This window comes from Kitasatospora sp. NPDC041917 (genome assembly GCF_055589745.1).
In genome coordinates, this window is sequence record NZ_JBVJBI010000001.1 from 81,031 (window position 1) to 311,716 (window position 230,686).

193 protein-coding genes, 8 pseudogenes and 1 riboswitch (1 of these 202 cut by a window edge) are annotated in these 230,686 nt (G+C 72.7%); of the genes and pseudogenes, 83 read left to right on the forward strand and 118 right to left on the reverse strand.

Features of this window, described 5'->3' with window-relative positions:
- The first annotated feature begins 567 nt into the window (after positions 1-567).
- Positions 568-906 carry a hypothetical protein gene (locus ACZ6EM_RS00385; protein ID WP_465771259.1) on the forward strand — a complete coding sequence of 113 codons (339 nt, stop codon included), beginning with the start codon at positions 568-570 and terminating at the stop codon, positions 904-906.
- A gap of 76 nt (positions 907-982) precedes the next feature.
- Here the strand turns inward: ACZ6EM_RS00385 and ACZ6EM_RS00390 are convergent, their stop codons facing one another.
- Positions 983-2,032 carry a hypothetical protein gene (locus ACZ6EM_RS00390; protein ID WP_465771261.1) on the reverse strand — a complete coding sequence of 350 codons (1,050 nt, stop codon included), beginning with the start codon at positions 2,030-2,032 and terminating at the stop codon, positions 983-985.
- 708 nt (positions 2,033-2,740) lie between these two features.
- Entirely contained in the window at positions 2,741-3,253 is a 513-nt protein-coding gene (locus tag ACZ6EM_RS00395; RefSeq protein ID WP_465771262.1) for a hypothetical protein, read from the reverse strand.
- Positions 3,254-3,332: 79 nt separating this feature from the next.
- On the opposite strand from ACZ6EM_RS00395, the gene ACZ6EM_RS00400 reads away from it, so the two are divergent.
- Positions 3,333-3,521 carry a hypothetical protein gene (locus ACZ6EM_RS00400; protein WP_465771263.1) on the forward strand — a complete coding sequence of 63 codons (189 nt, stop codon included), beginning with the start codon at positions 3,333-3,335 and terminating at the stop codon, positions 3,519-3,521.
- Positions 3,522-3,655: 134 nt separating this feature from the next.
- Here ACZ6EM_RS00400 and ACZ6EM_RS00405 read toward each other — a convergent pair whose 3' ends face one another.
- Both ACZ6EM_RS00405 and ACZ6EM_RS00410 read right to left on the reverse strand, forming a co-directional pair.
- Positions 3,656-3,820, reverse strand: a complete 165-nt coding sequence (locus tag ACZ6EM_RS00405) for a hypothetical protein (protein ID WP_401045757.1) — start codon at positions 3,818-3,820, stop codon at positions 3,656-3,658.
- Between the two features lie 128 nt (positions 3,821-3,948).
- Positions 3,949-5,346 carry an FAD-dependent oxidoreductase gene (locus tag ACZ6EM_RS00410; RefSeq protein ID WP_465771264.1) on the reverse strand — a complete coding sequence of 466 codons (1,398 nt, stop codon included), beginning with the start codon at positions 5,344-5,346 and terminating at the stop codon, positions 3,949-3,951.
- A gap of 341 nt (positions 5,347-5,687) precedes the next feature.
- Between ACZ6EM_RS00410 and ACZ6EM_RS00415 the strand changes: the two genes are divergently transcribed.
- From ACZ6EM_RS00415 to ACZ6EM_RS00430, 4 genes are all read left to right on the forward strand, one after another.
- Positions 5,688-6,632, forward strand: a complete 945-nt coding sequence (locus tag ACZ6EM_RS00415) for a terpene synthase family protein (protein WP_401045763.1) — start codon at positions 5,688-5,690, stop codon at positions 6,630-6,632.
- A gap of 69 nt (positions 6,633-6,701) precedes the next feature.
- A complete protein-coding gene (locus ACZ6EM_RS00420; protein WP_465771265.1) occupies positions 6,702-8,276 on the forward strand; it encodes a prenyltransferase/squalene oxidase repeat-containing protein in 1,575 nt (524 codons plus the stop codon).
- 81 nt (positions 8,277-8,357) lie between these two features.
- On the forward strand, positions 8,358-9,212 hold the full coding sequence (locus ACZ6EM_RS00425) for an SAM-dependent methyltransferase (protein WP_401045768.1): 855 nt from the start codon (positions 8,358-8,360) through the stop codon (positions 9,210-9,212).
- A gap of 481 nt (positions 9,213-9,693) precedes the next feature.
- A complete protein-coding gene (locus ACZ6EM_RS00430) occupies positions 9,694-10,287 on the forward strand; it encodes a DUF5655 domain-containing protein (RefSeq protein ID WP_401045770.1) in 594 nt (197 codons plus the stop codon).
- Between the two features lie 180 nt (positions 10,288-10,467).
- On the opposite strand, the gene ACZ6EM_RS00435 is transcribed toward ACZ6EM_RS00430, so the two are convergent.
- The 7 genes from ACZ6EM_RS00435 to ACZ6EM_RS00465 all read right to left on the reverse strand — a co-directional run bounded on the left by ACZ6EM_RS00435 (position 10,468) and on the right by ACZ6EM_RS00465 (position 17,834).
- Positions 10,468-10,902, reverse strand: coding sequence for an SPDY domain-containing protein (locus ACZ6EM_RS00435; RefSeq protein ID WP_465771266.1), 435 nt, complete (start codon positions 10,900-10,902; stop codon positions 10,468-10,470).
- Positions 10,903-11,163: 261 nt separating this feature from the next.
- Entirely contained in the window at positions 11,164-13,029 is a 1,866-nt protein-coding gene (locus ACZ6EM_RS00440) for a hypothetical protein (RefSeq protein WP_465771267.1), read from the reverse strand.
- A complete protein-coding gene (locus ACZ6EM_RS00445) occupies positions 13,026-13,829 on the reverse strand; it encodes a sensor domain-containing protein (protein ID WP_465771268.1) in 804 nt (267 codons plus the stop codon). Before ACZ6EM_RS00445 ends, ACZ6EM_RS00440 begins: the two co-directional genes overlap by 4 nt.
- A gap of 109 nt (positions 13,830-13,938) precedes the next feature.
- A complete protein-coding gene (locus tag ACZ6EM_RS00450; RefSeq protein ID WP_331768517.1) occupies positions 13,939-14,166 on the reverse strand; it encodes a hypothetical protein in 228 nt (75 codons plus the stop codon).
- Positions 14,167-14,221: 55 nt separating this feature from the next.
- The gene (locus tag ACZ6EM_RS00455) at positions 14,222-16,186 is read right to left on the reverse strand and encodes an LppU/SCO3897 family protein (protein ID WP_465771269.1); all 1,965 of its coding nucleotides are present in this window, start codon (positions 16,184-16,186) and stop codon (positions 14,222-14,224) included.
- Positions 16,183-17,040, reverse strand: a complete 858-nt coding sequence (locus ACZ6EM_RS00460; protein ID WP_452179695.1) for a protein phosphatase 2C domain-containing protein — start codon at positions 17,038-17,040, stop codon at positions 16,183-16,185. The genes ACZ6EM_RS00455 and ACZ6EM_RS00460 overlap by 4 nt, the downstream gene beginning before the upstream one ends.
- Positions 17,041-17,150: 110 nt before the next feature.
- The gene (locus ACZ6EM_RS00465) at positions 17,151-17,834 is read right to left on the reverse strand and encodes a vWA domain-containing protein (protein ID WP_045306214.1); all 684 of its coding nucleotides are present in this window, start codon (positions 17,832-17,834) and stop codon (positions 17,151-17,153) included.
- A gap of 221 nt (positions 17,835-18,055) precedes the next feature.
- On the opposite strand from ACZ6EM_RS00465, the gene ACZ6EM_RS00470 reads away from it, so the two are divergent.
- From ACZ6EM_RS00470 to ACZ6EM_RS00485, 4 genes are all read left to right on the forward strand, one after another.
- Positions 18,056-20,392, forward strand: a complete 2,337-nt coding sequence (locus tag ACZ6EM_RS00470; RefSeq protein ID WP_465771270.1) for a helix-turn-helix transcriptional regulator — start codon at positions 18,056-18,058, stop codon at positions 20,390-20,392.
- Positions 20,389-21,330: a DUF6801 domain-containing protein gene (locus ACZ6EM_RS00475; protein WP_465771271.1), complete on the forward strand. Its 942-nt coding sequence runs from the start codon at positions 20,389-20,391 to the stop codon at positions 21,328-21,330. The genes ACZ6EM_RS00470 and ACZ6EM_RS00475 overlap by 4 nt, the downstream gene beginning before the upstream one ends.
- A gap of 178 nt (positions 21,331-21,508) precedes the next feature.
- The gene (locus tag ACZ6EM_RS00480; RefSeq protein ID WP_465771272.1) at positions 21,509-21,631 is read left to right on the forward strand and encodes a hypothetical protein; all 123 of its coding nucleotides are present in this window, start codon (positions 21,509-21,511) and stop codon (positions 21,629-21,631) included.
- The gene (locus tag ACZ6EM_RS00485; protein WP_465771273.1) at positions 21,628-22,275 is read left to right on the forward strand and encodes a phosphotransferase; all 648 of its coding nucleotides are present in this window, start codon (positions 21,628-21,630) and stop codon (positions 22,273-22,275) included. Before ACZ6EM_RS00480 ends, ACZ6EM_RS00485 begins: the two co-directional genes overlap by 4 nt.
- Before the next feature lie 34 nt (positions 22,276-22,309).
- Here the strand turns inward: ACZ6EM_RS00485 and ACZ6EM_RS00490 are convergent.
- From ACZ6EM_RS00490 to ACZ6EM_RS00500, 3 genes and pseudogenes are all read right to left on the reverse strand, one after another.
- A pseudogene (locus ACZ6EM_RS00490) lies at positions 22,310-23,041 on the reverse strand (helix-turn-helix domain-containing protein); the annotation flags it as partial.
- A 172-nt stretch (positions 23,042-23,213) separates the two neighbouring features.
- The gene (locus ACZ6EM_RS00495; protein ID WP_465771274.1) at positions 23,214-23,618 is read right to left on the reverse strand and encodes a MarR family winged helix-turn-helix transcriptional regulator; all 405 of its coding nucleotides are present in this window, start codon (positions 23,616-23,618) and stop codon (positions 23,214-23,216) included.
- A gap of 57 nt (positions 23,619-23,675) precedes the next feature.
- Positions 23,676-24,527, reverse strand: a complete 852-nt coding sequence (locus ACZ6EM_RS00500; protein WP_465771275.1) for an SDR family oxidoreductase — start codon at positions 24,525-24,527, stop codon at positions 23,676-23,678.
- Between the two features lie 109 nt (positions 24,528-24,636).
- Between ACZ6EM_RS00500 and ACZ6EM_RS00505 the strand changes: the two genes are divergently transcribed.
- Both ACZ6EM_RS00505 and ACZ6EM_RS00510 read left to right on the forward strand, forming a co-directional pair.
- Positions 24,637-25,134: a MarR family winged helix-turn-helix transcriptional regulator gene (locus ACZ6EM_RS00505; RefSeq protein ID WP_401050061.1), complete on the forward strand. Its 498-nt coding sequence runs from the start codon at positions 24,637-24,639 to the stop codon at positions 25,132-25,134.
- A 219-nt stretch (positions 25,135-25,353) separates the two neighbouring features.
- A pseudogene (locus ACZ6EM_RS00510) lies at positions 25,354-25,446 on the forward strand (IS5/IS1182 family transposase); the annotation flags it as partial.
- Between the two features lie 55 nt (positions 25,447-25,501).
- Here ACZ6EM_RS00510 and ACZ6EM_RS00515 read toward each other — a convergent pair.
- Positions 25,502-25,990 (reverse strand): DUF5959 family protein, encoded by a 489-nt coding sequence (locus ACZ6EM_RS00515; protein ID WP_465771276.1) that lies wholly within the window; start codon positions 25,988-25,990, stop codon positions 25,502-25,504.
- Positions 25,991-26,162: 172 nt separating this feature from the next.
- On the opposite strand from ACZ6EM_RS00515, the pseudogene ACZ6EM_RS00520 reads away from it, so the two are divergent.
- From ACZ6EM_RS00520 to ACZ6EM_RS00535, 4 genes and pseudogenes are all read left to right on the forward strand, one after another.
- Positions 26,163-26,376: pseudogene (locus ACZ6EM_RS00520) on the forward strand (IS1380 family transposase); the annotation flags it as partial.
- 373 nt (positions 26,377-26,749) lie between these two features.
- A complete protein-coding gene (locus ACZ6EM_RS00525) occupies positions 26,750-27,151 on the forward strand; it encodes a YccF domain-containing protein (protein WP_380547632.1) in 402 nt (133 codons plus the stop codon).
- A gap of 330 nt (positions 27,152-27,481) precedes the next feature.
- Complete coding sequence (locus tag ACZ6EM_RS00530; protein WP_452180083.1) at positions 27,482-28,123, forward strand: TetR/AcrR family transcriptional regulator; 642 nt, start codon at positions 27,482-27,484, stop codon at positions 28,121-28,123.
- Positions 28,124-28,172: 49 nt separating this feature from the next.
- Positions 28,173-30,608 (forward strand): LuxR C-terminal-related transcriptional regulator, encoded by a 2,436-nt coding sequence (locus ACZ6EM_RS00535; RefSeq protein WP_465771278.1) that lies wholly within the window; start codon positions 28,173-28,175, stop codon positions 30,606-30,608.
- A gap of 65 nt (positions 30,609-30,673) precedes the next feature.
- On the opposite strand, the gene ACZ6EM_RS00540 is transcribed toward ACZ6EM_RS00535, so the two are convergent.
- Both ACZ6EM_RS00540 and ACZ6EM_RS00545 read right to left on the reverse strand, forming a co-directional pair.
- The gene (locus ACZ6EM_RS00540; RefSeq protein WP_465771279.1) at positions 30,674-30,835 is read right to left on the reverse strand and encodes an LxmA leader domain family RiPP; all 162 of its coding nucleotides are present in this window, start codon (positions 30,833-30,835) and stop codon (positions 30,674-30,676) included.
- Between the two features lie 174 nt (positions 30,836-31,009).
- Positions 31,010-31,177, reverse strand: coding sequence for an LxmA leader domain family RiPP (locus tag ACZ6EM_RS00545; RefSeq protein WP_452180081.1), 168 nt, complete (start codon positions 31,175-31,177; stop codon positions 31,010-31,012).
- Positions 31,178-31,477: 300 nt separating this feature from the next.
- On the opposite strand from ACZ6EM_RS00545, the gene lxmK reads away from it, so the two are divergent.
- Genes lxmK through ACZ6EM_RS00560 form a run of 3 tightly spaced genes read left to right on the forward strand, consistent with a single transcriptional unit; the run spans position 31,478 to position 34,794 of the window.
- The gene (gene lxmK / locus ACZ6EM_RS00550) at positions 31,478-32,650 is read left to right on the forward strand and encodes a class V lanthionine synthetase subunit LxmK (RefSeq protein WP_465771280.1); all 1,173 of its coding nucleotides are present in this window, start codon (positions 31,478-31,480) and stop codon (positions 32,648-32,650) included.
- Between the two features lie 52 nt (positions 32,651-32,702).
- Positions 32,703-33,770, forward strand: coding sequence for a T3SS effector HopA1 family protein (locus tag ACZ6EM_RS00555; protein WP_465771281.1), 1,068 nt, complete (start codon positions 32,703-32,705; stop codon positions 33,768-33,770).
- 10 nt (positions 33,771-33,780) lie between these two features.
- The gene (locus ACZ6EM_RS00560; protein WP_465771282.1) at positions 33,781-34,794 is read left to right on the forward strand and encodes an LLM class flavin-dependent oxidoreductase; all 1,014 of its coding nucleotides are present in this window, start codon (positions 33,781-33,783) and stop codon (positions 34,792-34,794) included.
- Between the two features lie 45 nt (positions 34,795-34,839).
- Here ACZ6EM_RS00560 and ACZ6EM_RS00565 read toward each other — a convergent pair whose 3' ends face one another.
- The 8 genes from ACZ6EM_RS00565 to ACZ6EM_RS00600 form a co-directional block, all read right to left on the reverse strand.
- Complete coding sequence (locus ACZ6EM_RS00565) at positions 34,840-35,271, reverse strand: SRPBCC family protein (RefSeq protein ID WP_465771283.1); 432 nt, start codon at positions 35,269-35,271, stop codon at positions 34,840-34,842.
- 81 nt (positions 35,272-35,352) lie between these two features.
- Complete coding sequence (locus tag ACZ6EM_RS00570; protein ID WP_465771284.1) at positions 35,353-36,984, reverse strand: AMP-binding protein; 1,632 nt, start codon at positions 36,982-36,984, stop codon at positions 35,353-35,355.
- A 138-nt stretch (positions 36,985-37,122) separates the two neighbouring features.
- The gene (locus tag ACZ6EM_RS00575; RefSeq protein ID WP_359905472.1) at positions 37,123-37,362 is read right to left on the reverse strand and encodes a chaplin; all 240 of its coding nucleotides are present in this window, start codon (positions 37,360-37,362) and stop codon (positions 37,123-37,125) included.
- A 99-nt stretch (positions 37,363-37,461) separates the two neighbouring features.
- Positions 37,462-37,830 (reverse strand): hypothetical protein, encoded by a 369-nt coding sequence (locus tag ACZ6EM_RS00580; RefSeq protein ID WP_465771285.1) that lies wholly within the window; start codon positions 37,828-37,830, stop codon positions 37,462-37,464.
- On the reverse strand, positions 37,827-40,403 hold the full coding sequence (locus ACZ6EM_RS00585) for an Hsp70 family protein (protein ID WP_465771286.1): 2,577 nt from the start codon (positions 40,401-40,403) through the stop codon (positions 37,827-37,829). The genes ACZ6EM_RS00580 and ACZ6EM_RS00585 overlap by 4 nt, the downstream gene beginning before the upstream one ends.
- Before the next feature lie 31 nt (positions 40,404-40,434).
- Positions 40,435-41,178 carry a nucleotide exchange factor GrpE gene (locus tag ACZ6EM_RS00590; protein WP_465771287.1) on the reverse strand — a complete coding sequence of 248 codons (744 nt, stop codon included), beginning with the start codon at positions 41,176-41,178 and terminating at the stop codon, positions 40,435-40,437.
- The gene (locus tag ACZ6EM_RS00595) at positions 41,175-41,597 is read right to left on the reverse strand and encodes a hypothetical protein (RefSeq protein ID WP_359905463.1); all 423 of its coding nucleotides are present in this window, start codon (positions 41,595-41,597) and stop codon (positions 41,175-41,177) included. Before ACZ6EM_RS00595 ends, ACZ6EM_RS00590 begins: the two co-directional genes overlap by 4 nt.
- A gap of 143 nt (positions 41,598-41,740) precedes the next feature.
- Positions 41,741-45,898 (reverse strand): hypothetical protein, encoded by a 4,158-nt coding sequence (locus ACZ6EM_RS00600; protein ID WP_465771288.1) that lies wholly within the window; start codon positions 45,896-45,898, stop codon positions 41,741-41,743.
- Between the two features lie 241 nt (positions 45,899-46,139).
- Between ACZ6EM_RS00600 and ACZ6EM_RS00605 the strand changes: the two genes are divergently transcribed.
- Positions 46,140-47,927 (forward strand): serine/threonine protein kinase, encoded by a 1,788-nt coding sequence (locus ACZ6EM_RS00605; protein WP_452180072.1) that lies wholly within the window; start codon positions 46,140-46,142, stop codon positions 47,925-47,927.
- A gap of 155 nt (positions 47,928-48,082) precedes the next feature.
- Here ACZ6EM_RS00605 and ACZ6EM_RS00610 read toward each other — a convergent pair whose 3' ends face one another.
- Positions 48,083-50,326 (reverse strand): heavy metal translocating P-type ATPase, encoded by a 2,244-nt coding sequence (locus tag ACZ6EM_RS00610; RefSeq protein ID WP_465771289.1) that lies wholly within the window; start codon positions 50,324-50,326, stop codon positions 48,083-48,085.
- A 229-nt stretch (positions 50,327-50,555) separates the two neighbouring features.
- Between ACZ6EM_RS00610 and ACZ6EM_RS00615 the strand changes: the two genes are divergently transcribed.
- The gene (locus ACZ6EM_RS00615) at positions 50,556-50,837 is read left to right on the forward strand and encodes a metal-sensitive transcriptional regulator (protein ID WP_452178173.1); all 282 of its coding nucleotides are present in this window, start codon (positions 50,556-50,558) and stop codon (positions 50,835-50,837) included.
- 50 nt (positions 50,838-50,887) lie between these two features.
- Positions 50,888-51,787, forward strand: a complete 900-nt coding sequence (locus ACZ6EM_RS00620; protein ID WP_465771290.1) for a hypothetical protein — start codon at positions 50,888-50,890, stop codon at positions 51,785-51,787.
- A gap of 93 nt (positions 51,788-51,880) precedes the next feature.
- Here ACZ6EM_RS00620 and ACZ6EM_RS00625 read toward each other — a convergent pair whose 3' ends face one another.
- The 4 genes from ACZ6EM_RS00625 to ACZ6EM_RS00640 form a co-directional block, all read right to left on the reverse strand.
- The gene (locus ACZ6EM_RS00625; protein WP_465771291.1) at positions 51,881-52,666 is read right to left on the reverse strand and encodes a helix-turn-helix transcriptional regulator; all 786 of its coding nucleotides are present in this window, start codon (positions 52,664-52,666) and stop codon (positions 51,881-51,883) included.
- 32 nt (positions 52,667-52,698) lie between these two features.
- Entirely contained in the window at positions 52,699-54,381 is a 1,683-nt protein-coding gene (locus ACZ6EM_RS00630; protein ID WP_465771292.1) for an amidohydrolase, read from the reverse strand.
- 173 nt (positions 54,382-54,554) lie between these two features.
- Positions 54,555-55,676, reverse strand: coding sequence for a CU044_5270 family protein (locus ACZ6EM_RS00635; RefSeq protein WP_465771293.1), 1,122 nt, complete (start codon positions 55,674-55,676; stop codon positions 54,555-54,557).
- Between the two features lie 113 nt (positions 55,677-55,789).
- The gene (locus ACZ6EM_RS00640; protein ID WP_465771295.1) at positions 55,790-56,437 is read right to left on the reverse strand and encodes an RNA polymerase sigma factor; all 648 of its coding nucleotides are present in this window, start codon (positions 56,435-56,437) and stop codon (positions 55,790-55,792) included.
- Between the two features lie 94 nt (positions 56,438-56,531).
- On the opposite strand from ACZ6EM_RS00640, the gene ACZ6EM_RS00645 reads away from it, so the two are divergent.
- The gene (locus ACZ6EM_RS00645; protein ID WP_465771296.1) at positions 56,532-58,193 is read left to right on the forward strand and encodes a serine protease; all 1,662 of its coding nucleotides are present in this window, start codon (positions 56,532-56,534) and stop codon (positions 58,191-58,193) included.
- A 74-nt stretch (positions 58,194-58,267) separates the two neighbouring features.
- On the opposite strand, the gene metF is transcribed toward ACZ6EM_RS00645, so the two are convergent.
- Entirely contained in the window at positions 58,268-59,194 is a 927-nt protein-coding gene (gene metF, locus ACZ6EM_RS00650) for a methylenetetrahydrofolate reductase [NAD(P)H] (protein WP_452178168.1), read from the reverse strand.
- 254 nt (positions 59,195-59,448) lie between these two features.
- Here metF and ACZ6EM_RS00655 point away from each other — a divergent pair, with 254 nt between their 5' ends.
- Complete coding sequence (locus ACZ6EM_RS00655) at positions 59,449-59,769, forward strand: heavy-metal-associated domain-containing protein (protein ID WP_465771297.1); 321 nt, start codon at positions 59,449-59,451, stop codon at positions 59,767-59,769.
- A 73-nt stretch (positions 59,770-59,842) separates the two neighbouring features.
- Positions 59,843-60,163, forward strand: a complete 321-nt coding sequence (locus ACZ6EM_RS00660; RefSeq protein WP_452178166.1) for a metal-sensitive transcriptional regulator — start codon at positions 59,843-59,845, stop codon at positions 60,161-60,163.
- A gap of 175 nt (positions 60,164-60,338) precedes the next feature.
- Here the strand turns inward: ACZ6EM_RS00660 and ACZ6EM_RS00665 are convergent, their stop codons facing one another.
- Entirely contained in the window at positions 60,339-60,881 is a 543-nt protein-coding gene (locus ACZ6EM_RS00665; RefSeq protein ID WP_465771298.1) for an MOSC domain-containing protein, read from the reverse strand.
- A gap of 60 nt (positions 60,882-60,941) precedes the next feature.
- The gene (locus tag ACZ6EM_RS00670; protein WP_452178164.1) at positions 60,942-61,550 is read right to left on the reverse strand and encodes a TetR/AcrR family transcriptional regulator; all 609 of its coding nucleotides are present in this window, start codon (positions 61,548-61,550) and stop codon (positions 60,942-60,944) included.
- Between the two features lie 102 nt (positions 61,551-61,652).
- Here ACZ6EM_RS00670 and ACZ6EM_RS00675 point away from each other — a divergent pair, with 102 nt between their 5' ends.
- Positions 61,653-63,263, forward strand: a complete 1,611-nt coding sequence (locus ACZ6EM_RS00675; RefSeq protein WP_465771299.1) for an FAD-dependent monooxygenase — start codon at positions 61,653-61,655, stop codon at positions 63,261-63,263.
- Here ACZ6EM_RS00675 and ACZ6EM_RS00680 read toward each other — a convergent pair.
- Positions 63,245-63,679, reverse strand: coding sequence for a DUF4345 domain-containing protein (locus ACZ6EM_RS00680; protein ID WP_465771300.1), 435 nt, complete (start codon positions 63,677-63,679; stop codon positions 63,245-63,247). The genes ACZ6EM_RS00675 and ACZ6EM_RS00680 overlap by 19 nt on opposite strands.
- A gap of 105 nt (positions 63,680-63,784) precedes the next feature.
- Between ACZ6EM_RS00680 and ACZ6EM_RS00685 the strand changes: the two genes are divergently transcribed.
- Complete coding sequence (locus ACZ6EM_RS00685) at positions 63,785-64,423, forward strand: TetR/AcrR family transcriptional regulator (RefSeq protein WP_452178162.1); 639 nt, start codon at positions 63,785-63,787, stop codon at positions 64,421-64,423.
- 102 nt (positions 64,424-64,525) lie between these two features.
- Entirely contained in the window at positions 64,526-65,794 is a 1,269-nt protein-coding gene (locus tag ACZ6EM_RS00690) for a cytochrome P450 (protein WP_452178161.1), read from the forward strand.
- 173 nt (positions 65,795-65,967) lie between these two features.
- On the opposite strand, the gene ACZ6EM_RS00695 is transcribed toward ACZ6EM_RS00690, so the two are convergent.
- Positions 65,968-67,185, reverse strand: a complete 1,218-nt coding sequence (locus ACZ6EM_RS00695) for a Dyp-type peroxidase (protein WP_465771301.1) — start codon at positions 67,183-67,185, stop codon at positions 65,968-65,970.
- Positions 67,186-67,216: 31 nt separating this feature from the next.
- Between ACZ6EM_RS00695 and ACZ6EM_RS00700 the strand changes: the two genes are divergently transcribed.
- From ACZ6EM_RS00700 to ACZ6EM_RS00755, 12 genes and pseudogenes are all read left to right on the forward strand, one after another.
- A complete protein-coding gene (locus ACZ6EM_RS00700) occupies positions 67,217-68,578 on the forward strand; it encodes a right-handed parallel beta-helix repeat-containing protein (protein WP_452178160.1) in 1,362 nt (453 codons plus the stop codon).
- Positions 68,579-68,848: 270 nt separating this feature from the next.
- A complete protein-coding gene (locus ACZ6EM_RS00705) occupies positions 68,849-70,159 on the forward strand; it encodes an MFS transporter (protein WP_465771303.1) in 1,311 nt (436 codons plus the stop codon).
- Between the two features lie 127 nt (positions 70,160-70,286).
- Positions 70,287-70,886 (forward strand): hypothetical protein, encoded by a 600-nt coding sequence (locus tag ACZ6EM_RS00710; RefSeq protein ID WP_401055163.1) that lies wholly within the window; start codon positions 70,287-70,289, stop codon positions 70,884-70,886.
- A gap of 497 nt (positions 70,887-71,383) precedes the next feature.
- The gene (locus ACZ6EM_RS00715; RefSeq protein ID WP_401048033.1) at positions 71,384-72,112 is read left to right on the forward strand and encodes a DUF4097 family beta strand repeat-containing protein; all 729 of its coding nucleotides are present in this window, start codon (positions 71,384-71,386) and stop codon (positions 72,110-72,112) included.
- Positions 72,113-72,211: 99 nt separating this feature from the next.
- Positions 72,212-72,478: pseudogene (locus ACZ6EM_RS00720) on the forward strand (helix-turn-helix domain-containing protein); the annotation flags it as partial.
- Positions 72,479-72,790: 312 nt separating this feature from the next.
- The gene (gene abc-f, locus ACZ6EM_RS00725; RefSeq protein ID WP_465771304.1) at positions 72,791-74,425 is read left to right on the forward strand and encodes a ribosomal protection-like ABC-F family protein; all 1,635 of its coding nucleotides are present in this window, start codon (positions 72,791-72,793) and stop codon (positions 74,423-74,425) included.
- Between the two features lie 377 nt (positions 74,426-74,802).
- Entirely contained in the window at positions 74,803-75,366 is a 564-nt protein-coding gene (locus tag ACZ6EM_RS00730) for a CGNR zinc finger domain-containing protein (protein WP_401048035.1), read from the forward strand.
- Positions 75,367-75,499: 133 nt separating this feature from the next.
- Positions 75,500-75,820, forward strand: a pseudogene (locus tag ACZ6EM_RS00735) (hypothetical protein); the annotation flags it as partial.
- A 281-nt stretch (positions 75,821-76,101) separates the two neighbouring features.
- A complete protein-coding gene (locus tag ACZ6EM_RS00740) occupies positions 76,102-79,239 on the forward strand; it encodes an AfsR/SARP family transcriptional regulator (protein WP_465771305.1) in 3,138 nt (1,045 codons plus the stop codon).
- A 504-nt stretch (positions 79,240-79,743) separates the two neighbouring features.
- On the forward strand, positions 79,744-80,163 hold the full coding sequence (locus ACZ6EM_RS00745; RefSeq protein ID WP_465771306.1) for a BlaI/MecI/CopY family transcriptional regulator: 420 nt from the start codon (positions 79,744-79,746) through the stop codon (positions 80,161-80,163).
- The gene (locus ACZ6EM_RS00750) at positions 80,160-81,101 is read left to right on the forward strand and encodes a M48 family metalloprotease (protein ID WP_452178156.1); all 942 of its coding nucleotides are present in this window, start codon (positions 80,160-80,162) and stop codon (positions 81,099-81,101) included. The genes ACZ6EM_RS00745 and ACZ6EM_RS00750 overlap by 4 nt, the downstream gene beginning before the upstream one ends.
- Positions 81,102-81,214: 113 nt before the next feature.
- Positions 81,215-81,790 (forward strand): MarR family winged helix-turn-helix transcriptional regulator, encoded by a 576-nt coding sequence (locus ACZ6EM_RS00755; RefSeq protein ID WP_465771307.1) that lies wholly within the window; start codon positions 81,215-81,217, stop codon positions 81,788-81,790.
- A gap of 18 nt (positions 81,791-81,808) precedes the next feature.
- On the opposite strand, the gene ACZ6EM_RS00760 is transcribed toward ACZ6EM_RS00755, so the two are convergent.
- From ACZ6EM_RS00760 to ACZ6EM_RS00775, 4 genes are read right to left on the reverse strand one after another with little or no spacing between them, the layout of a single operon-like run.
- Positions 81,809-83,272, reverse strand: coding sequence for an ABC transporter ATP-binding protein (locus ACZ6EM_RS00760; protein WP_465771308.1), 1,464 nt, complete (start codon positions 83,270-83,272; stop codon positions 81,809-81,811).
- The gene (locus tag ACZ6EM_RS00765; protein WP_465771309.1) at positions 83,269-84,117 is read right to left on the reverse strand and encodes an ABC transporter permease; all 849 of its coding nucleotides are present in this window, start codon (positions 84,115-84,117) and stop codon (positions 83,269-83,271) included. The genes ACZ6EM_RS00760 and ACZ6EM_RS00765 overlap by 4 nt, the downstream gene beginning before the upstream one ends.
- On the reverse strand, positions 84,114-85,112 hold the full coding sequence (locus ACZ6EM_RS00770; protein WP_465771310.1) for an ABC transporter permease: 999 nt from the start codon (positions 85,110-85,112) through the stop codon (positions 84,114-84,116). The genes ACZ6EM_RS00765 and ACZ6EM_RS00770 overlap by 4 nt, the downstream gene beginning before the upstream one ends.
- Positions 85,109-86,668 carry an ABC transporter substrate-binding protein gene (locus ACZ6EM_RS00775; protein ID WP_452178151.1) on the reverse strand — a complete coding sequence of 520 codons (1,560 nt, stop codon included), beginning with the start codon at positions 86,666-86,668 and terminating at the stop codon, positions 85,109-85,111. The genes ACZ6EM_RS00770 and ACZ6EM_RS00775 overlap by 4 nt, the downstream gene beginning before the upstream one ends.
- Before the next feature lie 383 nt (positions 86,669-87,051).
- Here ACZ6EM_RS00775 and ACZ6EM_RS00780 point away from each other — a divergent pair, with 383 nt between their 5' ends.
- The 5 genes from ACZ6EM_RS00780 to ACZ6EM_RS00800 are packed head-to-tail and all read left to right on the forward strand — an operon-like array spanning position 87,052 to position 92,902.
- Positions 87,052-88,041, forward strand: a complete 990-nt coding sequence (locus ACZ6EM_RS00780; protein ID WP_465771311.1) for a TauD/TfdA family dioxygenase — start codon at positions 87,052-87,054, stop codon at positions 88,039-88,041.
- 42 nt (positions 88,042-88,083) lie between these two features.
- Positions 88,084-89,070 (forward strand): ornithine cyclodeaminase family protein, encoded by a 987-nt coding sequence (locus tag ACZ6EM_RS00785; protein WP_401049759.1) that lies wholly within the window; start codon positions 88,084-88,086, stop codon positions 89,068-89,070.
- Complete coding sequence (locus tag ACZ6EM_RS00790; RefSeq protein WP_465771312.1) at positions 89,061-90,392, forward strand: type III PLP-dependent enzyme domain-containing protein; 1,332 nt, start codon at positions 89,061-89,063, stop codon at positions 90,390-90,392. The genes ACZ6EM_RS00785 and ACZ6EM_RS00790 overlap by 10 nt, the downstream gene beginning before the upstream one ends.
- Before the next feature lie 47 nt (positions 90,393-90,439).
- The gene (locus ACZ6EM_RS00795; RefSeq protein WP_401049754.1) at positions 90,440-91,471 is read left to right on the forward strand and encodes a cysteine synthase family protein; all 1,032 of its coding nucleotides are present in this window, start codon (positions 90,440-90,442) and stop codon (positions 91,469-91,471) included.
- Between the two features lie 24 nt (positions 91,472-91,495).
- A complete protein-coding gene (locus ACZ6EM_RS00800) occupies positions 91,496-92,902 on the forward strand; it encodes an MATE family efflux transporter (protein WP_465771313.1) in 1,407 nt (468 codons plus the stop codon).
- 68 nt (positions 92,903-92,970) lie between these two features.
- Here ACZ6EM_RS00800 and ACZ6EM_RS00805 read toward each other — a convergent pair.
- A pseudogene (locus ACZ6EM_RS00805) lies at positions 92,971-93,132 on the reverse strand (pirin family protein); the annotation flags it as partial.
- A 214-nt stretch (positions 93,133-93,346) separates the two neighbouring features.
- Between ACZ6EM_RS00805 and ACZ6EM_RS00810 the strand changes: the two are divergent.
- From ACZ6EM_RS00810 to ACZ6EM_RS00865, 12 genes are all read left to right on the forward strand, one after another.
- Entirely contained in the window at positions 93,347-93,778 is a 432-nt protein-coding gene (locus ACZ6EM_RS00810) for a hypothetical protein (RefSeq protein ID WP_465771314.1), read from the forward strand.
- Positions 93,775-94,713 carry a hypothetical protein gene (locus tag ACZ6EM_RS00815; protein WP_465771316.1) on the forward strand — a complete coding sequence of 313 codons (939 nt, stop codon included), beginning with the start codon at positions 93,775-93,777 and terminating at the stop codon, positions 94,711-94,713. Before ACZ6EM_RS00810 ends, ACZ6EM_RS00815 begins: the two co-directional genes overlap by 4 nt.
- Positions 94,714-94,857: 144 nt before the next feature.
- The gene (locus tag ACZ6EM_RS00820) at positions 94,858-95,364 is read left to right on the forward strand and encodes a hypothetical protein (RefSeq protein ID WP_465771317.1); all 507 of its coding nucleotides are present in this window, start codon (positions 94,858-94,860) and stop codon (positions 95,362-95,364) included.
- A 29-nt stretch (positions 95,365-95,393) separates the two neighbouring features.
- Entirely contained in the window at positions 95,394-98,567 is a 3,174-nt protein-coding gene (locus ACZ6EM_RS00825) for a CHAT domain-containing protein (protein ID WP_465771318.1), read from the forward strand.
- Positions 98,568-98,747: 180 nt separating this feature from the next.
- Positions 98,748-99,884 carry a serine/threonine-protein kinase gene (locus ACZ6EM_RS00830; RefSeq protein ID WP_465771319.1) on the forward strand — a complete coding sequence of 379 codons (1,137 nt, stop codon included), beginning with the start codon at positions 98,748-98,750 and terminating at the stop codon, positions 99,882-99,884.
- Positions 99,885-99,992: 108 nt separating this feature from the next.
- Positions 99,993-103,088 (forward strand): SNF2-related protein, encoded by a 3,096-nt coding sequence (locus ACZ6EM_RS00835; RefSeq protein WP_465771320.1) that lies wholly within the window; start codon positions 99,993-99,995, stop codon positions 103,086-103,088.
- Complete coding sequence (locus ACZ6EM_RS00840) at positions 103,088-108,517, forward strand: hypothetical protein (protein WP_465771321.1); 5,430 nt, start codon at positions 103,088-103,090, stop codon at positions 108,515-108,517. The genes ACZ6EM_RS00835 and ACZ6EM_RS00840 overlap by 1 nt, the downstream gene beginning before the upstream one ends.
- The gene (locus tag ACZ6EM_RS00845; protein WP_465771322.1) at positions 108,514-109,812 is read left to right on the forward strand and encodes an AAA family ATPase; all 1,299 of its coding nucleotides are present in this window, start codon (positions 108,514-108,516) and stop codon (positions 109,810-109,812) included. The genes ACZ6EM_RS00840 and ACZ6EM_RS00845 overlap by 4 nt, the downstream gene beginning before the upstream one ends.
- Before the next feature lie 86 nt (positions 109,813-109,898).
- Complete coding sequence (locus ACZ6EM_RS00850) at positions 109,899-110,459, forward strand: hypothetical protein (RefSeq protein ID WP_465771323.1); 561 nt, start codon at positions 109,899-109,901, stop codon at positions 110,457-110,459.
- Positions 110,460-110,544: 85 nt separating this feature from the next.
- On the forward strand, positions 110,545-117,309 hold the full coding sequence (locus tag ACZ6EM_RS00855) for a DEAD/DEAH box helicase (protein WP_465771324.1): 6,765 nt from the start codon (positions 110,545-110,547) through the stop codon (positions 117,307-117,309).
- Positions 117,306-119,639 (forward strand): UvrD-helicase domain-containing protein, encoded by a 2,334-nt coding sequence (locus ACZ6EM_RS00860; protein ID WP_465771325.1) that lies wholly within the window; start codon positions 117,306-117,308, stop codon positions 119,637-119,639. The genes ACZ6EM_RS00855 and ACZ6EM_RS00860 overlap by 4 nt, the downstream gene beginning before the upstream one ends.
- Before the next feature lie 61 nt (positions 119,640-119,700).
- Positions 119,701-120,783, forward strand: coding sequence for a hypothetical protein (locus ACZ6EM_RS00865; RefSeq protein WP_465771326.1), 1,083 nt, complete (start codon positions 119,701-119,703; stop codon positions 120,781-120,783).
- Between the two features lie 43 nt (positions 120,784-120,826).
- On the opposite strand, the gene ACZ6EM_RS00870 is transcribed toward ACZ6EM_RS00865, so the two are convergent.
- Both ACZ6EM_RS00870 and rpe read right to left on the reverse strand, forming a co-directional pair.
- Positions 120,827-121,786, reverse strand: a complete 960-nt coding sequence (locus tag ACZ6EM_RS00870) for a pirin family protein (protein ID WP_465771327.1) — start codon at positions 121,784-121,786, stop codon at positions 120,827-120,829.
- A gap of 168 nt (positions 121,787-121,954) precedes the next feature.
- On the reverse strand, positions 121,955-122,638 hold the full coding sequence (gene rpe / locus ACZ6EM_RS00875; protein ID WP_359897365.1) for a ribulose-phosphate 3-epimerase: 684 nt from the start codon (positions 122,636-122,638) through the stop codon (positions 121,955-121,957).
- Between the two features lie 264 nt (positions 122,639-122,902).
- On the opposite strand from rpe, the gene ACZ6EM_RS00880 reads away from it, so the two are divergent.
- Positions 122,903-123,754, forward strand: a complete 852-nt coding sequence (locus tag ACZ6EM_RS00880; RefSeq protein WP_465771328.1) for an SCO6745 family protein — start codon at positions 122,903-122,905, stop codon at positions 123,752-123,754.
- Between the two features lie 13 nt (positions 123,755-123,767).
- Here the strand turns inward: ACZ6EM_RS00880 and ACZ6EM_RS00885 are convergent, their stop codons facing one another.
- From ACZ6EM_RS00885 to ACZ6EM_RS00905, 5 genes and pseudogenes are all read right to left on the reverse strand, one after another.
- A complete protein-coding gene (locus ACZ6EM_RS00885) occupies positions 123,768-124,442 on the reverse strand; it encodes a C39 family peptidase (protein ID WP_359897367.1) in 675 nt (224 codons plus the stop codon).
- A 238-nt stretch (positions 124,443-124,680) separates the two neighbouring features.
- Positions 124,681-125,169 (reverse strand): annotated as a pseudogene (locus tag ACZ6EM_RS00890) (DUF4188 domain-containing protein); the annotation flags it as partial.
- A gap of 213 nt (positions 125,170-125,382) precedes the next feature.
- Entirely contained in the window at positions 125,383-126,369 is a 987-nt protein-coding gene (locus tag ACZ6EM_RS00895) for an aldo/keto reductase (RefSeq protein ID WP_452178145.1), read from the reverse strand.
- Between the two features lie 70 nt (positions 126,370-126,439).
- Positions 126,440-127,261, reverse strand: a complete 822-nt coding sequence (locus ACZ6EM_RS00900; RefSeq protein WP_380542771.1) for an ABC transporter permease — start codon at positions 127,259-127,261, stop codon at positions 126,440-126,442.
- On the reverse strand, positions 127,258-128,229 hold the full coding sequence (locus ACZ6EM_RS00905) for an ATP-binding cassette domain-containing protein (RefSeq protein WP_401046083.1): 972 nt from the start codon (positions 128,227-128,229) through the stop codon (positions 127,258-127,260). The genes ACZ6EM_RS00900 and ACZ6EM_RS00905 overlap by 4 nt, the downstream gene beginning before the upstream one ends.
- A gap of 104 nt (positions 128,230-128,333) precedes the next feature.
- On the opposite strand from ACZ6EM_RS00905, the gene ACZ6EM_RS00910 reads away from it, so the two are divergent.
- Positions 128,334-129,119, forward strand: a complete 786-nt coding sequence (locus ACZ6EM_RS00910) for a TetR/AcrR family transcriptional regulator (protein WP_465771329.1) — start codon at positions 128,334-128,336, stop codon at positions 129,117-129,119.
- A gap of 7 nt (positions 129,120-129,126) precedes the next feature.
- Here the strand turns inward: ACZ6EM_RS00910 and ACZ6EM_RS00915 are convergent, their stop codons facing one another.
- The 3 genes from ACZ6EM_RS00915 to ACZ6EM_RS00925 all read right to left on the reverse strand — a co-directional run bounded on the left by ACZ6EM_RS00915 (position 129,127) and on the right by ACZ6EM_RS00925 (position 132,174).
- On the reverse strand, positions 129,127-130,506 hold the full coding sequence (locus ACZ6EM_RS00915; protein ID WP_452178143.1) for a pyridoxal-phosphate dependent enzyme: 1,380 nt from the start codon (positions 130,504-130,506) through the stop codon (positions 129,127-129,129).
- A 140-nt stretch (positions 130,507-130,646) separates the two neighbouring features.
- Positions 130,647-131,495, reverse strand: a complete 849-nt coding sequence (locus ACZ6EM_RS00920; RefSeq protein WP_465771330.1) for a VWA domain-containing protein — start codon at positions 131,493-131,495, stop codon at positions 130,647-130,649.
- A 118-nt stretch (positions 131,496-131,613) separates the two neighbouring features.
- Positions 131,614-132,174, reverse strand: a complete 561-nt coding sequence (locus tag ACZ6EM_RS00925; protein ID WP_401046077.1) for a DUF3885 domain-containing protein — start codon at positions 132,172-132,174, stop codon at positions 131,614-131,616.
- A gap of 141 nt (positions 132,175-132,315) precedes the next feature.
- Between ACZ6EM_RS00925 and ACZ6EM_RS00930 the strand changes: the two genes are divergently transcribed.
- Positions 132,316-133,458, forward strand: coding sequence for a serine hydrolase domain-containing protein (locus ACZ6EM_RS00930; RefSeq protein ID WP_452178142.1), 1,143 nt, complete (start codon positions 132,316-132,318; stop codon positions 133,456-133,458).
- Positions 133,446-134,012 (forward strand): hypothetical protein, encoded by a 567-nt coding sequence (locus ACZ6EM_RS00935; RefSeq protein WP_452178141.1) that lies wholly within the window; start codon positions 133,446-133,448, stop codon positions 134,010-134,012. Before ACZ6EM_RS00930 ends, ACZ6EM_RS00935 begins: the two co-directional genes overlap by 13 nt.
- Positions 134,013-134,107: 95 nt before the next feature.
- Here ACZ6EM_RS00935 and ACZ6EM_RS00940 read toward each other — a convergent pair whose 3' ends face one another.
- Positions 134,108-134,917, reverse strand: a complete 810-nt coding sequence (locus ACZ6EM_RS00940; protein ID WP_380542756.1) for an alpha/beta fold hydrolase — start codon at positions 134,915-134,917, stop codon at positions 134,108-134,110.
- A 275-nt stretch (positions 134,918-135,192) separates the two neighbouring features.
- Entirely contained in the window at positions 135,193-136,704 is a 1,512-nt protein-coding gene (locus ACZ6EM_RS00945; protein ID WP_465771331.1) for a PQQ-binding-like beta-propeller repeat protein, read from the reverse strand.
- Positions 136,705-137,024: 320 nt separating this feature from the next.
- Between ACZ6EM_RS00945 and ACZ6EM_RS00950 the strand changes: the two genes are divergently transcribed.
- Positions 137,025-137,801, forward strand: coding sequence for a class I SAM-dependent methyltransferase (locus ACZ6EM_RS00950; RefSeq protein ID WP_401050166.1), 777 nt, complete (start codon positions 137,025-137,027; stop codon positions 137,799-137,801).
- Between the two features lie 119 nt (positions 137,802-137,920).
- Here ACZ6EM_RS00950 and ACZ6EM_RS00955 read toward each other — a convergent pair whose 3' ends face one another.
- Together ACZ6EM_RS00955 and ACZ6EM_RS00960 are read right to left on the reverse strand one after the other, a co-directional pair.
- Complete coding sequence (locus ACZ6EM_RS00955; RefSeq protein WP_452178139.1) at positions 137,921-139,324, reverse strand: carotenoid oxygenase family protein; 1,404 nt, start codon at positions 139,322-139,324, stop codon at positions 137,921-137,923.
- Entirely contained in the window at positions 139,321-139,956 is a 636-nt protein-coding gene (locus ACZ6EM_RS00960) for a TetR/AcrR family transcriptional regulator (protein ID WP_465771332.1), read from the reverse strand. Before ACZ6EM_RS00960 ends, ACZ6EM_RS00955 begins: the two co-directional genes overlap by 4 nt.
- Positions 139,957-140,086: 130 nt before the next feature.
- On the opposite strand from ACZ6EM_RS00960, the gene ACZ6EM_RS00965 reads away from it, so the two are divergent.
- From ACZ6EM_RS00965 to ACZ6EM_RS01015, 11 genes are all read left to right on the forward strand, one after another.
- Positions 140,087-140,884, forward strand: coding sequence for a hypothetical protein (locus ACZ6EM_RS00965; RefSeq protein WP_465771333.1), 798 nt, complete (start codon positions 140,087-140,089; stop codon positions 140,882-140,884).
- A 298-nt stretch (positions 140,885-141,182) separates the two neighbouring features.
- Positions 141,183-141,512 carry a hypothetical protein gene (locus tag ACZ6EM_RS00970; protein WP_359897392.1) on the forward strand — a complete coding sequence of 110 codons (330 nt, stop codon included), beginning with the start codon at positions 141,183-141,185 and terminating at the stop codon, positions 141,510-141,512.
- A 32-nt stretch (positions 141,513-141,544) separates the two neighbouring features.
- Positions 141,545-142,234 carry an alpha/beta hydrolase gene (locus ACZ6EM_RS00975; RefSeq protein WP_452178136.1) on the forward strand — a complete coding sequence of 230 codons (690 nt, stop codon included), beginning with the start codon at positions 141,545-141,547 and terminating at the stop codon, positions 142,232-142,234.
- Between the two features lie 320 nt (positions 142,235-142,554).
- Complete coding sequence (locus ACZ6EM_RS00980) at positions 142,555-143,742, forward strand: serine hydrolase domain-containing protein (RefSeq protein ID WP_465771334.1); 1,188 nt, start codon at positions 142,555-142,557, stop codon at positions 143,740-143,742.
- A 60-nt stretch (positions 143,743-143,802) separates the two neighbouring features.
- Entirely contained in the window at positions 143,803-144,750 is a 948-nt protein-coding gene (locus tag ACZ6EM_RS00985) for an aminoglycoside phosphotransferase family protein (RefSeq protein ID WP_465771335.1), read from the forward strand.
- A 167-nt stretch (positions 144,751-144,917) separates the two neighbouring features.
- Positions 144,918-145,274, forward strand: a complete 357-nt coding sequence (locus tag ACZ6EM_RS00990) for a DUF6204 family protein (RefSeq protein WP_401054266.1) — start codon at positions 144,918-144,920, stop codon at positions 145,272-145,274.
- 74 nt (positions 145,275-145,348) lie between these two features.
- Complete coding sequence (locus ACZ6EM_RS00995) at positions 145,349-145,894, forward strand: MarR family winged helix-turn-helix transcriptional regulator (protein WP_401054267.1); 546 nt, start codon at positions 145,349-145,351, stop codon at positions 145,892-145,894.
- Positions 145,895-146,078: 184 nt separating this feature from the next.
- Positions 146,079-146,765: a class I SAM-dependent methyltransferase gene (locus ACZ6EM_RS01000; protein WP_465771336.1), complete on the forward strand. Its 687-nt coding sequence runs from the start codon at positions 146,079-146,081 to the stop codon at positions 146,763-146,765.
- Entirely contained in the window at positions 146,762-147,109 is a 348-nt protein-coding gene (locus ACZ6EM_RS01005; protein ID WP_465771337.1) for a sulfurtransferase TusA family protein, read from the forward strand. The genes ACZ6EM_RS01000 and ACZ6EM_RS01005 overlap by 4 nt, the downstream gene beginning before the upstream one ends.
- A gap of 124 nt (positions 147,110-147,233) precedes the next feature.
- Positions 147,234-148,214 (forward strand): polysaccharide deacetylase family protein, encoded by a 981-nt coding sequence (locus tag ACZ6EM_RS01010; RefSeq protein ID WP_465771338.1) that lies wholly within the window; start codon positions 147,234-147,236, stop codon positions 148,212-148,214.
- A gap of 41 nt (positions 148,215-148,255) precedes the next feature.
- Positions 148,256-148,705: a hypothetical protein gene (locus ACZ6EM_RS01015; protein ID WP_359897480.1), complete on the forward strand. Its 450-nt coding sequence runs from the start codon at positions 148,256-148,258 to the stop codon at positions 148,703-148,705.
- A gap of 72 nt (positions 148,706-148,777) precedes the next feature.
- On the opposite strand, the gene ACZ6EM_RS01020 is transcribed toward ACZ6EM_RS01015, so the two are convergent.
- The 4 genes from ACZ6EM_RS01020 to def all read right to left on the reverse strand — a co-directional run bounded on the left by ACZ6EM_RS01020 (position 148,778) and on the right by def (position 153,158).
- Entirely contained in the window at positions 148,778-149,782 is a 1,005-nt protein-coding gene (locus tag ACZ6EM_RS01020; protein ID WP_465771339.1) for a MerR family transcriptional regulator, read from the reverse strand.
- A gap of 220 nt (positions 149,783-150,002) precedes the next feature.
- Positions 150,003-151,436, reverse strand: a complete 1,434-nt coding sequence (locus ACZ6EM_RS01025; RefSeq protein ID WP_401053236.1) for an RsmB/NOP family class I SAM-dependent RNA methyltransferase — start codon at positions 151,434-151,436, stop codon at positions 150,003-150,005.
- Positions 151,437-151,549: 113 nt separating this feature from the next.
- Positions 151,550-152,488 carry a methionyl-tRNA formyltransferase gene (gene fmt, locus ACZ6EM_RS01030; protein WP_401053234.1) on the reverse strand — a complete coding sequence of 313 codons (939 nt, stop codon included), beginning with the start codon at positions 152,486-152,488 and terminating at the stop codon, positions 151,550-151,552.
- A 124-nt stretch (positions 152,489-152,612) separates the two neighbouring features.
- Positions 152,613-153,158 (reverse strand): peptide deformylase, encoded by a 546-nt coding sequence (gene def / locus ACZ6EM_RS01035; RefSeq protein ID WP_359897412.1) that lies wholly within the window; start codon positions 153,156-153,158, stop codon positions 152,613-152,615.
- 254 nt (positions 153,159-153,412) lie between these two features.
- Here def and ACZ6EM_RS01040 point away from each other — a divergent pair.
- Positions 153,413-153,757 (forward strand): annotated as a pseudogene (locus ACZ6EM_RS01040) (hypothetical protein); the annotation flags it as partial.
- Positions 153,758-154,261: 504 nt separating this feature from the next.
- Here ACZ6EM_RS01040 and ACZ6EM_RS01045 read toward each other — a convergent pair.
- The 14 genes from ACZ6EM_RS01045 to pyrR form a co-directional block, all read right to left on the reverse strand.
- Positions 154,262-156,346, reverse strand: coding sequence for a primosomal protein N' (locus ACZ6EM_RS01045; protein ID WP_465771340.1), 2,085 nt, complete (start codon positions 156,344-156,346; stop codon positions 154,262-154,264).
- Positions 156,347-156,488: 142 nt separating this feature from the next.
- Positions 156,489-157,697 carry a methionine adenosyltransferase gene (metK, locus tag ACZ6EM_RS01050; RefSeq protein ID WP_359897416.1) on the reverse strand — a complete coding sequence of 403 codons (1,209 nt, stop codon included), beginning with the start codon at positions 157,695-157,697 and terminating at the stop codon, positions 156,489-156,491.
- Between the two features lie 152 nt (positions 157,698-157,849).
- On the reverse strand, positions 157,850-159,079 hold the full coding sequence (coaBC, locus tag ACZ6EM_RS01055; RefSeq protein ID WP_401048530.1) for a bifunctional phosphopantothenoylcysteine decarboxylase/phosphopantothenate--cysteine ligase CoaBC: 1,230 nt from the start codon (positions 159,077-159,079) through the stop codon (positions 157,850-157,852).
- Between the two features lie 237 nt (positions 159,080-159,316).
- Positions 159,317-159,583: a DNA-directed RNA polymerase subunit omega gene (gene rpoZ, locus ACZ6EM_RS01060; RefSeq protein WP_030240625.1), complete on the reverse strand. Its 267-nt coding sequence runs from the start codon at positions 159,581-159,583 to the stop codon at positions 159,317-159,319.
- A gap of 37 nt (positions 159,584-159,620) precedes the next feature.
- Positions 159,621-160,178, reverse strand: coding sequence for a guanylate kinase (gene gmk, locus ACZ6EM_RS01065; protein WP_359897418.1), 558 nt, complete (start codon positions 160,176-160,178; stop codon positions 159,621-159,623).
- A gap of 49 nt (positions 160,179-160,227) precedes the next feature.
- Positions 160,228-160,554, reverse strand: a complete 327-nt coding sequence (gene mihF, locus ACZ6EM_RS01070) for an integration host factor, actinobacterial type (protein ID WP_030056187.1) — start codon at positions 160,552-160,554, stop codon at positions 160,228-160,230.
- A gap of 349 nt (positions 160,555-160,903) precedes the next feature.
- Positions 160,904-161,737: an orotidine-5'-phosphate decarboxylase gene (gene pyrF / locus ACZ6EM_RS01075; protein ID WP_380453397.1), complete on the reverse strand. Its 834-nt coding sequence runs from the start codon at positions 161,735-161,737 to the stop codon at positions 160,904-160,906.
- Between the two features lie 32 nt (positions 161,738-161,769).
- Positions 161,770-162,873, reverse strand: a complete 1,104-nt coding sequence (locus ACZ6EM_RS01080; RefSeq protein ID WP_359897420.1) for a quinone-dependent dihydroorotate dehydrogenase — start codon at positions 162,871-162,873, stop codon at positions 161,770-161,772.
- A 141-nt stretch (positions 162,874-163,014) separates the two neighbouring features.
- The gene (gene carB, locus ACZ6EM_RS01085) at positions 163,015-166,323 is read right to left on the reverse strand and encodes a carbamoyl-phosphate synthase large subunit (protein WP_452178345.1); all 3,309 of its coding nucleotides are present in this window, start codon (positions 166,321-166,323) and stop codon (positions 163,015-163,017) included.
- On the reverse strand, positions 166,316-167,473 hold the full coding sequence (gene carA, locus ACZ6EM_RS01090) for a glutamine-hydrolyzing carbamoyl-phosphate synthase small subunit (protein ID WP_452178344.1): 1,158 nt from the start codon (positions 167,471-167,473) through the stop codon (positions 166,316-166,318). The genes carB and carA overlap by 8 nt, the downstream gene beginning before the upstream one ends.
- On the reverse strand, positions 167,470-168,033 hold the full coding sequence (locus tag ACZ6EM_RS01095; RefSeq protein WP_401052508.1) for a PH-like domain-containing protein: 564 nt from the start codon (positions 168,031-168,033) through the stop codon (positions 167,470-167,472). Before ACZ6EM_RS01095 ends, carA begins: the two co-directional genes overlap by 4 nt.
- Entirely contained in the window at positions 168,033-169,337 is a 1,305-nt protein-coding gene (locus ACZ6EM_RS01100) for a dihydroorotase (protein ID WP_452178343.1), read from the reverse strand. The genes ACZ6EM_RS01095 and ACZ6EM_RS01100 overlap by 1 nt, the downstream gene beginning before the upstream one ends.
- Complete coding sequence (locus tag ACZ6EM_RS01105; RefSeq protein ID WP_401054179.1) at positions 169,334-170,311, reverse strand: aspartate carbamoyltransferase catalytic subunit; 978 nt, start codon at positions 170,309-170,311, stop codon at positions 169,334-169,336. The genes ACZ6EM_RS01100 and ACZ6EM_RS01105 overlap by 4 nt, the downstream gene beginning before the upstream one ends.
- Before the next feature lie 5 nt (positions 170,312-170,316).
- Positions 170,317-170,940, reverse strand: a complete 624-nt coding sequence (gene pyrR, locus ACZ6EM_RS01110; RefSeq protein WP_359897432.1) for a bifunctional pyr operon transcriptional regulator/uracil phosphoribosyltransferase PyrR — start codon at positions 170,938-170,940, stop codon at positions 170,317-170,319.
- Between the two features lie 330 nt (positions 170,941-171,270).
- On the opposite strand from pyrR, the gene bldD reads away from it, so the two are divergent.
- Positions 171,271-171,774, forward strand: a complete 504-nt coding sequence (bldD, locus tag ACZ6EM_RS01115) for a transcriptional regulator BldD (protein WP_030056198.1) — start codon at positions 171,271-171,273, stop codon at positions 171,772-171,774.
- Between the two features lie 154 nt (positions 171,775-171,928).
- Here the strand turns inward: bldD and ACZ6EM_RS01120 are convergent, their stop codons facing one another.
- The 6 genes from ACZ6EM_RS01120 to nicT all read right to left on the reverse strand — a co-directional run bounded on the left by ACZ6EM_RS01120 (position 171,929) and on the right by nicT (position 177,633).
- Complete coding sequence (locus tag ACZ6EM_RS01120) at positions 171,929-172,846, reverse strand: hypothetical protein (protein WP_401054707.1); 918 nt, start codon at positions 172,844-172,846, stop codon at positions 171,929-171,931.
- Positions 172,847-172,979: 133 nt separating this feature from the next.
- On the reverse strand, positions 172,980-173,804 hold the full coding sequence (locus tag ACZ6EM_RS01125; RefSeq protein WP_401054706.1) for a thioesterase family protein: 825 nt from the start codon (positions 173,802-173,804) through the stop codon (positions 172,980-172,982).
- Positions 173,805-173,946: 142 nt separating this feature from the next.
- Positions 173,947-174,384 carry a transcription antitermination factor NusB gene (nusB, locus tag ACZ6EM_RS01130; RefSeq protein ID WP_359897437.1) on the reverse strand — a complete coding sequence of 146 codons (438 nt, stop codon included), beginning with the start codon at positions 174,382-174,384 and terminating at the stop codon, positions 173,947-173,949.
- 4 nt (positions 174,385-174,388) lie between these two features.
- A complete protein-coding gene (gene efp, locus ACZ6EM_RS01135; RefSeq protein WP_359897438.1) occupies positions 174,389-174,952 on the reverse strand; it encodes an elongation factor P in 564 nt (187 codons plus the stop codon).
- 78 nt (positions 174,953-175,030) lie between these two features.
- The gene (locus tag ACZ6EM_RS01140; RefSeq protein ID WP_380542680.1) at positions 175,031-176,137 is read right to left on the reverse strand and encodes a M24 family metallopeptidase; all 1,107 of its coding nucleotides are present in this window, start codon (positions 176,135-176,137) and stop codon (positions 175,031-175,033) included.
- Between the two features lie 380 nt (positions 176,138-176,517).
- Positions 176,518-177,633: a Nickel transporter NicT gene (gene nicT / locus ACZ6EM_RS01145; protein WP_401054638.1), complete on the reverse strand. Its 1,116-nt coding sequence runs from the start codon at positions 177,631-177,633 to the stop codon at positions 176,518-176,520.
- A gap of 31 nt (positions 177,634-177,664) precedes the next feature.
- A riboswitch (cobalamin riboswitch) is annotated at positions 177,665-177,877 on the reverse strand.
- An 82-nt stretch (positions 177,878-177,959) separates the two neighbouring features.
- Between nicT and ACZ6EM_RS01150 the strand changes: the two genes are divergently transcribed.
- Entirely contained in the window at positions 177,960-178,343 is a 384-nt protein-coding gene (locus ACZ6EM_RS01150) for an ArsR/SmtB family transcription factor (protein WP_359897441.1), read from the forward strand.
- Positions 178,344-178,401: 58 nt separating this feature from the next.
- The gene (locus tag ACZ6EM_RS01155; protein WP_465771341.1) at positions 178,402-180,075 is read left to right on the forward strand and encodes a hypothetical protein; all 1,674 of its coding nucleotides are present in this window, start codon (positions 178,402-178,404) and stop codon (positions 180,073-180,075) included.
- 8 nt (positions 180,076-180,083) lie between these two features.
- Here ACZ6EM_RS01155 and ACZ6EM_RS01160 read toward each other — a convergent pair whose 3' ends face one another.
- From ACZ6EM_RS01160 to ACZ6EM_RS01230, 15 genes are all read right to left on the reverse strand, one after another.
- Positions 180,084-182,090 (reverse strand): AAA family ATPase, encoded by a 2,007-nt coding sequence (locus tag ACZ6EM_RS01160; RefSeq protein WP_401055122.1) that lies wholly within the window; start codon positions 182,088-182,090, stop codon positions 180,084-180,086.
- 70 nt (positions 182,091-182,160) lie between these two features.
- Positions 182,161-182,487: a putative quinol monooxygenase gene (locus ACZ6EM_RS01165; RefSeq protein WP_465771342.1), complete on the reverse strand. Its 327-nt coding sequence runs from the start codon at positions 182,485-182,487 to the stop codon at positions 182,161-182,163.
- A 137-nt stretch (positions 182,488-182,624) separates the two neighbouring features.
- The gene (locus ACZ6EM_RS01170) at positions 182,625-183,434 is read right to left on the reverse strand and encodes an Fpg/Nei family DNA glycosylase (protein ID WP_401055471.1); all 810 of its coding nucleotides are present in this window, start codon (positions 183,432-183,434) and stop codon (positions 182,625-182,627) included.
- A 124-nt stretch (positions 183,435-183,558) separates the two neighbouring features.
- Positions 183,559-184,218: an AAA family ATPase gene (locus ACZ6EM_RS01175; RefSeq protein WP_380542668.1), complete on the reverse strand. Its 660-nt coding sequence runs from the start codon at positions 184,216-184,218 to the stop codon at positions 183,559-183,561.
- Between the two features lie 280 nt (positions 184,219-184,498).
- Positions 184,499-184,927, reverse strand: coding sequence for a type II 3-dehydroquinate dehydratase (gene aroQ, locus ACZ6EM_RS01180; protein ID WP_049653999.1), 429 nt, complete (start codon positions 184,925-184,927; stop codon positions 184,499-184,501).
- Positions 184,928-184,935: 8 nt separating this feature from the next.
- The gene (gene aroB, locus ACZ6EM_RS01185; protein WP_359897446.1) at positions 184,936-186,027 is read right to left on the reverse strand and encodes a 3-dehydroquinate synthase; all 1,092 of its coding nucleotides are present in this window, start codon (positions 186,025-186,027) and stop codon (positions 184,936-184,938) included.
- Entirely contained in the window at positions 186,020-186,541 is a 522-nt protein-coding gene (locus tag ACZ6EM_RS01190; RefSeq protein WP_380351178.1) for a shikimate kinase, read from the reverse strand. Before ACZ6EM_RS01190 ends, aroB begins: the two co-directional genes overlap by 8 nt.
- Positions 186,538-187,722, reverse strand: coding sequence for a chorismate synthase (gene aroC, locus ACZ6EM_RS01195; RefSeq protein WP_380351179.1), 1,185 nt, complete (start codon positions 187,720-187,722; stop codon positions 186,538-186,540). Before aroC ends, ACZ6EM_RS01190 begins: the two co-directional genes overlap by 4 nt.
- Before the next feature lie 234 nt (positions 187,723-187,956).
- A complete protein-coding gene (locus ACZ6EM_RS01200) occupies positions 187,957-188,787 on the reverse strand; it encodes a shikimate dehydrogenase (RefSeq protein ID WP_401055278.1) in 831 nt (276 codons plus the stop codon).
- A 42-nt stretch (positions 188,788-188,829) separates the two neighbouring features.
- Positions 188,830-190,770, reverse strand: a complete 1,941-nt coding sequence (gene mltG, locus ACZ6EM_RS01205; RefSeq protein WP_465771343.1) for an endolytic transglycosylase MltG — start codon at positions 190,768-190,770, stop codon at positions 188,830-188,832.
- A 208-nt stretch (positions 190,771-190,978) separates the two neighbouring features.
- Positions 190,979-192,229: an endolytic transglycosylase MltG gene (gene mltG, locus ACZ6EM_RS01210; protein ID WP_465771344.1), complete on the reverse strand. Its 1,251-nt coding sequence runs from the start codon at positions 192,227-192,229 to the stop codon at positions 190,979-190,981.
- A gap of 148 nt (positions 192,230-192,377) precedes the next feature.
- A complete protein-coding gene (ruvX, locus tag ACZ6EM_RS01215) occupies positions 192,378-192,857 on the reverse strand; it encodes a Holliday junction resolvase RuvX (protein WP_387691946.1) in 480 nt (159 codons plus the stop codon).
- Positions 192,857-195,526 carry an alanine--tRNA ligase gene (gene alaS, locus ACZ6EM_RS01220; RefSeq protein ID WP_401048286.1) on the reverse strand — a complete coding sequence of 890 codons (2,670 nt, stop codon included), beginning with the start codon at positions 195,524-195,526 and terminating at the stop codon, positions 192,857-192,859. The genes ruvX and alaS overlap by 1 nt, the downstream gene beginning before the upstream one ends.
- Positions 195,526-195,978, reverse strand: a complete 453-nt coding sequence (locus ACZ6EM_RS01225; RefSeq protein WP_401048289.1) for a DUF6167 family protein — start codon at positions 195,976-195,978, stop codon at positions 195,526-195,528. Before ACZ6EM_RS01225 ends, alaS begins: the two co-directional genes overlap by 1 nt.
- A 4-nt stretch (positions 195,979-195,982) precedes the next feature.
- Entirely contained in the window at positions 195,983-196,462 is a 480-nt protein-coding gene (locus ACZ6EM_RS01230; RefSeq protein ID WP_359897457.1) for a DUF948 domain-containing protein, read from the reverse strand.
- 243 nt (positions 196,463-196,705) lie between these two features.
- Here ACZ6EM_RS01230 and ACZ6EM_RS01235 point away from each other — a divergent pair, with 243 nt between their 5' ends.
- A complete protein-coding gene (locus ACZ6EM_RS01235; RefSeq protein ID WP_465771345.1) occupies positions 196,706-198,946 on the forward strand; it encodes an ATP-binding protein in 2,241 nt (746 codons plus the stop codon).
- A 52-nt stretch (positions 198,947-198,998) separates the two neighbouring features.
- Entirely contained in the window at positions 198,999-199,325 is a 327-nt protein-coding gene (locus ACZ6EM_RS01240; RefSeq protein ID WP_359897459.1) for a tetratricopeptide repeat protein, read from the forward strand.
- Between the two features lie 96 nt (positions 199,326-199,421).
- On the opposite strand, the gene rpsD is transcribed toward ACZ6EM_RS01240, so the two are convergent.
- The 7 genes from rpsD to ACZ6EM_RS01275 all read right to left on the reverse strand — a co-directional run bounded on the left by rpsD (position 199,422) and on the right by ACZ6EM_RS01275 (position 207,206).
- Entirely contained in the window at positions 199,422-200,036 is a 615-nt protein-coding gene (gene rpsD / locus ACZ6EM_RS01245; RefSeq protein WP_030240707.1) for a 30S ribosomal protein S4, read from the reverse strand.
- Positions 200,037-200,345: 309 nt separating this feature from the next.
- The gene (locus ACZ6EM_RS01250) at positions 200,346-201,788 is read right to left on the reverse strand and encodes a replication-associated recombination protein A (RefSeq protein ID WP_401050590.1); all 1,443 of its coding nucleotides are present in this window, start codon (positions 201,786-201,788) and stop codon (positions 200,346-200,348) included.
- Between the two features lie 57 nt (positions 201,789-201,845).
- Positions 201,846-202,664 carry a polyphosphate kinase 2 gene (gene ppk2, locus ACZ6EM_RS01255; protein ID WP_401050591.1) on the reverse strand — a complete coding sequence of 273 codons (819 nt, stop codon included), beginning with the start codon at positions 202,662-202,664 and terminating at the stop codon, positions 201,846-201,848.
- A 170-nt stretch (positions 202,665-202,834) separates the two neighbouring features.
- Entirely contained in the window at positions 202,835-203,341 is a 507-nt protein-coding gene (locus tag ACZ6EM_RS01260; protein ID WP_380546469.1) for a GNAT family N-acetyltransferase, read from the reverse strand.
- Positions 203,342-203,437: 96 nt separating this feature from the next.
- On the reverse strand, positions 203,438-205,228 hold the full coding sequence (aspS, locus tag ACZ6EM_RS01265) for an aspartate--tRNA ligase (RefSeq protein WP_380546471.1): 1,791 nt from the start codon (positions 205,226-205,228) through the stop codon (positions 203,438-203,440).
- The gene (gene hisS, locus ACZ6EM_RS01270; RefSeq protein ID WP_359897464.1) at positions 205,225-206,487 is read right to left on the reverse strand and encodes a histidine--tRNA ligase; all 1,263 of its coding nucleotides are present in this window, start codon (positions 206,485-206,487) and stop codon (positions 205,225-205,227) included. Before hisS ends, aspS begins: the two co-directional genes overlap by 4 nt.
- Before the next feature lie 11 nt (positions 206,488-206,498).
- Complete coding sequence (locus tag ACZ6EM_RS01275) at positions 206,499-207,206, reverse strand: MBL fold metallo-hydrolase (protein WP_380351198.1); 708 nt, start codon at positions 207,204-207,206, stop codon at positions 206,499-206,501.
- Between the two features lie 250 nt (positions 207,207-207,456).
- Here ACZ6EM_RS01275 and ACZ6EM_RS01280 point away from each other — a divergent pair, with 250 nt between their 5' ends.
- Both ACZ6EM_RS01280 and ACZ6EM_RS01285 read left to right on the forward strand, forming a co-directional pair.
- Positions 207,457-208,302: a peptidylprolyl isomerase gene (locus ACZ6EM_RS01280; protein WP_465771346.1), complete on the forward strand. Its 846-nt coding sequence runs from the start codon at positions 207,457-207,459 to the stop codon at positions 208,300-208,302.
- Between the two features lie 265 nt (positions 208,303-208,567).
- Entirely contained in the window at positions 208,568-209,797 is a 1,230-nt protein-coding gene (locus ACZ6EM_RS01285; protein ID WP_401053914.1) for a DUF349 domain-containing protein, read from the forward strand.
- Positions 209,798-209,864: 67 nt separating this feature from the next.
- Here the strand turns inward: ACZ6EM_RS01285 and ACZ6EM_RS01290 are convergent, their stop codons facing one another.
- The 16 genes from ACZ6EM_RS01290 to pgsA form a co-directional block, all read right to left on the reverse strand.
- Positions 209,865-212,375: a RelA/SpoT family protein gene (locus ACZ6EM_RS01290; protein WP_452178331.1), complete on the reverse strand. Its 2,511-nt coding sequence runs from the start codon at positions 212,373-212,375 to the stop codon at positions 209,865-209,867.
- A gap of 96 nt (positions 212,376-212,471) precedes the next feature.
- Entirely contained in the window at positions 212,472-213,023 is a 552-nt protein-coding gene (locus ACZ6EM_RS01295; RefSeq protein ID WP_401050599.1) for an adenine phosphoribosyltransferase, read from the reverse strand.
- A 47-nt stretch (positions 213,024-213,070) separates the two neighbouring features.
- The gene (gene secF / locus ACZ6EM_RS01300) at positions 213,071-214,159 is read right to left on the reverse strand and encodes a protein translocase subunit SecF (protein WP_380546477.1); all 1,089 of its coding nucleotides are present in this window, start codon (positions 214,157-214,159) and stop codon (positions 213,071-213,073) included.
- A gap of 4 nt (positions 214,160-214,163) precedes the next feature.
- Positions 214,164-215,945 (reverse strand): protein translocase subunit SecD, encoded by a 1,782-nt coding sequence (secD, locus tag ACZ6EM_RS01305; RefSeq protein ID WP_401050596.1) that lies wholly within the window; start codon positions 215,943-215,945, stop codon positions 214,164-214,166.
- Between the two features lie 147 nt (positions 215,946-216,092).
- Entirely contained in the window at positions 216,093-216,500 is a 408-nt protein-coding gene (yajC, locus tag ACZ6EM_RS01310; protein WP_401043079.1) for a preprotein translocase subunit YajC, read from the reverse strand.
- 260 nt (positions 216,501-216,760) lie between these two features.
- The gene (gene ruvB / locus ACZ6EM_RS01315) at positions 216,761-217,831 is read right to left on the reverse strand and encodes a Holliday junction branch migration DNA helicase RuvB (protein WP_380351210.1); all 1,071 of its coding nucleotides are present in this window, start codon (positions 217,829-217,831) and stop codon (positions 216,761-216,763) included.
- A 53-nt stretch (positions 217,832-217,884) separates the two neighbouring features.
- Positions 217,885-218,496 carry a Holliday junction branch migration protein RuvA gene (gene ruvA / locus ACZ6EM_RS01320; RefSeq protein ID WP_359897474.1) on the reverse strand — a complete coding sequence of 204 codons (612 nt, stop codon included), beginning with the start codon at positions 218,494-218,496 and terminating at the stop codon, positions 217,885-217,887.
- Positions 218,493-219,044: a crossover junction endodeoxyribonuclease RuvC gene (gene ruvC, locus ACZ6EM_RS01325; protein WP_359897479.1), complete on the reverse strand. Its 552-nt coding sequence runs from the start codon at positions 219,042-219,044 to the stop codon at positions 218,493-218,495. Before ruvC ends, ruvA begins: the two co-directional genes overlap by 4 nt.
- Positions 219,045-219,196: 152 nt before the next feature.
- Positions 219,197-219,955 carry a YebC/PmpR family DNA-binding transcriptional regulator gene (locus ACZ6EM_RS01330; RefSeq protein WP_049651428.1) on the reverse strand — a complete coding sequence of 253 codons (759 nt, stop codon included), beginning with the start codon at positions 219,953-219,955 and terminating at the stop codon, positions 219,197-219,199.
- Positions 219,956-220,053: 98 nt separating this feature from the next.
- The gene (pdxT, locus tag ACZ6EM_RS01335) at positions 220,054-220,677 is read right to left on the reverse strand and encodes a pyridoxal 5'-phosphate synthase glutaminase subunit PdxT (RefSeq protein ID WP_359897475.1); all 624 of its coding nucleotides are present in this window, start codon (positions 220,675-220,677) and stop codon (positions 220,054-220,056) included.
- Positions 220,678-220,773: 96 nt separating this feature from the next.
- Positions 220,774-221,685, reverse strand: a complete 912-nt coding sequence (gene pdxS / locus ACZ6EM_RS01340) for a pyridoxal 5'-phosphate synthase lyase subunit PdxS (RefSeq protein WP_359914516.1) — start codon at positions 221,683-221,685, stop codon at positions 220,774-220,776.
- A gap of 129 nt (positions 221,686-221,814) precedes the next feature.
- Positions 221,815-222,360 carry a hypothetical protein gene (locus tag ACZ6EM_RS01345; RefSeq protein ID WP_380546483.1) on the reverse strand — a complete coding sequence of 182 codons (546 nt, stop codon included), beginning with the start codon at positions 222,358-222,360 and terminating at the stop codon, positions 221,815-221,817.
- Between the two features lie 29 nt (positions 222,361-222,389).
- Entirely contained in the window at positions 222,390-222,758 is a 369-nt protein-coding gene (locus ACZ6EM_RS01350; RefSeq protein WP_359914511.1) for a 5-carboxymethyl-2-hydroxymuconate Delta-isomerase, read from the reverse strand.
- 102 nt (positions 222,759-222,860) lie between these two features.
- Positions 222,861-224,042, reverse strand: a complete 1,182-nt coding sequence (locus ACZ6EM_RS01355) for a glycosyltransferase family 4 protein (protein WP_387691918.1) — start codon at positions 224,040-224,042, stop codon at positions 222,861-222,863.
- Positions 224,043-224,094: 52 nt separating this feature from the next.
- On the reverse strand, positions 224,095-225,057 hold the full coding sequence (locus ACZ6EM_RS01360; RefSeq protein ID WP_452179911.1) for a phosphatidylinositol mannoside acyltransferase: 963 nt from the start codon (positions 225,055-225,057) through the stop codon (positions 224,095-224,097).
- Positions 225,058-225,073: 16 nt separating this feature from the next.
- Positions 225,074-225,721: a phosphatidylinositol phosphate synthase gene (gene pgsA, locus ACZ6EM_RS01365; RefSeq protein WP_401043086.1), complete on the reverse strand. Its 648-nt coding sequence runs from the start codon at positions 225,719-225,721 to the stop codon at positions 225,074-225,076.
- Between the two features lie 255 nt (positions 225,722-225,976).
- Between pgsA and ACZ6EM_RS01370 the strand changes: the two genes are divergently transcribed.
- Positions 225,977-228,025 (forward strand): elongation factor G-like protein EF-G2, encoded by a 2,049-nt coding sequence (locus tag ACZ6EM_RS01370; RefSeq protein WP_465771348.1) that lies wholly within the window; start codon positions 225,977-225,979, stop codon positions 228,023-228,025.
- A 22-nt stretch (positions 228,026-228,047) separates the two neighbouring features.
- On the opposite strand, the gene ACZ6EM_RS01375 is transcribed toward ACZ6EM_RS01370, so the two are convergent.
- Complete coding sequence (locus tag ACZ6EM_RS01375; RefSeq protein WP_452179913.1) at positions 228,048-228,473, reverse strand: thiol-disulfide oxidoreductase DCC family protein; 426 nt, start codon at positions 228,471-228,473, stop codon at positions 228,048-228,050.
- Between the two features lie 195 nt (positions 228,474-228,668).
- Between ACZ6EM_RS01375 and ACZ6EM_RS01380 the strand changes: the two genes are divergently transcribed.
- Positions 228,669-230,315: a hypothetical protein gene (locus tag ACZ6EM_RS01380; protein ID WP_401049339.1), complete on the forward strand. Its 1,647-nt coding sequence runs from the start codon at positions 228,669-228,671 to the stop codon at positions 230,313-230,315.
- A gap of 69 nt (positions 230,316-230,384) precedes the next feature.
- On the opposite strand, the gene ACZ6EM_RS01385 is transcribed toward ACZ6EM_RS01380, so the two are convergent.
- Positions 230,385-230,686, reverse strand: the 3' portion of a protein-coding gene (locus ACZ6EM_RS01385; RefSeq protein ID WP_380546494.1) for an HIT family protein. Its footprint extends 259 nt past the window's final position; 302 of the gene's 561 nt are visible here — the last part of the coding sequence; its start codon lies beyond the right edge, outside the window; its stop codon occupies positions 230,385-230,387.

Sequence of the window (230,686 nt, forward strand, 5' to 3'; positions counted from 1 at the left end):
GCCCCCCCCCCCCCCTGTCAGGAGGGAGGTGGCCGCGGCCGTCAGGGCGAGCAGATGGCGCATCGCGTGTGGAATGCAAAGATCAACGACCTGCCGTGTCGATCGGACACGCCCGACGCGGATGGCGGTCATCAACCTGACCGAGACCGGCGGCGGCGTGGTCACTGAACTGCCCTGCACCGCCGTCGCCTTCTCCGGCCCCGGCGAGAACACGTAAACGTTCCACTGCCCCGGCAGGAAGGTTTACGACCCGATGTACCTGCGTTGCATCGAGCCGTAGCCGACTGTGTATGGGTGGAGGGATCCTGGGGTGCCTTTCTAGCGGGCCAGGCGGAAGGGCGTGGCCGTCCGTGGCGTGATCACCGACAGGTGGTCGACGGTGTGCTCTGGCGGTTGCGGACGGGGGCACCCCGCGGCGTGGCCTCCCGGAGCGGTAACTGCCGGGGAGTCCTGTCGTCCAGTGCCGTCAACCCGGCAGCGTCGGGTTCAATCTTCCGGTCGGGTTGCCCAGTTGGTTCGTGTGGAATCAGGACGATGGCAGGAGCCGGAACCCACTGAGGAGACCTGATGACCAGTAAGAGCCTGCGTACCGCAGTCACGATGGCGGGCGTGTTGCTCGCCGCCGGCGTGTTCGGGGTGGCCACAGCGACCACGGCTGCGGCAACGACCACCCAGGTGGTCGCCGGGCTCCAGAGCGACCCCGGTAAGACATCGCGGGCCACCTGCCCGAACGGCACCCACCTGATCGGCGGCGGCTACGACTGGTACCCGGCGCTCAACAGGGGCGGAGGCATCCTCGACGGGGAGGCCCTGATCGGCAACGGGCCCAGCCAGGACGGCAGGGCGTGGGTCACCCAGGCCCGCCTTGGACAGACCAAGGCCTGGGCCCTCTGCGAGACCGACTGACTGATGGCCTGAGGCCAGCTACGCTGCGACGTGACGGTCGGGAGGGTCGGGGAGCAGCGGGCTCGCGAACAGCCGTCTACTGCACGGCGGGCGTCGAATCCGCAGTGGAGCGTGGGCTGTGGTCGCAGCTGGCCGCGACCTGGGCGGCGTACGGTGCGAGCCGCTCGCGCAGCACCCTCTGGCTTCTGACGGTGAGGTAGAGGAGCTGGTTGATCTCGCGACCGATCTCGGCGTAGTCGGGTACCCGCAGGCCGGTGCCTCCGTCTCGCATCCGCGGGCTCAGTTGGGCCTCGCCTTCGGTGACTTGTGCCCACACGAGAACGGAGGCCGCTGTTCGGACCTGGTCGCGGGCGAGGCTGCCGGCCAGTCCGTGGATGAGCTCCGACCAGTGCTCCTGGGGGATGCTCCATACGGAGAACGTGCGGCGGCGGCGTGCGTAGTCGACTCGGTCGGGGTCGGCTTCGAGTTCGGCGGCGATGGCTTCCACTCCCGACTGGAACCGCTGCCAGGTCGCGTCGCCTGGGCAGCGTTCCCTCAGCAGGTCCAGGGAGGTGCTGGCGTATCCGCGGGGCATGTCGAGGTTCGCCGCGCAGTCGGCCCAGGTGCCGCCCGCTGTCATCTCGACGAGCTTCAGCGCTGCGGCTCGCCGTACGTGCTTGCCGTTGGCGCGGCTGGGAGCTCGCAGCTGGGCGGGGAAGGCTTCGAGATGGTGCTCGTACCAGGCTGTCGGGATGATCTGGGGGACCTCGGTCCGCGTGTAGTGGGTGGCTTCGCGGGAGGGCACCAGGAGGCGGACCCGGGCGTGCTTGCGGCGCCCGGCTGCCAAGAAGGCCCTGTCCTGGCTGGAGAGTGCTCGGGTGAGGGACTCGGACATCGGCTGGCGGCGGAGCACACCGGCGAATCTCAGCGGCTCGCGCTCGCCGGCTGCGGCGGCCAGGGGATGGACGGCCGCGCGGAGCTGTTGAGGGTTGCGGTCGGCGAGCAGTTGCTCGGCCCGCAGCAGGAGCGCGCCGCAGGCAGCGGCCGTGGGCGGCGGTCCGATCACCGTGAGCCCGTGCTGGCCGGCGGGCCGTCTGGCAGCATGGTCCTGAAGCGTGGTGATGTGCTCGGCCAGTGCGTCGTCCATCGGTGATGTCCTCGGTCGGCTGAGTACTGCTGCGGGCCAGGAGATCGTGATCAGTTTGGCGACGGCGACCAGGTCGTTGAAGTACGACGGCCCGTCAGGGTGGGCGGAGTCCGTGGACAGGTGCTCCTGGATTCGTACTGCTTGGAGACCTTGGCACGCTCGCGCGGCTCATCCACGCGCCTGTCGGATCGACCTCAACGGGAACTCCCCGTCGTCGGGGGGATGTTGATCTGCCTGGAAGTCGATCACCTGTCGGTGCCGTGATCCCGAGCGGTGGCGACTTCACGGACCCGCCCATCAACCGAGTCCCATTGAAGTCGTTCTTCCGGCATCCGTTCCCACACGCGTCGCGTGCTCCCGCACAGCGAACCCGGACCTTGATCATGCCCAGAACAATCTATGACATGTGTGACCGGGTATTCACGGAGCGTAGTCCCGTGGCTGGTTTTCACGCCTCGCCCGGAGCCCCGGTGCCCGCCTCGACCTGGCCCCTTCCGCTCACGCGCTCCCCGCCACCCTCGCGGACGCACCTGCCGGCGAAGCACAAGCCCGATGGACCGCCGAGCAGGTCCCGGCCGGCCTCGCCACCGACACCCAGGGCCTGAGACACTCCGCGATCCCGGACTCACAGCCCGACCGTGGCGGCGGTTCCGTCCGTGATTGACCAAGCCACGTCCATCCCGGTCCCGCCACCATCCCCACTGAGCGTCAGCTCTCCGCCCAGTACAGGGTGGGGACGAGCGTTGGATTGCTCTGGTAGAGCAGCTCCATCACCGCGTCGTAGTCAAATTCTCCCTGCTTGAAGTTGTTGACGATGAGCCGGGCATCCTTGCAGAACTTGGCGTCCTTGGAGTTGAAATCACCGAGCCACCAGCTCTCATCCAGGATGAGCGGACGATAGCCCTTCTTGCTGGCCGGGTCCGTGATCGCCTCGAGGAAGGCCGAGCCTTTGCTGAAGTCCTTCCCGGGCAGCAGCCAGAAGACTTGCCTCTGCGCTTCTTTGTGCAGGACGAGTGACTTGAATTCCTCATCGAATTCGAGGTACCTGGTCGGCAGGTTCCTGGCTTCGAGCATTTCTTCTCTGCTTGCCGGGAAGAGCCAGCTCCTCTTTGATCCGAAGAAGAAGATGCAGCTTTCGAGCACATCGGCAGGAATGGACTTGTACTGCTTCGAAAGAAAGGTTGCGCTCAGAAATACATAGCGCCGGTTGTCGTCGTTCACGACTGATCCCCTCATCCTCGGTTGGACTGCTGTCGCTCAGCTCTGCCCTGGGCGATAGCAGGGAAACATCCGAGTGCTGATGTCACCCGTTCGAGTGATCCGCAAGAGCCTGGTCGGCGCCCCCGCGGCAACGCTGGCTGCCGCCTGGGCCAAGGAGGGCGACCGGGAGCTACTCGGGAGCGAACAGGCGGGCCCCGCAGCCGTTGGTTCCCGCCCCGGGGGCTGGCTGGGTGTGCCCACCTGCGAGGCCGTCGTCCACTTCGACTGACAGTTGGGGCACATTGCCGTTCGGGCGACCCCTCACCGCAGCAGCGCCAAACCAAGACCATTCCTCAACGCCAGTGACTGGGTGGGCCGTGCCGAATGCGAGGGCGCGCCCGGCGCTCGGGTGTGGGGAGCGGGCTAATCGGCTGCTGCCTGGATGACGTCGTCGATCTTGTAATCCGGAACCTGGATATCCAGCGACTGGTCCACCGGTGCGCCGGTCGGCGAGGTGGCCGCCTCCTCGGCTCCGGTGGAGGCTGCCGGGTCGATGTCGGAGGTCTGGTCGGGGTTGGTGTCGGACATGGTCTCTCCTCTGGGTCGTAGTCGGCATGTACTGGCTGGGCTCACGGCGGAGCGGGCGGCACGGGCGGAGCGGGCGTGGGCCCCGGCCGCTGGACACACCCGGAGCATTCGGTATCGCTGATTCGCGGTCAAGGGGTGGCATTGGGGCAGGTGCAGGTTGCCTGGTGGCGGGGAATGGAGGGCAGGGAGGCGAGTTGGGCCAGGGCGCGGGGGGAGGCGAGGGTGGCGGGGCTGTCGAGCATCTGCAGGGTGCGTACGAAGCGGCGGTACAGGCCGGGGTGGTGGGGCAGGCGCGCGGTGAGGGCGGCGAGGTAGCCGGTGGCGAGGCGGCTGGTCAGGGGCATGGTGGTGTCCTGCCAGGCGCGGTCGGTGGCGGTGTTGAGCAGCCAGGGGCTGCGGACCTGGGCGGCGGCGCCGCGTTGGAACGCGGGGCCCAGGCCGTCCAGTCGCCCGGTGCGGGCGTGTCGGGTGAGGTGGTTGTCCAGGAGTCTGCTCTGCAGGGCGGCGACGGTCATGCCCTGGCCGTAGACGGGGTTGAAGGCGCAGACGGAGTCGCCCAGGGCGATCAGACGGTCGGGCCAGTTGCGGACCCGGTGGTAGGGGTGCCAGCGGTTGATGGTGGTGTGGGTGCGGTGGATGGGGCCGGCGGGTTCGCCTTCGTCGATGATCCGCAGGAAGTCGGGGTTGCGCAGGTCGGCGGCGTAGGCGCGGAATCCGTCCTCGTCGTCGGGCAGGGTGATGCCGGCGGCCCCGATGAGGCCGATGAGCCACTGGGTGGGTGCGATGCGGACGGCGACGGCGCCGCGTGGCGAGGTGGGGGCCATGGTGGGCTGGTAGGAGGCGTTCCAGTCGCGGTCGGGGTCGGCCTTGAGGGTGTACAGGCGGGAGGCGTAGCTGGCCCGTGCGTCGACTTCCAGGCTGTCGGGCAGTTGGTGGCCGGCATCGGTGAGCCAGTGGGGAAGTCTGCTGCCGCGGCCGGTGGCGTCGACGACCAGGTCCGCGCTCAGGAGCACCTCGTCGCCCTCCCCGCCAGGTGCTCGGCCGAGGGGGCGGGGACGGGCCGCGACGCCGATTTCGTTGCCGCCGCCGTTGAACAGCAGGCGTTCGACGCGCAGTGCGTCCCGGACCGTTACGGCCTCCAGGGCTGTGACGCGCTCGCGCACGGCCTGTTCCAGGACGGTGCGGGCCATCAGTTGGACGTCGACCCCGACCGGGGTGCGCGGTGCCCAGCCGGTGGGGAACAGGATCCGTGTGGCCTGGGCGAAGTCGGCCACCGGGCAGCCGCGGGCCAGCAGTTCGGCCCTGATGCCGGGGAAGAACTCCTCCAGCTGGGCGGCGCCGCGCGCGAGCAGGGCGTGCGGGTGGTGGGACTGGGGGACGCCGGGCCGGGCCTGCGTCCCGGGCGCGGCGTCCTGCTCGAGGATCGTCACGTGGCGGAAGTGGCCGGTCAGGACGCGGGCGGCGAGCAGGCCCGCGTAGCCGCCTCCCAGGACCAGGGCGCTGTCCCACGTCACCGTTCGCGTCATCGTGATCCTCTGTGTGCCGGGCTGTGGTGTCCGATGGGCCGGCAGCGGGTCGAGCGGCTTCCCGCAGCCGTGAAGCCGGATGGTGCCGGTGCATCGGGTTCGCGCCCGTCGGGGACGGATGCTGCCGTCCGTGCACCCGCGAGTTGCCGGTCGCCTCACCGTAGACAGCAGAGTTGACGGTGGATCATCAGATGCCGCAATGCGGCCGGAAGCCGACGGGCAGTCGGGTGGCGATGTCCCGTTTTCACGCAGTGCGCCCCTGTCGTCGGCGTCCGGCGCGCGGCCTTCTCGGGCCGATTGGGCATCTATCCCGGTTGACGGCGGTCTGACAAGATCGGCGCATGAGTGACACGCCCTTGGCGTCTTCGGATCCGGTGCCCGAGGCGTTGCTGCGCTGGGCCCGGCGCGAGGGTCTGGTGGCCGATGCCCGCCAGGAGCGGCGCCTGGCGGCCATGCGTCTGGAGGTGCTGGCCGGCCGTGCCCTGCCGGACGGCGGCGCGGCGGAGGTGCTGCTCACGGCCCAGTGGGCGGTGTTCATCTGCTGGGTGGACGACCGCATCGACCGTCACGGCCTGGGATCGGTGGCCGGTGAGCTGGAGGCGTTCACCGCGCCGCTGCGCCGGGTCCTGGGCTCCGAAGCCGGGCCGTTCCCGCAGGCCGGGGGTGTGCACACGGCGGCTCTGGCCGGGTTGTGGGGGCGAACCGCCACGGGCATGCCCGCCGGCTGGCGGGCGCGCTTCACCGCCGACTACACCGACTTCCTGGACGCCAGCGAGCAGGAGGCGACGCTGCGGCGCCTGGGGGTCCGGCTGCCGCTCGCGGACTACATCGACCTGCGCCGCCGCACGATCACCCTGCTGCCCCTGCTGGACGTCCTGGAGGCGACCGGGCACGCCCTGCTGCCGCAGGACCCGCGCATCGACGCCCGGGTCGCGGACCTGCGGGAGGCGTTGGCCGACATCGCCGGGTGGGTCAACGACCTGGCGTCCGGCGGCGAGGACGAGGCCGCCCGCCAGGACAACCTGGTCACCGCCATCGCCCGGCAGCACCGCTGTCCCGTGCCGAAGGCCCGGGCGCAGGCCGCCGCCATGGTCGAGGACCGCCAAAGCGGATTCCGCTCCACCGCCCGACTCCTGCGCACGACCCGCGGTCTGACACCGGAACAGGCACACCGGCTGCACCGCTACGTGGACCTCGTGGAGAGGTTCCTGTCCGCCACCGTGCACTGGCTCGCCGGCACCGGCCGCTTCACCTCCGACCTTCACCGCGCGACGCCCCAGCGCTGACACCCCGCCCTCCGCGAGCCGGTCCCGTACCCGCGGGCCCGCACCCGACGATGACCGGAACGGACCCAGATGCGACTCGCTCCCCTGCCCGCGAGCCTCCCCCGCTGGCCCGCCGCCGCTTTCCCGACCGGCCTGTCGAGCGCGACCGCCGCCTTGCGCACCCGCCTGCAGGAGCGGCTCGGCGCGGACGGTGCGCTGCGCGATCCGTGCCGCAGCCGGGTCCTGGAGTCCGCGCTGCTGCTGGTCCTGCTGGACCGCACCCGTCTGGAGCCCGCGGCCCGCGCCCGTCTGGCCGGCTACCTGGACGCGCACCGCGACTCCCGCGAACCGCTGGACCGGCTGCTGGCACGCGCCGCCCTGGCCGGCCGCCCGGTTCAGGCCGACCTGCTGGACGTGGACCGGTTCATCGCCCTGGCACCGGACTTCACCGGCCAACGCAAACGCGCCCTGCTCCAGGCCGTCCTGGTGCTGCTCGGCGACGCTCCCCAGCCCGTGCCTCCCGCACCGCAGGCGTTCTCACTCCACGGTCTGCACAGCTGGGCACGCGTCCAGGTCACCGCCGTCAAAGCGATCCTCGCGCACGCCCACCAGGCAACCGACCAGATCACGGCACCCGAGGTGGAACTGCTCCGGTCCACCCAGCGCGCCGGCCGCGTCTGGGAGGGAAACCTGCTCATCCACCTGTCGGTGCTCCACGCCCTGGCCCCCTTGCCCGGCGGCCACCGGCTGGTCGCCGAGGGGATACGCACCGCGCTGGCCCACCAGCGCGCCGACGGCGGGATCCCGTTCATCTGCGACGAGGACACCTGGGTCACCGCCACCGCCGGACTGGCCCTGCACGCCGCAGGCGCCGAACGCCCCGTCCTGGACCTGGTCGCCCGCCGCCTGCGCCACCTGCAACACGACGGCGGCGGCTGGTCCTACACCGAACACGCCCAGCTCACCGACGTGGACTGCACCTCGGCCGCCATCGAACTGCTCCACCTCGCCGGCCCCCAGGCCCACCGCAGACCGATCCACCGCGCCGTCAGCGCCCTGCTGGACCTGCGCGCCCCGGACGGCGGCTTCCCGACCTACCTGGCCGCAGCGCCCTCGGAAGCCTGCATGACCGCAGCCGCCGCCAACGCCCTGAGCACCCAGGGCCCTGGCCGGCGCCCGGCCGTCGACCAGGCCCTGGAATTCCTCGCCACCCAGCAGCACCCCGACGGGTCCTTCCCGCCGGACTGGAGCAGCAGCCGCCACCAGACCGTGTTCCGTGCCGTACTCGCCGCCTCCCGCGCACCCGGTCCACGCGAGGGGCCTGCCCGCAGCATCACCCGCCGGGCCATCGCCCTGACGCTCGACTCCCAGAACCCCGACGGCGGTTGGGGCCGCCAGGACGGCGACCCCAGCGATGCCCTGAGCACCGCCTACGCCCTGATCACCCTCACCGCCCACCACGACTCCGCGCCCGCAGGCCGCGGGGCCGCCCACCTGCTCGCCCAGCAGCGCCCCGACGGGTCCATCGCCGGTATCCCCGACTGCGTGGGCCCGCGCCCGTTCGGCTTCAACGTCCCCGTCCTCACCGACATCTTCTCCCTGCTGGCCCTGGGCCACCTCAGCGCGCGCCTGACCCCCGCACCCCTGGAAGCACAACGAACATGACCTGCCCCGCAACCACCGCCCGCGCCGGGCCCAGCAGACCACCTGACCCGCACCGCAACCACCACCCGCAGAGGAGTCACCATGGATGACCAGCAAAACACCCGGCCGCTCGCATCGAGCGAAGCAGTGGGCAGCTTCTACGACCAGATGGAAGCGTTCTTCGACTCGATCTTCGGAGAGAACATCCACTTCGGACTCTGGGACGAGGACGAGAAGTCGTCCATGCCCCACGCCCAGAACCACCTGACGGACCGCCTGATCGACCTGCTGCAACCCAAGGACGACCAGTACATCCTCGACGTCGGCTGCGGCACCGGCCACCCCGCACTTCGGCTCGCCGCACACACCCGGGCCAGAATCCTCGGAGTGAGCATCAGCACCACCCACGTCACCCGGGCCAACGCGAAAGCCCGCAGCGCCGACCGGTCCCCACAACTGGACTTCGTCCGGGCCGACGCCATGCACCTGCCCGCCGAATCCGGAACCTTCGACGCCGCCTGGGCGATCGAGATGCTCTTCCACGTCCCCGACCGCCTCCAGGTCCTGCGCGAAATCCACCGCACCCTCAAGCCCGGGGGACGGATCGTCCTCACCGACTTCATCCGAACCGGCCACCTGACCGACGACGACTGGAACCTCCTCACCCAGGGATTCGCCTTCTCCACCCTGCTGACCGCCGACACCTACGCCGACGCCATCACCCAGTCCGGCCTCGAACTCGTCAACGTCCACGACGTCACCGCCCAGACCCGGCAGAACATGCACTGGATCCGATCCCGCTACGCCGACGAACGCGAACACCTCGCCACCCACTACGGCCAGGACTTCATCCAACAGATGGACCAACTGCTCCCCGTCGGCATGTCCATCTACACCGACAAACTCGGCTACGTCATCGCCGAAGCCCGCCGCCCACTCGACCCCGAGCACCCATAACCGCCGCGCACGGACCGGGATGGGACAGCCGAGGCAATCCGCGCACCATACCGGCGGAGACCACTTTTTCCGCTGCGTCGGATTCCTCCAGCCCTGGACGCAACCAGGACCTTGCTCCCTTCGAACCCCGCGACCGCCCCGACGGCCAGAGAGAGCGCCCTCGAAGTGAGGACGCGCTCCCCTCGTTGGACCGATCAGGGTCCCGCGAAGCCCCGCTGCCGGATGGCCTGAAGTCAGGCGAGGGTGTCCTCGGCCTTGATGTTGCCGCGCTGGACCACCCACTGCTGGTTTCAGCGTCCTGCGCTTCGATCGCATGCTGCAACGGAACGCACCAGCCAGGAGGAAGGCACCTCCTTCCTCCCCAAGATCATGTACCCAAGTGACAAGTATCTCCCGTAACTAGGCACGTCCAGAGCAGACCAAGTTGACACCTGCGCAGGTCGGGGCAGCGCCCCGGTGACAACTACGTGCGGCAGTCGCAGTGACGCAAAAGCTGGGCCCGGAGGTCGCCCAGTCGGTCGACTGGACGAGCCCGCGGATCATCTGCGTGGCCGCGGAGTTCAGCCGGTACGACCAGCACGCCGTCCGCGAGATCGATCGCCGCATCGACCTTGTCCGGTACCGGCTCTTCGGTGACGGCCTGCTGTCGCTCGACCTGGTGGCCTCGACCGCCGGTTCCGGCGCTCGGGCGGCACGTACGGGCACTGCCGTCGTACCGACAGCGCGCTCGACGGTCTCCCAGCGGCCGGCCGGCGCGGCGACAGCTGTGCGGGAGCTGTACGCGGACTTGGACGGACGGCTGCTGGATCTCGGGGACGTGCACAGCGTCGAGCTGCAGCACTACGTCGCCTACCGCCGGGGTCGGAACTTCGTGACGGTGAAGGTGCTCTCCACCGGACTGCGGCTGTACCTCCGTCTGGCTCCGACGTCCGTGGAGCTGGAGCCCGGATTCACGCGCGACGTCTCGGGCATCGGCCACCACGGGACCGGTGACCTGGAGGTGCGGGTCGGTTCCGTCGACGACCTCGACCGCGCGATGCCGCTGCTTCGTGCCTCCTACGAGGCGGTTGCGTAAGCGCACCCGAACAGCCCGGGTTTTCCTGCCTCGGCGGGAGAACCCGGGCTGTTGCGTCCCCTGCCGACCGAGCGGCACGGGCCCACGGGGCGGTGGGCGGACCCGGCCCTCGGCCGGTTCGATGAGCAGAAGGCTCTTCGCCTGGCAGGGAGGCGGGTGGGCAGCGTCGACCGGGGCAAATCAGCCGGTCGCTGGCATCTTCAGGTACCAGCCTTCCTTCTGTCCAGGGCCCACGCTGCCGCCGCTGATCACCCAGTCAGTGTCCTGGTGGCCCGGCTTGATCCAACGGGAAATGCTGGCCATCTCGCCGTCCGGCGCTGTCCGGCAGAGCAGGCGGCGGCGGCTGACGCTGTTGTCCCACCCGGAGGCGATCACGTGGTTGAGGGCCTCGACGTTGGGGAAGGTCGGGCGGAGCAGGCTGTCCGGGCTGGAGGCGAGGGTGGCGGCAAGGGCTTCGTGAAGGGCGGCAACCACCTCCGGTGGCGTGCGGCTGTCCGCCGAGGACCACCACCGTTCTCCGCCAGGTCCGGCCTGGTAGTGGGCTGTTGTCCAGGCAGTCCCGGTGCTGTCGGTCCTGGCTCTCGCGCTTACTCGCGCGCACGGGCTGGTGTACACCGTTGCGCCCCCCGGGTCCCTGGATCACCGTCCAGCCTCGGTCGCGAAGCGGCGCTGCGCACCATTTTCGCGGGTTCACTGCCACAGCTGCTTCGCCCAGTCGCCCCGGGGGCGGTAGGAGCGGCCGTTGCCGACCTCCTGCACCCCGCCGGGCCGGCACCACCCCGCCCTCCGGCGGCGGCCCGATCAGCGCGCCCAACCGGTCCAGCATCTCCTCGACATCCATGTCCACTCCTGTCGGCCGCCAGCTCTCGCCGGAGGCTATTTTCCGAGGTTCACGAGTCCGGCCGGGCCGTACCTGGCGTTCTCCACCGCCGTCGACGCGAAGTCCCGGTACGCCCCGGTGGTGGCGTCCCACGCGTAGAGCGCCATGTACCACTTGTACGGAATGGTTTTGGTGCTGCCGGTGCTGCTGTACTGCGGACGCACGCTGTACAGCACACAGCCCCCGTCCATGCTTTTCCCGGCCCTGGTCTCGAAGCTCCGCATGCTGTTGGTGATGGTGCCGCCGGTCGCCTGGTTGATATTGGCCCCCAGCTGGAAACACGGCGTCAGGTTCCGCTCGTCCGCCGTTCCGCCAGCCATCTTCGGCACGGAGTGGCAACGGGCGATGGTCTGGTCCGGGGCGAACCCGAGGGCGCTGGCCCGCGCTTCGGCGTCCTTCCAGCCCCGGATGGTGCCGGCCGCTTTCTGGCCCCTGTTCTTCGAGTCGGGTTTCCCCTGGAGACAGGCCCGGACTCCCCGGTTGCGGCCCTGGTCGTCCGACGGCAGGTAGTCGACCCATCCTCCGCCGTCCAGGTCCGTGGCACCCGAGGGCTTCAGGTCCTTGCAGGCGCTGACCCTCCGGTCGCCGTTCCCCACGGGGGCCGGGTCACCGTGTCCCGCGGCGGTCCCGGGGAAGGCCCCGGAGGCCGGGTTGCTGCTGCCCGGGGCCGACTCCGGGGCGGCGGGGGCTTCGTCCACCGTCGTGACCTCGTCGACGGTGAGCTGTTCGCCGTTGTGGTACGTGACCAGACCGCCGGAGCCGAGGGCCCCGGGGGCCGGTGCGGTGGCCGGAGCGTCGGCGGTGGCCGGAGCGCGCACCTGTACCGCCGTGTAGTGGCCGTTCGGCTTGCGGACCAGGCCGTCGTAGCCGATGGCAGGGCTGCTCAGGGCGGCCGCCTGTGCCGGGGAGAGCCGTCGGACGGCGTCGGGCGTCAGGTACGCCGTGCCCGGGCGCGCGTCGACGGTGGTGCCGTGCTGCTTCGCGTACTGCGTCAGCGCGGCGGCCCGGGGCTGGCGGTAGGGGCTGTCGCCGGTGTCCTCGTCCTGGCCGGCCGACCGGTTGCCGGCTTGCGGGGCCGGAGCGGGCGCGTCCCCGCCCTGGTTCATGGCGGCCGCCGGGTTCGACGGGACGGAGACGAAGCTCTGGATCGCCTGCGCCATCTGCGCGAGCAGTTGCCGGCCCCGGGACTGGAGCTGCTGTTCCTTCGTCTTGAGATTGGCGGCCTTCGTGTCGTTGGCCTTGGAGGCGGCGTCGAGCTGGGAGGACCTGGCGTCGACCTGGGAGGCCTCCTGCCGGATCTGGCTCTCTTCGCCCTGGATCTTGTCCTCCACGGCGTTCTCCTGGTTTTTCTTGGCCTCCAGTTGGCGCGCGTCCGCGTCGTAGGCGGCGGCCGCGTCCGCCTCCGCGGGCATCTGGAACGTGTGCTGCTTGGCGTTGTGGGCGGCGATCTCGTCGTCCACCGCCTTCGCGCGCCCGTTGTGGCCGCTGATCTCCTGGTTCACCGCGGCGACCCTGGCGTTGAGCGCCGCCTTGCTGTCGCGAATGGCGGCGGACTCCTTCGTGATCCGCTCTGCCTCGGCGACCACGTCCTTCCCCTGCTGCGCCAGCTCCGCGGCCTGCCGGTTCGCGTCCTCGATCTCCACCAGCAGGGTCGCCAGGGCGGCTTCGAAACCCCGGGGCGCCACCAGCGGAACGGGGGCGAGCGTGCCCGCCTGTGCCGTCACCGCCACGGCATCGGATGCCGCGATCGTCTGCACTCCCGCGGCGACGATCGGTGCCAGGAGCGCCATCAGCAGGAGGTGCAGGATCCGGGGCAGCGTCCGACGGCGGCGCGCGGCTGTCGTGCGCGAGGGCGCGGTCATCCGGTCACCTTGCCGGTGAGCTCGTCGGCGACCGTGAAGACGGTTGGCCCGCCGTCACCGGCCTGGCAGACGGAGGCCTGTATCAGGCTCGTGTCCTTCACCCGGGCCTGGTGGTAGCAGGCCCAGTTCGCGGTGTCGCCCTGCGTCGCGGTCCACGCCACCGCGTCCTCGGTGGCGGGGTGCGCCGTGTAGGTCCACTTCGACGTGCGTCCGGCCTGGTCGGTGAGTGTCGAGGACGGGCACTTGGTGAGGCCGTCGCTGAGCGTGCGAAAGGCCGCGGTCGCCTTCTCGCTGTCCGGGAACACGCCGATCACCTGGCTGACGGTGTAGCTGCCCGAGCCTGTGACGTCCTGGTAGGTCGCCGACAGGAACGCCTTCCACGTTTGCCCGTAGACCGACTGTGTCGTCGGTCCGGCGGCGACAGCGCATTCCGACGGAGCCACGGCGAGCGGGGCGTGCGGCCGGTTCGACTGGGGCCCGGCCACCACCGTCGTTCCGGCCAGTTTGCTGACGCTGTCGGCGCTGAGCAGGTTCGCCTGGACGGTCCCCTCGGCGATGTGCGGGGGGAGGCCCGTCGGCGGTTGCGGCCAGAACCACCACCCGGTGCCGGCCAGCAGGAGACAGGGCACGACTGCGGCCACCAGCAGCCGCCAGTGGCGCAGCACCCCGACTCCGCGGCGCGATGACCGCGCCACAGGTGGCGGCACCGATGCGGCCGGCGGCTGCGCGCCCGGCCCGGCAGCCGGTTGCGCGGGCACGGACGGCGCCGCGCCGCCGCTGCGGCCGAGCTGGGGCGGCACCGCGCGTGGCGTCTGCTGCCAGGTGGGCGGTGCCGGTGTGGCCGGGTCCTGGTTCCAGTAGTGCTTCGTCATGACGTCCTCTTGGTCGCGGTGTTCGGGTCGGCGCCGTTCATCGGTGGCACGAGACGGCGAGGACGAACAGCAGGAACAGCACGGCGAGGACGCCGAGGCAGCCGATGCCGCCCTCCGGGTTCTTGGTGTTGGCCTCGACCGTTCCGCCGGGGTACAGGCCGGGGTGGCGGTCGGTGTAGTGCGCGATCTGCGCCCGCTCGCCCTGGGACTCGGTGCCCCAGGAGGTCTTGAAGCCGCACTCGCCGCACCGGTAGCGGTATGCCATGTCGGATCCTTGAACTCTGTCGGTGGGATGGTGGATCGGTCGCCGCGCGGCGGGGTCAGCGCCAGCGCCAGCAGACGGTGTAGCCGAGGTCGGGGAACTCGTTGGAGCGCCAGTAGGTGGAGGCGTCCTGGCCGCAGAACGAGGGCTGGTTCGGTGTGCTGGTGCGTCCGGTGACGTAGACGTTGGAGCGGTCGCAGCTGCCGACGTTGGTGAAGGTGGAGCCCGACTTGGACAGGCATTCGCGGACGGTGGCGTAGCCCGCGTCGTCGGGGAACACCATGGACAGGCACTGCAGGACGTCTTGGTCGGCGCCCTTGGGGCCGGAGACGGTCCGCCACTGGTTGTAGTGGGGCCAGTTGTCGCACTTGGAGTGGTCGCTGGTGCCGCGGTAGACGGCGAGGACCTTGAAGGCGCCGGTCCGGCAGGACAGCAGCGACCACGGGCCCGTGCCGTGCGGCCCGAAGACGCAGTCGCCCTGGCGGGCGTGGTAGGAGTCCCCGCCCGGGCTCTGGTAGCTGAGGCACAGGACCCGCGAGTAGCGCTTGGAGCTGACGCTCTCGTCGTTGCCGGGCACGTTGGCGCAGCCGTCCAGGTCGGTGCTGCCCTCGTTGGTCCGGACGACCTTGAACGTCCCGGTGGTGCAGGTGGTCGGGGTGAGGTCGGCGTGACCGTTGGTCCCGGTGTCGAAGAAGCAGTCGCCGACGCCCGCGGTGGCGACCGGATCGGTCGGACTCGGGCTCGGGGTGGGTGTGGGTGTGGGTGTCGGTGTCGGGGTGCTTGGGCGGGTGCTGCTGAGGGTCGGATCGGGCTGCGGGGTCTGGTACGAACTGCTGGCGGGGCGCGGCGGGTGGCTGACAGTAAGCGGGTGGCTGTCGGCGGCCGAGCGGGCGTCGGCCGGGTGGGAGTCGTCGCGGTGGGCCACGAACAGCAGCAGTGCCACGACGGCGGCCACGGCGGCGAGTACCTTGCCGACCCCGGCCGCCGTGCTGCCGGCTCCCGCGCCACCCGCTGCCGAACCCGTCGAACCCGCTCCGCTGTTGACGTGCGGTCGCGGGGCAGCCGGCCCGGTCGGCGGCTTCGGCTTCGCTCCCCCGGCCGGCTTCGCTTTTCCGGCGGCTTTCGGCCCGGGGCCGGGCTTCAACTTGCCGGACGCCGAGGCCAGTTGCTCGGCCCAGGCGGCGGGCGTCGGCCGGGCGGCCGGGTCCGTCCCGAGCGAGGCACGGGCCAGGGCGCCGAGGGCCGGGTCGATCGCCGCCAGCGTGGCCGGGTCGGTCGAGGCCTGGTCGCGGGCGAAGAGGCGGACGGCGAGAAGGGCGAGCTTGTAGGTGTCGCTGTGCCGGGTCGCCCGTTCCTCGCCGGCGGGGACGTGCCAGTCCGGGGTTTCGGCCTGCGGCAGCACCGTTGCACCGTCGGTGCGGGCCGCGTCGCAGTCGATGAGGAAGCACTCGGGCTGCGGTGTGAGGGTGAAGAGCAGGTTCTTCGGCGAGAGGTCGCCGACGGCGACGCCGAAGCGGTGCAGCCGGTCGAGGGTGGTCGCGAGGTCGGCGAGCAGCAGCAGTCGGTCCCGGTCGGTGACGGTCAGTCCGATCCCGGTGATGTAGGCGTCCTCGTTGAGGAGGTACTCCAGGGTGGCGAGCCGGGGCGGGCCCTGGTTGCCGGTCGCCAGGGTCCGGAGCGTGAAGTGGAAGCGGTCGGGGACGGCCCGCATCAGGAACCCGCACGTCTGTCCGCCGCGCCGGACCACGGCGGCCGGCCAGGCGGTCTTCTCGCACAGCCAGCGCCCCTGTTCGCCGGTCAGCCGCCCGGGCAGCGCGACCGCGGCGGCCAGCGCGGCGGCGTCCACCTGCGGCAGCACCGCGGGGGCGTACTCCTTGTAGACGACCTCCCAACCGCCGTCGGTCGCCGACTCGTTGATGCGCTTGTTGCGCACCCGGTGGACCGATCCCTGGCCTCCTCGGCCGAGTTCCCCGTCCAGGGTCAGCGTGGCGAACTCGACCGGGGCGGCCGGCCGCGCGCTCACCTCGCTCCCTCGGCTCGGGGCCAGATCGCCAGCAGGGTGCGGTCGTCGTCGAAGGTCTCCCGGGTGAAGTCCAGCACGTGGCCGAGCCACAATGGCGGCGGCGGCGACGCGAGCTGGCGGGCGAACAGCTCCCCGACCCGGCCGTCGCCCTCGCCGAGCGGGTCGCCGAACCCGTCCGTGGCGACCAGCAGCGTCCATGGCTCGGCCAGCCGTCCGACAGCGGTCTCCGGCCGGTCGGGGACCAGGGGAAGCGGGGAGACCTCGTTGCTGACCAGCGGCGTGCCCGGTACGGCCTTGCCGCCGAACAGCGGGTGATAGCCGCCGCCGGCCCGGTCGAGGAGCCACGCCCCGGAGTCGCCGACCCGGAACACTTCGGCCTCCAGGGCGTCGCCCGCGGCACGGACCGCCCCGGCCACCAGGGTGGTCGCGTACAGCCTGGCCACCTCGGCACGTTCGGGTGCGGGGACGCCGAGCCGCCACCGCGCCAGTTCCCGCAGTCGTTCCGCGGCGTGGGCCGCGACGTCGGCTCCGTCCAGCCGCTCAGCGCCCCGGTCGAGCAGGTGCAGGATGCGTTCGACGGCGGCCCGGCACGCCTCGACGGCGCCCTGGTGGGACTCGGCGGCGCTGGATACGCCGTCGGCGACCGCGAAGACGATGCTGCCGGTGGCCTCGTGCACGGCGGCGCGCGCCGCGTCCTGGCGCGGCTGCCGGTAGTAGCGGTGCTTGGCGCCGCGGACGGAGGCGAACCGCAGGGTGAGCCGGTCGGTGGACCAGCCCTCGCACTCGCTGTCGGGGAAGTCGAAGGCGTACTGGCTGGGCGGCCGGGCCTCGAACTCCAGGCCCGGCACGTCCACGGTGATCCGCTGCCACGGCACAGGGTCCGGCCCGGTCGCCGGGGGCGGCCCGGCGGGCCTCGGGGGCGCTGCCGGCGGCACGGGGTCCGGGTCGCCCCGGCGGGCGGGCGTCACCGGCCGACCTCGTCGATGGCCATGGTGAACTGGTCGGGCCGGTTCACCACCAGCTGCGGGTTGGCCGAGTTCAGGGCGTGTCCGGAGGCCACCAGGCTCATGGTGAGCGAGTGGAAGAACTCCGAGATCGCCCGGCCGACGTCGGTTCCGGACTTGGCGAGGAAGGCGAACTCGGGGCGGGTCGCGACGTCGACCATGGTCTGCGCCCGGGCGTCGCCGAGACCGCAGGCGATGATGTTCGGCGCGGTCGGCGTGCGGTCCCGGTCGGTCAGCTCCGCGTGCGGCGCGTGCCAGGACGATCCGTCGGTGGGCTGGCCGTCGCTGAGCAGGAAGACCACCGGGCGGTGCACCCGGTAGCCCTCTCCGCGCAGCCACTTCACGTCGCCGGGGATCCGCTGCAGCAGGTCCTCGAAGACGGCCCGGTAGTTGGTCACCCCGCGGATCACCAGCCGGGGCACCGTGGTCTCGGTGCGCATGTCGGCCACCGCGAGCCGAACCTGGACGTCGTCGGAGAAGCCCAGCACGGCCAGCCGGAGCTTGGCCGCGACCATCGGCTCCGCCCTCAGCCCCTCGCACAGCGACGCCACCCCGTCCCCCAGCTCACGCTGGTACGGGGCCATCGAGCCCGACTCGTCGGCCACCACGTAGGCCGGCAACAGGACGCCCTTCGCCTCCGCCATCGCAAACACCGCCTCCCTCAAGTTCACGCAACTGGTGTCGCGGACGGGGCGGCCCGGGCCGCGCAACGAGGTGCGCCGGGGACCGCGGAACCACTGTCCGCACCACCGATGCTGGCGTCGCGTCAGACAAATGCACAGGTCACAGCGCCGGTCATATGTGACCGGTCACCAGCGGTAGGCTTCGCCTCTGTTCTTTCGAATCTTCGGGGGAAGGGCGGGTCGTGGCGGAGACGCTCGGGGCACTGCTGCGGCAGTTACGGAAGCAGGCCGGTCTGACGCAGTTCCAGCTCGCCGAGCGGGCTGGACTCGGCGAGAGCACCGTCCGCCGGATCGAGACCGACCGGCCCTTCGACCACCGGCTCGGCACCATCAACTGCATCGCGGACGCGCTCGACGCCGGCCCCGAGGACCGGCGCCGGCTGAGCGCCCTCAGCGGCGGCACCGTCCCGGAAGCCCCGGTGCCCCCACCGGAACCACCGCCGCCGCCCCGGGACCACGGCCCGCTCGCCGACGCCGCCGAGGAACTGGCCCGCGAGAGCCGACAGCGCTGGCGCCGCGAGGAGGCCCAGCACCGGGTGCACCACCCGTTCGCACTGCCGGTGCGCTGGCAGCAGGTGTCGGCCGGGGTGGCCGACCAGTCGGCGAACGCCCACCTGCTGGCCCCCGGCGAGGCCCGCACCGAACCGGACCTCAGCGGCGACCTGCGGCGGGTCGCCGAGATCTACCGGCGCGTGCCGTCGGGCCGGCTGGTGGTCCTCGGCCGGGCCGGATCGGGCAAGTCGATCCTGGCGGTCCGGTTCGCCCTCGACCTGCTGGACGCCCGCACCCGCAACGAACGGGTGCCGGTGATCTTCAGCCTCGGCGCCTGGGACCCGACCACCGTGGCCCTGCGCGACTGGCTGATCGCCCGGCTGCTGCGCGACTACCCGCACCTGGCCCGGCGGGTCCCCAGCGGCAAGACACTGGCCGCGGACCTTCTCGACGACGACCTCGTCCTCCCCGTCCTCGACGGGTTCGACGAACTCGCCGAAGACCTGCGCGCCCCGGCCCTCGAAGCACTCAACCTCTCCCAGCTGCCGCTCGTCCTGACCAGCCGCCACGCCGAGTTCACCGCCGCCGTCCGAAAGGCGCACGCCCCGCTGGCCGCCGCCGTCGTCCTGGAACTGCGCGACCTCGACCTCGACGACCTGCGCGGCTACCTGCCCCGGACCGACCCGGCCTTCCCCGGGCCCGCCGACACCGACGGGCAGGGCGCGACCTGGGAGGCCGTCCTCGACCCCGCCCGGACAGCGGAGAGCGCCGGCCGCGCCAACCTCGCCGCCGCGCTGCGCACCCCGCTGATGATCGCCCTCGCCCGCACCATGTACAGCGACCACCCCGAACGGCGGCCGGGCGAACTCCTGGACACCGCCCGCTTCCCCGACCCCGAGGCAATCGAGGAACACCTGCTGGCCGGGTTCGTCCCCGCCGTCTACCGCCCCCGTCCCACCGAACGCCTCGACACCGCCCACCGCCGACCCGGATCGTGGGACGCGGAACGCGCCGAACGCTGGCTCGGCCACCTCGCCGACCACCTGACCCGGCTCGGCCGCGAACGGCAGGACCTCACCTGGTGGGAGGTCGGCACCGGCATGAGCCGCCTCTCCCGCACCGTGATCATCGCCGTCCTGGCCGGCATCGCCTTCGGCGTCACCACCGCGATCGGCAACCTCCCCGTCGACCTGGTCGCCACCACGCACAGCCTCCGGTTCGCCGTCGTCCGCGGCCTGCTGGTCGGCGTCCTGCACGGCCTCGCCGCCGGCACACTCTTCGGACTCGTCTACTGGCACGCCTCCGCCCGCGCCGCCCTCAGACCCTCGCCGGTCCGCATGCGGCTCGGCATCGGCACCCCGCTGACCCGCCGCAACGCCCGCATCCGTTTCCTGATCGGCCTGGGCGGTGGAGCGGCCGGCATGGCACTGCTCATCCTGGTCGACGAAGGCCTTGTGGCCCCGCTCGGCCTCGCCGACGGACAGGGTGCCGGCCTCGCCGCCGGGCTTGTGTTCGTTGTGCCGATCGCCCTCTCGATCGGGCTGGTCTTCAGCCTGATCGCCCTGTTCGAGGCCCCGGTCCGCACCGAATCCGTGGTCAGTCCCGCCGACCTGCTGCACATCGACCGCCGCAACGTCGCCTACCACCTGCTCACCTGGGCGCTCGTCCTCGGCATCGGCGTCGGTCTGGTCAACGGCATCGTGTACGGGCCGCTGCGCGGCTTCGAGGTCGGCCTGGTGTTCGGGCTGGAAGGCGCGTTCGGCGCCGGGCTCGGCTACGGACTCAGCCTGACCGCCTGGGGCCAGTGGGTGGCACTGGCCCGCATCTGGCTGCCGCTCACCGGGCAACTGCCCTGGGCGCTGATCGCCTTCCTGGACGACGCCCACCAACGCGGCGTGCTCCGCCAGGTCGGCGCGGTCTACCAGTTCCGCCACGCCTGGATCCAGAACCACCTGAGCCGCAGCCACCAGCAGCGCCACGACCGCGAACAGAGCAGGCGCGACCACTCGACGGAAGGGGCACGATGAACGCCGAACCCCGTACGCACCGCCCGAGCGGGCGCGCCCGGCGCGCGGCCGTTGCCGCAACCGTCCTCGTCGGCGCCGTCGCCACCGCCCCCGCAGCCGCCCGGCCCGCCGCCCCCACCCTGCACTACACCTGCGTCTTCCCGACCATCGGCGGACAGGCCATCACCGCCAGGATCTCCGCGGACATCCCGGCCACCCTGCCGGCCGGCGAGTCCAGCCCGGCGTTCGCCATCCAGGCGGCCGCCACCGTCGAGGCCTCCTTCACCCTCGGCCTGCGCTACGTCCTCGGGGTGCGCACCATCGAAGGCTCGGTCGACGCCGAGACCCGCGTCCGCGCCCCGCAGGACGAGACCGCCGTCCCCGTCCACCTCACCATCACCCGCACCGCGGTCCCCGCCTCCGGTTCCTTCGAGATCCCCGCCACCGGCAACGCGCCCCGACTCTCCTTCACCCGCCCCGGCACCGGACGCGTGACCACCGGCAACTTCACCCTCCACCTCGTGCCCAAGGACGCCGACGGCAACCTGGCCGGGCCCGGCCGGGTCGACGTCCCCTGCACCCTGAACGCCGGCCAGGACAACACCGTCGCCCCCTTCGAGGTCACCCCCGCGAAAACCTCCCCCACCCCGGCCCCCACCGCCCCGGCCTCATCCTCCGCAAACCCGGCCACCACCCCGCCGGGAACGGACGCCTCCGCCGTCGCAACCACCGCCTCCGCCGCCACCACCCCGTCGGGAACGGACGCCTCCGCCGTCGCAACCACCCCGCAGGCCCCTCCACCGCCGGCATCCGCCGCCCCGCTGACACAAACCACCCACCCCGCGGGCGTCGGCCTGATCACCGCCGCAATCGCCGCAGCCCTCGCCGCCGCCATTGCCGCAGCCGCCGTCCTCCACCGGCGATCCAAGCGCCGTGGAGCATCCGAGGCCTCATCCTGACCGTCCGCGATACGCGGCCAAACCCGGCCCGACGAATGCGGGTGTTGTCGGAGCGCGCCGATTGCCCACGCAGCATCGACAGAATCAATGCCCATCGGGCGTGGAATCGCGCGTTCCCACAGGACCCAGTGCCCATCGAAGCGCGGGCCCTACAGGTCCGCAACGCCGAACCGCACAAGTGCGAGAACTGGCCTTCTGGCCGCTCGACCAGCTCCCGACCGACACCGTGCCCTACACGGTCCACGCGCTCGGCGAGATCACCCGTGGCAGCGCCCTGTCCACCGTCGGCTGGCCGACGTGAGCGCCCCCACCGTCCCCCACGACGTGGACCGGCTGCTGCGCGAGACGGCAGGGTTCTACGAGCTGCTGGGCGTGCGCTCCCACGACCGCGCCGGGCATCCGAGCGTCTGGGAGGTCGTCGACGGTAGCGGGCACCGCCTGTTCGCCAAGCGCCACAAGAACGTGCTCATGCACGAGCGGGAAACGGCCGCCTGCCGGCTGCTCGCACCGGCGCTCGGCGACGGCCGGACGCCGTCGTTGCTGGCCGCCGACGCCGCCGCGCTGCTCAGCGTGACCACCGCCCTGCCCGGTACCCCGGTCATCAGCACCGCTCTCACCGCCGCCGAGGAGCGGGAGGTGTACCGGCAGGCCGGGCAGCTCCTGGCCGCGGTCCACGCGCAGCCGACGAGCGGGGTCCCCGTCGGCGAGTACCTGCCCTGGGCCCAGGAACGCGCTCGGGCAATCGCTCGCGCCCGCGACGCCCGTCTGTCGGACGAGGACATCGAGGTCCTGGCCGAGGGCACCCGCGCCGAGCCCCCGCCCACCGCGCTCGCCTACTGCCACGGCGACTTCGGCCCGCGGAACTGGCTCGTGCGCCGCGACGGCGACCGGCTGGCGCTCGCCGGTCGAGGCCGGCCAGCAGATCATCCAGGTCGGAGGTGGTGAACCTCCACTGGAACGGCTGTGCCGTGGATTCGCAGCGGCCAAAGACACGGGCGCGATGGACGTCGTAGGCGGCCAGGTAGGCCAGGGCGCCGCCGCGGTTGTAGTCGTGGTTGACGCGCATCGCCCGGGCCTGCCCGGGTGCCAGGGTCGGGCGGCAGCGGCAGCGCGCCTGGATGGAAGTCTCCTCGTCCGCGGAGAGCACGTACTCGTCCTGGCCCAGCGGGGCGCCGTCGAAGGTTCGGGCGTACAGATCCAGCACGCGTGCGGCCTTGGGCCGGAAGGCGGGGTCGCGTACGGAGATCCAGGACCGGTACTGCCAGGGCTTGAGCGTGTCCCGCTTGAGCCAGCGCCGCACGGTGGAAGTGGAGATCGACCCGGCGATGGACCGGGCAACCACCTCCCGGGCCAGCTCCGGGCACAACCAGCGTGCCAGCGGCGCGCCGGTCCTGGCGGGTAACTGGCAAGCCAGCGCCTTGACCTCGGCAACTTGCAGCGCGGTGAATGAGACCGGCCGGCCGGACCGCTTACGGTCGGCCAGGGCCGGCAGGCCGCCAGCCGCGAACCGGCCCCGCCAGGTACGCACCGTGTCCACGTGTAGCCGCGTCTGCGCGGCGATCCGGGCGTTGGAGCGCCCCCGGGCGGCCAGCAGAACGACGGTTGCTCGCTGCCGGGTCTGATGCGGGGTCTTGTGGCCGTAGGCCATCTTCTTCAGCCGGTGGCGCTCGGAGGCGGTCAGCATGACGGGCACGGCGGAGGCGAGGGGCATGGGAGGAAAGCGGCCGATCCTTCGGGGCAGCGGGGAACGGGCCGACACCGGGCCGCACCTGTTCCTCCAATTTTGGTGGCATTTCCGCACGCTGGCCGTTGATGCCTGACCAACTGTGGGTGAAAACTGCTCGACCGCACGCGGTGGTCACAGTCGCCGGTCGACGACGTGATCAGCGGGTTTCGAGGTTGTGGGCCATGCATTCGAGGACGCTGACGGCGGTGCGGTACTCCTCCGTGGTGATGCCGGTCATGGACAGTTCGCGGAAGGCGCTGATCTGGTCCTCGACGGCGACGAGGCGCTGGCGGCCGTTCGTGGTGAGCACCAGCCGGCCAGGTGCGGGGCGGGTGGCCCAGTCGTCGGCGAGAGCGGTGTCGATGGCGGCGGTCAGGGTGGAGAGGTCGGCGTTGGGTGCGAGGGCCGTGTGGACGTCGGTGTCGGCGGCGTCGGGGGTGTCGCGGATGACGCTGAGGACCTGCCAGGAGATTCGGGTGAGGCCGAACTCGTCGAGCATGCCGTTCATGTAGCGGGTGAGGGCCTTGTCGGTGCGGTTGAGCCAGTAGCCGATGGGCTTCATGGTGATGGTCCTTCAGTGAAGTCGGGTGGGCCGAGCAGGGCGCGGGAGCGGCGGAAGTCAGCGCGCGGCGAACGCGGTGAACGCGGCGGCGTTCTCGGTCGCCCATTGCCGGAAGGTGCGCGCGGGCGTGCTGAGCAGGGTTTGGCTGGTGTCGGCGATGGGGGCGGGGCCGGCGGAGGCGGCAGCCCACAGGGCGAGCAGGGAGCCGGCCATCGGGGCCGGCATGAAACGGCCCATCTGCTGCTCGGCCTGCTCGTGAGTGATCGTCTCGACGCGGATGTCGCGGTCGAGGACGTCGGCCAGGACGGCGATCTGCTCGCGGAAGGTGAGGGACTGGCCGCCGGTGAGGGTGAGCGCGCGCCCGCGGAGGGCGGTGTCGGTCAGGGCTTCGACGGCGATGTCGGCGATGTCCTCGGGGTGGATGGGCGCGATGTGCGCGTCGGGGTAGGCGAGCTGGATCGGCAGGCCGTGCCCGATGAAGTAGGACCAGCCGAGGGCGTTGCTGGCGAAGGCGTCCGGGCGCAGGAAGGTGCAGGGCAGGTTGGCGATGGTGAGGGCGCGCTCGACGTGGAGACTGTGCGAGGCAAGTGGGTCGGTCTCGGCGTCGGGGGCCAGGACCGAGGAGGAGGACAGCAGGACGATGTGCTCGACGCCAGCGGCCTGTGCGGTCTCGACGAAGGCGTCGATGCCATCGGGCTGGGGATAGAGGAAGACCTGGCGCACGCCGTCGAGCGCGTCCGGGAGGGTCTCGGACCGGCTGAGGTCGACTTCGGCGACGTCGACGCCGCTCGGGACGGCCAGCTCGGCGGGCTTGGCGCTGGCGGCGCGGACGGGCAGGCCGGCGGCGTGCAGGCGGTTGATGACGGCCTGGCCGACCTTGCCGCGGGCGCCGGTGATGAGGATGGTCATGGAGACTCTCAGAGAGTTCGAAGCATGCTCGTGACATATGCATGATTGCATGCACATAATTTCCCGTCAACACATGCCTTCGGCTGCTCACGGACATTACGATGGGTGCATGACGACGAACGAACCGCAGATGGCCGAGGAGCTGCTGAACGCCGTGGGCCCCGCGTTCTCCAAACTGCGCCGCACCTCGCTGCTGGAGGTCGAGAACCCCATCTCGGCCAAGGACCTGAGCCGCACCCTGGTCCTGAACATCGTCCTGGAGCACACCCGGGACTCCGACAAGGAGATCACCGTCGGAGCCGTGGCCGAACTCCTCGGCGTCGACCCCTCGGTCGCCAGCCGGATGGTCACCGACAACATCAAGGCCGGCTACCTGATCCGTGCCGCCTCCCAGCAGGACGGCCGCCGCACCGTCCTCCTGCTCAGCCCCGAAGGCGCCGACCTCATGGCGCGCTTCCGGCGCCACCAGCGCGCGGCGTTCGAGTACATCACCGCCGACTGGGCCGAGCGCGACCGCCTGGAGTTCGCCCGCCTGATGCTCAAGTACGTCGGCTCCCTCGCTCAATTGAACGATCGCGGCCTGGCTGAGGACGCCAAAGGATCCTGACCGCAGGCCCGTCTCCCCTTGAGGCTTGGCCGATTGCGGGATGCGTTATGAGGCCGGCGTATCGCAGGTCAGGCATCGTGCGGCGGACGCTCCAGCAGTTGCAGTCCCAGTTGCATCCGCCTGCGTTCAAGAGCGTCCGACCCGGCGCCTAAGAACTCCTAACGAAATGATCTTCAAGGTGGTTGGATCGCTCCGGGACCGTTGATCCGGGGGTGTGGGGTGGCTCGGCCGAAGCCGTGGCATGTTGATGACGAGCTGTGGGCGGTGGTCGAGCCGCTGTTGCCGAAGGTGGAGCGCCGAGTTCGACATCCACGAAGCCTTCCTGGCCCTCGGCCGTGCGCTCATCTGCTGGCGGCGGCTCGTCTCCCTACCCTGGCAGCATTGGCACCCAGTAGTTCATCACCTGGTGCAGGCGTTGCCGGTGGTCGGCAATCCAGTCGTCCGGCGGGACGAGCGGGACGCGCACGGTGACCATGGATCCCGACTCGTCCTCTACGACCACCTCCGGGCAGTCACGCTCGCCGGTGAGTTGGATGAAGATGGACGGCCCTCTGCTCATCTCCATCCAAGCGACGTCTTCGCCGGCGTCGAGCCTCTCCAGCGCGTTCGCCCAGCTTTCCAGCTTCGAGACGTACAACGCCAGGTCGATGCGGCCGGACACGAAGGGCGTCTTGACGACGATCTCGGCGTCAAGGCCAGCAGGCCACCTGGAGTTACGTCCCAGAACGTTGACGGTGACGCTGTTCCCCTCGTCATCGGCGAGGGAGATGAGCTTCCTCGGAGGACTGTCGCCCATAGCTACCCTCTCATCGGCGAGTACGGAGAGATCCTCACCCGACCGGAGGGCATCCTTCACCTCATTTTGTCAGCAGTTCTAAGCACTGTTGCAGTAACCATGACAGGGCTTCAGCTCTTGGGTTGTGTCCCGGGCTTGCCAGACCGGGCCCAACTCGGCCGTCAGGTCAGCAATCATGGCCTGCGACAAGCCGGTGATCCGACGCTCCGAGACGATCAATACGCGTGTCACGATCCTCGCCGACGACGGCGAGGCGATCGCCAACCTCGCGCCGCTGCGCGACCAGCCCGAGGTCTTCGACCCGGTCGCCTCCACACAAGACCGCGTGGCGACTGCTGGCCGGCATCGATCCTGCCGCGCTCGCAGCGTTGCGCTCGGCCCGCGCCGCCGCCCGCGAGATCGCCTGGCTGCAGGTCGGCGAGACTCGCCACGGCATCTGTCCGCGTACTGATCTGGGCTCTGGCAAGATTTTCGTAGCCGGAAATCATCTCGTCCCGGCGGTGGGTAGCTGCTGACGGTGCTCGACTGAACTGGCTTCGCCGTTCCCGCACTTGGCGGACGTGATTGTGACCTCGGTCGATGGGTCCGGTCCCGTCGCTCGGCACTGCCACGAAGGAGAAGGCAGTACTCGGCAGTCTCTCGATGTCGGCCGCCGCGCACCTGGTCCTCCTCGGCGGGCGCTGAATCCGAAGGAGTCCCTATCTGAGGCTGCAGCCCGGACCGATCCCTGAGGAACGACCCCTAAGGGCGTAGACACGCTCGCCGACGGGCATGGCACGGTCGTAGTGCAACGCCATCAGCCGTGAGAAGGTACTAAGCATGAGTGCAGTGAAGTTTATCCTCAATGTCATCTGGTTGGTTTTCTGCGGCATTTGGATGGCTCTTGCCTACGTGCTCGCCGGAATTATCTGTTGCCTTCTCGTAATTACCATTCCATTTGGCATTGCTTCGTTTCGGATTGCCGGCTTCATCCTGTGGCCGTTCGGGCGCACGGCGGTGGAACGGCCGGACGCCGGGCCGGCGTCCTGCGTGGGGAACGTCATCTGGCTGGTCTTCGCCGGGTGGTGGCTGGCGATCGGTCACCTGATCACCAGCATCCCGCTGTTCCTGTCGATCATCGGCATCCCCTTCGGCTGGGCCAACCTCAAGATGATCCCGATCTCGCTGATGCCGCTCGGCCGCGAGATCGTGCCGACCGACCAGGAGTGGGGCGCGCGGTAACCGCCACGAGCACCGATGGCCGACGAGGACGGAGATCCTCGTCGGCCATCACTGTTTGCGCCGGTCGGGCCCGTGGCAGTGCCAGGCGGAGGCGGAGGGGTGAACCTGCTCCACGCCGGGCGCCGGGACGCGATCCCGTTCGCAGTGGTGCCGCCGTCGGATCCGGCTCGGCCCGGGCATCTTGCACGCCACAGACTCGTTGACGTACTTCCGGGCGCGAACGAGCAGACGGTCTGGTCCTGTTGACTGGATGTCTGTACAGTCAACCGTCATGGCGGCCGAAGCCCTGGAGCCCGCGTGTCACCTCGCTCACCTCATGTCAACGCCCGGTTGCGGGAAGCGTCCCGCGAACGGATCGTCACCGCCGCCATCGACGTCCTGGCCAGGAAGGGCTTCCACCAGGCCACCGTCTCCGACATCACCGAGCAGGCAGGTGTCTCGCGCGGGCTGATCAGCTACTACTTCCCGACCAAGCACGCTCTCGCGGACGAGTTGCTGGACCGCTACCTGGAGGGCATCGACCAGCTCCTGGACGTCGAGGGCACTCCGGACGAACGGTTGTCCGCCATCATCGACCGCGCACTGCTGGCGGCCCACCGCACGCGTCACATCCAGCAGATGGCCCTGGGCCTCATGATCGATCCGGGGACGCACCCGCTGTACGCGGCGGCGGAGGCCAGGAAGGACCGGCTGCTCGGCGAACTGGAGGAGCGGCTCCGCGAGTTGTTCCACTCTCGCGGGGCCGAGGACCCTCACCTGGAGGGGATCATGCTCCGCAGCCTGCTGGAAGGGGTGACGGTCAAACTCGTCATCTACGCCGACCAGTACCCACTGGAGCCGATCCGCCGCCGGATCCACGCGATGTACCAACTCCCTTGCCCAGCAAGCGCTCTGATCGAGGATCAGCCCTGGCCGGCCGGGCCGATGCGCGCCACCGGCGCGACGCCCGAGCCGACCGGCCCGTCACAATGAACCCACACGGCCGGGTCACCCACCGCGCCGGCACGTTCTGGAGACGCGTATGACGTCCGCTGATTTCGCCGTCGCGGCAGCGACGGCCGCCGACCGGCTGTCCGGGACCGGACCGCCGACCGTCGCCCGACCGCCCGCCGCCACCGGCCCGTTCCCGATGGAGACGGTCGGGCGGGCCGGCGAGCTCGCCGAGGTACTGGCCGTGCTCGAACGGCCGGACATCGACGGCGTGCTGCTGTCCGGGGCGCCGGGGATCGGCAAGAGCCGGCTCGCCGAGGAGGTCGCGCTCGCCCACCGGACCCGCACCGGCGGAACGATCGGCCGGATCGCGCCGGCACCCGGGGACGGCTGGGCGGACGGCCTGCGCCGCTGGATCACCCGAACCCGCGAATCCGACGACGCCCCGTCCGTACTGCTGTTGGACGGCGCGCGACGCGACCCCGACCGGCAGGTCCTGGCCCGGCTGGCCCGGGCGCTGGCCGGGACGGGCGTCAAGGCCCTGGTCACCGCGCGCCGGCCGGTGGCGCAGGACGGCTTCGCACACCGGAGCGTTCCCCCGCTCCCGGTGCCGCTGGACTGCTGCGCCATCGACGTCGAGGCGTTGGCCTCGGTGCCCTCCGTCGAGCTCTTCGTGGCCTGCCTGCGCGCCTTCAACCCCGCTTTCCAGGTCGAGCGCCACAACCAACTGGCCGTCGCCCGCGCCTGCGTGGAACTCCACGGCAACCCCGGGGCGATCGGCCTGGCCGCACGGATCGCGGCCCTGGAGGGGCCGGAGGTCCTCTGGGCCGCCCTCGACGGCCAGTCCCGGGCCGGAGCGCTTCCGGACCGGCCCCGGCCCGCCATCGACGGCCTCGCCCGGTTACTGGACGCGTACGGCCCGGACGACACCGAACCCGAGGCGCTGCGCGGCCTGAGCCACGCCGGACGCCGACTGCTCGCCTGCGCCCGCGTGTTCAGCGGCGGCGCAGGACCCGAATCGCTCCGGCAGATCTCCGGGGTCGGCCTCGACGAGTACCCGGCCGCCCTGGAGTCACTGCTCGGCCGGCACCTGCTCAGCCTCTCCGCGCTTCCCTCGGGCCGTCTCGACGGCTACACCCGAACCCGGCTGCACCTCTCCTTCGGCCGCTGGTCGTACCGACCGGACAAGCAGACGGGTGAGCCGGCGAACGGACTGGAGGACGTCCGGCTCGCCCACGCCCGGCACCACGCCCGGCTGGCCGGATCCACCGTCCGCCTCATGACGGGCGGCCCGCAGGCGGGAGGGATCATCGCGTTCCGCAGCGAGGAGGGGAACATCCGCCGGGCGCTCGACACACTGGTCGCCGCCGGGCTCGCGGAAGAGGCGCTCGACCTCGCCGAGCTGTCCCGGGTGTACCACTACGCGATCGGCACCCCGTTCGACTGGCCCGCCGGACTGGCCTCGCTGGGCGGCCCCGACGCCGACCGGGACAGCCGGCGACGGACGGCCCTGCTGCTGGCCGAGGCCGCCGTCCGCAACGACGAGCCGGAAGCGGCGCTGGCCATCCTCGACGGGGTTCGGCCCGGCGACGCGGGACACGAGGACCCGGCGGACGGCGGGTTCACCGTCAGGATCACGCACCTGCGCGGGATCGCCATCACCCCGAGCCGCCCGGACGAGGGGCTCGCACTGCTCCACCAGGCCATCGAACCGGGCGCCGACGGCGGCCACCTGGCCCATCGCCGGCTGCTCGACACCGCGCTGGCCGAGTTCCTCCACCGCTCCGCGGGCACCGCGGCCGCGCTCGCCACCCGCGCGCTCGCCGAGGCCATCCAGGCCCGGGACAACCTGGTCGCCGGCCTCGCGCTGCTGCACCTGAGCGCGTTCGCGGCGGCGGCGGGACGAGCGGCCGACTCGACCAACTACCTCGACCGCGCACTGGCCACGCTGCGCCCCCTCGGAGCCCCGGCCGCGCTCGGCGCGCTCCTCGCCCTGATGGGCAGCCCGCTGCTGCCGGGCCCCGCCGCGCGCGCCGCCGCGGTCGCCCGGGCGCTGGGCTGCTTCCACACCGTCCGGCGCCACCTGCTCGACGACCCGACGGAACCCGACTTCACCGTCGGCCGGGTCGAGCGGCGGCTACTGCTCGGCGACCGCGAGTCGCTCGCCGCCATGGCGGCCGGTGCGGTGGTCGAACTCCCGGACCTGATCCGTGACTTCGCGCTCGGATGCGTCGCCGCGCGGACGCCCGGCGACCCGTCGGAACCCGTTCCGGACCGGCCCGCCGTGTCCTCCCGGGCCACGGCGGCCGAGCCGTCCGCCGACACTGTGCTGACACCCCGTCAGAACGAGGTCGCCCGGCTGATCGCCGAGGGCCTGAGCAACAAGCAGATCGCCCGGCAACTGACCATCTCCGAATGGACCGTGGTGAACCACATCCGCGAGACCATGCGCAAGCTCGGCTGCTCCTCCCGCGTGGCGATCGCCGGCTGGGTCCACCGCACCGCGTCGACCCCCCGGGAACGCTGAGTGCCGAACGCCGCCGCCGGCACGGCCCGAGGACCGTGCCGGCGCCACGACACTTAGCCGAACGCTCAGTTGCAGCCCCTCACGATGACGGTGACCAACACCGAGATCGAGACCGTGATCGCGGGCGTGAACCCTTCCGTGCCGTCGGGGATCGACACCAGGTCGTTCCGCGCGGCCGCCGGCGTGGTGTAGGCGGAGTAACCGCCCATCAGGTCGCTGCTGTCCATGCTGACTCCATTCGTTCACACATCCGCTGCCGGTTGCAGCACCACGGGGACCCCGCCCTTCGGGCTCGGTCAGGTAGACGGGCTGTACGGGGCACGGAGCCCGGCCGCCCCGGGATCGCGGCGGCACGGGGTCCGTGCCGTGGGAGCCCGAGCCGGACGCTCGGTGCGCCCCTCCTACAGGAGGGACATGGTGGCCGGGCTCACGATGATCGAGATCACCGAGATGATGGTGACGACGGGCGTGAACCCCTCCGTCCCGTCGGGAATCGACACCAGGTCGTTCCGGGCCGCACCCGGCGTGGTGTAGGCGGAGTAACCACCCATCAGGTCGCTGCTGTCCATGCTGACTCCATTCGTTCACACATCCGCTGCCGGTTGCAGCACCATCAGCACACCAGCCGCCGCCCCCACCCGCCCAGAGGCAGACAACTGCGCCCCCGGGGAGGCGGATCCGGATCTCCCGCCAGTTCCCTGCCGACACGTCCGACGTCCGGTCGGAACCTCACCGTTCCGCCCGCCGTCCGGCAGGGACGTGCGGCGCGCGACCCCGTCCGGCAGGGCTCTGCCACCCCCGCCGCGGGCCGTGCCTGGCAGGACCGTGCGGCTGCCCGTCAGGGGACGCCGCCGCCTACCGTGGCTCCCATGGCAGCGACGATCACCGCGATCCGGGACACGGCCGGAACGCCGACGGGGCCGGTCCCCGACACGGACCCCGCCGGCGTCTTCGCACCGGTTCCACTCGACCACGTCCCCGATGTCGTCCAGGCTCTCGAACGCCTGGGCGTGGCACCCTTCGCGGACCGGACGCCCATCAGCCGGCCCGGACGGAACGACAACTGGGCGGGCCCGACCACCGACGGCCGGGAGGTGTTCGTGAAGCGGCTCGCGCAGCCGCTCGCCGCCGAACGCTTCGACCGGGCCCGTGCGTTCGAACAGGTGCTGGCCGCCGGTCGCCCTCCGGAGCACTGGCACTCGCCGGCCTTCCTCGGCGCCGACCCCGGGGCCCTGCTGCTGGTGCACGAGCGCCTGGTCGACGCGGTGCCGGGCAACCTGCTCGCCGATCAGGGCCGCTTCGACGCCGCGCTGTCGCACCGGGCCGGCCTGGCGCTCGCGGAACTGCACCGCATGCCGGTCCACCCCGCCGACCTGCCCGAACCCGCCACCGGAGGGCGGGAAGGGTCCACCGCCCGGCTGGTCGAGCTGACCACCGAGGACTACGCCGCCGCCAGCGGGGGCGAGTTGGAGGTGTGGTCGATGCTGCAGCACGACAAGCGGGTCCGGGCCGCCCTGCGGGAACTCGCCGGGTCGAGCGCGGCCGCGCCCGCGGTGCCGATCCACGGCGACCTGCGGCTCGACCAGTTCCTGCTGTCCGGCGACGACCTGTACCTGACGGACTGGGAGGAGTTCCGGATCGCCGACCCGGCCCGGGACGTCGGCGCGTACGTCGGGCAATGGCTCCACCGGGCGGCCGTCGGAATGTTCGCGGGCCTCGGGCCGGACACCCCGGTCCCGCCCGCCGAGGTCCACGAGGCGCTGATGCGCAGCGGCACCGAACAGCTCGACGCGGTGCGTCCGCAGATCGCCGCGTTCTGGTCCGGCTACCGCCGGGTTCGCTCCGAACCCGGAGCCGACGAAAGGCAGTTCACCGCTCGGGTGACCCGGTACGCGGGCTGGCACCTGTTCGAGCGCACGATCGCCACGGCGACCCTCGCCCACCGCCTCACCGCCGTCCTCCGTGGGGCCGCCGGGGTGGGCCGCAACGCGCTGCTCGACCCGCTCCGGTCCGCCGAGGTACTCGGCCTCGTCCAGGACTGACCGCGGGCCCACGCCCACTCGTACGGATCGACAACGGGATCAGGAGACGATCGTGTCCCATCAGCATTCCCCGGCCCCGCTCTCCCCGGCCCTGCGCGCGGCGCTCGGCGGCCTGCGGATCACCGACGGCACGCCGCGGGTCGAGGTCGACGACGACCTGGTGGTCGCCGCGGACACCTGGGGCGAACTGCGCTCGGCGCTGGCCGGCCTGCTGTACGAGCGCTGGCACGCCGGCATCGTGCGCCAGGAGGGCCCGGCCCGGATGCCGCGGCGCAGCGAGACCTTCGAGCGCGAGCTGATCGCGGCCACCGGCCACACCCGGACCGTCGCGGCGGGTGTGCTCCGCTCGCCGGTCGAGGCAGCCGACGGCGGGGCGGACGGTCCGGTGCGGGTCGAGTTGGGCCGGGTGCTGGTCGGCGTGCGGCCCGGCGCGGTGCGCTCGGACGGGCCGCCGGCCGTCGGCAGGCCCTGCGTGGTCGAGCTTCCGGCGGTGCGTCCGGCGCTGTCGCCCGGCTTCCTGCTGGTCGACGGGCCCGACGGTTCGCCGGTCCGGGCCGGCGAGTTGCTGCGGCTGTACGTGCACCTGGCGGAACCCGGTGCCGCCCCGCCGGTGTGGCGGGCGCTGCTGGAGCGGCTGGCGGGCCTGGGTGTGCGGTACCGGGCGAAGGTGCTGTCCCGTCCGTGGACGTATCCGCGACGGGACGCCGCGGTGGTGTACCTCGACGCCGCGGACGCGGCCGTCGCGCCGGTGCTCGCGGACGCCGTGGCGAGCCTTCCGGGAGTCGCCGGGGGCACGTCGGTCTTCGCCTCCCCGCTGCGCCCCGGTGTCGCGCTCGCCTGGGAGCCCCGCGACGAGCGGGACGGCTGGGGCGGGCGCAGCTTCGGCCAGCACCGGGCGGCGGCGGTCGCCGACGGTGTCGTGCGCCGTGCGACCGATCCGGCGGGCCCGTCGCTGGAGGAGCAGGTCGCCCAGGCCCTGCGCGAGGCGTCGGCGTCCCCCGCCGAGCCGGCCCGCAACCTCGGTTCGCCGGCCCTGCCGGCACCGGCCGTGCCGGTTGCGGATGTGCCGCTTGCGGATGTGCCGGATGCGGAAGTGCCGGATGCGGAAGTGCTGGTCTGAGGTGGCGGGGATGACGAGTTCGCGCAAGGTCTCGGTGCTGTATCCCGTCCAAGTCCAGGACCCACGGGATGTCCTGCCGCTGGCCGAGCTGGTCCGGGAGGGGGTCGCCGCGCGGCTCTGGCTGGGCCAGTCGGTGGCGTTGGAGTCGCATCATGTGCTGGCGTATCTGGCGGGTGCGGGCTACCGGATCCCGGTCGGCCTGTCCGTGGCGCTGACGGCGCTCCGGCATCCGTACGATGCGGCCGTGCAGGCCCGCACGCTCGGCGTGCTGACGGGCCATCCGCCGGTGGTGGGTTACGGGGCGGGCGAGCCCGGCTTCGTGGCCGCGCTGCACGGCGCGCCCTACGCCCGTCCGGCGGCGGCGGTGGCGGAGTACCTGGACGTCCTGCGCCGGCTGCTGCACGAGGGGCGGTTGGATCACCACTCGGGGCCGCTGTTCCCGATGCGCGGGGTGGTGCTGCCCAGGATGTCGGCGCCGGCCGGAACCACGCCGCCGGAGGTCGGCGCGGGTGTGCTGCGCCCCGGCATGGCCCGGGCGGCGGGTTCGGTGGCCGACACGGCGATCACCTGGCTGACGCCGCCCGACTATGTGCGGGACGTCCTGGCTCCGGCACTGGAGAAGGGCGCCCGCGACGCCGGGCGGGAGCGGCCGCGGATCGTCACCGTCGTCCATGCCGTGCTGGACCGGCCGGGGCGCAGTGCGATGGTGCTCGCCCAGCGCGGGACCAGAGTTCATCTGTGTGCGCCCCACTACGTGGACATGCTGCGCCGGGCGGGTCTGGACCTCGATGTGTCCGACCCGGTGTCGTCCGCCCGGGAGTTGGTCGAGGAGGGCGTCTTCCTGTTCGGCGGCCTCCGAGAGATCCGAGCGGGCATCGAGCGCCATTTCGAGGCCGGTATCGACGAAGTGGTGATCAACCCGGTCGCTGTCGCGGAGTCCTACGGCGTCCCGGCGGCGGTCGCCGACCTGCGGGAGATCCTGGAGGGCGGCGGCCCGGACCGGTCCCTGAGGAACACTCCCTGAGGGCCCTCGGCGGGAGGGGAAGCGCAGGTCCGTACGGGAGGGCGGTCACCCCGCGAGCCGTCCCTCCAGGGCGCGCAGGTCCGCGGTGAGCGCGGTGCGCACCTGGCGGGACAGCAGCGGCCCGGTCAGGCGGAAGCCGCCGCGGACGCGGATGCGGGCGAAGGTGCCGGCCTGGGTGGGCTCGAAGGTGTAGGTGACGCGCATGGGCATCGGTCCGGCGACGGAGACCATGTCGAGGAGCGTCGGCGGGTCGTGGCGTGCCACGCGCAGCACGTACGAGAAGGTCCGGCCCAGGAAGCGCGCGGTCCGGGTGATCTCGGCGCCCGCGCCGAAGCCGCCGGTGTCGGCCTCCCGGGTGAGGGTGGCGTCGCGGATGCCCTGGGTCCACTCGGGGTCGTGGCGCCAGTCCATCGCGTAGGCGGCGACCGTGGCGGGCGGGAGGGGGATCAGGCGTTCCACTGTGACGTCGAGGGGCATGATCACACTCTCCCGCCGGGCGGGCCACCGCGCTCCCCGGACGCGCCCGGGCGGAGGGGCGCCCGGGCCGGGGCCCGGGGCCTACAGCCCCAGGATCCGCTGGGCCTCCGCCCGCATCTCGACCTTGCGGATCTTCCCGGTGACCGTCATCGGGAACTCCTCGACCACGTGCACGTAGCGCGGGATCTTGACGTGGGCGAGCCGGCCGGCGCAGTACGCGCGGACGGTCTCGGCGGTGAGCGGCTCGGCGCCCTCCCGCATCCGGATCCAGGCCATCAGCTCCTCGCCGTACCTGGTGTCGGGCACGCCGATGACCTGGACGTCGAGGATGTCCGGGTGGGCGTGGAGGAACTCCTCGATCTCGCGCGGGTAGAGGTTCTCGCCGCCGCGGATCACCATGTCCTTGATCCGGCCGGTGATGGCGAGGTAGCCGTCCTCGTCCATCACCGCGAGGTCCCCGGTGTGCATCCAGCGGGCGGCGTCGACGGCCTCGGCGGTGCGCTCGGGCTCGCCCCAGTAGCCGAGCATGACGGAGTAGCCGCGGGTGCACAGCTCGCCGGGTTCGCCGCGCGGGACGGTGCGGCCGGTGGCCGGGTCGACCACCTTGGCCTCCAGGTGCGGGCCGACCCGGCCCACCGTGGCGACCCTGCGCTCGACCGGGTCGTCGACCCGGGTCTGGGTGGAGACCGGCGAGGTCTCGGTCATGCCGTAGCAGATGGACACCTGCGTCATGCCCATCCGGCCGATGACCTCCTTCATCACCTCGCTCGGGCAGGGCGAGCCGGCCATGATGCCGGTACGCAGGCTGCCGAGGTCGTAGCGGTCGAAGTCCGGGTCGGCCAGTTCGGCGATGAACATGGTCGGTACCCCGTACAGCGAGGTGCAGCGTTCGGCGGCGACGGCGGCCAGGGTGGCGCCGGGCTCGAAGGAGGGGGCGGGGATGACCGTGCAGGCGCCGTGCGAGGTGGCGGCCAGGTTTCCCATCACCATGCCGAAGCAGTGGTAGAAGGGCACCGGGATGCAGATCCGGTCCTGCTCGGTGTAGTTGAGCAGCTCGCCGACGAAGTAGCCGTTGTTGAGGATGTTGTGGTGCGAGAGCGTCGCACCCTTGGGGAAGCCCGTCGTCCCGGAGGTGTACTGGATGTTGATCGGGTCGTCGGGGGCCAACTCGCCCTGACGCTCGGCGAGTCGGGAGGGGTCTGCCCGCCTGCCGGCGGCGGTCACGGCTTCCCAGACGGGGCTGCCGAGCAGCAGCACGCGTTCCAGCTCCGGGCAGCGGTGGCGGACTTCCTCGATCATCCCGGCGTAGTCGGAGGTCTTGAAGCGCTCGGCGGCGACCAGCAGCCGGATGCCGGCCTGGTTGAGCACGTACTCCAACTCGTGCGAGCGGTAGGCCGGGTTGACCGTGACGAGGATCGCGCCGAGCTTGGCGGTGGCGTACTGGGTGAGCGTCCACTCGGCACAGTTGGGGGCCCAGATGCCGACCCGGTCCCCCTTGGCGATCCCGAGCTCCAGCAGTCCGAGCGCCAGGGCGTCGACGTCGGCGGCGAGTTCGGCGTACGTCCAGCGGCGGGCGGTGGCCCGGTCGACCAGGGCGTCGCGCTCGGGGAAGGCGCGCACCGCGCGGTCGAGGTTCTCCCCGATGGTGTCGCCGAGCAGCGGGACGTCCGAGGTGCCGGAGGCGTAGCTGCGCGGGGTCGGCGTGGTCGGCACGGGCTGGCTCCTGGGGACGGCGGTGCGGGACGGGGACCATGGTCGCGGGCCCCGGCCCCGCGCCGCCACCCCCGAACGGGGGTGCGCACGCGGCGCTGGGGCCGGCCGTCGGTCGACGGGCGGCCCCAGCGCGCGGGGTCACTTGTTGATGCAGGTGTTGCCGGTGACCGGGTTGAGGAGCGAGATGATGCCGATCGAGTTCCCGCAGACGTTGGCCTCCAGGTTGATCGGCACCTGGATCACGTTGCCGGAGAGGATGCCGGGCGAGCCGATGGCGGCACCGTTGGCGGTGGCCTCGCCGGCGGAGGCGGTGCCGGCCCCGGCGAGGACCGCCGTGGCGGCGAGGGCGGCGGCGGCGAAGGTGGTACGCATACGCATTGCGTCACTCCTTGTGAGCAGAGCGGGTCGAAGTGTGACGATCACACCTCGCCCACGATCACAAGCGATCAGCTCCTCCGCACGCCGGATTGCCCCGTCCTAGGGCGTGTCGGCCTCCCGCCCCCTCCGCGCCGCCACCGCGGGAGCGGCGACGTTCAGTGATTCCAGCAGCTCCCGGGCCGGATACAGCCCGGGCTCGGCCGCCACCGCGCGGTGCAGCAGGCCGAGGGCGAGCGACTCGTTCCCGGCCGCCAGGGCGTCCAGCGCCCGGTTGTAGTCGATCCGTCCGGCGTAACGCAGCCGGAACAGCACCGACAGGTCCTCCCGGCAGGAGGGGCAGCGCAGGGTCTGCGGATCCGCCGGGACCCTGCACAGCGGACACGGCACCTCGGGCGCGTCCGGGATCCCCTGGACCCCCGGGGCCACCGGGACCGCCGGGACCTGCGGGAAGGCGTCCACAGCGCTCATCGCGGCCCCGCCTCCTCGGGGCGGACCGGGCCGAGCGACTCCTGGGCCGGCTCGCTGCCCAGCTCCCGCTGCGCCTGCGCGTACAGGGCCAGCAGATTCGACATGTGGGTGTTGACCTCCGCCATGTTGGGCGCCTCCACCGCCTCGTCCAGCCCGCGCAGCTCGGCCATGATCAGCTGGCCCAGGGCGGGCGAGACCATGTTCTGGGTCACGTAGACGTTGCACATGGTCAGCATCCGCATGGTGTGCCCGAGCGCGTCGCACAGCTCGTCCGCCCGCTGGGCCGCGCGCACCGCGCCCTCCCAGTCGGCGGCCTCGCGGCGCAGCCGCAGCTCCGCGGCCACCGACCGCAGCCGGTCCAGGTCGCTCGGATCGAGGTGCTTCTCGCAGTAGTGGATGAACAGGCTCAGGTACGCCTCCGAACCGCGCACCCAGCGCTGGGCCTTGAGCTGCTGCTGGGCCCGCTCCAGCGCCGCGTCCACCGACCGGCCGCGGGTCTGCCCGGCCGCCAGGTCGTCCAGGCTGTCCATCAGCCGCTGTGCCTCGCGCATCTCGGCCTCGGTCAGCTCGCCGCCCCAGCGGTCGGTGAAGGACTCGATCTGCCGCTGCTGCTCCTCGACCTGCACCTTCAACTCGGGGTCGAGGGTGACCCGTTCCAGCTTGACGGTCTTCTCGGCGCCGCCCTGGATCCGCACCGACAGGGTGATGGTGCGGTCCCGGTCGAGGCCGAAGGAGACCTCCACCGGGGTGCGGCCGCCCAGGCCCTCGGGCAGCCGCAGGGTCAGGTGGCCGATCAACTCGTTCTGCTGGGCGATCTCGTGCTCGCCCTCGTAGACCGCGATCTCCAGCCGCTGCCGGCCGCTGCCGGAGACCACGAACTCCCGGCTGACCGGCGAACTCGTCGGGTAGCTGGTGTTCTTGGGGATGATGACGGCGAGGCGGCCGTCGTTCAGCTCGATGCCGAGGTTCTTCGGGGTGATGTCGAACGGGTTGGTGACCTGCGCCAGCTCGCCGCAGCCCGGGCAGACCTCGCAGCCGGGCGGATTCACCAGGCCGCAGGAGGCGCAGCGCAGGCCCACGTCCTCGGCGGCGGTGCCGGCCACCTTGGTGTGGCCGGGGGCGGCCGAGTTGAGCGGTTCGCCGCACAGTTCGCAGGCGGTGACGCCGGGGGCGGCCGGAGTGCCGCAGCGCGGGCAGTTGCCGCCGTGCACCACGGCGGTGGCCCGGGTCTGCTGCGGGACCGTCGCGCCGGCCCCGGTGGCGCCCGAACCGTCCAGCGCCCGATCGCACTTGGGGCAGGCGGCGGAGTCGGCGTCGACCGGGATGTGGCAGGTCGGGCAGGAGACCCGGGCGCCGCCGAGCAGGGTGGTGGCGCAGTTGGCGCAGTTGGAGGCGGACAGGTCGCCGGGGGCCCGGCACTCGGGGCACTCCACCTCGCCGACCAGCGCGGACTGGACGGCCGCGCCGAGCGCCACGCACTGCATCGGGTTGACGCCGCGCCGGATCCGGCGCGGGCCGAAGACCTCGCCGAGCCGGCGGGCGACCAGCGGGATCGCGGTCGAGCCGCCGACCAGCACCACCTCGTCGATGTCCCCGACCGTCAGGTTGGCCTGCATGATGGCCTTGTGAGTCAGTTCGATGGTGCGCTCGATCCGGGCCTCGATCAGCTCCTCGAAGCGGGCCCGCTCGAACTCCGTCTCCAGCACCAGCTGCCCGGCGCCCAGGCCCGGCAGGATGACCTCGGAGGACTCCTGGTTGGAGAGCTCGATCTTGATGGTCTCGGCGGTGGCGGCGATCTTCGGACGGTCGCGCAGGTCGGGCTGGTACTCCGCGCCGTACTCCTCGCGGATGTCCTCCAGCAGCGCGGTGGTGATCCCGCGGTCGAAGTCGTCGCCGCCGAGCAGGTTGTCGCCCTCGATGCCGAGTACCGAGACCGAGCCGGGCACCAGCAGCAGGATGGAGATGTCGAAGGTGCCGCCGCCGAGGTCGTAGACCAGGACGGTCCGCCCCTCGTCGCCCGCCTCGGAGGTGATGCCGTAGGCGAGGGCGGCGGCGGTCGGCTCGTTGATGATCCGCAGCACGTGCAGGCCGGCCATCCGGCCCGCCTCCTGGGTGGCGGCGACCTGCCGCTCGCCGAAGTAGGCGGGGACGGTGATGACGGCGCGGTGGAAGGGCTCGCCGAAGCGCTGCTCGGCGTCCTCCTTGAGGCGGTGCAGGATGATCGCGGAGATCTCGATCGGGGTGTACGAGCGGCCGTTGAACCAGACGTTGACGTCGCCGTCGGTGCCCGCGGTGACCTTGTAGTCCACCTCCTTCAGGGCCGCCTGCACCTGCGGGTCCTTGAACTTGCGGCCCATGAAGCGCTTGACCGAGCGGATCACATTGACGCCGTCGACGGCGATCCGGCTGCGCGCGGTGGAGCCCACCAGCAGCTCGCCCTTGCGGCCACTGCCGACCACGGACGGCGTGGCCTCCTGGTTCTGCCGGTTGAAGATGATCTCCGGCTCGCCCCGGCGCAGGTGGGCGACCACGGAGTTGGTGGTGCCCAGGTCGATGCCGAGTGTGCGGTACATGTCGTTCCCCTCTTGCCCCTCGTGGTCCTGGCTACTTCTTGCGCTTGGCCTGCTTGGCCACGGCCCTGCCCCGGCGGCGGGCCCGGGGCGGGGCCGCCTTGGGCTGGGCCCGGGTGACCGGCGCGGTGGCGTCGGCGGTATCGGCGGCGGTGGCGGGCGGGGCGGCTTCGGCGGCCTCGGGCGTCTCCGGTTCCGGCAGCGGGACCGGGAAGTGCGCCTCCGCCGCCCCGTCCTCCAGCCGCGGCTGCGGGTCCGGCTCCGGCTCCGGCTCCGGCGCGGCGACCACCACCTGGGCCCGGCGCAGCACTTCGTCCCCCCAGAAGAACCCGGTCACCACCGTCCGCACCACCGTTTCCGGCGCCACCCCGGCGCGGGGCTCGGTGCCCACGATCTCGGTCAGGTCCGGGTCCGCCGTCATGCCCTCCAGCCGCATCGGCCGCACCTTGGCCTTGGCGAGCTGCCCGAGCAACCGCCGCCGGGTGGCCTCCAGTCCGGCGCCGCGCCCGAGCGCCACCAGCTCGCGGTCCAGGCCGAGGGCGGCGAGCGCGTCGTCCACCTCGACCAGGATGCCCAGCAGTTCGCGCTGCTCGGCCCGGGCGGCCTGCTTCTGCTCCGTCAGCTTGCTCCCCAGCAGCGAGGCCCGGAAGAGCAGCCGGCCGAACGCCTGCTCCAGGTCGACGTCCTCGACGCCGGGCGGGATCTCCAGCCGCCGGCGGCCGTCGAGCGGGTCTGCGGCGGGCGTGCCGGTGGGTGCGTCGGCGGGTGCGTCGGTCATTCGGGAACCTCGATCTGCGGCAGCACGGACAGGTCCGCCGCGTAGCGGGCGGGGACGGGTGGTTCGGGGTCGGCGCCGCCGGGGGCGGGCTCGGCGAAGTCGGCGGCCAGCTCGGCGCGGTGGAGGGCGGGCAGGGCGGCCGGCGGCAGCGGTGGGCGCTCGATCACCAGCAGCGGCTCGGCGAGCGCGGGGGCGAGCAACTCGGCGGCCTGGTCGACCGGCTCGGGAGGGAGGGGCTGCTGGAGGTCCGCCTCCAGGCGCCGGTCCGGGTTGCGCAGCAGCGCGGCGGCCTCCTGGATCTGCTGGCGGGTGTACCGGCCGGCCCGCATCGCCGGTCCGACGGCGAGGTTGATCTCGCGCACGCCGGCCGTGAGCGGGATGCCCAGGACCTCGTACGGCGACGGTTCGTTCAGTGGCATGGCGGGCGGTCTCTCTCCTCACGGTGTCGGGGACGGCTCGGGGTGGCGGCCCGGGTGACGGTCTGCGGTCTGCGGTCTGCGGTCTGCGGTCTGCGGTCTGCGGCGTACGGTCTAGGACGACGCCAACTGCCGTGCGGTTGCCGTCAGTAGAGCGAGTTGATCCGCCGCTGCATGACGTGCAGCTCGACGTCGTCCGGGCTGTACTCGACGGCCTTGCGGGCCAGGTCACGGGCCTCGCGCAGCTTCCGGGCATTGGCCTGCTGGACGGCGAAGGAGCCGTAGACGATGCCGAGTTCGCGGCGCAGCTTGTCGGTGTCCTCCGCGGTGCCGGACAGTTCGAGCGCCTCTTCCAGCAGCCGGATCGCCGCGCGGTAGCGGCGGCCCTCGTAGTGGCTGATGGCCTTGCCGCGCCAGACGCCGACCATCAGCCGGCGGATGTCGGTGGAGTCGTCGTAGGACCTGGCCTTCTGGAGCATCGCGGCCTGGTCGGTGAACGGCTGGTCCTCCATACCGTCCACCACGTGGTTGGCCAGCATCACCGAGACCCGGCGCGGGGCCTCCTGTTCGACCCCGCCTTCCCATTCCGGGTCGGCGCGCAGCGCCTCGGCCATCCACTCGACGGCGCGCCGGCGGTCGTCGGCGAAGGCGGCCGAGCGGGCGAGCTGGCGCAGCACGAAGGCGAGGCCGAGCCGGTGGTCCGGATCGGGGTTGAGTTCGATCAGCGCCCGCCAGGCTTCGGCGGCCTCCACGAGTTCCGCGTCGGTGGCGTCGGCGTGGCTGAGCTGGCCGGCCCGGTTGCCGAGGGCGGCCTCCAGGAAGTGGCGGGCGGTCGGGTCGTCGGGTGCCAGCTCCAGGCTCTTCTCCAGCAGCGCGAGGGCGCGGGGGTAGTCCTTGTCCTCGTTGTTGATCTTGCGCGCCCACTGGGCGTAGGTGGCACCGAGGTCGCCCTGCACCTCGGGGTCGTCGGGGGCCAACACCAGGGCCTTCTCCAGGAGTTCGGCGGCCCCGGCCTGGTCGTCCAGGTTGTTCTTGAGCAGCGCGCGGGCCGCTCGCAGGCCGGACTCGGCGGCGATGGCGGCGGCGTCGGCGGGCAGCCTGGCACCGGGGACGGACCGGGCGCGGGTGAGGCTCTCCAGGGCCTCGCGCCAGTCCTGGTTGCGGTGGTGCTCGCGGGCCTGGCTGACCAGGGACTCGCCGAGCAGCGACTGCCAGTCCTCGCCGCGCCGCTGTTCGGGCACCGCGTCCAGGGCGGCGACGGCGGCGGCCTGCCGGCCCTGGAGCTGCAGGTAGCGCTGCGCGCCGAGGTCGCCGAACAGGCCGAGGGCCCGGGTGGGCGCGGGCGCGTCGGGGCCGGCGGGCCGGCGCCAGGCCCGTACGGCCTGCTCGAAGGCCTCGGCCCAGCCGGGGAGTTCGGGATCGTCGCGGAGCAAACCTTCGAGGGCGGGGCCGAGCGCGAGACGGCGGGCCGGGCGGCCGGGCAGGGTGATCCGGATGTCCTCCTGGGCGAAGGCGTCCGCGCAGTGCGCCTCCATGCCGAGGCGCAGCGTCCAGGCGGTGACCTCGTCGCCGCTGCGCCCGGCGGCCCGGTCCAGGGCGCGCAGGTCGTCGCGGAGGCGGTCGAGCAGGGCGGCGCGGGCGGCGGCCAGCCGCTGGGGTTCGGCGGTGCGGCCGGTGATCCGGGCGGACTCGGTCCACAGCTCGGGCTGGTGCAGGGCGGCGACCAGGCAGCCGAGCGTCCAGGCCCAGACCTCTTCGCCGGGGGCGTCAGGGGCGCCGGGGGCGTCAGGGGCGTCAGGCGCATCAGGGGTGCCGGAGGCAGCGGCGGCGGCGAGCCGGTAGCCGGCCAGGCCGAGGGCGTGCAGCAGCCGGGGGTGGGCCGGGTCCTTGACCAGCAGCTCCCGGTAGACCTCCCAGGCCTCGCGGTGGCGGCCGTCGAGGGCGGCCTGGTGCGCCTCGTGCTCGGCCAGCAGGACGAGCGCGCCGGCCGCCCGCTCGCGGCCCGGCAGCTCGTGTCCGGGGGCGAGTCGGAGCGCCTGGCGCAGGTCGACGGCGGCCGGGCCGAGCCGCCCGGCCGCGAGGGCGGCGCCCGCCCGGCGGACCAGGACGGCGGCGCGGGCCGTCCCGGCGTCCGCGGGCAGGCCGGCCAGGGCCTCGTCCAGCCGGCCGAGTTCGGCGCGCAGCAGGGCGAGGTCGAGCCGGACGGGCGCGGCGGCGGCGCCCTCGCCGAGCGCCTCGGCCCAGCGGGCGAGCACGGGTTCGGCTTCTTCTGGGGTGCCGGCCCGGCGGGCGCAGTCGAGGACGGCGCGCAGGGCGGGGGCGGCGCAGCGCACGCAGCGGGCCGAGCCGGCGGCCTCGGGGGTGTGCTGGTGGTCGGTGCAGGCCTCGCGGCCGCAGCCGCCGCAGGTGCCTGCGGCGGGGCGGTCGCAGAGCGCGCAGTCGCCGGTGGGCGCCGCGCCCGCCGCCGTGCCCGAGGCCAGGAAGTACCGGTACCAGTCCAGTGCGGCGGCCCAGTTGCCGGCCCGTTCGGCGAGCAGGGCGCGCAGCCGGGCGGTCGCCGGGTCGCCGGCCGGGTCGGGCGGGCCGAGCAGGGCGATCGTCCGGGCCGGGCGGCCCGCCAGCAGGGCGACGGCGGCCAGGTGGTAGCGGTCGCGCAGGCCGCTGCCGGCGTCGAGCAGGGTGGTGACCGGCTCGGGGGTGCCCTCGGCCAGGGCGAGGGCGGCCCGCAGCCGGGCCTGGCGGTGGGTGAGGGCGCCGGGCAGGGTGTCGGCGAGGGCGAGCGCGGCGGCGGCGCGGCCGCGCGGTTCGGCGTGGTCCCGGCCGGTGACCAGCAGGTGGGCGGCCTCGCGCAGGGCTGCTTCGCGCAGGGCGGCCCGGTAGCCGGGGGCGGCCGGGTGGTCGGCGGTGGCCTGCTGCCAGAGTTCGCGGGCGGCCGTCGGGTCGGTGGCCAGGCGGGTGCGGGCGAGCCGGTCGCGGGCCAGGGCCCGGCGGGGGCCCAGGTCCTCGTCGTCGAGCGACTCCCAGCGGGCGAGGGCGCCGGCCGGGTCGTCGGCGCGGGCGCGGGCGAGGCCGTGGTGGAAGGCGGCGACGGCGGTCCAGCGGCTTCCGGGTTCGGTGTCGGCCTCGGCGCGCAGGATCGGCTCGGCCTGTTCGGCCTGGCCGGCGGCGAGCAGGGCGGCGCCGAGCCGGACCCTGGCGGGGCGCCAGTCGGGGGCCCCGCCGAGGCCGGCCCGGTAGTCGGCGGCGGCCTCGGCGGGGCGTTCGGCCCGCTCGTGCACCAGGGCGAGGCCGAGCCGGGCCGGGGCGAAGTCGGGCCGGACGGTCAGGGCGGCGGTGAACTGCTCCCGGGCCGGTTCGTCGGCGCCGAGCAGCAGGGCGAGCCGGCCGAGGGCGTAGCGGGGGCGGGGGTCGGTCGGGCTCTCGCCGGCGGCGGCGGCGAGGTCGGCCCAGGCCTCCTCGGTGGCGCCGAGGCGCTGGCGGGCCAGGCCGCAGAAGAGCAGGCTGTCGGTGCGCAGGGCCGGGCCGCGCCCCCACGGGGAGGGGTCGCCGGGGCCGCGGCGCAGGGCCTCGTCGAAGGCGGTGACGGCGGGTCGGTCGCGGTGCAGGGTGTAGAGCTGGGCGCCCCAGCGGAACCAGAGTTCGCCGCTGCCGGTGGGGGCGGCGGCGGCGAGCAGGGCCTCGGCGTCGGCGGCCCGGTCGGTGGCGCGCAGCAGGGCGGCCCGGGCGAGCACGGGCCAGTCCCGGCCGGGCAGGGCGGCGAGGGCGGCGGCGGTGACGTGTTCGCGCTGGTCGGGGGTGCCTTCGCGGCAGCGGTGCTGCAGCCAGTCGACGGTGCGGACGGCGGCTTCGGCCTCCTCGCCGGGCTCGGCGCCCGCGGTGGTGGCCTGGAGGAAGGCGAGCAGCGGGCCGAGGTCGCCGTCGGGGGCCTGCATCCGTTCCTCGGCGAGGCGGCGCAGGCTCCACCGGGGCAGCTGCCGGGCCGGGTCGGCGAGCAGCGGGTAGGCCTCGCGGTACAGGGCGAGGGTGGCCTGCTGGTCGCCGGTGGAGGCGGTGGCGTCGGCCTGGCCGAGCAGGGCGAGGCCGCGCTGCGGGCGCAGTTCCTCGGGGGCGTCGGCGAGTCGGCGGGCCAGCCGGGCGTAGCGGCGGCGGGCCTGGGCGGCCCGGCCGGCGGCGAGCCGTTCGGCGGCCGCGGCCAGGGCCTTCGTCACCGTCGCGGCGTCCAGGGTCCGTCGGCGGCGGGCCAGGACGACGGCGGCCGCACCGGCCAGCGCCAGCACGACCAGCAGCACCGCTATCAGTGCCATGCACCGTCCCCCTGTGTTCGGACACCGACCATCGCATGATCAACTGCCTTTGGGCGATCATGAGTTGACTTCGTGTCGTGATGTTGCCCGGGCGCCATCAGAATAGGCCCTCGATCGGACGGACGAACAGGAAAGAGCACTATCCTGGGCATCGCGCCGCCGGCGGAACGGCAGCACGGCAGCGGCTCAACAGCAGCGCGCCAACAGCGCGTCCACAGCGGTCAGTAGCGTCGGGGGTCGTGTGTCGGAGTCGCGTTGGGTGCCCGGGCTCCGGTTCGGGCCGGAGTTCGACCCGGAGCAGTACGAACTCCTGGAGTTCCACCACCGGGGCGGTGAGGCCGAGGTGTGGCGGGCGGTTCGCACCGGACACAACGGGCGCAAGGAACTGGTCGCCGCCAAGATCATGCTGGAGCGCGACCCGACCGAGGTGCGGCGCTGGCTCGGCCGCTGGGACGACGTCTCGCACAACGCGCACCGGCTGGGCGTCACCGACCTGGTGGTGCCCAGCTTCCTGCTCGGCCCCTCCCCGCACCGGCCCGGAACCCCGCCCGGCGGCGCGCTGCTGGGCTACCAGATCTCGCCCTGGGTCGAGGGCGCGCCGCTGCACACCTGGGCGCGCGGCCAGCGCGGCGGTCCGTCGGCGGTGGCGGAGGTGCTGACCCGGCTCTGCCGGATCGTCGACGAGCTGCACCGCAAGCGCTGGGTGCACCGCGACATCTCCCCCGCCAACGTCCTGGTGGACGGCCAGGGGCAGGTCAAGCTGATCGACCTGACCTTCCTCGCTCCGCTGGACCACACCCTGACCGTCGCGGTGTTCACCCCCGGGCACGTCCCGCCGGAGGCCGAGCAGGTGGGCGGCTTCCCGACCACCGCCAAGGACCTGTTCGCGGTCGGCACCCTCGCTCGCACCCTGCTGCTGCCCGACCACGGCCGGCTGGACCACCGGCTGGCCGCCGAGCAGGCCCGCGCCGAGCTGCTGGCCGCGGGCTACGGCGAGGAGTTGGCGCGCTGGGCCTGCGAGCCGCTGGCCCGCGAGCCGGACCGCCGCCCCTCCCCGCTCGGCCCGTGGGCCGCCCGGGGCCGCGAACTGCTGCGCGGCCACCGGCCGGTGGCCCGCACCGCGGGTCTGGCCGTGCTGCCCGACCCGGCCGGGGGGCCGCTGGTGGTCACCGGCGGCGCCGACGGCACCGCGCTGGCCGGGCCGGGCAGCCGCGACCGGCGCCTTCCGGCCGGCCAGGGCCTGTCCGCCGTACGGGAGTTGAGCGCCGGCTGGGCCGGACCCCAGGGCGAGCTGGTGGTCTGCGCCGAGGACCGCGGCGGCACCCTGTGGGTCGGTACGGCGACCGGCTGGTGGGAGGCGGCCCGCGGGGTCAACGGCCTGGCGGGCGCGGTCGGTTCGACCGGGGAGATGACGGTCTGGACGGCGGCCGGCGGCGCGCTGCGCTCCTACCGCTGGGCCCCCGGCCGCACCCTGACCGGGCAGGAACACCCCGGCTGCCCGGCCGACCGGGTGCTCGCCGCCGAGGAGGAGCGGCCCGGCGCCTGGCTGCTGCTGGTCGAGCACCGCGAGCGGGTGCTGAGCTGGCGGCCCGGCGCCGCGCGGCCGCCCGTCCCGGTGGGCCCGGCCGGGCCGCTGCGCGCCGGGGCGCTGGCCCGCACCTCCGCCGGACCGCAGGCCGCCACCCTGCGGGCGGACGGCTCGGTCCAGTTGCACACCCTCGGCGCGGCCGGGGCGGGCACCGAGATCGGCGACGGCGAGCCCTCGCTCGGCATCGCCATGGTGGGCCACCGCGGCGGCCCGACCGTCGCACTGGCCGGCGCGGGCGGCGTACGGCTGCGGCTGCCGGCCGGCGGCGCCTCCCGTCGGCCGCGCTGGTGGCGGCCCACGCTGCGTCCGGCCACCCGGGTCGCGCTGGCCATGGGCGACGACTGGAGGCTGTGCCTGGCGGCGGTGGTGGAGGGCGAGTTGCAGGTGTGGCAGGAGGACGCGGCATACCGCTGGCAGGCGGTGGGGCTGCCGGAGGACTGACCGGCCGGACCGACGCCGAGGCCCCGGAACCCTTTGCGGGGTTCCGGGGCCTCGGCCCGGCGGTGGGAAGTGGCTCGGGTCCCCGGCGCCTCGGCGCCCGGACGGACGCGGGGTCCCCGCGGAAGCGCGGACGAGGCGGAGGCGGAGTCGGCCGGTCAGCGGAAGCGGCGCAGCCGGAGGCTGTTGCCGACCACGAAGACCGAGGAGAAGGCCATCGCGGCCCCCGCGATCATCGGGTTGAGCATCCCGGCCGCGGCCAGCGGCAGGGCGGCGACGTTGTAGCCGAAGGCCCAGAACAGGTTGCTCTTGATGGTGCCCAGGGTCCGGCGGGAGAGCCGGATGGCGTCCGCCGCGGCCAGCAGGTCGCCGCGGACCAGGGTGAGGTCGCCGGCCTCGATGGCGGCGTCGGTGCCGGTGCCCATCGCCAGGCCCAGGTCGGCCTGGGCGAGCGCGGCCGCGTCGTTGACGCCGTCGCCGACCATCGCCACGACCCTGCCCTCGGCCTGCAGCCGCTTGACGGTGTCGACCTTGTCCTGCGGCATGACCTCGGCGATCACGTGCTCCGGCGCGATGCCGACCTCGGCCGCCACGGCCTCGGCGACCAGCCGGTTGTCGCCGGTCAGCAGCACCGGGGTCAGGCCCAGTGCGCGCAGCTTGCCGATCGCCTCGGCGCTGGTCGGCTTGACCGCGTCGGCGACCTCCAGCACGGCCCGCGCCTCGCCGTCCCAGCCGACCGCGATCGCGGTGCGGCCGGCCGCCTCGGCGGCGGACTTGGCTTCGGCCAGCGTCTCGGGCAGGTGCTGCGACCACGCGTTCAGCAGGGCCTCCCGGCCGGCCACCACGGCGTGGCCGTCCACCACGCCCTGGACGCCCAGGCCCGGGACGTTCTCGAAGCCCTCGACCGCGGGCAGTTCGCCGGCCTTGGCGGCGGCGGTGGCGATCGCCCGGGCGATCGGGTGTTCGGAGGCGTGCTCCAGGGCGCCGGCCAGGCGCAGCACCTCGGCCCGGTCCACGCCCTCGGCGGTGTGCACCGCGAGCAGGGTCATCTGGCCGGTGGTGACGGTGCCGGTCTTGTCCAGGACGATGGTGTCGACCTTGCGGGTGGACTCCAGCACCTCCGGGCCCTTGATCAGGACGCCCAGCTGGGCGCCGCGACCGGTGCCGACCAGCAGGGCGGTCGGGGTGGCCAGGCCGAGGGCGCACGGGCAGGCGATGATCAGCACGGCCACCGCTGCCGTGAAGGCGGCGGTCCAGCCCTCGCCGGTGCCCAGCCAGTAGCCGAGGGTGGCCACCGCGAGGGTGATCACGATCGGCACGAAGACCGCGGAGATCCGGTCGGCGAGGCGCTGGGCGGCGGCCTTGCCGTTCTGCGCGTCCTCGACCAGCCTGGCCATCCGGGACAGCTGGGTGTCGGCGCCGACCCGGGTGGCCTCGACCACCAGGCGCCCGCCCGCGTTGACGGTGGCACCGGTGACGGCGTCCCCGACCCCGACCTCGACCGGAACGGACTCGCCGGTCAGCATCGAGGCGTCCACGGCCGAGGCGCCCTCGACCACCGTGCCGTCGGTGGCGATCTTCTCGCCCGGCCGGACCACGAAGCGGTCGCCCACCGCGAGATCCGCGATCGGGATGCGCAGTTCGGTTCCGCCGCGCAGCACCGTCACGTCCTTGGCGCCCAGTTCCAGCAGCGCCTTGAGCGCGGCCCCGGCGGTGCGCTTGGAGCGCGCCTCGAAGTAGCGGCCGGCCAGGATGAAGGCGGTGACGCCGGCCGCCGCCTCCAGGTAGATGTTGGACGAGCCGTCGCTGCGGCCGATGGTGAACTCGAAGCCGTGCCGCATGCCCGGCATCCCGGCGTCGCCGAGGAACAGCGCCCACAGCGACCAGAGGAACGCGGCGAGGGTGCCGAGCGAGACCAGGGTGTCCATGGTCGCGGCGCCGTGCCGGGCGTTGGTGAACGCGGCCCGGTGGAACGGCCAGGCGGCGTAGGTGACGACCGGCGCGGCGAGGGTCAGCGACAGCCACTGCCAGTTGTCGAACTGGAGGGCCGGCACCATCGCCATCGCGATCACCGGGACCGCGAGCGCCACCGCGGTGAACAGCCGCTGGCGCAGCGGGGCCAGTTCGTCGGCCGGCTCGGTCTGCTCGCCGCTCCCGCCCTCGGCGACCGGGGGCTTGGGCAGCGCGGCGGTGTAGCCGGTGGCCTCGACGGTGGCGATCAGGTCGGCGACCTCGACCCCGCCCTCGAAGGAGACCTTCGCCTTCTCGGTGGCGTAGTTGACGCTGGCGGTGACCCCGTCCATCCGGTTGAGCTTCTTCTCGATGCGGGCCGCGCAGGAGGCGCACGTCATTCCGCCGATCGAGAGTTCCACCTCCGCGGAGGCGGGTGCCTGGGTAGTCATCGTCGCTCCTCGTGACGTCGTCGTGCGGTACGTTCGGCGGCCGGGCCTTCATACCTAGGAGGGGTATCGGGCGGTGCCGGGTTCACTTATACCCCCGAGGGGTATCGACCGCAAGGGTTGAGCGATACCCCCGGCAGGTATTTTCCGGGGCGGCGACCGCTTGACTCAATACCCCCATGGGGTATTCACTCAAGGCATCGAACCCCGCCGGAACCCCGAGGAGGACCCCATGGCCGGCTACCACGACGACAAGGACCGGCTGCTGCGCCGGCTGCGCCGCGTCGAGGGCCAGATCCGCGGCCTCCAGCGCATGGTCGACACCGACACCTACTGCATCGACACGCTCACCCAGGTCTCGGCCGCCACCAAGGCCCTCCAGTCGGTCGCCCTGCAGCTGCTCGACTCCCACCTCGCCCACTGCGTCCACGACGCCATCGCGGCCGGCGGCGCCGAGGCGGACGCCAAGGTCGCCGAGGCCACGCAGGCCATCGCCCGGCTCATGCGGGCCTGAGCGCCCGCCCCGCCCCCCTTTCGCTCCGCGCCACGAGGAGAAACCGCGTCATGAACACCCCGCTGCGCATCACCGCCTTCGCCGCCGGACTCGCCGCCGCCTTCGGCCTCGCCCTCGGCGTCGGCCACGCCACCGGCAGCGGCGGCCCCTCCCCCAAGCCCGCCATGGCCGGGCACGCGGGGCACACCGAGGCGTCGGGCGGCGGCGCCGAGCACCTGCCCGGCGGGCTCCAGATCTCCGAGCGCGGCTACACGCTCAGCGTCGAGAACCCCTTCGTGACCGCCGGTTCCCCCACCGACCTGCGCTTCCGCATCCTCGGCAGTGACGGCAAGCCCGTCACCGCCTACCAGCAGGAGCACGAGAAGGACCTGCACCTGATCGTCGCCCCGCGCGACCTGTCGACCTTCCAGCACCTGCACCCGACCCTGGCCGCCGACGGTACCTGGAGCGCCCGCACCGCCGTCCCCGCCGCCGGGGAGTACCGGGTCCTCGCGGACTTCACCCCGTCCGGCGCCGCCGGGGGACTCACCCTCGGCGCCGACCTGCACGCCGCGGGCGACCTGCGGCCGGCCCCGCTGCCGGAGACCGGACGGACCGTCACGGTCGACGGCTACACCGTCACCCTGGGCGGCGACCTCACGCCCGGGCGCAGCGGCAGGCTGACCCTGAGCGTCAGCAAGGACGGCAGGCCCGTCACCGACCTCCAGCCCTACCTCGGCGCGTACGGCCACCTCGTCGCGCTGCGCGCCGGCGACCTCGCCTACCTGCACGTCCACCCGGACACCGGCGCCCCGGGCCCGGAGATCGGCTTCACCACCACCGCCCCGAGCACCGGCGGCTACCGCCTCTTCCTGGACTTCAAGCACCAGGACACCGTCCGCACGGCGGCCTTCACCGTGACGACGGACGGCGCCGCCGAGGCCCCGGCCCCCGCCGACCACCAGCACTGAGCGGGCCCGTCCGCAGGGTGCCGGACGATCCCGCGCCGACCGCCCCGCCCGGACGGCTCGGACGGCTCGGACGGCCCGGGCCGCCGGTCAGCGTCAGCGGGAGCAGCCGATCCCCCAGGCCGCGGCCCGGGCCGCGGCGGCCGCGCGGTTGGGGAGGTCGAGCTTGGCGAGGATGTGCTCGATGTGGGTCCCCACCGTGCGCGGCGTGATGTACAGCCGCTCGGCGATCTCCCGGTTGGTGCGGCCGGCCGTCAGTTCGGCCAGGACCTGGAGCTCCCGGGGCGAGAGTCCGCCGGGCCGGGACGACGCGGGCGGGACGGCCGCGGTCGCGCCCTCGGGCCGCGAGCCCTCACGGGGGGCGACGGCCGCGGCGAGCGCCTCGCTGAGCAGGGTGACCACGGCCCGGGCGGGATCGGGCGCGCGCCGCGGCCGACGGGTGCTCACGTTCAGCATCCCGACGTACCGGCCGTCGACGGCGAACAGGCACTGGGCCACACCGCCCTCGATGCCGAGGGGGCGCAGCACCTCCCGGAAGCCCGGGGAGGCCGCGAGGAGCCGCCCGGGGACGTCCCCGAGCCACAGGCCGCCCCGGGCCGGACTGCGGAGCACGGGGAACACCGGATCGTGGTGCAGGCGGGTCTCGATGTACGCCGTGGCGTCGTCCGGGTAGCTCCCGGCCAGGGTGGTGTGGTGCCCGCGCAGCGGATCCCACCGGGCCAGGGAGGCGTGCTCGTACTCCATCACCTCCGACAGTGCCGCCAGGACCGCGTCGAGGCCGGTCGTACCGGCCGCGGCACCCCTGGCGGCCTCGCGGACCCGGACGGCCGCGTCCAGGATGTCCGTCCCGTTCCGTTCCGCCCCGCTTCGCTCCGCTGCCACCGTCCAAGGATGATCATGTGCCCGGAGTTACGTCAATCGCGCGGGGCCTCGTGCACGATCCGCCCGTCCATGACGGTGAGGACGACGGGCATCGTCGGGATGTCGCGGGGGTCGGCGGCGAGCAGGTCCCCGTCGAGCACGCACAGGTCCGCGGCCTTGCCCGGCTCCAGGGAACCCTTCCAGTCGTCGGCGAAGTCCTGCCAGGCCGCGTCGATCGTGTAGGTGCGCAGCGCCTCGGCCAGGCCGATGCGCTGCTCGGGGCCGCTGACCCGGCCGGCGGCCTTGGACTCGCGCAGCATCATGGTGGCGACGCCCTGGCGCCAGTCCGGGTGGGTGACGGGCGCGTCGGATCCGCTCGTGACCCGCACACCGGCGTCGACGGCGTCGCGGTAGGGCCAGGCGTACGCGGCCCGCTCGGCGCCGACGAGCTCCTCCTCCATGTCGGCGACGGTCCACTTGATGGTGGGGTTCATGTTGACGCCGAAGCCGTGCGCGGCCAGCACCTCCATGCTGTGCGCGGTGAGGAAGTCGCCGTGGATGACGTAGTGGCGGGCGTCGGGCCGCGGGTGCTCGGCCATGGCCGCGACGAAGGCGTCCGCGACGGTGTCGATGGCCCGGTCGCCGGTGACGTGGACGCCCAGCTGGTGCCCGGCGGTGTGGGCGAGCCGGATCATGGCCCCGATCCCGGCGGTCCGCTCGCTGTCGGTGTCGCCGCCGACGCACAGGGAGCCGCAGCCGCCGCCGACGTACGGCTCGTGCATCCAGGCCGTCCTGTTGGGGACGATGCCGTCGGCGAAGACCTTGACCCCGTGGACCGCGAGGCGGCGCGGATCCGTGTCGCCGAGCCCGCCGAGGGCGGCGAGGCCGCGGGCGAACTCCCCGGTGGTGCTCGCCATGCCGGTGGGCAGCAGCAGGACGCCGACGCGGGCGGTCAGTTCGCCGTCGGCCAGCAGCCGGCGGTAGACGTCGAGGGTCTCCTCGCCGAGCGCGCCCCGCATGATGCCCTCCCCGCCGGGGCCGAGCCCGGGCTCCGTGTAGCTGGTCACGCCGAGCCGGGCGAGGGTGGCGAGGGTCGTCCTGATCGCGTCGGTCCGCTCCTGCCGGCCGAGCGGCGGCAGCGCGTTCTGGACGAGGGCCTGGGCCCCCTCGTGGAGCAGCCCGGTGGGCTCCCCCGCCTCGTCCACGACGATGGCTCCGCCGGGCGGGGCGACGGTGTTCCGGTCGATCCCGATGAGCTCCAGGGCCTTGGAGTTGACCCAGGTGGCGTGTCCGGAGAAGGAGTACAGCACGACGGGGTGGTCCGGGCTCACGGCGTCGAGGTCGTGCCGCGAGGGCTGCCGCGACGGGTCCAGGAGGCACTCGTCGAGGTACCCGGTGTCCCAGCCGTGCCCCGTGGTCCACTGCCCGGCCGGGGTCCGTCCGACGGCCTCCCGTACCGCCTCGGCCACGTCCCCGAGCGAGGACACCGCGGGGTGGCCGAGGTCGAGGGAGAGCGGCGGCGTCGCCATGCCGAAGGCGCATCCGTGCAGGTGGGAGTCGTTGATGCCGGGAAGCAGCGTCGCCCCCCGCAGGTCGACGACCCGGGTGCGGGGCCCGATGAGCGGGGCGACGTCGTCCCTCCCGCCGACGGCGCTGATGACCCCGCCGGTCACCGCCAGGGCCGAGGCGACGGAGAAGTCCGCGTCGACCGTGACCACCCGCCCGTCGAGAAACACCAGATCCGCATACGCCGCACACGAGTCCACAGGACGTCCTTTCGGTAACCGGGCGCACCGCGGCCACCCGCGGACGCTCCTGCCAGGACTATGGCCGCGCCCCCGCCGCCCGCACATCGGTCATCCCACCGATGCGCGCGGGCCCGGGGAGGAGCGCGGGGCCGGTGCGGCCGTCAGTGCGCCGGCGGCCCGGATCGGTCTGCCGCCCGCGGGAGTTCGCCGACCCGGTCGACCGCCCCCTTGACGAGGACCGCGGACGTGCCGACCACCGTCCCGGCCGGCCCCGCCTCGCCGGCCTCGCTGAGGACCGTGCGCTCGCCGAGGAACGCGTACGTGGTCCGGTCGAAGACCCACTGCGTCTGCCGCCCGTGCGCCGTACGGGCCACGGCGACGCCCTCCCGGCCGGCGGCGTCCCCGGCGGACGGGACCACGGTGACCCCGGGGATCCGCTCGGCGGCGCGGTAGAGCGCGGCACTGACCTGCGGCGGCGCCCAGGTCTCGGCCAGCAGGTCGCCGATCGCCGCGAAGGCCCGCTGGTCCGGGTCCTGGCCGTCGCCGCCCCGGCCCGCACCGTCCTGGCCCGCACCGCGGGTCTGTTCCCGGATCAGCCTCAGCAGGGCTTCCGGGTCGGTGGGCAGGGAGGCGACGTACGTGTGGGTCGGTTCGCCGATCGACGGGCCGCTCCCGCGCGAGGCGTCGGGCCGCGGCGTCGCCCCCGGCCGATCGAGAAGGAGGACCGGCCCGTCCTCGCCGAGCCGGGTGTCGGGCCCGCCCTCCTCGCGCAGCAGGCCGGGACGGCTGCCGTCGGCGGACAGCCAGACCTGCCGGGTGTGCGCGGGAGCCATCGTCACCGGGCCACCCGCCGCACTCTGCGCGGCGTAGGCCACCCTGCTCTCGATGAAGACGAACCGGTCGGCGCCGACCGTCGGCTGCTCCGGCCCCGCCGCGGCGGCGAGCGCGATCCGGTCGAGGAGCCGAACCGCTTCGGAGGCGACGGCGGCACCGCCCTGCGCCGCCGTACGGTCGCGCCCGGCCGTCCCCGCGCCCCCGAGGTCCACCACCAGGACACCGGCGACCGCGAGCGCGCAGGCCAGCGCCGGCACCGCGATCCGGAACCTTGCCGGACGCCGGAACGGGGCCCGCGGGGCGGAGCGGCGGCCCGGCGGCTCCGCGGATGCGGCGGCCCGGCGCAACACCTGCTCCCTCAGCCGCAGTTGACGATCCGCACGCAGGCCGGGCACCGCCGGCGGCGGCAGCAGCTCGGCGAGCTCGCGGCGCTCGGACTCCCCGGACACGTCCGATCTCCCGGGTTCCCCCGACTCCTCGGGCTCCCTGGGCTCCTCAGGTTCCCCGGACTCCCCGGGCTCCCCGGACGACGGGCGCGGCCTACCGCGCCATGGGGTGGCGTTCATCCGTGGCTCTCCTGGGTCGACGGCCGGAGCGCGGGGAGGCGGCCCGGTACGGGCAGGGCGGGGACGGCGGCGCGGGCCCTGGCGTGCGCCCTGGCCGCGGCTCTGGCCTCGGCATGGGCCTCGGTCTCGGTGAGTTCGCGCAGTCGGGCGCGGGCCCGGGACAGCCGCGAACGGACCGTGCCGACCGGCGTGCCGAGCGCCTCGGCCGCGCTCGCGTAGTCCAGTCCGGCCCACACCACGAGGGTGAAGACCTCCCGGTCGCGGCGCCGGAGCCGGGCGAGCGCCCGGCGCGCGGCACGCAACTGCTCCACGTCCGCGAGATGCGCGACCAGGTCGTCTGCGAAGTCCGGGACCGAACCGCGCTCCGGGATCCGGGCGAGCGCGAGGTCACGACGCCGACGGGCACGGGCGTTGCGGCGCATGACGTTGGTCGCGATCCCCAGCAGCCACGGGCGCAGCCCGTCGCCGTCGGGGTGCAGCCGCTCCCGGCCGCGCCACGCCTCCAGGAAGGTCGTCGAGACGACGTCCTCGGCCTCCGCCCAGTCGCCCGTCACGCGCAGGGCGTAGCGGTACAGCACCTGGGCGTGCTCGTCGTACAGCTCGCCCAGGACGTCGGGGTCGCCGCGGCGAAGACGCGTTCTCATGAGTGCTTCCACACTCCGCCCTGCCCGGTCCGGCGCCCGGGTTCCGGTGACGTGCGTCACAGGAACTCCCCCGCCCGTCCGAGCAGTACAGGACATGACCGCAACCTCCGCTCCCCGTTCCGCACGCCGCTCCGTCGCTCGTTCCGTCCCTCGTTCCGCCACCCGCTCCGCCACCCGCTCCGTTCCCCGCCGGAACGCCCTCCGGGCCCTGGCCGTCGCCGTCGCCCTGGTCGGCACCTCGACCCCCGCCTTCGGCGGCACGGCCTTCACCGGCACGGCCTTCGCCGCGGAGCCGGAGACGTACACCCTCACCGTCAAGCACCTGGACCGCGCCGGCCGCGCGACCGCGCCGTACCGGACCAGCGTCACCGGGATCTCCGGCCCCGGCGCCGACACCTCGGTCCAACTGGACGCCCCCTCCGGCACCACCACCGTGCGGCTGCCCAAGGGCCGGTACCTGCTGGACAGCAACCTGACCTCGGGTCTGGAGCCGGGCGGCACGATCTGGACGGACTGGATCGTCCAGCCGCGCCTCGACCTCGACCACGACACCACCGTCACCGTCGACGCGCGGACCACCGCCCTCGTCGACGTCCGGCCGCCGGACGACACCGCGCGCTTCCGGCACAGTGGGATGTTCGTCGAGGTCACCCACAAGGGTTCCACCCGGACCGTCAACGTCGCCAACGGGTCGCCGAACCTGCGCGTCGCCCACCTCGGGCCGGAGACCGAGACCGGGGAGGTGAAGCAGTGGTTCGACGTCAACTGGGAGACCGGCACCCGCGGCTACCTGCTCGGCAGGACCTTCTCCGGCACCCGCGCGCTGACCGGGCTCAGCAAGCACTACTCCGCGCGGGAACTGGCCACCGTGAACATCCGCGGTGCCGCCGGCCCGGGCGGCGCCGGCACCGCGCTCGTCAGCCTCCAGCCGACCGACGGAGCGAGCATCGGCGAGTCCCGGAGCATCGCCACCCCCGGCACCGCCACCTTCCTCGTCGCACCCGAGCGCGGCACCTGGGACATCGGCGTCACCGTCCCCCGCGCCGACGGCACCCGGCCGAACCACTACACCGCCGACCGCCTCGCCGTCCGGGCCGGCACCACGACCACCCACACCTTCGACGGCCCCGTCTTCGGCCCCGCACTCACCGACCGGCCCGCCGTCTCCCGCGACGGCGACCGGATCACCGCCGACGTCCCGTTGCTCGCCGACGGCGACGGCCACGCGCCGTGGACCCCGTCGTTCGACACCGCCTACACCTCGCTGTACCGCGACGGCGTGCTGGTCGGCGCCGCGTCCGGCGCGGCGGGACGCGGCGAGTTCACCGTGACCCCGGACAAGGCCCCGTACCGCCTGGCCGCCACCGCGACCCGCAAGGCCGCGGCCGGCGCGACCACCCGCGTCAACGCGTCCTGGACCTTCACCTCGGCTGCCACCACCGAGCCGACCGCCCTCCCGGTGAGCGTCGTACGGTTCTCCCCCGAGCTCACCCCGGCCGGCACCGCGACGGCCGGCAGCCCGCTGCGCATCCCGATCACCGTGCAGGGCGCCGCTGCCGACGGCCGCACCCGCTCCCTGACCGTCTCGGCCTCCACCGACGGCGGCGCCTCGTGGACCCGCCTCCCGGTCGAGGCCGGCGCCGTCACCGTCCAGAACCCGCCGACCGGCACCGCCGTCTCCCTGCGCGCCGAACTCACCGACGCCGACGGCAACACCCTCGACCAGACCATCACCGACGCCTACCGCACCCGGTGACCCCCGCCCACACCTGACGGCCGCCCACCGGAAGTCCCGGCCTCGCGGAACGGATCCGTGGGGGGAGTTCGGGGTCAGGCGGGGGTGGCGGTCAGGAGGCGGGCCGTCGGGTCGAGGTTGCGGTGGATCTCCAGTGCGGCGGTGGAGCGGTTCAGGGTGATGTAGTGCAGGCCGGGGGCTCCCTCGTGGAGGAGGCGCTCGGCCATCCGGGTGGCGTGGTCGACGCCGATGCGGTGGGCCGCCGCTCGGTCGCCACGGGCCGCTTCCAGTCGCCGCGCCAGGCCGGCCGGGAAGGACGCGCCGCTGAGCTCGGCGAAGCGGCTGATCTGGCGCACGTCGGTGGCGGGCATGATCTCGGGGATGACCGGGGTGTCGCAGCCCGCCGCGGCCAGCCGGTCGCGCAGCCGCAGGTAGTGCTCGACCTCGAAGAACATCTGGGTGACGGCGTAGTCGGCACCGGCGCGGCACTTGGCGACGAAGTGCCGGATGTCGCCGTCCCAGTCCGCCGAGCGCGGGTGGCGTTCCGGGAAGGCGGCCACGCCGACGGTGAACGCGCCGCAGTCCTTGACCAGTTGGACGAGCTCGGCCGCGTACCGCAGGCCCTGCGGGTGCGGCTGCCAGGCGCCGTTGGGGTTGCCCGGCGGGTCGCCGCGCAGGGCGAGGACGTCGCGGATGCCGGCGTCCGCGTAGCGCCGCAGGACTGCCTGGAGTTCGGCGGTGGAGTGGCCGACGGCGGTCAGGTGGGCCACCGGGCGCAGGGTGGTCTGCGCGGCGATCAGCTCGGTGGTGCCGATGGTGCGGTCGCGCGAGGAGCCGCCGGCGCCGTAGGTGACCGAGACGAAGGTCGGCGCGACCGCCTCCACCCGCCGGATCGCCGCCCACAGGGCGCGTTCACCGGCCTCGTCCTTGGCGGGGAAGAACTCGAAGGAGTAGGTCCGCTCGCCGGCCGCGAGGATTTCGCGCAGGCCGCGCGGGGCGGCGGGCCGGGTGCTCTGGTCCATGGGGTTCACCTCTGGTGGTGGTGTCGGTCGTCCGGGGATGCGGGGCAGCTCCCCCACCTTGCCCGGCACCCGCAACAGGACTGCCACAGAGCCGTGTTGACGCCCGCGTCGCGCCGGACGGCACTGCGCCGGCCGGACGGGAGGCGCCGCGGGGAACCCTCTTCATTACCCTAGGGGGGTATGGTATGTTCACCAGCGAAGCAGCCGCCCGGACAGCCCGGCCGGCGCCGGGCATCCACGACAGGAGCACACCCATGAGCGAGACCACCGTCACCGTCGAGTCCGCCGCCACCGAGACCTCCTCCTGCTGCGGCTCGTGCGGCACCGGCGCCGGCGCGACCCCGGCCGCCGACTCCGCCCGGACCTCGGTCTTCCAGGTGAAGGGCATGACCTGCGGCCACTGCGTCACCTCGGTGACCGCCGAGCTGAAGAAGCTCGACGGCGTCGACGACGTCGCCGTGGACCTCGCCACCGGCAAGGTCACCGTCGGCAGCACCCGGTCGCTCGCCGACTCCGAGGTGGCCGCCGCCGTCGACGAGGCCGGCTACGACCTGGTCGGCCGCGTCGAGGGCTGACCCGCAGACGTCGGCCCGGGCGGGCACCACCCCGCCCGTCCGGGCCGACTCCCCCTGCCGCGCCGCCGGTAGAGTGTGGGCACGCCTCACCGCACAGGAACCGGAGACGGCCATGGCCAGCTACAGCTCCCACAAGGACGACTTCCTCAAGCGGCTCCGCCGCATCGAGGGCCAGATCCGTGGTCTTCAGCGCATGGTCGAGCAGGACACCTACTGCATCGATGTCCTGACCCAGGTCTCCGCCGCCAGCCGCGCCCTCCAGTCCTTCGCCCTCCAACTCCTCGACGAGCACATCGAATGCTGCGTCCGGGACGCCATCGCCGAGGGCGGCCAGGAGGCGAGCACCAAGATCCGCGAGGCCAATCAGGCCATCGCCCGTCTGGTCAGGTCCTGACCCTCGTCAGCGACGCAGGCTCCACCCCGGCTCCCGGCTGCTTACGCGCCGGGAGCCGTCGCCATGACGGGGTGGGGGTATGCTCGACAGCCATCCGGCCTGTGGAGCAGCCGACTTGGGGGATCAACCGGGTCGTCGATCGACGACGCCCCGACGCCCTGACGCCCTGACGCCCTCAGACCCGGTCGAGCGGGCGGTGCGGGCCGTCGGGCAGCTCGACCGCGACGGTGTCGCCGGGCCGGACCGGGCCGCCGGTGCGGACGATGCCCATGATTCCGGCGCGGCGCACGATCGCGCCGTCCTCGGCGCGGCCGACGACCTGCTTGAGCAGGCCGGGCCGGTAGGCGTCGATCTGGGCGCACGGGTTGCGCAGGCCGGTGATCTCCACCGCCGCCTCCGGGCCGATCCGCAGCACGGCGCCGACCGGCAGGCCGAGCAGGTCCACGCCCTCGGTGGTGATGTTCTCGCCGAGCGCGCCCGGTGCCACGTCGAAGCCCGACTCGCCGAGTTCGGCGAGCAGTTCGCGGTGGATCAGGTGGACCTGGCGCAGGTTGGGCAGGGTCGGGTCCTGGGCTACGCGGGAGCGGTGCCTGACCGTCACCCCGGCGTGCACGTCGCCCTCGACGCCGAGTCCGGCGAGCAGCGTGATGCCGTCCCGGTTCGGCTTGGTGAACGAGTACTCGGCGTTGCTGCTGACTGCCACCACGATGCCGCTCATGTTCCGGGCTCCCTTCACGGACGTTCGTTCGATCGACACTGAAGCACAGCCACCGTGCGGTCAGCCCTCCGAGGGTGCCCGCAGCAGCGGCAGCACGACCTCGTCCAGGATCTCCTCCACCACCTGGTCCGGCGCCACCGTCCCGCCCGTCAGGAAGGCGTCGCGCAGCAGGTCGAGCGGGAGCGAGACGACCCTCGGGGTGATCCGGTCGGGGTTGATCTCGCCCCGGTCGGCGGCTCTGCGCAGCATCGTCTCCAGGGTGTTCACCGGGCCGCCGGAGGTCAGCGAGCCGGTGAAGCGGGCCCGGAGTTCCGGGTCGCGGAGCAGGTCGACCAGGAAGGCGTGCACGGCCTCGCCCGGCAGGTCGTCGAAGCGGTGCAGCAGGCTGCGCATGAAGAGCAGCATGTCGGTGCGCAACTCGCCGGTGTCCGGCGGTTCCTGGAAGTCCGGGGCGTTGTGGCCGAGGGCGGCGATGACCAGGGCGGGGCGGTTCGGCCAGCGTCGGTAGAGCACCGGTTTGCTGGTCCGGGCGCGGGCGGCGACGCCGTCCATGGTGAGCCGGTCGTAGCCGTGCTCGACGAGTTCGCCCCAGACGGCGTCCAGGATCGCCCGTTCCAGTTCGTCGCCGCGCCGCCGCACCGGCTTGCCCTGCTCCACGGGTTTCCGCACCCACCCCTCGTAGATACGTTGCGTTTCTTGTGGGCCCGAGTCTACAGTCGGAAGCAGGAAACGCGCCGTATCTTATGGCCGGACGGCCGAGGGGGATCCGTCATGCTCACCGTTCACAGCACTCGCCCCGCCCACCCCGACCGTGCGACCGAGGTCCTGGTGGTCGGCGCCGGCCCGGTGGGCCTCGCGCTCGCCCTCGGCCTGGCTCGCGCCGGGGTCGCCTGCCGCGTCGTCGAGCGGGAGCCGGGCTTCCGCGACCGGGGCGTGCGCGGCAAGGGGATCACCCCGCGCACGCTGGAGGTCTTCCACGACCTCGGCGTCGCGGACGCGATCCTCGACCGGGGCACGCTCAACCTCAAGGTCCGCACCTACGAGGGCGACCGGATCGTCGGGGAGGTCGACCCGGCGCCCACCAACCGCCCGACCCCCGACCGCCCGTACAACGGCATGCTGCTGCTCGCCCAGCACCACACCGAGGCCGTGCTGCGCGAGCGGCTCGCCGGGTACGGCGTCACCGTCGAGACCGGCACCGAGCTGGTCGGCCACACCCAGGACGCGGACGGCGTGCTCGCCACCCTCCGCCGCGACGGCCGCACCGAGCAGCTGGGCGCCCGCTACCTGGTCGGCTGCGACGGCGGCCGCAGCACCGTCCGCAAACTGGCCGGCATCCCCTTCCTCGGCGAGACCTGGGACGAGGAACGCTTCCTGATGGCCACCCTGGACGTGGACGGCCTGGACGCCGACCGCATGCACCTGTGGAACCACCCCCGACTGGGGGTCGGCGCCCTGGTGCTGGTCCCGATGCGCGAGGACGACACCTGGGCCGCGCACGTCCTCGTCGAACCGGACGGGCACGGCGAGCTGCCGGCCCCGACCCCGGAGACCTTCCGCCGGTTGTTCGCCGAACGGGCCGGTCTGCCCGGGGTCCGGCTGCACGAGCCGACCTGGTCCACCGTCTGGCGGCCGACGGTCCGGATGGTCGAGCGCTACCGCGACGGCCGGGTGTTCCTCGCCGGGGACGCCGCGCACTGCCACTCGGCGGCGGGCGGCCAGGGCATGAACACCGGCATCCAGGACGCGCACAACCTGAGCTGGAAGCTGACCGCCGTGCTGCGCGGCGCACCCGAGGCACTGCTGGACAGCTACCAGGCCGAGCGGCTGCCGGTCGCCGCCGCCGTCCTGACCGCCACCTCCACCCAGCACCGCAGACTGTTCAGCGCCGACGGCGCCCGCGCCCTGACCGACCAGTTCCGCACCATGTCCAACGCGGCGGGGGCCGACTTCACCGGGCTGTCGGTCGGCTACCGGGGCGGGCCGCTCGGCCGCGACCTCGACGACACCACCGGCATCCGGGCCGGCGACCGCGCCCCCGACGCGCCCTGCACCACCGCCGACGGCACGCCGACCCGGCTCTTCGACCTGTTCCGCGGCCCGCACCTCACCCTGCTGACGGTCGGCGAGCACCCGGCCCTGCCCGCCGACTCCACCCTGTCCGACCCGTCCGACCCCTCCGACCCGTTCGATCCGCCCGCCCTCCCGGGCCTGCGCCGGGCCGCCGTGCTCGATCCCGGTGGCCACGTCGCCCGGGCGTACGGGCTCCGCGGCGACGCCGTCGTGCTGGTCCGCCCGGACGGCTACGTCTCGCTGACCGGCGCCACCGTCGACCGGGCCACCCTCGCCGCCCACCTGGCGGACTACGCCCCGGTGGGCTGAGCCCCGGTCCGGGCCCGCTCGTCGGCGTCGGCGTCGGCGTCGGCGTCGGCGTCGGCGTCGGCGAGCCACAAGTACACCGGCGCGAGCCCGAGTTCGATCGCCATCAGCACCAGCTGGAACCAGTGCGGCCGGCCGTCCACCACGATCGACAGCACCCGCGCGAGGCCGCCCAGCAGGAGCACCGCCGCCAGCCACCGGACCGTCCGGGCGGGCACCGGCGCCTGCCGGGCGGCCCGGATCCAGGCGACGCCGTACCCGGCGAAGACCGCGCCCATGAAGCGGCCGAAGCTGCCGACCGTCGGACCGGCATCCGCGATCCCGGGCATCGCGGCGTTTCCCAGCAGGATGTGGAGGAACCCGATCGCCACGCAGGCGATCCCCATCGTCCACGTGAGCACCCGTAACGCCTTGGCCATGACCCACCCACCCACCCGTCAGAGGTCTGGTTGACACGTGTCTACCAATCGTGCCCCATCAAGCCGGCGCCGACAAGTAGACATGTGTCAAGTAGCCTGGCCCGCATGCCAGTCCACGAACGACGCCGTCGGCTCTCCCTCGCCGAGCGACGCGCCCAGCTGCTCTCCGTCGGCGCCCGACTGTTCGCCGAACGGCCGTACGAAGAGGTGCTGATGGAGGAGGTCGCCGAGCGGGCCGGAGTCTCCCGCGCGCTGCTGTACCGGCACTTCGCGAGCAAGCACGACCTCTTCGCCGCGGTCTACCGGGAGGCCGCCGACGGCCTGCTCGCCAAGACCCGCTTCGACCCGGCCGACACCCTGATCGAGCAGCTGATCGAGGGCATGGACGCCCACCTGGACTACTTCATCGCCAACCGGCACGCCGTGCTCACGGCCAACCGGGTGCTGGCCGGGGACCAGGTGATCCAGACGATCATCGCCGAGGAGCTCGACGCCCTGCGCGGCCGGCTGCTCGGCGTCCTCCCGCTCGCGGACGAGCGGGCGCGGCAGGCCGTGTCACAGGTCCTGCGCGGCTGGCTGGTGTTCGTCCGGGTGCTGGTCATCGACTGGCTGACCGAGGAGACCTGCACCCGCACCGAGCTGCGGGACGCCTGCATCGGTGCCGTACTGGGCGCCCTCCGGCCGCTGCTGCCCGCCGATCCGGCACCCGACCGGGGGCGCCGAGGGCATATCATCGGGGCGTAACGGGAGAAGCACCGCAAGCGTCCAATTGCCTATGAATATATGACAATTAAGCGCTTCGACTCCTCTCGACCAGCCGGACCTCCGAACCCCGCGAAGGGACCCATGGACTCCGTCGCAGCCGACCCCCGGACCACCCTCCCCCCACTCCACCGGCTCCCCCTCACCCCTGCCCAGCCGCCCCACCCCACCACCCTCCCGGACGGCACCCCCGCGTGGCTGATCACCCGCTACCACGACGTCCGGCAGGTCCTCGGCGACCCCCGGGTCACCCGGGCCGACCTGCATGACGTCGGCACCGCGGGTGCCACCGCCGACGTGGCCGCCAACCCGGCGTCCCTGTTCAACCAGGACGGGCCCGCCCACCGCCGGCTGCGCGGCACCGCCCAACGGGCCTTCACCCCGCGCGCCATCGCCGGCTGGCAGCCCTGGGTCGCCGCCGCCGTCCAGCAGTCCGTGGACCGGCTCGTCGCCGCCGGCCCGCCGGCCGACCTCGTCCCCGCGTTCGCCCGGCCGGTGCCGTTCGCCGTCACCACCCGGCTGATGGGGCTCGACGGGGACGGGCCCGACCACCTGGACGAGGAGCGGCTGCACCGCTGGACGCTCGCCCTGCTCGCCCAGGGCGAGGACGAGGGCGAGAACCAGAGCTCGAACCAGAACGAGGGCCACAACGAGGGCCAGGCCGAGGACCGACGCGGCGCCGAGACCGGTCACGACGACACCCTCGCCGAATTCGGCGCCTTCATGGGCGAGTTGGTGGCCCGTCGGCGCCGCGCGCCCGGTGACGACCTGGTCAGCCGGCTGGTCCGGGCCGCGGACCAGGACGGCGGCGTCCCCGAGGAGTCCCTCGTCTTCCTGGTCGCCGGGCTCACCGCCAGCGGCAACGAGAGCGTCGCCGGTGCGCTCGCCAACGCCCTGGTCTATGTGCTCGGCGAACGCCCCGAGCACTGGCCGCGCCTCGCCGACCCGGGCATCGCCGAGCGCACCGCCGAACGCCTGCTGCACTACATCCCGCTCGGCGACGACGAGGCCACCATCCGCCGCACCACCGCGCCGATCGAGGTCGGTGGCGTCGCCATCCCGGCCGGCTCGGTCGTCGCCGTCAGCCTCGGCAGCGCCAACCGCGACCCGGCCGTCCATCCCGAGGGCCTCGACGCCGACCTCGGCCTCCCGCTCGCCGCCCCCACCCTCGCCTTCAGCGCCGGACCGCACTACTGCATCGGCGCCTGGCGGGTCCGCCTGGAGATGCGCGAGTCCCTGCACCGCCTCGCCACCGCGCTGCCCGGCCTGCGCCTCACCGTCCCGGTCGCGGACCTCGCCTGGCAGCTCGGCGGCACCACCCGGAGCCCGGCCCGCCTCCCGGTGGACTGGTAGCCGCGTCCGGGAGCGCGGTCGGCGCCCGCTCGGCGTCAACAGTCGGGCAGGGCGCCCGGCCACCGCTCCCGGCGCCGCTCGACGCACTCGGCGTCGCTGCGCCGGTGCTCATGTTCCCGCCGGACAGCTGCTGTTCCTCCGCACCGTTCGCCCGGACAGCTCGTCCGAACGGCTCATCCGAACAGCCCGTCCCCCAGCGTCCCGCCCTCGGGCGCGCCCGGCAGCACGTAGGCCACCGCCGAGGCCGTGTGCTCGACGAAGGCGTTGAGGGCGTCGCGGGCGGCCAGCCGGTTCTGGACCCGGGTGAACTGGGCCGGGTCGCGCATGAAGGCGCAGAACAGCAGGCCGCGGTCGCCCGGGCCGTCGTCATAGCTGTAGCCGCGCCGCAGCATCCGGGCGCCGCCGTCCAGCCGGGGGCTGGAGAGGCGGACGTGCGCGGTGGCCGGGATGACGTACGAGCCGTCCGGGTTCTTGGTGTAGATGTCCGGCTCGTCGTGCTCCGCCGTGCCGGTGAGCGGGGCGCCGTCGCCGGCCCGGCGGCCCATCACCTGCTCCTGGCGGTCCCCGGGGAGGGCGGCGAAGGCGGCGGTGTCCATCCGGATCCGGCGGTAGACCAGCGTCGTCCCGTGCTCGTACGGTCCCGGCGGCCCCCAGACCCACTGCCCGCTGTCCGCACCGTCCGGGTTCGCCGTGCCGTCCTTGAAGCCGAACAGGTTGCGCGGGGTGGCGCCCCCGGTCGTCCGGGCCAGGAAGCCGGACTGCGTCCAGCGCACCGTCGCGCCGGCCGCCCGGGCCGCATCGCCCACCTGCTCGGCGACCACGGACAGCGGCCAGCGGTCCACCGCGCACAGCTGGACCACCAGGTCGCCGCCGCCGCGCGCCGGGTCGAGCCGGTCCCCGGGGAAGGCGGGCAGCTCGGTCAGCAGGGCCGGCGGAACGTTCAGCCCCAGCCGGGCGGCGAGGCCCGGCCCGACCCCCACCAGGCTGCTGAGCCCGGCCGGCCGGCCGTCCCGCAGCCGCGCGTCCGCCGGGCGGTCGCCCGCCGCCTCGGCCAGCACCCGGGTCAGCCCGCCGAGCAGGCCGCGCAGGGCGGCCCGCCCGTCCGAGGTCGCGGCCGGCGCCAGGTCGAGGGCCAGCAGCTGGGTGGCCGGCTGCTGCGGGGCCGTCACCCCGGCCTGCCGTTGGCCGTGGAAGGGCACGGCGGACGGCTCCGGCGCCGCCGCCGGCCGGCCGGGGTCCGCCCGGCCGTCGTCGCCGCCCAGGGCCAACGCCGCGGCCCCGGCACCGAGTCCGGCGGCCGCCACCGCCCCGCCCGTGATCAGAGCCCTCCGACCCACACCGGTCCTGACGGTCGGTGTCCGGTCCTGCGCCTTTCCGGCTTCGGCATGCATGGGCGACATTGGAGACGATAGAACACGCCGTATGCAACTTTTGACCGCCCGTCACCCCGGACCGACCGCAACACCCTCACACGGGACCCGAACCGTCAGGCGCCTGCCCGCGCTGCTCGCCGCCGCCGTCCTCGCCCTCGCCGGCTGTTCCTCGGGCGGCTCGGCCTCCTCCGACGCCAAGCACCCGGACGGCACGGTCATCCGGGTCCCGCAGCACTTCCCGACCGTCCAGCAGGCCGTCGACGTGGCCCGCGAGGGGGACACCGTGCTGGTCGACCCGGGCACCTACCGGGAGAGCGTGCGCCTCACCAAGCCCAAGATCGTGCTGCGCGGCACCGACCGCAACACCGTGGTCCTGGACGGCGGCCTGCGGCTGGTCAACGGCATCACCGTCTCCGGCCCCGGCTCGGTGGTGGAGAACCTCACCGTCCACGGCTACCTCGCCAACGGCGTGCTGTTCACCGGCGTCACCGACGAGAAGCTGCAGCAGCACGGCGCCGGCGGCTCCGCCTACGACCCGCTGGACACCGTCCGCTTCCCGCCCGTCCAGGGCTTCCGCGCCAGCAATGTCACCGCGTACAACAACGGCCTGTACGGCATCTACGCCTTCGACGCCCGCGGCGGAGTCATCGAGGACTCCTACGCCTCCGGGGGCGCCGACTCCGGCATCTACGTCGGCCAGTGCAAGCCCTGCGACACCCTGGTGCGGGGCAACACCGTCGAGCGCAACGCCGTCGGCATCGAGATCACCAACGCCTCCGACAACCTCACCGTCGTCGGCAACCTGGTCCGCGGCAACCGGGTCGGCGTCACCCTCAACTCCAACGACCTCGAAGCCCTCGCCCCCCAGCACGGCGCGGTGCTCGCGGGTAACGTCGTCACCGACAACAACGCCACCGACACCCCCCAACAGGCCGACGGCGCCTACGGCATCGGCATCGGGATCGGCGGCGGCACCGTCAACCAGGTGCAGCGCAACCTGGTCCGGGGCAACCGCGCGGCCGGGATCCTCGTCACCGACCCGCCCGGGCACCCGGCGAGCGGCAACCGCGTCGAGGACAACCGGGCCACCGGCAACGGCACCGACCTGGTGCTCGCCTCCGTCGACCCGGGCAACTGCTTCACCGGCAACCAGCCGGCCGTCCAGAGCCCGGACGGCCTGGAGGGCCTGGCGGGCTGCGCCGTCCAGGGCCGCGGCGCCCCGCCCCTCGGCCGGACCAGCCCGGTCCAGTCGCCGCCCGGCATCCCGTTCAGCCAGGTCCCGGCCCCGCCGGCCCAGCCGTCGCTGCCGGACCCGACCGCGCCCGGCCGCCCGGCGACCGACCTCCCGGGCCCGGTCGACCCCGGCGCCTACCCGCTGCCGGAGTCCGCGGACGCCGTGCCGAAGCACTGACCCCGGGCGCGACCGGGGGCGCGCGGGCGCTCGCGTCGCGGGCGCGTCCGGCTTCGCGTTCGCCCGCCCCGCCCCGCCCCGCCCCGGCCGGGCGGGCGGGCGGGCGGGCCAGGGCGGGCCGGGAACCCGGCCGGATCCACCGAAGCCCACCGGACACTCCGGACACCGGTGGATGAGCCCGACACCCCTCCCGACACGGACAGTTCGGGACACCTCAGGCAGTTCGGAAACCGCCCGAACGACCCTCCGCGGACATGACATACTGCGTCGGTGACCTCAGCCGACCTGGCCGCGAAGCCCTCGAAAAGCCGTCCTCAACTGGGCCGGAAGTTCCACCTGCTGTGGTCCGCGTCGGCGATCTCCTCGGTCGGCGACGGCATGCGGGACTCCGCCCTGCCACTGCTGGCGGTGGCCGTCTCCGACTCCCCCGGCGCGGTCTCCGTGGTCTCCGTCGCCGCCTCCCTGCCCTTCCTCCTGATGTCCCTGTACGGCGGAGTGCTCGCCGACCGGGCCGACCGGCGACGGCTGATGTGGACGATCGACGCGGCGCGCGCCGCCGTCGTCCTGGGCTTCGCCTGCTGGATCTTCGTCGCCGACCCGCCGCTGGTCGCGCTCGCCGCACTGGCCTTCCTGCTCGGCTGCGGCGAGACGGTCTTCTCCAACGCCGCCACCTCGGCCGTCCCCGAGCTGGTCCGCCCCGAGCAGCTCGACGCCGCCAACGGCCGGATGCAGGCCAACATGCTCGTCGGCGGCAACCTGATCGGCCCGCTGCTCGGCTCGGCGCTGTTCGCCGTGGCCGCCGCGGCCCCCTTCACGGTGGACGGCGTGTCCTTCGCGCTCGCCGCCGTCCTGGTCGCCGCCACCGGCCGCTCCACCGCGCCGCGCACCCGGGCCGACCGCCGCCCGGTGCTCACCGAGATCCGCGAGGGCGTCGACTGGCTGCTCCACCACCGCGACGTGCGGATGCTCGCCGTGCTCTCCACCCTCGGCGCGCTCGCCTGCTTCATGGGCACCACCATGATGGTCCTGATGGTCACCAGGGTCATCCACGCACCCGCCGCCGCCTACGGCATCGTCCTCGCGGCCGGCGCCATCGGCGGCACCGCCGCGAGCACGCTGGCCGGCCGGCTCAGCCGGCTGCTCGGCCGGGGCACCCGGATCGCCCTCGCCTTCCTGCTGATGGGCGTCTCGCTGATCCTGATGGGCCTGAGCACCTCGGTGGCCGAAGTGGCCGTGCTGTACGGCGTGGTCGGCTTCGGGATCGTCACCTGGAACATCCAGGCGATCTCGCTGCGCCAGCAGGCCGTGCCGAAGGAGCTGCTCGGCCGGGTCAACAGCTGCTACATGCTGCTGAGCCGCCTCGGCATCATGGCCGGCGCCGCCCTCAGCGGCTGGATCGCCTCCGCCGTCGGCATCCGCACCCCGCTGCTGATCGGCGGCGGCCTGCTGCTCGCCCTGCTGGTCGCGGTGCTGCTCCTGCTCCCGCGGATGACCGCGCTGGAGGCCGTCCCGGCGGGCGCCGCGTCGGACTCCGGCGCCGGCGTCGAGGCCGGGTCCAGGTCCGGGTCCGAGGCCGAGTAACCCCGGTGCCGGAAGGGCGGCTTTCGCGTCCTCCCACTCAACGGCCCCTGCCGGCCGGTATGGTGACCCGAGGGGTGGCGCCGGGAAGACTGGTCGGTGCACAGCACCGCATGCCCTGAGGAGAGCCGTGAACGCCCACCACTCCACCGCCGCGGACCGGTCGACCGCCTCCGACTCCCCCGATTCCCCCGGTGCCTCCCGCGCCGAAGCGCCGCCCGTCGGCCTCGGCCCCCTGGTGCGGATCGACGGCGGCTGGTTCATCGGCGACCACGAGAGCACGGCGCACCTCGCCGTCCTCCCCGGGGGATTCGAGCACCGCGTCGCCGGGCGGGATCCGTTCCTGGTGCCGTGGGACCGCCTGATGAGCCTGCAACTCGGTTTCACCCGCGGCCGGTTCCCCAGCACGCCGGTCGGCGGCCTCCTGAACTCGTACGACGGCGCGATCGGCGCCCACGGCTCCTGCCTCAGCGCCATGGTCCGGCACCCCTACGACCTGTGGCGGCCCCGGTTCGTCCACCACGGGTGGTGGTACCCGGCGCCCGAGCTCACGGTGCTGCGCCAACTGCTGGGGGACATCGTCGACCTCGGCCACGTCGAACGGCTCGGTGACGACGCCTGGCTGACCTCGGCCGTCGAGGAACTGGCGGCGGACCGCCACCTCCGGAAGTGGCGGACCGGCAAGGCCGTCATGGAAGGCGTGAAGGAGATCATCACCCGCGGGGCGTGACCTTCGCCCGGAGCCCGGACTCCCCATGGACAGGTCAATCCGTTGTCCGTAGAATTCTTCTGACAGGTCGACAGATCGGGGCGGCCGTGACGGCGCAGCCCCGGTCGGCCCGTACCGGGTGATGCGGCAAGGCCGCAGCCCCCGACGCCGAGCCGGGCGCCGGATCGCTCCCCCGTCGATCCGGCGCCCCTCCGCCCGAATGTCGCCCACAGGGCACGTCGCACCACCCACCGGGACCGTGATCTCGCCGCCGCTTCCGAGGGCCTCTTCTCTTCCTGCGAGCGTCGCGCTTGCTTCGGGCGCCGCTTCCGCCAGGCCTCGCCCTGCGCCGGTTCGCCGGTGATCCGCGGGCGCCCGGCGCCCCCGAGGTGGGGGAACTCCCCATCCGGGAACGGGGGTTAGCCCCATGGCCGATGACTTTCGCACCGGGATAGCGTCGTCGGGTCCGCCCCGCGACGGGGCCCGTTCAGGAACGCCCTCCAGATCTGGGGAATGACATGCGCCAGCAGTCCGGCCGTCTCGCGTCCTTCGTCGTCCTCGCGGCCGCCGTGGGCGGTCTCAGTGCCTGCGGGTTGGCTCCCGACAACACCTTCGACGACGACGCCGCGGTGAGCGGGACGATCACCGCGGTGAAGCTCGACACCACCTCCGGCGGCGTGACCCTGCGCGGCAAGGACGGCCTCGACAAGGTCTCCGTGCACCGGTCGGTCAGCTACAAGAACGACAAGCCGGGCGCGACCAGTCGGGTCGAGAACGGCGTGCTGGTGCTCGGCGGCTGCGGCCAGTACTGCTCGGTCACCTATACCGTCGACGTCCCCGCGGGGCTGCCGGTCAGCGGCCGGACCTCCACCGGCGCGGTCAGCCTCTCCCGGGTGGGCGCCGTGCAGGTCTCCACCCACTCCGGGGCGGTCGACCTGGACGGGGTGAACGGCAGCACCGAGGTGACGACCACCAACGGCGCCATCACCGGGCGCGGACTGAACGGCGACCGCATCCAGGCCGAGACCCACAACGGCGCGATCGACATCACCTCGACCAGGCCGCAGGACGTCTCCGCGTCGACCTCCAACGGCGCCATCACCCTGCTCGTGCCGGCCGCCACGTACAAGGTGTCCGCGAAGAGCGACAACGGCCACCAGGACATCGGGGTCTCCGACGACCCGTCCGGCCGGTACCGGCTCACCCTGAGCACCGGCAACGGGCGCATCACGGTCAAGCAGGCCTGACGATCCCCGCGGCGTGCTGCCGCCCGCGCCACCGCCCACTGACGACCCGCACCGCACCCGTGCCCGGCACCGTCACCCGGCGGTGCCGGGCACGGGCCTGCGCAGGGGCCGGCCGCGGGCCGTGTCGCGGCCCTGACCTGGCAGGAGCGCCGGATCGCGGACCTCGCCGCGGGCGGTCTGACCAACAAGGAGATCGGCCTGCGGACGCGGCTGTCCCCGCGCACCGTCGGCTCCCACCTCTACCGGGCGTTCCCCAAGCTCGGGATCACCTCCCGCGCCGCCCTGCGCGACGCCCTCGACCGGATGCCCGCCGCCCCGGACGCCCGACCCCGCCGTACGGCGGCGGCGCCGGGCCCGCCCGCTTGAATCGCCACGGGGCGAAAGCGGCCACGGCGAAGGGCAGTTGCCGGTCGACACCCGTCGGGGCGCACACCCGTCCGGCCATCCGGCCGGCCGGCGGCTCCTGCTACAGTGGCCGTGACCTGTAGTCGTGTGATCGAGGAGTGGCAGACGTGGCGGGTGACGACGACATCTCCGGGTGAGACCCGGATCTGACGGCCACCGGCCGGTGCTTCAGGAGCGCCGCCGAGGTGGTCGGCTTCGTCGTACCCCTCTTCCGTACGTCTGCCCAGGGCAGAGGTCCGTCTTCCTGCCCTCATTCCCTTCGAGGTCATCCCCATGTCCGACGCTGCCGTCGTCTGCTCCAACGTCTCCTTCGCCTGGCCCGACGACACCCCGGTCTTCCACGACCTGTCCTTCACCGTGCCCGCCGGCCGGACCGGCCTGGTCGCCCCCAACGGCTCCGGCAAGAGCACCCTGCTCAAACTGATCGCCGGCGAACTCAAGCCCGCCACCGGCTCGGTGACGGTCACCGGACGGCTCGGGCACCTCCGCCAGAGCCTGCCCCTGACCTCCGGCCTCACCGTCGCCGAGGTGCTCGACATCGCCCGGATCATCCGGGCCATCGACGCCGTGGAATCCGGGGACGTCGACGAGCGGCACTTCACCACCATCGGCGACGACTGGGACATCGAGGAGCGCACCCGCGCCCAGCTCGACCGTCTCGGCCTGGCCGGCCTCACCCTGGACCGCAGCCTGAGCACGCTCAGCGGCGGCCAGATCGTCTCCCTCGGCCTCGCCGCCCAACTGCTCAAGCGCCCCGACGTGCTGCTGCTCGACGAACCGACCAACAACCTCGACGCGCACGCCCGGCACAAGCTCTACGACGTGCTGGAGGACTTCAACGGCTGCCTGCTGCTGGTCAGCCACGACCGCGCGCTGCTCGACCGGATGCAGCACATCGCCGAACTCGGCAACGGCGAACTGCGCTTCTACGGCGGGAACTTCACCGCGTACGAGGAGGCCGTCCGGGCCGAGCAGGAGGTCGCCGAGAAGAACGTCCGCAACGCCGAACAGGATCTGAAGCGGGAGAAGCGGGAGATGCAGCAGGCCCGCGAACGCGCCGAGCGCCGCCAGAGCAACGCCGCCCGCAACCTCAAGAACGCCGGCCTGCCCCGCATCTTCGCCGGGAACATGAAGCGCGGCGCCCAGGAGTCCGCGGGCCGGGCCGGCCAGATGCACGCGGCCCGGGTCGGCGAGGCCAAGGCCCGGCTCGACGAGGCCGGGCGCGCCCTGCGCGAGGAGCAGCGCCTCTCCCTGGAACTGCCCGACACCCAGGTGCCCGCCGGACGCAACCTCTTCCTCGGCGAGGGCCTTCAGGTCCGCCACGCCGGCCGGCCGGTGTTCACCGAGGGCGGCGTCGACCTGAGCGTCCGCGGCCCCGAGCGCATCGCGCTGACCGGGCCCAACGGCGCCGGGAAGAGCACCCTGCTGCGCCTGGTCACCGGCGAACTCGCCCCGGACAGCGGGGAGATCAAGCGCAACGACGGGCGGATCGCCTACCTCTCGCAGCGCCTGGACCTGCTGGACCTCGACCGCTCCGTGGCGGAGAACTTCGCCGCGTTCGCCCCCGAGCGGCCCGAGACGGAGCGGATGAACCTGCTCGCCCGCTTCCTCTTCCGCGGGGCCCGGGCCCACCTGCCGGTCGGGGTGCTCTCCGGCGGCGAGCGGCTGCGCGCCACCCTGGCCTGCGTGCTGTGCGCGGAGCCGGCCCCGCACCTGCTGCTGCTCGACGAGCCGACCAACAACCTCGACCTGGTCAGCGCCGGCCAGCTGGAGAGCGCCCTGAACTGCTACCAGGGCGCCTTCCTGGTGGTCAGTCACGACGAGCGCTTCCTCGCCGAGATCGGGGTGAACCGCTGGCTCCGGCTGGCCGACGGCACGCTGAAGGAGACCGGGGCGCCCGCGGTGTGATCCGCCGACGTGCGACGCGGCCCGCCGAGGCACCGTGCCCGGCGGGCCCGCCACCCCTCACCTCGGAAGGTTCCCCGTGCTCCAGCACGCCCTGATCGCCCACGACCTCGTCCGCGACCTCGGCGGCCGGCGCGTCTCGGCGGCACCGGGGAGGGCCCGCGACCGCTGGCGTCGCTCCGGGCGTCCGGCTGCCCGGCCGGCTCGTGCTGGACGCCCCGGAGGTGGCGGCGACCGACCGGCTGCTGGTCACGGGCGGCAACGGGACGGGCAAGTCGACGCTGCTCGCCGTGCTCGCCGGGCCCCTCTCCCCGCGGCTGTGCGACGACCGGAGCCACGCGTCATTGCACCTCGACACAGTCACCTGTCAGCATGGTGACGTGAACCTTGACCATGTCTTCGTCTGCGGGCACCCGGCCCTGGACTTCGCGGCCACGCTCCGTGCACGACGCACGGTCCGGTTCGAGATGTTCGTGACGCCGGAGCGCCTGAACGCCTGGTATCTGGACTGCGGGCTGGTGGACACGATCACGCCCGGTGACGAGCACGACGTCCGCGAGGCGACGACCGTCCGCGAGGCGATCTACCGGCTCGTCACCAACCGGCGACTCGACGAGCCCTTCGACCGCGAGGCGCTCGCCGTGCTCAACGCCGCCGCGCGCAAGCCGCCCGTGACACCGCAGCTCACCATGACCGGGCGGCACAACGAGGCGACCCCCGAGCAGGCGCTGGCGACCGTCGCGCGCCAGGCGGTCGAACTCCTCAGCGGCCCGGACGTCCCCCTGATGAAGGAGTGCGGCAACCCGGAGTGCACCCGGGTCTACATCGACCGCTCCCGGGGCATGCGCCGCCAGTGGTGCGGCATGGAGTCCTGCGGCAACAAGATCAAGGCCGCCGCCTACCGCGCGCGGAAGAAGACGCCGTCCACCGCGGGTGCCCGGTAGTCCCTCCACGACCGCGCGCCTCGGCGGCCGGACCCCGGCACGGGTACCAGGCATCACCGTCCATGCCGAGGGAGTGAACGGTTGCGACCCGCCGGATGCCCGCACCACGGATGCCCGCACCACGGACGCCGGCACGACGAAGGCCGGTGCGAAGGGGGCCTCGCACCGGCCTCTGCTCGGTGACCTGCTCGCGGAACTCCTGGGCCGGCACGACGAACCGTGCCCGGCGAAGGACCTGCGGGACGAACTCATGGAGAAGCACCCGAAGCGCGCCCCGACGCCCCAGGTCGTGCGGAACACCCTGGAGTCGCTCGTCGCCAAGGGCCGCGTACGGCGCCACCAGCAGCAGCGTTCCATCCTGTGCACCCTGGTGCGGCCGGGCCCGGCCGCCCATGGACACGTGCGCACCCGGGAAGCCATCTGCCGGCCCTATCATCACCAGTCAAGCCGGTGACGCACTCCGATGGTCTTCGTACCGCCGCCGAACCGCCTGCGGGAGAACGGCCCCGACCGACGCCGGGCCCGAGCGACGGCGACCCCGGGGCAGATACCACACAGCAGGCGGAAAGCCGGAGAACATGCCGAAGCCGAACCGCCCCGAGGCCGGTACGTGCTATGGCCGACCGGCCGCACACATGCCATGCTCTCCGAGGCGACGGATGGGGACCGACCGGCGGGGGTACCGTGGAGTTCCATGTGCTCGGAGCAGTCGAACTGTCCGTCCACGGAAGGCCCGTGGCGCTCGGGACCAACAAGCTGCGCTGTCTCGCCGCGGCACTCGCACTCGACGTCGGCCGACCGGTACCGCTGGACACCCTGATCACCCGGCTCTGGGGCGACGAGCCCCCGGCCAAGGCCCGGGAGGCCGTGCACTCCTACGTCTCCCGGCTGCGCTCCGCGCTCCGGAAGGCACAGCACGCCGACGACGGCGCGCCGCCCGCGGTGATCAACCGCAAGTCGCACGCCTACGCCCTGGACACCGATCCGAACCAGGTCGACTGGCCCCGGTACGTCCGGCTCGGGCGACGCGCCCGATCGCTCGCCGACGCGGGCAACGACCGCCAGGCGCTCGAACTCCTCCGGCGCGCCGACGACACCTGGCGGGGCGAGCCCCTCGCCGGCCTGCCCGGCCAATGGGCCCGGGCCACCAGAAGCACCATGCGCGACCAGTGGCTCGCCACCATGCTGACCCGCTGCGAAGTCGAGCTCAGACTCGGACACTTCGCCGAACTCGTCCCCGAACTGGCCGCGTTGGCGGAACAGCGACCGACCGACGAGCGGGTGGCGGGCCACCTGATCACCGCGCTCTACGGCTGCGACAGGTTCGCCGAGGCGCTGGACGTGTTCCGGCGGACCCGGCGGGAACTGCTGGAGTACCTCGGCGCCGAACCCGGCGAACAGCTCAGGGCACTTCAGCAACGCATCCTTCGCCGCGCCCCGATCGGCGAGATCCTGACCCGCCCGGGACGGCCCGTCGCTCCGCCCATCGCCGCCGAGCACGGCCCCGCGCGCAGCAACTACCTCCCCGTGCGGCACCGGATGGTGGGCCGCGACGCGGAACTCCGGCACCTGTTGTCGGCGCCCACGAGCGGCTCGCCGGACGGCGCGGGCGGCTGCATCCGCGCGGTCTCCGGCATGGCCGGCACCGGGAAGACCAGCCTCGTCGTCACCGCCGCGCACCTCCTCCGGGACCGCTTCCCGGACGGCCGGTACTACGTCGACCTCCGCGCCAACGGGGGCGCTCAACAGCCGCTGGACACCGAGGCGGTGGCGACGTTGCTGCTCAGACAGTTCGGGGTCCCGGCCGCCTCGATCCCCACCGACCGGGACGAGCTGGCGTCCCGGTGCCGCGGCCTGCTCGCCGAGCGCCGGGCCGTGGTCGTACTCGACGACGCCCGGGGGCCCGGACAGGTCCGCCCCCTGCTCCCGGGCAATCCCGCCTCCTGCATCCTCGTCACGAGCCGTCACCGGCTCGCCGAACTCCCCTGCAGTCCGCTCTACCTCGACCCCATGTCGCCCGAGGACGCGGCCGGACTCTTCACCGCGCTGGTCGGAAAGGAACGGGCCGGCGACCCCGCGGGGGTCGACGCGCTCGTCGAGCGGTGCGGCCGGCTCCCGCTCGCCCTCGACCTGGCGGCGAGCCGGTTCAAGGCCCACCCCACGTGGTCCCTGGACCACTTCGTCCGGCGGCTGTCCCGCAGCGGCGGCCGGCTGAACGAGCTCCGCCACGGGCTCGAAAGCGTGGCCCTGGCGTTCGACGTGTCGTACCGCTCGCTCTCCCGCACCCAGCAGGAGGCGTTCCGCCGCCTCGGCCTGCACCCCGGTCCCGACTTCGGCCCCGACACCGCCGCCGCCCTGGTCGGACGGCCGCTGCGGGAGACCGACCGGATCCTGGAGAGCCTGCACGACCTGCACATGCTCCAGGAGAATTCGCCGGAGCGGTACGTACTGCACGATCTCCTGCGCGAGTTCGCCGTCGATCTCGTCACGGCCGAGGAACGGCAGCAGGCGGTTCGACGGCTCATCGGATTCGCGCTGCGGGCGGCCGATCGAGCCGACCGCACGCTCAATCCCCGGCGCTTCCGGCTGCCCCTCCCCCGAGCGCCGCACCCCGCCCCCGTGGACGCGCTGGTGGACGGGCTCGACTGGCCCGACGACAAGGCCGTCAGGGCCTGGCTGGGGGTGGAACTCCCCGGCCTGGTCTCCGTGGAGGCCCACGCCCGGGCCACCGGCATGACCGAGGAGGCGGCCTGGCTCGCCCACGCCCTCGCCGACCACCTCGAAACCGAGGGGCTGTGGCGCGAGGCCGACGAGATGCACCGGGCCTCGGCACACCACTGGCACGGCCGCGGCGAGGACCTGGCCGAGGGCCACGCCCTCCTGGCCCTGGCCTCGATCCGGATCCGCACCGCCCGGTACGCCCTCGCCCAGCGGGCCTCGGAGCGCGCCCTCGCCATAGCGCGAGCGGCAGGCAGCGCCGAGTGCACCGCGGCGGCGCTGGAGAGACTCGCCCAGATCCGGTGGAGCCAGAGCGATCTTTCGGCTTCGCTGGCGACGCAGCGCGAGGTCGTCGAGATTCACCGGCAATCGGGGGACGAGTGGAACACGGCCCGCTGCCTGAACAATCTCGGCACCATCCTCCTGCACCTCGGCGACAGCCAGGCAGCGCTCGACGCCTTCTCCGAGGCCCTCCCCCTCGCCAAGACCCTCGGTGCCGCACGACTCGGTCTGCAGCTTCTCGGCAATCTCGGCGGAATACACCTCAGCAGTCAAAACCCGAATGCCGCGCGCGACGCATTCGAGCAAATCCTGGCAACCGGGGAAAACATCCTGCCGCCGAACGATCTCGCCGCCATCCGCGTGAACCTCGCGGCGTCCCTGCGACTCCCCGCCGAAGCCGACCGAGCCGCAGAACTCTACCGGGCCGCGCTCCGAACCTTCCGCCAGACGGGAAACCGACGGGCCGAGGCCGACGCCATGAACGGACTGGGCGCCGTGCATCTGGAGACAGGGCAGTACGACGCCGCCCTCGACCAGAACTCGCGCGCACTCGAACTCGCCCGATCGATCGGCGCCCAGCGCGAGGAGGCCGGGGCGCTGCGCGGGTCGGGCCGAGCCGAGCACGCACTCGACCGGACGTCCGAGGCGCTCGACCATCTCCGCCAGGCCGTCGCTCTCGCCCGGCAGATCGAGGCACCGGAGGAGGAGGCCCACGCTTGCGAGGCATTGGCCGAATTGCAGCTGCGAACCGGTCGGACGGACGCGGCCCGCACGACAATCCGACGCGCCATTGAACTTTCCGAGTCGACGCGCACTCCAGAATCGAAAACAATGCGCAATCTCCGCAGGCAATTGGATCAAACAAGCGAATAGAACTCGCCCGGCCGGCCATGGCAGACCTAGGACTCGATTTGATGGGCCGGGCAGCTCTGGTGTATCAATTCCGGTGTTATGTTCAGACGAACACCTGGAAGAATGCTCATGCGTAAAATTTTCTCGTGTGCGGCAGCCATTCTGACCATAGGTCTGGCCGTCCTGTCCGTTCCCGTACTCGCCACTTCGCACCAGCCGGCGGCGACCGCCAAGGCCTGGCTTCCGATCTGGGCATTCCGCGCGGCGGTCGATACCCCCGCCGCCGGGACCGAACCCACGGCCGACACGGCCGCCTGAAGCACCCCGGCGCAGGAATCGGGCCGGCATCCCCCTCACCGGCTGGCACCGGCTCGGCGGCGATCCGCACGCCCCGTAAAGTTAGCTGAGGCACACCTAAGTCACCCAGGCCGTACCCCTTCTCGCCGCACCGGCGCGGGCGGCCTCGTCTCCGACCGGTGTCGGCGTCGGGGTGTGCCGGGCGAACGCTTCGGGACAGGGAGAGAGATGCCGAGGGACGGTCAGGAGGCCAGGCGTCCGCACGGGGAACTGGTCGCGGACGTGATGGCGGTGCTGTGGGCGGCCGGTGAGCCGATGACCGCGCAGCAGGTCAAGGCGGCGCTGCACCAGGACCTCGCCCGGACGACCGTGGCGACGATCCTCACCCGCCTGCACGAGAAGGGGACCCTGGAGCGCACGCGGCCAGGGCGTTCCTTCGCCTACGCGCCGGTCGCGGACGCCGCCGGGCTGGCGGCCGGGCGGATGCGCCAGGAGCTGGAGAAGGAGCCGCAGCGGGACCTCGTCCTGAAGCGGTTCGTGTCCTCGCTGTCCACGGACGACGGGGACGTCCTGCGGCGCCTGCTGATCGAGGCGGAGGCCGCACCGGCTCCGGCCGGGGGCGAGGCCGTGCTGGAGGGCGGGGCGTGACGCTGTTCCTGGTGGTCGTCGCCCTCACCGTCGTCCTTCCGTGGGGAGCGGCGCCCGCGGCCCGTCGGCTGGCCGGGCTGCTCCCGCCGCGCGAGGCCTCGCTGACCCTCGCGGGGGCGGCCGTGCTGCTCGCGGGCGGCACGGTCGCGGCGCTGACGGGGCTCTTCCACGTGCCGTTCCTGGCGGGGCTGGAGCACCTGCGGTTCGCCCGGGTGACGGCGGACTGGCCGGCGGTGGTGCCGGTGTCCGGTGCCGCCGGGGTCCTGCTCGCCGTGCAGGCGGTGCGGCTGGTGCCGGCCGCTCGCCGGCAGCGTGCGCTGCTGGCCCGCGCGTGGGCGCTGACCGGCGAGGGGACGGCCGAGGGCGACGTGCTCGTCGTCCCGGGTGAGGAGGCGGAGGCCTTCGCCCTGCCGCGTTTCCGTGGCCGCGCCGCCCGCGTCGTCGTGTCGGAGGGCATGCTCAGGGCGCTCGGGCCGTCGGAGCGCACGGTGCTGTTCGCCCATGAACGGGCTCATCTCCGCGGGCGGCACCATGTGCTCTCGGCCGTCGTCGACCTGGCCTCGGCCGTGCATCCGGCGCTCGCGCGCCTGGGGCCCGCGCTGGAGTTCCACCTGGAGCGGTGGGCGGACGAGGCCGCCGCGACGGCGGTGGGGGACCGGAGGGTCGCCGCGACCGCCATCGCCCGCGCCGCGCTGGCCGGCTCGGCCGGGACGGGGGTGCGCGGCAGCCGGCTCCTGTCCGTGAGCACGGGCCCGGTCCCCCGGCGGGTTCAGGCCCTGCTGGAGCCGGAGCCCGCCGGGCCCAGGGGGCGCGGGCCACGTGCGGCCGTGTCCGGTCTCGTCGCCGCGGTGGTGGTGTCGGCCCTGCTGGCGCTCGGCCTCGCCTACGGCCTGCACGAGTACGTGGAGCATGCGGCCAGGAGGATCGTCGGCCCCTGACCGATCTGACGACATCGATGTAGACCAACGATCGGAAGCGTGGGTATGGTGAGCCTCGGCTTGCTGCTTTCGGCGCCGAGGGCGTCGCGCTTTTCCGATGATGGGGACACGGTTTGTACGACGGACGGCAGGGATCGTCGAGTCCGTTCGAGCAGTCCGTCTACCTCCTGTCGGAGGCCGGGCGGGCCGTCGACCGTCTGCTGGCGGAGCGGCTGGAACACCGGGGGCTGACCCCGGTCCACCACGCGCTGCTGTCGGCGCTGGCGCGGCTGGGACCGCACGGTCGGCACGATCTCACCTCCCGTGTCACGGCGCCCGCGGCCGAGGTGGACCAGGCCCTCGACGATCTCCTGTCGGCACGCCTGCTGCAGTCGATGGTCGTCCACGTCGGTGGTCGGCAGGAGGTGCTGACCATCACCCCCACGGGCGAGTCCGCCCTGGACGTGCTCCACACCGATGCGTCGGCGACGCAGGACGACCTGCTGGCGTCCTTGACGAAGGGGCAGCGCGTCGAGCTCAACTCCCTTCTCCGGCGCGTGTGCGCGGCCGCCGCCCGCGGAGCCGGGCAGCGGCCGCGGCTCCGCGGGACGAGCGGCTGGACCCTGACCCCCGGCTCCCGGCGGACCTGGGCCAGGGTTCGGGAGGGCGTCGGCCCGGCCGAAGGACCGGACGTCGGAACGCCGGACTGACCCCCCTGCGCGGAGAGCTCAGTTCGGCACCGGGCTCGGGGCCGCGCGGTGCTTGGTGAGCGGCACCCCGTCGGCGCCGTCGAGGGTGAGGAGGAGGTCCGCGTGGGCCGAGAGCAGCGCCAGGTCGTGGCTGACGAGGACGACGGCGAGGCCCTGGTCGGTCCGTAGGCCGCGCAGAAGTTCCATGATGTCCTCGGCGGTGTCGGCGTCGAGGGCGGAGGTGACCTCGTCGCAGAGCAGGACATCGGGTTCGGCGGCCAGGGCGCGGGCGATGGAGACGCGCTGGCGCTGTCCGCCGGAGAGTTCGTGGGGGTGACGGTCGGCGTGGCCGGGGGTGAGGCCGACCGCGGTGAGCAGTTCGGCGACGCGGGCGTCGCACCGGTCGGCGGGCCGTACGGAGTGGAGCTTCAGCGGGCGGGTGAGGGTGGCGCCGACGGTGTGGGCGGGGTTGAGGGCGCCGAGCGGGTTCTGCGGGACGAGTTGGACGCGGCGTCGTTGGTCGCGGGTGCGCCGACGGTAGGAGGAGGCCAGGAGTTCGCCGCCGAGGGTGATCCGGCCGGTCTCGGGGCGGTGGAGTCCCGCGAGGGCGCGCAGCAGCGTGGTCTTGCCGCACCCCGACGGGCCGGTGATCCCGGTCAGCGTGCCGGGCCGCAGGACGAGGTCGAGGCCGGTGAAGACCCGGTGGCGGCTGCGGCCGGTGCCGACCCGGGCGTCGAGTGCCTTCACCTCGACGACGGGCACCGCGTCGGCGCGGACGCGAGCCGGTGCGGGCGCCGGGGGCGTTGCGGGCGTGCCCGGGGCCGTGACCGGACGGTCGGGCCGCAGGGCGAGGACGTCGTCGGCGCAGCGGGCGACGACGTCGGGGTCGTGGCTGGTGAGGGCGATGGCGATGCCGTCGCGGTCGGCGATGTCGTGCAGCAGGTCGGCGATGTCGTCGCGCAGGGCGGCGTCCAGGCCGGCGGTGGGTTCGTCGAGGAGGAGGATCGCGGGGCGGCGGGCGAGGGCACGGGCGAGGGCGACGCGCCGCTGCTGTCCGCCGGAGAGGTGCTCGGTCCGGCGGCGTTCGAGGCCTTCGTCGACCGGCAGGCGGACGGCGCGCAGCAGGTCCGTGACGGAGGTGCCGCGGCGGTCGGCGGCGGTCTCGGTGATGAGGCGGTCGACGCGCATGCGGGGGTTGAGTCCGGAGCCCGGGTCCTGGCCGACGAAGGCGAGCCTGTGGCGGCGCAGCCGGCGCAGCTCCTCGGGCGGGAGGGCGAGGATGTCGTGGCCGAGGACGGTGAGGCTGCCGGCGGTGACGCGCGCGCCCGGCGGGAGGGCGCCGACGAGGGCGCGCAGCAGGGTGGTCTTGCCGGCGCCGGAGGGCCCGGTGACGGCGGTGACGCGGCCCGGGGCGAGGGTGAGCGTGGCGTCGGTGAGCAGCGGGGTGTCCCCGAGGGTGACGGACAGGGCGGCGGCACGGGCAGCGGGGTCGGTGGTGCTCACAGCGGGGTCTCCGGGGTGGGCCGGGCGGGGGCGAGGGCTTCGGCGGCGAGGTTGACGCTGATGGCGAGCAGGCCGATGGCGAGGCAGGGCGCTCCGACGGCCCACGGGTTGAGGGTGATGCCGGCGGCGTTCTCGCGGATCATCAACGCCCAGTCGGCTTCCGGGGGTTGGGGGCCGAGTTGGAGGAAGGCGGCGACGGAGACGATGTAGACGCCCTCGACGAAACGCAGGCCGAACAGGGCGAGGAGGGTGGAGCGCAGGTTGGGGAGGACCTCGTGGACGGTGAGGTGCCAGAGGTTCTCGCCGCCCGCGGCCGCGGCCTCGACGAAGCCGGCGGTGGCGAGGGGGGCGGCCGCGGCGGCGACGATCCGGACCGCGTAGGGGATGCCGAGGAGGGTGGCTGCGGCGGCGACGGCGAGGCGTCCGCCGCCGGGCCAGGCCAGGGCGATCAGCATGATGGCGAGGACGGACGGTAGCAGGATCGTCAGGTCCGCGGCGCGTTCGATCCACCGGCCGAGGGCCGGGCGCAGCACGGCGAGGATGCCGATGGCGGTGGCCGCCGCGGTGACGACGAGGGCGATGGCCAGGGCGGTGGCGATCAGGGGCGCGCCCCCGGTCAGCAGGCGGCTGAGGACGTCGCGGCCGAGCTGGTCGCCGCCGAGCGGCGCGTCGCCGCCCGCTTCGGCGTAGGGGAAGGTGACCGGGGTGTCGATCGGGTGCGGGGCGAGGAGCGGCCCGGCGAGTGCGAGGGCGACGAGGGCGAGGGCGGGAACCGCGCGCATGAGCACCCGTCGCTTCCCTCGGGTGGCGGGCGCGGGGGCCGCTGTCGGGGCGTCGGCGGTCATCGTCGCTCTTCTCCGAGGGTGGTGGTGCGGACGAGGTCGGCGAGCAGCAGGAGCAGGCTGATGGCGGCGCCGGCCGCGGCCACGACTCCGGCGACGAGCGGGGTGTCGCGGTCGGTGATGGCGCCGGCCAGGACGGCACCGACGCCGGGGTGGTTGAAGAGGGTTTCGACGACGACGGTGCCGCCGAGGAGCATGCCGGCGGAGGTGGCGATGCCGACGGCGACGGCGGGCAGGGCGCCGGGGAGCATGTGGTGGCTGAGGATGCGCCGGCGGGGCAGGCCGTCGAGGACGGCGGCCTGGACGTGCGGCAGGGCGGCCTGGTCGGCGAGTGCGCCGCGCACGATGCGGGTGTTCCAGCCGATCTGGGGGACCGCCAGGGAGAGCAGGGGCAGGACGATCATGGTCCACGACTCGGGTCTGCCGTCCGCGCCGGTGAGGGTGACGGCGGGCAGCCAGCCGGTCCACTGGGAGAGCAGCAGGAGCAGGGCGACCGAGACGACGAACTCCGGGAGGGCGAACGCGGCGGTGGACAGGGTGTCGACGGCGCGGTCGACGCGCCCGCCGGGGCGCAGCGCGGCCCAGCCGCCGAGGGCGAGGGCTCCGGCGGTGCTGAGGGCGAGGGCGAGGGTGCCGAGCAGGAGGGTGTTGGGGAAGGGGCCGGCCAGGACGTCGGTGACGTGCTGTCCGCGCGCGGTGGTGCCGAGGTCGCCGGTGGGCAGGCCGGTCATCCAGTCCAGGAAGCGCTCGGCGACCGGGCGGTCGAGGCCCATGGCGGTGCGGCGGGCGGCGAGGTCGGCGGCGGTGACACCCCGGTCGGAGCTCGCGCCGGCGGCGTCGCCCGGGAGGAGCTCGACGGCCGCGAAGACGGCGGCGAGCAGGACGACGAGCAGGACCAGGCGCCGTACGGCCTGCCGGGCGACCCGGCCCGCACCGGGGAGGATGCGGGCCGGGAGGCTTCGGGGCGCTTTCGCGTCCACCGGGTGAGGGGTGGTCAACGCGCCAACCAGGTCTTCTCGAACTGGACGCGGCCGTAGCCGGGGAGCTTGGGCAGGTCGCGCACGGCCGCGCCGGCGAGGTCGATGCCGTCGGCCATGCCCCACAGCAGGTAGCCGGACTTCGCGAACTCGATCTCCTGGAGCTGGTGGAGCAGCTTGCCGCGCTCGGCGGTGTCGGCGGTGCCCATGGCCTTGCGGTAGCTCTCGTCGAAGCCCGGCTCGTTCCAGCCGGACTCGTTCTGGCCCGCGTCCGAGAGCATCGTCTTGGAGGCGAAGAAGACGACGGAGTCGTTGGTGCCCCAGTAGCTGGTGTAGAGCGTGCCCTTGAGCCAGGTGTCGTCCCAGAACACCTTGGAGTCCTGCTTCACCACGTTGATCTTCACGCCGGCCTCGCGGACCTGGGTGGCGAAGAGGGTCGCGGACTCGGCGAGTCCGGCGATGTCCTCGGTGGTGGTCAGGTCGTAGGTCCTGGAGGTGTCGAAGCCCGCGTCGGCGAGCAGTTGCCTGGCCTTGGCGAGGTCGCGGGTGCGCTGCGGGATGTCCTTGGCGAAGGCGGGGTCGCCGGTGCCGAGGACGTCGTTGGCGACGCTGCCGTAGCCGGAGAGGACCTGCTTGACCATGGCGTCGCGGTCGACGGCGAGCTTGAGGGCCTCGCGCACCCGTACGTCGGCGAACGGGCCGTCCGCGGTGCGCATGACGACGGGCATCGCCATGTCGTTGGGCCGGCGGACGATCTGGACGTCCTTGCGGGCCTCGGCGGTGCGGGCGGCGACGGCACCGACGTTGGAGGCGACGTCGATCTGTCCGGCGAGCAGGGCGTTGGCCATGGCCTGGGGGCTCTCGAACAGGCGGACCTCGACGGCGTCCAGCAGGACCTTGCCGCCGTACCAGTTGTCGTTGCGCACCAGGCGGGCGTTGCCGTCGCGGTACCAGTCGAGCTTGAAGGGGCCGGTGCCCGGGGCGCCGGCGACCGCGTCGTCCTTGGTGTCCTTCTTGAGGACGAAGGTGGTCAGGCGGGTCAGCAGCGGCAGGTCGGCGTTGGCGTAGTCGGAGACCAGGACGACGGTCCTGGCGTCCTCGGCGGTGATGCCCTCGGGCTGGATGCCGGGCAGGCGGCTCTTGCCCGCCGGGGTGTTGCGCAGCCGCTTCAGCGACCAGACGACGTCGTCGGCGGTGACCGGGGTGCCGTCGTGGAAGGTGGCGCCGTCGGCCAGGGTGAAGCGCCAGGTCTTCAGGTCGTCCGACGGCTTCCAGGAGGCGGCCAGGCGGGGAGCGGTGTTGGCCGTGGCCCCGGGTATCGCGAGCGTGTCGTAGATCAGGCTGATGATGAGGTAGTCGCTCTCGTTGGCCTGGGTGCCGTGCGGGTCCCGGGTGACCGCCGAGGCCTTGCCGAGCGCACCGACCTTCAGCGTCCCTCCGGGGCGGGGCTGCTGGCCGGTCCCACCGGAGACCGCGGCTTCCCCGGCGCCACCCTTGCCGCCACCGCAGGCGGCGAGCACGCCGATCGCCCCGGCTCCGGCTCCGGCCCACAGCAGCTGTCGTCTGGTGACGCCCACGTTCGATCCTCGTCTCGGTTCCGCGCTCGATTTGCTTAGGGTTACCTACCCTAAATTCAAGACAAGTCGCAAGCCGTCCGACGGGGCGCACTCGACTTCCGGCCATGCGCCCCAGCGCCCCAATCCGGCCCGCGAGCAGGGAAGTTGCCCCTGCGCCGCACGTGCGCCGCCGCCCGGAACCGAGACTACGCAAATGTAGACATCCAGCCGGGTAAGGCTTGCCTTACCTAAAAGTCGTTGTTACGTTTCCTGTCGTCCGGCCGTTCGAGCCGCCCCGGACCGATGCCCCACGCGCAGCTCCCGTCGCCGTCCCACACCGGCGAGGTGACGCCACGTGCCCGCACCCCGCCCCTCTTCTCCCCCTGTCCCCGGAAGGTCCCGCCGTGCCCACCTGCCCTGCCCCGGTACGCCGTCTCGACGCCGACGCCGTCGCGGAACTCACCTCCACCGCGGCCGAACTGCTGGCCCTCCACGGCTCCGCGACCAGCCCCGCCCTGCTGGCCGACCTGCCCGAGAAGTGCGCCCGGCTCGGCGAACCGCTGCGCCACCGACTGCGTCCGGTCGACACCGCCGACGGCCTGTTCGTGCTGCGCGGACTGGAGATCGACGACACCCGCCTCGGGCCCACCCCCGACCACTGGTCGACCGTCGGCGACTCCGGCGCGCTCTGGGACGTGGTGCTGCTGCTCGTCTCCACGGCGATGGGCACCCCGATCGCCTGGGACGGCCAGCAGGACGGCCGGTTCGTGCACAACATCGTCCCGACACCGGGCCACGAGAGCGAGCAGACCGGGGCCTCCAGCTCCGTCCTCCTCACCCCGCACACCGAGGACGCGTTCCACCCCGGCCGCGCGCACCTGCTGCTGCTGTGCTGCATGCGCAACCACGACGCCATCGCCACCACCGCGGCCAGCGTGCGCCTGACCGACCTCCCCGACGCCGACGTCGAGCAGCTGAAGCGGCCCGTCGCACCGATCCTGCCCGACGACGCCTACGAGCAGGCCCGGAAGTTCGGCGGCCGGCCCGCGCCGGTCCCCACCCTCTTCGAGGCCCCCGAAGGCCTGACCATGCGCTACGACCCCGCCTACACCCCGCTGGACGAGGCGGACGAGGCATGGCGCGCGGCCTACCGGCGCCTCGGTGACGAACTGGCCCGCGTCTCGGTCGCGGTGAGCCTGGAACCGGGTGACGTCCTGGTCGTCGACAACGACGTCGTCGTCCACGGCCGGGTGCCGTTCCGGGCCCGCTACGACGGCACCGACCGCTGGCTCAAGCGCGCCTCGGTACGCGTGGAAGGCCGCCCCACCCGCCCGCTCGCCGAGCACGACGAACACGGCTACGGCCAGGCCGCCCTCACCGCCCAGGCCGCCTGAACCACCACTGCCGCCGCCTCACCACCTCGAAAGGGCACCCTCATGGACCGGGACGACACCACCCTGCGCGTACTGTCCACCAGCGACCTCGCCGGCCTGGACATCACCCTCGCCGACGTCGTCGACACCGTCGAACAGGCCTACCGCACCCTGGCCGCCGGCCAGTCCGACAACCCGCGCAAACTCACCGTCAAGCCCGCCGACGGCCACTCCGTCTCCTACGCCATGCTCGGCCGCGACGGTGTGCGCAACGTCGTCGCCGTCAAGACCTCCTACAAGCACGGCCTCGACCGGAGCCGCGAGAACCAGCACTACTACACGACGCTGACCATCTACGACGACGTCACCGGCCTGCCCGTCGCCATGATGGACTGCTCCCGCATCGGATCCCTGCGCACCCCGGCCGTCTCCGCCCTGCTGGCCCGCGAGTGCGCCGCCCCCGACGCCTCGACCGCGCTGGTGATCGGCACCGGCACCCAGGGCCGCCTGGCGCTGCCGTTCCTGCTCACCGCCCTGCCCGGGCTGGAGCGTCTCCTCCTGTCCGGGACCCACCCCGACGGCATCGCCGCCGTCCGCGCCGAACTCGCCCGGCACTTCCCCGACCGCGAGCTCGAACTGGTCACCGACCTCAGGGCCGCCGCCCGCGACGCCGACGTCATCGTCGCGACCGCCGGCGGCCACACCCCCGCCGCCGTCGAGGCCGACTGGCTGAAGCCCGGCGCGGTCTCGATCCTGGTCGGCCACGGCCTCGCCCCCTCCACCCTCCACCGGGCGGACCGGGTGATCGCCACCAGCGAGGCCCAGATGCGCGTCACCGGCACCGACATGGCCGACGCCGACGGCAAGCTCCCGGCCGTCGACCTGGAGCTGCCCGTCGTCATCTCCGGCGCCGCCGCCCGCACCGCCCCCGGGCAGCGGATCTTCGCCTACAACAGCGGACTCGTCGTCACCGACATCGCGCTGGGCCACCGCTTCGCCCAACTCGCCGCCGCCCAGGGCCTCGGAACCGAGGTGGCCCTGTGGCGCTGAGCCTGCCCGCCCACCCCGACCCGCTCACCGACCGGATCCACGACAGCGGGCTGCTCCACGAACTCGCCCACGGGCTGGACGGCCCCTTCCACTACCTGCTGCCCGAACGCTTCGACGACAACCTCGCCGCGTTCCGCGCCGCCCTGGCCGACGCCGGGGTCGAGGGCCGCGTCCACTACGCGAAGAAGGCCAACAAGGCCTCCGTGTTCGTGGAGCGCTGCGCCGCGGCCGGCGCCGGAGTCGACGTCGCCTCCCTCGGAGAACTGCGCGACGCCCTCGGCCACGGCGTGCGCGGCGAGGACCTCGTCGTCACCGGCCCCGCCAAGAACGAGCAACTGCTGCGCGTCGCCACCCGGCAGGGCGCGCTGATCGCCGTCGACGCCCTCGACGAACTGGAGCGCCTGCTCGGCCTCGACGCCGACCGTCCCGTCCGCGTCCTGCTGCGCCGGCACCCGCCGGCCCAGCCGCGCAGCCGGTTCGGCCTGGACGACGTGCAACTGCACCAGGCCCTGCGGCGCTGCGCCGAGGCCGGGGACACCGTACGGATGGAGGGCTTCAGCTTCCACCTCTCCGGCTACGCGGTCCAGCCACGCGCCGACCTCGCCGGAGAGCTCGTCGAACTCTGCCTCAAGGCCCGGTCGTCGGGCCTGCCGGCGGACCGGATCAGCATCGGCGGCGGCTTCCCCGTCGACTACGTCGCCGCCGATGCCTGGGACACCTTCCTCACCGAACAGGGCCCCGGGCACTACCACGGCGAGAAGGCCTTCGCCGCGGGCGACTTCTACCCGTACCACTCCCCCGTCGCCGGCGCGGACGCACTGCGCGCGATCCTCGCCGCCCGCCCCGGCGGTACCGGACCGAGCCTCGCCGAGCGGCTGCGGCAGGCCGGCGTGACGCTCCTGCTGGAGCCCGGCCGCGCCCTGCTGGACCGCGCCGGGTCGTCGGTGTTCCCCGTCCAGGGCGTCAAGGACCGCGCCGGGTACGGCATCGTCACCGTCGACGGCACCAGCCTCAGCCTGTCCGAGCAGTGGTTCAACAGCGAGTACCTGCCCGACCCGGTCCTGCTCGGCGACCGCGCCGGGCCCCCGGGGCAGCCGTACCGGGCCTGCGTGGGCGGGGCCAGCTGCCTGGACTCCGACCTGCTCACCTGGCGCAAGATCGCCTTCCCCGCCCGGCCCCGGGTGGGCGACCTGCTCGTCTACCCCAACACCGCGGGCTACCAGATGGACTCCAACGAGTCCCCCTTCCACGAGCTGCCACTGCCGCCGAAGGTCGTCATCGACCACCACGGCGACCGCCCGCGCTGGCGCCTCGACCGCTGACCCCCCGCACGAACCTCACCGCCCCGCCGTCCCCACGGAGCTCCACCATGACCGACGCCCTGAACCGCCCCCCGGTGGTCGGCCGGATGTCCGACCTCATCGGCCGCACCCCGCTGTTCGAACTCGCCCGCGCCGACAACGGCGCCCGGCTGCTGCTGAAACTGGAGATGTTCAACCCCACCGGCAGCGCCAAGATCCGCATGGCCCGCCAGATGGTCCTCGACGCCGAGGAACGCGGCGACCTGCGCGAAGGCGGCCACATCATCGAGTCCACCTCCGGCAACACCGGCCTGGGCCTGGCCGTCGTCGCCGCCGAACGCGGCTACCGCTTCACCGCCGTCGTCGACAACCACGCCGCCGCCGACAAGCTGCGCGCCATGAAGGCGATGGGCACCGAACTCGTCTTCGTCGACGCCGACACCGACGGCGAGGAACTCCACACCGCGGCCCGCGAGGAACTCGCCGAGGAGATGGCCCGCGGCAAGGACAACACCTTCTTCACCGAGCAGCACAACAACCCCAGCAACGCGGTCGGTTACCACGCCGTCGGCCGCGAGATCGCCCAGGCCCTCGACAACCGGGTCGACGTGCTGATCGGCGCGGTCGGCACCGGCGGCGGCCTGTGCGGCACCGCCCGCGAGCTCAAGCGCTCCGTGCCCGGCGTCGCCGTCGTGGGCGTCGAGCCGAAGGGCTCGATCGCCTTCGGGCCGCCCGCCCACGACTACTACCAGTCCGGCACCGGCACCCCCGAGGGCGCCACCATCGGCCTGCTGGTGGACTACGACCTCATCGACGAGGGCGTGAAGGTCGGCGACATCGAGGCCTTCGCGACCGCCCGCGTCGTCGCCCGCCGCACCGGCCTGCTCATCGGCGGCTCCGCCGGAGGCGTCGTCCACGAGGCCCTGAACCGCCTGCCGGCCCTGGCCCCGGATGCCGTTATGGTCGCCTTCGTCAACGACGGTGGCGAGAAGTACATGGACACCGTCTTCAACGACGACTGGATGAACGCCCGCGCACTGCTCGACGAGGCCGTGGAGGCCGACATCGACGAAACGCTCACCAAACTCCGCAGGCCCTGACTTCCGAGAAACGTGACACCCACGATGCAGCAGCTAGCCACCCTCGCCCGCGACAGCCGCGCACTCGCCGCCCTCGCCGTCCCGCTCGCCCTCACCCAGCTCGCCCAGGTCGCCCTCACCACCACCGACACCATCATGATGGGCGTGCTCGGCACCGAGGCCCTGGCCGCCGGCGGCCTCGCCCTGGTCGTCTTCAACCAGCTGCGCACCATGGGCGTCGGCCTCGTCACCTCCGTCGGCAACCAGGTCGCGGCCGCCGCCGCGCGCGCCGAACGGGACGAGGACACGGCCGACGACGGCGACGAGGTCCGGGGCCTGGTCCGGGCGGCGATGGCCGTCGCCACCCTGGCCGGCCTCGCTGGCGCCGTCCTGATGGTGCTCATCGGCCAGGCCGCCACCTGGCTCGGCCAGGACGCGGACGTCGCCCACCGCGCCCAGGGCATGCTCGCCGCCCTCGCCCCCGGCCTGGTCCCCTGCCTCTGGTTCCAGGCGATCCGCCAGTTCACCGTCGGCATGCGCCGCCCCCAGGCCCTGCTGCAGATCACCATCGCCTCCGTCGCCATCAACGCCGGACTCAACTGGCTCTTCATCCACGGCACTTGGGGCCTGCCCAAACTCGGCCTCACCGGCATCGGCGTCGCCACCAGCAGCGTCTACCTGCTCTCCTTCCTCGCCCTCTACGCCTCGGCCCGCCGCGACCCGCAGCTCGCACCCCTGCTGAGCCCGGACTTCTGGCGCGCCGACGCCCCCACCGTGCGCCGCCTGCTCGGCCTCGGCACCCCGATCGCCGCCACCTACGGCTCCGAGGCCGGCTTCTTCTCCGTCACCGCCCTGCTCGCCGGCAGCTTCGGCGCCGCCGCGCTCGCCGCCCACACCGCCGTCAACCAGCTGATCTACATCGTCTTCCAGGTCGCCGTGGGCCTCTCCCACGCGGCCTCCATCAACGTCAGCCGCGAACTCGCCCTCGGCGAGTACGCCGCGGCCCGCCGGATCAAGAACACCGCACTCGCCTGCGGCGCCGCCGTCACCACCCTCGTCGGCATCGCCTACCTCACCGTGCCCGACCTCGTCCTGCGGCCCTACTTCGACCCCGGCACGGCCGCCGACCAGCAGGGCCTGCGGATCGCCACCGGACTCCTGGCCGTCGTCGCCGTGCTGCAGTTCTTCGACTGCGCCCAGAACATCGGCGTCGGCCTGCTGCGCGGCCTCGACGACACCCGGAGCGGCTTCCGCATCACCCTGATCGGCTACTGGCTCGTGGGCCTGCCCGCCTCCTGGCTCCTCGCCTACCCCCTCGGCGGCGAGACCCGCGGCCTCTGGCTCGGCCTGCTCGTCGGCCTCGCCACCACCGCCGTCCTCCTGCTGCGCCGCTACGGCCGCGCCCTCTCGGCCAAGGCGGTCACCTCACCCGAAGCGGCCGTCGCCGGCTGAGTCGGCCGGTGGCACCCGTCCCGCGGGTACGGCCCGATGGGTCCAAAGGACCGACACCCGCCCGCGGGTCAGCGCTCGCGCCCCCGCGCCTTCAACGGAATCACCGGCAGCTCCGGGGCCGGCAGCCGCTCGCCGTCGTAGCCGTGGACCTCGCCGAAGCGGTCGCCGGTCATCCAGTCGGCGCGCGCCCGCGCGATGTCCTCGGTGGAACGCCCGATGAAGTTCCACCACCTACCACGCGATTCATGGCTTCTCCTAGGTCAGGGGCCTGGCGGGCCATCGGCGGTCAGCAGATCGTCAGCGTCTGAGCAACTGCGGACCGCACTCGATCGCAACGAGGACCTGACCCGGCATGGGCATCGCCAGTCCGAAGAGGATGGCCGAGGGAAGTTGGCGTGATCCGGCCCCGGCGATCTGTCCAGGAGGCGAGAATGGCCGCCGACAGTGCATGACGTCGAGGTGTGCAAGGGAGTTCAGGGAATGAGGGGTTCGGCAGCGGCTGCCGTCCTGAGGAGCGCCTGTGCGTTGTCTTACGTGTGTCGCAACCGCGAGGATCTCGCCGCGCTGCTCGACACCGACGATGCGTCCCTGGGCGCGGTTACGGAGGCCGTCGGTGACGGCTCCCCTGATCCCACTGTTCTGACCACGCTCCTGGACACGCTGCATGCGGCGGTCCAGCGAGCCGGTGACCCCTTGGGCGTATACGGAGCTGCCGACCGGGGTCTGGTTCCGGCGGGCGTGGGGGATCTGGAGATTGTGTACCGCTGTCCGCTGCGGCTGTGCGTCGGGCGTTCCAATCACGAGGTGGGTGAGGAGGTAGCAAGCTGCCGACTCGACCCCACCGGACGGACGTTGCTCCGGGAGCGACTCCCGTGATGGGCGGGCTCCTCGGCGAACTCGGGAAGAAGTTGGCCGAGCGGTGGCTAACCTTGCTCGTGCTGCCCGGTGCGTTCTACTTGGCCGTTGCGGTGGCCGGCCACACCCTCGGCCAGGGTGCCGCGTTGGACATCGGGCGACTGGTCCGCGTCGTCTCGGATGCGTCCCGGGCTCCGCAAGTGGCCACCGTGGGTGGCCAGGTCGTCCTACTGGCGGCGGTGCTTTCGGGTGCCGCCGCGGCGGGCCTGGCCGCACAGTTCCTCGGCAACACCGTCGAGCGCATCGCGATGGCCACCGGATGGCGCACCTGGCCCTGGCCGATCGGTGCGCTGGCCGAGCGCTGGGTGGCGTACCGGCAGCGCCGGTGGGAGTCGGCACGGGATGCATACGAGCTGTTGCTCCTCCGTGAACGTGCTCCCGACTCGTCCGACCGGCCAGGGCACCGGCAACGCCACCTGGCAGCGCGGAGGCGCATTAGCATCTCGGTGGAGCGACCCGAGCGGCCAACCTGGAGCGGTGATCGGGTGCACGCGGTCTCGGTCCGGCTGGACCAGGGCGCGCACATCAGCCTGCTCACCGTCTGGCCTCACCTGTGGCTCGTCCTGCCAGGAGAGGTGCGCACCGAGATCAGCACGGCTCGTGCCGCGCTCACCCGCGCGGCCGTCCTGGGCGGATGGGCCGTGCTCTATCTTCCGGTGGCATGGTGGTGGTGGCCTGCGGCGCCGCTGGGTGTCGCCTTGGCAGCGACCTCGGTACACCGGCTCCGCTCGGCCTCGGACACCTACGCCACGCTGCTCGAAGCGGCTGTGCGCCTGCATCTCACGGACCTGGCCGAGAAATTGCAGCTTGACGTACAGCCCGTGGGACCATCGCTGGGAAGAGCGGTCATGCGGCAACTCATCAACCAGCAAGCCGAACCGAGACCAGTGCCGTGAACGACGGAAGGCAGTGGTCGGCAGGTGAGATTGGGGTGGGAAGTCGTGAATGGGCTTACGTCTGGTCGAGGGCGGAAGTCGGAACAGGAGACCGAGGAGTTCGACCGGCGGGTCGCCGCGGTCCAGTCACGGCTGGACCGTGTGGTGGCCGAGCAGGATCCGGGCGTGCTGCTGGAGCCGGAGGTGCTTGCCGAGGCACATCTGCTCTCGGACCTCCTGGGTGAGGACGAGGACAGCCTGACGGCGTACCACCTGCTCGGCTGGCTGCACACCCTCCGGTACCACGTCCTACCGGAAGGCACCGGGGAGACGGATTACGAGGAAGCGATCAAAAAGTTCACACCGTGCTTCGTCTTCGGTGCGGATGAGGAGGACTTGCCGGAGGGGCTGCTTCCCGACATCGCCAGGCGTGCGATCGGCTTCGCATATGCCGTCCATCGGCGGTCGCTCGCCGCACCGAGTGTGGTGGCGCTCTCACGCCTGATCGACCTCCAGCGACGCATCGCGGTCACAATCCCGCGGGGAGAATCCGGCCACGCAGAAACGCTGTCCGACCTCGCCGTCACCCTTGCGTCCCGTTTCTCCTTGGCTTGCGACCCAGCAGATCTGGAAGGCGCAGTCGATGCGTCACAGGTGCGCTGGACAGCGTGAGGCCAGGCCACCCGGTCCGGGCGACGTTGTTGTCCAACCTGGCGACCTTCCTGTTCACACGCTACACGCGGACGGGTGCGGCCTCAGACCTCGACGAGGCCGTCGAAACCAGCCGGTCGGCCGTCCGTACGGCCAGTTCTTCTGCACTCGACCGGGGCGGCGCGATCCACAGCCTGGCCACGACATTGCAGGCGCGATTCACGGAGCGGGGGGATCCGGCGGACCTGGATGCGGCGATCGAGGCGTTCGAGGAAGCCGAAGCTGCCCATACGGATAGCTTCGAGAAGGCCGGAATCCTCCACAACCTCGGGAGTTCGCTGAGGGACCGCTACGAGCGCTCCGGCGCCCTGGCGGATCTGGAAGGAGCGCTCAGCAACTGTCGCGCCGCGGTCGAAACCGCTTCCACGGACCATCCGGGCCGTCCCATGTTCCTCTCGGGATTCGGATACACGCTGCGCAGCCGATTCGAGCGCACCGGGGAACCAGCGTACCTGGACCGCTCCATCAACGCGTTCCGGGAGGCGTTGGAGCTGGTACCCCGAGGGCATCTGGACCATCCAATCCGTCTGACTGGCCTGGGAAACGCCCTGCTCACACGATATGACATCATCGGCGCCGTCTCCGACCTGGAGGAGGCAATCGAGTTGCACCGCGCCGCGGTGCAGGACGCCGTGCCGCAGCAGGCCAACTACAACGCCATCGTCAACAATCTTGCCATCTCGCTGTGGCGAAGGTTCGAACGCTTCGGCGACCCTGCGGACTTGGATAGCGCGATCGGCGCTGGCCGCGCCTCAGCCGAGGCAACGGCGACTGGCCACGCCGACCGTGCCTCGCGGTTGTCCAATGTCGGGCTGATGTTGTGGAGCCGGTTCAAGCACGCCGGATCAAGGCCTGACCTGAATGCCTCGATCGAATTCGCCCAGGCAGCCGTCAACGCGACACCCGTCGGCCACCACACCCTGCCAGGAATGCTGTCCAATCTCAGCGCAGCACTGTTGGAAGGCTACCTGCGGACGGCTGAACCCCCTTACCTGGATGGCGCGGTCCAGGCTGCTCACGATGCCGTCAGGATCACGCACCACGACCGCCCTGATCGGCCCCGCTATCTCGCGAACCTGTGCGTCGCGCTGTCTGTGAAATTCCAACTTTCCGAAAGCCCAGAAGACCTCGCCGGCGCGATTGAGGCCGGGCGCGACGCTGTCGATTCCATCACCCCTGACCACCCGGAGCGGGCCCGCTACCTGTCTGCGCTTGGTGCTGTCCTGGCCTCCAGGGCGGCTGAAACGGACTCTGCCACGGATCTGGACGACGCAGTTGCGGCCTACCACGAGGCCCTGGACGCCTTGCCGACAGGGCATCCGGATCGCCCTGAACTGTGGTTCAACCTCGGAACGGCTCTTCGGCGTCGATACGACCGTACCCGCTCACGAGTCGACCTCGATCATGCACTGAGGGCAAACCTTGAGGCATCCCGGGCAGACGAGGCCCGGCCTTCCACCCGAATTCGGGCGTCCCGGGCGGCAGCCGTACTCGCGAGGAGATTCGACCGCGATCTGGCGGCCGACCTCTTGGCAAAAGCCGTCGGCTGCCTGCCGGAGGTGGCAGACCGGCGTCTGAACCGCAGCGATCGGCAGCACGCCATGGGTGAATGGTCCGGACTGGCCGGAGAGGCAGCGGCATCCGCCCTCGCTTCCAGCAGGGGCACAGCGACCGACCGCGCAGCACGAGCTTTGCAGCTCCTGGAGAGCGGCCGCGGCGTCCTGCTCAGTCAGGCCCTGGACACCCGAAGCGACCTGGCCGAGCTCCGCCGTCGCCACCCGGATCTGGCCCGACGCTTCGCGGAACTGCGAGACCAGCTCGACAGGCCCGCCGAGGGTTTGGAACCCCCCGGAAGCCCGGCGACCATCAGTACGTTAGCTGCCGTCGACACTGCAGAGCGTCGGCGGCACCTCGCCGACGAATTGGGTGCCACGCTCGCCCGCATCCGAGGGCACGAGGAGTTCGCCGCGTTCGCACTTCCTCCTGCTGTCGACGAGCTCATCGCACAGGCAGCGTTCGGCCCTGTGGTGACGTTCAACGTCAGCCCGGAACGCAGCGACGCGATCCTGTTGACCCGCGACGGCATCGAGCCCCTGCTGCTCCCTGGCCTCGCCTTCGACGCTGTCCTCGACCGGATCCGGGATTTCCACCTGGCTCTCCAGTCCGTATCGGATCTCCATGTAGGTGCTCTCACACGCAAGGCGGCTCAGCAGACGATGCGAAGCGTCCTGGAATGGTTGTGGGATGCCGCAGTCGAACCGATCCTGTGCCGGCTCGGTTTCGACCGCGAACCCAGCACAGGAGAGGCATGGCCCCGCGTCTGGTGGGCTCCCGGGGGCATCCTCTCGCTACTGCCACTCCATGCCGCCGGCTACCACTCGGCGAGCGATACGTACGGAGAAAGTCGGAGCCGACCCACGGTCATGGACCGCGTTGTCTCCTCCTACACCCCGACGATTCGCGTTCTCCAGCACACACGCCGACAAGGCACCGCAGCACCGTCGGCGAGTCGCTCCCTGATCGTTGCCATGCCCACGACCCCCGGTTTGGAGGGCCGTCTGGCACACGTGTCGACGGAAGCCGAACGGGTTCGGGCACTACTTCCGAATCCGACGCTGCTCATCGATTCGAACGAGGCGGTCCATTCTGCCGGCCACTTCGGAGCGGGGACGCCTCCGACCAAGGAGCGCGTCCTGGACCACCTTTCCGGGTGCGCAATCGCCCACTTCGCGTGCCACGGCGCCCACGACTCCGTCGACCCGTCGAAGAGCCTTCTCCTCCTGCACGACCACGAACGAGATCCGCTCACGGTGGCGAGCCTTGCCGGTGTGAGGCTGGACTCGGCCCAACTCGTCTACCTCTCGGCCTGCCGAACGGCTTTCATGGAGTCGGCGGAGTTGATCGACGAGGCAATTCATCTGGCTTCTGCGTTTCAGCTCGCCGGGTTCCCCCAAGTCATCGGCACTCTGTGGGAGATCAACGACGAACTGGCGTCGACCCTCGCAGCCGGCTTCTATGCCAAACTCGGATCCGTAGCGGCCGACGCCGGGACCCTCGACACCAGCGAAGCCGCCCGTGCACTGCACCACACGATACGCGGGGTGCGTGACCAGTTCCCGGAGTCCCCGTCCCTCTGGGCGGCTCACATGCATGTCGGGATCTGACCTGCGGTGTGCCCCGACAGGACCGGCTGACGGTCGGACGAGGCGCCAGGGGCACCTCGATCATGGGAGATGGCACCCGATTCTCGGTCTCTGCCCTCCGAGGGTTCCGGTGCCACTACGCTGACCAGGAACGATCGGGGCGGTTCGCACACCGCGCTTACATGGAAGGCTGAGTGGAACATGCCGGGGTCACCCGAGCGGATCGGCCGGTTCACTGTGTCGCGGAGGCTTGGGTCCGGTGGCATGGGCGAGGTCTTCCTGGCCTACTCCCCGGCCGGCGACCCGGTCGCGATCAAGGTGATCCGCACCGACCGGCTCGACCCGGTGACCCGGGCCCGTTTCGAGAAGGAAGCACGAGCCGCCCGGAAAGTGGTCGGCACCGGCCGGGTCGCGCGGTTCCTGGACGCGGACCCGTACGCGGACCAGCCCTGGATGGCGATGGAGTACGTATCCGGGCACACACTGCTGAATACAGTGGACGACGGGGGGCCGTTCCCCGCCGTGCTGACCGCGAGCCTGGGCGCATTGCTCGCCGAGGGGCTCGGGGTCGTACATTCCGTGGGCCTGCTCCACCGGGACCTGAAGCCGCAGAACGTCATGCTCAGCGACTACGGCCCTGTGATCATCGACTTCGGACTCGCGACGTTCGTGGGTACCGGAGAGGAGTCCCTCTCCCACAGCGGCATGATCGTCGGAACGGTACGGTGCATGCCACCCGAGCAAGCAGCCGGCCACCCGCACGTGACCAGGGCAGCCGACGTCTACGCACTGGGTACCGTTCTGCTCTACGCCGCAGCCGGCCACTACCCATACGACGGGACCCGCTGGGAGGCGATCGTCGCCCAGGTCTCCAACCCTGCCCAGGCGCCCGACCTGAGCGGCGTGCCCGAGCCTCTGATGCCATTGCTCGCATCGATGCTCGCGCACTCACCGGAAGCGCGGCCGACTCTTGAGCAGGTCGGCGAGGCCTGCACGGACCTGATGGCTGCGCTCGGTGTCCCCTCGGTCTCCGCCCGGCAGGCGCTGATCGCGCGGACGGCCATCAGCTCCCCGGCAACATCCGCGGTGAACCGGCTCACAACCGATGTCGAGGACCGACTCATGGAGTTGCTCGCCGACAAGCTGCCGCCCCCGGCCTTGGACGCGCCTCCCGCCACGACCAACGACAGTCCCGAACCGGCCCCGGCCGACGAGAAGGCCGAGGCGCCCAGGACGCCGACTGCGGCTGCGGCATCCCCACCCCGGTCCCGAATCCCGGCCTCGCAACGCATCGCCGAGGAGCTTCGAGCGGCCTACGCGCTGCATTCGGAGCTCTGAGCAACGACCGACTGGGTTGTGGGTGGCAGGTGCGAGCCTGGTTGGATGCTCCCGGGACGGTCCGGGGACAAGGCCAGGCGCCGGTGCGGTGATCAAGGTGTGACAGCAATGACAACGGCAGACGAGCTGGAGAGCAACGCGGTGGTCGATCTCGGGGCCGGTGACGGAACAGGGGCCGGATCGGCGTCGGCCGGCTGGGAGGCCTGGGAGCCGGAGACTGTGCCGGGTCCGAGGCCACTCCGGCGAACCGGCGGACCCGGGTTCGCCCCCGGTGCCCAGGTCCTGGTGCGCGACGAACAGTGGCTGGTGCGCAAGGTCACCCGTACCGAGCACGACGGCTGGATGGTCGAGGTCACCGGGGTGTCCTCGTTCGTCCGGGACACCGACGCGGTCTTCTACAGCCGCCTGGACGAGATCCAGGTTCTGGATCCCCGTGAGACCGAACTCGTCGCGGACGACTCAGCGAACCACCGCCGGGGCCGCCTGTACCTGGAAGCGGTGGTCCGCAAGTCGTTCCTGCCGCAGACCGAACACGGGCTGGGCCTGGCCGACAACTTCCTCATGGACGCGCAGAACCACCAGCTACGACCCGCCGAACTCGCACTGTCGATGGACAATCCCCAGCCTCGGCTGCTGATCGCCGACGTGGTGGGCCTGGGCAAGACCCTGGAGATCGGCATCCTGCTCGCGGAACTGATCCGGCGCGGGCGCGGCGAGCGGATCCTGGTCGTCACCCCGCAGCACGTACTGGAGCAGTTCCAGCGGGAGCTGTGGACGCGCTTCGCGATCCCGCTGATCCGACTGGACTCCACCGGTATCCAGCGGATTCAGCAGGACATCCCGTCGGGGCGCAATCCGTTCGCCTATTTCAAGCGGGTGATCGTCTCGATGGACACCCTCAAGCGGGAGGGGCAGTACGCGCACCACCTGGAGAAGACCGACTGGGACGCGGTGGTGATCGACGAGTCGCACCGGCTGGTCAACCGGGGAACCGACACCAACGCCCTGGCCCGTCTGCTGGCCCAGCGCACGGATGCGCTCGTGCTGGCCTCCGCCACCCCGCACAACGGCGACGCCCGCTCCTTCGCCGAACTGATCCGCCTGCTCGACCCGGCCGCCATCGCCGACTCCGGCAGGTACGAGGTGTCCGATCTGGAACACCTCTACATCCGGCGGACCAAGACCACCCCCGAGGTCCGCGACTCGCTCCAGGGCGCCTGGGCCGACCGAGGACCCTCCGTACCCGTACATGTGCCCGCGAGCGAGGCCGAGCTGGCGGTCTTCGAAGAGCTGGCGAGCCGCTGGATCCCCCGTGACGGGGCCGGCGACTCGGTGGCCTGGAGCCAGCTTGATTCCTACAACCTGCTCAAGTCCTTCCTCTCCTCACACCGCGCACTGCTCCAGACCATCGCCACCCGGAAGAAGTCCCTGGGCGAGCGCAAGGACCGCCAGACCGACGAGACCGGAACAGCCCGCGCCCAGCGCCGACGACGCACCGACGAGGAGGCCGTCGCCGAACTCGCGGCACTCACCGACCTGGAGAAGGCAGCCCTCCGGATCGGGGACCAAGACTCCGCCAAGCTGCAGGCCCTCATCACCGAACTGCGCACACTCGGAGTCGGACCCGGCTCCGACGTCCGGGTGGTGGTCTTCTCGGAGCGTATCCCCACCTTGAAGTGGCTCGCCGGGGCCGTCCCCGCGGCCCTCGGATTCACCAAGGGCCCGCAGACGGATGAACGGAAGCCGTGGCTGGCCTACGGCCATGGCGCCGGGGGTGCCGGCGCGGTGCAGGTCATGCATGGTGAGGCGACCACCGACCAGGAGCAGATGAGGATCGTCGAGAAGTTCGGTCTCCGCGACGACCCCGTCCGCCTCCTGTTCACCGGCGACGTCGCCTCCGAGGGCGTCAACCTCCACGAGCAGTGCAACCTGCTGATCCACTACGACCTGCCCTGGTCCCTGATCCGCATCGAGCAACGCAATGGCCGCATCGACCGTTACGGCCAGACCCGTTCCCCTCAGTTCCGAGCCCTGGTCCTGACGAACGACCTGCCGTGGCGCACCGACCCGCTCACCGGAGAAGCGCGCACCCTCGACGACCGGCTCGTCGGCGAGAAGCTCCTCAAGCGCGAGGAGGAAGCCCACAAGATCGAGGGGTCGGCCGACGCCGTCACCGGCATCTACCGGGCGCAGGAAGAGGAGAACCGCCTCACCAAGGACCTGATCGCCGGCCGTACGGTCGAAGAGTCGATCAAGACCTCCCGGCAGAGCGGCGGCGGCATGCTCGCTGGGCTGCTGGCCCAGGTCGGGGCCACGCCCACCCGCCGGACGGTGCAGCGGGCCCAGATGCCGACGCTCTTCCCCAACACCGCCGAGTACTTCGAGGCCGGGTTGCGCCAGATCTGCCGGACCAGCCCCGAGGACGAACTCTCGCTGCGCCGGGACCCGGACGGCACCATCGCCTTCGAACCGCCGCGCGACCTCGCCTACCGGTTCCGCGCCCTGCCCAAGTCGTACCTCGACGAGCAGCACATCCTACCCGGCAGGAACAGCCCGGGTCGGCTGCGGGTCACCTTCTCCAAGGAGCTCGCCGCCCGACGTCTCAAGGTCGCCAGGGAATCCTCCGACACGCTGTGGCCCAACGTGTCCTACCTGACCGACATCCACCCCGTCCTGGACTGGCTTACCGACAAGGTACTGGTTGAGGTCGGTCGTCACCAGGCACCCGTACTCGCCGCCGGCGTCTCCCACCCGACGTTCCTCGTCCAGGGAATCTACTCGAACACCCTCGGCCGACCGACCGTGGTGGAGTGGATGGCCGTCCAGGGCCTGCCGAACGAACCCGTCGTCGAAGCCATGGACAACGACTTCCTCACCCGGGTCGGTGTCGGCCCCACGATGCCCGGACGGGCCGTCCCCCGCGACCTGGAAGGTCTGCAAGCACTCGTCCCGACAGCGATCGACGCTGCGACCGAGTACCTGAAAGCCCGTGAGGACGCATACCGCCGCCAGGTCGAAGCCACGTTGGAGCCCTACCGCAAGCGGCTCACCCACTGGAAGCAGGAAGCCCTGTTCGCCGGCGCCCGCCCGGACAAGCGGCAGGTCTCCCTCACCGCCAGCCGCCGCTTCGACCTGGTCAAGTCCCTGGAGACCTCCGGCGCCCCGATGCTGCGCCTGCTCGCCGTCCTGGAGAACTCGCACTGATGAGCACCGTCTACGACTCCTTCAGCAACCGCGGCGAGTACTTCGCAGCGCACTACTTCGCCGAACAGCTCGCCGGTGACCTGAAGAAGCACCTGCTGGACAGCTGGACCCTGCGCGAGGGCGACGAGAACGACCCGCGCACCACCGCCCGCGAACGTGTCCGCACACTACGCTCCGCCTACTTCGGCGAGGAGCTGCGCAGCTACTTCGCCGAAGCCGCACACGCCGACAGCGAGGACGAGTACTCCCGCCGGACGTACGGCGACCAGGAGTGGGCCAAGCGGGTCTCCGAGTGGCACCAGCAGGTCCTGCACGCCCTGGGGTACGACGACGGCGGCCCGGGCGAGCTCACCATCCACCGGGCCGGACGCGACCAGCCCGTCCAGGTCGCCTACCACGGCCACGGCATCGTCGCGATCGACTGCGGCTGGGCGACCGAGACCGACGCCGCACTGGACCCGGCGGGCTCCGGCCACCTGCTCACCCCGCTGCGAGTCAGTGCTGCGGAGAGCTACGACGACGGCGCGGCTCTGGCCTCCTGGCTGTTCGCCTCCACCCTGGGCGGCCCGGAAGGCGCCCCACCACGGTTCGTCCTGCTCCTTCTCGGCGGCGTCCTCGTACTGGCCGATCGCAACAGCTGGGGCGAAGGCCGCTACCTCGCCGTCAGCCTCGACGCGGCCCTGGAGCGCTACGACCGCAAGCAGGGCGGTGAACTCGCCACCATCGCCGCCCTGTTCGGCCAGGAGATGCTCCGCCCCGGAGACAACGGCACCGAGCCGCTCCTCGACACCCTCCTCAAGGCCTCCAGTACGAACGCGGTCGGCGTCAGCGGCGAACTGCGCAACGGGCTGCAGCGATCAGTCGAGATCATCGCCCAGGAGGTGCTGGACCGGCTCTCCGACGCGGGCCTGAAGCCCGCCGACATCGACGACGGGCGCACCCCGTTCGCCAAGCAGCTCACCCGCGAGTCCCTGCGCTACCTGTACCGCGTCCTGTTCCTGCTCTACGCCGAGGCCCGGCCCGAGCTCGGCATCCTGCCCGCCGACGACGGCAGCTACGAGGCCGGCTACTCCGTGGCCCGGCTGCGTGAACTTGTCGCCCGCGACGAGCAGTTGGTGGAGCCGGCCGCACGCGGCGGATTCCACCTGCACGAATCACTGGACGTACTGTTCAACAAGGTCAACTACGGCCACCGTGCGTACGGCACCGAGCCCGACGACGAACTCCCCGGCGACGACGAGGAGACCCGCAAGGCCAAGTCGTCCCGTCGCAGCGAGGACCGCGGCCTGCGCTTCGAACCGCTGCGCAGCGAACTGTTCGAGCCCAAGTCGGTGCGGGTGGTCGGCCGGGGCACCGTCGACCCCCGGTCGGACGAGGACAACCCCGTCTGGCTCGACCTGCGTCTGCGCAATGCGGCGCTGCACGAGGTGCTGCGGCTGCTGACGATGAAGGACGCCAAGAAGGGCGAGCGCGGCGGCTTCATCTCGTACCGCAACCTGGGCATCAACCAACTCGGCGCGGTGTACGAGGGACTGATGTCGTACACCGGCTTCATCGCCCAGGAGGAACTGTGCGAGGTCGCCAAGGGTGGTGACCCGAAGGACGGCTCCTGGATGATCCCGGCCTCCCGGCAGGGCGAGTATCCGGACGATGTGTTCGTCGAGTACGACGAACGGGATGCGGCCAAGGGGCTGCGTGGGCGCAAGAAGTACGCCCAGGGTTCCTTTGTCTACCGGTTGGCGGGACGCGACCGGCAAACCTCGGCCTCGTACTACACGCCCGAGTCGCTGACCAAGGTCACGGTCGAGCTCACGCTCAAGCACAGGCTCGACCAGGAGACGGACGCCGATGGCAACCCGATCCGGACGCGGGCCTCCGAGCTGCTCAAGTACAAGATCTGCGAGCCGGCGCTCGGGTCCGGGGCGTTCCTCAACGAGGCGATCAACCAGGTCGCCAAGGAGTACCTGCGGCGCCGGCAGGACGAGCTGGGCGTCACCATCCCCACCAGCCAAGCCCTGATCGAGGAACAGAAGGCCAAGGCGTACATCGCCCTGCACAACGCGTACGGCGTCGACCTCAACGCGACCGGCGTCGAGCTGGCGGAGGTCTCGCTGTGGCTGAACACCATGCACCCGGGCATGCGGGCACCGTGGTTCGGCCTGCACCTGCGCCGTGGCAACTCGCTGATCGGCGGGCGCCGGGCGGTGTACGGCGGGGAGGTCGTCGGCGGCAAGGAGAAGCTCTGGCTGAAGAGCAAAGGCGCACTCGGACCGACGCCGCTGCCCTTCGTGGGGGAGGACGGTCGACGGCAGGAACTGCCCGAGGGGGCAGTGCACCAGTTCCTGCTGCCGGCGGTCGGCTGGGCGGCAGTGGCCGGCGAGAAGGAGGCCAAGGCGCTCGCGCCGGAGCAGGAGAAGCGGATCGCGGCCTGGAAGAAGGGCATCCTCAAGCCGCCGGCGGCAAAGGCCGGACGGGGGCAGAAGCTGTCGCAGCTGGCGCGGCTCCAGGCGGTCGCGCGGCGGGCAGAGTTCCTGTGGGGACTGGTGGGTCGCCGGATGAAGATCTCCGAGGATGAGATCTCGCGACACATAGAGGTATGGGGAGCCACGGCGGCTGAGGACGAGGACGCGAACGAGTACGCCTTCGTGCGCCGGCCCGAAGGCGCGGTGCGGAAGGAGAAGGTCTACAAGGACCTCTTCGACTCACCCGGTTCGCCGTACTGGCGGCTCAAGACCATGATGGACGCCTGGTGCGCACTGTGGTTCTGGCCGGTGGATCAGGCTGGACTGCTGGACGGCAGCGCGGATGTCTATCAGAGCGCTGCTGCTGTGGACGACTCCGAGTCCCTGTTCGCGGTCCTCCCTCAGGTCGGCGAGCCGGAGCGCGAGTCCGAGGAATGGATGGTCGCAGAGCAGACCTCGCTCTTCTCGCTCGGCGCCGAGCAAGACAGCCTGCTGTCGGCCCTGGCCGACAGCGTCCCCATGCAGAAACCCACATCTGGTACCCGCCGTCCGCGCCGCCCTGCACCGAAGCGACGGAAGGCCATTCCGCTGGTCGGCTTCGAGGACTGGCTCGACTTCGCAGAATGCCTACTCGGCACGTACGACGCGCCCACGGACACGTTGATCGGCGACCTCACGGATCTGGATGAGGTCGAGAACTTCGAGGACGGTCTACCCGCGTTCATGGGCATGGACTCGGTGTGGAAGCTGGAGGAACGCTTTCCCTGGCTGGGGGTCGTGCAGCGCATCGCCGAGGATCAGGGCTTCCTGCACTGGGAGTTGGACTTCGCCCTGACCTTCGCACAGAACGGCGGCTTCGACCTCCAGGTGGGCAACCCACCATGGGTGCGGCCGCGGTGGGACGAGGCCGGCGTGCTCGCGGAGCACGAGCCGTGGTTCAAGCTGACAGAAAAGGCATCCGCATCAGAGAAGCAGCGACGGAAGGACGAGCTGCTTCAGATGCCGAAAGCTCGACGCTACCTGCTGTCCGAGCTGACCTCGGTCAGCGCGCAGGTTGAGGCGTTCGGTTCGGAGCAGGTGTATCCGCTGCTGACGGGTACGCAGCCAGACCTGTACCGAGCGTTCATGTGTCAGGTCTGGAACCACGCTTCAAATGCGGGGACGGCCGGAATGGTCCACCCTGATTCGCATTTCACCGGCGACAAGGAAGGTTCGCTCCGCGAGGCCGCCTACCGGCGGCTGCGCGTGCATGGCGACTTCGTCAACGCAGGGCAGCGATTCTTTCCGAGGCCAGTTGGTGATACCTCTCACTTCGGCGTACACATCTACGCTTCTCAGAACGAGATCTCTTTCGACCACCTCTCGTGGCTGGTATCGGTCGATGCTTTTCGACTCTCCGAGAAGCACGATGGATCTGGCGATGTACCCGGTGTGCGCTACCGCAACGGAGAATTCGACGAGCGCCCGCACCGGGCTCGGGTTGTCCGGGTCAATCGGGAACAACTCACAGTCTGGCAGCGCCTGCTGGACGAACGGGAGCAGTCGATCGAGCAGGCTCGCCTACTATTTCCGGTAAGTACCGCGGAGGCTTCTGCCATTGAAGCGCTGGCCGAGTACCCGCTTCGCCTGGGCGCGCACCAACCGCAGATCTCTCCCGGCTACCACGAGAGTGGCGCAAAGACGGCTGGGCTGATCGACTACAATCGCCCAACCGCTACCGATGGGCTCCCCTACCAGCCCAACCGCTGGCGCCAGGTGGTCCTCAAGGGCACCCAAATCAGCGTCGCCACACCCGTCTTCAAGCGCCATGACGCCAATAGCAACGACGCATTCGGCGCCGATCTGACTGCTCTTCCGGATGACTTCGTCCCTGATACCGCATACGTCCGGATGTCGGAGGGAAATCAGGGCTACCTTGCCAGTCAGGACCGCTGGATCGACCACCAGGCTCTCACCCGCCTCCGCGCCGACGCAGCGTCCGTCGCTACCGCTCGTGCCTCCGCCGCCACAGAAAAACGCGTCACCGAGGCCGATGTCACCGCCGAGGAGATCGACGAGGTTCTCACCGGCCGAGCCCGGCGCCGATACACGATTTTCAATCGACTCGCCTGGCGGCGCCAGGTCGCACCGAACACCGAGCGGGCTCTCTATGCCGCCTTGGTCCCACCCGGCACCGCGCACGTCGATGCGGTGCACAGTCTCGCCATGCCAAACAACCACCTCACCACGCTCGTGGCTGGCTTCTGGGCTTCACTACCGTTGGACTACTTCCTGCGGGCCACTGGCCGGGGTGACCTTCGGGTCGCGGGCGCCAAGGCCATGCCCGCCCCGTCCCCCGACCACCCCCTCGCCTCCGCCCTTCTCCTTCGAACCCTGCGTCTGAACTGCCTCACCCGTGCCTACGCCGACCTGTGGTCAGAGCTGTACGACCGCACCTGGCCCGGCTACGAGCCCTGGGCCTGTAAGTGGCCGGGCCTCCAGCCCCTCCACGAGGTGACCCCGGAGTGGCAGTCGAACACCCCCCTGCGCTCCGAACGCGCCCGCCGGTCGGCTCTCGTGGAGATCGACGCCCTCGTCGCGGTCTGGCTCGGCATGGACGCGGACGCGCTGATCGCCGCCTACCGGGGCCGGTTCCCCGTGCTCCAGAAGTACGAGGCGGTCACCTGGTTCGACTCCGAGGGCTGGAAGCTCGCCGGTAATGCCCGCACGATCGGCCAGCGGCAGTCCAAGGAGAGCTTCGCCCAGCTCACGGCCCACCTCGCCGGCCCTGACAACACACCCGCACCGGAGGGCTACACGGCCCCCTTCTACAAAGCCGACCGCGAAGGCGAGATGCGCGCGGCCCACGCCGTGTTCCAGGCCCGCCTGGACGCCGCCGTCGCCCGAGATGAATGGGACCCGGTCAAGCAGGAGGTCCCCGGTGCCTCCGCCCCAACTGAACACAACGACCGTAGGGTCACCTCATGACAGACCGTCGGCTCCTCCGTCTCGACGTCGAGAACTTCCGTAGCCTGCGGAAGATCTCGCTCCCCCTCGGCGGCCTCACAGTCCTCGTCGGCCCGAACGGCGTCGGCAAGTCGAACGTTCTCCAGGTGTTCCGTTTCCTCGCCGATATCATCAACACCGATCTGGATCCCGCCCTCGCCTCACGCGGCGGCTTCGACGAGGTCGCCTTCTGGGGCGGCGACCGGCCGCCCACGGCGATGCGGATCGGTCTCCAGGCCCGGTGGACGTCGCACTCGTCCGCTGCCGCTCCGGACGAGTACGAGCTGACGATCAAGCGGCGGGCCGACAAGCGTGCCGCGACGGGCTTCAACCTCTCCCGAAACGAGTCGTTCACCTTCAAGCGCACCAAGGGGCGCGGCCGACGGATCACCGTCTCCGGCGAGGAGGCGGTGGTCACCGACACCCCGGCGAACACTGGCCCGGCCGACCTCGACGACTCCGGCGAGCGCAGCCTCGGTATCCGCAGGCTCAGTAGCGGGCTGTCGACCCTGCCTCGCTTGGCGCCGTCCGAGGGCGGGGAGGAGGTGGCGACGGTGGCCGAGGTGCTCTCCTCCTTCCGGGTCTTCGACGTCAGTGTCTCCGCGGCCCGCGAACCCGCGCGGGTGTCACCGCTCCTCACCACCCGCACCCGCCCGACGGCCGGCGCGACCCGCCAGCTGACGATCCACGGCGTACCGCACAGCCGGCCGGTCCAACTGGCCGACGACGCTGGGAATCTGGCCCTCTTTCTCACCGGACTGGCACAGGACGAACAGACTTGGAACCGGCTGGTGGACGACGCCCGGACCGTCATGCCGAACCTCGAAGAGATCACCTTCGCCACTATCGGCGGCGCGGCCGAGCTCGTCGAGGTCCAGCTCACCGAGCGCGGTCTGCGCCGTTCGACCCCGCTGGCCGACGCCTCCTTCGGCACGGTCCGTCTGCTGAGCCTGCTGGCGATGCTCTACGACCCTTCTCCTCCGATCCTCACCTGCATCGAGGAGCTCGACCACGGCCTTCACCCGCAGGCGCTCGAACTTCTGGTGGAACGCCTGCGCGAGGCGAGTGAACGCAGCCAGTTCATCGTGACGACGCACTCACCGGCGCTCGTCGACCGACTGGAACCGGAGGAGTTCGTGGTCTGCGAGCGCGACGAGTACGGGGCCTCGCTCATCCCGTCCCTCTCCACCCAGCAGGTCCGTGAGATTCGGCAGGCCAGCGAGGGGTTGCCGCTGGGCGAGCTGTGGTTCTCCGGGCTCCTGGGCGGAGGCCTGTGAGCAAGGCACGGAGTGCCCCTGCCAAGCGGTCCGGCCGGTCGCGGCTGATCGCGGTCGCGGGTGAGAGTTCCAACGACCGTGACGTGATGTCCGCCCTGATCCGGGCCGAGCTCGGTTTCACGGGCAAGATAGTCCCGATCAACGATCCCGTCGCGCTGAAGGACGCAACCGGCACCAACCTGGTATCCCGCGTGACGAAGCTCGTCGGAAAGGCCAAGGCCGCGGCGGTCAAGGAACAGGCCGATCTCCACGGACTTGCCGTGCACCTCGATCTGGACGCCGTCCACGACGGCACGTACGACCTCGTGCGAGCCAGGGTCAGGGGCGCACTCGACGAACGGTGCCCGGCTCCGCTCGCCCTCGGTCTGGCAGTCTGGGAGATCGAGAGCTGGCTGCTGCTCTTTCCGGATGCCTTCCCGAAGGTTCATGCGACCTGGAACGTTCCGCAGCAGCTCCGCGGCCGCGATACCGGCCTGATCCGCGATCCCAAGGAGGAGCTGCAGCGCCGCCTCGGCACACCGCGCTACCGGGAGAGCGACAGCCCGGCCGTGATCCGTGCGGCCGTCGAACACGGTCACGCACCATCCGGGATCACCGGCAGGAACCGTTCCTACCAGGACTTCCTGGCAGACCTGCACAGCTGGTAGGAATACGGACCACCGCCCATCGTCACCATGTCACTGCAAACCCACACCGTCCGTCCGGACCGTCACCGAGGGAGCTCGCCGAACCATGAGGCCGACGCTGGAGGCGCGCGCGCTCAAGGAGAGCCTGCTGCAGTACCTCTCGACCACGTACGCGCTGACGGACGAGGGCGCCCGGCTCGCGCTGCACGCGTTCCTCGGCGAGGAGACGTCGGGGATGTTCCGCGGCCCCTACCTCCGCATCCGTACACCCTTCATCCAGGCACCCCCCACCTGGCGGGACTCCTTGGAGTGGGCCCCCTCCGGCGACTGGACCCCGTACGCCCACCAGGACGCCGCCTTCGCACGTCTGTCGTCCGCCCACGGCCACACCGCTCAGCCGACCCTGGTCACCACCGGCACCGGCTCCGGCAAGACGGAGTCCTTCCTCGTCCCCGTACTGGACCACTGCCGCCGCGAACGTGCCGCAGGCCGGGCCGGGGTCAAGGCCGTGCTCCTCTATCCGATGAACGCCCTGGCCACCGACCAGGCGCTGCGCATCAACACCTACCTCCGCGACGAGGCCGCTCTCTCCCAGGTCACCGCCGGCCTCTACATCGGGGACATCGCCAAGACCCGCTACGAACGCGTCGAGACCAACCGGGCCGCCATGCAGTCCTCGCCCCCGGACATCCTGATCACCAACTACAAGATGCTGGACCTCCTCCTCCAGCGCAGCGCCGACGCGCGGCTCTGGGAGGACGCCGACGTGCGGTACATCGTCGTCGACGAGTTCCACACCTTCGACGGCGCCCAGGGCACCGACGTCGCCATGCTGCTGCGCCGACTGGCGTCCTCCCTCGGGGTCTCGGAGCCGGACCGCCCCCTCGGCCGTATCTGCCCGGTCGCGACCTCCGCGACCCTCGCCTCCGGCACGGACGAGGCGGGCGCGGCCGAACTCCTCCAGGTGGCGAGCGAGGTCTTCGGCACCCCGTTCACTCCGGATGCCGTCATCGGTGAACGCCGCCTGACGGCCGAGGAGTTCATCCCCTCCGAGTCGATCGACCTCCTCCCCGTCCCCACGCCCGAAAAGCTCGCCGCGATGCCCGACCCCTCGCTGAGCGACGAGGCACTGGACGAGCTGGCGGAGGCCTTCACCGGGCAGCGCGGCCTCGATCCGTTCCAACTGGGCGCACAGCTCCGGAAGCACATCCTGACCCAGGCCGTGATGACCGCGCTGGGTGGGGAGTTGAAGTCCACCGAGGAGATACTCGCCGTCCTCTGGCGGGCGGGCGCCTACTCCTGGGGTCAGGCGATCACCCAGCGCCCGGAGCAGGCCGCCGAGGCGCTCGCCCGGTTCGTCGCGCTGCTGTCAGTGGCCCGCGACCCGGAGTCCACCTCCCTGCACCCCCGCCCGCTGGTGCAGATCGAGGTGCACCAGTGGGCCCGTTCGGTGTCGCGGCTGCTGCGCGGGGTACTGCCATGGCCGAAGGCGCAGTTCCAGTGGGACATGGGCGACGCCCCACAGGAGAGCTCGACGGACACGGCGCGCAACGCACCGGTGACGACGGCGACGAGCGGAGAGTCGGCCAACCTCTTCCTGCCCGCCGTGTACTGCCGGGACTGCGGGCGTTCGGGCTGGGCGGTGTTCTCTCCGGAGAGCGACGACCGCGCCGTCGAGGTGAACCCGGCGAAGATCCGTCGCGCCTCTGCCACGCAGGACAAGATCCGGGTGCGGAACCTCATCGCGGCCACGAACGGTGAGTCCAGGCGGGCCTCCGCCGACGCGAAGGTCGCCGCTTCCGCGCGCGCCACGGGCAACGCCGGCCACGGACAACTGCGCGGGGCCGGCGGTGACCTGATGGTGCTGGACGGTCCGGACCGCAGGCTCCGCCTGCCCGACCCCGTCAAAGACTTCGACTCCGAGTCCGGCGAGCCCCGACTGGCCGCCGCGGACTCTGCGTTCGTCCTCGTCCACCAGGGCACCACGGCGAACACCGCGGCAAAGGAGGACTGGTGCCCGGCCTGCGGTGAGCACAACGCGATCCGGTACCTCGGTACCGGCCAGGCCTCGCTGGCGGCCGCCTCGATCACCCGGCTCTTCACCGGTGGCGAGCTGTCCGAGGAACTCGGCGAGCGCAAGACCCTGATGTTCAACGACTCGGTGCAGGACGCCGCGCACCGGGCAGGCTTCGTCGCCAACCGCTCCTACACGTTCTCGCTGCGGGCCCTGCTGGTGGCCCACCTCTCCGAGTCCGAGCCCACCGCGCTCAACGACCTGATAGCGAAGGTCATCGCCGACACCACCAACCCGCGGACGCTCGCCGCCGTGGTCCCGCCGGACCTGCACGACCACAAGGGCGTGGCCCGACTGCTGTCCGGCAAGTCCCGCGGGGACCAGCGCACCTGGCGCCTGATCGGCGAACGGCTTGCGTTCCAGACCCTGATGGAGTTCGGTCTGCGCGCCCGGCAGGGCCGCACCCTGGAACTGACCCGCACCGCCGCGGCGCACGTACGGATCCCGGACCCGACAGCGGCCGTCGCCCTGCTCCGTGAAGCACACCTGGAGACGGTGCGCGGCGATGCCCTGGTACCAGTGGACGACGCGCGATACCTCTCGTTCCTGCGGATCTTCCTGGAGCGTCTGCGCTGGCGGGGGGCCGTCAAGCACCGCTGGCTGGAGAACTACCTGTCCGAGACGGGGACCAGCCGCTACTTCCTCTTGAACCGCCGCCCGGCAGGCATGCCGGCCTTCCCCAAGGGAGTCGGCGCCCCGGTGTTCCTGCTGTCGGGGTCCAAGGACGGCAGCGAGTTCGACGTGGTGACCGGCCGACTTGCCTGGCACGAACGCTGGGCCGGACGGTGCCTGGGGCTGCCGCGCGAGCAGTCTCCGGAGTTCTGGGGGCGGCTGCTCCCGGCACTGCACTCGGCGGGTGTGCTGTCGATGCGGGCAGCCAAGGACGGTGCGACCCGCATCCACGGTCTGCAACCGGCTGCGATCGACGCCCTACTGCTGTCGGACGAGGATGTGGAGACGGCGTCCGTGCGCTGCCGGGTCTGCTTCTGGGAGCAGACCGTGCACCCGTCGTTGCTGGAACAGTGGCACGATTCGCCCTGCCCGTCCTACCGCTGCACGACCGGGCGGCTGGTCGCGGGCACGCACGCCCGCGAGGGCGATGTGCACGCCCGGGACCGCAAGTACCGGGACGACTACTACCGTCGGCTGTACCACCGATCGGGCCCTTACCAGGTGGTGACCGCTGAGCACACCCGGATGCTCACCCGCCCGGAACGGGAGACAGTCGAGGAAGCGTTCCGTCGTGGAACCGGCGACGAACGCGCCTTCAACGACCCGAACGTGCTCTCCTGCACGCCCACGCTCGAACTGGGCATCGACATCGGCGATCTTTCCGCGGTGGTGCTCGCTTCACTGCCGCGCACCCCGGCGAACTACGCCCAGCGGGTGGGCCGGGCCGGCCGCCGGACCGGCAATGCCTTCCTGCTCACGATTCCCGAGCGGCGCCGACGGGATCTCTACTTCCTGGAGCAGCCGAAAGAGATGATCGCCGGCCGGATCGTGCCGCCGGGCTGCTACCTGTCGGCGGTCGAGATCCTGCGCCGCCAGTACCTGGCGCACCTGCTCGACCTCGCCGCGCGCGGCCGGCTGACCGGCCACGGCGGGCGGGTACTGCCGGCGCTGCCGGGCAAGGTGAAGGGACTGTTCGGCCCGGACGGCTACCTCACCGATCTGGTAGAGCTGGCACTCGACCAGGGCGAGCAGCGCGTCGAGGCGTTCCTGGCGCTCTTTCCCTTCGGCGTGTCCGAGCAGGCTGCGGCCGACCTCCGCAGCTACGCCACTCACGGCCTGCGCAGCGCAGCGGAGGAGGCCGAACGCGCTTGGGCCTCCCGCGAGGACGCGCTGCGGGCCCGGATCCGGCACATCAACGACGCACTCGGCGAGCTGCACGAGGCCGACCCGGAGGAAGCCCGGCAGAAGGCCGAGCTGGAGGCCGAACGGCGCGGAGTCGGCCGCCAGCTCGGCGAGTTGCTGGAGGAGACCCCGGCGCAGGGTGCACTGTGCGAACTGGGGCTCCTGCCCAACTACGCTCTGATGGACGCCACCACGGTGCTGGAGGCAACGCTGTACTGGCCCGAGAGCGAGGACTCCGCAGGCCGCACCCGCTACGAGTCCGAACTGCGCAGCTACGACCGGCCGCAGCGCTACGCCCTGGCCGAGCTGGCGCCCGGGAACACCTTCTACGTCAACCGCTACCGGCACGAGATCACCGGCCTGGACATCGGCACCACCTCCCAGCCCGGGTGGCAGCCCTGGCGGGTCTGCCCGCGGTGCGGCTTCGTGCGTACCGAGGACGCGAGGAACGACCGCTCCGCCTGCCCGCGCTGCGGCACCGGCGCGATCGCGGACGACGGGTCGTGCCTCTTCCACGTCGTCCAGCCCCGGCTGGTGACCTCCCGGGACAAGCGCGATGACGCCCGGATCCGGGACGACCGGGACGAACGCGACCCACGCTTCTACGAGATGGTCCACGCCGTTGACATCCCCGAGGAGTCCCTGGAGCCGGGGTCGTGGCGCCACGCGACCGCGACCTTCGGTGTGGACTTCTGCCGCAGCGCCATGGTTCGCACCCTCAACCTCGGGCCGGCCCGTTTCGATGTCCCGGCCGGGGACGACTTCGCGGGGCACACCGTCCGGCTGAACCCGTTCCACGTGTGCACCGGGTGTGGGGCCGCGTCCGCCGACGGCCGGCCGGTCTTCGATCACGACACCGATGCCCTCAGTGCATCCGATGCCCGTAACCCGCGACTGAAACACCATCGTCCGTGGTGCCCGGTGCGGCGGGGGAAGACGGAGTCGGCCCGGTCGCTGCCGGTGCTGCTCGCCCACGAGCTGCGCACGGAGGCGCTTCGTGTGCTGCTCCCGGCGGCCACTGTGGTGGTCGAGGAAAAGATCCACTCGTTCCGGGCCGCGCTACGACTCGGTGTGGACCGGCAGTTCGGCGGCGACCCGCAGCATCTGGACCACACCCTCGCCTCCAAACCGGACCCCCGCACCGGCGAACGGTGCTGGTACCTCGTCCTGTTCGACGCTCTCCCCGGCGGTACCGGCTACCTGCACCGGCTCACCGACCCCGAGGTGTTCCGCGCCACCCTGCTGAAGGCCCTTCAGGTGTTGCGGGAGTGCCCGTGCAAGGACGAGGAGCACCGGGAGGCCTGCCATCGCTGTCTGCACCGGTACACCGCAGAACGCCACCAGCCGCACGTCTCCCGAGTGACGGCGATCGGGATGTTGGAGTCTCTGCTCTTCGACCACGAGGGGCAGGACGCCTGGCGGACGACCGCGATCGCCTCCACCGGACTGATCGGATTGGAAAGGCAGATCGAGTCCGATATGGAGGGCCGGTTCCTGGCCGCACTGCGGACCTGGAGCACGAGCAGCCCGGATGCCGTGCTGGAGGAGGACGGCCGGGCCAGTGGGCACCTGAGGATCAGCACGAGCGAGGAACGGCTGCACTGGCGGCTCACCGCTCAGGAACGGCTGGTCGGGTCGCGCACGGACTTCACGTTCACCCGGGTCGGGGGGCCCGCCTCCACCGTCAAGGTCTACCTGGACGGCCGGCGCTTCCACGCCAGCAGCGAGCACAACCGGCTCGCCCAGGACGCCGCTCGCCGCGCCCGGCTGCGCGCGGACGGCGCGGTGGTCTTCGAGCTGACCTGGCACGACCTGGACCGCTTCGAAGCCCGGGCCTCCGGTGCCCCCGCCGTGTGGCCACCGTACGAGTGGGCCGCACAGGAATCCGCCAAGGGCGCCTATGAGGACCTGGGTGGCAGCGGCGCACAGCTGGCCGCAACGGTGTTCACCGACCCGATCACCACCTTGCTCTCGTACCTTCGTGACCCCTCGCCCCAGCTGTGGGCCCGACGGGCGAACGCCCTGGTCAGCGGTTTGACCTCGCATCCGGCCACCGTGATCGCCGGCTCCGCGGAGCACCGCGGTCACCTGGTCGACGCCCTTCGCACAGCGCTCGGCTGCCCCTCGGACGGAACCGCCGACCAGGGGCGGACCGGACTGGTGCACGTCCTGCGCAGCACCGACACCAACGGGCTTCCACTGGTGTTCGCGGTCCGCGACACTGATCAGCAGGCCCCTGCATGGACGGTGCTGGCCTGCCTGGACGACGATTCGTCCGAACTCGACACCGCGGAGCACAAGCAGCGGTGGCGGTCCTGGCTGCACTGGTCCAACCTGCTCCAGTTCCTCCCGCTCGCCGGCGGTGATGGCGTACAGCTCACCGGCAGCCAGGTGGCCGACTACCCCCTGGACGCCCTCATGGTGTGCGGCGGCCTCGGCGAGCTTGAATCGTTGGTCGCCGCCGAGCGCCCCGCTGCGAACGCCGAGCCGGCAGCACAGCCGGAGCCCGGCCCCGGACCGGATGCCGAGTTCTCGGTCGAGGACCACCTCATCGCGCTGCTGCGCGACCGCGCCTGGGACAAGGACTTCCTCCCTCACATCGACCCGGATGAGGAGGCCGACCTGCTCACCCTGGCGACCCGCATCGCCGACCGGGGCAAGAAGGCCCCCAGTCTGTTCGGCTACGAGCTCGGTAGCAGCAGGTGGCCTGCCGACTTCGTCTGGGCCGACGATGACGTGCGGATCGCCGTCGTACCCACCACACCCAGGGACCAGCCCGAGGCACACGACGAAGCCGACCGGCGCGATGCCGCATACCGGGCGGCCGGCTGGACGGTCCGTACCGCCGCCGACTGGCTGGACCACCTGGACGCCCTGATCGACCTGCTCCCCGACGCGCCCTCTGCCGGCGCGGCACCCGACGTGGAAGGCTCCCTCCGATGACCGCCCGGCTCAGCCTGTACCAGAAGGCCGAACAGGAGCTGTACAAGCTCGACCGCCAGGTGAAGGCGAAGTTCTACGACTTCAGCCACCTCTTCCGACAGGACCCATGGCACTCCTCGCTGCGCCTCAAGCCGCTCAAGGGGGACGGCCGGATCTACTCAGCCCGGATCGACCCGTCCTATCGGGTCCTGCTGACCCGGACCGGCGTCGCCGCGAACGGCGAGGAGAGCTGGCTGGCCATCGCGGTACGCCACCGCAGTGACGTCTACGAGCAGCTGTCGGTGGCGGTCAACCGTGTCACCGGCGAGATCGAATTCGTCGACCTGTCGGTGGTGGGCGAGAGCGCGCTTCGCCGCGCCGGCATCCGGCTCACCCCTGTCGAGCCCGAGGCGGAGCCCGGCGAGACCGAGCCCGCGGACGATGCGATCAATCCGCCGACCACCCCGGTGACCGTTGATGCCCCGGCGGCTTCGGCTCCGCTGCTGGCCGCCTACAGCCCCGAGCTTCTGCGTGAGTTGGGCGTCGCTGAGGCCCTGATCGAGCTCGCGCTCCTGGTCACCAGAAGCGAGGAGCTCGACCAGGTGGTCCAGGGTGCTCCGCTGCTCACCAAGGACGTACTCTACGGCCTCGCCTCCGGGCTGCCCCTGGACGATGTCCGCCGCGAGATCACCGGCGCCGTCGAGCTCGACGAGCGGCCCAACCCCGACGACTTCGCCGCGGCCCTCGCCCGCACCACGGTCACCACGGTCGACGACGCACTGCGCGCCGTCATCGAAGAGGGGGACTTCCGGGCCTGGAAGGTCTTCCTGCACCCCACCCAGGCCCGTCTGGTCGACCGCGAGTACAGCGGCCCGGCCCGGGTTTCCGGTGGCCCCGGCACCGGAAAGACCATCGTCGCCCTGCACCGTGTCCGCCACCTCGCCCGACAGCTCCCGCCCGGGCAGAACAAGCCGATCCTGCTCACGACGTTCACCAAAAACCTCACCACCGACCTGCGCGCACGTCTCGCCTCCCTGATCGAGCCGGAGCTGCTGACCCGTGTCGAGATCACCCACATCGACCAGCTCACCGCCCGGGTCCTGGGCGAGAACGCCATCTCCGGTCGGGCGAAGAACCGCGTGGACAACCAGGTCGCACTCAAGGAACTCCGCGACCTGCTGCTGGAGCTCGACGAACGCAGCTGGGAGCCCGAGTTTCTCTTCGAGGAGTGGGAGCAGATCGTCCTCGGCCAGGCCGTCCCGACTCGGGCCGCCTACCTCCAGGCCCGCCGGGCCGGACGCGGACGCCCACTGACCCGCCTCGAACGCAACGCCGTCTGGAAGATCCTCGAACAGTACGTCGCGCGGCTCGACAAGCTGAACATGGAGACCTGGGGCCAGGCCGCCGAACGCGCGGCCCGCTTCGAGATCGAACGCGCCGCTCGAATCCAGGCCCGCGCCGAACGCAAGGAGGCGGTCGGCGGCCAGGACCTGATCCACCTCGACGCCGCCGATTCGGCCCTGCGCTACCTCCGTCACCGGTACCAGCACATCGTCGTCGACGAGGCGCAGGACCTGAGTCCCGCGCACTGGAAGATGCTCCGGGCCATGGTTGCCTCCGGCAGCCCCAACGACCTCTTCATCACCGGGGACACCCACCAGCGCATCTACGACAACCAGGTGGCACTCGGTGCCGTCGGTATCCACATCAGGGGGCGCGCAGCCAGGCTGACCCTCAGTTACCGGACCACCAAGGAGATCCTCGCCAAGGCAATCACCGTCGTCAGCGGCAGGAACGTGGAATTCGACGACCTGGACGATGGCACGGACACCCTCGACGGCTATCGCTCGGTCCTCAGCGGTCCGGAACCGAGGCTGGTCCAGCACGGTACGTGGAGCGAGGAACTCGCGGGCCTCGCGGACACGATCAAGGGTTGGCGCACCGAACTCACCACCGACGAGGCGGGCAACACCGTCCGCGACGCCCGCGGCCTCATCGCGGTCTGCGTCGCGGACCGCAGCAAGGTCAATGAGCTCATGTACTACCTCACCACGCAGGCCGGTATCACCTGCGCGGAACTCACCAAGGAGGGCGCGCGAGGGGAGGGTGAGGTCCACGTCGGCACCATGCACCGGTTCAAGGGCCTGGAGTACCAGCGCCTCGCCATCGCCGCCGTCAGCGACGGCATCCTCCCCCGCGCCGCCATCGAACAGTTCCGTGACAGCGATCCCATCCGCTACCAGCGCGAGCTGCGCAAGGCTCGCGCCCTGCTGTTCGTGGCCACCACCCGTGCCCGTGACGCGTTGACCATTTCCTGGCACAGGAAGCGCAGCAGGTTCCTGCCGGGCTGATCCCACCGTCCGTTCACACCTCCAGGCCGCGGCACCATGCCGCGGCCTGGCGAAGGAAGCCATGCTCACGAAGGCTCACCTCAAGGGGTACCTCCTCGAAGAGGCCCTCGCCTGGCTGCTGCGCAACAGCGGATACCGGCTTCTCACCCACACCCGCGACGACCGGGCCGAACTCACCACTTCCCAGGACGGCTCACTCGCCGTTCGTGGCCGTGGCGCCCGCCACCAGGTCGACGTACTGGGCCAGTTCGCCTTTACACCAGCATTCTCACTGCCGGTGCGGATGTTCCTTGAGGCCAAGTCGTACAACCAACGGTGCGGGCTCGCTATTGTGCGTAACGCCCACGGCGTCGTCCACGACATCAATCAGAACTTCGCCATCCCTGAACTGAGGATGCCGGCCGGCAGCGACCACGGCTACAGCCGGCCGCGACGCCGCTACCACTACGTCTACTCGCTCTTCTCCACCAGCGGCTTCACCAAGGACGCCCAGCGATTCGCACTCGCCCACCAGATCTCGCTCGTCGATCTGTCCGGTCCTTCCTTCACATGGTTGCGAGACCGGATCGACACTGCCGCGGACCTGCTCTTCACCGTCAGCGCCCAGCACGGCATCACGACGTTTCCGGTCAACTGGCTCAGGGCCGTCCTCCGCACCGCACTCGGAACCGCAGACGTCGACGAGCCTGACGACATCCACACCAATGCCCCGCAGTTCCGCGCTGCCGCGCTGCCGGTCGTCCACAAGTACGCCGAGAGACTCACCGAGAAGATGGGCCGGGAGCTCCTCCTCGGCTTTCCTGAGGCACCGTTCATCATCCCTTTCGTGACCGGCGACGCCTCCCAGTTCCTGCAGCACGCCGACGCCGAGCCGACTCACGCCGTTCGACTCTGGCGTACAGGCCACAACGCCGACGCCGAGTGGAACATCACCCCGGTCGGTGCCGACCCCGGCTACCACCTCACGTTCAAGCTCGCGCGCGAGATCGAGGAGTGGATCAGCGAGGTGGAGAACGACGAGCGGGCTCGTACCGTCTCCGTCAAGCGTGACTTCTTCCCCTCCATCACGGTCTACCGCGCCCGGCCGAGTGGCGGCGTCAACACCTACCAACTGCGCTACAGCTGGGAGGGCCGGCGTTCCTGAGGCCGGTCGGTGAAAGACAACCGGACGCTCCCGGTTGAATGTCTCAGCGCTGGCGGCCGCGCGCCTTCAGGGGCACGGCGGGCAGCTCGGGGGCGGGGAGGCGGTCGCCGGCGTAGCCGTGCACCTCGCCGAAGCGGTCGCCGGTCATCCAGTCGGCGCGCGCCTGCGCGATGTCCTCGGTGGAACGCCCGATGAAGTTCCACCACATGACGATCCGCTCGTCGAAGGGCTCGCCGCCGAGGAGCAGGACGGCGGCGTCGCCGTGGGCGCGCAGCGGGAGGTCGGGGCGCCCGCAGCCGAGGTAGAGCATGGAGCCGGGCTCGACCGGGACGCCGTCGACGTCGACGCGGCCGGACATGGCGAGGACGGCGTGCTCGAAGTCGGGGACGAGCGGGAGGCGGAGGTCCGCGCCGTCGGCGAGGGCGAGGTCGGCGCCGACCAGCGGGGTGTGGGTGGTCCCGGGCGAGGTGGCGGTGTCGAGGGTGCCGAGGATGACGGTGGCGCGCAGGCCCCGGCCGGTGACCACGGGCAGGTCGGGGTGGTGCTCGAAGGCGGGGGCGATGTTCCGGCCGGCCTCCGGGAGGGCCACCCAGAGCTGGGCGCCGTGCAGGTGGCGGGCGTGCGGGCGCGGGGACTCCTCGGAGTGCGAGATCGCCCGGCCGGAGGTCATCAGGCCCAGCTCGTACGGCCGGACGGTCCGGAGGCTGCCGAGGCTGTCGCGGTGCAGCACCTCGCCCTGGTGGAGCCAGCTGACCGTCTGGAGGCCCATGTGCGGGTGCGGCGGGACCTGCATGCCGGGCTCGTCGGCGATGTCGTCGGGCCCGTAGTGGTCCACGAAGCACCAGGCGCCCACCATCCGGCGGCCCAGGTTGGGCAGCAGGCGTTGGACCACCGTGTTGCCGCCGAGCGGGAATTGACGGGCCGTCAGCAGATCCTTCACCGGGCCGGCGCTGGCCTCGCGGCCGCAGCCGGCCGGGGCGGGCCTGAGGTCGAGGTTGCTCATCGCGGTTCCACCACCGTACGGAGAGGGGCCGGGCACGGTCCTCGGAGGACATCGTCACCGATCATCCGCCACGGTGCGGCGTTCCTCCACCCGCGCCGGGCCATCCGGCGGTGCCGGCACCGCCGGATGGCCCGGCGGTTCGGCGGCCCGGCGAAGGCCCGGCGGGCCTCAGTGCCCGCAGGCCCACCAGGCGTCCGCCGTCGCCTTGTCGGCGAGGTCCCGCAGCTTGCGGACCGCCTCGGCCGGGTCCTCGGCCCCGTACACCGCCGAGCCGGCCACGAACACGTCCGCGCCCGCCTCCGCGCAGCGCTCGATCGTGTTCGCCGCGACGCCGCCGTCCACCTGCAGCCACAGCTCCAGGTCGTGCTTGGCGATCAGCTCCCGGGTGCGGCGGATCTTCGGCAGCATGATGTCCAGGAAGGCCTGGCCGCCGAAGCCGGGCTCGACGGTCATGATCAGCACCATGTCGAGCTCGGGCAGCAGGTCCTCGTACGGCTCGATCGGGGTGCCCGGCTTGAGCGCCATCGACGCGCGGGCGCCCTTGGCGCGGATCTCACGGGCGAGCCGGACGGGCGCGGCGGCGGCCTCGACGTGGAAGGTGACCGAGCCGGCGCCGGCCTCGACGTACTGCGGGGCCCAGCGGTCCGGGTCCTCGATCATCAGGTGGAGGTCGAGCGGGGTGTCGGTGGCGCGGGCGAGCGACTCGACCACCGGGACGCCGAGGGTCAGGTTGGGCACGAAGTGGTTGTCCATGACGTCCACGTGCAGCCAGTCGGAACCCCGGACGGCCTCGGCCTCGTCGGCGAGCCGGGCGAAGTCCGCGGACAGGATGCTGGGGTTGATCTGGGCCATGACCGACTACCTTCGTACGAGGACCTGCGGGGCTGGGCGCCCCCGGGAGCGGGCACCTCATCCCATCATCCCGCGCCGTACCGCCGCCGGGCGCACAGCGCCATCTCGGCGTGACCGTCATCACACCCCCCGGCAGGATTACCGGGGCCCTCGCCGTGGTCATCAGCCCTTGAACGGGCCACGGCCCGCCGCGGCTCCCGCCGGGCCGTCCCGACCACCGAGCTCCCCGGCCCGCCCAGAGCTCCGTCCGAGGAAGGTCTCCCGATGACCGATCTCGTCCACCCCGCCCGCGCGCTGTGGTGGCTCTTCGAGCCGGTGCACGCCGCCACCTACTTCCTGCCCGAGGGCCGCGCCGCCTTCGAGGAGGCCGGTCTGCACGGCCGCCTGCACGGCTACTTCGCCACCCGATCGGCCCCGCTCGGCGCGGTGGACGCCCCGCCGGTGACCGCCGCCTTCTTCAACTTCTCCCCCTCGATGGTCGAGCGCGCCCTGCCGGAGGTGTGGAACCACGCGAGCCCGGAGGAGGCGCTGACCGCCCGGCTGAAGGCCTCCGCGACGATCCTGGAGGGGCTGCTGGAGCACGTGGACAAGGAGCAGGTCGAGCTGGTCGCCGAGACCCTGGAGCAGGCCGCCACCCGGCTGGACTGCGCCGGGCGGGTGCTGGCCGCCGCCAACGCCGCGCTGCCCCGCCCGAGCGGCCTGTACGAGCGGCTCTGGCAGGCCGCCACCGTGATGCGCGAGCACCGCGGCGACGGCCACGTGGCCGCCCTGGTGGCGGCCGGGCTGGACGGCTGCGAGGCCCTGGTGGTCCGCTGCGCGATGGACATGCGGCGCGAGATGCTCCAGCCGCTGCGCGGGTGGACGGACGCCGAGTGGGAGGCGGCGGCCGACCGCCTGGTCGAGCGCGGCTGGCTGACCGCCGAGGGGACGGTCACCGAGCTCGGCCGGATCCGTCACCAGACCCTGGAGGCCGCCACCGACCTGGCCGCGGCCCGGGTCTGGGACGACTACCCGCGGACCGAACTCGACCGGCTCGCCGCGGCGTTGAAGCCGATCTCGGCGCTCTGTCGCGGCCGGCTGCCGATCAACCCGATGGGACTGCCGGACAACCAGTGACCGCTCCGCGACGTCAGGGCGAGGAGACCCGGGGCGGGCCGAGCACGATCCCGCGTCCGGCGTAGAACCGCCCGAACGACCGCCACGGCACGCGCGCGAAGGCCTGCGACTCCCCCGGGAACCCGGAGGGGTTGTGGATCAGCAGCGCCGTGTCCGTGGCACCCACCGCCAGGACCAGGTGCCCACCGCGCCGCACCGGCTCCGGCCCGTACGGCTCCCGGATCGACGGGTGCACCGAGACCATCACCAGCCGGCCGTCGGCCACCTCCGACGACACCTCCTCGGGCGTCAACTCCCTTGCCCGCGCGGCCAGTCCCCAGCGCCGCTCGACGTACTCGGCGAACGGCGCGTGGATCAGCCCGCGCAGGCTGTCACCGTCCCGCAGGTAGGCGCCGGCCGCCACGCACTCGCCCGCGAGCGCCAGCGCCGCCGGGGTCACGCCCCACCAGTGCGCCAGCGCCATCCGCAGACAGGCCACCCCGCACAGCCGCCAGGACCACCACGCGTACTCCTCCGCGGTGGCCGCGCCGGACTGCCCCCAGCGCGGATCGGCGGACGCCTCCAGCCGCCCGTCGACGATCTCCCGCACCAGCTCCGCCGACTCCCACTGCGCGCGGTACGGCACCTCGTGCACCACCCGCACCGACCGCGCCGGCGCCTGCGGCCGCGCGTCGCCCCGATCCACCATTCCCCGACGCTCTCACGGCACGGCGGCCGGGCGGCCCACGACACTCCCGGCGCAGCCGTACTCAGGCGCCGGGGGCCGGCGCGGCCCCGACCTCGGACTCGCCCGCCCCGACCTCGGACTCGCCAGCCCCGCCCGGCGCCGTCCGTGCCCCACTGGTCTCCGGCTCCGACCGGCCGGCCTGCGGCTGCGGCTGCGGCTGCGACTGCGACCCAACGGCCTCCGGCTCCGGTGCCGGCTCCCGGTAGGCCAGCCGCTGCGCCGCGTGCCGGCCGCGCGCCTCCACCGGCAGCGAGCCGGTGGCGCCGGCCAGACCGAACGGCGGCATGTCGAAGTAGATCGACTCGTACCCGCCCGGCGGCGCGATGTACGTCTCGTGCCAGAGCCCGACGTGCCCGCGGGCCTTGCCCTCCCGCAGCTTGCGGTTGGCGATGCCCCACACGGTGTGGTGGAAGCCGTCCGGCGCGCTCGCGTAGCCGTACAGCTTCTCCTTCGACTCCCAGTACTGGACCACGTAGTAGGTGCGCGGCGAGGCGGTCAGCAGGATGCGGCCGCGCAGGCCGCGCTCGGGGGCGCGGCGCAGGTCGTACAGCATCCGGAGCATCGAGAACATCACCGGACCCCAGTGGTGCACGGCCCAGAAGCGGTTGATCCGCATGCCGATCAGCAGCACCACGGTGTCGCCGGTGGCGGCGGCGGTGGTGTAGCCCGGCTGCGGCTTGGCGAACAAGGCCAATTGTGCCTCCCCGTACCCTTGCCCATGTAAGCGGTGACTAGACCAGTGCCGGACGGCCCGGTCAAGGCTCGCCACCCTCACAATTCGGCTACTGTGCGGGCCGGTTGACGCCGCCGGAGGCCGGGGGTGCCGGTCCGCGGCCGGCTCCCGCGGGTACGCGCGGGGCCCCGGCGCCCGACGAAGGGGCCGGGGCCGGACGCGGACGGCCTACCAGGCGTAGTCCTCCGGGGCGGGCCGGTGGCCCGGGAAGAGCTCGTCGAGGTGGTCGAGGGTCTTCTGGTCGAGCTTGAGGTCGAACGCGCCGATGGCGGCGTCGAGGTGGGCCGGGGTGCGGGGGCCGATGATGGGGGCCGTGACGGCCGGGCGGGAGAGGAGCCAGGCGAGGGCGAGGTCGGCGGGGTCGGCGCCGAGTTCGGCGGCGAAGTCCTCGTAGGCCTGGATGCGGTCGCGGTGCTTGGCGAGGAGTTCGCCGGCGTAGGGCATGGCGCTGCGGTCGCGGGTGCCCTCGCGCTCCTTGCGCAGGACGCCGCCGAGCAGGCCGCTGCGCAGCGGGGACCACGGGATCAGCCCGAGCCCGTAGTGCTGGAGGGCGGGGACGACTTCGAGCTCGATGGCGCGGTCGAGCAGGTTGTAGAGGGACTGCTCGCTGACCAGGCCGAGGAAGTGGCGGGCGCGGGCGGTCTCCTGGGCCTGGGCGATGTGCCAGCCGGCGAAGTTGCTGGAGCCCACGTAGACGATCTTGCCCTGGGCGACCAGGACCTCCATCGCCTGCCAGATCTCCTCCCAGGGCGTGGCCCGGTCGATGTGGTGCATCTGGTAGAGGTCGATGTGGTCGGTCTGGAGGCGGCGCAGGCTGGCCTCGACGGCCTTGCGGATGGCGAGCGCGGAGAGCTTGCTCTCGTTGGGCCAGTCGCCCATGTCGCCGTAGGCCTTGGTGGCGAGGACGGTGCGCTCGCGGCGTCCGCCGCCCTTGGCGAACCAGCGGCCGATGATCTCCTCGGTCCGCCCCCGCAGCCGGCCCTCGCTGTCGCGGCCGTAGGTGTTGGCGGTGTCGAAGAAGTTGATGCCGCGCTCGTGGGCGGTGTCCATGAGGCGGTGGGCCTCGGCCTCCTCGGTGTGGGGGCCGAAGTTCATGGTGCCGAGGCAGAGGCGGGAGACGGTCAGGCCGGTGCGGCCGAGGTGGGTGTACTCCATGGCGCCCCACCCAAGACCACACCGGCTCCGCTGTCCAGCACATTTGGCGGGAGTGCCGGAACCCGGCGGATCACCGCCCGTGAGTGGCGAACTTCCGTACGGCGAGCGGCATGCAGACTGCCAGCAGCAACGCGCTCCAGAGCAGTGCGGCGAGGACGGCGTGCTGCGTGGGCCAGGCGGAACCGGCCGCCGAGGGGTTGCCGAACAGTTCCCGGCAGGCCTGGACGACGGAGCTGACCGGGTTCCAGTCGGCGAGGAACCGCAGCCAGCCGGGCATGCCGCCGGTCGGCACGTACGCGTTGGTGATCATCGCCAGCGGGAAGACCGCCACGGACAGCTGACCGGCCGCCTCCTCCTTGCCGACGGCCAGGCCGAGCAGGGTGCCGACCCAGGTCATCACGAATCGGAAGAGCAGCAGCAGCGCGAACGCCCCTGCCGCGTCGGCGAGTCCGTTCCGGGCCTGCCAGCCGGTGGCGAGCCCGACCAGGGCCAGCAGGGCCAGGACGACCATGCTGACCAGCAGGTCGGCGAGGGTCTGCCCGAGCAGCAGCCCGGTGCGCGAGACGGGCATGGAGCGCAGCCGGTCGGTGACTCCGCGCGAGACGTCGCGGGCGGCGCCGACCATGGTCGGCATGATGCCGTTGGTGGCCACCATGGCGAACAGGCCGGGCATCAGGAACTCCCGGTAGTCGCCGCCGCCCGGCACCTGCATGGCACTGCCGAGGACGTAGCCGAAGACCACCACCATCACCACCGGCACGCCCAGGGAGGCGGCCAACAGGCCCGGTGAGTGGCGGTAGTTGAGCAGGACGCGGAGCACCGAGGTCCAGGTACCGGTGGCGAGCCGGCCGATGCCGGACGGTCGCGCCGGGGCGATGTGCGCAGTGGTCACCGGGCGGCCCTCCCGGCGTCCGCGGACTCCTGGGTGAGCGCGAGGAACACGTCGTCCAGCGAGGGCGCCCGCACCGCGACGTCCTGCGCGACGACCCCGGCGCCGTCCAACTCCCGGACCAGCGACGGCAGCAGGACGGACACGCCGGGCGTGGTCAGCACCGCGACGGTCCGCTCAGCGACGTCCACCCGGGCGTCGCCCCCGGTCATCGAGGACAGCACGACGGCGGTGGCGGCGAGTTGTCCGGGGTCGGCCAGGGTGACGGAGACCTGGCTGCCGATCGCCGCCTTGAGCCGGTCGGGCGGCCCGGTGGCGATGGCGGCGCCGTGGTCGACCACCACGATGTCGTCGGCGAGCCGGTCGGCCTCCTCCAGGTACTGGGTGGTGAGCAGCACGGTGGTGCCGCCGTCCGCGAGCTCCTTGACGGTGTCCCAGATCGCCTGTCGGCTGCGCGGGTCGAGCCCGGTGGTGGGCTCGTCCAGGAAGAGCACCGGCGGGCTGGTGACCAGGCTGGCGATGAGGTCGAGACGCCGGCGCATGCCGCCGGAGTAGGTGCGCACGAGCCGGTCGGCGGCCTCGGCGAGGCCGAAGCGGGTGAGCAGTTCGTCGGCGCGCTCCCGGGCCCTGCGGGCGCCGAGGTGGTGCAGCCGGCCGAGCAGGCGGAGGTTGTCGCGGCCGGTGACGCCCTCGTCGACGGCGGCGTGCTGCCCGGCGAGGCCGATGGCGCGGCGGACGTCCTCGGCGGCGCGGACGACGTCGTGTCCGGCGACCCTGGCGGTGCCGCGGTCGGGGGCGACCAGGGTGGCGAGGACGCGGACGGCGGTGGTCTTGCCGGCGCCGTTGGGGCCGAGCAGGCCGCAGACGGTGCCGGCCGGGACGGCGAGGTCGAGGCCGCGCAGGGCCTCGGTGGCGCCGAAGCGTTTCTCCACGCCCGCCATCTCGATGGCGGGTCGGGCGGTGTCGGACATGGCTCTGCCCCTCTCTAGGTACAGCGTACGTAGAAGCGCGCGCAGGCGCATCCTACTACGTACGCCGTACGTATCTACGATGGGGAAAACGAGGTGATCTTCCAGTGCCGTCCAGCAAGCCCACGCCGTCCAGCACGCCCACGCCGTCCAGCACGCCCGCACCGGGCGGGTCCGCGCCGGCGTCCAGCAAGCCCACGCCCCCCGAGGCCCCCGAAGTGATCTGGCTGCGCCCCGAGCGCACCGGCCGCGGCCCGCGCCCGGCCCACAGCCGCGACTCGATCGCCGCCGCGGCCATCGGGATCGCCGACGCCGAGGGCCTGGACGCGGTCTCCATGCGGCGGGTCGCGGCGGCGCTCGGCGCGGGCACCATGTCGCTCTACAACTACGTGCCGAAGAAGGAGCACCTGCTCGACCTGATGCTCGACGCGGCCGCCGCCGAGTACCGGTTCCCGGCCGCGCCGAGCGGCGACGTCCGGGCCGACCTCGCCGACCTCGCCCACCAGCAGCTCGGCATCTTCCGCCGCCACCCCTGGCTGCCCGCACTGGTGCTGGCCCGCCCCGGCATCGGCCCCAACGCCCTGCGCTACACCGACCACTTCCTCGCCGCCACCGCCCCCACCGGCCTCGGCGGGAGCGACCGGATGGAGGCGATGGCCCTGATCAACGGCTTCATCGCCCAGTTCGCCCAGTTCGAGCGGACGGCGGCCGCGGGCGCCAAGTGGCAGTCCGAGCTGGTCGGCTACCTCGGCCGGGCGGCGGCGAGCGGTGAATTCCCGCACCTGGCCCAGGCCTTCGCCGCCGCGGGCCCGCCCGCCGACCCGGACCGGGCGTTCGACCGCACCCTGGACCGGGTGATCTCCGCCATCCTGATACCGACGGGCGACAACTGACGTACCGTCAGCCCGTGAGGACCTCCCTGGTCAGCAGCCCCGCCACCCGGCCGTCCAGCAGCACCAGCACCGCGGGGCGCCCGCCCGCCAGCGCCGCCCGCGCCTCGGCCGCCGACTGCCCGACGCCGACCGTCGGCAGCGCCGGCCCGAGCAGCGCGCCCAGCGGGTCCTCCGGCTCGGCCCTGCCGTCCGCGAGCGCCGCCGTCAGCACCTCCCGGGACACCGAGCCCGCCACCTCGGTCGCGTTCACCCCGAACGGGCGCGCCGGCCGCGCCAGCACCGCCGGGGCGACGCCGCCCGGCGCGTCCCGCAGCGCCCGGGCCGCCTCGCCGACGGTGGTGCCGGCGTCGACCGTCACCAGCGGCCCGGCCGCCTCCAGCAACGGGCGCAGGCCCTCCGCCTCCTCCTCCAGGAAGCCCCACTCCCGCATCCACGCGTCACTGTGCACCTTGGACAGGTAGGAGCGGCCCGAGTCGGGCAGCACCACCACGACCAGGTCGTCCGGCCCGAGCGTCCGCGCCACCCGCAGCGCCGCCGCGACCGCCGTGCCGGAGGACGGGCCGGCCAGCAGGCCCTCCTCGCGCGCGAGCCGGCGCGCCGTCAGCAGCGACTCGCGGTCCTGGATCCGCTCGAAGGAGTCGATCACCTCCGACCGGTAGGCCTGCGGCCAGCGGTCCTCGACCGTTTCGGGGTGGAGGAAGTGCCCGATGCTTTCGACGAACCACGGGCTGCCGTCCCCGCCCCCGTACGAGGAGGACTCCGGGTCCGCGCCGACCACGGTCACCGTGCCGCCGGAGGCCTCCTTCAGGTATCCGCCGGTACCGGTGATGGTGCCGCCGGTACCGACGCCCGCGACGAAGTGGGTGACCCGGCCGCCGGTCTGCTCCCAGATCTCGGGGCCGGTGGTCCGGACATGCGCGTCAGGATTGGCCAGGTTGTCGTACTGGTTGGCCAGCCAGGCACCGGGGATCTCCTCGGCCAGCCGCTGGACCACCTTGAACAGGTGCCTCGGGTCCTCCTGGGGCACCAAGGTCGGCGCGAGCACCACCTCGGCGCCGTACGCGCGCAGGATGTCCGCCTTCTCGGCCGCCGCCTTGTCCGCCACCCCGGCGATCACCCGGTACCCGCGCTGCCGGCCGACGATCGCCAGGCCGATGCCGGTGTTGCCGGAGGTCGCCTCGATGATCGTCCCGCCCGGCCTCAGCAGGCCGTCCCGCTCGGCGGCCAGCACCATCGACAGTGCGGCGCGGTCCTTGACGCTGCCGCCGATGCTGAGGAACTCCGCCTTGGCGTAGATCGGCGCGGCGATCCCGGCGCCGAGCCGGGCGAGGCGGATCAGCGGCGTCCCGCCGATCGCGTCGAGGACGGATTCGTGAACTGCGGCCATCGTCGGCCCCTTTCGCTGGCGCTGTCCGTCCGAGCCTGCCCAGGCCAGGGGCCCGGTAGACGGCGGCGACACCGTTCCTCACGGACCGCCTTCGTCCAGGCCGTCGACGCCCGCCCCCTCCCCCCTCCCCGCCTCACCGCCTAACCGCGCCGGCTCCGCTTCCCCGGGCCCCCGGTCAGGGTGGCCCAGAAGCCCCGGCGCTCCGTCGGCGGGACCGCCGGGGCCGCCGTCGGCTGCGGCTGCGGCTGCGGTTGCGGTTGCGGCGCCGGTTGCTCCGGGACGATGCCCTGGGCCCGGGCGGCCGCGAGCCAGCTCGGCAGCTCGGCGAGCAGCAGGTCGTACAGCTCCTCGTCGGAGACCGTCCGGGGATCGCGCCCCAGGTGGACGAAGCCCGCGTTGTCGATCGGCCGCTTCTCCGGGACGGGCAGTTCGTCCAGCTTCCGCAGGAAGTCGAACTGCCTGCCGTCCGGGTCCCCGAAGCCGATGAACTGCCAGAAGATCGGCAGCGTCGCCGCCTCGCACAGCCGCTTCTCCGCCGCGCTCTTGCTGATCGGGCCGCCGTCCGTCTGGAACAGGACGAAGGCCGGCGCCGTGGCCCCGCTCTCCCGGTAGTGCCGGACCACCGCGTCCATCGCCAGGTGGTAGCTGGTCTTCCCCATGTGCCCGAGGCCCGCGACGATCCGGTCGATCCAGCCCGCGTGGCCCGTCAGGGCGATCTCGGCCTGGGCGTCGACCTCGGTGGAGAAGAAGACGACCGGCACGCTCCCGTCGTCGTCCAGGTGGGCCGACAGCCCCAGCACCCGGTCGGCGAGCGCCTGGACGCTGCCGTCCTTGTAGTAGGGCCGCATCGAACCGGAGTAGTCGACCACCAGGTACACAGCCAGCCGCCGGCCGTTCAGCCCGCGCCGCTCGACCGAGGCGCCGGCCGTCTTGTAGAGGCTCACCAGCCCGGGTGCGCTCCGCTCGACCTTGCTCAGACTGACGGCCATGTCCCGCTCCCTTGCCCACTGCGGCAGCCGAGCTGCCGGCGCGCGTGATCGTCAACGCGCTCCCGACACTCTGCGGGGCGGACGGCGGCCACGGCAAGCCTTCGCCCCGACCCGCCGCTCACCAGCCGTCCGGGTGCCGCGACAGCCAGTCGGCGTGCCGCTCCTTCAACCGGTCGCGCTCCTCCGGTGTGGCCAGGTGGACGTCCGCGCCGCCGTCGTACGGGTGGTACAGCCGCCGCATCCCGGTGTCCGTGACGATCACCCCGGCCTCCCGCTCGTCGGCGACCCGGCGCAGCAGCCGGTCCAGGCCGCCCCGCCGCCACTGCCGCCGCTCCACGAAGACGTGGCAGTAGGTGCGGAACTCCGGCTCGGGGTCGTCGCTCTGGAGCCAGGTGCGCCAGTGCCTCGCGTCCCGGCGCATGCGGGGGACGCTCGTCCTGCTCGTCCACCTGGGCGTGAGGACGTACACCTCGGCGCCGGCGAACAGCTCGTCCAGCACGGTGTTGTGGCGTTCCAGGACGATCGCGTACTCGCGCTCGTCGTCGGGGTACCGCTTGGACTCCGGCAGGCTGTGGAAGCGCACCCAGACGTCCCGTGCCCGGCTGTCGATCTCGTGCCCGACGGGCTCCGTGCCGGGCCACCGCCGCTCCCAGAGCGCGGTCAGCGCGTCGCGATCCACCAGCTCCCCTCCTCCGTTCCGGCAGGCGAGTCTGCCACATCCGTCCCACCAGTCCCGGCCTGGTGAAATCCCCTCGTCACGGCCGCCCGGCTCCCGTAGCGTGGTTCGGTCGATCTTGAGGGCAGAACGGGGCACCACATCATGCAGCAGCACCACGGCTGGGCCGACGAGCGCTTCGGCGCCGTCGCGGACGCCTTCGCCGCCAACTTCACCGAGTTCCCCGAACTGGGCGCCGCCGTCACGGTGTTCTCCGGCGGCCGGAAGGTGGTCGAGCTGTGGGGCGGCACGGCCGACGACCGCACCGGCCGGGCCTGGACGCAGGACACCGTCGTACCGGTGTTCTCCTGCGCCAAGGGCCCGGTGAGCATCTCCGCGCACCTGCTCGCCCAGCAGGGCCGGCTCGACCTGGACGCGCCGGTCGCCCGCTACTGGCCGGAGTTCGCCCGGAACGGCAAGCAGGCCGTCACCACCCGGATGATCCTCGGCCACCGCGCCGGCCTCCCGGCCCTGGACGCGACGCTCTCCTTCGAGGAGGTCGCCGCCTGGGATCCGGTGATCCGAGCGATCGAGGCGCAGCGGCCGCTCTGGGAGCCGGACTCCACCCACGAGTACCACGGCCATGTGTTCGGCTTCGCGGTCGGCGAGGTGATCCGCCGGATCACCGGGCTGACCCCGGGCGTGTTCCTGCGCGAGGAGATCGCCGAGCCGCTCGGGCTGCCGGTCCGGATCGGCCTGCCGGAGAGCGAACTGCCGCGCCTGGCACGGCTGGTGGAGGCCGATGGCCGCCGTCCGATGCCGGGCCCGGAGCACCTGCTCACCCGGATCGTCACCATGAACGGCGCCCTGGTCTTCCCCGGCCTGGACGTGCCGCACGGCTGGAACGACCCGGACCTGCACGCGATCGAGCTGCCCGGCGCGGGCGCCGTCGCCTCGGCCACCGGTCTGGCGGGCCTCTACGCGGCGGCGGCCACCGGCCTGGACGGCGGCGAGCGGCTGCTCTCCCCCGACACCGTGACCGACGCGGTGCGCGAAGTCTCCTCCGGAGCGGGCTTCCTGGGCTTCGACCTGGGCGCCCGCTGGGGCTCCGGCCTGCTGCTGGACTCCCCCGCCTTCCGCCCGCTGCTCGGCGCGCGCAGCTTCGGCAACGACGGCGCCGGCGGCCAGTTCGCCTTCGGGGACGACGAGTTCGGCGTCGGCTTCGGCTACGTCGCCAACCGGATGATCGGCCACGGCGACGCCCGGGCGAACCGCCTGATCGAGGCGGTGCGCGGGTGCCTGGGCTGACGGGCTTCCTCCCGCTCGTCACCGGCCTGGCCACCACCGGCGGCCTCGGCGAGCTGCGCTACGGCGCCTCGCTGCCCGAACTCGCCGCCCACTACGGCGATCCGTGGGACGGCGGCCGCGTCCACCGCGGCCACCGGTGGCCGCACGCCTTCGGCTGGGGCGACGTGCAGACGGTGTTCTGCCGCTGCCGCCGGCTCCACGCGCTGTCGCTGCCGGTCTGGCACGGCGAGCTCGACCTCCCCCGGCCGGGCGGCGGATCGGTGACGCTCGACACCCACGTCTCTGAGCGGGACCTGATGGCGGCGCTGACCGCCACCGGCCACAGCTGGCGGACGGTGACGTACGAGAACCTCCCGGGCCAGCGGAACCTGGAGTTCTCGCCGGCCGAGGAGGTCCGGGTCGAGCTGGTGCTCACCGACCGCGACGGCTACGACCGGCCGCCGCTTCCGGAGTGGGTGCTGCACAAGGCGGTGCTGTGGGGCTTCGAGCACGTCGAGTGCCCCGCGCCGGACGGCGACCTGCCGGACGACGGCTGGGGCGCCGGCGACCGGTAGGGCCGCCGCCGACCGGTAGGGCCGCGGCCGACCCCCCGCCCGGGCCGCCCCGTCCCCGGTGGGGGGTCGGCCGGCCGCAACCGCGACGGCGCGCCTCAGCCCAGCGCCCTCGGCAGCACCACGCGCACCCACTCCTCCGGCTGCGAGAGGTGCGGGGCGTGCCCGGCGCCCGCGTACAGGTGGCGTTCCGGTTTGGGCAGGGCGAGGTCGATCAGGTCCAGCACCTCGCCGAACATCGGGGCGCTGTCGTCGCTCTGGGTGAGCAGCGCGGGCTCGCCGAACCGGGACAGCCCGGTGAGGTCGAGGTCGAGCGCGTCCGGGTCGCGCAGCTCGTCCAGGTAGGTGGGCGCATTGCGGATGTAGGTGTGCCGGACCGGCGCGGGCAGCTGCTCCCAGGCGCCGGGGCCGAGGGCGAGGCTGTCCACGTACAGTTCGGCGGCGGCGGCCGACTCCGCCTGCTCCAGCAGCTCCCGGACGGCGGCGATCCGGCCGGCGAAGGCGGTGCCGATCGGGCGCAGGTCCGGGTCCGCGAGCAGGATGCCGGTCCCCGGCGGCTCGTGCACGGCGATCCCGCGCAGCAGGTCGGGCCGGGCGGCGGCGAGCCGGAGGGTGACCAGTGCCCCGTAGGAGTCGCCGTAGGCGAAGGCGGGCGCCAGGCCCAGCCCCTGGATCAGCCCGGCCAGGTCGGCCGCGTCCTCGTGCACCGAACCCTGGGTGAGCGGGTCCTCGCTGCGACTGTGCCCCCGGCGGTCGTAGGCGACCGCGGTGGTGGACTCGGCCAGGCCCGGCAGCACCCGCGCCCAGGAGTCCGCATCGCTCCAGGAACCGTGCACCAGGACGACGCCGGGGCCCTCACCACGGGCCTCGTAGTGCAGCGCCACCCCGTTCACCCTGATCTCGGCCATCACGAGTCTCCCGATCTCGGCGGTGCTCCCCCACCAGCGTGACACAACCGCCCGGAAGGCTCAGGTCCTCCGGTGGCGGGCCCGTCGAGGGCGGCCGGGCGGATCGCGAGGGCCGCCTCCCCTGGTGATCGGGCGCCGCGCGGCCGTGCCGGACCGCCGTCCCCGGCCACCGCGGTCGCCCGGCGCCCCGCCCACGGCGGTCACCCGGCGTCACCGGCCGCCCCGCCACCGCCCGTTGCGGTGACGGTCCGTTACCGGTGTTCCGGGTGCGGGCCTCAGCTCAGCACCCGCACCGGCGGCTCGTCCCGGGTCCCGTCCTCCGCGACCACCGTGAACCGCTCCGGGCCCGACACCGACAGATCCACCGGGTAGAGCGACGCGGTGTCGTTGACGTCCAGCACGGCGCTCTGCCGCCCGGTCGCCACCTCCACCCTGGTCACTCGGCCCCGGGTCATCGCCCACACCGAGCCGCCGTCCACCACCAGGCCGGTCACCTGGTCGTCCAGCCCCGCCGTCCAGCGCCTGCCGCCGTCCGTGAGCGAGTACGCCAGCAGCCGGCCGGTGGCGGTCCGGCTGGGGTGCTTGCCGCCGCTGATGCCGATGTCGCCGGGCTTCTCCCCCGGCACGACGAACAGGTCCCCCACCACCGCCCCGCCGAACAGCGGCCGGGCGGTGAACTCGTCGAAGGCGTGCAGCCCGCCCAGCATCACGTCCAGGTCGTACTCGTCCCCGGCGACCGGTATCGCCGCCCGCTGCCGGCCGGTCCGGTCGTAGCTGAGCACCGCGTGGGTGCCGCGCTCGGCCTGGGCGTCCACCCACACCGCGAGCGGGTCGACCGACACCACCGCGAGGTTCTTCAGCCCGCCCGCCGCGGGCAGCGCGATCCGCTGCTGCTCCCGGCCGTCCGCCGGGGCCAGCGAGCGCAGCACGGGAGCGGCGTCGCCGCACTGCGCGACCGTGACGGCGTCCCCGGGGCCGCCCGCGACCTGCAGCGGGGCGCAGCCGGGATCGGCCGCGCTGTGCCAGACGTCCCGGCCGTCCGCCAGCCGTACGGCGCGCCAGCCGGCCTTCTCCTGGAGCAGGGCCTGCTGCCCGGCCACCGCGACCACGTCCGGCGTCGCGTCGTCCCCGTCCCGGGCGGGCGCGTCCACGGTGGCGGTCCAGCCCTCCCGGCCGTCGGCGAGGTCGAGCGCGGTGACGGCGGAGCAGGGCCCGTCGTGCGGCGAGTGGCCGATCAGGCCGAGGGCGTCGCCGCGGGCCGTCCCGTCGGGCCCGGTGCCCCGGCTCATCGCGCACACCGTGTCCTGCCCGGGCGGGGACCAGCTCCAGGCGACGGCCCCGGTGGCGCTGCGGTAGGCCACCACCAGGTCCGGACGGACCCGCACCACGAGGTCCCCGCTGGTCCAGCTGCCCACCGCACGGACCGTGGAGGGCCGGTCCAGCGGCGCCTTCCAGGAGTCGTTGAGGCCGTCCCCGGCGAAGCCGACGAAGATCGTGAGCCCCACCAGCGCCCCGACCGCGGCCGAGGGGAACCCGGCCTTCGGGTGGATCAGCGCCCAGACGAAGCCCGCACCACAGGGCATCAGCCCGAGGATGCTGATGATCCCCATGTACGCGAGGCTCTCGCCGCCGAACCCGTTCGCCGGGCCGAACAGCACCGCGAGCCCCATGCTCGCGAACATCGCCCCCAGCACCCCGCCGGAGACCACCATCCAGGTCTCCTTGTCCCAGGCGAACCTGGCTCCCCACCTCGCCCGGACGACAGTGTCCTCGGGCCGAACGGCCATGCCGGTCTCTCCCCTGCGACGCGCCGCCCACCGCGTCGGGGCGACGATCATCGGATCGTCGCAGAGCGCGCCATGATCCGGAACAAAGAGCAGGGAAAACCCCGGCCATGACCCGCACATACCAGGTCCCGAGCGCCGGGACCGTGACGAATCCTCCCTCCGCGCGCCGGCTGCCGCCCGTCCGCGCCCCGTCCACCGTCGGCCCTGGCCGGCCCCCGTACGCCCCCTGCCCGCCCCCGTCCGACCGCCGTCCGACCGCCGGAAATCGATTGCCGGAAATCGATTGCCCGCCGCTGGGGCGCTGGCTAGCGTTGCCCGACATGACCGCGACCCCCGCCATCCCCGACTGGCGCACCGCCAACCGTGCGAACTGGGACGAGCGCGTGCCCGTCCACGCCACCGGCCCGTTCTACGACCTGCCCGGCTTCGTCGCGGGCCGTGACACCCTCCAGGACTACGAGCCCGCCGAGGTCGGCGACGTCACCGGTCGCACGCTGCTCCACCTCCAGTGCCACCTCGGGCTCGACACCCTCTCCTGGGCCCGCCGCGGCGCCGTCGTCACCGGGCTCGACTTCTCCGCCCCGGCCGTCGCGGCCGCCGCCGACCTCGCCGCCCGGATCGGCGCCGACGAGGCCCGGTTCGTCACCTCCGACGTCTACGAGGCCGCCGAGGCACTCGACGGACGGACGTACGACATCGTCTACACCGGTTTCGGCGCGCTCTGCTGGCTCCCCGACCTCACCCGCTGGGCCCGGACGGTCGCCGCGCTCCTCGCCCCCGGCGGCTTCCTCTACCTCGCCGAGCACCACCCGGTGGCCGACGTCCTCGCCGACGACGGGCGCAGCTTCGAGGAGGACTACTTCGAGCGCACCCCGATCGTCGTCGACTACCCCGGCACCTACGCCGACCCGGACGCCCGGCTCGACTCCACCGTCACCGTCCAGTGGCAGCACGGCCTCGGCGAGGTCGTCACCGCCCTGGCCGACGCCGGCCTGCGCCTGGACTTCCTCCACGAGCACGCCCACGCCCACTTCCGCGTCCCCGCCGGCTCCCCCGCGCCGCAGTCCTACTCCCTCCGCGCCACCCGGCCCCGCTGACCCCTCCCGGACCGCGCCCGGCTCTCCGCCCGGCTCACCGCCCGGCCCAGCGGCCTGCCCACGGGCGCGCCCTGAACGGCCTCCCGGCACGGCCTCCCTGGCGGGCACATATTGGCCCCTCAGCCTCGGCCCGGTTCCCCGCCCGGCACCCAGTTGCCGTGCAGGCCCAGGGGCACCCGCACCGGCAGGTGGATGCGGGCCACGGGCTCGCCGGTGAAGTCCTGGGCGGCGAGGATCACCAGGTCCGCCGCTCCCCGGTCCGGGTCGTGGACGTACGCCATCAGATACCCGTCGTCCTCCGCCGTCGGCGACTCGGCGGCGACGAACACCGCCTCGCCCACCGCCCCGTCGCGCCCGAACTCGTGGGCCTCGACGGTCCCCCGGCTCAGGTCGTGCTTGAGCAGGGCGTTGCTGAAGCCCTCGTCCGGGCGGTCGTCCCCGGGGCCGTTCGGCGGCGCGTAGAGCTCGACGGCGGCCGCGTAGCCGTAGCGGTAAGGGCGGCCGGTGTGAAGGGAGTTGACGCGCGGGAATTCCTGGACCCGGTCGTCCAGCCGCTCCTCCCGCACCGTCCCCGCCGCCAGGTCGATCGTCCAGCGGTCGAGCGTGGGCCGGCTCGCGCCGATGTCGCGCAGGTCGATGCCCGGCGGGTGCCGCACGACGTCGACCACCAGTGAGTCCGCCGTCCGCTCGTACGCGTTGAGGGTGTGGCCGACCAGGTGCGGCGCGAGCTCGAACCACCGCACCGCGCCGCCCTCGCGCGGCATCACCCCGATCCGCGCGGCGCGCCGCCCGTCCCAGGTGAAGGGCACCCCGGTGGCCAGGTGCGCCGCGCTGAACACCACCGGCGTGTCGTACAGCAGCACGAACCGCTCGGTGAGCGCGAAGTCGTGCATGTACGGGTTCCCGGGCACCTCGATCAACGTGCTGCGCCGGACGGCACCGGCGGCGTCCATCACGATGTGCTGCACCTGGTCGGAGCCGTACCGGAAGGCCAGCGAGTGCAGTTCCCCGCTGTGCGGGTCGAGGATCGAGTGGGCGTTGGCGGAGAACCCCTCCGGCGTGGCGCCCAGTTCGCACGGCCCCACCGTGTCCAGCTCGTAGGTGAGTTCGTACGGGCGGATGCCGCCCTCGATCAGCGCGTAGGTGCGCCCGGCGAGGCCCGCGACCTGCACGTTGGGGGAGATGTCCAGCCGCTCGTCGACGGGCGTGCCGCGCCGGGGCTCGCCGAGCCGGTCGGCGACCGCACCGGAGCGGACCCAGCGGTTGCGGTACCACTCGGCGCGCCCGTCCCGGATCCGGACACCGTGCACCATGCCCGCGCCGAGGGTCCACAGGTGCGCGGCCGGATCCTCGATGCCCAGCGGATTGGGGCCGTTGCGCAGGTAGCGCCCGTCGAGGTGGGCCGGTATGCGGCCGGTGACGGGCAGGTCGTGGGCGGTGACCTCCTCGGTCACCGGGGCGAAGTTCCCGCGCAGGAAGCGGTTGCGGCTCGTGCCGCCACGGTCCGGGCCGTCGGTGCTCATGGTGTCGACCTCTCGTCAGGTGATGGGATGGCGGCGGCGAAGGCCCGTCCCAGTGCGGCCATCAGCGCCTCGTAGCGCGCCCCGGCCTCGGCCGGCGCGAAGTGGCCGGCGAGTTCCAGGCTCACCGCGCCGTGGGTGGCCGCCCAGAAGAGCTTGGAGACCTCGCGGGCGTCGCCGGGCCGGAAGACCCCGGCCGCGATGCAGGCCTCCACGGCGGCCACCGAGGCACCGAACGCGCCGTCCGCGACGGCCAACGCCGCGGCGCCAGGGCGGAATCCGGGGACCGGCTGCTCGAACATCACCCGGTAGTAGGCGGGTTCGGCGATCGCCCGCTCCCGGTAGGCCCGGCCGAGCTCGGTCAGATAGGCCAACGGGTCGACCCCGCACGGGACTTGCTCCTGTGCCCGGCGCAGCCGCGCGAAGCCCTCCCGGTACAGCGCGTCCAGCAGACCCTCCTTCCCGCCGAACATCGTGTACAGCACCTTGGTCGAGGAGCCGATCTCGGCGGCGATCCGGCGCACGGTCAGTGCGGCGGGGCCTTCGGCGACGAGGAGGGCGATGGCGCGGTCGAGGATCACGGCGCGCACGGCATCCTGGCCGACCCGCTGCGCGTCCTGGTAGGGCGTGCTCATGGGTAACAACGTAACCGACGGGAAACAGTGTTACCACCCTTTGCGCGCAACGGTTTTCGAAACCCACCCGACCCGACCACCCAGCCGCCCTGGCTAGACTGGCGCGCTCGAAAGCCGAGGGGAGTCAGCGATGAGCGGTGCCACCCGCTGCGACCAGGTCGCGGCCGAGGCGGGCATGGGTGAACGGCGGCGGCTGTACCGGACGAGCCGCCGGATCGGCGACGGCGTGGGCAAATGGGGCCTGGGACTGCCCGGCATCCTCGTCATCGCCGCCTCCGGCTGGACCTGGTGGGGCGCCGTCCTCGCGGTCGCCGCCGTGACAGCGGCCGCCTGGGCCTACAAGAACGTGCCGCCGCGCTCCGGGCTGGTCGCCGTGGCGCGCTACGAGGGCGGCCTCGTCCTCCACCACGCCGGCGGCGACTTCCGCGCCCTGCCCTGGGAGGCCATCGAGAGCTACGAGTACATACCCTCCCGGACGGAATTCCGCGGCAACCTGAGCATCGAGCACTTCGGCCACGTCGTCATCCTGGCGCGCGGCCGTGAAACCCCCTTCGTGGTCTCGAAACTGGCGGGCCGTTACGAACCGGGGCTGGCCGAGGCCATCCGCGCGGGCCTGATGCCGCGCTGCACCGCGCCGCTGCACGAGCGGTTCGAGGAAGAGGGGCACGTCGTATTCGGGACGGTGCTCGGCGTGCTGCCCGAGGGACTCCTCGTCGACCCCGGCAGCGACCACCGCACGGCCCCGCTGCCGTGGAGCGACCTCCAGGACGTCACCGCCGAGAACACGCGCGAGCTCCGGATCACGGCGCGCACCGAACTGATCCCGGGCGAACGGGTCGTCACCCGCGTCCTCGCCGATGCGGACGTCGTCGCGGCGTTCCTCCGGGAGACCCGGGAGAAACTCCTGCCGGAGCAGCACGCCGAGTGACCGGGGCCGCGTGACCGAGGCCGCGGCCCCACCCCGAGCGCACCGGTCGACTCGACGGCCGCCCGCCAGGGCGCGCCAACCCTGCGCCACGGTGCGACCGTTGACATGCGCCGGGCATCCGTCGCAGCACCGGCGGCACCGGGTCCGCGCGCCGTGCTGCGCCGACCGGGTCAACCTCGGCACCGGACTGTACGCGGACGCCCGGTCGGCTCGTTCTGCTGTACATGCCTCCCCCGATCCCGACGCCACCGCCGCTGCCCGCACACAGCACCGCACGGAACGCCGCTCGGAGGTTCCCGTGGCCGTGATCGGCCGTGCGGCGGCCACCGTGGTCGCACTGGGCATCCTGCTCATCCCGGCGGCCGTCACGGCGGGCACCGACCTGCCGCCCGAGCTCGGCGCGGGCTGGTGGGAGGTGTCGGCCAACGCCGCCAACGTCCGGGTCGACCACTTCGGCGAGGAGACCGTCGTCGGGTTAGCCCGTTCGGGTGACCGGGTCGAGGTCGTGGACACCTGGACCTCACCGCTCGGCGCCCGCTGGGCGAAGGTCATGGTGGTGCGCACCCGGGTCTCCGGCTGGGTCCTGTGGTCCCTCCTCGCGCACCGGGACCCGTCCTCGGAACCGTAGAATCCGCCTGTACACATCAGGAGGGATTTCGCGTGTTCCGAGCGCAGCGTCCGCGCACCGCAGAGCTGACCGCACGACAGGGAGAGGGGCCGGTCGACGGCATCGCCCTGCTGCTGCCGGGCGGCTTCCTCCGCAGTCGGCGAGCACCGCTGAAGGTCGCCGAGCTGGGCCTGCGGGACCTGGCCACCGAGCTCACCGACCGCGGCCGGCCGCACGGCCTCGCGGTGCACCTGCTGCGCTACCGCCACGGCGGCTGGAACGGCGCCGACGCCGACACCGCCGTCGACACCCGCTGGGCGCTCGACGAGCTGGCCCGGCTGTACCCGGGCAGGCCCGTCGTCCTGATCGGCAACTCGCTGGGCGGGCGGGCCGCCTTCTGGTGCGCCGGGCACCCGTCGGTGGTCGGCGTCGCCGGGATCGCTCCCTGGCTGCCCAGCGGCGATCCGGTCGACCAGCTGGCCGGGCGGCGGGTGCTGATCGTCCACGGCACCGGGGACCACAGCTCGGCCAGTGCCACCCAGTCCCTGGAGTACGCGCTGCGCGCCCGGCGGGTCGTCCCGGACCTCGCGCGGTACGAGGCTCCGGGCGCCAACCACCTGCTGATCCGCGAGTCCCGCGACATCAGCGCGCTGACCACCGCGTTCACCCTCGCCACCCTGGGCGCCGAGCCCGCCCCGCTGATGACGGGAGCGGTCTGCACCCGGCTCCCGGCCCGGGTCTAGGCCCCGGCCCCACCGCACCCCGCACCATCCCGCGCCGTCCCGCGCCCCGGGCCTCCCCTGCCGATCGGCAGGGGAGGCCCGGTCACTTTCCGGCGGAATTCCTGCCGATCGGCACATGCGCGAACGGGGTTCCGGCGATCAGTCTTGGAGTCACCGCGACGGCGGCCATCCGGGCCGCCGTGGAAGTGAGTCTCCACCGTGTTCCACGACCACGATCTCCACCTCCGCGCCGACCGGATGCACCTGAACGCCCGTCAGCTTCGTGTTCTCCGGGGCGGATCACTCCGCCCCTCACCCGTCCTCACGACACCGGAGAACTCATGCCCGTCACCAAGCCCGCCGCCCTCGCGCTCGGCCTCGCCGCCCTGCTCCTCACGGCCGTGCCTGCCGCACCCGCCCTCGGCCAGGCGCCGCCCGGCGGTCCCGATCCGGTCGTCCTCGATGCCGCGATCGCCCACCGGCCGGGGGACCCTGCGGCGGGCGTGATCGCCCGGGTGACGGTCGACGGCCGGGCCTGGCGCGGCAGTGCCGGCGATCCGGTGAGCGGGCGGCCGGTGGCGTCGAACGCCGCGTTCCGGATCGGCAGCATCAACAAGACCTTCGTCGCCGCGGTGGTGCTCCAGCTCGCCGCCGAACAGCGGATCTCCCTGGACGGCACCGTCCAGCGGTACCTGCCCGGCACGCTGCCCGCCGACTTCACCCTGCCGATCACCGTCCGTCAACTCCTCGACCACACCAGCGGACTGCCACAGGCCGTCGAGGGTCCGAACACCCAGGATCCCGACGAACTGATAGCGCGCCGCTTCGGGCTGGAGACGCTCGACCAGGTCGTCCAGAAGACGCTCCACCCCGAGGACGGGCACGAGGTCACTCCGTCCTTCGCCCCGGGATCCGCCCAGGAGTACAACAACTTCAACTACCGGCTGGCGGGCCGGATCATCGAGCAGGTGACCGGGCACACGATCAGGGAAGAGGTGACGGCCCGCATCCTGAAGCCGCTCGGCCTGCGGCACACCGAGGTGCCGGAAGGCAGGCCGACGATGCCCGAGCCCCACCTGACCGGCTACTTCACCGACAGGGCCGGCGCCCCGATCGACGTCTCCGAGCAGGGCGGCAACTCGGAGTCGATGGTGTCCACCCCGGCCGACCTGGACGTCTTCCTGCGCGCCCTGCTGGACGGCGAACTCCTGCCGCCCCAGCAGCTGAACGACCTGCTCACCCTGCCGCGGGACGCCTCCGGCCGGCTGCTGCCCGTGCGCGGAGCCGGCGAGTGCCAGTTCGGTCCGGACAAGGGACGGGCCTGCTACAGCGCCGGGCTGATGGCCATCCCCCTACAGGACGGCACGGTGCTCTGGGGCAAGACCGGGCACGACCTCGGGTACTCCGACGGCTTCTTCACCACCCCGGACCTGCGCAGGAGGCTGGTCTACTCCGTCGGCGCCGGGACCGGCACCCCGGCACCGGCGCTCCGCCTCGCCGCCACGACCTTCGGGCCCTTCGCGCCCTGAGCCCGACCGAACCAGCGACCGCACCGACCCCCCTCCTCCCCCACCCTCGAAAGGACCCGAATGATCAGCATTCCCGGCGGGCTCGCCCGCACCACCGTCGACCGCGAGGGAGCCCCCGGCGCGACCTGGATCGCCGAACTCCCCGGTCTCGCCGCCGAACTGCTGGAACGCTGGCACTGCGTGCCGGACGGCGCCGCCACCCACGGCGGCGTCGGCCTGATCCTCCCGGTCCGTCAGGCAGCCGGGCGCGCGGCCGTGCTGAAGGTGTCGTTCCCCCACCCGGGCAACGTGCACGAGCCGGACGCCCTCGCGGTGTGGGCGGGCCGGGGAGCCGTCCGGCTGTACGAACGGGACGACGAGCGCTTCGCGATGCTGCTCGAACGGGCGGGCCCGACGACGCTCGCGGAGGTCCGGGACGGCGACGAGGTGCTGACGGCCGCCGGGCGGCTCAGCCGCCGGCTCGCCGTCCCGGCACCACCGGGCCTGCCCCGGCTGAGCGAGCAGGCGGCCGGCTGGGAGGACCGGCTGCGCACCGACGCGGCCTCCCTGCCCCACGCCCTGTCGGCCCGCGCGGTGGGCTCCGCCCTCGCGACCGTCCGCGACCTCGCCCGCGTCCAGCCGGAGGTGCTCGTCCACGGCGACCTCCACCCCCGCAACATCCTGCGGGCCGAGCGCGCACCCTGGCTGGCCGTGGACCCCAAGGGCTGCGTGGGAGACCGGGCCCACGACGGCGGCACCCTGCTCACCGTCCACGCCCTGACCCTGGTCGACGCGACGACCCTGCTCAACGCGACGGATGTGCGCCGCGCCGTCCTCCGCGCGCTCGACGTTTTCACCGAGGCCGCCGGGCTGGACCGCGAACGCACCCGCCGCTGGACCCAACTCCACGCCGTCCAGGCCGCCTTCCGGGGCCGACGGCACGGATTCCGGCGTGCCCGGGGAGGCCCCGAGCTCGCCCGGCTCACCCGGCACGCGGACGGGCTCGCCGAAGCACTCACCCCCGGCTGACCGCGTCCAAACCCGACCACACCCGCCCGACCGCATCCACCCGGCGCACCCGCCCGGTCCCGCGCTGCCGCTCGATCACCGGATCGATCACCGGATCGGGCCGCCGCGCCACCGCGCCGCCGAAATCGTGTTGGCGGCCGGCGGTCCGTGCTGCCTATGGTCGGGGGATGACCACTCGAACCTTCCGCATCATGGTGCGCGGCGTCTTCGACGGCCTCACCGACGAACAGCGCGCCGAACTGCTCGCCGCCGCACCCGCGCACGACGTGCTGCACGCCGCCTTCACCCGCGAGGGCCACCTCAGCTACGACCTCTCCGCACGGGCCGCCTTCACCTTCCGCTTCCTCGACGAGGGCGAGGCCGAGGAGGACATCCTGGAGGCCACCGAGCGGGCCGAGCAGTCGGCGCGGGACTGGCTGGCCGGACGCGGCTACGGCTGCAAGAACCTCCGCTCCCAGGCCGAGGACCTCTCCCGGGCGCCGCTCGGCAAGCGTCAGCGCCGCGCCGCCGCCACCGGTCGCTGAGCCGACCCCTCCCCCTCCGCCACCTCCTTGACGGCTTCCTCCCGGGATATACTTGAGCAGTCAAGGAGGTGGCAATGACAGACCAGCCGGTCCAGCCCGAGCAGCCGGACCAATCGGAGCAGGTGGGACCCGTACGGCAGACCGCGACCGCACCGGCCACGCCGGGCCCAAGCCCCGACCCGTTGGACACCGCCCTGCGGCTGGTCCGCGCCCAGACGGCCGTGGTCAAGCGCTTCGACGCGAGCCTCGGCGGCCTGCACGGCGTCAGCCTGGCCGACTTCACGATGCTGCTCCACCTCTCCCAGGCCCCCGGCAGCCGGATGCGCCGGGTCGACCTCGCCGAAGCCCTCGGGCTCACCGCCTCCGGCGTGACCCGCGGCCTCGCGCCGCTGGAGCGGATCGGCCTGGTCGCCCGCGAGGCCGCCGCCCGCGATGCCCGGGTCGCCTACGCCGCCCTCACCCCGACCGGGCGTGAGCGTCTCGCCGAGATGCTGCACACCGCCCGCCAGGTCGCCGCCGACCACTTCGCGGCCGAGCAGTGGAGCCCCGAGGACCTCGGCCGGCTGTCCACCCTGCTCACCCGCCTCGGCGGAACCGCCCCCGGCCAGCGCCTCGCCTGATCCGCCCGGACCCGCACCCACCACCCGCCCACCCTGCCCGCACGCACCGCCACCACCCCCGCCAGTCCCGCCGTCGGACCCCACCTCCTAGGCTGGCCCCGCACGACACGTACCGCCCGCACCACCCGAACCGACAGCACCGACAGCACCGCGCGCACCGCACCACCCCGCGAAGGGCAGCACCATGACCGACACCCCCGGCACCGGGCCCGGCCTGGAAAGCGCCCTCGCCGACGCCCAACGCGCGCACTGGCAGCAGACCTACACCGCCAACCCGGGCATGTACGGCGAGCGACCCTCGGCCCCCGCCGAGTACGCCGCCGAGGTGTTCGCCGCCGCCGGAGCCCGGGACGTACTGGAACTCGGCGCCGGCCACGGGCGCGACGCGCTGCACCTCGCCCGTACGGGCTTCCGTGTGCTGGCCGCCGACTTCAGCCCGACCGCCCTGCACCAGCTGCGCACCGCCGCCACGGACCAGGAACTGGCCGACCGGCTCTCGGTCCTCGCCCATGACGTCCGCGACCCGCTGCCCCTTCCCGACGCCTCCGTCGACGCGGTCTTCGCCCACATGCTGGTCTGCATGGCGCTCTCCACCGAGGAGATCGAGGCGCTCGTCGCCGAGGTCCGCCGGGTCCTGCGCCCGGGCGGCACCTTCGTCTTCACCGTCCGCCACACCGGCGACGCCCACTACGGCGCCGGCACCGGCCACGGGGACGACATCTGGGAGCACGGCGGCTTCGCCGTCCACTTCTTCCCCCGCGAACTGGTGGACGCGCTCGCCGAAGGCTGGCGCCTGACCGACGTCCATCCCTTCGAGGAGGGCGAACTGCCCCGCCGCCTCTGGCGCATCACCCAGGAGACCCCCCGATGACCGCACCCGACGCCGCCACCCCCGACGCCGCCAAGGCCGGCACCCCCGACGCCACCGCCCCCGACCTCACCGTCGACGGCACCGGCCTGCTCTGCGTCCAGTTGCTGCTCCGGCTGCGCGCGCAGATCGCGCACCTCCCGGCCGGCGCCGTGGTCCACATCCACACCACCGACCCCGCCGCCCCGCTCGACCTCCCCGCCTGGTGCCATCTGACCGGCCACGCCTACCTCGGTCAGGTCCCGTACGAGGCCACCGACCGCGAGGTGTACGCGCTGCGGCTCACCTCCGCCCCGGTCCGCACCCGCCCCGACCGCCCCTGGCACCCGGCTCCCGCCACCGACTGACCGACCCCACCCTCCGCTCGCCCCACGCCGCCGCTCGTGCCGTCCCGCCGGACGCCCACCCCGCCCGACCGCGTCGCCCGGAAACCCCGCGCATCCACCCCCACCGCCGGGACAGACTGCGTCCATGCCCGCAGCCGACGCCACGCCCGCACCCCCGCCCTCACCCACACCCCCCACCGCCAACCACCTCCTCGGCCACCCGCCCGACGCCCGCCTCCTGCTGCTCAACTGCGACGACCTCGGCCTGGACGAGTCCGTCAACCTCGCCGTGGTCGACGCCGTCCGGAACGGCATCGCCGCCTCCTGCAGCCTGATGACGCCCTGCGCCGCCGCGCCGCACGCGCTCCGGCTGCTGCGCCGGCACCCTGAGGTCCCCTTCGGCGTCCATCTCACGCTGGTCTGCGAGTCCGCGGACCATCGCTGGGGTCCGCTCGCCGCCCGGGACCGGGTGCCCTCCCTCCTCGACGCCTCCGGAGGGTTCTTCGCCCCCACCCCCGCCGGACGCGCCGCACTGCTCGCCCGGGCCCGACTCGACGACGTCGAGCGCGAGTTCCGTGCCCAGATCGACGCGGTCGCGGCGGCCGGCCTCGCCCCGACCCACCTCGACTTCCACTGCCTGGCCGACGGCGGCCGCGAGGACGTCCTCGACCTCACCCTCGCCCTCGGCGCCGAGTACGGCCTGGCGGTCCGGGTCTGGCTGCCGCCCGCACTCGCCCGGCTGCGCGCGCAGGGCCTGCCGGTGGTGGACCACGGCTTCCTCGACAGCTTCACCGTCCCCCTGGAGGACAAGCCCGCCCACTACGCCCGCCTGCTCGCCGCACTCCCCCCGGGCCTCACCGAGTGGGCCCTGCACCCCAGCACGGCCGGCCCGAGGACGGACGCGAAGGCAGACTCGAACCGCCACGGCCCGAACCGCCACGCCCCGGACGACGGTTGGCGCGTCCGGCGCACCGACCACGCGTTCCTCGTCTCCCCCGAGGCCCGCCGGCTGCTCACCGAGCTCGGCATCACCGTCCTCGGCTACCGCACGCTCCAGGAGGCCTGGCAGCGGGCCCGAGGACGGCTCACGGCCGAGGCCCCCGGGCCGCCCGGTGTGCCACGATGAGGAGGTACGAACGATCCAGCGCCACAGGGAGGTTGACCGCCGTGGACCCGATCATCAGCTGCCGCTGGCAGGACCCGAACGGCGAGTGGGCCCTGACCGTCGGCCACAACGGCGACGACTGGGAACTGCTCGCCTCCGCCCCCGCCTGGTCGGAGTCGATCCCCTTCTCGAACCCGGACGAGGTCCGCCGGCTCGCCCAGGCGCTGCTGGACCTGCCCGCCGACCCCGAGCCGTACGAGTTCGAATGGCAGCTCTCCCGCGCCGGTTCGGCCCCGGCCGAGGGCAAGCAGCAGCCGCACTTCGCGACCTTCGCCGTCGGCCTCGACCCCACCGACGACCACCGCCCCTACCTCGCCTACCAGTCCTACTACGACCTGGGCCGGGCGACCGGAATCGGCCTGGAGGTGATCTGCGAGGACCCGCCGGTCGACCACCTCCGCGCCCAGGCCCACGCCTTCCTCACCACCTTCCCCGGCCCCGCCCGCCGATAGCCCCACCCCGCCTTCCGGCACCCCCAGCCGCATCCGCACCCCCCGTCACGCGCCCCCGACCCCCGCACCGGCTCACGCCACGGCGCGCACCGCCCAGTTCACCTCGGCCGCCCAACTCTCCGGTGCAACCCATCCGTTGACCACCGCCAGCAGCTCCAGGTACCGCTCCCGCCGCGGATCGGCCATCGCCCCCAGCCGCTCCGCCAAACGGTCACGCAGCGCCCCGGCGTCTCCCGGCACCGCCCCCGCGCACCACCGCCCGTACCGCTCCACCAACTCCGCGACGACGGCCGCCGCCTCCACCGACTCCGGCTCCACCCCGGCCTCGACCGCCGGTCCGGCCAACTCCCTCACTGCCACGGCCAGTCCGGGCCTCGGCACATGCGCAGCGGTCCGCACCGCCCCGGCCGCCCCCTCCGCCGCTTCCGCCTCGGCCGCCTCGGCCTCGGCGAGCCCGCGCAGCAGCGCCCGGAACCCAGTGTCCCCCGCCAGCCGCGCCAACTCCACCCAGGCCTCGACCTGTTCGACCGACGGTTCCTCCGGCAGCTCCGGCGTCAACGAGCGTGCCACGGCGGCGAACCGCCCGCCGTTCCCGATCCCACCGCCCCCTGTCCCGCCGCCCCCCGTCCCACCGTCCCCGATCCTGCCGAACACCCCCGCCAGGAACTCCCCGATCAGGTGTCCCCGTTCGTCCTCCGTGAGCCGGGCCAACTGGTGCACGAGCGTCAACTCCTCAGGCGTCGAGCCGAGCCTGGCCACCGTCCCGAGCACGGCCCGCCGCAGTCGCAGCACCCGGATCTGGACGTCGATCGCCTCCGCCTGCGCGGCGGCGACATCGGCCGGTGTCAGTTCGCGCTCCACCACCCGCCGGATCGCGGGCAGTCCGAGCCCGAGCTCCCGCAGGGTGCGGACCAGTTCCAGGCGCGCGACGGCGTCGGCGCCGTACCGCCGGTGGCCGGCCGGGTTGCGGTCGGCCGGCGGCACGATCCCCTGGTTCGAGTAGAAGCGGACGGTCTTGACCGTCAGCCCCGTCCGTCGGGCCAGCTCACCGATGGTGTACGTCGTGTCGCCGTTCATGGCACCACCCTGCTACCTCCCCCCACGGGAGGTGCAAGCCCCCTCACCCGCGAGGCCCGCGAGGCCTGCGAGGCCCCTGGGACCGGTGGGGCCCGTCGGGCCCGCGATGGAAACCGACGCCTGACACGGTGTCAACCCGCCCCGGGCCGACGGCGGATCCCCGACGGAACGAGCCGCCGGTGTCGCCTCCCCGCCGGGGGGAGGCGACACCGGAAGGGCCTCAGGCGGTGCGGCGCAGCAGCGCCAGGTACATCGCGTCGGTCCCGTGCAGGTGCGGCCACAGCTGCACGTCCGGCCCGTCGCCGAGCGCCGGGACGCCGGGCAGCAGCGGGCGCGCGTCGATCCACTCGACCCGGCCGTCCTCGGCCCGCAGCACGTCGTCCACGACCGCGCGGGTCTCCGCGAGGTGCGGCGAGCAGGTCGCGTAGCCGACCACGCCGCCGACCCGGGTGGCATCGATCGCCGAGCGCAGCAGGTCCCGCTGGAGCGGGCCGAAGGCCGCGACGTCGGCCGGCCGGCGCCGCCAGCGCGCCTCCGGGCGGCGGCGCAGCGCGCCGAGGCCGGAGCACGGCACGTCGACCAGCACCCGGTCGAAGCCGCCGGACCGCCAGGCCGGGCGCGTCCCGTCGGCCGCGATCACGGTGTACGGGCCGGGGTTGCCGGCCAGCGCCCGCGCCACCAGCCGGGCCCGGTGCGGCTGCTTCTCGCTCGCGACCAGGGCCGCGCCCCGCTCGGCGGCGAGCGCGCCGAGCAGCGCGGCCTTGCCGCCGGGGCCGGCGCAGCCGTCCAGCCAGAGCCGGTCCGGCCCCTCCAGCGGCGCCGCCGCCAGCGCCAGCGCGACCAGCTGGCTGCCTTCGTCCTGAACGCCCGCCCGGTTCTCCTGCACCGCCGCGATCGATCCCGGGTCGCCGCCCTCGGCGAGCCGCAGCGCGAACGGGGACCAGCGGCCCGGCTCGGCCTCCGGCAGCGCCTCGGCGAGCTCGCCGACGGTGGCCCGGCCGGGGCGGGCGACCAGGGTGACCTCGGGCCGCTCGTTGTCGGCCCGCAGCAGCTCCTCCATCGCGGTGCGCCCGGAGGCGTCCGGCTGCCAGCGGCCGAGCGAGTCCCAGAGCGCGGAGACGACCCAGCGCGGGTGCGAGTGGACGACGGCCAGGTGGTCCTCGGCGTCCTTGTCGTACGGCGGGGCGACCTTCTCGATCCAGGCGTCCAGGTCGTGGGCGCTGATCCGGCGGAGCACGGCGTTGACGAACTTGGCCTTGCCGTCGCCGAGCACCACCCGGGCCAGTTCGACGGTCGCCGAGACGGCCGCGTGGCTGGGGATGCGGGTGGTGAGCAGCTGGTGCGCGCCGAGCGAGAGCACGTCCAGCACCGGCGGGTCGACCTTGCCGAGCGGCCGGTCGATGCAGGCGGCGATGATCGCGTCGTAGGTGCCCTGCAGGCGCAGGGTGCCGTAGACCAGCTCGGTGGCGAGGGCGGCGTCGCGCCGGTCCATGCCCTTCTGCTCGGCCTCGCGGAGCAGTGAGGGCAGGATCAGGTTGGCGTACGCGTCCCGCTCGTCGACGGCGCGCAGGGCGCGGAACGCGACGATCCGGGCCGGGTCCTTCTTCGGGCGGCGGTGCGGGCGGGGGGCGCGGTTGGCGCTGGGGGTGGTCACAGGTGCCTCAAGGTGCTGCGGTGGTTATCGACGAACTCGGACGAACGACAGATTTGAACGAACAAGGGCGATCTCAATCGATCTCAAACGAACAGTAGCGCCAAACCGGAGCGTCAGCCCCCGAGGCGCTCCCCCTCCTCCAGCCGCGCGCCCCGGGCCCAGTCGGCGGCCCGCATCTCCTTCTTCCCCTGCGGACGCACCTCCCCCAGCTCCACGTCGTGGCTGCCGGTGCCGACCCGGACGCTGTTCTTGCCCGCCATCGCGACCTCGCCCGGCGCCAGCTCGGCGGAGTCCGGCAGCAGCCGGACCGGCCCGGTGACCTTCAGCCGCTCGCCCCGGAACTCCGTCCAGGCACCCGGCGCCGGCGCGCAGCCGCGCACGACCCGGTCGATCCGCAGCGCGGGGTGGCTCCAGTCGATCCGCGCGTCCTCGACGGTGATCTTCGGCGCGAGCGTGACGCCCTCGGCCGGCTGCGGCACGGCGTGCAGGGAGCCGTCCTCGATGCCGTCCATGGTGGCCGCGAGCAGCCGCGCGCCGGAGTGCGAGAGCCGGGTGAGCAGCTCACCGCTGGTGTCGGCCGGGCGGATCTCCTCGGTGATCACGCCGTAGACCGGGCCGGAGTCCAGGCCCTGCTCGATCAGGAAGGTGGAGGCGCCGGTGACCTCGTCGCCGGCCAGCACCGCGTGCTGGACCGGGGCCGCGCCGCGCCAGGCGGGCAGCAGCGAGAAGTGCAGGTTGACCCAGCCGTACGTGGGGATCTCCAGCGTGCCGGGGCGCAGCAGGGCGCCGTAGGCGACCACCGGGCAGCAGTCGGGCGCGAGTTCGGTGAGCCGGGCGACGAAGTCCGGGTCGCTCGGCTTCACCGGCTTGAGGACCTCGATCCCGGCCTCCTCGGCGCGCTGGGCGACGGGGCTGGCGACCAGCTTGCGCCCGCGCCCGGCCGGAGCGTCCGGGCGGGTGACCACCGCGACGACCTCGTGCCGGTCCGAGGCGAGCAGGGCGTCCAGGGCGGGAACGGCGACCTCGGGGGTGCCGGCGAAGACGAGACGCATCAAGGGCCTTTCTGCAAAAAGAAGTTCGAGAAGCCGGCGGAACCCGACCGGAGTCGGCGAGGAGCCGGCGGAAGTCGGTCGAGCCCGGCCGACGTCAGCGGAGATCAGCCGGAACGGGCGGAAGTCAGCGGGCGGAACCGAAGGTGCTGTGCGGCGAGACCTTGACCACCGGAGCCGACCCACCGTCCCAGTCCGCCTCCCGGATCGCCTTCAGCGCGGCCTTGCGCTGCTCGCGGTCGAGCCGGTCGATGAAGATGATGCCGTCCAGGTGGTCGGTCTCGTGCTGGATGCACCGGGCGAGCAGCTGAGTACCCTCCAAGGTCACCGGATCGCCGTACATGTTGAAGCCCCTGGCCACCACGCCGTACGCGCGCTTGGTGTCGTAGCGCAGGCCGGGCAGCGACAGGCAGCCCTCGGGACCGTCCTGCTCCTCCTCGCTCAGCGACAGGTCCGGGTTGATCAGGTGCCCGGTGACGCCGTCCACGTGGTACGTGAACACCCGCAGGGAGACGCCGAGTTGGGGCGCGGCGAGGCCGGCCCCGGGAGCGTCCAGCATGGTGTCGGTGAGGTCGTGGACCAGCTTGCGCAGTTCCTTGTCGAAGGTGGTCACCGGCTTCGCGGTGGACCGCAGAACGGGGTCTCCGAAGAGACGGATCGGCTGGATCGCCACGGGGTACGGGCTCCTGTCCGTAGGGGCGCGGGCTGCGGTCGGCCGCTGGTTCACCCGCCAGTCTATGCAACCCGTACGGCCGTTCGCCGGGGGCTTCCCCGGGGCCCGGATCGGCGGCCGGCACGGCCCGACTGTGCCCAGCCGCGTTACCCCGGCCCCCGCTTCGGCGTTGGTCAAGAGAGATTGACCGGGCCGGGCGCACGGGACACCGCGTGCCGGCCGAGCCGAACCGTACGGAAGGTGGCACGTAGGCCATGGCCGAGCAGATCAACCACGACGCACGGGCGCGGGCGAGCCTGCACCTGCTGGTGCGGGACATCGAGCGGGTGAGGCGGCAGGTCGACGCGCTGCGGACGCTCACCGCTCAACTGGGCAACGTCTACCGTCCGCGCCGACCGAGCACCTCGGCCGGCTTCGTGGTGTACGGGCGGGCGCCGGCGCCGACCGTGCGCCTGGCGCAGGAACTGCGGGAAAGCGTGGAGACCCTGGTGGCGGCGGCGGTCGAGTTCGACCGGGCGCTGGGCTTCTCCTGGGACTCGGTGGGCTCCGCCCTCGGGGTCACCAAGCAGGCCGTGCACCGGCGCTACGGCATGCGCCGCCCGACCAGCGAGCTCCTCGCCGCGAGCGGTGGCGTCCCGGGCCAGAGCCGCCCGGACCGCGCCGACGAGCTGCCCGCGGCCGTCGAGCGCACCGGTCTGGCCACGACCGTCCCGGCGGCCCGCCAGGGCGGCCTGGACCGCAGCAGCCTGGACCGCGGCGCCCTGGAGCGCAGCACGATGGACCGCACCGCGATCGACCGCGGCCCGATGGAGCGCACCCCCGTCGACCGCGGCACGCCCGACCGCGGCACCCCCGCCGACCGCCCCCAGGCGGACCGACCCGGCATCCCGCTGCGCGGCTGACCGAGCCGCCGCAGCCGGGCCGTCCGGGGCGGGGTGGCCCACTCACCCCGCCCCACCCGCCCACCGGGCCCGAAGACCGCCGGACCACCACCCCCGACCCCGACCAAGCCCCCCGACCCGGACCCCGACCAAGGCCAAAGCCCCCCGACCCCGACCAAGGCCCCCGACCAGACCCCCGAGCAGCGCCCCGGCCGACGCCGCTCAGCCGATGTCCGTCGGATCCACCCGCACCCGCACCGGCTCCGCCGTCCGTAGCGCGATCCGCGCGATCTGCGCCGCCTTGAGCGCCGCCGCCAGCGCTGCCCCCTGCCCGGGCGGCACCCGCAGCAGCGCGCGTTCCTGCTCCTCCCCCCGCAGCGCCGGTACCGGCACCGGCCCGAGCACGTCCGCCCCCTCGGGCAGCCGGATCAGGTTCAGCAGGTCCGTCACCGCCGAGGGGGTCCCGCTCACCGAGGCCATCCGGGAGACCGGCGGGAAGTGCAGCTGGGCCCGTTCGTCCCGCTCCAGCCCGGCGTGCCCCAGCGGGTCCCAGCGCACCAGCGCCTGTACCGGACGGGCCGAGGGCTCGGCCACCACGACCACCGTCCCGCCGTCCGTCGAGGGCCGCACCAGCGCGGCCGCCGCGAGCCAGAGCCGCAGCGTCTCCTCCCCCGCCCGCAGGTCCGGCCGGCCGAGCAGCGCCCAGCCGTCCAGCAGCAGCGCGGCCCCGTAGCCGTCGCCACCCTCCACGACCGGCTCCGCACCGGGTGTGGAGATCACCAGTGAGGGCTCGTCGGGCACGGTGGTGAGCACCGCCTCCCGGCCCGAGGTCCGCACCGGGAGGCGCGGGAACGCCTTGCCGAGTTCCTCCGCCGTCCGCCGGGCCCCGACCACCTGGGCCCGCAGCCGGAAGGACCCGCACTCGGGGCAGTGCCAGTCGTTCTCCGCCTCCCCGCACCAGCCGCAGCACAGCGGCGCGTCCGCCGAGGGCGCCTCCAGCGGCCCTTCGCAGCGCCGGCAGCGCGCGGGGGTCCGGCAGCGCCCGCAGGCCAGCCGGGGCACGTAGCCGCGCCGGGGCACCTGGATGAGCACCGGGTGCCCGGCGGCCAGCGACTCCCGGGCGGCCTCCCAGGCCACCGAGGGCAGCCGGGCGGCCTGGGCGGCGGCGTCCCGGTGCTGGTCCTGGTCGGTGACGGTCCGTACCCGGGGCGCGATCTGCCGCACCGTCTCCCGGTCCGCGACCAGCGGGCGCGCCCAGCCGGTGCTGACCAGTTGGGCGCCCTCCACCGTCACCGCGTGCCCGCCGAGCAGCACCGCCGCGCCCTCCTCGGCGGCGCGCAGCAGCGCCACCTCGCGCACGTGCGGGTGCGGGGCGCGCGGGTCGCTGTGGCTGCCGTCCCCGTCCGACCAGACGACGACCAGCCCGAGGTCCCGGACCGGCGCGAACATGGTGGCCCTGGTCCCGATCACCGCGTGCACCGAGCCGCGGCTCACCGCGAGCCAGCGCTTGTAGCGCTCGCGCGGGCCGAGGTCGGCCTCCAGCGCCACGTGCATCCCGGCGCCGAGCAGTTCGGTCAGGGCCTGGTCGACCCGGGCCACCGAGCGCCCCTCCGGGAGCACGACCAGCGCGCCGCGGCCGCCGGCGAGGGTCGCGGCCACCGCCCGGGCGATCTCGTACGGCCAGCCGGGGCCGGGCAGCGCCGCCCAGACCGCGCGCGGCGCGCCGCCCCCGGCGAGCGCGGCGAGGAAGTCGGGCCCGGCCGGGTAGCGCTGCCAGCCGCCGGGGGCCGGGGCGGCCGGGCGCGGCAGCGGCGGCGGCGAGGGCGCGGCCTCGGCCTTGGCGTGCCGGGGCGGGACGGCCAGCTGGAGCACGTCGGCCAGTGTCCCGGCGTACCGGTCGGCGACGGTCCGGCACAGCCGCAGCAGCTGCGGGGTGAGCACCGGCTCGGGCGAGAGCACCTGGGCCAGCGGGGCGAGCGGTCCGGCGAAGTCGCTCTTCTCCAGCCGGGCGACGATGAACCCGTCGTGCAGTTCCCCGCCCTCGCGCTGGCCCTTCACCACCCGTGCCCCGAACCGCACCCGCACCCGTACGCCGGGCTGGGCCTCCTCGGCCATGGCGGCCGGCACCTCGTAGTCGAAGAGCTTGTCGATGGTGAGCACGCCCTTGTCCACCACGACCCGGGCCACCGGCAGGTGCTCGGCCCGCTTGGCCCCGTGCCAGGTGCGCGGCTTGGCCCGCTTGACCGTCTCCCGGATGAACGCCAGCTGCTCCGGCTCGGCGGCCCCGTTCTCCCCTGTGCTGCTCATCGCCACCAAGTACTACCAGGTCACACCGACAATGCACGAAGCGGCGCCCACCCCCGTTCGGGGGCGGGCGCCGCTTCGGGCGCTACGGACGCACGGGCCGCGGGCGCGCGCCACTGACGACGAGCCGCGGGCGCCGCGGACGTCAGTCCTGGACGGCGGCCTTCAGCTGCTCCACCCGGTCGGTGCGCTCCCAGGTGAACTCCGGCAGCTCACGGCCGAAGTGGCCGTACGCCGCGGTCTGCGAGTAGATCGGGCGCAGCAGGTCCAGGTCGCGGATGATCGCGGCCGGACGCAGGTCGAAGACCTCGGAGACGGCCTTCTGGATGGTGAGGACCGGCACGGTCTCGGTGCCGAAGGTCTCCACGAACAGGCCGACCGGCTCGGCCTTGCCGATCGCGTACGCGACCTGCACCTCGGCGCGGCGGGCGAGGCCGGCGGCGACGATGTTCTTCGCCACCCAGCGCATCGCGTACGCGGCCGAGCGGTCCACCTTGGACGGGTCCTTGCCGGAGAAGGCGCCGCCGCCGTGGCGGGCCATGCCGCCGTAGGTGTCGATGATGATCTTGCGGCCGGTGAGGCCGGCGTCGCCCATCGGGCCGCCGATCTCGAAGCGGCCGGTCGGGTTGACCAGCAGGCGGTAGCCCTCGGTGGTCAGCTTGATGCCCTGCTCGGCCAGCGCCTTCAGCTCCGGCTCGACCACGAACTCGCGGATGTCCGGGGTGAGCAGCGACTCCAGGTCGATGTCGCTGGCGTGCTGGGTGGAGACGACGACGGTGTCCAGGCGGACGGCCTTGTCGCCGTCGTACTCGATGGTGACCTGGGTCTTGCCGTCGGGGCGCAGGTAGGGGATGGTCCCGTTCTTGCGCACCTCGGTCAGGCGGCGGGAGAGGCGGTGCGCCAGGGTGATCGGCAGCGGCATGAGCTCGGGCGTCTCGTCGGACGCGTAGCCGAACATCAGGCCCTGGTCACCGGCGCCCTGCTTGTCCAGGTCGTCCTCGTCGCCCTCGACACGGGCCTCGTACGCGGTGTCGACGCCCTGCGCGATGTCGGGCGACTGGGCACCGATGGACACCGAGACGCCGCAGGAGGCGCCGTCGAAGCCCTTCTTGGAGCTGTCGTAGCCGATCTCCAGGATCTTGTCCCGGACGAGCTGGGCGATCGGCGCGTACGCCTTGGTGGTCACCTCGCCGGCCACGTGCACCTGGCCGGTGGTGATGAGCGTCTCCACGGCGACCCGGGACGTCGGGTCCTCCCGCAGGAGAGCGTCAAGGATGGTGTCGCTGATCTGGTCAGCGATCTTGTCGGGGTGTCCCTCGGTGACGGACTCCGAGGTGAACAGGCGGCGAGACACAGCGCTCCCTGGGGTTGCAGCGGCTGCTGACTGAAGTTCCCCGGGGCGACCCGGGGAACTCCGGAAAGACTTGATTCCTGGAGTCTAACGGTCTGGTTCCGCCGAACGTCACCCGCTTCAGGAATTCTCGACCGCCGCGCGAGCGGTTCTGATCAGTTGCCGCCCGTTTCCAGCCGCTTTGCGACCAGATCCCAGACCACGTCCGCGAGCGCCTCCTTCGGGCCCACCGGAACGGCCGTCTCACTGCCGTCCGAGCCCAGCACCACGGCCTCGTTGACGTCGGTGCCGAAGGCCTTGCCGTTGCCCACCTCGTTCACCACGAGCAGGTCACAACCCTTGCGGGCGAGCTTGGCCCGACCGTTGGCGAGCACGTCGTCGGTCTCCGCCGCGAAACCCACCACGAGTTGACCCGGACGGGGCCGGTGGGCCGACAGTTCGGCCAGGATGTCCGGATTGCGGACCAGGGCGACGGGCGCCGGCTCGACGCCCTCGACCTTCTTGATCTTGCCGGTCGCGTACTCGGCGGGCCGGAAGTCCGCCACCGCCGCGGCCATCACCACGGCGTCCGCGTCCTGGACCGCCTTCAGCGCCGCCTCGCGCAGCCCCAGCGCGGTCGACACGTGCACCACGTCCACCCCGGCCGGGTCCGGCAGCTCGGCGTTGGCCGAGAGCAACGTCACCCGGGCCCCGCGCGCCGCGGCCGTCACGGCGAGCGCGTAGCCCTGCTTGCCGGAGGACCGGTTGCCCAGGTAGCGCACCGGGTCCAGCGGCTCGCGGGTGCCGCCGGCCGAGACCACCACGTGCCGGCCCGCCAGGTCGGTCGGCGCCGCCCCGCCGCGGCGCAGCACGGCCCGGCAGGCGTCGAAGATCGCCGACGGCTCGGGCAGCCGGCCCTTCCCGGTGTCCTTGCCGGTCAGCCGCCCGACGGCCGGCTCCAGCACGATCACGCCCCGGCGGCGCAGCGTGGCCACGTTGTCCCGGGTGGCCGGGTGCTCCCACATCTCGGTGTGCATGGCGGGCGCCACCACGACCGGACAGCGGGCGGTGAGCAGGGTGTTGGTGAGCAGGTCGTCGGCGAGGCCGTGGGCGGCCTTGGCGATCAGGTCGGCGGTGGCCGGGGCGACCACCACCAGGTCGGCCTGCTGCCCGATCCGCACGTGCGGCACCTCGTGCACGCGCTCCCAGGTCTCGGTGGCGGCCGGGCGGCCGGACAGCGCCGCCCAGGTCGCCTCGCCGACGAAGTGCAGCGCGGCGGAGGTCGGCACGACGGTGACCTGGTGGCCGGACTCGGTGAAGCGGCGCAGCAGCTCGCACGCCTTGTACGCGGCGATCCCGCCGCTCACGCCGAGGACCACGCGGGGGGCGTCCGCACTCAGGGTCATCTACCGGCCTTTCTCCGCCTCGGGAACGCATCGGGAACGCGTCGCGGCCGTGCCGCGAACGCGCCCACCCTACGGCCCCCCGGCCGGCCCCCGCACCGCGCCCTGCCCTCCGGCGAGCGCCGAAGGGTCGCCGGCGAGCGCCGAAGGGCCGTCGGGGAACACCCGAGGGCCGCCGGGAACGCCGAAGGGCCCGGCGGAAACGATTCCGCCGGGCCCTTCCGAAACTCTGCGACTGCCTCAGGCAGCCTCGATCGCCTCGGCGGTCAGCATGCCCGCGTTGATCTCGCGCAGCGCGATCGACAGCGGCTTCTCGTGCACGTGGGTGTCGACCAGCGGGCCGACGTACTCCAGCAGGCCCTCGCCGAGCTGGGAGTAGTACGCGTTGATCTGGCGCGCGCGCTTGGCGGCGTAGATCACGAGGCTGTACTTGGAGTCGGTGGCCTCGAGCAGCTCGTCGATCGGCGGGTTGATGATGCCCTCGGGCGCGGTCATGGAAGAGGACACGCTAAAACCTTCCGAAAGGGTGGAAAAGACAGACAGGTCAGGCTACACCGAGCAAGGCTAGCAGTTCGGCCGCTACCTGCTCGACCGAGGTGTTGACAAGGGTCGTGTCGAACTCGGGCTCGGCCGCGAGCTCGACCTTGGCCGCCTCCAGCCGCTTCTCGATCACGTCCTGCGGCTCGGTGCCCCGGCCGGTCAGCCGGCGGACCAGCTCGTCCCAGCTCGGCGGAGCCAGGAAGACCAGCTGCGCCTCGGGCATCGACTCGCGCACCTGCCGGGCGCCCTGGAGGTCGATCTCCAGGAGCACCGGCTCGCCGCGCTCCAGCTTCTCCTGCACGGCCGCGCGCGGGGTGCCGTAACGGTTCCCGGCGAACTCGGCCCACTCCAGCAACTCGCCGTTGGCGACCAGCTTGTCGAACTCGTCGTTGTCGACGAAGTGGTACTGGACCCCGTTCTTCTCGCCCGGCCTCGGGCGCCGGGTCGTCGCCGACACCGAGAGCCAGACCTCGGGGTGCATCTTCCTCATATGAGCGACGACCGTGCTCTTGCCGACCCCCGAAGGGCCGGAGAGCACGGTCAGCCGCGGACGCTCACTCATGCACCGATTATCCCGGATCGCGGGGGATCCTGGGACCACGGGGGCACGGTCAGGCGGCGCCACCGCCGAACTCCCGCTCCAGGGAAGCGATCTGGTTCGTACCGAGGCCGCGGACACGCCGGCTCTCGCTGATGCCGAGGCGCTCCATGATCTGCTTGGCACGGACCTTGCCGACGCCCGGAAGGGACTCCAGCAGGGCCGAGACCTTCATCTTGCCGATGACGTCGTTGTCGGCCTTTCCGGCCTTGATCACCTCGTGCAGGGAGGCGCCGGAGTGCTTGAGCCGGTTCTTGACCTCGGCGCGCTCCCGGCGAGCCTCGGCGGCCTTGGCGAGCGCGGCGGTGCGCTGTTCAGGGGTAAGGGGCGGAAGGGCCACGCCGTTCACCTCAGGGTGTGGATGGATGGATTGAGCTAGGACTGGTTCGGTACCGAGGACACCGTCCGCAAGGGGAACCACAAGGCCCTGACCTGCGGGAGCCACGGAAATAGCGGCTCGCCGATGACCTATCGCCGGACACTACCCGGATTGCGGCGCCACGTCAGGAAAAGAACACGAAAAGTCCTGGTCAGCCAAGGCCGACCAGGACTTTCCAGGGCAAAATGACCGCGATTGCGAGACTTTGGCGGTGCCGATGTGACGGCGCTCACGTCGGTTCGGCGGCCACCGCGCGGTCCTGCGGACACTCCGCAGGGTCACCGCGCGGCTACCTGAAGGACGGGTTCCGCTACTTGACGGCGTCCGCGAACTCGCCGACGAAGCGCTCCGCCGCCTCCCGCAGCGCCGGCACCGAGGGGCCGTGCTTGAGCACGTCCCGGCTGACGCTCGGCACCACGTTGATCACCGAGGCGCCGAACACCCGCGGCAGGTCGGCCATGGTCGCGCCCTGGGCGCCGATCCCGGGGGCCAGCAGCGGGCCGTTGATGGCCAGTTCCACGCCCGCGTCGGCCAGCGTCGCGCCGACCACCGCGCCGAAGGAGCCGAGCGGCGCGGCGCCCTCGTTCTCGGCCGCCAGCTGACGCAGCACCGAGGCCGCGACCGGCTCGCCGTCCGCGCCCACCGCGCGCTGCACCTCGGCGCCCTCCGGGTTGGAGGTGAGCGCCAGCGCGAACACGCCGCAGCCCTGCTCCCGGGCCAGGTCCAGGGCCGGGCGCAGCGAGCCGAAGCCCAGGTACGGGCTGACCGTCACCGCGTCCGAGAACAGCGGGCTGCCCGGCGACAGGAAGGCCTCGGCGTACGCGGCCATGGTGGAGCCGATGTCACCGCGCTTGGCGTCCATCAGGACCAGCGCGCCGGCCGCCCGGGCCTCCTCCACGGTCTTCTCCAGCACCGCGACGCCCTTGCTGCCGAAGCGCTCGAAGAAGGCCGCCTGCGGCTTGAGCACGGCCACCCGGTCGGCCAGCGCCTCGACCACGGTGCGGCTGAAGGTCTCCAGCCCGGCGAGGTCGTCACCGAGCCCCCAGGCGGCGAGCAGGGAGGCGTGCGGGTCGATGCCGACGCAGAGCTGGCCGCGGGTGTCGAGGGCCTGGCGCAGCCGGGCGCCGAACGGGGCGAGGGTCATGTCGTCTCTTTCCGGAGGGGTGGGGAGGGGGTTCAGGAACTGCGCACGGCGCTGCCGACGGCGTCGGCCAGGCTGCGGAAGCCGCCCGCGCGGACCTTGGCGGACAGGCCCTTGTGGATCCGCCGGCACCAGAACGGGCCCTCGTAGATGAAGGCGCTGTAGCCCTGGACCAGGTCGGCGCCGTGGACGATCCGCTGCCAGGCGTCCTCGGCGGTCTCGATGCCGCCGACCGAGACCAGGGTCAGCCGGCCCTCGGTGCGGGCGCGCAGCCGCTGGAGCACCTCCAGGGCACGGGCCTTGAGCGGGGCGCCGGACAGGCCGCCCATGCCGATCTCCGCGACCCGCCCGGCGTCGGTGCGCAGGCCCTCGCGGCCGATCGTGGTGTTGGTGGCGATGATGCCGTCCAGGCCCAGCTCCAGGGCGAGGTCGGCGACCGCGTCGACGTCCTCGTCGGCCAGGTCGGGGGCGATCTTGACCAGCAGCGGCACGCGGTGGGCGGTGCTGCGGTCGGCGGCCTCGCGGACGGCGGCGAGCAGCGGCCGCAGGTGGTCCACGGCCTGGAGGTTGCGCAGCCCGGGGGTGTTCGGCGAGCTGACGTTGACCACCAGGTAGTCGGCGTACTTGGCCAGCCGCTCGGTGGACTTCACGTAGTCGGCGACGGCGTCGGCCTCCTCGACCACCTTGGTCTTGCCGATGTTGACGCCGATCACCGGGGTGGAGCTGGTGTGCGGGCGGGCGGCCAGCCGGGCCGCGACCCGGGCCGAGCCCTGGTTGTTGAAGCCCATCCGGTTGATCAGCGCGCGGTCCTCGACCAGGCGGAACAGCCGGGGCGCCGGGTTGCCGGGCTGGGGCTCGCCGGTGACGGTGCCGATCTCGACGTAGTCGAAGCCGAGCATCGACAGGCCGTCGATGCCGACGCCGTTCTTGTCGAAGCCGGCCGCCAGACCGAACGGGCCGGGCAGGTCGAGGCCGAGGGCGCGGGTGCGCAGGGCCCGGTCGCGCGGGGCGAGCACCAGCCGCACCAGGGTGCGCAGGCCGGGCACCGAGGAGCCGAGGCGGATCCAGAAGAAGGCGAGGTGGTGGGCCTTCTCGGGGTCCATCTTCTTGAAGACCAGGTCGAACAGAAGCTTGTACAAGGGTGGTTCAACTCCCGGAGCGGAGAGAGCAGATGGGCGCGGGCGCCGCCCGTCGGAGGAAGGGTGGCGGTGGGTGACGGGCGGGGCGGTCATGGCAGTGGGGGGCACCCGGCTGTTCCGGTGCCCCCCACTGCGGTGGTGCTACTTGCGGCCGGCGTTGATCAGCTCGGCGTGCTCCTGGAGCGACATCACCCCGACCTCGTCGCGCAGCAGCGCGTCCATGCCCTGCACGGCCGCGCCCATCGCCTGGACGGTGGTCAGGCAGGGCACCGCGCGGGCCACGGCCGCGGTGCGGATCTCGTAGCCGTCGAGGCGGCCGCCGGTGCCGTACGGCGTGTTGATGATGAGGTCGACCTCACCGTCGTGGATCAGCTGGACGATGGTCCGCTCGCCGTTCGGGCCCTCGCCCTCGCTGTGCTTGCGCACCAGCGTGGACGGGATGCCGCCGCGCTGGAGCACCTCGGCGGTGCCGGCGGTGGCGAGCACCTCGAAGCCGAGGTTGACCAGCGCGCGGGCCGGGAAGACCAGGTTGCGCTTGTCCCGGTTGGCCACCGAGACGAAGACCTTGCCCTTGGTCGGCAGCGCGCCGTACGCACCGGACTGCGCCTTCGCGTAGGCGGTGCCGAACACCTTGTCGATGCCCATGACCTCACCGGTCGAGCGCATCTCCGGGCCGAGCACCGTGTCCACCCCGCGGCCGTGGATGTCGCGGAAGCGGCTCCACGGCATCACGGCCTCCTTGACCGCGATCGGCGCGTCGGCGGGCAGCGTGCCGCCGTCGCCCTCGGCCGGGAGCAGGCCCTCGGCGCGCAGCTCGGCGATGGTGGCGCCGAGCGAGATCCGGGCGGCGGCCTTGGCCAGCGGCACGGCGGTCGCCTTGGAGGTGAACGGGACGGTGCGGGAGGCGCGCGGGTTGGCCTCCAGCACGTAGAGGATATCGCCGGAGAGGGCGAACTGGATGTTGATCAGACCGCGGACGCCGACACCGCGCGCGATGGCCTCGGTGGAGGTGCGCAGGCGCTTGATGTCGTGGCCGCCGAGGGTGATCGGGGGCAGCGCGCAGGCGGAGTCGCCGGAGTGGATGCCGGCCTCCTCGATGTGCTCCATGACGCCGCCGAGGTAGAGCTCGGTGCCGTCGTAGAGCGCGTCGACGTCGATCTCCACCGCGTCGTCGAGGAAGCGGTCGATGAGCACCGGGTGCTCGGAGATCAGGCCGGCGTGGCGCTCCAGGTAGGAGGCGAGCGAGGCCTCGTCGTAGACGATCTCCATGCCGCGGCCGCCGAGCACGTAGGACGGGCGGGCGAGCACGGGGTAGCCGATCTCGTCGGCGATCGCCTTGGCCTCCTCGAAGGAGAAGGCGGTGCCGTGCTTGGGGGCCGGCAGGCCGGCGTCGCGCAGGACGCGGCCGAAGGCGCCGCGCTCCTCGGCGAGGTCGATCGCCTCGGGCTGGGTGCCGACGATCGGCACGCCGTTGTCCTTGAGCGCCTGGGCCAGGCCCAGCGGGGTCTGGCCGCCGAGCTGGACGATCACACCGGCGAGCGGGCCGGCCTGCTGCTCGGCGTGGACGATCTCCAGCACGTCCTCCAGGGTGAGCGGCTCGAAGTAGAGCCGGTCGGAGGTGTCGTAGTCGGTGGAGACGGTCTCCGGGTTGCAGTTGACCATGACGGTCTCGTACCCGGCCTCGGCGAGCGCGAAGGAGGCGTGCACGCAGGAGTAGTCGAACTCGATGCCCTGGCCGATGCGGTTCGGGCCGGAGCCCAGGATGATCACGGCGGGCTTGGTGCGCGGGGCGACCTCGCTCTCCTCGTCGTAGGACGAGTAGAAGTACGGGGTCTTGGCGGCGAACTCGGCGGCGCAGGTGTCGACGGTCTTGAACACCGGGCGGATGCCGAGGGCGTGGCGCACCTCGCGGACCACGTCCGGCTTCAGGCCGCGGATCTCGCCGATCTGCTGGTCGGAGAAGCCGTGCCGCTTGGCGTGGCGCAGCAGGTCGGGGGTGAGCTCGGCGGCCTCGGCCAGCTCGCCGGCGATCTCGTCCAGCAGGAAGAGCTGGTCGACGAACCACGGGTCGATCTTGGTGTACTCGAAGACCTCCTCCGGGGTGGCGCCGGCCCGGACGGCGTCCATCACGGTGTTGATCCGGCCGTCGGTCGGCACGACCGCCTTGGCCAGCAGCTCCGCCTTGTCGCCGACGGGGCCGGCCCAGGAGAACTGGGAGCCCTTCTTCTCCAGCGAGCGCAGCGCCTTCTGCAGCGCCTCGGGGAAGTTGCGGCCCATGGCCATGGCCTCGCCGACGGACTTCATGGTGGTGGTCAGGGTGGCGTCGGCGCTCGGGAACTTCTCGAACGCGAACCGCGGCACCTTGACGACGACGTAGTCGAGGGTCGGCTCGAAGGAGGCCGGGGTCTGCTCGGTGATGTCGTTGGGGATCTCGTCCAGGGTGTAGCCGACGGCCAGCTTGGCGGCGATCTTGGCGATCGGGAAGCCGGTGGCCTTGGAGGCGAGCGCCGAGGAGCGGGAGACCCGCGGGTTCATCTCGATGACGATGACCCGGCCGTCCTCGGGGTTGACCGCGAACTGGATGTTGCAGCCGCCGGTGTCGACGCCGACCTCGCGGATGACGGCGATGCCGATGTCGCGCAGGATCTGGTACTCGCGGTCGGTGAGGGTCATCGCCGGGGCGACGGTGATCGAGTCACCGGTGTGCACGCCCATCGGGTCGAAGTTCTCGATGGAGCAGACGACCACGACGTTGTCGTGCTTGTCGCGCATCAGCTCCAGCTCGTACTCCTTCCAGCCGAGGATGGACTCCTCCAGGAGCACCTCGGTGGTCGGCGAGAGGGTCAGGCCCTGGCCGGCGATGCGGCGCAGGTCCTCCTCGTTGTGGGCGAAGCCGGAGCCGGCGCCGCCCATGGTGAAGGAGGGGCGCACGACGACCGGGTAGCCGCCGAGCGTGTCGACGCCGGCCAGCACCTCGTCCATGGTGTGGCAGATGACCGAGCGGGCGGACTCGCCGTGGCCGATCTTGGCCTTGACGGCCTCGACGACGCCCTTGAAGAGCTCGCGGTCCTCGCCCTTGTTGATCGCCTCGACGTCGGCGCCGATCAGCTCGACGCCGTACTTCTCCAGCGTGCCCGCCGCGTGCAGCGAGATCGCGGTGTTGAGCGCGGTCTGGCCGCCCAGGGTCGGCAGCAGCGCGTCGGGGCGCTCCTTGGCGATGATCTTCTCGACGAACTCCGGGGTGATCGGCTCGACGTAGGTGGCGTCGGCGATCTCCGGGTCGGTCATGATCGTGGCCGGGTTGGAGTTGACCAGCACGACCCGCAGGCCCTCGGCCTTGAGGACCCGGCAGGCCTGCGTACCCGAGTAGTCGAACTCGGCGGCCTGGCCGATCACGATCGGGCCGGAGCCGATCACCAGGACGGACTTGATGTCAGTGCGCTTAGGCACGCTGGCCCTCCATGAGCTTCACGAAGCGGTCGAACAGGTAGGCGGCGTCGTGCGGACCGGCGGCCGCTTCGGGGTGGTACTGCACGCTGAAGGCGGGGACGTCGAGTGCCTGCAGGCCCTCGACCACGTCGTCGTTGAGGCAGACGTGGGAGACCTCGACCCGCCCGTAGGGGGTGTCGCTCACCTTGTCCAGCGGGGCGTTCACGGCGAAGCCGTGGTTGTGGGCGGTCACCTCGACCTTGCCGGTGGTCCGGTCCTGCACCGGCTGGTTGATGCCGCGGTGGCCGTACTTGAGCTTGTAGGTGCCGAAGCCCAGGGCGCGGCCGAGGATCTGGTTGCCGAAGCAGATCCCGAAGAACGGGGTCCTGCGCTCCAGCACGCCCTGCGCGACGGCGACCTGGTGGTCGGCGGTGGCCGGGTCGCCCGGGCCGTTGGAGAAGAAGACGCCGTCCGGGTTGACGGCGTAGACGTCCTCCAGGGTGGAGTTGGCCGGCAGCACGTGCACCTCGATGCCGCGCTCGGCCATCCGCTGCGGGGTCATCGCCTTGATGCCGAGGTCCAGCGCGGCGACGGTGAAGCGCTTCTCACCGATCGCGGGCACCACGTACGGCTCGGTGGTGGCGACCTCGGCGCACAGGTCGGCGCCCTTCATCTCGGGCGACTGCTGCACCCGGGCGAGCAGGGCGGCCGGGTCGGCCAGCGCCTCGCCGGAGAAGATGCCGCAGCGCATCGCGCCGCGCTCGCGCAGGTGGCGGGTCAGCGCGCGGGTGTCGATGCCGCTGATGCCGACGACGCCCTGGTGGACGAGTTCCTCGTCGAGCGGGCGCAGGGAGCGCCAGTTGGAGGCGACCCGGGCGGGGTCGCGCACGACGTAGCCGGCGACCCAGATCTGCTTGGACTCGTCGTCCTCGTCGTTCCAGCCGGTGTTGCCGATCTGCGGGGCGGTCATCACGACCACCTGGCGGTGGTACGACGGGTCGGTGAGGGTCTCCTGGTAGCCGGACATGCCGGTGTTGAAGACCGCCTCGCCGAAGGTCTCGCCGATGGCGCCGTAGGCCTGTCCGCGGAAGGTCCGGCCGTCCTCCAGGACGAGCACGGCAGGCACTCGTTCCCGCCGTTGGCGCTGCGTGGTGGGGGCAGGTGCGGTCATTGCGCGGCCTCTTCCGTCTTCGTCTTCGTACGTGTTGCGAGTCGAGCGATCGCCTCGACCCAGGCGGCGTGCTCGTCGGGGTGGTCGGCCCGGAAGCCGGAGTCCAGCTCGGTGCCCTCGTGCGCCCAGCTGACGACGAGCAGCCCGGAGGGGACGACCTTGCCGGCGATCCCGGAGTCCGTGCGGGCACCGGTCAGGTGCTCGGCCGGGATCCAGAAGTCGACGTCACCGGGGCGCTGCACCAGCAGGCCGTCCTCGCCGAGGGTGAGGTCGGCGCGGCTGCGGGTGCCCAGGCCGTGGGCGACGACCCGGTCGAGCCAGTTCCCGGCGGTGGTCGTGCCGTGGTACCGGCCGCTGGTCTCCAGGATGGTGCGTCCGGCGCGGTCCGGCACGGCCGGCAGCGGCGGGATGCCGGACTGCAGGGTGCGCCGCCAGTTCCATCCCTGGCGCATCAGCCAGTAGACCAGGCCGATCACGATCAGCAGGCCGATGGACCAGCCGATGTAACCGGGCCAGTCGGTGACCTTCGCCTGCTCCTGGGCGAGCGTGGCGTGGAGCATCACTCCGTGCCGCCCTGCTCGGCGAGCTCCCCGGCCAGCACGGTGGCGCGCCCGCGCAGGAAGGTGGCGTGCACCCGTCCGGGCAGGTCCAGGCCCTTGTAGGGGGTGTTGCGGCTGCGGGTGGCGAAGCTGTCCGGGTTCACGGCTCCACGGTACGCGGGATCGAACAGCACCAGGTTGGCGGGCTCACCCACCGAGATCGGCCGGCCGTGGCCGCTGAGACGGCCGATCCGGGCCGGGCGGTGCGACATCCGGTCCGCGACGGCCTCCCAGTTCAGCAGGCCGGTGTCGACCATGGTCTGCTGCACGACCGACAGCGCGGTCTCCAGGCCGACCATGCCCATCGCGGCCACGGCCCACTCGCAGTCCTTGTCCTCGGCCGGGTGCGGCGCGTGGTCGGTGGCGACGGCGTCGATGGTGCCGTCGGCCAGCGCCTTGCGCAGCGCCTGGACGTCCTCGGCGGTGCGCAGCGGCGGGTTCACCTTGTACACCGGGTCGTAGGTGCGGACCAGCTCGTCGGTGAGCAGCAGGTGGTGCGGGGTCACCTCGGCGGTGACGTCCCAGCCCTTGGACTTGGCCCAGCGGACGATCTCGACCGAGCCGGCGGTGGAGAGGTGGCAGACGTGCAGCCGGGAACCGACGTGCGCGGCGAGCAGCACGTCGCGGGCGATGATCGACTCCTCGGCGACGGCCGGCCAGCCGCCGAGCCCGAGCTCGCCGGAGACCTGGCCCTCGTTCATCTGGGCGCCCTCGGTCAGCCGCGGCTCCTGGGCGTGCTGGGCGACGACGCCGTCGAAGGCCTTGACGTACTCCAGGGCGCGGCGCATCAGCACCGCGTCGTCCACGCACTTGCCGTCGTCGGAGAAGACCCGGACGCCCGCGGCGGACTCGTGCATCGCGCCGAGCTCGGCGAGCTTCTTGCCCTCCAGGCCGACGGTGACGGCGCCGACCGGCTGCACGTCGCAGTAGCCGGACTCCTGGCCGAGCCGCCAGACCTGCTCGACCACGCCGGCGGTGTCGGCCACCGGGGTGGTGTTGGCCATCGCGTGCACGGCGGTGAAGCCGCCCATCGCGGCGGCCCGGGTGCCGGTGAGCACGGTCTCGGCATCCTCGCGGCCGGGCTCGCGCAGGTGGGTGTGGAGGTCGACCAGGCCGGGCAGGGCGATCAGCCCGGTGGCGTCGATCTCGATGTCCGCCTCGACCGTCAGGCCGGTGCCGATCTCCTTGATCACGCCGTCGGCGAGGTGGAGGTCCTGCGGGGCGCCGCCCAGGATCTTGGCGTTGCGGATCAGGTAGCTGGTCACTGGGCGGTCTCCACGGAGTCGGTGCGGGCGGTGTCGGCGAGGGTGGCTCCGCCGAGCAGCAGGTACAGGACGGCCATCCGGACGGAGACGCCGTTGGCGACCTGCTCGATGGCGGTGCAGCGCGGCGAGTCGGCGACCTCGGCGGTGATCTCCATGCCGCGGACCATCGGGCCGGGGTGCATCACGATCGCGTGGTCCGGCAGCTGGGCCATCCGGCGGCCGTTCATGCCGTAGCGGCGGCTGTACTCGCGCTCGGTCGGGAAGAACGCGGCGTTCATCCGCTCGCGCTGCACCCGCAGCATCATCAGCGCGTCCGTCTTGGGCAGCACGGCGTCGAGGTCGTAGCTGATCTCGCAGGGCCAGTTCTCGACCCCGATCGGCAGCAGCGTGGGTGGGGCGACGAAGGTGACCTGCGCGCCGAGGGTGTTCAGCAGGTGGACGTTGGATCGGGCGACCCGGCTGTGCAGGACATCGCCGACGATGGTCACGTGGCGCCCGGCCAGGTCGTTGCCGCTGCCCGGGTTGAGGTGGCGGCGCATGGTGAAGGCGTCGAGCAGCGCCTGGGTGGGGTGCTCGTGGGTGCCGTCACCGGCGTTGATCACACTGCCGTGCAGCCAGTCGGACTGGGCCAGCCGGGCCGGCGCGCCGGAGGCGTGGTGGCGGATGACCACCGCGTCGGCGCCCATCGCCTGGAGGGTCAGCGCGGTGTCCTTGAGGCTCTCGCCCTTGGAGACCGAGGAGCCCTTGGCGGAGAAGTTGATGACGTCGGCCGAGAGGCGCTTCTCGGCGACCTCGAAGGAGGTCTTCGTCCGGGTGGAGTCCTCGAAGAAGAGGTTGACGACGGTGCGGCCGCGCAGCGTGGGCAGCTTCTTCACGGCCCGGCCGGAGAGCTGGGCGAGCTCCTCGGCGGTGTCCAGGATCAGCAGCGCGTCGTCGCGGCTGAGATCGGCGGCGGAGACGAGGTGGCGCTTCACGCGGGTTACTCCGGGAGGTGCGGTTCGGAAGACTGGGGTGCCAGGGCCTGCGAGCTGCGGGCGGCGAAGTCGCGGTCGCCGACCAGGACGGCGTCCACGCCGTCGCTGTCGGACAGGCGCACCTGAACGGCCTCGCGCAGCGAGGTGGGGAGGTTCTTGCCGACGTAGTCGGCGCGGATCGGCAGCTCGCGGTGGCCGCGGTCGACCAGGACGGCGAGCTGGACGGCGCGCGGGCGGCCGATGTCGTTCAGCGCGTCGAGCGCGGCGCGGATGGTCCGGCCGGAGAAGAGCACGTCGTCGACGAGGATGACGAGCTTGCCGTCGATGCCGCCGGGCGGGATCTCGGTGTGCTCCAGGGCACGGGCGGGCTTCAGCCGCAGGTCGTCCCGGTACATGGTGATGTCCAGGGTGCCCAGCGGGATCTCGCGCCCGGTGATCTGGGCCAGCCGGCCGTGCAGGCGGCGGGCGAGGTGGACGCCCCTGGTGTGGATGCCGAGCAGCACGACGTCCTCCGCGCCCTTGGCGCGCTCGACGATCTCGTGCGCTATCCGGGTGAGGACCCGGGCGATGTCCGTGCCGTCCAGCACCTGGTGCGGTGCCCGGGGCGTCGGTTCATGGTGGGTGGTCATGCCGAAGCGGACCTCCTTCCCCGCCTCACGGGACGGGTCTTAAAGGATGTCTGGGACTGCCCCCGCCGACCGGGCGTGGGCTTCGGGCCATCCTAGCAGCGCGCCGGATCGCAAACAGACGGCCATCATTCCGCTTCCCGGGGTTAACACTCCGGACGCGCCGACGATGCGGGCCATTCGCACGACTGCCCCATTCGGCTTGACGCAACTACCTTACTCTACGTAACCTCACAGTGAGTTACGAGACGGACGTCGGACCCACCGGTAACGGCGTCGGCAATCGCCCGTGACCCACCACTGAACGCGAAGCAATCTCGTCCGGGGAGATCAATGTCCAGCGACTACGCGAAGCAACTCGGAGGCAAGCTCCGAGCGATCCGCACTCAGCAGGGTCTCTCCCTGCACGGTGTCGAGGAGAAGTCCCAGGGGCGCTGGAAGGCAGTCGTCGTCGGCTCGTACGAGCGCGGTGACCGTGCGGTCACCGTGCAGCGGCTGGCCGAACTGGCGGAGTTCTACGGCGTCCCGGTGCAGGAGCTGCTGCCCGGCGGTACGCCCGGCGGCGCGGCCGAGCCGCCGCCGCGCCTGGTCCTCGACCTGGAGAGACTGACCCAGGTCCCTTCCGAGAAGGCCGGCCCGCTGCAGCGCTACGCGGCGACCATCCAGAGCCAGCGCGGTGACTACAACGGAAAGGTGCTGTCGATCCGTCAGGACGACCTGCGCACCCTGGCCGTCATCTACGACCAGTCGCCGTCGATCCTCACCGAGCAGCTGATCTCCTGGGGCGTGCTGAACCCCGACGCGCGCCGCGCGGTGCGCGAGGAGGACGCGAGCTGAGGCTCGCCGCACCGGCTCCCGCCGGCGGATCCAGGGACGACCCGGCCTGATTTCCGGTCGTACCCGCAAGCAGAAACGTCACGGCGCGGCTCCCCTGACCGGGGGCCGCGCCGCGGTGTCGGGGCCCCCGGGACGGGGCCCCGAGGCGGAGCCGTCAGCAGACCGTTCCCAGGCTGTAGCCGGGCTGCGCCGCGACGCCGTCCAGCCGGACCGGCCGCTCGGCCGGCGCCCACTCCTGCCCGCCGCTCGACCAGGCCCAGGAGGCCTGCAGGTACTCCCCGCAGGAGGCGGCCGAGCCCTGCGAGCCGTGCAGCACCGCGACGCCCGGCAGCTCCAGGGCCAGCCCGGTGCAGAGCACCGCGCAGACCAGCTCCAGGTCCTCGTCGTTGATCCGGACCACGCCGTCCTCCCACTGGAGGACCCGAGCCGCGGCGGTCAGCCTCCCGCCGGGCGCGTCCACCCGCAGGCGCAGCTCGTACACGCCGGCCCCCGCGCCGACCAGCATCCGGCGGAACACCTCGCCCCCGCGCTGGTAGGCGGCGCGTACCCAGGCGGCGTGCTCCTCGTCGGGCGCGCCCGCGCCCCCGCACAGGCCCCCGTCGAGCAGCAGGTCGGCGTGGCAGAGCGTCAGCCCGTTCTCCCGGGCGCGCACCAGGCGGGGCACGAAGTCCCCGGCCAGCTCCTCGCCCTGATAGGCCAGCAGCTGGGTCTGCAGGGCCGGGTTGACCAGGTAGCGGTCGCGGGCGGCGGGCTCGGCCGGGTCCAGCCCGTGCAGCACGCAGAACTCCTCGAAGTCCTGCGGGTGGAACATCCGGGCCCGGACGGTGTCGAACCGCTCCAGCGCCTCGGCCAGCAGCTCGGCGGTGTCGGCCAGGTAGCGCTCGTGGTCGGGGGCGTCGGAGATCCCCCAGGCGCGCGCCCGGGCGAAGTCCGCGGCGTTGGTCAGCACCCCGATGACAAAAGCCTGCTCGGCGCCGCCGGCCCGCTGTGGCCGGTGCGACGCCCGCACCGCGGGCCGCGAGCCGCCGGCGGTGCAGTCGGAGTTACGGCGGGCGCGACCCTTTTGACTCATCGGTGGCTCCTGGCTTCGGGGGTTGACGGTCCGCGGCACGCTCGCCGCTGACCGTCTTCCTCCCCATCCGCGCGCGCCGCACACGTACGGCGTGTCACAGGAATGTAACCACCGGTAATGCGGGGCCGCCGGGTCAGGGGCGGGGCGCCCGGGCCAGCTGGCGGGACTGCGCGACCAGGCGGCCGGACTCGTCCCAGACCTCCGCGTCCTCCTCGAAGTAGCCACCGGCCAGGTTGCGGGTCGCGTGGGTGACCCGCAGCCAGCCGGGCACGGGCCTGGCGCGCAGGTGGACGGTCAGCTCGATGGTGGGCGCCCAGCCCGGCATGCCGAGGTCGAAGGTGACCGGCGGCAGCGCGTCGGCGACCAGCAGGAGCAGCAGCGGGTCGGGCTCGCGGCCGTCGGCGAGCCGGAACCAGCCCTGGATCCGCCCGTTGCCGGAGGGCTGCCCGAGCGCCCAGCCGATGGTGGCCGGGTCCAGCCGCAGGTCGAACCGCTCCAGCAGGGCGGCCTGGGCGATCAGCTCCTTGGGCGCGTGCTCGACGCCGACGCACTGGTCCGGCGGCGGCAGCTGCGGCGGCCGCGCGCTGGTGCGCACCTCGCCGTCGGCGGTGGCGAGGTCGCCGTGGCTGGCCACCACCCGCAGCCGCTCGACGCCGTCCTGGCTGAGCGAGGCGGTGCCGGTGGACAGGCCGCGGCCGGTGCGCAGCACCTCGGTGCGGACGGTGGCCGGGCCGGGGGTGGAGGCGGACAGGTAGTAACCGCTGATCGACACCGGGTCCGGGTGGGTGCCGTGCTCCAGCGACAGCGCGTGTCCGGCCACCGCGAGCAGCAGTCCGCCGTTCACCCCGCCGCCGATCTGCCAGCCGGCGCCGAGCTCGGCGTCGTAGCGGCCGGCCTCCTCGGGGTGCCTGGTCAGGGCGATGCCCTGGTCGAACTCGCTGCGGATCGCGGTGGTCATCTGGGGGGACCTGCCCTTCACGCGTGGTTCCGGACGTCAAGTTACTGACAAGTAGGTCCCCACCCTACGCCGACCGGGTGAAACGCGGAACGGCCGCCGGACACCTGTTCGGGTCCGACGGCCGTCCGCGAGGTCCACCTGCCTACCGGCGGATGCTCGGCTTCAGCTCCAGGAAGCGGGCGAGCATGCCGTTGACGAAGGCCGGGGAGTCGTCCGTGGAGAACTCCTTGGCGATCTCGACGGCCTCGTCCAGGACGACGGCGTCCGGGACGCCGTCCTCCCAGATCAGCTCGTAGGCACCGAGCCGCAGGACGTTGCGGTCCACGATCGGCATCCGGTCGAGCGACCAGCCGACGGAGTACTGCTCGATCAGGTCGTCGATGCGACGAGCGTGCTGGACGTACCCCTCGATGAGCTCCATGGTGTACTCACCGACCTGCGGGGTGCCCTCGTCGGGCCTGGGCTCGCGGGCGCGGGCCACCCAGTCGGCGAGGACCTGCTGCGGGTCGACCCCGCGGTGGTCGGCCTCGAAGAGGATCTGGAAGGCCCTGGTGCGGGCCTTGCTGCGTGCGGCCGACACGGACTTACTTCACCCGGCCGAGGTAGCTGCCGTCGCGGGTGTCGACCTTGACCTTCTCACCCTTGGTGACGAAGAGCGGCACCTGGATCTCGGCGCCGGTCTCCAGGGTGGCCGGCTTGGTGCCACCGGTGGAGCGGTCGCCCTGGACACCCGGCTCGGTCTCGGCGATGGTCAGCTCGACCGCGGCCGGGAGCTCGATGTAGAGGACCGAGCCCTCGTTCTGCGCGACGAGGGCCTCGAAGCCCTCCAGCAGGTACTTGGCGGCGTCGCCGACGACCGACGGCTCGATGGTCAGCTGGTCGTAGGTGTCCATGTCCATGAACACGAAGTTCTCGCCGTCCTTGTACGAGAACTGCATGCCGCGCTTGTCGACGTTGGCGGTCTCGACCTTGGTGCCCGCGTTGAAGGTCTTGTCGACGACCTTGCCGGTCAGGACCTCCTTGAGCTTGGTACGCACGAAGGCCGGGCCCTTGCCGGGCTTGACGTGCTGGAACTCGACGACGGACCAGAGCTTGCCGCCCTCCAGCTTGAGGACCATGCCGTTCTTGAGATCGTTCGTGGAAGCCACGGGCGCACTAACTCCTGTATAGCTGTCAAGGAACCAAGGGATTGCGTCCTGCCTTCCACGGCCCCCGGGGGGCCGCGGTCACAGGGCGAGGAGCTCCTTGGTGGTGATGGTGAGCAGCTCGGGCCCGCCCTCTTCGAGGGGGCGCACGACGAGCGTGTCCTCGATCCGGACGCCGCCCCTGCCCGGGAGGTGGACCCCCGGACCGACGGTGACCGGCACGCGGCTGTCCAGTTTACCCATGTCCGACGGACCGAGGCGCGGCGCCTCCCGGATCTCCAGCCCGACGCCGTGGCCCACCGGGTGCGGGGAGGCCTCGGTGTGGCCGGCCGCCTCCAGGACCTGCCGGGCGGCCCGGTCGGGCACGCACTGCTCCACGCCCGGTCCGAGCGCCTCCCGCCCGGCCCGCTGGGCCCGGAAGACCAGCCGGTGCAGCTCCACCTGCCAGGGCGCGGGGGCCGCGCCGATCACGAAGGTGCGGGCGGTGGAGACGCCGTAGCCGCGGTACTGGGCGCCCATCACCACGGTCAGGAAGTCGCCCTCCTCCACCCGGCGGTCGGTGGGCTGGTGGGCGGCCTGGCCGGAGTGGCTGCCGGTGCCGACCGAGACCGGGAAGGCGGCCCGGTCGGCGCCGTGGTCGATCATCCGGCGCTCCAGCTCCATCGCCAGGTGCCGCTCGGTGCGGCCGACCAGGATCGACTCCAGCAGCTCGCCCAGCGCCTGGTCGGCGATCTCGGCGGCGATCCGCAGGTCGGCGATCTCGTGCTCGTCCTTGACCACCCGCAGCCGCTCGACCGTCTGACCGAGGTCCACCAGCCGGGCCCCCTCGGTCAGGCCCCCCACCGCCCGGTGCCGGGTGACGGTCAGGTCGTGCTCCTCCACCGCCAGTCCCGACACCCCGGACCGCGCGGCGACGGCCGCGACGGCCAGCGCGGAGTCCGACCCGGCCGCCACCGGCAGCCGGGTGACGTCAGGGGCGATCAGGTGCTCCCCGGAGTCGTCCGGCGGCAGGTCGTCCGGCAGCGCGAGCAGCGCCCGCTCCCTGGTCAGCAGCAGGCTCGCCCCGCAGGGCGCGCAGCCCGTCAGGTACCGCACGTTCGCCGCACGGGTGATCAGCGCCGCATCGGCCCCGGCCGCACTGCAGTGCTCCCTCACCCGCTCCCGCCGCCCCGCGTACGCATCCGCCATGCGTCGAGCCTACGAACCCCCGGCCCGAAGCGCCCGCCGAGCACCCCCGGCAGAACCCCCAATACCCCTTGCACGCCCCCCTGCGCGACCGCGGCACCGTCCCCCTCGGGCCCGCACCCCGCCCCCCACGCAGCGTGCCGCCGAGGGGCCCCGCACCCCCCGGCGGTCCCTCGAACCCCCGCCGTCCGCTACGTTCCGTCACGGATCTGTCACTGCTGGTCCTGTGCGAGTACGACCCGGTCGCCGGCCGGCACGTCGCCTTCCGCGAGGAGCGCCGACCCGGGGCGCACCCGGCCCCCGGAACGCGAACGGCGCCTCCCCACCGCGGGGAAGCGCCGTTCCGGCGTGCGCGGGCAGGCCGCTGCTCGCGGCCGGGTGGCTCAGGAGCCCTCGGGCGTCCAGCGCTTCTCGACCCCGGCGAGCTTCCAGTACCCGATCGCGATCGCCCAGACGACCACGAACAGCCCGGCGATGGCGTAGCCGACGTTGTCCAGCGAGATGTCGGCGATGAACCCGGTGACCGGGTCGGTCAGATCGAGCTTCTCGTGCAGCACCCCGACCAGCTCGATGGTGCCGATGATGAAGGCCACCGCGATCGACAGACCGGTGATGGTCAGGTTGTAGTACACCTTCCGCACCGGGTTGGCGAAGGCCCACTGGTACGCGAAGTTCATGAACGTCCCGTCCAGGGTGTCGAACAGGCTCATCCCGGCCGCGAACAGCAGCGGCAGGCAGACGATCGCGTACCAGGGCAGCCCGGAGGCGGCACCCGAGCCGGCCATCACCATCAGGGTGACCTCGGTCGCGGTGTCGAAGCCCAGGCCCAGCACCATGCCCACCGGGAACATCTGCCCGGGCCGGGTGATCGAACGGGTCGCCCGGTTCAGCACCCGGGCCATGAAGCCGCGCGAGTCGAGGTGCGCCTCCAGCTCCTTCTCGTCGAACTTCCCGGCCCGCATCGAGCGGAACACCCTGAGGATGCCGAGCAGCGCCGCCAGGTTGAGCGCGCCGATCAGGTAGAGGAACACGCCGGAAGTGGTCGTCCCGATCACGCCGAGCCACTTGTGGGTGGTCGACTCGTCGTCCATCAGGGTGTTCGCCAGCTGCGCGCCGCCCGCCACCAGGGCGGCCATCACCACCACCATCGAGGAGTGCCCGAGGGCGAACCAGAAGCCCACCGAGACCGGCCGCTTGCCGTCCGCCATCAGCTTGCGGGTGGTGTTGTCGATCACCGCGATGTGGTCGGCGTCGAAGGCGTGCCGCATCCCGAGGGTGTACGCGGTGATACCCAGGCCCACCCCGAAGACCTGGGTACCGACCGCGTACTTCTCGGGTGCGACCAGGAAGATCAGCGTGCCGAAGGCCACCACGTGCATGGCCACGATCACCGCCATCAGCCCGGCGGTACGGACGGTGTCCTCGCGCCGCCACTGGAAGCTGGGCAGCGCGGAGGGGGCCGGTTCGGCCCCGGCGGCAACGGTTTCGGGCAGGGTCATCTGCGGATCACGCTCCAGCACCTCGTGGAAAACCTCGTGAGATGCCGTGGCCGGTCTCCTGGCTGACGGGACGCCCGTACCCGCCTTCCCAAGCGCGCGAGGCGCCCAGTGGCTCCATGGGTACGGACGACGTTCCTCCGCGGACGGAGGAACGACCCGATCACAGTGGCGAGGGCCGCTCCGGGCTGGGACCCCTGAGGGTCCGTCACCGGTCTTCCCGAGCACCACGGCGGGGAACACCGTAGGGGCCACGCCCCGACCCGTGCAAGGTTGCGCACCTGCGCAGGTGTCCAGGATCACAGACCGCCGCCTGCGAGAATGTCCGCATGCATCTCGTACCGGCCGACCGCGCGGGCCACCGCACCATCGACGGGCACCGGGTCTGCGAGGCCATCGCCGCGATCGGCGACCCGGCCCACGTCCGGTCCTGGGCCGAGCGGTTCTCCCTGCTCGCCGACCCCGGCCGGCTCGCCCTGCTGCTCGCCCTCCACCGGGCCGGGCCGCTCGCCGTCACCGACCTCGCGGTCGCCACCGGCATGCGCGACCCCGCCGTCTCCCAGGCCCTGCGGCTGCTCCGCACGGCCGGCGTGGTCACCGGCGACCGGGACGGACGCGTGGTGCGCTACCAGCTCGTGGACGAGGCCATGCGCCCCCTCCTCGACGAGTGCGCCGCCGGCGAACACCACGAGCCCACCGCGGCCACGGGCTGACCCACTGGCCCGGCCCCGGAACCGCGCCGCGGCCGAAGCGGATGAGTACGATCATGACGTGCCGTCCCGCCCCCACGCCTGGCCCGCCGACCGGTGGAACACCCGACCGGTCAGGGCCCGCGTGCTGGCGGTCGCCCGCACCCTCACCTCGGCCACCCGGGTCCTGGACGTCCTGACCCTGCTGAACCCGGACGGCATCGAGCGGTACTTCACCGTCAACCCCGGCTCCGCCTTCGCCGACCGCGCCCTGGACGAGTACCTGCACGGCCTGCCCGGCTTCACCGTGCTGGACTGGGAGGACGCCGTCAGCCGCCGCTTCGACCTGGCCGTCGCCTGCGCCGTCCACTCCTCCATGCACCGGCTGGACGCCCGCCTCGTCGTCCTCCCGCACGGCGTCGGCTACAACCGGCTGGTCACCGAGTCCACCGGCGACACGGTCACCGCCGCCGGTCTGTCCCGCAACGAACTCACCCACCGCGGAAGGGTGTTCGTGGACGTCCTCGGCCTCTCCCACCCCGAGCAGCTGGACCGGCTGCGGGACTCCTGCCCCGAGGCGCTGGACGTCGCCCGGGTTGTCGGCGACCCCTGCTTCGACCGGATGCTCGGCAGCCGGCGCTCCCGCGACGGCTACCGCGCTGCGCTCGGTGCCACCGGCGGCCGACGGCTCGTCGTCGTCAGCTCCACCTGGAGCGAGCACTCCTTGTTCGGCCGCCGCCCGGACCTCCCCCGGCGGCTGGTCCGCCGGCTCCCCGCCGACGAGTACACGGTGGCCGTCGTCCTGCACCCCAACGTGTGGAGCCGCCACGACCCCGAGGCGCTGCTCGACGACGCCCGCCGGATGGGCCTGCGCCTGATCCCGCCCCACCAGGGCTGGCAGGCCGCGCTCGTCGCCGCCGACTGCGTGATCGGCGACCACGGATCGGTCACCGTCTACGGCGCCGCCCTGAACCACCGCACCCTGCTCGTCGCCACCGGCGCCGCCGAACTCGACCCCCGCTCCCCCGGCTACGCCTTCGGCCAGGCAGCGCCCGTCCTCGACCCGGACGGGGACCTCGCCGCCCAGGTCGAACAGGCCCTCGCCCGGGCCCCGGCCGACCTGAGCGCGATCACCGACCGCTCGCTCGCCCACCGCGGCGAATCCGCCCGGCTGCTGCGCCCGCTGCTGCACTCCTTCCTGGCCGGGCTGGACGAGCCCGGGGACGAACCGGCCCTGCCGCCCTACCCCAGGCCGGCCCCGTGCCCCGGCACCGTCGACCGGCCCACCGCGTACGACGTCGAGGGCCGGAGCGAGGGCATCGAGGTCAGCCTGCGGCGCTACCCCTTCGACCCGCACGACCACGCCCCGCGCGGCTTCCACGCCCTCACCGACGAGCACCCGGGCGACGCCCTGCGCTACACCGCCGAGGTCCTGACCCGCACCGAGGTGCACGCCGAACGCCCCGCCGCCCGCTGGCTCGCCGACTCCGCCGCCGAACTCCCCGGCCTCGCCGTCGCGGTGGCCGCCCTCGGCCCGGCCCGCCACCTGCTCCGACTGCGCGGCGGCCTGCTGCTGGAGGCCCGCGCCGAACCGGACTGGACCTGCCCCGACCCCGCCGTCGACCCGCTGCTGCTCGGCTCCGCCGTGGCCTGCTGGCTCGCCGACGGCGGCGACCCGGCCGGCCTTCCCCGGCACGGCCTCACCGTCCGCACCGGCGAGCACCGCACCCGGGTGTCCTTCCGCACCGGACCCTGAGAAGGGCGCTACTCCGGCAGCTCCCGCAGCCGCGCCCGGCTGCGCTCCGCGAGCTCCGCGTCGTCCAGCTCCTCGGCGAGGGCGAGCAGCAGGGTGTGGGCCTGCGCCTCCTTCGCGTACTGGCCGCGCTCCTCGGCCCGCCGGGCGCAGTCGCCCGCGTGGGCGGCGGCGAGCTCCGGCTGCCCGAGCGCCCGGTGGGCCCGGGCGCGGACCAGCGGCAGCTTCATCAGCATGTCCTCGTCCCGCGTCCGCTCGGCCTGCGCGGTGGCCTCGGCCAGCCGGGCCAGCGCCTCCTGCGCGCGGCCGTCGGCGATCAGCGCCTGCGCCAGGTTGTAGCTCTGGACGATCTCGCCGTGCTCGTCGCCCCGGTTCGCCGCCAGAGCCAGCGTGAACCGCCGCACCGCGTCGCCCGGGCGGCCGTCGGCCAGGCAGAGCAGACCGTCCGTCTCGTGGAGCACCCCCACCACCCGACGGTCGGTCACCAGCGGGACCTGCTCCGCGGCGAGCGCCAACTGCTCGGCGGCGAGCCGGTATTCCTTGCGGTCGAAGTGGGCCCGGGCGAGCTGGTTGCGCATCCGGACCACGGCGGCCGGCTGGTTGTCCCACTGGGCCGACTCGATGCCGAGCCGGTGGGTGGCGATCCAGTCCTGGTAGAGCCTGCGGTCGTGGTACAGCAGCCAGAGCGACTCGCACAGCCGCCACACCTCGCCGTGCCACCCCTGCCGGGCCGCCTCTTCCACCACCGCGCGGAAGTTGGCCCGTTCCGCGTACAGCCACTCCAGGGCCGCGGTGTCGGAGGCGAAGCGGGGCAGGTCGTCGCCGCTCGGGTCCTGCAGGCGGAGCCTGCTCCCGGCCATCGCACGGTCGGCGACCGAGGCCCGGCCCCGGTAGTAGGCCACGACGGCGGCGAGGAGTTCCCCGCGGCCGGCCAGTTCCCGGGTCCGGCCGTAGGCGTGCAGCCGCACCACGTCGTGGGCCCGGAAGCGGTCCTCGCGGTCGCCGTCCACCACCTCGTCCAGCACGTGGACGCCCCGAAGCTCCCCGATCGCCTGCCCGGCCAGCTCGACGCCGACCGCACGCGCCAGTTCGGCGGAGACGAAGGGGCCGGGGTGCACGCCGATCAGGTGGTAAAGCGCCCGGCCCGGCGCCGACAGCCGCTCGTAGACCAGGTCGTAGGTCGCGCCGAGATCGCTCTCCTCGTCCTCCAGCATCGCCAACCTGCCCTCCCGGTCGTGCAGTTCGGCCACCACCCGGCCGACCGGCAGGTGGTCCCGGTCCAGCAGCTGGCTCCCGACCGCGTTCAGCGCGAGCGGCAGCCCGCCGCACAGCTCGACCAGTTCCGCCAGTTCCCCGTCGGTGCCCCGCCCCGGGCCCACCCAGCCGCGCACCAGCTCGGCGCCCGCCCTCGCGCTCAGCGGGCCGAGCCGGCGCACCACGGCGCCGTCCGTCCGCAGCGCGGGCAGCCGCCGCCGGCTCGCGACCACCACCAGCCCGCAGGCCGGGAGCAGCGCACGGACCTCCGCGGCGTGCTCGACGTTGTCCAGGAAGAACAGGCACCGGCGCTCGGCGGTGGCGGTGCGGAACGCCGTGAACCGCTCGGCCTCCGCGGCCGGGGGCTCGGTGCCGAGGGCGCGCAGGAATCCGGCCAGCAGCTCGGGGAGGTCCACCCCGCCCTGGTGCCGGTAGGCCTTCAGGTCGGCGTAGAGGTCCCCGCCCGGGAAGTGCTCCCGGTGCTCCTCGGTGAACCTCGCGATCAGCTCGGTCTTCCCGACCCCGCCGAGGCCGGTGAACACCACGACCCCGAGTCCGCCCTCCACGACCCGTCCCAAGGCCTCGGTCAGCGCGGCGAGTTCCGGCTCCCGGTTGACGAACGGGCCGTGCGGGGACCGGATCTGATGCGGCCTCGGCACCGCCCGCGGCTGGTGCAGGTGCAGCGCCCCGATGCTCCCGGCCTGCACCACGTGGCCGCCCACCGTGGCGCCCGACACGGTGTTGGCCACCTCCTGCCGCTCCATCCGCCTGCTCCCTCCGGCCGGTCGGCCCCAGCCTACGGGCTGGGCACCCGGCCGGAGGGGCACTCGGACGTCACCGGGGGGTGATCTCGCCCATCTCCGCCCAGCCGTCCAGGCCGGGGATCTCGGTCGAGACGATCCGCGGCTTGGCGGCCACCGCGTACGACAGCTCCTCCATGGCCTTGGCGAAGTGCGCGGACTCCACGTGCTCCTTGCCCGCGTCGCCGTCGCGGAACGCCTCGACCAGGACGAACTCGTTGGGGTCGTCGACGCCGCGGGACCACTCGAAGAAGAGGTTGCCGGGCTCCTGGCGGGTGGCCCGGGTGAACTCGTCGACCAGGCCCAGCCACTCGTCGGCGCGCTCGGGGCGGACCGGGAACTTGACCGTGATGAAGATCATGGGACTTCCTTTCGCTCCACGTTCACACGTGGCCGTGCGGACAGGGGCGCGCGGCTCGGCGCGCTCGACGTCCATCGTCGCAGCTCAGAAGGGCTGTCCACGACACGGGGGCAGCACGCGTCACGATCGGGCGCCCGTCACGCCGACTGGCAGCCCGGGCACCAGAAGAGGTTGCGGGCGGCGTGCTCCTCCGTCCGCACGTCGGTGCCGCAGACCAGGCAGGGCATGGCGGCCCTCCGGTAGACGTACACCTCGCCGCCGTGGTCGTCCACCCGGGGCGGGCGGCCCATCGCCTCGGGGGTGTGCTCCGGGCGGACGGTGTCGATCCGGCCGGCGGTGACGCCCTCGCGCATCAGGGCGACCAGGTCGGCCCAGACCGCGTCCCACTCCCGGCGGGTGAGGTCGCGCCCGGCCCGGTGCGGGTCGATGCCGTGGCGGAACAGCACCTCGGCCCGGTAGACGTTGCCCACCCCGGCCAGCACCTTCTGGTCCATCAGCAGTGCCGCGACGGTCGTCCGGCTGCCCGATATCCGGCGCCAGGCGGCCTCCGGGTCGGCGTCGGCGCGCAGCGGGTCGGGGCCCAGCCGGGCGGCGACGGCGGCCTTCCGGCCCTCGGTGACGAGCGCGCAGGTGTTGGGGCCGCGCAGGTCGGCGTAGCCGTCCTCGTTCTCCAGCCGCAGCCGGATCAGTCCGACCGGCTCGGGCGCCGGGCCGGTGCCGAAGGTGAATCCGCCGTAGAGGCCGAGGTGGACGTGCACCCAGGCGCCCTCCTCGAAGCCGAGGAAGAGGTGCTTGCCGGTGGCCTCCGCACCGGTGAGCAGCTGCCCGTCGATCACCTTGGCCTCGTCGGCGAACCGGCCCTGCGGGCTGGAGACCCGCACCGGGCGGCCGCCGAAGGCCTTCCGGTTCTCGGTGGCGAGGCGGTGGATGATGTGGCCTTCGGGCACGGGCGTCGGCTCCTCCGGGCGCGGCGACATGACCCGTCCATCATCGCAGCCGGCTCCGACAGCTCCGCGACGCCGCGGGCCGGCGGACCGGGAAGGCACGGCTCCCGCGGGCCGGGGCGGCGGTTCAGCGGACCGGGATGCCCATCAGCCGGGCCAGGATGACGCGGTCCAGCTCGGCGGCCGTCCCGGCGACGTCCAGGGAGGAGTTGTCGATGATCGGCAGCCCGGAGTTGTACCAGCCGGCCATCCGCCCGTGGATGCGGGCGACCTCCTCGTCCCCGAGGCGGCGGTTGCCGCTGCGCCGGGCGTTGCGGTGCAGGACGGAGTCCAGGCTGGGCAACAGGACGACCGGGATCATGCCGGGGCCGATGTGCCGCTTCCAGCCGCCGAGGCCGATCGCCGGGCGGTCCGGGAAGACGGCGTCGTCGATGATGCAGGAGATGCCGTTGGCCAGGTAGTTGCGGCAGGCGAAGCCGCAGGTGCGGCGGGCCAGCCGGTACTGCGCCTCGGAGGCGTTGTTCCAGCCGGACTGGGGGTTGGCGAAGCCGGACTGCACCCACTCGCGGACGTCGTCCAGGCTGATGTGCGCGGTCGGGGTGGGCCGCCGCTCGGCCCAGTGGCGGGCGACGGTGGTCTTGCCGGCCCCGGCCGGTCCGATCAGCAGGACGGCGATCGGCCCGGTGGCCGCGTGCTGCCGCGGCGGGTGGGTGGGCAGTTGGACGGGCGCGCCGGACGGCAGCACGAAGTGCCCGGTTCCGCCGGCGGGCACCGGGGCGCTCGGCACGGGTGCGGCCGCGGGGGCCGGGGCGGAACGGGCGACGGGCCCGGGAGCGGCGGGGGCCGCGGGCGCCGGCCGGACCGGCGGGGACGGAGGGGCGAGCGGCGCCCCCGACGACGTCCCCCGTGTCCCGCCTCCCGGCGGTACCGGTGGAGCGACGGGACGCGGCGGGACCTGCCCACCTCCGGCGTACTGCGTCACGGCACCTCCCGACACCTCTCAGCGGGGACACTACACGGCGGCCCGGCGGCGGGCACAGTCCGCCGCCGGGCCACCGCCCGTACCCTCAGCGGGTGGTGAGCCGCTCGGCCAGCGCGCGCAGCGCCAGCTCGTAGGAGCCGAGCCCGAAGCCGGCGATGGTGCCGGAGGCCACCGCGGCGATCACCGAGGTGTGCCGGAAGGTCTCCCGGGCGTACGGGTTGGAGATGTGCACCTCGATCAGCGGCGCGGTGCGCTGGGCCGCGGCGTCCCGCATCGCGTACGAGTAGTGGGTGAACGCGCCGGGGTTGATCACCACCGGCACCTGCCCGTCGGCCGCCTCGTGCAGCCACTCCACCATCTGCTGCTCGGAGTTGGTCTCGTGCACCTCGACCTCGAAGCCGAACTCCTTGCCCAGCGCGGTGCACCGCTCGACCAGTCCGGCGTACGAGGTGGCGCCGTAGACGTCCGGCTCCCGGCTGCCCAGCCGGCCCAGGTTGGGGCCGTTGAGCACCATCACCCTGGTCACGCCGAGACCTCCGCGTACGCGGCGACCAGCAGCGACGGGTCGGGGCCCTCCAGCACCGAGGTCTTGCCCAGGCCGTCCAGCACGATGAAGCGGATCAGGTCGCCGCGCGACTTCTTGTCGATCTTCATCGCGTCCAGCAGCTTCGGCCAGGCGTCCGCCCGGTAGCTCAGCGGCAGGCCGACCGAGGCCAGAACGGTGCGGTGCCGGTCGGCCGTCTCGTCGTCCAACCGCCCGGCCAGGCGGCCGAGTTCGGCGGCGAAGACCATGCCGATGGAGATCGCGGCGCCGTGCCGCCACTTGTACCGCTCGTTGCGCTCGATGGCGTGACCGAGGGTGTGGCCGTAGTTGAGGATCTCGCGGCGGCCGGACTCCTTGAGGTCCCCGGAGACCACGTCGGCCTTGACCTGGATGGCCCGGCGGATCAGCTCGACGGTGTGCGGCCCGGCCGGCGTCCTCGCGCCCTCCGGGTCGGCCTCGATCAGGTCGAGGATGGCCGGGTCGGCGATGAAGCCGCACTTGATGACCTCGGCCAGGCCGGAGACGTAGTCGTGCTTGGGCACGGTCTCCAGGGTGCCGAGGTCGGCCAGCACGCCCACCGGCGGGTGGAAGGCGCCGACCATGTTCTTGCCCTCGGCGATGTTGATGCCGGTCTTGCCGCCGACGGCCGCGTCGACCATGCCGAGCAGCGTGGTGGGCATGGAGATCCAGCGCACCCCGCGCAGCCAGGTGGCGGCGACGAAGCCGGCCAGGTCCGTGGTGGCGCCGCCGCCGAGGCCGACCACGACGTCGCTGCGGGTGAAGCCGGTCTGCCCGAGCACCGACCAGCAGTACGCGGCGACCTCGACGCTCTTGGCTTCCTCGGCGTTGGGCACCTGCAGCGCGATGGCCTCGTAGCCCTCGCCGACCAGGTCGTCGCGGATCGCGTCGGCGGTGGCGGCCAGCGCCTCCGGGTGGATGATCGCGACCCGCTTGGCCCGGGCACCGATCAGCGGCGCCAGCTCACCGAGCAGCTGGTGCCCGATCAGCACGTCGTACGGGTCGTGGCCGGCGCTGCCGCCGACGTGGATCCTGACGGTGGTGTCAGTCATGGGGGGTCTTCAGCTCCAGTGCTTCCAGTACGGCGTCCGCGACCTGCTCCGGGCTGCGCCCGGCGGTGTCGACCACGGCGGTGGCCACCTCCAGGTAGAGGGGGCGGCGGGCCTCCATCAGCTCGCGCCAGCGGGCCCGCGGATTGACGGCCAGCAGCGGGCGCGGGGCGTCCAGGCCGACCCGCTTGACGGCGTCGGCGAGCGGGACCTCCAGGAGGACCACCGGCAGCTCGTGCAGCAGCGCGCGGGTGGCCTCGGCCAGCACCGCGCCGCCGCCGAGCGCCAGGACCCCGTCGTGCCCCTCGGCCGCCGCGCGCACGGCCGCCGCCTCCAGCGCGCGGAAGTGCGGCTCGCCCTCGTCGACGAAGATGTCCGGGATCGGCTTGCCGACGGTCGCCTCGATGTCGGCGTCGGTGTCCCGGAAGCCCACGCCCAGGCGCTCGGCCAGGACCCGCCCGACGGTGGACTTGCCACTGCCGGGCGGGCCGACCAGCACCACAACGGGACTGGTCATCGGATGATCAGGTTGTCGAGGTAGCTCTGCACGTTGCGGCGGGTCTCGGAGACGTTGTCGCCGCCGAACTTCTCGTTCACCGCGTCCGCCAGCACCAGCGCGACCATCGCCTCGGCGACGATGCCCGCGGCCGGCACCGCGCAGACGTCCGAGCGCTGGTGGTGCGCCTTGGCCGGCTCGCCGGTGCGCACGTCCAGGGTCTGGAGCGCCCGCGGCACGGTGGCGATCGGCTTCATCGCGGCGCGCACCCGCAGCACCTCACCGGTGGACAGGCCGCCCTCGGTGCCGCCGGAGCGGCCGGAGGTTCGCTTGACGCCCTCGGCGGTCGGGACGATCTCGTCGTGCGCCTTGGAGCCCGGCACCCGGGCCAGCTCGAAGCCGTCGCCGACCTCGACGCCCTTGATCGCCTGGATGCCCATCAGCGCGGCGGCCAGCCGCGCGTCCAGCCGGCGGTCCCAGTGCACGTGCGAGCCGAGGCCCACCGGCACGCCGTACGCCAGCACCTCGACCACGCCGCCCAGGGTGTCGCCGTCCTTGTGGGCCTGGTCGATCTCGGCGACCATCGCCTTCGAGGCGTCGGCGTCCAGGCAGCGCACCGGGTCGGCGTCCAGTCGCGCCTCGTCCGAGGGCAGCGGCACCACACCGGCCGGCGCCTTGGCGGCGGCCAGCTCGACCACATGGCTGACGATCTCGATGCCGGCCACCTCGCGGAGGTACGCGCGGGCGACGGCGCCCAGCGCGACCCGGGCGGCCGTCTCCCGGGCGCTGGCGCGCTCCAGGATCGGCCGGGCCTCGTCGATCGAGTACTTCTGCATGCCGGCCAGGTCGGCATGGCCGGGCCGGGGGCGGGTGAGCGCCTCGTTGCGGGCCAGGCCCGCCAGCACCTCGGGGTCGACCGGGTCGGCCGACATGACCTGCTCCCACTTCGGCCACTCGGTGTTGCCGACCATGACCGCGACCGGGCTGCCCATGGTCAGACCGTGCCGGACGCCGCCGAGGAAGGTCACCTCGTCCTGCTCGAACTTCATCCGCGCCCCGCGGCCGTAACCGAGCCGGCGGCGCGCCAGCGCGTCGGCCACCACAGCGGTGGTGACCGGTACACCGGCGGGCAGGCCTTCCAGCGTCGCGACGAGTGCGGGGCCGTGCGACTCCCCCGCCGTCAGCCAGCGCAACGTACCCAACGGAGCTCCTTCATCAGCGGACCGGACCTCGGCACCGCCGGGGCCCGCCCCGGGCGTGCCTTGTGCCTGAATCCTTTCATGCCCCAGCAGCACCTGGGGGCACAGTCCGCGTGCCGGACGGCAACCGGCCACCATCCGGCCGGGAACCACCCGGGGAACCGGCCGGAGGGCGGGCCCGGCACCCGGCCGGAGGACCGGGCCCACGACCGGCGCCCCGGCACTCGGCGCGGGGGCTCAGTGCCCGGCGAGCGCCTTCTCCCCCGCCTCGCGCATCGCCGCCAGCGGCCCGGGCGTCCGCCCGGTGAAGGCCTCGCTCTGCAGCACCGCCTGGTGCACCAGGAGGTCCAGCCCGCCCAGGACGGTCGCCCCGCGCCCGGCGCAGGCGGCGGCCAGCGCCGTCGGCCACGGGTGGTACAGCACGTCGAACAGCGCGCCCGGCTCGGCGGGCAGCGCGTCGGCGAAGACGTCCGTCGCGCCCACCGGCGTGGTGGAGACGGTCAGCGGCCGGGCCAGCGCCTCGGCGCCGCGCTCCCAGTCGGCGGTGCGGACGGCCAGGCCCAGCCGGTCGCCCAGCTCGGCCATCTCCCGGGCCCGCTCGGCACTGCGCACGTAGACCGTCACCTCGCCGGTGCAGATCTGGGAGAGCGCGGCCAGCGCCGAGGAGGCGGTGGCCCCGGCGCCCAGGACGGCCGCCTCGGGCACCTCGGTGATCCCGCGCTCGCGCAGCGCGTTGACCAGCCCGGGGACGTCGGTGTTGTCCCCGGTGCGCCGACCGTCGGCGGTGAACACCACGGTGTTCACCGCGTCCACCGAGCGGGCCGTCGCGCTGACCTCGTCGAGCAGCGGGATGACCGCCCGCTTCAGCGGCATGGTGAGCGACAGCCCGGCCCACTCGGCCTCGTCCAGCGCGGCGACGAACCCGGGCAGCCCGGCCTCGTCGACCTCGAAGCGGTCGTAGCGCCAGCCGTCCAGTCCGAGCGCCGCGAAGGCGGCCCGGTGCAGGTCCGGCGAGAGCGAGTGGGCGATCGGCGAACCGAGAACGGCCGCCCGGTGCTTGCTGGTCAACGCTGCCTCTCCGCGAACTGGCGAACTGTCGTCCGGCCGTGGCTACTTCTTGGTGGTGCAGTGACCGCGCGCCTCGTCGAAGCCCTGCCCGGCCAACTGGCAGTACTCCTTGACGTTGGCGTAGTGCTCCTTGCTCGTCTCGGCGAACCGGGTCTGGATCGGGGACATCGCGATGAAGTACAGCCACTTTCCGTCCGCCGGGTGCAGCGTCGCGTTGAGCGCCTCGTCGCCGGGGTTGGAGATCGGACCGGGCGGCAGGCCCGGGTTGATGTAGGTGTTGTACTTGTTGGACGCGTCGTCCATGTCCTTCTTGTCGAGGTCCTTGCGGTTCAGCGAGTACTGGAGCGTGGTGTCCATGCCCAGCCGGTGGTTGATCTCGCCGCCGGCCGCCAGCCGGTTCTGGATGGTCTTGGCCATCTTGGCGAAGTCTTCCGGGTTGTTGCCCTCGCGCTGGAGGATGCTCGCCTCGATGAGCACCTCGTAGCCGGTCTTCAGCCCCACCGAGGCGGCCTGGGCGTCCAGGCCGGCGTACTTCTCGGTGGCGTTCTTCACCATCTGCTTGAGCAGGTCCTCGGGCTTCATGCCCTCGGCGATGTTGTAGCGGGTCGGCCAGAGGAAGCCCTCGATGTTGCCGTTGGCGTACGGCGGCAGGCCGAGGTCGTTGACCTGGGCCTTGGCGACGCCCGCCGTGGTGCCCGCCTGCAACTTCAGCTTGGTGTCGATGAGGGTGTAGATCTCGGTGGAGTTCTTGCCCTCGGGGACGACGATCGCCGCGCCGCCCGCCTGGGCGAGCAGCTCCTTGAGCGCGGCCGCGGCCGGCATCTCCTTCTTCAGCCCGTAGTAGCCGTACTGGATGGTGCCGCACTTGGGCTCGGCCTTGCAGGCCGCGGAGAAGGCGTCGACGCTCTTGACCACGCCGGCGTTCTTCAGCGCCAGGCCGATCTGCCCGCCGACCGCGCCCTTCTTGACCTCCACCTGGACGGAGCCGGTGCCCTCGCCGGTGAAGTCCTCCGGCGGGCCGAAGTGGTCCTGGTAGAAGCCGTAGCCCCACCAGCCGGCCCCGCCCACGGCGCCGAGCAGCACCAGCGCGACCAGCAGACAGGCGCCGCCGTTGCGGCGGCCCGACTTCTTGCCCTTCTCCTTGCGCTTCTTCTGGGCCTCGCGGGACTCGTCCCGCTCCCCGAGGAAGCCGGCCTCCCCGGCCTCCCCGGCCTCGGCGTGCTCGTCGAGGTAGCCGTCGTCCTCGTGGCGGACGTCCTGGTGGCCGTCCCACTCGTCCGTCCCGGCCTCGCGCGCGGCACCGACCGGGTCGGCGCCGGCCTCCAGCGCGGCGGCCTCGGCCTCCCAGTCGATCCCGTCCGGGCCGGGGCCGGAGGCCGGCGCGGGCTCCGGGGCCGGCTGCCGCCGTCGTCGCCGCGGCGTCTGCTGCTGCTGGGGATCCTGCTGGGGCTGGGCGTGCTGCTGGGGCAGGGGCTCCTGCTGCTGAGGGGTCTGCTGCGGGGGCGCCTGCTGCTGGGGCGCCTGCTGGCCACCGGGGAAGCCCTGCTGGTAGCCCTGCTGCTGCATCGGCGCCTGCTGCTGGGGCATCTGCTGCTGCGGATAGCCCTGCTGCACCTGCTGCTGCGGTTGCACGTACCCCTGCTGGGGGTAGCCCTGCTGCGGCACCTGCTGCTGCACCTGCTGGGGGTAGCCCTGCTGGCCGCCCGGGTAACCCTGCTGCGGCATCTGCGCCTGCTGCTGCTGCTGCGGATAGCCCTGCTGCGCCATCATCTGCTGCTGCATCTGCGGCGTCATCTGCTGCTGGGCGTACCCCTGCTGCACGTCCCCGTACGGCTGCTGCTGGGCCGCCTGGCCCTGCTGCGGGTACTGCTGCTGCCACTGGCCGTCCTGCTGGCCGGGGACCGGCTGCCGGCCGTCGTACCCGGGATCACCGGGGTGCCACGGCTCGCCCTGGGGGCCGTAGCCCCCACCCAGATCGGTCATCGATCCCCTTAACCGACGGTGACGACCGGAGGATCGAACCGGCCGCCCGGGACGACGCGGTCCCGGCTGATTCTCGAACCGGCGTGCTAGCGCAGCGCCTGGAGGGAGACGTTACCGTACCGCAGCCTTACCCCCGCCCGGGCGGACGCACGGTCGGTGAGCGATCTCACCGACGGCACACGACACCGTTACGGTGCCCCCGACACCGTCACGGCGTCCCCGCACCGGCCCCGCCGGCGCCCCCCGGGCCGGAGGACGCCGGGGAGGACGGGTCCGCGGCCGGGGCACCGGGCTTGGCCGCCGCCCGGTTGGCGTTGAACTCGGCCACGTTGCGTTGATGAACGTCGAAGCTGTCGGTGAAGCGGGTGTCCCCCGGTTTCACGGTGACGAAGTACAGCCAGTCCCCCGGCGTCGGGTCCAGCGCGGCCAGGATCGCCTGCCGCCCGGGGTTGGAGATCGGGCTCGGCGGCAGCCCGGGGTGCAGGTAGGTGTTGTACGGGGAGTCCAGCTTGGTGTCGGTCACCGAGGTGTTCAGGGTCGAGCGGCCGAGCGCGTAGTTGATGGTGGAGTCCAGCTGCAGGGGCATGCCCTTGGCCAGCCGGTTGTAGATCACCCGGGCCACCTTGCCCATGTCCTCGGTGTTGTCGGCCTCGCCCTGGACCATGCTGGCCACGGTGATCAGCCCGTACACGCTCTGCCCGAGGTTCTGCGCGACCACGGTGGCGTCGTCCCGGCCGAACTCCTTGCCGGCCCGGTCCACCATCTGCTTCAGCAGGTCGAAGGCGGTGGTGCCCTCGGTGACGCTGTACGTCGCCGGGAACAGGTAGCCCTCCGGGCTGCCGTTGGTGAAGTCGGGCAGGCCGAGTTCGGCGCCCTGATCCTGGGCGGTCTTCCGGGCGGTGCCCTCGGGCAGGTTCAGCTTCCGGTCGATGGCCGCGTAGATCTGGTAGCCGCGCCAGCCCTCGGGGATGGTCAGACCGTTGGCGTTGGCCGGGTCGATCAGGATCGCCAGCGCCGCCGCGGCCGACATCTTCTGCTTCAGCGTGTACGTCCCGGGCTGGATCCGCCCGGCCGCCGCCGCGCTGCCCTTCGCGGCCCGGGTGAAGGCGAGCGAGCTGGCCACCACCCCGTTGCGGACCAGCGCGGAGGCGATCTGGGAGAGGCCGGCGCCCTCCGGGACGGAGACCTGGACGCTGCCGGTGCCCTGCCCGGCGAAGTCGGCGGCGGCCGGGGGTTTGCGCTGCGCCTGGAGCCAGGTGTACCCGGTCAGCCCGATCCCGCCGAACACCGCGATCAGCGCGAACGCGGTGAGCCCGCAGGCCAGTCCGTTGCGCCGTCGGTGCGGATCCGGCGCATCGAAGCGCGGGCGGGGCGCGCCCGGCGGACGGCCCTCCGGTTCCAGCACCGGAGCGCCCAGATGCCCGGGCGTGAGCCCCGGGTGGAAGTCCTGGTCGGTCATGGCTCGCGCCCCCTCGGTGGTCCCGGATCGATCCGGATCAATATGAATCGATGCGAATCGATCCATAACGGACACGGAAGCGAACGAAAAAGGGTCCGTGCGGACGCGTCCGCACGGACCCCTCAAACGGGACGTTAGATCAGACCGGTCAGCCGACCGCCTCGACGCTCTCACCGGGCGGGCGTCCGCTCACCCGTTCGGACTCAAGGGCGGTCTGGAGGATCACCACCGCGGCGGCCTGGTCCACCACCGAGCGGCCCTTCTTCGCCTTGACCCCCGAGGCGCGCAGCCCGTGGGTCGCGGTGACGGTCGACATCCGCTCGTCCACCAGCCGCACCGGCACCGGGTAGAGCCGGTCGGCCAGCCGGGCCGCGTACGCCCGGACCTTCTCCGCCGCCGGGCCCTCCTTGCCGCTGAGCGAGCGCGGCAGCCCGACGATCACCTCCATCGCGCCGTACTCGTCGACGATGGCGGCGATCCTGGCCTGCGACTTCACCCCGGCCGGGACGGTCTCCACGGGCGTGGCGAGCACCCCGTCGGGGTCGCAGGACGCGACCCCGATCCGGGCGTCCCCGACGTCGACGGCGATCCGCCGCCCACGCCGGAAGGGCCTCTCCTCCTGCTCCATCAGCTGGCGCGCTCCGCGACCAGGCCGCGCACCGCGGCGATGGCCTCGCCGACCGCGGCCGGGTTGGAGCCGCCGCCCTGGGCGACGTCGTCCTTGCCGCCACCGCCGCCGCCGAGGGTCTTGGCGGCGGTCCGGACCAGCTCGCCGGCCTTGATGCCACGGCCGCGGGCGTCCTCGTTGGTGGCGATCACGGTCAGCGGGCGGTCGTTGGCGACGGTGAAGGCGGCGACCACGGCCGGGCGGGCGCCGAGGCGGCCGCGCACGTCCAGGACCAGCTTGCGCAGCTCGTCCGCGCCCACGCCGTCGGCGACCTGCGCGGCGACCACCGCGATGCCGTGCACGTCCTCGGCCGAGTCGGCCAGACCCGCCGCGGCGGCCAGCACCTTCTCGGCGCGGAAGCGCTCGATCTCCTTCTCGGCGTCCTTGAGCTTGGCGAGCATGCCCGAGATCTTCTCCGGCAGCTCCTCCGGGCGGCCCTTGACCAGCTCGGTGAGCTGGGCGACCACGGTGTGCTCACGGGCCAGGAAGCGGTACGCGTCGGTGCCGACCAGCGCCTCGACGCGGCGCACGCCGGAGCCGATCGAGGACTCGCCGAGCAGCTTCACCAGGCCCAGCTGGGCGGTGTTGCCGACGTGGGTGCCACCGCACAGCTCCTTGGAGAAGTCGCCGATGGTGACGACCCGGACCTCGTCGCCGTACTTCTCGCCGAACATCGCGATGGCGCCGGCCTTGCGGGCCTGGTCCATCGTCATGACCTCGGCGGTGACCTCCAGCTCGCGGCCCAGCACGTCGTTGATCTTCTGCTCGACGTCGACCAGCACGCTGCCGGGAACGGCGGCGGGCGAGCCGAAGTCGAAGCGGAAGCGGCCGGGGGCGTTCTCGGAGCCGGCCTGGGCGGCCGTCGGGCCGAGCGCGTCGCGCAGCGCCTGGTGGGTCAGGTGGGTGGCCGAGTGGGCACGGGCGATCGCCCGGCGGCGCTCGATGTCGATCGTGGCGTACGCCGAGGCGCCCAGCACGACCTCGCCGAACAGCACCCCGCCGGAGTGCACGACGACGCCCGGGACGGGCTGCTGCACGTCGCGGATCTCCACCACCGCGCCGGACTCCAGCCGGATCCGGCCCTGGTCGGCGAGCTGGCCGCCGCCCTCGGCGTAGAACGGGGTGCGGTCGAGGATGATCTCGACCTCGTCGCCCTCGGAGGCGGCCGGCGACGGGACGCCGTCCACCAGCAGGCCGACCACGGTGGCCTCGCCCTCGGTGAGGGCGTAGCCGGTGAAGACGCTCGCGCCGGACTTGTCGGCGACCTCGCGGTACGCGGCGACGTCGGCGTGGCCCATCTTCTTGGCCTTGGCGTCCGCCTTGGCCCGGTCCCGCTGCTCCTGCATCAGGCGGCGGAAGCCGGACTCGTCCACCTGGAGGCCCTGCTCCTCGGCCATCTCCAGGGTGAGGTCGATCGGGAAGCCGTAGGTGTCGTGCAGCTTGAACGCCTGCTCGCCGGAGAGCACCGCGCCGCCGGCCTGCTTGGTCTCGGTGACCGCGACGTCCAGCAGGTTGGTGCCGGCCTTCAGGGTCTGGAGGAAGGCGCCCTCCTCGCCGACGACGACCGTCTCGATGCGCTTGCGGTCGCTCTCCAGCTCGGGGTACTGCGGGGCCATCGCCTTGATCGCGACGTCGATGAGCTCCTTGGCCACCGGCTCGGTGGCGCCCAGCAGGCGCATGTTGCGGATGGCGCGGCGCAGGATGCGGCGCAGCACGTAGCCGCGGCCCTCGTTGCCGGGGGTGACGCCGTCGCCGACCAGCATCAGCGCGGTGCGGATGTGGTCGGTGACCACGCGCAGCGAGACGTCCGACTTGTGGTCGGCGCCGTAGGTGTGGCCGGTGAGCTCGGCGGCGCGGTCGAGGATCATCCGGCTGGTGTCGATCTCGAAGAGGTTGTCGACGTCCTGCAGGATGGCGGCGAGGCGCTCCAGGCCGAGGCCGGTGTCGATGTTCTTGCTCGGCAGGTCGCCGAGGATCTCGAAGCCGTCCTTGCCGTCGCCGTGGCCGCGCTCGTACTGCATGAAGACCAGGTTCCAGATCTCCAGGTAGCGCTCGCCGTTGACGGCCGGGCCGCCCTCCTCGCCGTACGCGGGGCCGCGGTCGTAGTTGATCTCCGAGCACGGGCCGCACGGGCCGGGGACGCCCATCGACCAGAAGTTGTCCTTCATGCCCAGGCGCTGGATGCGCTCCGAGGGCACGCCGATGACGTCACGCCAGATCTGCTCGGCCTCGTCGTCGTCCTTGTAGACGGTGATCCAGAGCTTCTCCTTCTCCAGGCCGTAGCCACCGTCCGCGACGGGGGTGGTGAGCAGGTCCCACGCGAACTTGATGGCTCCTTCCTTGAAGTAGTCGCCGAAGGAGAAGTTGCCGCACATCTGGAAGAAGGAGCCGTGCCGGGTGGTCTTCCCGACCTCCTCGATGTCCAGGGTGCGCACGCACTTCTGGACGCTGGTGGCGCGCGAGAACTGCGGCTTGACCTCGCCCAGGAAGTAGGGCTTGAACGGCACCATGCCGGCGTTGACGAGCAGCAGGGTGGGGTCGTCGGCGACCAGGGACGCCGACGGAACGACGGTGTGGCCGCGCTCCTCGAAGAAGCGCAGCCAGCGGCGGCGGATCTCAGCCGACTCCATTAGTGGTCCTTCCGGTTCGGGGTGCCGCCCCGCGGCGGCAGGGCGCGGCGGGGCGTTTCTTCAGTGGTCCGGGGGGTGGTGCGGGAGCTGCGGGACGGAGGCAGGGCGGCGGCCGGGCTACCGGGCGCCGCCGAGATAGCTCGGTACTGCGGCTCGCCGGAGGGGGGCGGCGCGGAACGCTTCCCCAGGAGGGACCGGCGGTCGCCGCGGGGCTCCACCACGGCGGTGCCGTGCAGCCCGAGGTCGTCCTTCAACTGCTCCTCGCGCTCGGCCATGCCGGCCTGCACGTCCCGGGCGAACTGCTTGGCCAGGTCGCCCAGGTGCAGCGCGCCGCGGGCGGCGGTGCCGGAGAGGCTGTCCGGGGTGAGCCGGTGCACGGCCTCGTTGGCCTTGTTCATGGCCCAGACGGTGGCGCCGGCGCCGACCGCCATCCAGAAGATGCGTCGCACCATGCCGTCAGCCCCTCACCGCGCGCCGGACCCGGGAGAACAGGCCGCTCCTGGGCGCGGTCGCGGCGCGCACCTCGGCCCGGATCAGCCGGGCCAGCTCCTCGCGCTCGCCGGCCTGCGCCGGCACCGGCGGCAGGCCGCCCTGCTGCCGGGCGACGGCCTTGCGCACGCCGTAGCTGAACGCCGCGACCTTCACCAGCGGTCCGCCCAGGGTGGCGGCCACGGTGGAGGAGAGCGCGTTGGCGTTGGCGGCGGCGTCCTGCACGTTGGCGGTGATCTCGTCGACCCGCTCCAGCTGCTCGTTGGCGCTGCGCACCGCGGCGCCCGCGTCGGTCAGCAGCGGAACGGCCTGTTCGGTGACCGCGGAGACCAGGACGGCGGCCTCCTTGAGCACCCGCGAGAGGCGGACCAGCACCACGGCGAGCAGGGTGACCAGGACCGCCCAGAACACGGCGACGAGCAATCCGGCCAGCTCTCCCACGGACACCTTTGCGCGCTCCCTCGCCTTGCAGTTCTCCTGGGCCTGTCAGACAGGCCCCAGCAGGAAACCCTATCGCGCCCAGGCCCGGTTTCCGGACCGGGTTGTTCGCCCGGCGATCCGGTCGGGTGTGCGATCCGCGCGCGTAACCTACCGATCGGTCACCTCGTTCTGCCTGGCAGGCCGTCGCCCGTACGGCCCGACGCACGTCCGGACCCCGACCGGTCCGGCCTGGAGCACGGGGAGCAGCCTTTGGCCGGGGACTGGACAGCACCGCCCGGGGAGCCCGCGGCGGGGCCGCACGGGCCGGAGCCCGGCCGGCTGCCGGCCGAGGTGACCGGCTTCGTCGGGCGGCGGGGCGAACTGGCCGAGCTGGCCGGGCTGCTGGACTCGGCCCGGCTGGTGACCGTCACCGGGCCGGGCGGCGTGGGCAAGAGCCGGCTGGCCCTGCGCGCGGCGGCCCGGGCGGCCGACGCCTTCCCGGACGGCACCTGGCTGGTGGACGTGGCCCCGGTGCAGGACCCGCTGCTGCTCGGCCACGCCGTCCTGGAGGCGCTGCGGCTCGCCGACGGCTCCGCCCGTCCGCCGCTGGACGTCCTGATCGAGCGGCTGGAGGGCCGGCGTCTGCTGCTGGTGCTGGACGGCTGCGAGCACCTGGTGGAGGCCTGCGCCGAGTTGGCCGACGCGCTGCTGCGGGCGCTGCCCGGCCTGCGGCTGCTGACCACCAGCCGCACCACCCTGCGGGCCTCGGGCGAGCACCTGCTGGCCCTCACGCCGCTGCCGGTCGGCCCGGCGCCCTCCGGCCCGGTGCGGCCGGACGCGCTGCCGGACGCGGTGCGGCTGTTCGTCGAACGGGCCGGGGCGGTGCTGCCGTCCTTCGAGGTGACGGAGGCCAACGCGGAGGCGGTCGCGCTGCTCTGCCGCCGGCTGGACGGCATCCCGCTGGCCCTGGAGCTGGCCGCCGGCCGGCTGCGCGCGCTGTCGGTGGAGCAGGTCACCGCCCGGCTGGACGACCGTTTCCGGCTGCTCACCTGCGGCTCCCGGACGGCCCTGCCGCGGCACCGGACGCTGCGCACGACGGTCGGCTGGAGCCATGAGCTGTGCACCGTGCAGGAACGTTTACTCTGGGCCCGCCTGTCGGCCTTCGCCGGCGGATTCGACCTGGAGGCCGCCGAGTACGTCTGCGCCGGCGAGGGCATCGAGGCCGAGGAGGTCCTCGACCTGCTCGACGAGCTGGTCGCCCAGTCCGTGGTGCTGCGCGAGGACAGCGCCTTCGGCGTGCGCTTCCGGCTGCTGGACACCCTGCGCGAGTACGGCGGCCAGTGGCTGCGCGCCGCCGGCGAGGAGCAGCGGCTGCTGCGCCGCCACCGGGACTGGTACTTGGGCGTCGCCACCTGGGGCGAGGTCGAGTGGTTCGGCCCCCGGCAGGCGGAGACCGCCGAGCGCACCGGGCTCGCCCACGGCAACCTGCGCGCGGCGCTGGAGTTCTGCCTCGCCGAGCCGGGCGAGGAGCAGATCGCCCTGCTGCTGGCCGGCACGCTCTGGTTCTACTGGATCGGCTGCGGCCACCTCGGCGAGGGCCGGCACTGGCTGGACCGCGCGCTCGCGCTGGACCGCGAGCCCACCGAGGCCCGGGCCAAGGCCCTCTGGGTGACCGGCTACATGGCCACCCTCCAGGGCGACCTCGGCTTCGCCCGCCCGGCACTGGAGGAGTGCCGCCGGCAGGCCCTGGACACCGGCGACGACCGGGCGCTGGCCTACGCCGTCCACCGCCAGGGCTGCGTCGCCCTGGTCGGCGACGACCCCGACCGGGCCGCCGAACTGTTCGAGGAGGCGCTCTGGCACTACCGGACCATCGGCGAGCTCAACAGCAACGTGGTGATGGCCATGCTGGAGCTGGGCCTGGCCCACCTCTTCCAGGGCGATCCGGACAGCGGCGAGCTCTGGTTCGGCCAGGCCCGCGAGCTGTGCGAGGAGCACGGCGAGCAGTGGGCCTACGGGTACGTGCTCTACGCGATGGCGTACTCGCACTGGCTGGACGGCGCCGTGCAGCCCGCCCGGGCGCTGGCCCGGGAGTGCGTGCGGCTGAACCACCTCTTCCGCGACCGGCTCGGCATCGTGCTGGGCATCGACCTGCTGGCACTGCTGGAGACCGAGCCGAGCGGACCGGGCGAGCCGGGCGAGCCGGGCGACCTGCGCGAGGCCCGGGTGCTGCAGGGGGCCGCGCACCGGATCTGGCGCACGGTCGGCAACCCGTTCCTGGGCTCGCGGAACTTCTTCGGCCCCCACCAGGAGTGCGCCGAGCGGGCCCGGGCCGGGCTGACCGCCCAGGAGTACGAGGAGTGCTACGAGGCCGGGACCCTGCTGGACCTGGACGCGGCGGTCGCCCGGGCGCTCGGCGGCGGGGGCCGGGCGCAGGGCGCAGGGCCCGGAATCGGCGCGGGACCCCCGCTCGGTGCCGCCCGCGCCGGCGCCCTCGACGGCGCGGAATAGTTGAAACTTGCCGATTGCTTGAGGAGGCAAGGAACTGCCCGGAAGGAGCATCATGGCCGTCCACAACGCCGCCAACGAGTACCGCATGGCGAAGTTCTACTTCGATTCCAAGGCGTACACCGACGCGGCGCGCACGCTCGAAGGTGTCCTGGCCGAGGAGCCGACCAACCTCTCCGTCCGGATGCTGCTGGCCCGCAGCTACTTCCACTCGGCCCAGCTCCGCCGCGCCGAGGCGGAGCTGCTGCGGATCCTGGAGGCCGACCCGGCCGAGGACTACGCCCGGCTGATGCTCGGCCGCACCCTGGAGCGCCAGGGCCGGCCCGAGGAGGCCCGCCCGCACCTGCGGCTGGCCGCCGCGATGACCGGCGAGAGCATCTGACGGCAGCGGGAAGGACAGCACGGAAAAGGGGCGAGCCCCCGTCGCCTCGAAAGGCGGCGGGGGCTCGCTCGTGGTGTCGCGAAGAGCGGAACCGGGTCAGCGCGAGTAGTACTCGACGACCAGCTGCTCGTCACAGATCACCGGGACCTCCTTGCGCTGCGGCGCACGGTCCAGGCGGAAGGCCAGGGCCTTCAGGTTGACCTCGAGGTACTTCGGGGTCTGGCCCTCACCCGCGTAGCCACCCTCACGGGCGACCTGGAAGGGGACCTTCTCCTTGCTGCGCTCGCGGACGGTCACCACGAAGCCCGGCTTCATCTGGAACGACGGCTTGTTGACCTTGCCGCCGTTGACCTCGATGTGGCCGTGGACGACCATCTGGCGGGCCTGGTAGATGGTGCGGGCGATGCCCGAACGCAGCACCAGCGAGTCCAGACGGGTCTCCAGGTCGGCGACGAGCGCCTCACCGGTCTTGCCCTCGGCCTTCTTCGCGCGGTCGAACGCGCGCGCCATCTGCTTCTCGCTCAGGTCGTACTGGGCGCGCAGACGCTGCTTCTCGAGCAGACGGACCTTGTAGTCCGAGTTCTGCTTGCGGCCACGGCCGTGCTGGCCGGGCGGGTACGGGCGGGCCTCGAAGTACTTGACGGACTTCGGGGTCAGCGGCACGCCGAGCGCACGCGCGATCTTGACCTTGGGACGCTTCTGGTTCGCCATGAACCAAACCTTCCTTGCTTACGAATACGGCTTCACCAGGTGTTGACGGAGGTCGCATCTCGCGACCCGGAGACAACCCATCGCCGAGGCGATGCGGTCAGCCGCTCTCCGGAGCCGGGCACGAACGTGCTGGTCACACGGACCGGCCCAGAATCTGGGCCGCCCGCGACACCGAAACGGTGCGCGACGCTCCTGGTGCGGGCCCCTCGGAGGGGGCCTACGGCCGGTGTCCCGCTGGTGCGGCCGGTCGGTGGGGTCTCCCCCGCCGCCGTCCCGGGACATGGCACTCCGACCGAGTATACCGGTGGATCACTCGCCCTTTTCCCCGGGCCGCTCCTCGGCCTTCTGCTCCGGCTTCGCGGGCGCCTTCCCGTCCTTCTTCCCGGCCTTGCCCTCCACCCTGCGCTCCCCCCGCAGCCGCCCGCGCGTCCACTCCACCACGTCCGCGTACCGGGCCTCGCCGCCGCGCCTGGTCGGGCGGTAGTACTCCTTGCCGTGCACCGCGTCCGGCGCGTACTGCTGGGCGGCGATGCCCTCCGGCAGGTCGTGCGGGTACCGGTAGCCCTGGCCGTGGCCGAGCTTGCCCGCGCCGCCGTAGTGCGCGTCGCGCAGGTGGGGCGGGACGGCGCCCGCCAGGCCCTGCCGGACGTCCGCCAGCGCCGCGTCGATCGCCAGGTAGGCGGCGTTGGACTTGGGCGCCAGGGCCAGCGCGATGGCCGCCTGGGAGAGGATGATCCGGGCCTCCGGGAAGCCGATCAGGGCCACCGCCTGGGCCGCCGCCACCGCCGTCTGCAGGGCCGTCGGGTCGGCCAGGCCGACGTCCTCGCTGGCCGAGATCATCAGCCGGCGGGCGATGAACCGCGGGTCCTCCCCCGCCTCGATCATTCGGGCCAGGTAGTGCAGGGTGGCGTCCACGTCGCTGCCGCGGATCGACTTGATCAGCGCGCTCGCCACGTCGTAGTGCTGGTCGCCGTCCTTGTCGTAGCGCACCGCCGCCTGGTTGACCGCCGTCTCGGTGGTGGCCAGCGTGATGCTCGACTCGCCCTTCTCCAGCGCCGCACCGGCCGCCGCCTCCAGGGTGGTGAGCGCCCGCCGGGCGTCCCCGCCGGCCAGCCGCACCAGGTGGTCCTCGGCCTCCGCGGACAGCTCCAGCGCGCCCTCCAGGCCGCGCTCGTCGGCCACCGCGCGGCGCAGCAGCGCCCGGATGTCCTCGTCGGTCAGCGACTCCAGGGTGAGCAGCAGCGAGCGGGACAGCAGCGGGGAGATCACCGAGAAGTACGGGTTCTCGGTCGTCGCCGCGATCAGGGTCACCCAGCGGTTCTCCACGGCCGGCAGCAGCGAGTCCTGCTGGGCCTTGGAGAAGCGGTGGATCTCGTCCAGGAAGAGCACCGTCTCCCGGCCGGACATCCCGACCGCCCGCCGGGCGCCGTCGATCACCGCCCGGACCTCCTTGACCCCGGCGGTGATCGCGGACAGCTCCACGAAGCGGCCCTCGACCGCCTGGCTGATCACGTGCGCCAGGGTGGTCTTGCCGGTGCCGGGCGGCCCCCAGAGGATCACCGAACTGGTCGCCGCCGGGCCCCGCGAGCCCGCGACCAGCCGGCGCAGCGGCGAGCCGGGCTTCAGCAGCTGCCGCTGCCCCGCCACCTCGTCCAGGGTGCGCGGACGCATCCGTACGGCCAGCGGCGCCCGGCCGGGCTCCCTGGTCTGGCGTTCCTCGGCTGCGGCGGTGAAGAGGTCCGGTTCGTCCACACCGGAAGCCTATGCGAGGCCCCGGACAGCCCGGCAAGGCACGCGACGGGCCCCGCCCTACTCCAGCCCGGCGGCGTGGTCCGGGACGTACTTCTGCAGGTCGCGCGGGGGCCGCTGGTAGCCGCGCGACGCGGGGCGGGGCGGCAGTTCGACCTGCCGGGCCTTGATCTCGCGGTACGGCACGGTGGACAGCAGGTGGGCGATCATGTTGATCCGGGCCCGGCGCTTGTCGTCGCTCTCCACCACGTGCCAGGGCGAGTCCGGGGTGTCGGTGTGGATGAACATCTCGTCCTTGGCCCGCGAGTAGTCCTCCCAGCGGGTGATCGACTCGACGTCCATCGGGGAGAGCTTCCAGCCCTTCATCGGGTCGCCCAGGCGGTCCCGGAAGCGCCGCTCCTGCTCGGTGTCGCTCACCGAGAACCAGTACTTGCGCAGCAGGATGCCCGACTCGGTCAGCATCCGCTCGAAGGTCGGGCACTGGTGCAGGAACTGCCAGTACTCCTCGTCGTTGCAGAAGCCCATCACGCGCTCGACGCCCGCGCGGTTGTACCAGCTGCGGTCGAACAGCACGATCTCCCCGGCGGCCGGCAGGTGCTCGACGTACCGCTGGAAGTACCACTGGGTCTTCTGCCGTTCGGTCGGCGTGGGCAGCGCCGCGACCCGGGCGATGCGCGGGTTCAGGTACTCCGTCACCCGCTTGATCGCTCCGCCCTTTCCGGCGGCGTCGCGTCCCTCGAAGACCACCACCAGCCGGGCGCCCTCGGCCCGCACCCACTCCTGGAGCTTCACCAGCTCCTCCTGGAGCCGCAGCAGCTCCCGCTCGTACGGCTTCCTGGCCAGTTTCTCCGGCTTCCCGGTCCGCCGCTGCTCGGCCACCCTCGGGTCCTCCGTTCGGTCGAATGCTGATGAGCATTCACCGTAGGCGCCGACGGCCGGATCCGCAGGTCGGCGAGGCCGTGGCGACCGGGCCGGTCTCGTGGACCGGCCCCGGGAGAGGCGCCCGAGGGAGCGGCGCTCGGGGTGGGGCAAGAGCCTGGAGGCAGGCTCTATACGGCGACGAAGGGCTCGGGGTAGCGGCAGAGCCCGCGAGGGGCACCGTCGTACGCCGCCAGCGGCAGCGCCTGGAAGTACGCCTCCGGCACCTCGAACGGGCCGGTGACCTCGTGTCGCCCGGCCGGCGCGAAGCCGAACCGCCCGTAGTACTCCGGATCGCCGAGGACGACCACGAGCTTCTCGCCCGCCTCCTCGGCCGCCGCCAGCACGGCCCGGACGACCAGCTCGCCGACGCCCCGGCGCTGCCACTCGGGCGCCACCGCGACCGGCGCGAGCGCCAGCGCCTTGCCGTCGCCGACCCGCAACCGGGTCAGCAGCGCGTGTCCGATCACCAGCCCGGCACCGTCGACCGCCACCACGGACAGCCCGGGCAGCCAGGCGGGATCGCGGCGCAGCGCGTCCACCAGATCCGCCTCGTCCGGCCCCGGGAACGCGGCCATGTGGACGCGTCTGGTCGCCGGGACGTCGTCCGGACATTCGACTCTCGTCGTGACCTGCATTGAGTCAACCCTCCCTGTGTCACACACCGTTGTGGACCGGCCCCGGACGACGGGCGAGCCGTCCGGGGCCGTTGCAGGTTAGCGGATGACGCGACGTCAGGACTTGGGCTGAGCCTCGCCCTTGGCGTCCTCGCGGACCTTCGGCTGGGCGTCCACACCGGCCTCGCGACGCTGCGCCGGGGTGATCGGGGTCGGGGCGCCGGTCAGCGGGTCGCCGCCGGTGGACGTCTTCGGGAAGGCGATGACGTCCCGGATGGTGTCGTACCCGCCCAGCAGCGTGACGATGCGGTCCAGGCCGAAGGCGACGCCACCGTGCGGCGGCGGGCCGTAGTTGAAGGCGTCCAGCAGGAAGCCGAACTGCGAGGCCGCCTCCTCCTCGGAGAGGCCGATCGCGTCGAACGCCCGCTTCTGCACGTCGCGCTGGTGGATACGGATCGAACCGCCGCCCAGCTCCGAGCCGTTGAGGACCAGGTCGTAGGCGTTGGAGAGCGCCGAGCCCGGGTCGGTGTCGAAGGTGGCCAGCGACTCCGCGGTCGGGGCGGTGAACGGGTGGTGCACCGCGTGCCAGCCCTGGAACTGTCCCTTGTCGTCCTCGATCGGCTCGAACATCGGGAAGTCGACGACCCAGAGGAAGGCCCACTGGGACTCGTCGATCAGCTCGCAGCGGCGGCCGATCTCCAGACGGGCGGCGCCGAGCAGCTCCTGCGAGGCGCGCTCCTTGCCGGCCGCGAAGAAGATCGCGTCGCCGTTCTTGGCGCCCGCGGCGGCGGCGAGGCCGGCCAGGTGCTCCTCGGAGAGGTTCTTGGCGACCGGGCCGCGCAGCTCGCCGGTCTCGGCGTCGATGAGGACGTAGGCCAGGCCCCTGGCGCCGCGCGCCTTGGCCCAGTCCTGCCAGGCGTCCAGCTGCTTGCGCGGCTGCGAGGCACCGCCGGGCATGACCACGGCGCCGACGTACGGGGCCTGGAAGACGCGGAAGTCGGTGCCCTTGAAGTACGCGGTCAGGTCGGTGAGCTCCTGGCCGAAGCGGACGTCCGGCTTGTCCGAGCCGTAGCGGCCCATGGCGTCCGCGTAGGTCATCCGCGGCAGCGGGTTGGGGATCTCGTAGCCGTGGACCTCGCGCCAGACGGAGCCGATGATCTTCTCGCCGAGGGCCAGGATGTCCTCCTGGTCGACGAACGAGGCCTCGATGTCCAGCTGGGTGAACTCCGGCTGCCGGTCGGCGCGGAAGTCCTCGTCGCGGAAGCAGCGGGCGATCTGGTAGTAGCGCTCCATGCCGGCCACCATCAGCAGCTGCTTGAACAGCTGGGGCGACTGCGGCAGGGCGTACCAGTGGCCGGGCTGGAGGCGGACCGGGACCAGGAAGTCGCGGGCGCCCTCGGGGGTGGAACGGGTGAGGTACGGCGTCTCGATGTCGAGGTAGTCGTTCTCCTCCATCACCCGGCGGATGATGTTGTTGACCTTGGAGCGCAGGCGCAGGCCCTTGGCCGGGCCCTCGCGGCGCAGGTCCAGGTAGCGGTAGCGCAGCCGGACCTCCTCGTTGACCGTGCCCGGCTCGTACTCGGCGACCGGGAAGGGCAGCGGGGCGGCCTCGGAGAGCACCTCGATCGCGCTGACGACGACCTCGACCGCGCCGGTCGGGATGTCCGGGTTCTCATTGCCCTCGGGGCGGACCCGGACGTCGCCGACGACCTTGACGCAGTACTCGGCGCGCAGGCCGTGCACCGAGTCGAGGTCGCGGACCACGATCTGCACGGTGCCGGAGGCGTCGCGCAGATCGATGAAGGCGACGCCGCCGTGGTCGCGGCGGCGGGCGACCCAGCCGGCCAGGGTGACGGTGGTGCCTGCGTGCTCCGGGCGGAGCGTGCCCGCGTCGTGCGTGCGGATCACAGCTGCTTCTCCTTCAGGGTGGTGACGAGTGCGTCGAGGGCGACGGGGGCCTGTTCGCCGGTGCTCAGGTCCTTGAGCTGGACGACGCCCTCGGCGAGGTCCCGGTCCCCGGCGATCAGGGCGAAGCGGGCGCCGGACCGGTCGGCGGACTTCATGGCGTTCTTGATGCTCTTGACGCCGAAGGCGAGGTCGGTGGCGACGCCGGCCCGGCGCAGCTCGACCACCTTGGCGAACAGGATGTTCTTGGCCTCCTCGCCGAGCGCGACGGCGTAGACGGAGGTGGCGGCCGGCAGGTCGAGGTCCACGCCCTCGGCCTCCAGGGCGAGGAAGGTGCGGTCCACGCCGAGGGCCCAGCCGACGGACGGCAGCGCGGGGCCGCCGATCATCTCGGACAGGCCGTCGTAGCGGCCGCCGCCGCCGATCGCGGACTGGGCGCCGAGGCCGTTGTGCACGAACTCGAAGGTGGTGCGGGTGTAGTAGTCCAGGCCGCGGACCAGCTTCGGGTCGTCGACGAAGGCGACGCCGTTGGCGGTGAGCAGCTCGCGGACCTTCTCGTCGTACGCCTTGCACTCCTCGCACAGGTAGTCGCGGAGCATCGGGGCGTCGGTGAGCTGGGCCTGCACCGACTCGCGCTTGTCGTCGAGGACGCGCAGCGGGTTGATCTCGGCGCGGCGGCGGGTCTCCTCGTCCAGGTCCAGGCCCGAGAGGAACTCGATCAGGGCGGCGCGGTAGACCGGGCGGCACTGCTTGTCGCCGAGGCTGTTGAGCAGCAGCGAGTAGTTGCCCAGGCCCAGCGAGCGGAAGGCGTCGTCGGCCAGGATGATCAGCTCGGCGTCCAGCGCCGGGTCCTCGGCGCCGATCGCCTCGGCACCGACCTGGGAGAACTGGCGGTAGCGGCCCTTCTGGGCCCGCTCGTAGCGGTAGTACGAGCCGGAGTACCAGAGCTTGACCGGCAGGTTGCCCTGCTTGTGCAGGTTGGCCTGGAGGGCGGCGCGCAGCACCGAGGCGGTGCCCTCCGGGCGCAGCGCCAGCTCGTCGCCGCCCTTGGTGGTGAGGGTGTACATCTCCTTGGAGACGATGTCGGTGGACTCGCCGACACCGCGGGAGAACAGCTTCACGTCCTCGAAGACCGGGGTCTCGACGTAGCCGTAGCCGGCCCGGCGGGCGGGCGCGGCGATGCGCTCGCGGATCGCCAGGAACGTCGCGGAGCTGGGGGGCAGCAGGTCGTAGGTGCCCTTGGGGGCGGTGAAGGTGCTCAACTTCTCTTCCGTCACATTCCTCGTCGCGGGAAAGCCGGGGCGCCGGCCGCCCCCGCTGCCTGTCGGAGGTAGGGGTTGGTGGCGCGCTCGCGGCCGATGGTGGTCTGACCGCCGTGGCCGGAGAGGACCACGGTGGAATCGTCGAGGGGCAGGCACACCCGGGCCAGCGAGTTCATGATCGCCGCGCTGTCCCCGCCCGGGAGGTCGGTACGCCCGATGGAGCCGGCGAACAGCAGGTCGCCCGAGAACAGCACCGGGGGGAGGTCCTCGGCACCGGGCGTCCGGAAGGTCACCGACCCCCCGGTATGGCCCGGGGCGTGGTCCACGGTGAGCTTCAGGCCGGCCAGCTCCAGCACGCTGCCGTCGGTGAGCTCGCGCACGTCGTCGGGCTCGCCGACGGTGAGCTCGCCCATCAGCTGGGTGCCCAGGGAGCGGCCGAGCGCCTTCTCCGGGTCGGACATCATGTACCGGTCCTCGGGGTGGATCCAGGCCGGGACGCCGCGGGCGCCGCAGACCGGGACCACCGAGGCCACGTGGTCGATGTGGCCGTGGGTGAGCAGCACGGCGACGGGCTTCAGCCGGTGCTCGCGGACCATGTCCTCGACGCCGCGGGCCGCCTGGTGGCCGGGATCGACGATGACGCACTCCTCGCCCGCCGCCGGAGCGACCAGGTAGCAGTTGGTGCCCCAGGCTCCAGCGGGGAATCCGGCGATGAACACGCGCGTCCTTCGGGTGTGCGGCGGTCGGCTGCGGCGGCTACCAGTCGTGATCGCTGCCAGTGGTGATGTAGGTGCAGCCTACCGGCGCCGCGGGTCCGGTTGCGAACCAGATAGCGGTGACGGAGCGCCGCGGCCCGGCAGGTTCACCGGGTTCTTACAGGCCCGGTCCCTACACTTGGCCGCCGAGGGATGCGATGATCCGCTCCGGAATCCATCCACTTTTCCCGCACATCCGTAGGAGACACGGCCGGTGGTCAACAGCGAACAACGGCGGCGGCAGCTCGCCCGAGACAAGTACGAGCGCCAGTTGGAGCGCCGGGTCGCGGCCGCGGCCGCACGCAGGCGGCGCAACACGATCCTGGGCGCCTCGCTCGCCGTCGTGGTGCTGGCCGGCGGTGGCACCCTGATCGCCACCGGCGCGTTCAGCTCGGACGACAAGGGCGACAAGAAGGCCTCGGCGAACAGCGCCCAGGCGGCGCCGACCAGCACCGACGAGCCGACCACCCCGACCCGCAAGCCGGTCGAGGGCTGCGCCGCTCCGGCGCCGGGCGCGCCCAACGGCAAGCAGTGGCAGGCCGAGCCGCCCATGACGATCGACCCGAGCGGCTCGTACGCCATGACGCTGGACAGCAACTGCGGCAAGGTGACGATCGCGCTGGAGGCCGCGAAGGCCCCGCACACCGTGAACTCCTTCGCCTTCCTGGCCGGCGAGCAGTACTTCGACCACACCAAGTGCCACCGGCTCACCACCGACGGCATCTTCGTGCTCCAGTGCGGCGACCCGACCGCCAGCGCGACCGTCCCGGGCGGCACCGGCGGCCCCGGCTACAAGTTCGCGGACGAGAACCTGACCGGCGCGACCTACCCGGCCGGCACCGTGGCGATGGCCAACTCCGGCCCGGGCACCAACGGCAGCCAGTTCTTCCTGGTCTACAAGGACACCAAGCTGCCGCCGAACTACACCCCCTTCGGCAAGATCACCGGGGGCCTGGACGTGGTGCAGAAGATCGCCGCCGCGGGCACCCTGGAGGGCTCGCCGGACGGCCACCCGATGGCCGACGTCACCTTCAACTCCGTTACGGTGGCGAAGGGTTGACCTACTCCGGGGCCCTGCGGGGGCGGCCTGCGCGCCGTCCCCGCAGGGCCCCGGACCGAAATCGCCCGGCCCGGATGCGGACAGCACCGGTCCCGGTCGCCTATGTTGGCGTTGTATAGGGTGCCCGCACCCGCCTGGCCGTCACCCTCGGCAGCAAGGCACGGCGGACGGGGACGGCGGACTCTTTCGGTCCGTCGCACATCAACTGTGGACGACGGACGCGCGCCGCCCCGGCGCGGGCGCGACGTCATGTGGAGGACGCGCTATGAGCAGCGACCCGTGGGGCCGTGTGGACGAGCAGGGCACGGTCTACGTCAGGACGGCCGACGGTGAACGCGTCGTCGGTTCCTGGCAGGCCGGCTCGCCCGAGGAGGCCCTCGCCTACTTCGAGCGCAAGTACCAGGGCATCGAGGTGGAGATCGGCCTGCTGGAGAAGCGGGTGCGCACCACCGACCTGGCCGCCAAGGACGCCCAGACCGCGCTGGAGCACCTGCGCGCCCAGGTGGTCGAGGGACACGCGGTCGGCGACCTGGAGGGCCTGGCCAAGCGGCTGGACACGCTCGCCGGCGAGATCGAGAGCCGGCGCGAGGAGCGCAAGGCCGCTCGCGCCAAGGCCCAGGACGAGGCCCGTGCGGCCAAGGAGGCCCTGGTCACCGAGGCCGAGCAGCTCGCCGAGTCGACCCAGTGGCGGGAGGCCGGGGACCGGCTGCGCGCCCTGGTGGACACCTGGAAGGGCCTGCCGCGGCTGGACCGCAAGAGCGACGACGAGCTGTGGCACCGCTTCTCGCACGCCCGCTCGGTCTTCTCCAAGCACCGCAAGGCGCACTTCGCCACCCTGGACGCCGAGCGCGAGAAGGCCCGGCAGACCAAGGAGGCGCTGGTCACCGAGGCCGAGGCGCTGTCCTCGTCCACGGAGTGGGGCAGCACCGCGGCCGCCTACCGCGACCTGATGGCGCGCTGGAAGTCCGCCGGCCGGGCCCAGCGGGACATCGAGGACGAGCTGTGGGCGCGGTTCCGCGGCGCCCAGGACGTCTTCTTCCAGGCCCGCTCCTCGGTGTTCAGCGAGCGGGACGCCGAGCAGGTGGAGAACCAGAAGCTCAAGGAGGCGCTGGCCGCCGAGGCCGAGGCGATCCTGCCGATCACCGACCTCAAGACCGCCAAGGCCGCGCTGCGCGAGGTCAACGAGCGCTGGGAGGCCATCGGCCACGTGCCGCGCGAGGTCCGTCCGAAGCTGGACGGCCGGCTGAACACGGTCGAGCGGGCCATCCGCGAGGCCGAGGACGCCGAGTGGAGGCGGTCCAACCCGGAGGCCAAGGCCCGCGCGGCCGGCATGGTCGGCCTGTTCCAGGCCAAGGCCGACAAGATCCAGGCCGACCTGGCCAAGGCCCGCGCGGCCGGAAACGCGTCCAGGACCGCCAAGCTGGAGTCCGAGCTGGCCGGTGTGCAGACCCTGCTGGAGCAGGCGCACCGGAGCCAGGAGGAGTTCAGCGGCTGACCGCCCCGAGCGCTGAACGGCGAAGGCCCCCGGGAACGCTCCCGGGGGCCTTCCGCGTACCCGCGCGCTACTTGCGGGCGGAGGTGACGCGGTAGACGTCGTACACGCCCTCGACGCCGCGCACCGCCTTGAGCACGTGGCCCAGGTGCTTCGGGTCGCCCATCTCGAAGGTGAAGCGGCTCATCGCCACCCGGTCCCGGGAGGTCTGCACCGCCGCCGACAGGATGTTGACGTGCTGGTCGGAGAGCACCCGGGTGACGTCCGAGAGCAGCCGGGAGCGGTCCAGCGCCTCGACCTGGATGGCCACCAGGAAGACCGAGGACTGGGTGGCCGCCCACTCGACGTCGATCATGCGCTCCGGCTGCTGGCTCAGCGCCTCCACGTTGACGCAGTCGGCGCGGTGCACCGAGACGCCGTTGCCGCGGGTCACGAAGCCGACGATCGGGTCGCCGGGCACCGGGGTGCAGCAGCGGGAGAGCTTGACCCAGACGTCCTCGACGCCCTTGACGATCACGCCCGGGTCGCCCTTGGCCCGGCGGCGCGCCGCGCGGCGGTTGTCGTGGGTCGGGGTGGCGGTCTCCGCCAGGTCCTCGGTCGCCCCCTCCTCGCCGCCGAGCGCCTGCACCAGCTTCTGCACGATGTTCGGCGCGGCGACGTGGCCCTCGCCGATCGCGGCGTAGAGCGAGGAGATGTCGGGGTAGCGCATCTCGTGGGCCAGGGTGACCAGCGAGTCGCCGGTCAGGATCCGCTGGATCGGCAGGCCCTGCTTGCGCATCGCCCGGACGATCGCCTCCTTGCCGTGCTCGATCGCCTCCTCGCGGCGCTCCTTGGAGAACCAGGCCCGGATCTTGTTGCGGGCGCGTGGGGACTTGACGAAGCCCAGCCAGTCCCGGGAGGGTCCGGCGTTCTCCGCCTTGGAGGTGAAGACCTCGACGGTGTCGCCGTTCTCCAGGGTCGACTCCAGCGGCACCAGCCGCCCGTTGACCCGGGCGCCTATCGTCCGGTAGCCGACCTCGGTGTGCACCGCGAAGGCGAAGTCGACCGGGGTGGCCCCGGCCGGCAGGGCTATCACATCACCCTTGGGGGTGAAGACGAAGACCTCGTTGCTGGCCAGGTCGAAGCGGAGCGACTCCAGGAACTCGCCCGGGTCGGCGGTCTCCTTCTGCCAGTCCAGCAGCTGTCGCAGCCAGGCCATCTCGTTGACGGCGCCGGCCTTGTCCTCCTTGCGGACCTGGGTCGGGGTGTCGGTGCGGACCTTGGACGCCCCGGCCACCGCGCGCTGCTTGTACTTCCAGTGCGCGGCGATGCCGTACTCGGCCCGCCGGTGCATGTCGAAGGTGCGGATCTGCAGCTCGACCGGCTTGCCCCCGGGACCGATCACCGTGGTGTGCAGCGACTGGTACATGTTGAACTTGGGCATCGCGATGTAGTCCTTGAACCGCCCCGGCACCGGGTTCCACCGCGCGTGGATGGTGCCCAGCGCCGCGTAGCAGTCGCGGACGGTGTCGACCAGGACCCGGATGCCCACCAGGTCGTAGATCTCGGCGAAGTCCCGGCCCCGGACGATCATCTTCTGGTAGACCGAGTAGTAGTGCTTCGGCCGGCCGGTGACGGAGGCGGTGATCCGGGCACCGCGCAGGTCCGCCTGGACCTGGTCGATGACGGTCGCCAGGTACTCGTCCCGCTTGGGGGCGCGCTCGGCGACCAGCCGGACGATCTCGTCGTACATCTTGGGGTAGAGGATCGCGAAGGCGAGGTCCTCCAGCTCCCACTTGATGGTGTTCATGCCCAGCCGGTGCGCCAGCGGGGCGTAGATCTCCAGCGTCTCGCGGGCCTTCTTCTCCTGCTTCTCCCGCTTGAGGTAGCGCATCGTGCGCATGTTGTGCAGGCGGTCGGCGAGCTTGATCACCAGGACCCGCGGGTCCTTGGCCATCGCCACGACCATCTTGCGGACGGTCTCGGCCTGCGCGGCCTCGCCGAACTTGACCCGGTCCAGCTTGGTGACGCCGTCCACCAGCAGGGCCACCGAGTCGCCGAAGTCCTTGCGCAGGGTCTCCAGGCCGTAGTCGGTGTCCTCGACGGTGTCGTGCAGCAGCCCGGCCATCAGGGTCGGGGCGTCCATGCCGAGCTCGGCCAGGATCGTCGCGACGGCCAGCGGGTGGGTGATGTACGGGTCGCCGCTCTTGCGCTTCTGTCCGCGGTGCCACTTCTCGGCCACCGCGTACGCCTTCTCGATGTCGCGCAGCAGCGCCGGGTCGGCCTTGGGGTCGTTCGCCCGGATCGAGCGGAACAGCGGCTCCAGGACGGGGTTCAGCACGCTGGAACGCTGGCCGCCGAGGCGGGCCAGGCGGGCGCGCATGCCACCGGTGGAACCGCGGCCGGAGGGGCCGAGCGAACGCGAGGAGGTCGGCGCCGGGCGTGCCGGGGTGGCCCCCGAGGGCGTGGGACGGTCTTCGGGGGCGGCCGCTGCGGCCGTGGGCACAACCTCGTCGGGCAAGGACAACTCCTCGGGGCACCGGGGTCGGCCCCTGCCGGGGCCCGGACGTTCGGGGACAACCGGGAGGGGATGAATCTTCATGGTACCGAGCCGGGCGCCGGGGTGTTCATCCGGCCGGGCCAGGAAACGGGAGGACGGCGGTCGGATGTTCCGACCGCCGTCCTCCCGACGGATCCGTCAGACCGTGACCAGCGTCTCCAGCGGAGCGCCGGCCAGGTGCCCGGCCAGCCGCTCGCGGCCGTCCAGGAAGCCCAGCTCCATCAGCACCACGACGCCCGCCAGCTCGGCCCCGGCCTCCTTCACCAGGTCCAGCGAGGCGCCGATGGTGCCACCGGTGGCCAGCACGTCGTCCACCACCAGCACCCGCTCACCGGGCGCGAAGGCGTCGCACTGCACCTCCAGCGTCGCCGAGCCGTACTCCAGCTCGTACGAGCGCCGGAACACCTCGCCGGGCAGCTTGCCCTGCTTGCGGATCGGCACGAAGCCGAGCCCGGCCGCGAAGGCCGCCGGGGCCGCCAGCACGAAGCCGCGCGCCTCCAGGCCCACCACCTTGGTCGCACCGAGCTCCGCGGCCCGGTCCGCCAGCGCCCGGGTGAGGGCGCCGAAGGCCTCGGCGTCGGCGAGCAGCGGCGCGATGTCCTTGAACAGCACACCCGGCTTCGGGTAGTCCGGGACGTCCCGGATCCGGCTGTTCAGCAGCTCGGCCAGTGCGGTGTCGGCGGTGGTCACGGTGGTGTCCTTCACGGTCTGGTGGGGCCCCGGGGTCGTGGTCGGGGTCAGCGCTTGGTGGACGGACGGCCCTTGGCACGGGAGGTGCCGGCCGAGCGGCCACGCTGTCCGACCATACCCGCAGGCTGCTCCTCGCCCGTCGGCTCCTCGTCCGCGGCCTCGGCCTTGGCGGCCGCGGCGGCGCGGTGCTGGAGGACCCGCTTGCGCAGCGCCTTCATCTCCGGCTGCTCCTCCTTGAGCTGCGCCAGCAGCGGGGTGGCGACGCAGATCGAGGAGTAGGCACCGGCCGCGAGGCCGATGAACAGCGCGAGCGAGATGTCGTTCAGGGTGCCGGCACCCAGGAGGCCGCCACCGATGAACAGCAGTGCGGCGACCGGAAGCAGTGCCACCACGGTGGTGTTGAGCGAGCGCACCAGGGTCTGGTTGAGGCCCGCGTTCGCGGCCTCGCTGTAGGTGAGCTTGTTCTGCTTGGTGAGCCCCTTGGTGTTCTCCTTCACGGTGTCGAAGACGACGACCGTGTCGTAGAGCGAGTACCCGAGGATGGTCAGGAAGCCGATCACCGTACCCGGGGTGACCTCGAAGCCCACCAGGGCGTACACGCCGATGGTGATCAGGAGGTCGTGGATGAGGGCGACCAGGGCGGACACCGCCATCCGCCACTCGAAGGCGATCGCCAGGTAGACCGTCACCAGGACCATGAAGACGATCAGACCGGTGAGTGCCTTCTGGGAGATCTGCTTGCCCCAGCTGGGGCCGATCACCTGGGCCTCGACGGTGTCCAGCGGCACGCCGAGCTTCTGCGAGAGCTCGGCGCGGATCTGGTCGGAGCTCTTCGGCTCCTCGGTGCTGACCTGGATGCGGATCTTGCCGTTGTCGGTCGACTGCACCAGCGGGTGCGAGGAGACGACCCCGTCCGCGGTTTCCTGTGCCTGGGAGACCGTCAGGCCGGGCTTGGCCACGGTGTAGACCGAGCCGCCCTTGAACTCGATGCCCAGGTGCAGGCCCATGGCCAGGCCGATCGCCGCGACCAGCACGATCACGCCGGAGATGGAGTACCAGAGCTTGCGGCGTCCGACGAAGTCGAAGCTGACTTCACCCTGGTAGAGCCGGTGGCCCAGATTGGAGAAGCGTGACACGGTGTCAGGCCTCCTTCACGGCGGCAGAGGAGGGGTTACGGCGACGGCTGCTGCGCAGCGGCGGGCGGGCGCCCAGCCGCTTCGGGTCCAGGCCGGACCACGGGTGGCCGTTCAGGAAGAACTTGCGGCGGGCCAGCAGCGTGATCATCGGCTTGGTGAAGAGGAAGATCACCACGACGTCGAGCGCCGTGGTCAGACCCAGGGTGAACGCGAAGCCCTGGACCTTGCCGACCGAGACCACGTAGAGCACGGCGGCACAGAGGAAGGACACGAAGTCCGAGACCAGGATGGTGCGCCGGGCGCGCGGCCAGGCCCGCTGGACCGCCGGGCGCAGCGGGGCGCCCTCGCGGACCTCGTCGCGGATGCGCTCGAAGTACACGATGAAGGAGTCCGCCGTGATGCCGATCGCGACGATCGCACCGCAGACCGCCGGCAGGTTCAGCGCGAAGCCGATCGCGTTGCCGAGCAGGCTCATGATCGAGTAGGTCAGGGCCGCCGAGACGAGCAGACCGGCGATCGAGACCAGGCCGAGGCCGCGGTAGTAGACCAGCGAGTAGGCGACCACCAGCAGCATGCCGATCGCGCCGGCCACCAGGCCGGCCTTGAGCTGGTCGCTGCCGAGCGCCGGGGAGACGGTGGTGATGTCGCTCTTGACGAACTCCAGCGGCAGGGCGCCGTAGCCGAGCACGTTGGACAGGTCCTGCGCCTCGGTCTGGGTGAAGCGGCCGGTGATCACGGCGCTGCCGCCGGGAATCGCGTTCTTGACCTCGGGGTGCGAGACGACCTGGTTGTCCAGCACGATCGCGAACTGGTTGTTCGGCGGGGCCTGGGTGGCGAGCTGGCCGGTGATCTTGGTGAAGTCGTCGGTGCCGGTGCCGTTGAACTGGAGCTGGACCTGCCAGCCGGCGCCCGACTGGGTGTCGAGGCTCGGCTGGGCCTTGGAGACGTCCGAGCCCTTCACGGCGACGGGGCCGAGGGCGAGCTTCTCGTAGTAGCCGTTCTCGGGCTTCTGCGAGCAGGCGACGACGGCCTTGTCATCGGCGCCGGTCTGGGCGGTGCGGACCTCGGGCTTGGAGCAGTCCAGGGCGGCGAACGCGGCGGTCAGCTCCGGCGGCACGGTGCCCTGGGTCATCGCCGCGGTGAGGTCGGCGGCGCTCGGCGGGGTGGCCGCGGCACTCGGGGCGCCGGTGGCGGCGGCGGAGGGCGCGGTGCTCGCGCCGGTGGCGGCGGCGGTCGGGCTGGCGCCCTCGGCGGCCAGGGCCTCGCTCGCGGGGCGGCCCTGCTTGGTGGCGCTCGCGGACGGGCTGCCGGTCGCGGCGGCGGACGGGGTCGCCCCCGGGGTGCCGGTGGCGCCCGCGGACGGGGTGCCGGTCGGCACCGGAGCGGTGACGCCGCTGGGCGCCACGGCCAGGACCGGACGGAAGAACAGCTTGGCGGTGGTGCCCACCTGGTCCGCCGCGTTCTGCTGGTTGCCGCCCTTGGGGATGTTCACGATGATCGTGTTGTCGCCCTGGGTCTGGACCTCCGCCTCGGAGACACCCATGCCGTTGACGCGGCGCTCGATGATCCCGGTGGCGATGTCCATGTTGGACTTGCTGATCGCCTTGGGATCGGTCGACTTCGCGGTCAGCGTGATGCTGGTGCCACCGGCGAGATCGATCCCGAGCCTGGGCTTGGTGGTGCCCGTCCCGAACATGAGGGCGACCAGTCCGACGGTGACGACCAGGATGAGGGCCAGCGCCCGCCCTGGGTAGCCGTCGCGCGGGCGCGACTTGGGTGTTGCCACCTTGCTCGTTTCTCCCTGTCCATGCCACTTCCCCGACCGGACCCCCGTCCGGCTCGTGGCGGGACAGGGGTCCGGCGGTTCTGCGGCCCTGAGGTCCTGTGGGCTCGCGGCACTGCGCCGCGCGGCCGGGCGGGTTGCCCGTCCGTACTACTTGCTCGCGGGAGCCCCGCCCTCGACGTCGCCCTTCTCGGCACTGTCCTTGCTGAGCGACAGCGGCTTGTCCTCGACCGGCTCGGCGTCGGCGTCCTCGGCCTCCGGCTCGGGCAGCTCGTCATCGGCGGGGCGGCCGTTGATGATCGCGTCGTACTCCTGGGGGTCCAGGACGGCCGCGACGGCGCTCTTGGTGAAGTGGGTGACCACGCCGGGCGCGATCTCCAGCTCGACGGTCTCGTCGTTGACCGCCTTCACCTGGGCGTAAAGACCGCCGATGGTGCGCACACCGGCCCCCGGCTCCAGCGCGGTCTGCATCTGCTGCATCTGCGACTGGCGCTTCTTCTGCGACCGGAACATGAGCACGATCGCGATGATCGGGAGGAGAAGGATGATGAGGTTCACTGCAGCCAGGGTCCTTTACGGGCCGCCGGCCGGCGGCCTGTGTGGTATTGGTCGGCCCGTCAGGTGAGAGGGGCGGTCCGGCGGAGTCTAGGCGACCCCGAATCGATCGGACAACGCCAAGCATCGCATCCTGCCACCGAAAGTGGCGAGCCTCCGCCTGCACAGTTTCCCCGGACCTCACTCCCGGCTCCTCCGTGTGCCACCACGGAAGCACCGGGTGGGAACCGACCGGACCGACTCACCCGTTCAGCCGATGGCGGTCAACTTTCATCGGCGGGGAACAGCTCCGGTTGCGCCGGAACACGTCCGCGAATGGTCTGGACCGGCGGGGTCAGACCGAGGTGCTGCCAGGCCGCGGCGGTGGCGATCCGGCCGCGCGGGGTGCGGGCGAGCAGGCCCTCGCGGACCAGGAACGGCTCGGCGACCTCCTCGACCGTCTCGGACTCCTCCCCCACGGCGACCGCCAGTGTCGACAAGCCGACCGGACCGCCGCCGAACAGCCGCAGCAGCGCGTCCAGCACCGCGCGGTCCAGCCGGTCCAGACCGCGGGCGTCCACCTCGTAGACGTCCAGCGCCTGAGCGGCGATCTCGACGGTGACCTGCCCGTCGTGCCGGACCTGGGCGTAGTCGCGGACCCGGCGCAGCAGCCGGTTGGCGATGCGCGGGGTGCCGCGCGAGCGCCCGGCGATCTCGGCCGCGCCGGCCGGGTCTATCTCCACGTCCAGCAGCGCGGCCGAGCGGTGCACCACCCGCTGGAGCTCGGCCGGGGCGTAGAACTCCATGTGCCCGGTGAAGCCGAAGCGGTCGCGCAGTGGCGGCGGCAGCAGGCCGGCCCGGGTGGTGGCGCCGACCAGGGTGAACGGCGGCAGCTCCAGCGGGATGGCGGTGGCGCCCGGACCCTTGCCGACGATCACGTCGACCCGGAAGTCCTCCATCGCCATGTAGAGCATCTCCTCGGCCGGCCGGGACATCCGGTGGATCTCGTCGAGGAAGAGCACCTCGCCCTCGGTGAGCGAGGAGAGGATCGCCGCGAGGTCCCCGGCGTGCTGGATGGCCGGGCCGGAGGTGATCCGGATCGGCGCGCCCAGCTCGGCGGCGATGATCATGGACAGGGTGGTCTTGCCGAGCCCGGGCGGCCCGCTCAGCAGCACGTGGTCGGGCGCGCTGCCGCGCTTGCGGGCCGCCTGGAGCACCAGCGACAGCTGCTCGCGCACCCGCTCCTGGCCGATGAACTCGTCCAGCAGCTTGGGGCGCAGCGCCGCCTCCACCGCCTGGTCCTCACCGTCGGCGGCGGCCGTGACCAGCCGGTCGGCGGGTTCCGGGTCGTACATCGTCGCGGGCTCCAGAGTCTCCAGTATCGACAAATGGACAGATCGTCAGGTGGTCAGCGGGCCCGGTTGAGGCCGCGCAGGGCGAGCCGGAGCAGGGCGCCGACGTCCGGCGTCGCCTGCGCCTCGGCCTCCGGGGTGACGGCCGCGACCGCCTCGTCCGCCTCGCGCGGGGCGTACCCGAGGCCGGTCAGCGCGGAGTGCAGCTGATCGCTCCACGGCGCCGGGCCGGTGGCGATCGGCTTCTGCGCCGGGACGGCGCCGTGCGGGGCGCCGAGCTTGTCCTTGTACTCCAGCAGCAGCTTGGCCGCCTTGGCCTTGCCGATGCCCGGCACCGCGACCAGCGCCTTCTCGTCGCCGCCCGCGACCGCGGCGCGCAGCGCGTCGGGGCTGTGCACCCCGAGGATCGCCTGCGCCAGCTTGGGGCCGACGCCGGGCGCGGCCTGGAGGATCTCGAACACGCCGCGCTCGTCGTCGTCCGCGAAGCCGAACAGGGTCAGCGAGTCCTCCCGGACCACCAGCGAGGTGGCCAGCCGGGCCGGCTCGCCCAGCCGCAGCCCGGCCAGCGTGTTCGGGGTGCACTGCACGGCCATGCCCACCCCGCCGACCTCGACCACCGCGGTCCCGGAGGAGATGGCCGCCACGGGCCCTTGCACGAAGGCGATCATCGGACGGTGCCTTTCGGAGGAGTGGAGCGGGGGGTGGCCCGGGCGGCCCGGACGGCGGCCTCCAGCCGGTTGGTCGCCCCGCCGCGCCAGATGTGGCAGATGGCCAGCGCCAGCGCGTCGGCGGCGTCGGCCGGCTTGGGCGGCGCGTCCAGCCGCAGCAGGCGCTGCACCATGGCCGTGACCTGCGCCTTGTCGGCCCGGCCGGAGCCGGTGACGGCGGCCTTGACCTCGCTGGGGGTGTGCAGGGTGACGGGGATGCCGCGCCGGGTGGCGCAGAGCATCGCGACGGCGCTGGCCTGGGCGGTGCCCATCACGGTGCGGACGTTGTGCTGGGCGAAGACCCGCTCGACGGCGACCAGGTCGGGCCGGTGCTCGTCCAGCCAGGCCTCGATGCCCTGCTCGACCTGGAGCAGCCGCTCCCCGATCTCGGCCTCGGCGGGGGTGCGCACCACGCCGACCCCGGCCATCCGCAGCGGCCGGCCCGGCGCACCCTCGACCACGCCGACCCCGCACCTGGTCAGCCCCGGGTCCACGCCCAGTACCCGCACCACTCGCCCGTCTCCCTGTCACTCGCCACGAAGGACCTCCGCAGGCTACCGCCCGGGTCCGACAACCCGACCGACGACACCGGCCCGGTGGTCCAGGGACCACCGGGCCGGGCAGTGAGAACGGTCACTCACCGACGATCACTGGGCAGTGATCACTCGGCGTCGAGCTGCGCGCCGACCTCGTCGGAGATGTCGAAGTTGGCGAAGACGTTCTGCACGTCGTCGCTGTCCTCCAGGGCGTCGATCAGCTTGAGGATCTTGCGGGCGCCGTCGACGTCCAGCTCGACCTGCATGCTGGGGAGGAAGTTGGCCTCGGCCGAGTCGTAGTCGACGCCGGCGTCGACCAGCGCGGTGCGCACGGCGACCATCTTCGAGGCCTCGGAGACGATCTCGAACGAGTCGCCGAGGTCGTTGATCTCCTCCGGCTCCTGGTCGAGGACGACCTCGAACAGCTTGTCCTCGTCCACGCCGTCGGCCTTGGGGACGATGACGACACCCTTGCGGGTGAACAGGTACGACACCGAGCCCGGGTCGGCCATCGAGCCGCCGTTGCGGGTCATCGCGACGCGCACGTCGGAGGCCGCGCGGTTGCGGTTGTCGGTGAGGCACTCGATCAGGACCGCGACGCCGTTCGGGCCGTAGCCCTCGTACATGATGGTCTGGTAGTCGGCGCCGCCGGCCTCCAGACCGCCACCGCGCTTGACGGCGCGGTTGATGTTGTCGATCGGGACCGAGCTCTTCTTGGCCTTCTGGATGGCGTCGTAGAGGGTCGGGTTGCCCGCCGGGTCGGGACCGCCCGTGCGCGCCGCCACCTCGATGTTCTTGATCATCTTGGCGAAGAGCTTGCCGCGCTTGGCGTCGATCACGGCCTTCTTGTGCTTGGTGGTAGCCCACTTAGAGTGGCCGGACATCGCCAGCTCCTTTACGTCGCCAAAGGGAAATGAACAGATGAGATCTTACCGGTGTCGTCACCGGTGAAGCGCACACGGTCAGCGCGTGGTCGACGCCGTCAGCGCGCGTCCCCGGCGAGGTGCTCCTCGACCATCCGCACGAAGTACGCGTGCACCCGGTGGTCGCCGGTCAGCTCCGGGTGGAAGGAGGTGGCGAGCAGGTTGCCCTGGCGCACCGCCACGATCCGGCTCTCCGGGCCGTCCGCGGCGGGCAGCTCGGCCAGCACCTCGACGCCCGCGCCGACCGACTCGACCCAGGGGGCGCGGATGAAGACGCCGTGCACCGGCGCGTCGGCCAGGCCCGTGAAGTCGATCCCGGACTCGAAGGACTCGTTCTGGCGCCCGAAGGCGTTGCGGCGCACCGTCATGTCGATGCCGCCGACGGTCTCCTGGTCCTCGCGGCCGTCCAGGATCTTGTCCGCCAGCATGATCATGCCCGCGCAGGTGCCGTAGACCGGCATCCCGGCGGCGACCCGCTCGCGCAGCGGGTCCATCACGCCGAACAGCAGCGCCAGCTTGGACATGGTGGTGGACTCCCCGCCGGGGATCACCAGCGCGTCGACCTCGGCCAGCTCCTCGGCGCGGCGCACCGGACGGGCGAGCGCGTCGGCCTCGGCCAGCGCCACCAGGTGCTCGCGGACGTCGCCCTGGAGGGCGAGGACGCCGATGACAGGAGTGCTCACGGTCTTCAACCTCTATCGATCGTTACGACGGACTACGTGGCGCGGCCCGCCGCGCGCCGAGGCGCTGCGGCGGGCCGGCCCAGGACTACCGGGCGACTACCAGCCGCGCTTGGCGTAGCGCTCGGTCTCCGGCAGGGTGTCGCAGTTGATGCCGACCATGGCCTCGCCCAGGTTGCGGGACGCGTCCGCGATGACCTTCGGGTCGTCGAAGAAGGTGGTGGCCTTCACGATGGCGGCGGCGCGCTTGGCCGGGTCGCCCGACTTGAAGATGCCGGAGCCGACGAAGACGCCCTCGGCGCCCAGCTGGCGCATCAGCGCGGCGTCGGCCGGGGTGGCGACGCCACCGGCGGAGAACAGCACGACCGGCAGCTTGCCGAGCTCGGCGACCTCCTTGACCAGCTCGTACGGGGCGCGCAGCTCCTTGGCGGCGGCGTACAGCTCGTTGTTGTCCAGGGCGCGCAGCTGGCCGATCTCGTTCTTGATCTGGCGCAGGTGGCGGACGGCCTCGACGACGTTGCCGGTGCCGGCCTCGCCCTTCGAGCGGATCATGGCCGCGCCCTCGGCGATGCGGCGCAGGGCCTCGCCCAGGTTGGTGGCACCGCAGACGAAGGGGGTGGTGAAGGCGAACTTGTCCGAGTGGTTGACCTCGTCGGCCGGGGTCAGCACCTCGGACTCGTCGATGTAGTCGACGCCCAGCGACTGGAGCACCTGGGCCTCGACGAAGTGGCCGATGCGGGACTTGGCCATCACCGGGATGGAGACCGCGGCGATGATCTCCTCGATCATGTTCGGGTCGGACATGCGGGCCACGCCGCCGTCCTTGCGGATGTCCGCGGGGACCCGCTCCAGGGCCATGACGGCGACCGCGCCGGCGTCCTCGGCGATCTTGGCCTGCTCGGCGTTGACCACGTCCATGATCACACCGCCCTTGAGCTGCTCGGCCATGCCGCGCTTGACCCGGGCGGTGCCGATCTGCGGCTGGTCTGCGGTGGTGGGGGTGGTGGACACGTGAGACCTCACTCGAAGATGAATCAGTGCTATCGCCCTATGGTAGGCAGAACGGGTGACCCAACCATGCGCCACCAAGTCCAGCCAGGACGACGGGACACGACAAACGGGCCGTATCCGGGGGACACCTTAAGCAGGTGCCCCTTCGGGCGTGAGAGCGGGCGGCGGGGCATCGTCCATTTCGAACGCCAGCGGGAAGGGCGCCTTCCCCGCCAGCCGGAAGTACCGCACCAGCCGGTGCTCGCGCACCGCCCGGGCCGCCCGCACCGCGTCGTTGTGGAACCGGCGGGCCATCGGCACCCGCCGCACCGCGGCCGTCAGATCACGAACCGCGTCCTCGCCACCCGGCTCGGCCACCAGCGCCGCCATCTGCTCCGGCTCCTCGAACACCGCCCGCAGCGCCAGGCTCAGCTGGCTCTCCGCCACCTCGCGCTGCTCGTCCTCGGCCTGCCGGGCCGCGTGCGCCGCGTCCAGCAGCAGCAGCGAGGCCGCCGGATCCAGCAACGAGGACGTCGCCAGCTCCAACGCCACCGAGGCCCGGCGGACCAGCTGCGCGTCCAGCGCCGCCCGGGCGGCGTCGATCCGGGCGTGCAGCCGGTCCAGACGACCGGCCGTCCAACTCAGGTACATGCCGAACAGCACCACGGCCACGCCGGCCCAGATCCAGGTAGTCACGGGCCGCTACGTTACCGGGTGTCACCGGTTCAGCCCTGGGCGGTCGCGTTCCGGTAGCTCTCCCGGTCGATGTCCGCGATGTTCACCGCCGTGAACAGCCGGGTACCCGGCCGCGGCCGGACGTACTGCGCCAGCAGCGCCAACACGCCCTCGCTCAGCGCCGCCTTCGCCTCCGGCGAACGGCCCGGGAAGATCTGGAACTCCACGAACACCTGGGCGTCGGCGGCCGCCCCGCTGGTACCGACCACCAGCACCTCGCTCTGCCGGAACACCGTCTTGCAGGACTCCGGCTTCGCGTCGATCGTCGCCTCCGCCAGCCGGTTGATCGCCAGGCCGAGGCCCCGGCGGTCGAAGGTTCCGGCCAGGCCGGCCGAGTAGTCGACGGAGATCTGCGGCATGTTGCCCCCGTGGATCGCAGTGGTACGGACGCCCGACCCTAACGCCACCGGCACCCCGGCCCGCCGCGCGGGACCGGTCCCGGACCGAACCGCCGCGGCGGATCAGTCCCGGGCCAGCCCGAACCGGCGCCGCCCGCCGCGCACGTCCTCCTCGACCACCGCCGCCTCGCCGGCCGTCACCGTCTCGTACACCGCCAGGATGTCCGCGCCCACCGTCGACCAGTCGAACCGCCGCACATGCCGCGAGGCCGCCTCCCGCAGCTCCTCCAGCCGCGCCGGATCACCCAGCAGCCGCAGCGCCGTACGGGCCAGCGCGTCCGCGTCCTCCACCGGGAACAGCTCGCCCGCGTCGCCGCCGTCCAGCACCTGCTTGAACGCGTCCAGATCGCTCGCCAGCACCGGCGCGCCCGCCGACATCGCCTCGACCAGGATGATCCCGAAGCTCTCGCCCCCGGTGTTCGGCGCCACGTACAGGTCCACGCTGCGCAGCAGCCGGGCCTTGTCCCGGTCGCTCACCATGCCGAGGAACTCCACCTGTCGGCGCACCTCGGGCGCCAGGCCCGCGACGGCCTCCTCCTCGTCGCCCTTGCCCGCCACCAGCAGCCGCACCCCCGGCCGCTCCGCCAGGATCCCCGGCAGCGCCGCCAGCAGCGTCGGCAGGCCCTTGCGCGGCTCGTTGATCCGGCCGATGAAGCCGATCGTGCCCGGCTCCCCCTTCGCCGCGCCGCCGGTCCACCGCTCGTCCGGCTCGGCCGCCGCGAAGAACCCCACGTCCACGCCGTTCGGGATCACCACCGCGTCCCCGCCCAGGTGCTCCACCAGGGTGCGCCGGGCGTACTCCGACACCGCGATCCGGGCCCGCATCTTCTCCAGCCCCGGCTGGAGGATCGGCGAGGCCGCGATCATCACCCGCGAACGCGGGTTGGAGGTGTGGAAGGTCCCCACCATCGGCCCGGTCGCCGACCAGGCGGCCAGCATCGACAGGCTCGGCGCGGCCGGCTCGTGCACGTGCAGGATGTCGAAGCGCCCGTCGTGCAGCCAGCGCCGCACCCGGGCCGCCGACAGGATCCCGAAACTCAGCCGCGCCACCGACCCGTTGTACGGCACCGCCACCGACCGCCCGGCCGGGACCACGTACGGCGGCAGCGCCTCGTCGTCCTCGGCCGGCGCCAGCACCGACACCTCGTGCCCCAGACCGATCAGGTGCTCGGCCAGGTCCCGGATGTGGAACTGGACCCCACCGGGGACGTCCCAGTCGTACGGGCAGACGATGCCGATCTTCACGGGTTCCTCAAGCTCCTTCGGACAGTGGTGCGGGCGGGCAGGACGGAACGGCTCAGGACCCGGAGGCCTCGGCCGCGGGCTCCGGGACCGCCTCCGCGCGCTCCGCGGGCGCCGCCTTCACCGTCTCACGGACCGGCAGGTCGGCCAGCCAGAACTTCTGCAGCATGTGCCAGTCCTGCGGGTGCTCGCGGATGCTCCGCTCCCACACCTGCGCCATCGCCTGGGTCATCGCCCGGGTGCGCTCCTTGCGGTCGCCCTCCTCGGGCACCGGCACCTCGGGATGGATCCGCGCCCGCAGCACCGGGCCGTCGTACCAGAGCGTCACCGGCAGCAGCGCCGCCCCGGTGCGCTGGCACAGCGCCGCCGGACCGGCCGGCATCCGGGTCGGCTCACCGAAGAACGACACCCCGATGCCCGCCTCCGACAGGTCCCGGTCCCCCACCAGGCAGACCAGCCGGCCCTCGCGCAACCGCCGCGCCAGCGTGCCGATCACGTTCACCGAACCGCCGGTCAGCGCCAAGACCTCCATGCCCAGGCCCTCCCGGAACGCCACGAACCGGTCGAACAGCCGCTCCGGCTTCAACCGCTCCGCGACCGTGGTGAACGGGTAGCCCTGCTGCGCCACCCAGGCCCCCGCGAGGTCCCAGTTGCCCATGTGCGGCAGCGCTATCATCGCGCCCCGCCCCGCCTCCAACGACTCCCGCAGGTGCTCGAAGCCCTCCACCCGGACGTCCCGGGCCACCCGCTCCCGGCTCCACACCGGCAGCCGGAACGACTCCATCCAGTACCGCAGGTACGAGCGCATCCCGGCCCGGGACAGCTCCCGCACCGCGGCCTCGTCCAGGCCCGGACGGACCCGGCGCAGATTCGCCTCCAGCTGGAGCACCCGCTTGCCGCGCTTGCGCCACGCGTAGTCCGCCAGCCGGTCGAACAGCCCCCGGGCCACCCGCTCCGGCAGGTGCTTCAGCAGCCCCCACCCCAGCGCGTACGCCCAGTACACCAGTCGGTCCGTCACCGCAGGACGCCCCCCATCAGCTCCCGGCCGCCGCTCGGTCGGCCTCGAACGCCTCCCGGCGCACGGTCAGCATCCGCTGGAACACCGTCACCAGGCTGCCCGCCGCCACCAGCCACAACGCCACCGGCAGCAGCCACTCCACGTACGGCACACCGAATGTGTGCAGACCCGCGACCCCGGCCGCCACCAGGCTGGCCACCAGCCGCTCGGCCCGCTCCACCAGCCCCGACACGTCGCACGGCAGGCCCTGGCTCTCCGCCCGCGCCTTCGTGTACGACACCACCAGACCGCTCGCCAGGCAGAAGATCGCCACCGCACAGAGCAGGTTGTTGTCACCCTTGCCCGCGTACCACATCGCCAGACCGCCGAAGATCGCCGCATCGGCGACCCGGTCCAGGGTGGAGTCGAGGAACGCCCCCCACTTCGTGCTCCGGCCCAGCTGGCGGGCCATGTTCCCGTCCACCAGGTCCGAGAAGATGAACAGCGTGATCGTGATGGTGCCCCAGAAGAACTCCCCGCGCGGGAAGAACACCAGCGCACCGGCCACCGAGCCGGCGGTACCGATCAGCGTCACGGCGTCCGGGCTCACGCCCAGCCGGATCAGGAACGCGGCGAACGGGGTCAGGACACGTGTGAAGAAGGCACGCGCGTATTTGTTGAGCATGGCCTTCCCAGCCGCTCCGATCTCCCAGATACCCGCCTGGCGCAGAACGCGCGGCAGACGGCCGGGCGGATCAGCCCGTCCGGCCCACCCATCGTAGCCAGGCCGAGGACACGCTCCGGCGCACGCACCGCCGGACACCGCCCCCGCCACGCCGTGCACACGCACGATCACCGATCGGCCGTACGACACGCGCCACTTCGACACCCGACCCTAGACTGCGATGGACAAGCCTCGGCGCCACGGGAGGAGACCCCGATGCCCGACCGCAGCACGGCACGAGCCGGCCAGGCACCCGCCGTCACCGGCCCGAAGGATCTGCGCAACGTCGTCCTCATCGGCCCCAGCGGTGTGGGCAAGACCACCCTCGCCGAATCCCTCGCCCTCGCCGCCGGCGCCACCGGCCGGGCCGGCCGCGTCACCGACGGCACCACCGTCTCCGACCACGAGGACATCGAGCACCAGCAGCAGCGCTCCGTCCAGCTCTCGCTCCTCCCGCTCGAATGGAAGGGCGTCAAGATCAACCTGATCGACCCGCCCGGCCACCCCGACTTCGCCGCCGACCTGCGCGCCGCCCTGCACGCCGCCGACGCCGCCGTCTTCGTCGTCTCCGCCACCGACCCGGTCACCGCCCCCACCCGCGCCCTGTGGCGCGAATGCGCCGCCGAAGGCATCCCCCGCGCCATCGCCGTCGCCAAACTCGACCTCGCCCACACCGGCTTCGACGACATCCTCACCGCCTGCCACGACGCCTTCGGACTCGGCCCGGACACCCTGCGCCCGCTCTTCCTGCCCGTCCACCACGACGGACACCCCGACGGCAGCGTCGACCTCCTCACCGGCGACACCTACGGCGACGCCGACCCCCTGCCCGACACCGCCCCCGCCCACGACAGCCTCGTCGAAGCCATCTCCGGCCAGGACGACACCCTCATGGAGCGCTACCTCTCCGGCGACACCCTCGACACCGACTCCCTCGAAGCCGGCCTGCGCCGCGAGGTCCTCTCCTGCGCCCTCCACCCCGCCGTCCCCACCAGCGAGAACGGCCTCGGCGCCGCCGAACTCCTCGACCTCGTCGCGCACACCTTCCCCGACCCCACCGAACGCACCCGCCCCGCCCCCGAGTGCGACCCCGACGCCCCGCTCGCCGCCCAGGTCGTCCGCGTCACCGGCGACGCCTACGTCGGACGGATCAGCCTGCTGCGCCTGTACGCCGGCACCCTGCGCCCCGACACCAGGATCCACCTCGTCGGCCCCGCCCACACCGCCGACCAGAACGGCGACGAACGCGTCACCGCCCTCTCCAGCCCCTTCGGCAAGGCGCAGCGCCCCGTCCCGCACGCCGTCGCCGGCGACCTCGTCTGCGCCGCCAAACTCACCACCGCCCGCGCCGGCGACATCGTCCACGACCCCGGCCACCCCGTCGCCCTCGACGGCTGGACCCTCCCCGAGCCGCTCCTCCCGATCGCCGTCGAGGCCCACAGCAAGGCCGACGACGACAAGCTCTCCCAGGCCCTCGCCCGCCTCACCGCCGAGGACCCGGCGCTACGCCTGGAACAGAACCCCGACACCCACCAGCTCGTCCTCTGGTGCACCGGCGAGGCCCACGCCGACGTCGTCCTCGACCGCCTCCGCACCCGCCACGGCGTCCACGTCGACATCGTCGAACCCAAGGTCGCCCTGCGCGAGACCTTCGGCACCGCCGCCGCCGGCCACGGCCGCCTGGTCAAGCAGTCCGGCGGCCACGGCCAGTACGCCATCTGCGACCTGGAGGTCGAACCGCTCCCCGCCGGCTCCGGCTTCGAGTTCCAGGAGCACGTCGTCGGCGGCTCCGTCCCCAAGCACTTCATCCCGTCCGTCGAGAAGGGCGTCCGCGCCCAGCTCGCCAAGGGCGTCACCACCGGGTACCCGCTCGTCGACGTCCGGGTCACCCTCACCGACGGCAAGGCGCACTCCGTCGACTCCTCCGACGCGTCCTTCCAGAACGCCGCCGCCCTCGCCCTGCGCGACGCCGCCGAGCACGCCGTCATCCGCCTGCTCGAACCCGTCGCCGCCGTCAGCGTCCTGCTCCCCGACGACTACCTCGGCGCCGTCCTCGGCGACCTCTCCGCCCGCCGCGGCCGCGTCCTCGGCAGCGAGACCGGCGGCACCGGCCTCACCCTGCTGCGCGCCGAGGTCCCCGAGCTCGAACTCGTCCGCTACCCGATCGACCTGCGCTCGCTCACCCACGGCACCGCCGAGTTCTCCCGCGCCTACCTGCGCCACGAACCCATGCCCCCCGCCCTCGCCCAGCGCTACACCGACTGAGCGGCCCCACGGCCGGGCGGCCTCACGGCCGGACGGGCTTCCGGGCCGGCAGCTCGCACGCCGCCGTCCCCCCCGGCATCCGGTGCCGGTTGCGCGCCACCCAGCGGTAGGCCAGCCCCGCGAGCGGCCGCACCGGCGCCGCCGTCAACACAGCGCCCAGGTACGCCCACACCCCGCCGGAGCGCATCAGAAGCCGCGCAACCGCCTGCGCGCCCCCGTACACCCGGCCGCTCGGCGTCACCCAGAGCACCTCGCGCTCCGCCCGCTCCGCCGACACCTCGCCCCGGCCGCCCGCGTACCCGTCCAGGCCCGCCAGATCCGCGAACTGGAACGGCACCGCCTCCCAGCCCCCCGAGGCCAGCGTCTGTCGCAGGTACCGCTCCGACCAGCGCACGCAGGACGAACAGAACGAACAGTCCCCGTCGTAGACCAGCACCGGATCCTTCACGGCCGCTCCCCTTTCCTCGCTCCCACCGTCCATCCTGCCCCACCTCCCCCATCCTCCTCGCGACGGGTATCGACCCGCCCGAAGCTGGGCATCATGCCCCTCAGGCCTCCGGTGACGGTACTTCAGACGATCATCCGCGCGGGGGTGCCACGGCACGGTAACCTGCCGCTGACAAGGGGAGGAGGGGACGCCACCGTGACCACACTCGACATGACCCCGGGTGCGCAGATACCCCGGACCGACGCCGGCCCGCAGACCGCCATCACCCAGGGACTCTCCTCGACCGCGTACCGCGACGGCGAGATCAAGGGCTTCGTCGGCGCCGTCACCGACGCCACCGAGAAGAAGGGCCGCTTCGCGCTCTTCCGCCCCAACCTCGGCGAGGCCTTCAGCAAGGCGCTGATCTCCCGTGCCCTGGGCGGCGGCCGCAAACCCATCGTCCCGGCCTTCGGAGTCGACACCCGCCAGGTCGTCGAACACTGCCTGGCCGCCGAGGAACTACGCAACACCCGCGACCGGCAACTCAGCACCGTCTCCATCGCCACCGGTGTGCTCTTCCTCCCCGGCACCCTGATCTGGCTCGGCGCCTTCCAGCTCCGCGCCTGGCTCAAGCGGGACAACCCGAAGAACGCGGCCGTCTACGGCGGCATCGTGCTCGCCGCGACCGCCGCCCTCGCCGTCCTGCTCGCGCTGCGCCCGCCGGCCAGCGGGTTCATCGGCGTCTACCTGCGCGTGACCATGCTCGCCCCGGTCGTCGGCTGGTACCTCGCCCGCCGGATCGTCGAGCGCTCCGCCAAGGACCTGCGCTCCCGCTGGCAGGCGCTGGTCGAGGGCAGCGTGGTGGCCGCCTCCGTCGCCAAGGCCGTCCCCCGGGACGACCTCGACAAGAAGGCCGCCGACCTGCGCGACAAGCTCGGCCGCCTGGACGCCGAGCAGGAGACCAACATCCACCACTACGCCGGCCCCAAGGGCATCCTCGGTGCCGGCCGCCGCTGGGGCGAATGGCGCCTCGCCGACACCCTCCACCCCGCGGAGGGCCACGTCGACTTCCGCGCCTTCCACCCCTGGGACCTGATCCGCCGGATCTCCTCCCACCTCAAGGGCCTCGGCGTCAGCCACGTCGCCAACAGCGGCATGCCCAACGTCGCCATCAAGCAGTGGGTGGTCTTCGACATCGGCGAGGGCGCCGACGAGATCAGCCGCCCCGGCAACGCCGACATGGACGGCGACCGGATGCGCGACTTCGCCGTGCAGAGCGTCGCCGACAAGCAGACCTTCTCCGGCGGCCCCCGGCACTACCTCGCCACCCAGTTCATCACCCACGACGGCAAGCTGGTCCTCACCTTCACCGTCACCGTCACCCTGCTCGCCAACGTCCTGAACATCACCGTGTCCGGCTACGCGCTCGGCCCGGTCAAGGGCGTCTTCTTCGACAAGCCCAAGGACAAGGAGAAGTCGGTCGCCAAGACCGTGCGGTTCTGGGAGGAGCGCACCGTCAAGCTCCCCCTGATCGACAACGACGAGGTCGTCCGCCAGGCCGTCCGCGCCCCCTTCTACCGGATGCCCGGCCTGCTCGGCTGGCTCGGCGGCGGACTCGGCCTGCCCGAGCCCTTCGGGCTGCGGCACATCTGGGCAGGCCGCGCCTGGGAGAACCGCTCCATGGTCGACAACGCCCAGAACGCCGCCGTCCCGGTGCTCGCGGCGGTCCACGCCGCCACGCTGGAGTTCCTGGAGGAGCACGACCTGGACGCCGACCGCTTCTTCAAGAACCGCACCTCGATCATCAAGTCCGAGGCGCAGAGCCCCCGCCCCTACGACGTCGACACCTTCAACGCCGGCTGATCCGGCGCAGCGCATGCGGGAGGGCCCCACCGAGGATCTCGGTGGGGCCCTCCCGCGTTGTTCCTCGGATCAGCCCTGCGGCCAGGCCTCGGCCAGCATCTTCCGGGTGTCCGCCAGCAGCTGCGGCAGCACCTTGGTGTGGCCGACCACCGGCATGAAGTTGGTGTCCCCGCCCCAGCGCGGCACCACGTGCTGGTGCAGGTGCGCCGCGATCCCGGCCCCGGCCGCCGCGCCCTGGTTCATCCCGATGTTGAACCCGTGCGCCCCGGAGGCCGCCCGCAGCGCCGTCATCGCCTTCTTGGTGAAGTCCGCGAGCTCGGCCGTCTCGGCCTCGTCCAGGTCGGTGTAGTCGGCGACGTGCCGGTACGGGA

Bases quoted from the DNA above. Each gene is read 5' to 3' on its own strand.
- aroB (WP_359897446.1), bottom strand. From the start codon at position 186,027: ATGACTGACACCACCGTCAGGATCCACGTCGGCGGCAGCGCCGGCCAC.
- ACZ6EM_RS00400 (WP_465771263.1), top strand. From the start codon at position 3,333: ATGTCACCCGTTCGAGTGATCCGCAAGAGCCTGGTCGGCGCCCCCGCG.
- ACZ6EM_RS00960 (WP_465771332.1), bottom strand. From the start codon at position 139,956: ATGAGCACGCCCTACCAGGACGCGCAGCGGGTCGGCCAGGATGCCGTG.
- mltG (WP_465771344.1), bottom strand. From the start codon at position 192,229: ATGACCGACCAGGACTTCCACCCGGGGCTCACGCCCGGGCATCTGGGC.
- ACZ6EM_RS00585 (WP_465771286.1), bottom strand. From the start codon at position 40,403: ATGTACCGCACACTCGGCATCGACCTGGGCACCACCAACTCCGTGGTC.
- ACZ6EM_RS01290 (WP_452178331.1), bottom strand. From the start codon at position 212,375: ATGAAGATTCATCCCCTCCCGGTTGTCCCCGAACGTCCGGGCCCCGGC.
- ACZ6EM_RS00995 (WP_401054267.1), top strand. From the start codon at position 145,349: ATGACAGACCAGCCGGTCCAGCCCGAGCAGCCGGACCAATCGGAGCAG.
- ACZ6EM_RS01045 (WP_465771340.1), bottom strand. From the start codon at position 156,346: ATGAGCAGCACAGGGGAGAACGGGGCCGCCGAGCCGGAGCAGCTGGCG.
- ACZ6EM_RS00905 (WP_401046083.1), bottom strand. From the start codon at position 128,229: ATGTCCGACACCGCCCGACCCGCCATCGAGATGGCGGGCGTGGAGAAA.
- rpsD (WP_030240707.1), bottom strand. From the start codon at position 200,036: ATGGCGAACCAGAAGCGTCCCAAGGTCAAGATCGCGCGTGCGCTCGGC.
- ACZ6EM_RS00795 (WP_401049754.1), top strand. From the start codon at position 90,440: ATGACCGACGCCCTGAACCGCCCCCCGGTGGTCGGCCGGATGTCCGAC.
- ACZ6EM_RS00800 (WP_465771313.1), top strand. From the start codon at position 91,496: ATGCAGCAGCTAGCCACCCTCGCCCGCGACAGCCGCGCACTCGCCGCC.
- ACZ6EM_RS00545 (WP_452180081.1), bottom strand. From the start codon at position 31,177: ATGGACAGCAGCGACCTGATGGGTGGTTACTCCGCCTACACCACGCCG.
- ACZ6EM_RS00450 (WP_331768517.1), bottom strand. From the start codon at position 14,166: ATGGCATACCGCTACCGGTGCGGCGAGTGCGGCTTCAAGACCTCCTGG.
- ACZ6EM_RS00495 (WP_465771274.1), bottom strand. From the start codon at position 23,618: ATGAAGCCCATCGGCTACTGGCTCAACCGCACCGACAAGGCCCTCACC.
- fmt (WP_401053234.1), bottom strand. From the start codon at position 152,488: ATGCGTCTCGTCTTCGCCGGCACCCCCGAGGTCGCCGTTCCCGCCCTG.
- ACZ6EM_RS00610 (WP_465771289.1), bottom strand. From the start codon at position 50,326: ATGACTACCCAGGCACCCGCCTCCGCGGAGGTGGAACTCTCGATCGGC.
- ACZ6EM_RS00930 (WP_452178142.1), top strand. From the start codon at position 132,316: ATGCAGCAGCACCACGGCTGGGCCGACGAGCGCTTCGGCGCCGTCGCG.
- ACZ6EM_RS00765 (WP_465771309.1), bottom strand. From the start codon at position 84,117: ATGACCGCCGACGCCCCGACAGCGGCCCCCGCGCCCGCCACCCGAGGG.
- ACZ6EM_RS00860 (WP_465771325.1), top strand. From the start codon at position 117,306: ATGACCGCCCGGCTCAGCCTGTACCAGAAGGCCGAACAGGAGCTGTAC.
- ACZ6EM_RS00420 (WP_465771265.1), top strand. From the start codon at position 6,702: ATGCGACTCGCTCCCCTGCCCGCGAGCCTCCCCCGCTGGCCCGCCGCC.
- ACZ6EM_RS01000 (WP_465771336.1), top strand. From the start codon at position 146,079: ATGACCGACACCCCCGGCACCGGGCCCGGCCTGGAAAGCGCCCTCGCC.
- ACZ6EM_RS00850 (WP_465771323.1), top strand. From the start codon at position 109,899: ATGTCCGCCCTGATCCGGGCCGAGCTCGGTTTCACGGGCAAGATAGTC.
- ACZ6EM_RS00615 (WP_452178173.1), top strand. From the start codon at position 50,556: ATGGCCGGCTACCACGACGACAAGGACCGGCTGCTGCGCCGGCTGCGC.
- ACZ6EM_RS00745 (WP_465771306.1), top strand. From the start codon at position 79,744: ATGCCGAGGGACGGTCAGGAGGCCAGGCGTCCGCACGGGGAACTGGTC.
- ACZ6EM_RS00950 (WP_401050166.1), top strand. From the start codon at position 137,025: ATGACCGCGACCCCCGCCATCCCCGACTGGCGCACCGCCAACCGTGCG.
- abc-f (WP_465771304.1), top strand. From the start codon at position 72,791: ATGTCCGACGCTGCCGTCGTCTGCTCCAACGTCTCCTTCGCCTGGCCC.
- ACZ6EM_RS00600 (WP_465771288.1), bottom strand. From the start codon at position 45,898: ATGGCACTGATAGCGGTGCTGCTGGTCGTGCTGGCGCTGGCCGGTGCG.
- ACZ6EM_RS01190 (WP_380351178.1), bottom strand. From the start codon at position 186,541: ATGACCAGTCCCGTTGTGGTGCTGGTCGGCCCGCCCGGCAGTGGCAAG.
- ACZ6EM_RS01285 (WP_401053914.1), top strand. From the start codon at position 208,568: ATGAGCAGCGACCCGTGGGGCCGTGTGGACGAGCAGGGCACGGTCTAC.
- ACZ6EM_RS00640 (WP_465771295.1), bottom strand. From the start codon at position 56,437: ATGAGAACGCGTCTTCGCCGCGGCGACCCCGACGTCCTGGGCGAGCTG.
- ACZ6EM_RS00425 (WP_401045768.1), top strand. From the start codon at position 8,358: ATGGATGACCAGCAAAACACCCGGCCGCTCGCATCGAGCGAAGCAGTG.
- aroQ (WP_049653999.1), bottom strand. From the start codon at position 184,927: ATGGTGCTCAACGGCCCCAACCTGGGCCGGCTGGGCAGCCGGGAGCCG.
- ruvB (WP_380351210.1), bottom strand. From the start codon at position 217,831: ATGTACGACCCGGAACCCGCCGACCGGCTGGTCACGGCCGCCGCCGAC.
- ACZ6EM_RS01095 (WP_401052508.1), bottom strand. From the start codon at position 168,033: ATGCTCCACGCCACGCTCGCCCAGGAGCAGGCGAAGGTCACCGACTGG.
- ACZ6EM_RS01120 (WP_401054707.1), bottom strand. From the start codon at position 172,846: ATGAGTCAAAAGGGTCGCGCCCGCCGTAACTCCGACTGCACCGCCGGC.
- ACZ6EM_RS00785 (WP_401049759.1), top strand. From the start codon at position 88,084: ATGGACCGGGACGACACCACCCTGCGCGTACTGTCCACCAGCGACCTC.
- ACZ6EM_RS01350 (WP_359914511.1), bottom strand. From the start codon at position 222,758: ATGCCGCAGATCTCCGTCGACTACTCGGCCGGCCTGGCCGGAACCTTC.
- ACZ6EM_RS01260 (WP_380546469.1), bottom strand. From the start codon at position 203,341: ATGCAGGTCACGACGAGAGTCGAATGTCCGGACGACGTCCCGGCGACC.
- ruvA (WP_359897474.1), bottom strand. From the start codon at position 218,496: ATGATCGCCTTCGTGCAAGGGCCCGTGGCGGCCATCTCCTCCGGGACC.
- ACZ6EM_RS00985 (WP_465771335.1), top strand. From the start codon at position 143,803: ATGATCAGCATTCCCGGCGGGCTCGCCCGCACCACCGTCGACCGCGAG.
- ACZ6EM_RS00915 (WP_452178143.1), bottom strand. From the start codon at position 130,506: ATGGCCGCAGTTCACGAATCCGTCCTCGACGCGATCGGCGGGACGCCG.
- ACZ6EM_RS00895 (WP_452178145.1), bottom strand. From the start codon at position 126,369: ATGGAGTACACCCACCTCGGCCGCACCGGCCTGACCGTCTCCCGCCTC.
- pyrR (WP_359897432.1), bottom strand. From the start codon at position 170,940: ATGACCACCCACCATGAACCGACGCCCCGGGCACCGCACCAGGTGCTG.
- ACZ6EM_RS00440 (WP_465771267.1), bottom strand. From the start codon at position 13,029: ATGACCGCGCCCTCGCGCACGACAGCCGCGCGCCGCCGTCGGACGCTG.
- ACZ6EM_RS00695 (WP_465771301.1), bottom strand. From the start codon at position 67,185: ATGCATGCCGAAGCCGGAAAGGCGCAGGACCGGACACCGACCGTCAGG.
- ACZ6EM_RS00690 (WP_452178161.1), top strand. From the start codon at position 64,526: ATGGACTCCGTCGCAGCCGACCCCCGGACCACCCTCCCCCCACTCCAC.
- lxmK (WP_465771280.1), top strand. From the start codon at position 31,478: ATGGCAGCGACGATCACCGCGATCCGGGACACGGCCGGAACGCCGACG.
- ACZ6EM_RS00665 (WP_465771298.1), bottom strand. From the start codon at position 60,881: ATGAGCGGCATCGTGGTGGCAGTCAGCAGCAACGCCGAGTACTCGTTC.
- ACZ6EM_RS01125 (WP_401054706.1), bottom strand. From the start codon at position 173,804: ATGACCACCGCGATCCGCAGCGAGTTCGACCAGGGCATCGCCCTGACC.
- ACZ6EM_RS00920 (WP_465771330.1), bottom strand. From the start codon at position 131,495: ATGGCCGTCAGTCTGAGCAAGGTCGAGCGGAGCGCACCCGGGCTGGTG.
- coaBC (WP_401048530.1), bottom strand. From the start codon at position 159,079: ATGACCCTGAGTGCGGACGCCCCCCGCGTGGTCCTCGGCGTGAGCGGC.
- ACZ6EM_RS00990 (WP_401054266.1), top strand. From the start codon at position 144,918: ATGACCACTCGAACCTTCCGCATCATGGTGCGCGGCGTCTTCGACGGC.
- ACZ6EM_RS00830 (WP_465771319.1), top strand. From the start codon at position 98,748: ATGCCGGGGTCACCCGAGCGGATCGGCCGGTTCACTGTGTCGCGGAGG.
- ACZ6EM_RS00885 (WP_359897367.1), bottom strand. From the start codon at position 124,442: ATGGTGGATCGGGGCGACGCGCGGCCGCAGGCGCCGGCGCGGTCGGTG.
- ACZ6EM_RS01225 (WP_401048289.1), bottom strand. From the start codon at position 195,978: ATGGTGCGACGCATCTTCTGGATGGCGGTCGGCGCCGGCGCCACCGTC.
- ACZ6EM_RS00965 (WP_465771333.1), top strand. From the start codon at position 140,087: ATGAGCGGTGCCACCCGCTGCGACCAGGTCGCGGCCGAGGCGGGCATG.
- ACZ6EM_RS00410 (WP_465771264.1), bottom strand. From the start codon at position 5,346: ATGACGCGAACGGTGACGTGGGACAGCGCCCTGGTCCTGGGAGGCGGC.
- ACZ6EM_RS00390 (WP_465771261.1), bottom strand. From the start codon at position 2,032: ATGGACGACGCACTGGCCGAGCACATCACCACGCTTCAGGACCATGCT.
- ACZ6EM_RS00475 (WP_465771271.1), top strand. From the start codon at position 20,389: ATGAACGCCGAACCCCGTACGCACCGCCCGAGCGGGCGCGCCCGGCGC.
- mltG (WP_465771343.1), bottom strand. From the start codon at position 190,770: ATGACCGATCTGGGTGGGGGCTACGGCCCCCAGGGCGAGCCGTGGCAC.
- carA (WP_452178344.1), bottom strand. From the start codon at position 167,473: ATGACCGCACCTGCCCCCACCACGCAGCGCCAACGGCGGGAACGAGTG.
- ACZ6EM_RS00535 (WP_465771278.1), top strand. From the start codon at position 28,173: ATGACGTCCGCTGATTTCGCCGTCGCGGCAGCGACGGCCGCCGACCGG.
- ACZ6EM_RS00505 (WP_401050061.1), top strand. From the start codon at position 24,637: ATGACGACGAACGAACCGCAGATGGCCGAGGAGCTGCTGAACGCCGTG.
- ACZ6EM_RS00880 (WP_465771328.1), top strand. From the start codon at position 122,903: ATGACCGATCTCGTCCACCCCGCCCGCGCGCTGTGGTGGCTCTTCGAG.
- ACZ6EM_RS00620 (WP_465771290.1), top strand. From the start codon at position 50,888: ATGAACACCCCGCTGCGCATCACCGCCTTCGCCGCCGGACTCGCCGCC.
- ACZ6EM_RS00685 (WP_452178162.1), top strand. From the start codon at position 63,785: ATGCCAGTCCACGAACGACGCCGTCGGCTCTCCCTCGCCGAGCGACGC.
- ACZ6EM_RS00580 (WP_465771285.1), bottom strand. From the start codon at position 37,830: ATGAGCGCTGTGGACGCCTTCCCGCAGGTCCCGGCGGTCCCGGTGGCC.
- alaS (WP_401048286.1), bottom strand. From the start codon at position 195,526: ATGGAGTCGGCTGAGATCCGCCGCCGCTGGCTGCGCTTCTTCGAGGAG.
- ACZ6EM_RS00835 (WP_465771320.1), top strand. From the start codon at position 99,993: ATGACAACGGCAGACGAGCTGGAGAGCAACGCGGTGGTCGATCTCGGG.
- ACZ6EM_RS01330 (WP_049651428.1), bottom strand. From the start codon at position 219,955: ATGTCCGGCCACTCTAAGTGGGCTACCACCAAGCACAAGAAGGCCGTG.
- ACZ6EM_RS01005 (WP_465771337.1), top strand. From the start codon at position 146,762: ATGACCGCACCCGACGCCGCCACCCCCGACGCCGCCAAGGCCGGCACC.
- ACZ6EM_RS00645 (WP_465771296.1), top strand. From the start codon at position 56,532: ATGACCGCAACCTCCGCTCCCCGTTCCGCACGCCGCTCCGTCGCTCGT.
- ACZ6EM_RS01160 (WP_401055122.1), bottom strand. From the start codon at position 182,090: ATGGAGCGGCAGGAGGTGGCCAACACCGTGTCGGGCGCCACGGTGGGC.
- ACZ6EM_RS00980 (WP_465771334.1), top strand. From the start codon at position 142,555: ATGCCCGTCACCAAGCCCGCCGCCCTCGCGCTCGGCCTCGCCGCCCTG.
- ACZ6EM_RS00385 (WP_465771259.1), top strand. From the start codon at position 568: ATGACCAGTAAGAGCCTGCGTACCGCAGTCACGATGGCGGGCGTGTTG.
- ACZ6EM_RS00940 (WP_380542756.1), bottom strand. From the start codon at position 134,917: ATGGCCGAGATCAGGGTGAACGGGGTGGCGCTGCACTACGAGGCCCGT.
- ACZ6EM_RS01140 (WP_380542680.1), bottom strand. From the start codon at position 176,137: ATGGCGGATGCGTACGCGGGGCGGCGGGAGCGGGTGAGGGAGCACTGC.
- ACZ6EM_RS00560 (WP_465771282.1), top strand. From the start codon at position 33,781: ATGACGAGTTCGCGCAAGGTCTCGGTGCTGTATCCCGTCCAAGTCCAG.
- ACZ6EM_RS00675 (WP_465771299.1), top strand. From the start codon at position 61,653: ATGCTCACCGTTCACAGCACTCGCCCCGCCCACCCCGACCGTGCGACC.
- ACZ6EM_RS00540 (WP_465771279.1), bottom strand. From the start codon at position 30,835: ATGGACAGCAGCGACCTGATGGGCGGTTACTCCGCCTACACCACGCCG.
- ACZ6EM_RS00590 (WP_465771287.1), bottom strand. From the start codon at position 41,178: ATGACCGACGCACCCGCCGACGCACCCACCGGCACGCCCGCCGCAGAC.
- ACZ6EM_RS00955 (WP_452178139.1), bottom strand. From the start codon at position 139,324: ATGAGCACCGACGGCCCGGACCGTGGCGGCACGAGCCGCAACCGCTTC.
- ACZ6EM_RS00870 (WP_465771327.1), bottom strand. From the start codon at position 121,786: ATGAGCAACCTCGACCTCAGGCCCGCCCCGGCCGGCTGCGGCCGCGAG.
- ACZ6EM_RS00715 (WP_401048033.1), top strand. From the start codon at position 71,384: ATGCGCCAGCAGTCCGGCCGTCTCGCGTCCTTCGTCGTCCTCGCGGCC.
- ACZ6EM_RS01370 (WP_465771348.1), top strand. From the start codon at position 225,977: ATGCCCGACCGCAGCACGGCACGAGCCGGCCAGGCACCCGCCGTCACC.
- nicT (WP_401054638.1), bottom strand. From the start codon at position 177,633: ATGACCCTGCCCGAAACCGTTGCCGCCGGGGCCGAACCGGCCCCCTCC.
- ACZ6EM_RS00700 (WP_452178160.1), top strand. From the start codon at position 67,217: ATGCAACTTTTGACCGCCCGTCACCCCGGACCGACCGCAACACCCTCA.
- ACZ6EM_RS00595 (WP_359905463.1), bottom strand. From the start codon at position 41,597: ATGCCACTGAACGAACCGTCGCCGTACGAGGTCCTGGGCATCCCGCTC.
- ACZ6EM_RS00500 (WP_465771275.1), bottom strand. From the start codon at position 24,527: ATGACCATCCTCATCACCGGCGCCCGCGGCAAGGTCGGCCAGGCCGTC.
- ACZ6EM_RS01150 (WP_359897441.1), top strand. From the start codon at position 177,960: ATGCATCTCGTACCGGCCGACCGCGCGGGCCACCGCACCATCGACGGG.
- ACZ6EM_RS00525 (WP_380547632.1), top strand. From the start codon at position 26,750: ATGAGTGCAGTGAAGTTTATCCTCAATGTCATCTGGTTGGTTTTCTGC.
- pyrF (WP_380453397.1), bottom strand. From the start codon at position 161,737: ATGACCCTCGCCCCGTTCGGCGCCCGGCTGCGCCAGGCCCTCGACACC.
- ACZ6EM_RS00575 (WP_359905472.1), bottom strand. From the start codon at position 37,362: ATGCGTATGCGTACCACCTTCGCCGCCGCCGCCCTCGCCGCCACGGCG.
- ACZ6EM_RS01020 (WP_465771339.1), bottom strand. From the start codon at position 149,782: ATGAACGGCGACACGACGTACACCATCGGTGAGCTGGCCCGACGGACG.
- ACZ6EM_RS00565 (WP_465771283.1), bottom strand. From the start codon at position 35,271: ATGCCCCTCGACGTCACAGTGGAACGCCTGATCCCCCTCCCGCCCGCC.
- rpe (WP_359897365.1), bottom strand. From the start codon at position 122,638: ATGGCCCAGATCAACCCCAGCATCCTGTCCGCGGACTTCGCCCGGCTC.
- ruvX (WP_387691946.1), bottom strand. From the start codon at position 192,857: ATGGAGCAGGAGGAGAGGCCCTTCCGGCGTGGGCGGCGGATCGCCGTC.
- ACZ6EM_RS01010 (WP_465771338.1), top strand. From the start codon at position 147,234: ATGCCCGCAGCCGACGCCACGCCCGCACCCCCGCCCTCACCCACACCC.
- ACZ6EM_RS00845 (WP_465771322.1), top strand. From the start codon at position 108,514: ATGACAGACCGTCGGCTCCTCCGTCTCGACGTCGAGAACTTCCGTAGC.
- ACZ6EM_RS00945 (WP_465771331.1), bottom strand. From the start codon at position 136,704: ATGGCCGTTCGGCCCGAGGACACTGTCGTCCGGGCGAGGTGGGGAGCC.
- ACZ6EM_RS00840 (WP_465771321.1), top strand. From the start codon at position 103,088: ATGAGCACCGTCTACGACTCCTTCAGCAACCGCGGCGAGTACTTCGCA.
- metF (WP_452178168.1), bottom strand. From the start codon at position 59,194: ATGGACCAGAGCACCCGGCCCGCCGCCCCGCGCGGCCTGCGCGAAATC.
- pgsA (WP_401043086.1), bottom strand. From the start codon at position 225,721: ATGCTCAACAAATACGCGCGTGCCTTCTTCACACGTGTCCTGACCCCG.
- ACZ6EM_RS00655 (WP_465771297.1), top strand. From the start codon at position 59,449: ATGAGCGAGACCACCGTCACCGTCGAGTCCGCCGCCACCGAGACCTCC.
- ACZ6EM_RS00465 (WP_045306214.1), bottom strand. From the start codon at position 17,834: ATGGCGGAGGCGAAGGGCGTCCTGTTGCCGGCCTACGTGGTGGCCGAC.
- bldD (WP_030056198.1), top strand. From the start codon at position 171,271: ATGTCCAGCGACTACGCGAAGCAACTCGGAGGCAAGCTCCGAGCGATC.
- ACZ6EM_RS01165 (WP_465771342.1), bottom strand. From the start codon at position 182,487: ATGATCTTCATCACGGTCAAGTTCCCGGTCCGCCCCGAGCGCGCCGAC.
- ACZ6EM_RS00680 (WP_465771300.1), bottom strand. From the start codon at position 63,679: ATGGCCAAGGCGTTACGGGTGCTCACGTGGACGATGGGGATCGCCTGC.
- gmk (WP_359897418.1), bottom strand. From the start codon at position 160,178: ATGAGTGAGCGTCCGCGGCTGACCGTGCTCTCCGGCCCTTCGGGGGTC.
- ACZ6EM_RS00415 (WP_401045763.1), top strand. From the start codon at position 5,688: ATGAGTGACACGCCCTTGGCGTCTTCGGATCCGGTGCCCGAGGCGTTG.
- ACZ6EM_RS00405 (WP_401045757.1), bottom strand. From the start codon at position 3,820: ATGTCCGACACCAACCCCGACCAGACCTCCGACATCGACCCGGCAGCC.
- ACZ6EM_RS01240 (WP_359897459.1), top strand. From the start codon at position 198,999: ATGGCCGTCCACAACGCCGCCAACGAGTACCGCATGGCGAAGTTCTAC.
- ACZ6EM_RS00855 (WP_465771324.1), top strand. From the start codon at position 110,545: ATGAGGCCGACGCTGGAGGCGCGCGCGCTCAAGGAGAGCCTGCTGCAG.
- ACZ6EM_RS00865 (WP_465771326.1), top strand. From the start codon at position 119,701: ATGCTCACGAAGGCTCACCTCAAGGGGTACCTCCTCGAAGAGGCCCTC.